Here is a 230686-nt window from a genome sequence, read left to right on the forward strand (position 1 = left end):
TTGTGAACTCCGCATCGCCGTCGATTTCCACCCGGCTGATGCGGTGCTCGTCGTCGTAGCTGAAGCGCTGCGTCACGCCGCGCTGCGTGTCGTGGTGCACGGTCATGCGCCCGAAGCCGTCGTACTCCCGGCTGACGCCATCCAGGCGTTTCAGCAGGTTGTTCCACACCGGCTGCAGCGCCGTCTCGCGCATCTCCACTGCGGCCTGACTCCACCCGGTGTAGGCATAACGCCGGATTTCGGTGGTCAGCGCGCTGTAACGGGACTCGGTGCAGTAGCAGCTTTATCAGGCTAAACCGGTGGTTAAGAGGATTAAGGATGTGCTGGTTTAGTGTACTCAACCAAGATCAAATAATAAAAATCCGAGGATGATATAATATCTCCCCCGGCTTATTTTTACTTAACAATATCTAAAGCAACTACTGCTGCTTCATAGATATCACCATCATCTGATGATAATCAGATATTTAAGCCATTAATTAGTCTTTTATCAGGAAATGAATCTGAAAGTTGAGTTACCCAATATCTGACGCCTTTAATTATAAGAGGGTTTTCAAGCATCATTCAAATAGACATTACGACATTGTCACTATCACGCTTATAAAAAAACCTTTAACTAATTGATATACTCCCCAACCATCCCCATATCCAAAATATTCCATAAATAGGATATGGCCTCTTTAGCTGGGTAATTAATAAAAATCGTCTAACATCATCATACTTATCAATAAGATCCTGAGTCAAAAGCTGATCAGGTGGCATCGGTTGGTGATCTGCTAAAATTGCAACGTTTGATTTCTATTCATATTCTAATCTTCAACGTTCTCCATGGTTCTTTGTTCTGCCGAAACAACTCATTTTATTGCCGATTAATTAACATTTGTTCATAAAATGCATCCTTAAAATTGCAAGAAGTTTTACAATATCCTTTTCCGGATATTAACAATTAGTTAATCCGCGGATTTTCTGCTTTTTAAAAGCCTATACTAACTCATGAAGATGTTTTCGTAAAATTTTGAATTGCATGATGAGGAGTATAAATTGTATTAAGGCCGGATTTAAGATTGTTTCCTCTTACCTGTCCTAACATTCCCTAATAAAAAGCCGACGAAGCCTTATTTTTCATCGATTTTCTAATAATTATATAACTACCAAGATCTTAAGGCTGTAATGAATTTTCGGCTATAACTATCAAAATATATTTTCACACCACTCGCCATCATCAGCACGATTTGTTCATTTTCAGAACTTTCAATATATGTAACATTCAAATTCGAAAGATAATCTATAAACTCATAAAGGCTAGTTTCTTCCATTATTTTATGAGTGCAAATATAAACTTGCCTTACTCTTGAGATTTCATATTGAACAAGACAAAGCTTGTCATTATCGAACAAATACTCTATTCCATACGAATATATGGCATATATACCATTACCGGCATCTATCTCATGTAAGCTATATCTCTTTAAATTATTAGCAACTACCTCGCGGGACTCTCCAAAGTCAAAAGAAGATCTTCCTCTAACAACAAAAGATTGAAATGTCATTGTATTATCCCCAGTAATTTCCCAAACTTTTCAATACCCCTTTCAGCCTGTTGATATATTGGCGAAGCTACTTTCTCATTGTTGAGAATCTGCTCAAAATCATTTAGAGCCTGTTTTGTCTGAGAGATGGCCCCTGCCATAATCTTCTTTGCATTTAACATTCCAGAAACAACTTTATCTGCTTCTTTTAAGAGCTTACGATCTTGAGTCATTTCACCCCAACGAAACCATTTTCCATCGTTACCGAACCATGCTTCAGCAACTTTCCTGTTATTGACAAATATATCCGCATGAGGTCTTTTGACCATAACATCCTCTCTATAAGGTTGCATTTTTGCTTTGCAGCAACTTAAACCGAGTGGGCCGATCCAGCTTAAAGGATTAGGTGTATAAATATATAAATTCAGCCCGCCCAGCAGACCAATCGGGTCCATCTGCGTGTAACACCCGCCCGCCGGGTCGTAGTAGCTGAAGGCGTTGTAATGCAGGCCGGTTTCGCGGTCCAGGTACTGGCCCTGGAAGCGCAGGTTCTGCGGGGTGTCCCAGGTTACCGGTGTGCTCTCGCGCAGGCTGCGGCCCCAGGCCGTGGAAGCACCGCGCCAGACGGTGTCGCCGTTCCTGTCGGTCACGCTGTCCGGCAGGCCGTTCAGTTCCGTGTGATACCAGAATATGTCCGCGTGTTCACCGTGGCTGTCGACGCGCGCCAGCGGTTCATAGCTGTTTTCGGTGTAGATATACTGCACCGCCGCGTCCGGGTGACTGTCGCTGGTCTCACCCACCATCTGCAGGCCGGACCAGTCGTACTGCGTGCGTTCCGGTTTGCGGGCATGGCGTCGCCACACCTGTTTCTCCGTGCGGCGGCCCAGCGCGTCGTAGCGGTATTCTGCTTTTGTGAACTCCGCGTCGCCGTCGATTTCCACCCGGCTGATACGGTGCTCGTCGTCGTAGCTGAAGCGCTGCGTCACTCTCCGGTGCGTGTCGTGGCGCACGGTCATGCGCCCGAAACCGTCATACTCGCGGCTCACGCCGTCCAGGCGTTTCAGCAGGTTGTTCCATACCGGCTGCATCTCCGGCGTGGTGCGGTTGTCCGCGGCGTCATACCAGAAACGCTCTTCCCCTTCGGGCTGCAGGCTCTGCGTCATGCGCCCGGCCGCGTCGTAGCCCCACAGGGACTGACGGTACTTCTCTGCCGGAGTGGAGGGTGCGCCGTCGTTTAATGGCAAACCCAACCCGCCCTCCGCCATCAACCTTAAAGGCCGCCGGCTGGAGGAGTCGGATTATATGAACGAGATGCCGATCACCGTGACGGTCGAGCGGGGCAGGATAGTGATCGAGACGGAGATTAATGTCTGCTCGCTGTACTAAATAGCAGGAAAAACAAGGCCGGAAGGATCATTGGGATCGCTTCCGGCTATTGGAATCAATAGAAAATCACTTAATAAAACACAATAAAATCGCTGGCTCCAATCCTTTGTACTGATATTTATAGTTAACGAATTCCGCAATATATATTATTGAGTCTTTTAATTTCACATCAGCACTAGAGAAGTTTTTAATCTTTAAAGACAAACAACCACTTTGACTGATGCTTATTTTCATCATCCCTTCATCCGGATATCTAATACCAAACATGCAATCAATGACAGCATCTATATTCCGTCCAAAAACATCAGGAAAACCAAGATGAAAGGCTAATTCATCATAGAGTTCGTCTATAGTTTTTATAGACGAAAAATTTAAAGTAATTGACTGTTCCACTTGCATTATTTCCATCCTCCAAGATCAATCTCCACGAAAGAATCAAAATGATCATGTGTGTAGTAAGCTCGGCCTGTTTTGCTATCAATAACTATTCTTCTTGCTCCATTGGTACCTACATCTGGCGTTTTCACCGTCCATTCTCTATATGGACCACTACCTGTATCTAAAAGCTGACTATTTGGATTTACCATAGTATGGGAATTACTGAAAGGAGTTCCATCATTTGAATAACGCGGTTTATTCAATTTAATTCTATCTACGGTGTTTTGAAGTTCACGCATATCTCTTTTTGTCATGCTGTGTCCCCATTTATCTTTAATTGCAGCATGTAGTTGCTTCGGATTTTTGGCAAAATGAGAACATTTTAGGCCCAGCGGATCCACCCACACCAGCGGGTCAACCACATAGGTATAGGTGTTCAACCCGCCCGACAGACCAATCGGATCCATCTGCGTGTAACATCCCCCCGCCGAGTCGTAGTAGCGGAAGGTGTTGTAGTGCAGACCGGTTTCGCGGTCCAGGTACCGGCCCTGGAAGCGCAGGTTCTGCGAGGTGTTCCAGGTCACAGGTGTGCTCTCGCGCTGGCTGCGGTCCCAGGCAGTGGAAGCCCCACATCAGACGGTGTCCGCGGCGTCATACCAGAAACGCTCTTCCCCTTCCGGCTGCAGGCTCTGCGTCATGCGCCCTGCCGCATCGTAGCCCCACAGGGACTGACGGTACTTCTCTGCCGGGATGGACGGCGCGCCGTCGGTGTACATGCTGCGGATTATCTGGTCCGCGCGGTCCCACTGGTAGCGGCGCCCAGAGACCAGACGGTCGCGAAGGTTGTCGGTGCAGCGCCGGTGCGTGATACGCCCGGCCATGCCGTAGTGCGTCTCCAGCTCCAGCGCGCCCATCGTGCGGTGCGTCTCCCGGTGCAGGCGGTCACGCTGGTAGCCGGTGACCGGCAGCGATTTTGCGCTCAGGGAGAACTGCATCTCCAGCAGGTGCCCGGAGCCATAGCGCTCCCGCCCGTCCGGGAAGGTAGTGGCGCTGAGGTTGCTTAAGGCATCGTATTCATGCTGATAAACGCCGGAGTGGTTCTCCCCGCGGACCAGATCGCCAAGCTTGTTGCGCGAGGGGAATAAAAGTGTTGGTTATCGAATAATTCGATTCTAAAAACTAATTATTTTTAAGATCAATGAATACCAATACTTTAGAAGTATATTTTTATTACTGAAAACCCCCTTTCAGCACTTATATTTTTTAAAGGACGCCTTTTTCCATATACCACTCTATCATATCAATGAATTCGGATTTTTTTATTGTCCTTTTCACATCTAAAACGCTAACACCTATTAGATTACCTTTTTTATCATACTCATTTTTCTGCGAGACGAAAACAAACTCTCCATTTGGTTCTCCTTCAGGTTCGTATCGCGAATCAAAGCTTAAACCCATTATTTTATTGTCGCCGCCGATCAAGACAGAGCCATAATAGTACTCAATGAAATCATCGACAGGTTCGACTTCATAAAAATTGTTAATACCTATCGTCCAACCTGTAGGCACTCTTAGTCTTTGTAATCTTATCTTCTGATTCATCATTTAGTTCCTGGAATATATTTACCAACTTGTTCAAGTGAGGCAGGAAAACTATGTATTACAGGCACGCCTGAATTGGTCATTTCAACGCGCACCCATTCAGTTAATTTCCCAGCATTATATCCAACTGGCCCCGTAGGATTTTTGTAAAATATAAAACGTGTCCCGCCATGCTCAAACACATTACCTTTTCTGATGGCGTCATATGCAGCTTCTTTCTCAAATCCAATTACTCGCTTTGCAAATTCGGGCAAATAAGAAGCCTCAAGATCTCCCTTCCTTGCTCCTTTACCAAGACTAAGTAATCTCGCATCTTCCGCTGTCCTGGCTTGGATATGTCTTATTGCATGATAGCTTCCAAGTCTTTGCGCATTATATACATCTCGCCTTAATGCCTTGCGTGCATAAAAACCGCCATATGCGCAAGCTGCTAATCCCAACGGGTCCACCCAACCCAGCGGATCCATCACATAGGTATAGGTATTCAGCCCGCCCGCCAGACCAATCGGATCCATCTGCGTGTAACACCCGCCCGCGGGGTCGTAGTAGCGGAAGGTGTTGTAGTGCAGACCCGTTTCACGGTCCAGGTACTGGCCCTGGAAGCGCAGGTTCTGCGGGGTGTCCCATGAGACCGGTGTGCTTTCCCGCAGGCTGCGGCCCCACGCGGTGGAAGCGGCGCGCCAGACGGTGTCGCCTTGCTGTCAGTCACGCTGTCCGGCAGGCCGTTCAGTTCCGTGTGGTACCAGAAGATGTCCGCATGCTCACCGTGGTTGTCGACCCGCGCCAGCGGTTCATAGCTGTTTTCGGTGTAGATATACTGCACCGCTGCGTCCGGGTGACTGTCGCTGGTCTCACCCACCATCTGCAGGCCGGACCAGGCATACTGAGTACGTTCCGGTTTACGGGCATGGCGTCGCCACACCTGTTTCTCCGTACGGCGGCCTGGCGCGTCGTAGCAGTATTCTGCTTTTGTGAACTCCGCGTCGCCGTCGATTTCCACCCGGCTGATGCGGTGCTCGTCGTCGTAGCTGAAGCGCTGCGTCACTCTCCGGTGCGTGTCCTGGTGCAAGGTCAGGCCGCGTCGTAGCCCCACATTGACCTTCTCAGCCGGGATGGAGGGTGCGCCACCGGTATATATGCGACGGATTATCTGACCAGATGATACATTATCATAGTATTATCGAGGTCATTATGTAGCTGAGTATTTTTATCAATTCAATAAAATAAATGAAGAGGCATAGAAATATGCTCATTTAATAAAAATTGACAAAGCCAACTATAAATATCGATAAATTACAATGACCGCCTATATTTCGATATTTTATAAGAATAAGTTACCTCCCCCCATAAATAGAGATCACGCATTTACTCCTTATATCAATATCGACATTTAGCTCTTTTACTTCAACAAACCCTTCCCCTACACTCATCCAATTATCTTGAGTTATATCATTTGAAAGAAAAGTAACCGTATAGAATTCAGCATCTCCTTTTTTTCGAATTATAGGGTTTATATATATATGAAAATCGTGAATTGCATAATATCCATTCCACTCGCTGTTTTTTACAGCAAAAATAGCAGTTAGTAAAAAAGGAGTTAACTCCTTTGGGATTTTGATAGATTTAACATTGTTCATCTCCATTTCTCCTCTCATATTTATAAAGGCTCAGCGTCGTCTGGACCATTAACTCTGCCAAAAATTTTCCAGAAATCTCCGCGTGGAGTGCCCAACGCATCAGTATAGTCAGAGAAAGTGTTATTTGCTTGATTGTGAAAAAATATATCTTTAGATGAGAATTTATCACTATTATGCGCCCCCCAATTTGTTGGTCCTATTAAAACCAAAGTCTGCATAATCACCATGAGTGTGATATTGCCCAACTGGAGTTGCGCCATCTGGTAATCCTGCTGCTGATTCTTTAAAAGTCGGGGCAGTCCTACCTGTACCTAACCTCCCGCGTGTATAGCCATACGAACCATCTTTAGCCCTATATAATATTCCGCAATACTCTCTGTTTTTAAATATGGACACCGGATTGTATTTATTCAACGCAGACCTTGCTGCTTCATCCACACTATTAAATCCACTAATACATTTTCTTGCCAGCCCCAGCGGATCCACCACATAGGTATAGGTATTCAGCCCGCCCAGCAGCCCTATCGGATCCATCTGCGTGTAACACCCGCCCGCCGGGTCGTAGTAGCGGAAGGTGTTGTAGTGCAGGCCCGTTTCGCGGTCCAGGTACTGCCCCTGGAAGCGCAGGTTCTGCGGGGTTTCCCAGTTTACCGGTGTGCTTTCCCGCAGGCTGCGGCCCCACGCGGTGGAAGCACCGCGCCAGACGGTATAGCCGTTGCTGTCGGTCACGCTGTCCGGCAGGCCGTTCAGTTCCGTGTGCTACCAGAATATGTCCGCATGCTCACCGTGGCTGTCGACCCGCGCCAGCGGTTCATAGCTGTTTTCGGTATAGATATACTACACCGCCGCGTCCGGGTGGCTGTCGCGGGTTTCACCCAACATCTGCAGGCCGGACCAGGCGTACTGCGTGCGTTCAGGTTTGCGGACATGGCGTCGCCACACCTGTTTCTCGGTGTGGCGCTCAAACCTATTTATCTTATATTCTCTAAATTCTTTTAAATTACAGGCCAGTAAAATATACTAAAGCAATTCTTAATTATTTAATTAAAACGTGGGTTGAATATTTTTTGACCTTTACATAATTCTAGTTTTTTGAGATCTGCATGAGTGCTGTTTTGTATGAATTCAAAAGCAGCCTCAATAGATTCGAAAGCAATTACCTCTTCTCGTTCATAGTCTTCCGCACCCATATTTTCATCCAGGATCTCATCTACAAAAACCTTATATTTCCCTTCCCACTTTTGAATTCCAACTGAAGACCAGAATATCTTTCCATTGTGTGAAAATGAAAAGCGCTGTCCTACTTGCTGCCCTTTCTCGATTTTTTCTATTATATTTTTACCATTAATCATAAGCCACCTGTAATATTAATTGCGACTTTAACACCATCTGTACGTTTGATTTTTATGTGTGGATATGTGCCATGATCATTACTAGGTGCATGGCCTCTTACTCTTCCCGTATTAGGATCAATTGCATAATCTTTATGGTAAGCACCGCCCTCTTTAAAACGGTCCATTTTTCTTTTCTTTCGCACACCAATGGCATCTTGCGGCCCAACTCCCTTAACCTTCTGGTAACCGGGAAATGCAGCGTGTAACAACTCATCCGCTTCCGCTTTTGTCCTAGCTTCGAAATAGTATTTTTTCCACCAGTTCTCAGTGCATGGATTTTTTTCGCGCAAGGCAAGAGTCCCAACGGATCCACCCATCCCAGCGGGTCAACCACATAGGTATAGGTATTCAGCCCGCCCAGTAAACCAATCGGGTCCATCTGCGTATAGCACCCGGCCGCCGGGTCGTAGTAGCGGAAGGTGTTGTAGTGCAGGCCCGTTTCGCGGTCCAGGTACTGGCCCTGGAAGCGCAGGTTCTGCGGGGTGTCCCACTCGACCGGCGCGCTCTCCCGCAGTCTGCGGCCCCAGGCGCTTGATGCGCCGCGCCAGACGGTGTCGCCGTTGCTGTCGGTCACGCTGTCCGGCAGGCCGTTCAGTTCCGTGTGGTACCAGAAGATGTCCGCATGCTCACCGTGGCTGTCGACGCGCGCCAGCGGTTCATAGCTGTCTTCGGTGTAGATATACTGCACCGCCGCGTCCGGGTGGCTGTCGCTGGTTTCACCCACCATCTGCAGGCCGGACCAGGCGTACTGCGTCCGTTCCGGTTTACGGGCATGACGCCGCCACACCTGTTTCTCGGTGTGGCGGCCCAGGGCGTCGTAACGGTATTCTGCTTTGGTGAACTTCGCTGCATCCTTAAGTAAGGTTTTTTTGTTAACCAGCCATATTAAAAAAGTAAATAACACTGCTTATAATTAAAAAATTCTTTTAATTATAATTTCTAATATTCACCAACCAGCCCAAGCATCATATTTAAAACTTTCATCTATGGGTTTGAATTCAATACCTTTCAACTTATAAATTTCAAATCTTTCTTTAAAAAGTTTAGAGCACACTGGCTTGGATAACTCTTGACAAAAGAAAAGGTTACTTTCTATTTCTTTTTTTACAATGAAAAGATCGATCTCGTCGTAGTAAGTTTTATCAAGGCCTCGTTCTTCCTTGTTATTTAAAAGACCCGAATCGACATCTCGAGAGATAGAATATCGAGAGTTGCTTTGATCAAGCGCTTCAATATAGTCCAGCAGAAAAAATAAATAATATTTTTTCTCAGGCTTTTTGTTCTTAAGAAGAGATATATCAACTGGAATATGGAGATTGTTAGCAAAACATTCTTCACAAACTTTCATGAAATCAGATGACACCAAATTATCATTGATTAAATAATCACCATCGAGTTGGTTCGTGCTTGCTCTCAAATGATATAACGAAGAGAAGTCAGAGGCATTTGGGGCGGACATAAAGATATCATAATCCGGTAATTCCGGATCCCATATTTTATTCATAAAAAAAGGGTTCCCAGCATTATCAGGCAAATACTCCATAACATAAAATTGTTCAGTTGTTTTATTCATAGCAATCTCCCCGTATTTGGATCAATTTTAAATATACCGGACTCAAGGCCTTTGCTTGCCCAATCCTGAATATTTTTTATACCTAAAGCCAGTTGAGTATCACTCATTCTATTTGCCTGGCTTGCTAGTTGGGTTAACCTGCTCCTGACGGCAGCCGTATATTGATTATGATTAGACCAGTGCCCCGGAAGGCCTATATTATCTGCCAGCTCTCTTGAGCCTGGTAAGAAAATCCCATTTGAAGCTCCATCACCATTCCAACCAATTTTTCGAAGCCTTTCAAAAATGGGTTTAAAGTTTTTATCCTTTATCAACTCTTCCGGGATAAGATGATGGTTAGCCATGCCATCACCGCTACGTGCCCCCATGTTACGACCCAACACGCAGCTACTAAGGCCCAACGGATCCACCCAACCCAGCGGGTCAACTACATAGGTATAGGTGTTAAGCCCGCCCAGCAGCCCTATCGGGTCCATCTGCGTGTAACACCCGCCCGCGGGGTCGTAGTAGCGGAAGGTGTTGTAATGCAGGCCGGTTTCGCGGTCCAGGTACTGGCCCTGGAAGCGCAGGTTCTGCGGGGTGTCCCAGGTTACCGGTGTGCTCTCGCGCAGGCTGCGGCCCCAGGCCGTGGAAGCTCCGCGCCAGACGGTGTCGCCGTTGCTGTCGGTCACGCTGTCCGGCAGGCCGTTCAGTTCCGTGTGATACCAGAAGATATCCGCGTGCTCACCGTGGCTGTCGACGCGCGCCAGCGGTTCATAGCTGTTTTTCGGTGTAGATATACTGCACCGCCGCGTCCGGGTGGCTGTCGCTGGTTTCGCCCACCATCTGCAGGCCGGACCAGGCGTACTGCGTGCGCTCCGGTTTCCGGGCATGGCGTCGCCACACCTGTTTCTCCGTGCGGCGGCCCAGCGCGTCGTAGCGGTATTCGGCCCGGGTGTATTCCGCATCGCCCTCAATAGTGACCTGGCTGATGCGGTGCTCGTCGTCATAGCTGAAGCGCTGCGTCACTCTCCGGTGCGTGTCGTGGCGCACGGTCATGCGCCCGAAACCGTCATACTCACGGCTCACGCCGTCCAGGCGTTTCAGCAGGTTGTTCCACACCGGCTGCAGTTCCGGCGTGGTGCGGTTGTCCGCGGCGTCATACCAGAAACGCTCCTCGCCTTCCGGCTGCAGGCTCTGCGTCATGCGCCCGGCCGCGTCGTAGCCCCACAGGGACTGACGGTACTTCTCCGCCGGGGTGGAGGGTGCGCCGTCGGTGTACATGCGGCGGATTATCTGGTCCGCGCGGTCCCACTGGTAGCGGCGCTCCGAGACCAGACGGTCGCGCAGGTTGTCGGTGCAGCGCCGGTGCGTGATACGCCCGGCCATGGCGTAGTGCGTCTCCAGCTCCAGCGCGCCCATCGTGCGGTGCGTCTCCCGGTGCAGGCGGTCACGCTGGTAGCCGGTGACCGGCAGCGTTTTGCCGCTCAGGGAGAGCTGCATCTCCAGCAGGTGCCCGGTGCCGTAGCGCAGGAACTTCAGTTCCCGCCCGTCCGGGAAGGTGGTGGCGCTGAGGTTGCTTAAGGCATCGTATTCATGCTGATAAACGCCGGAGTGGTTCTCCTCGCGGACCAGGTCGCCAAGCTTATTGCGCGCAAGGATGATGGCTTCGCTGTGCGCCGGCTCGCGCATCTCCACCGCGGCCTGACGCCACTCGGTGTAGGCATAACGGCGGATTTCTGTGGCCAGCGCGCTGTAACGGTACTCGGTGCGGTGCTCCGGGGTTTCCCGCGCTGTCATGCGCCCGAGGGCGTCATATTCGTAATTCAGCACCTGCGCTGGCAGGTTGCTGCCGCGCTCCGGGTGGCGCACCAGAGAAGCCACTTGCTGCGCGGCGTTGTAGTGATACTCCGTCTGCCGCCCGGCGTAATCCTGCTGACAGGTCAGCAGCCCGGTCGGGGTGTAGTCGAAACGCCACTCCTGGTTATTGGCGTTGGTCAGCGTCACCAGGCGGCCAGCCCGGTTGAAGCGGAAACGGGTGACATGCCCTGCCGGGTCGGCGGCTTCTGTTACATGGCCTCAGAGCATTCCTTCTCACAAGTAAGCTGACTGAGTCACAATAGATGGTTAATGGAATTAAGGAGGTCGTCGTTTAGTAAACAGAATAAGAGCTAGCTTTATGATACCGGGGAGGTTTTTATTCGCCCCGATTTAAATATGATTATTTTTATATTAAGAATTCAATCATTTAAAATACGCTTTAGCTGCCCATAAAATCCAATTATAGATTGTAAATCTGAATATAATTCATAATTCAAAGCAGATGAGGCCATCATACTTTTAATTAAAACACCAGCAATTCTTGCCTTACCTAAATGATCTATAAAAAAATTAACCTTAAAATTCCCATCCTCATTAATAAAAATGGCTTCGCTATTACTCCCATGAGATATTTTTTCTAAATTTAAAAGCAACTCATCCAATCTCTCTTTCGAGGCATAGAAAGAAGCCCTGGCTTCATACCAATCTGACCTAACTAATACATTGGATTTAAAAAATCCATCCTCCAGGATAAATAAATCCAGGGTTAAACACCCATTTTCTTCACAAGAAATAATTGCACATGACATTTTCAGCCAACCTCTAGTCAACAAATTTCAGTATATCGTTAATATCAATAGGCCAACTAAAAATTATACTCTTTAATATTAAAGAATTTTCACCTTTGATTTTAATGGAATTATTTATCTTCTAATAATCTTGCCGGTAAATGTTCTTCAACATATTCCAAAAAAGTCTCGTCTAACATTCAATATCAAAATATTGATGTATCAGAGCCTGAATATCTCATTAAGTTGTATCCACTACATAGATGAGCGTTTGGCCCATTCACTAGCACTATAGAATCATTTGCGAATAATCTCTCCAGCTCAGTTGTATCTGCTGAATGGCTTGTATCACAGGGCCCTGTCCCGTCCTGAAAACGCTGTTCCTTCTGATTCTCTCAAATTTCCTATACAGTGGCTTTAGGTGATTAACAATAAATTATATATTCTTTCTTCATATGTTTATAATACACAATATCAACATCGATAATACTTCCCATTACTGAATTTATCACACAAACGAAATATATATGCAAAATTTTAGAATCATAATCACTTTAATCTGCATATAGAACATCTTCTAGACAATAATAAAAAACAATAATTGAAATAGGCATTAAATTTTACTGAAGTGTTAAATCGCAGTGCTCTCTAAGAATTTCAATAATATCACCTGAAGATAATTTATATATTTCATTAGGAATAGTATTATCTATAGCCTTAAAAGAAATTGAACTATCCTTCCAGATCACTTTCAAATTATCAGTGTGTTTTTTTATTCCAACAAGGCAGTCTTCGAACGCATCGAGGTTGCTACCCATATAGCCAAGGGTATTAAAAAAAGAATAACCGAATTCACAATAAAATGAGTAATAATCATGAATATATTTACCCTCTATTATTATGCAATTTTTTTCAATTTTGTTACTTATCCCACTAGCAATATAACATGCAGATATATATATTCTTTTAGAGTTCCTTACCATATCTAACCAGATGCGTTTGTCGTCTTTATTAATTATTTTCAATAAAGAGAGCGCACCGAACTCATACATGCTGTTCATTACAACCAAATCTAAATAGATTACACCATCTCCTTTTATGACTTTATTTATAGTAAAGTCAAAATCGAGCCGACTATCAAACCCTGAGAACTTTAATGAGTACTCCTCAACGCTTGGTGATAAATCTATATTTTCATCGGACAAGCCTACCATAGCAAACAGATATGAATTTCCGGACCTTGTAACATCCTGGCATTCCAACAGTTCTTTGCAATTAAACAATAGAGTTCCTGACTCATTATAAATACTATACGGGTAGCTCATCTTCCCTCCTTACCAAGAAAAAAACATCAAATATCTTCGACAATTATATCAAAAATACGTTCATAATGATCAGGACTAAATCCTACTTTTGTTTTACCATTTTCTAAATCAATTGTTAATATCCTCATATCATTATTCCTTCTAACAACCTCCCATTCTTTAGCTCCTTTCCAGCCAGCATTTTTACCTCTTCCTTGAAATATCTTTTGTCCTCCACGTCCATCATCACGAATTATACCTTTTCCGTCCAGAATATCATTCACTGCCTTATTCATGGCATCGATCTCTCTTTTGGAAAGAGGTTTTTTAGGAGGTTTTTTGAAAGAACACATCCTTGTTAACCCCAGCGGATCCACCCACCCCAGTGGGTCAACCACATAGGTATAGGTGTTCAGCCCGCCCGCCAGACCAATCGGGTCCATCTGCGTGTAACACCCGCCCGCGGGGTCGTAGTAGCGGAAGGTGTTGTAGTGCAGGCCCGTTTCACGGTCCAGGTACTGGCCCTGGAAGCGCAGGTTCTGCGGGGTGTCCCAGTTTACCGGTGTGCTCTCGCGCAGGCTGCGGCCCCAGGCCGTGGAAGCCCCACGCCAGACGGTCTCGCCATTGCTGTCGGTCACGCTGTCCGGCAGGCCGTTCAGTTCCGTGTGGTACCAGAAGATGTCCGCGTGCTCACCGTGGCTGTCGACGCGCGCCAGCGGTTCATAGCTGTTTTCGGTGTAGATATACTGCACCGCCGCGTCCGGGTGACTGTCGCTGGTTTCGCCCACCATCTGCAGGCCGGACCAGGCGTACTGCGTGCGTTCCGGGTGACGTACCAGAGAAGCCACCTGCTGCGCGGCGTTGTAGTGATACTCTGTCTGCCTGAGAAAAAGAGCTCGCGTTTAACCATCCGGCTACGCTACCGCCTTCAGCCATTTATGCTGATATAAATGATGAGGTAAACCTCTGTGATGCTCGCGGGTTAACTAACCACACCTTCATCACTGCCGATGCAAGTACGTGGCCTGTTTTAATCAACATAAATGCAGCCAAGGCTAATGCGATATTATACTTAACGAATAAAAATCAAGACCTTTAGAGGGAAATTATAAATCGTATCAAAAAGGAGATATTTAAGCATTTGCCCTTCTAAAATCACAAAAAATAAGACTTTACCCAACCATTTATTTGCTGCTTGCAGCTCAGAAAAAAATAATATTATAAAGTACTAACATTTAGCCCTAAATAAATAAGTTGAAAGCTCTACGATTTATTTACATTTCACAGAAGATATTGTTGTCGCATATAAAAATATTCAAATATTCAAATATTCAAATATTCAAACATTCTACCAAGAAAACATTGACCGTCCATTCCTGTTAGCGCACAGACTTGCTGTTATTATCACACCGATGTATTTTTAAAAAATAACCTAAACGCAGCAGACAGTGTTACATGCATTATTAGCAAGTATGAGCACTAATAAATAAGTGTCCCGGCATTAGCATTAGATTTATAGAAAACCATCATATGAAAAATTAAATTTTTATTTTCAAGGAATTAAACTTAAACCCACAAATATTATGGGCTTAAATACCTCTCATACTACATCCATATTATTAATAATAACATCTTTCGCAAACAGAAAAATCATGATGCCCACTCTTCCTTTTCTGGTAAAATCCCTTTCCGCCAGCAAGTTAAAATTTTGAAGCTAGCTCTCATGTAATAATTATTTTTCGTATCGCCAGCAACACCTTTTAACAAAGTCATCTCCCCTGTTTTCTTATTTATCTCAAACAGTCCATGATCGCATGAACAATAATTAGAGGATGTTGGGCCGAATTTATATTTTACAACCCTGTCATTTTCTTCAAATTTTATTATCTCAATATGATACGCCATTATTCCCACACCCTTCCGCTTCGTATAGCAGCATCATGTGCCACTCTATAATTTGTTCCGAATATGCCTTCAAATTTTGATTCAAATTGTTCGTGCCGTAGAAGATCGATATCTTTTTGTAAGTAATCTCCTTTTTTCAACCGATCCCAAGCATTTACTATTCCAGGATCTGCATCAAACCGAGAAAGTCCCCTATCTAGCATATGCTCCTTGAAGAACACATGTTCTTTAATCCTTGCTATTGCAGATTCTTTCCAGCCTGTATTTTTGGCAATCAAGTTGATATCGGTTGAATCGAGTCTAATCTTTTCATACATTGATTCAGCTTTATCCCAACCAGATATAGACTCAGGATCTAAAACTTGGCGCGCACCAGTTACTTTACATAACCCCAACGGATCCACCCACACCAGCGGATCAACCACATACGTATACGTATTCAGCCCGCCCAGCAGACCAATTGGATCCATCTGGGTGTAACACCCGGCCGCCGGGTCGTAGTAGCGGAAGGTGTTGTAGTGCAGGCCCGTTTCACGGTCCAGGTACTGGCCCTGGAAGCGCAGGTTCTGCGGGGTGTCCCAGTTTACCGGTGTGCTCTCGCGCAGGCTGCGGCCCCAGGCCGTGGAAGCTCCGCGCCAGACGGTGTCGCCGTTGCTGTCGGTCACGCTGTCCGGCAGGCCATTCAGTTCCGTGTGGTACCAGAAGATGTCCGCATGTTCACCGTGGCTGTCGACGCGCGCCAGCGGTTCATAGCTGTTTTCGGTGTAGATATACTGCACCGCCGCGTCCGGGTGACTGTCGCTGGTTTCGCCCACCATCTGCAGGCCGGACCAGGCGTACTGCGTGCGTTCCGGTTTACGGGCATGGCGTCGCCACACCTGTTTCTCCGTGCGGCGGCCCAGCGCGTCGTAGCGGTATTCTGCTTTTGTGAACTCCGCATCGCCGTCGATTTCCACCCGGCTGATGCGGTGCTCGTCGTCGTAGCTGAAGCGCTGCGTCACGCCGCGCTGCGTGTCGTGGCGCACGGTCATGCGCCCGAAACCGTCGTACTCACGGCTGACGCCATCCAGGCGTTTCAGCAGGTTGTTCCACACCGGCTGCAGTTCCGGCGTGGTGCGGTTATCTGCAGCGTCATACCAGAAACGCTCTTCCCCTTCCGGCTGCAGGCTCTGCGTCATGCGCCCGGCCGCGTCGTAGCCCCACAGGGACTGACGGTACTTCTCCGCCGGGGTGGAGGGTGCGCCGTCGGTGTACATGCGGCGGATTATCTGGTCCGCGCGGTCCCACTGGTAGCGGCGCTCCGAGACCAGACGGTCGCGCAGGTTGTCGGTGCAGCGCCGGTGCGTGATGCGCCCGGCCATGTCGTAGTGCGTCTCCAGCTCCAGCGCGCCCATCGTGCGGTGCGTCTCCCGGTGCAGGCGGTCACGCTGGTAGCCGGTGACCGGCAGCGTTTTACCGCTCAGGGAGAGCTGCATCTCCAGCAGGTGCCCGGTGCCGTAGCGCAGGAACTTCAGCTCCCTCCCGTCCGGGAAGGTGGTGGCGCTGAGGTTGCTTAAGGCATCGTATTGATGCTGATAGACGCCGGAATGGTTCTCCTCGCGGACCAGGTCGCCGCGCCTGTTGCGCGTCATAAAGAACGAAATATTTAGTGAACAGAACGAGGGTTAAATAATAAAAATTCGGGAGAAAAATTCATCTCCCGAATTTTTATTTAATTAGCTTTTATTTATACACAATATATTCGCATTCTATTTCATTGTAGTCATAGTCGATTTGAATTTGAAAAGAAAGATCGTAAGGTATTACTCTTATCTCATCCGATTTTAATTTATCGAAATCATAATCACTAGAGAATTCATTATTTATCTTATACATTCCGCAAAACTCCCACTCCTCATCAATCAATAAATAAGAAGGAAGCCCTGCAACTTTCTCCTTGATAAATTCAAAAAGTTGTTGATAACTGTCAATTTCAATTTTATTTTTTGAAAGTATTTCCTTATTCTTGAGAGCATATATTACGTCGTCAGTTTCTTCCAAACTAAGAAAATTTTCCTCGTCAACAGCACCGCCGGTAAATGATTGTATTTTATAGAAATAATCACTCTTACATACATTGGCTTGAGCTTTTCTGTAGAGCAACGTTCGTTTGTATTCAGATACACTCATTTGCATCCTCCTTTAGCATAATATGCTTTACGTTTACCATTACGTAATTGAGGCCGCCCATATTTATTCATTCGAGGGTTACCAAAGTCATCTGTTTTAACTTGTCCTGCTTCCCGGTGTGGTTTATCTGGATGGCTAATATCCATTGTTTGTTCTTGTACAGATGATAATCCAGTACCGCCACCTCGTTTTGGGGTTTCATAAGAATATTCTCGACCAGAGCTATTTTGTGATTGACTAATCGGTTGCTGTCTTGTGGGTATCCCTGCTTGCCTCATAGCTTCACGACGAGCAGCACGAGAAGAACCAAATGGATTGTTTTCGCTGCCTATCGGTTCTCCACTTAAACCTAACGGGTCGATCCAACTTAACGGATTCGGCGCATACTGATATAAGTTTATGCCCGCCCGTCAGACCAATCGGGTCCATCTGGGTGTAACACCCGCCCGCCGGGTCGTAATAGCGGAAGGTGTTGTAGTGCAGGCCCGTTTCACGGTCCAGGTACTGGCCCTGGAAGCGCAGGTTCTGCGGGGTGTCCCAGTTTACCGGTGTGCTTTCCCGCAGGCTGCGGCCCCAGGCGCTTGAAGCCCCGCGCCAGACGGTGTCGCCGTTGCTGTCGGTCACGCTGTCCGGCAGGCCGTTCAGTAAGGTCTTAAGAAGCGCGACTTGTTGCAGAGAGCGCGCCTTTACGCCTTTAAGGTGAGCTAATCCAATGACCTTGCTCTGCTTTAGCGCCGGACTCTGTTTAAGTGTTTTTGTGCATATTGACGGATTAATTCATCATCAGCGCTGGCTAATAATTCCATTTTCTCAATAGCATTCTGGTCCTGTATTTTCTCCAGCACCCGTATGCATTTATTTGCCAGTATGAAATCCTCATCTTAATCCCTGTAATCAAGATTGAGCAGCGCGGCTTCATAAAGAGGAGTCACGCTGGAAGGCTGCCGATAATGATCTAACAATCTTACGATCTCTTCATGTTTCTGATGCCAGGTATCTGTCACAAGCTGGTTTAATATGTCGACATCGTAGTAATCAAATTTTACTACCGCACTGAGATAAAGAAGAAGGTCAACAAGCTCAGCGTCTTTGGCTTCCCGAGCAATGGTTAACTCTTTACAGAGATCTAACTCTCCGGAACCATCACCAAACTGGCATAGAAACTCAGAGAGATTAATTTGCTTCATCATTAGCTTTAGAATCAGATCTTTTTTATTTGCCAGCAATTCCATCACTCCCCATCTTTATATATCAAAGTATTTGTTTTGAGATTGTTATCTTTTATATATTTGCTCTCCCACTCATCGTAGTTATCGGGTGCAGCATAACTAAATCCCTTTTCAAAATATCGATCACTATGCGAAATAACCATAGCCCAATGATATTCTTCCTCGTGCCCCAGCAAGCAAGCTTCCAGATAATTTTGGGGTGGCGCGGTTAGCATAGGTGAGTTATTAATTATAGACTCAGCCTCGCCTTCAGATTTCTTACCATAAGCGATCATTATGCCTTTGACAAGGCTAACAAAAGTATAAAAATTAACTATAACGCACTCACCTGGGTTATCGTCATTTATAAAAACCAAACCATCTTTAAGAGTGCTATTTTTAATGACCACGATAAAAATCCAATATAGTATTACTATTCATAAAAAAGCAGCACCGATAAACAACTCCAAAAATTCTGATTTATCAGTACCCTACTCCGAACGTGGCCTCCAATAACGAATATTTTCTAATTCTCTTTCAATATCATCCATCTCATCATCACCTGGCTCAAGGTTAAATTTCTCGCTAATCACTCTTCTTATATTTGCTAATTTTTTAGTAATCTTATTTTCATCTATAAATCTTGTGGTTTCTTCACAATATGCAGATCTATTCTCAGATGTAATCTCACCGTCGACGTTATCGTAATAATGTCTGGCAATATCTCGCAATGAAATAAGAATATATTCAACATCTGTTAATATTTTAATGGCCTCATCTCCTGACAAAGAGACCTCTTCATTTTCTTTTAACAGTTTCAATTTTCTTCCTCCTGGATGTTATTGATAAATTCAGGGTAAACTAAACATTAAGAGAAATACTCTGATGATTTTAGGGCATAACTGGGGAGATGAGAAAGACAGAGCTATATTTAAACCACACCTAAATTATGCTATTTTTTGTATAACTCATTAAAGGGAATTTCTACGTATTCCTCTGGATTATTTATCAAACAACTCTCCCCCGGAAAGAGACATTCCCAAACGGTTACATAAAACTGTTTCATACTCATATTCTTAGGTGGTTCAAAAAGCGGAATGGCAGACTCATAAAGACGCGAAAGTAGTTTTTCATCATAGAAATCAATCGCATATGCAAGACTATTTTTGCATCTGTCTTTTATAAAATAAGGGAAATTATCATAAGACGGCTTTATTAACTCCCGGAAGGCTAATGATAAGCTTTTTTCATTGGATAAGTTTAAACCAACAAGGGAAGCATCCATATTTGGATCTTCAGAAAGTGCCTGCCAAAGCATCGAGATATAGCTATTGTTGATTTTTTTCATATTTATTCTGCGGTTCCAAAAACACTATATATCTTGCCTGTTTTCCTATTATATCCTGCACAAATTTTACTGTTCCTAAAATATTCATCCCACTATCTTATAGCCTTCAGCTAAAACATGAAGCATTTCAAAGTCTACTTTCACATTAGTATGGATATTAGGAACATGAAATTTCACTAATTTTTCAATGAGTTGCTGATGGTCCAGGTACGTAAGAAAGACTTTAAAAACTACAGGATGCCCGGGAACGTCACTGACGTATAACAAGTAGTGGCTTTGTACTGGCCCTGGAAACGCAGTTTCTGTAGGGTGTCTCATGAAATCGGCGAGCTTTCCACGCCGACTGCAGCTCTGGCGTGGTGCGGTTATCCGCGGCGTCATACCAGAAACGCTCCTCGCCTTCCGGTTCTCCGCCGGGGTGGGCGGTGCGCCGTCGGTGTACATGCGGCGGATTATCTGGTCCGCGCGGTCCCACTGGTAGCGGCACTCCGGGACCAGACGGTCGCGCAGGTTGTCGGTGCAGCGCCGGTGCGTGATGCGCCCGGCCATGTCGTAGTGCGTCTCCAGCTCCAGCGCGCCCATCTTGCGGCATGCGAAAAGAAAGTATACGGGAGGCTATACTTTATATACTTGAACACGAACGAATTACTTTTTTTGTAATAACATCAATGTATACACCAAAATCATCCTGAACCAACTCATATTCAGTTGCATTTTCTGGGGTGACTCTTATCGGAGAAAAATGAATCATGTATTCTTTTTTATCTGTCTTTAAATGTTCTTTCATGAATATAGAAACATTACAGTCAGCTATGTTAAAGCCCTTGGCTCTTGCTTCATCAACAGCAATTAGAAGATATTCAAAAACAGGTGCCTCTAATTCACATAGGCAATCGACTTTTTCAATCTGAATACGCATATGTCCCCCTTGTTAAATTATTAAGGTAACTCACTTACTGATATGGATTTATTTCCCATAACTTTATATGTGCCGCTCGGTGTACCAAGATAACTACTATCATACGTTGGATGCTGCCTTCCTAATCCTGTATGGATATTAATATCTTGCAACGAAAAAGAATCACTATCCCAATGATCATATGCTTGAGTAGTACGGTTAAAATTAACATCTGAATAATCACCATGGGTATGATATTGACCAACAACAGTCGAATCTTTAGGCATTCTATTTAAAGATGCTTTCATAGAAGGCGCTGTTCTACCTTTGCCTAAGCGAGCTCGCGTATACCCATAATAACCTTCTTTGGTTCTATATATAATTCCGCCGTACTCTCTGTTTTTAAATATAGACATTGGGTTATATTTATTTAGTGCTGCTTTGGCCGCAGCATCTGCGCTTGAAAAACCAGAGCATGATTTTCTTAACCCCAACGGATCCACCCACCCCAGCGGATCAACCACATAGGTATAGGTATTCAGCCCGCCCGCCAGACCAATCGGGTCCATCTGGGTGTAACACCCGCCCGCCGGGTCGTAGTAGCGGAAGGTGTTATAGTGCAGGCCCGTTTCGCGGTCCAGGTACTGGCCCTGGAAGCGCAGGTTCTGCGGGGTGTCCCAGGTTACCGGTGTGCTTTCACGCAGGCTGCGGCCCCAGGCGGTGGAAGCCCCACGCCAGACGGTGTCGCCGTTGCTGTCGGTCACGCTGTCCGGCAGGCCGTTCAGTTCCGTGTGGTACCAGAAGATGTCCGCGTGCTCACCGTGGCTGTCGACGCGCGCCAGCGGCTCATAGCTGTTTTCGGTGTGGATATACTGCACCGCCGCGTCCGGGTGACTGTCGCTGGTTTCGCCCACAATCTGCAGGCCGGACCAGGCGTACTGCGTGCGTGCCGGTTTGCGGGCATGGCGTCGTACTCCCGGCTCACGCTGCCCAGGCGTTTCAGCAGGTTGTTCCATACCGGCTGAAGGTCTGGCATGGTGAGTTTATCTGCGGCGTTATACGAGAAACGCTATTGTTCATCCGATTGCAAACGTTATGAAAACACATAATTAGTAATGTAACGATTCCCGCTTAGGTATAAATAATAATGACTAATCAAAAAGCACAAAAACTAAAGCTTTCCCATATACTCATTTGCTAACTCAAGGATATCCTTATCTTTATTTTCCAGACCCATCCGCACATGTTTAATGAACATTTCTTTATCTTTTAAAGAAAACAAAAAATTAGCAATCGATTCAAACAAGTAATAATCCAAAGGCTCATTATATAACTCACTCATACTTCTTGAATGATTTCCACATAATCCTCCAGCCAGTTTCGTAATGAAATCAAACTGAAAGCCAATAGCTTCCCTTCATCATTTCCTGCTATAGAAATCATGAACAACTCTTTCATTACAGAAGATGAAACATCTAACAAACCATCTTTAATTAATTTAAGAGCAACCATCCTAACCTCAGCGTCCTTTGATCTCAGCAATGTGTAGAAATCAAAATTCTAGCTAGAAATTAATTTTTTCACTCGGTAGAAATAGTTATTCAAATCTTTTTCATGTTTTTCATAGATTGGCCATACCAGGCCATTTTAATGTGATTTAGCGATAAGAAACCTATTTTTTTCATTTAATTCATTCTCAATCCCGAAGAAATCAACAATAAAATTGTTCATATTTTACCTCCATATCCCCATGGCAATGAGTTAAACAAATCGTCAAATTGTTCTACAGTCATATCCTTAGTAGGATATATCGTGCTATGTCCCGGTGACATATAGCTCCCAAGCATGTCCCTTCCATCATGTCTAATACCCAATCCATCAGGCATCTTCACTTCCTCGGGTAAAATATGGTAATGGCCTTGTAACCCCGACTTGTTAACTAATAAAGATTTTGCCGTAAGTTAATAGTAATGCCTCTACTATGTGTTGTAGGACACAGCAACAGTTTGAATTGCATGATGAGGATTATGTGTTGAATTAAGACCAGATCTAAGATTACCTACTCGTACCCGACAATATGTACCAACATATAAATCTTCGCCTTTTTTGGCTAAACCACATTTAAGACCTAACGGATCGATCCAACTTAATGGGTTCGAACCGTAGCTATAGAGGTTGGTACCTGCATTCAGCCCTATCGGATCCGGCTGCGTAAACTACACACTTTCCGGATCATGATATCTGAACGTATTATAGTGCAACCCCATCTCTTCATCATGGTACTGTCCGGCAAACCGCAAATTCTTCTTCGTCCCATATGGCGACTCTCCTTATCAGATTAAGGCCAATCCTCCAGCCATTTAACCTGTACAAATCATATTATCCGTTTTAAAATTCTGTCACGTTATTTCTATATAGGGTACGCATCAATTTCTATAGGTTTTTTAAAATTTACGATCAATTTTATATATTCGCTAAAAAAAACAGCGTGACTTTCATCCAGTATCTCTCCACGTTGAATTGGATTATACTTTGTTAGAAATAAACTCCAGTTCAAAATTCCTGAGTTAGTACATGCAATGAACCCTTCATTTCCCATTGCTCCTTCACCAAACAATAACTCATATCCATTTTGCGGAATAGATATAGAGCCATATGATTGAATAGAAGACCATGGTTCTGATTCATATTCCACTATTTGATCCACACTGCTTCCAGCATAAGGATTAATTATAATTCTATCGCCCAGTTCTAAACAATTTAAAAGTACAACCCTTCCGTCAGAAAATGTTACACAATCGTAGCCAAGAATTTCATCTTGTTGCCACCGTTCCTGAATAGCGTCAACAACGTCCAATTTTTCCTCCTGATTTTTTAGGGTTTGGTACAATCTGCGGTTTTACCTTTGTTCCTATCTCTGGCAACTGAACTTTGGGTAAACCAGAGCCTTTAGGAGCCGAATTAAGTTTTTTAGAAAGATTCTTTCCATAAGTTCCACCACCTTGCATAACCTGATCAGTAGTTACCTTCTCTATGGGAACCTCCTTTAATCCAGCAGTCTGAGCCGCATGAAGACGTCTATTATCTAACGATACAAGTTGTCCATTAACCTCCATGACATTTAGTGGTTTATCCCAATTCCATTTCCCCGAATTCATCAACTCTGCATAATTATTTTCAAGAATATAAGCCTGAGAAAAATTCAAATCATTCGGATTAACCCAAATCCAATTGTTTTCCCAGCCCAATGGATCAATCCACGTTAGTGGATTCGGAGCATACTGATATAAGTTTATGCCCCCCGCCAGACCAATCGGATCCATCTGGGTGTAACACCCGGCCGCCGGGTCGTAGTAGCGGAAGGTGTTGTAATGCAGGCCGGTTTCGCGGTCCAGGTACTGGCCCTGGAAGCGCAGGTTCTGCGGGGTGTCCCAGTTTACCGGTGTGCTCTCGCGCAGGCTGCGGCCCCAGGCCGTGGAAGCTCCGCGCCAGACGGTGTCGCCGTTGCTGTCGGTCACGCTGTCCGGCAGGCCATTCAGTTCCGTGTGATACCAGAAGATGTCCGCATGTTCACCGTGGCTGTCGACGCGCGCCAGCGGTTCATAGCTGTTTTCGGTGTAGATATACTGCACCGCCGCGTCCGGGTGACTGTCGCTGGTCTCACCCACCATCTGCAGGCCGGACCAGTCGTACTGCGTGCGTTCCGGTTTCCGGTCATGGCGTCGCCACACCTGTTTCTCCGTGCGGCGGCCCAGCGCGTCGTAGCGGTATTCTGCTTTTGTGAGCTCCGCGTCGCCGTCGATTTCCACCCGGCTGATGCGGTGTTCGTCGTCGTAGCTGAAGCGCTGCGTCACTCTCCGGTGCGTGTCGTGGCGCACGGTCATGCGCCCGAAACCGTCATACTCCCGGCTGACGCCGTCCAGGCGTTTCAGCAGGTTGTTCCATACCGGCTGCAGCGCCGGCGTGGTGCGGTTGTCCGCGGCGTCATACCAGAAACGCTCCTCGCCTTCCGGCTGCAGGCTCTGCGTCATGCGCCCGGCCGCGTCGTAGCCCCACAGGGACTGACGGTACTTCTCCGCCGGGGTGGAGGGTGCGCCGTCGGTGTACATGCGGCGGATTATCTGGTCCGCGCGGTCCCACTGGTAGCGGCGCTCCGAGACCAGACGGTCGCGCAGGTTGTCGGTGCAGCGCCGGTGCGTGATACGCCCGGCCATGTCGTAGTGCGTCTCCAGCTCCAGCGCGCCCATCGTGCGGTGCGTCTCCCGGTGCAGGCGGTCACGCTGGTAGCCGGTGACCGGCAGCGTTTTGCCGCTCAGGGAGAGCTGCATCTCCAGCAGGTGCCCGGTGCCGTAGCGCAGGAACTTCAGTTCCCGCCCGTCCGGGAAGGTGGTGGCGCTGAGGTTGCTTAAGGCATCGTATTCATGCTGATAAACGCCGGAATGGTTCTCCTCGCGGACCAGGTCGCCAAGCTTGTTGCGCGCCAGGATGATGGCTTCGCTGTGCGCGGGCTCGCGCATCTCCACCGCGGCCTGACGCCACTCGGTGTAGGCATAACGGCGGATTTCGGTAGCCAGCGCGCTGTAGCGGTACTCGGTGCGGTGCTCCGGGGTTTCGCGCGCCGTCATGCGCCCGAGGGCATCATATTCGTAATTCAGCACCTGCGCTGGCAGGTCGCTGCCGCGCTCCGGGTGGCGCACCAGAGAAGCCACTTGCTGCGCGGCGTTGTAGTGATACTCCGTCTGCCGCCCGGCGTAATCCTGCTGACAGGTCAGCAGCCCGGTCGGGGTGTAGTCGAAACGCCACTCCTGGTTGTTGGCGTTGGTGAGCGTCACCAGACGGCCCGCCCGGTTGAAGCGGAAACGGGTCACATGCCCCGCCGGATCGGTGGCTTCCGTCACCTGGCCGCGCGCGTTGAGTTTTACCCTGCGCGTGCTGACGCCATCGACGCTCTGGCCGCAGAGCAGGCCGGATTGGGTGTAGCTGAACTGCGTCTCGCGCCCGTCGGCACGAATATAGGTCTGCAGGCGGCCGGCGGGGCTCCAGACGTAGCGGTCCGTATTGCCGAGCGGGTCGGTGCTGCGGATAAGGTGCCCGGCACCATCATACTGATTCTGGCTCTGGTTACCGGAGCAGTCCTCTTCGCGGATCAGCTGGCCCAGCGCATCCCACCAGAAGCGGTGGCTGTTCTCCAGCGCATCAATGCGGCGGATTAAGTCGCCCTGATCGTTCCACTCAAAGCGCGTCACGCCGCCTTCCGGATCGGTCAGCGCCACCACATCGCCCGCCAGGCTGTATTCGTACTGCCAGACGCCGCCGTCCGGCAGCACCTCTTTTAACGGGAAGTCATACAGCGGATGCCAGGTTTTCAGCGTTGCGCGTTCGAGCGGGTCGCGCTCCAGCGTCATATTGCCGCGATCGTCCCAGGCATACTCCCAGCGTCCGCCGTCCGGCTGTACGGCTGAGAGCAACTGTTCGGACTGACCTGCCCAGTTGAACTGCCACTTACCGCCGTGCACATCGGTGTACGCGGTGATGCGGTAGATCTCATCCCAGTAGTGTTCGCTGACCACGCCTTCATCGTTGCTGACGCGGGCGTAGCGTTTGCTCTCATCGGCGTCTATACGCCAGTTTTCCAGCACCGTGCCCTGCTCGTCGTGAACCTGGTACGCCTTCACGCGCCAATGTTCAGCGTCTGCGCTCGGCTGCCACTGGTAATGCACTTTCAGACCGGTCGAGAAGCTGTGCCAGGCCAGCATATCGCTGGCGCGATCCCAGCCAAACTGGCGGGTTACCACATCATCGGCATCGATGACCGCAATCAGCTGCGCCTGGTCGTTGTAGCGATAGCTCACCAGCAGCTGGCGTCCGCCATCAACGATCTGATAAACCGCGCGTAACCGCCCGCTATGGGCGTCGTACTCAAGTTCGACATCCAGCGCTTCGTTGTCACTGGAGATACGCGCCAGCTGGCCCTGGTCGTTCCAGCTGAAGTAGTGGGCGTTTTCATGGCGGTCGTAGATGCGGTGCATGCGCCACTCGCCGGGGCGGGTGGGATCCGGCTCATAGACCTGATGATCGCCTTCGCCGGTCTGGATCGCGATCGCGCCGTTCGGGCTGGAGAAGAGCCTGAGCCCCTCGTCCGGATAGGAGATCATGTCGCCGCTGAGCACTTCACCAAGCCCCAGCTCGCGCCCGCTCATATCTTTGAAAATCAGCTGATTATCCGCCAGACGGTAAAGACGCGTCTCAAACGGCATCATCCAGCCGGGGCCAAACATGCCGGAGGCGCGGTTGCGGCTGTTGTAGATACGCTGCCAGTAGAGCGGCATACGATCCGGCATCACAAAGTCGAGATCCTCCTCTTTGGCGAGGATCTTTGCGCCGCTGGCAATATTGACCGGGAAAGCGGTGCTCGCCGCGGAGACAAGAACGGAGGAAATCGTATCTGAAACCACCGCGCTGCCAAAAGCGCAGACGATATTTTTCAGCACGCTGCGGGTTAGCATGCGTCGGCAGAGCATTCTTGCCAGATTCGCCAGCTCGCCAACCCCCAGCGAGCCGACAATCGCGCCCAGCATATAGGCCAGCTGGTTCTTGCCGCTGCGAATATCACGAACGGTGATCGTGTCGCCACCGATGCGAACCCGGGGATTTTCACTGACTTTGATTTCCGCTTCGCAGGTGCTTTTCTCACCATTGCGCGCCGCGGGCTGATTATTGATTAGGACGCTTTTGGAACCCTGCGCGATAAAGTTACTGCTGGTGACCGCATGGCCTTTCTTGCAGTCAACGGTATCGAGTGGCATCGGGGTCGCATGGGGATCGGCGCTTTCAACCAGCGGTTGCGAAAGAGATTCCCACAGGTTCGAGCCCCACTTTTTCATATCATCAAGGGTGAGACCTTTGGCGCGTTCGGCAATCGCCATTGCCATGGCGCCAGGTACCAGGGCGAGCTTTGCCGCCTCCGCCGCGGTGGCCAGCGCCAGAATACCAACGGCTGCCCAGTCGATACTCTCTTCAGGAGCAGGAGGCGCGAGCAGAAAATCACGATCCACGGTTCCGGCGGCACGTGCGGCTTTTTTGCCCTTGATATGCACGTTTTCAGAGCCGGTGACGATATGCGCGTCGGGGGGCCCGGGGTCTATCAGGCTGTCGACCAGCTTCCCGGCGGCATCGCCGATTTTTTCCAGATCGCCGCTCAGGACCAGTGCGGCAATCACCACACCGCCCACTATTGCACCGACACCGGAAAAAATGATCCCGGCGATAATCGCCCCTTCCACGACAGCACCAACAAAATCCGCCAGCGCTGAACTGTGGATGAGTGGGTCATCAATACGGGCCGCGATGTAATCCGTCATCCTTACGCCCCTAACTGTAAGCCCGATTTGATCGACGCCCAGAATGCATCAGCAGGTGCGTCAAACGGCGCAGTGCGGCTGAACGTCAGCACCAGAAGATGATCCTCCACGCGGGTGATAGCCAGTTTCTCATGCACCAGCACGCCCTGGTTTTCAAAGCGCAGTGAAACTTCACGGGCAGGCTGGTTCGCCACCAGGCTATCTCCCACTTCGCCCATTACGACTTTCTTCATGCTGCGCTTCACTTTCGCCAGCTGCTGGCTGATAAACGCCTCTTCCTCGCCTGCCTTGATGTCCCACGCACGGGTGATCACCAGCGTCGCGTTGCTCTCATTAAAGCGCAGCACGTTAATGCTGCGATCCTGGCATGCTTCCGGCAGGTTGAGGATGCCTTCCGAAATAACAAACTGTGCGGTCGCCATTATTTATCTTTCCCTTGATCAAATGCTTTTGTAACCGCGGCCTGGATTTGGTCGATGGTGGGGGCAACATCGTCATGTTTTTGCGGTGTTGATAAGTTCAAATCCAGCAATCCTTTGGTATTAATCTGTCCACTGCCCAGCGCGTCGATTTTAAAATCATTGCACTGCAGTGTGACCGTGCCGTTGGCCCCCAGTATCAGAGCTGATTGTCCGGTAACGAGTTTGATGCTCGAGCCAGAGGCAAGTGTCAGATTACCCTGCACTTTCTGCGTAAAATCGCCGCCGATCACCTCGTCGTGGGAAAGCTGCGTCGCCTGGAAGTGGGTTCCGGCCACCTTGCCGCTGTGATCGCGCGTGATGTTCACGGTCTGTGAGCCGCCAACGCTGCGCGTCTCATCGTTTTTCACATGGGTATCAAGGTTGCGCTCGGCCTGGATCCACACCTGCTCTTCGCCCGCTTTATCTTCAAAGCGCAGGGCGTTGGCATTATCCACCGAGCCATCTTTCGAGCGGCTGAGGAAGCCCATCTGCGTTGCGGCGGCAGGCAGCGCCCAGGGCGGCATACTCGCTTCGTTGTAAACGCGACCGGTAACAATCGGGCGGTCCGGGTCGCCGTTGATAAAGTCGATAACGACTTCGTCGCCGACTCGCGGGATCTGTACGCCACCATAGCCCTGACCGGCCCAGGCGCTGGAGACGCGCACCCAGCAGGAGCTGGTGTCATCGCCTTTCGCCAGCCTATCCCAGTGGAACTTCACTTTTATGCGACCATATTTATCCGTCCAGATGCTCTCCCCCTGCGGCCCCACGACGCGCGCGGTCTGCGGGCCGTAAGTGCGCGGCCAGGGAGTGTGCTGCGGCGGGCGAAACACCACCGAGGAGGGGATAACGCTGAAGTCGATGCGGTGCACCGTCTGGCTGTCGGCACCGCTGGCGTAGCGGTTCTCTTCAAAGTTGTAGTGCGCGGCGGTGACAAGGTATTCGCCATTGTCATTAAAGAACGCGGCGTTGGTCAGCTGGAAAGTGCAGCCCGGCGCAATACCGATTGCCGTGGCGGTGCCTTCGATTTGTTGATGCTCAACCTGCCAGCGCTCCTGGCGAATGCGGGCATAGAATTCGCCGTGTCCATGCTCGACAAAGCGGCCCGGCCAGTCATAAACATCAATAGCGCCGGGAGATGGAGAGTTCGGGTTTTGCCGCGCCTGGAAGAGCCATGCGTTTGGTTTGCGGAAATCGTAATCATCCAGGCTGTAAATCCCTGGCGTCACGCTGTCTTCCAGCGCCCATTGGCTAATTCCCTCTTCATCGGTGCTACCGCCCGATGGCGTCTGGTGATAGGGAATAAATTCATAGCCGCTAAAGGGCTGATGTTGGGTAGCCGCGTCGGTCAGCACCAGCGTATGTTTGTCCGCTTCATGCTTGAAATGGTAGGCGATGCCTTCCAGCTCCATCAGACGGCTGATGAAATCGAAGCTGCTCTCCTGGTACTGCACGCAGTACTCCCACGTGCGGTAGCTGCCTGTCAGCTTATCTTCAATATTGACCTGGTATTCGCCCAGCAGGGTTTTCACGATTTGCGGCACCGTCTGTCCCTGGAAAATACGCAGGTTGCGGTCGCGCTTCATCGGCCAGAGATCCGGCTCAACGGTAAGTTGGTAAACGGCATAACGCGTACCGCTCAGTTCGACGGCGCTTACGGCGACGCGGGTGATTTTACCGTTAAGGTAGCGGCTGCCGGACAAACCCTGGGTTGGCAGGGTGACGGTGACCGGTTTTCCGAGCAGCTGGCTGCGATCCATGCGCGCGTCAGTACCGAGCAATTGCAGGGTAAAGGAGAATGCTTCGGACAGGGCTTCACGACCAGAAATTTTCCAGAAGAGCAGCCCCTCGGCAGGTAACTGAACAGTGATGCGATTGCTCATGTAGCGGATCCTGACATAAAACGCACCACTCCAGGCGCGTTCATCGGTTTAACGTGGCGGGCTTGATAGAAAGCTACCGCACCCTTTCTGAAAGCGAAAAGGCCTCTATTGTCTGATTTTTCGGCGAAATAAGTGCCAGGAATTATCCTAATCCATAGCAAACCTACCAAAAAAAGCGTCTGTTTTTAGCGAGTTAATGAAGCTCCCGCAAAAATAAAGACGCATAAATCAATGGCCTTCAGCGTAATTTGCTTTAAGTGAAAAGGATTGTGTGAGTGCGCAGCCGCAGAGTCAAATGCTCACATTGCGGTTTCGCGAGGGCTCTCGCAATTTATTGCCTGAAAAAGATGCATTACATGCGGCAAACCGTGGGCGATCGAAAAACGCTTATGCCTCTTGCTCCGCCAGCGCCTGTGCGCAGGCCCACGCACTGGACCATGCCCACTGGAAGTTGTAGCCCCCCAGCCAGCCGGCCACATCCATCACTTCGCCAATAAAATAGAGCCCCGGCACGTTTCGCGCTTCCATCGTGCGCGAGGAGAGTTCATGGGTATCTACGCCGCCGAGCGTTACCTCTGCGGTGCGATAGCCTTCGGTGCCGTTGGGCTGGACGCGCCACGCGGTCAGGGTCTCGACCAGCTTCTCCTGGTCACGGCTATTGAGCTGTTTCAGCGTCACATCAGGGATCTGCCCAAGCTGCTGCAAACACTCCACCAGGCGTTTTGGCAACTGCATGCCGAGGGTGTTTTTCAGACTCTGATTAGGGTGCGTGTCGCGCTGCTGATTGAGGAACTCTACCAGATCGCACTCCGGCACTAAGTTAATAGTGACAAACTCGCCCGGCAGCCAGTAGCTGGAAATTTGCAGCACCGCAGGCCCCGACAGACCGCGATGGGTAAAGAGCAGGTTTTCGCGAAATACCGTGCCGTTTTCAGCGGTGATAACAGACGGCACAGAGACGCCGGAGAGGGTCTGCATCTGCTCGAGTAAAGGTTTGTGCAGGGTAAACGGTACCAGACCGGCGCGGGTCGGCAGCACCTTCAGGCCAAACTGCTCGGCGATTTTGTAGCCGAAAGGCGAAGCGCCCAGCCCCGGCATCGATAGCCCGCCGGAGGCGATCACCAGTTTCACCGCCTGCACCGTGCCGCCGTTCAGCTGTAAGGTGTAGCCGTTGTCATCACGCTCGACGGAGAGGATTTCCGTGCGCAGGCGCTGGGTGACATTGCCCTTCTCGCACTCCGCCACCAGCAGATCGACAATCTGCTGCGCGGAGTCGTCGCAAAAGAGCTGGCCGAGCGTCTTCTCATGCCAGGCGATGCCGTGTTTACCCACCAGATCGATAAAATCCCACTGGGTGTAGCGCGCGAGGGCAGATTTACAAAAATGGGGGTTCTGGCTTAAGTAAGCCGCCGGTTCGACATAAAGATTGGTGAAGTTGCAGCGCCCGCCGCCGGACATCAGGATCTTACGCCCCGGCTTTTTGCCGTTATCCAGCAGCAGCACGCGCCGACCCGCTTGCCCCGCCAGCGCCGCACAAAACATCCCCGCCGCGCCAGCACCGACTATAATGGCATCAAAGCTTTCCACATCTTCACCCTCTCTCTTACCTGGTCGCGAATTGTAAAGAGTTCAGGCTGGTCACACCAGCGCGGTGTGGTGAGAAAAGAAACATACCATTGAAATTTATAAGATAATTTTAAAAATTCAGCGGAATGTAAGCGATGATGTCAAAAAAAGTCGATATTTCACTTTGCCCATACCGCCAATGTCCCTGATAATGCGCGGCGTTCGTGTCCCCAAAATGGCTTAACGACCTATGGTACATTTGTTTGCCGGCCTGGATCTCCATACCGGGCTACTCCTCGTGCTTGCACTGGTTTTTGTTCTGTTTTACGAGGCCATTAACGGCTTCCACGACACAGCGAATGCCGTGGCAACCGTGATTTATACACGCGCTATGCGTTCTCAGCTGGCGGTTGTGATGGCGGCAGTGTTTAACTTCTTCGGCGTTTTGCTGGGCGGGTTAAGCGTTGCGTATGCCATTGTGCATATGTTGCCAACCGATCTGTTGCTGAATGTTAGCTCCGCACACGGCCTGGCGATGGTCTTTTCCATGCTGCTGGCTGCCATTATCTGGAACCTCGGCACCTGGTATCTGGGCCTGCCTGCTTCCAGTTCTCACACCCTGATTGGCGCAATTATCGGTATTGGTTTAACCAATGCACTGATGACCGGCACCTCGGTGGTCGACGCGCTGAACATCCCGAAAGTGCTGAATATCTTTGGTTCGCTGATCGTTTCACCGATCGTCGGCCTGGTATTTGCCGGTGGGTTGGTGTTCCTGCTGCGTCGCTACTGGAGCAGCACCAAGAAACGTGCGCGCATCCATATGACGCCTGCGGAACGTGAGAAGATCGACGGCAAGAAAAAGCCGCCTTTCTGGACGCGTATCGCACTGATCCTCTCTGCTATCGGCGTCAGCTTCTCTCATGGGGCAAACGACGGTCAGAAAGGTATCGGCCTGATTATGCTGGTGCTGATCGGCGTTGCTCCGGCGGGCTTCGTGGTCAATATGAACGCCTCCGGTTACGACATCACCCGTACGCGGGATGCCGTCAACAACGTGGAAACCTACTTCCAGCAACATCCGGCGCTGCTGCAAAAAGCGACCGGTGTCGATCCGCTGATACCAACGCCGGAAGAAGTAGCCACTAAACCTGGCGAGTTTCACTGCCACGCGGGCCGCGCTATCAGTGCGCTGGACCGTGCGAAAGCGATGCTCACCGGGATTGAAAGCTACGATCAAATCCCGCTGGAACAGCGCGGACAGCTGCGCCGGATTATGCTCTGCCTCTCCGATATCACGGATAAAGTGGCGAAGCAGCCGGAGATCAGCGCCGACGATCAGCGTCTGCTGAAGAAACTGAAAGGCGATATGCTCAGCACCATCGAGTACGCGCCAATCTGGATCATCATGGCGGTCGCGCTGGCGCTGGGTCTGGGGACGATGATTGGCTGGCGTCGTGTTGCCACCACCATCGGCGAGAAGATCGGTAAGAAAGGCATGACCTACGCTCAGGGGATGTCCGCGCAGATGACCGCAGCGGTGTCGATTGGTCTGGCAAGCTATACCGGTATGCCGGTCTCGACCACCCACGTGCTCTCTTCGTCCGTAGCCGGTACGATGATTGTCGACGGCGGCGGTCTGCAGCGTAAAACCGTGACCAACATTCTGATGGCCTGGATCTTCACGCTGCCGGCGTCGATTATCCTCTCCGGTGGTCTGTACTGGATTGCGCTGAAGCTTATTTAACGTAAGCCTCAGAGAGACAAAAAACGGGTCAGGAAACTGACCCGTTTTTTTATTGCCGGAACCGTGCACATTGCCGGATGGCGGCTTTCGCCTTATCCGGCCTACGCGGAAAGCTCATTCCGGTAACCCGTAGGCCTGATAAGCGTAGCGCCATCAGGCAGTTGCTGAAACCGTGCTGATTGCCGGAACCGTGCTGATTGCCGGATGGCGGCTTTCGCCTTATCTGGCCTGCGCTGAAAACTCAGCCCGGTATCCCGTAGGCCTGATAAGCGTAGCGCCATCAGGCAGTTGCCGGAACCGTGCACATTGCCGGATGGCGGCTCGCGCCTTATCCGGCCTACGCCAAAAGCTCATTCCGGTAACCCGTAGGCCTGATAAGCGTAGCGCCATCAGGCATTTATCAAAACAGCGCTCAGTGCCAAATCATCAGCCCAATCAGGCTCAGCACCACCAGCCCGCATAAGGAACTGGTCAAAATAAACAGGTGACGCACCCGCTCGCAGCGGCGGATAAACTCATCGTCATGGTGATCGCGGTAACGTTGAGCGTAGATGTACCACACCAGCCGCATCTGCTTGCTCGGCTGACCGTGGGCGGTAAAGAACCCACCGCCATCGACATATTGATACAGCAAAGGATCACACCCGCGGAGTACCACCAACAGGGCGCGCAGCGATGAGTAATAACGCGCCATGTTCACTACACACACCACACACAAAGCCCAAAACAGCGCAACAGTGCTGATCACCATATCCCCTCCCCGGCGAGAGCCCACAGAGTTTCACTCCAGCGCTCACGCTCCTGAAAACCCCACTAAGGTAGACAACAAAGAGTGTAACCAAGGCTCCGGACGGACCACAACGAAGGCGATGTTCCGTAGTTGACCTCGCGCAAAGCATCAGGACAACTTCGGGACACCGTCTCTCTCTTCCGTACGGTTTCTTAATAGTGTAGGAGATAGCGCTCTTTTTTTGCCACAAGCGAACGCATATCCCTGCATCTCGCTGTAAATATTACGTAAGTGAATCGTGATCCAGGTTGATTGACGGTGCTGTTAGAGCGTTATAAGGTAGGAATCATTTTGAATGCGACCTGAAAAGTCGGGCGCCACGCTCACGTACAACGCAGGATGCGAGCGCAGCGCAACCCCATCAGGGTTTCACCCGGATGGCCATCGACAACTTATGGAAGGAGTAACATTATGGCTTACAAACACATCCTTATCGCCGTCGATCTCTCCCCTGAAAGCAAGCTGCTGGTTGATAAAGCCGTCTCTATGGCGCGCCCTTACAACGCAAAGATTTCTCTGATTCATGTCGATGTGAACTACTCCGATCTCTACACCGGCCTTATCGACGTTAACCTCGGCGATATGCAAAAGCGCATCTCCGACGAAACGCACCAGGCGCTAACGGAGCTCTCCACCAACGCAGGCTATCCGATTACCGAAACCCTCAGCGGCAGCGGCGATCTGGGCCAGGTGCTGGTCGACGCGATCAAAAAATATGATATGGATTTGGTGGTGTGCGGCCATCATCAGGACTTCTGGAGCAAACTGATGTCCTCTGCGCGCCAGCTGATTAACACCGTTCATGTGGATATGCTGATTGTCCCGCTGCGCGATGAAGAGGACGAATAATCGTTCGTTGACCTTTCGTCAGTAGCCTGAATACCGCCCGGTGCGCGCAACGCCACCGGGCTTTTTTATTCCCCGGAGCCGGGGTAGATATCGAAACGGTGGCTTTTGGTCACCACCGCAGATTGCGTAGCGACGCCTGCCAGCGGCGGCGCATAGTCGGGCCGTTTAACCACCACGCGTTTAATCGCTAACTGACGCGCAGGCTCCAGTAAGCCATCGGCATCAAGATCCGGGCCAACCAGCGACTGAAAGACCCGCATCTCCTTTTTCACCAGCGCGCTCTTCTGCTTGTGCGGAAACATCGGATCGAGATAGACCACCTGCGGGCGCGGCGTAATATCCGCAAGCCCCGAGAGGCTCGAAGCGTGAATAAGCGTTAACCGGTCGCGCAACCACGGGCCGACTTCTGCATCTGCATAGCCGCGCTGCAGACCATCCTCCAGCAGAGCGGCAACCACCGGGTTGCGCTCCAGCATGCGAACCCGGCAACCGACGGAAGCGAGCACAAAGGCGTCGCGCCCAAGCCCGGCAGTCGCATCCACTACCTCCGGCAGATAGCTGCCTTTAATGCCGACCGCTTTCGCCACCGCTTCGCCGCGACCGCCACCAAACTTGCGCCGGTGCGCCATCGCGCCTGCGATAAAATCGACAAAAATACCGCTGAGTTTCGGTTCATCGCGTTTACGCAGTTCAAGATGGGTTGGCGTGCGAACCAGCGCCATCAGGTTGTCGTCATCCGGCTCCAGCCCAAAGCGGGCGATAAGATCGGATAAGGCACCGTCTCCGGTGCCTGTTTCATCCACTAAGCAGATCTTCAAGTGTTAGCCTTCGATACCATAATGCTCAAGCATCGCGTCAATCTGCGGCTCGCGACCACGGAAGCGTTTGAACAGCTCCATCGGCTCTTCTGAACCGCCGCGCGTCAGGATGTTATCGAGGAACGACTGCCCGGTTTCGCGGTTGAAAATCCCCTCTTCCTCGAAGCGGGAGTAGGCGTCGGCCGCCAGCACATCGGCCCACAGATAGCTGTAGTAACCCGCGGCGTAACCGCCCGCAAAGATGTGGCTGAAGGCGTGCGGGAAACGGCCCCACGACGGCCCAGGCATCACCGCGACCTGGCGTTTGATCTCGGCCAGAGTTTCGAGGATTTTTGCCCCCTCTTGCGGGTTGAATTCCGCATGCAGACGGAAGTCGAACAGGCCGAACTCCAGCTGGCGCAGGATAAACATCGCCGCCTGGTAGTTTTTCGCCGCCAGCATTTTATCCAGCAGCTCCTGCGGCAGCGGCTCGCCGGTCTCAAAGTGACCGGAGATAAACGCTAGCGCCTCCGGCTCCCAGCACCAGTTCTCCATAAATTGGCTCGGCAGCTCAACCGCATCCCACGGCACACCGCTGATGCCCGCAACGCCTGCGGTTTCAACCCGCGTCAGCATATGGTGCAGGCCGTGACCAAACTCATGGAACAGGGTGATCACTTCATCATGGGTGAAGAGCGCCGGTTTGCCGCTCACCGGGCGGTTAAAGTTACAGGTGAGATAGGCGACCGGTTTTTGCAGCGTGCCGTCGGCGCGGCGCATCTGGCCGACGCAATCATCCATCCACGCCCCGCCGCGTTTGTGCTCGCGGGCATAGAGATCGAGGTAGAAGCTGCCGCGCAGCTCGTTGTTTTCGTCATACAGCTCGAAGAAGCGCACTTCCGGATGCCAGACATCGACATCGGTACGCTCTTTAGCGGTAATGCCGTAAATGCGTTTTACCACTTCGAACAGGCCGTTAACGGCGCGGTTTTCCGGGAAGTAAGGGCGCAGTTGCTCATCGCTGATGCTGTAGAGGTGCTGCTTCTGTTTTTCGCTGTAGTAGGCGATATCCCACGGTTGCAGATCGTTGACGCCAAACTCCGCTTTCGCAAAAGCACGCAGCTGCGCCAGCTCTTTTTCGCCCTGCGGGCGCGCGCGTTTCGCCAGATCGGTTAAGAACGCCAGCACCTGCGCCGGGTTTTCCGCCATTTTGGTCGCCAGTGATTTATCCGCATAGCTCTCAAAGCCAAGCAGCTGCGCCAGTTCGTGACGCAGGGCGAGGATCTCTGCCATCACCGGGCTGTTATCCCATTTACCCGCGTTCGGCCCCTGATCGGAGGCGCGGGTGCTGTACGCGCGGTACATCTCTTCGCGCAGCGCCTGGTTGTCGCAGTAAGTCATCACCGGCAGGTAGCTCGGAATATCGAGCGTTAACAGATAGCCCTCTTGCTCTTTAGCTTCAGCCTGCGCTTTCGCCGCCGCTAAGGCGCTTTCCGGCATGCCGGAGAGTTCAGATTCGTCAGTAACCAGCTTGCTCCAGCCCATAGTGGCGTCGAGCACATTGTTGCTATAAAGGTTGCCCAGCTCAGAGAGACGCGCGGCGATTTCGCCATAGCGTTTCTGCGTCTCTTTCGGCAGGCCAATACCCGACAGTTTGAAGTCGCGCAGGGCGTTATCGACCGACTTTTTCTCGGCAACGCTCAGTTCAGCGTAGTGGTCGCCGTCGCGCAGATCGCGATAGGCGTTATAGAGCCCTTCATGCTGGCCGACCCAGGTGCTGTACTCAGAGAGCAGCGGCAGGGTCTGTTCGTAAGCTTCACGCAGTTCCGGGCTATTTTTCACGGAATTTAGGTGGCTGACGGGAGAGAAGAGACGACCCAGGCGGTCATCGACTTCCGCCAGCGGCTGGCAAAGATTGGCCCAGGTGTAGGGGCCACCCTGCGCGACAACGCTCTCAACCGCGTTTCGGCAGTCGTCCAGCGCTTTCGTTACCGCAGGGACAACGTGTTCAGGACGAATGTGGGAAAACGGCGGTAACTCGAAAGGCGTCAAAAGGGGGTTGGTCATATGCGCAGTCCTGTTGAAAAGGGTGTTTGATTAGCATGGGGCTAACTTCTGGAGATTTCAATGCCGGAGGGTGCGCTTAAGCCGGGTATCGCTGCAATAAGCGGAGGGTTGAGCGGTAATCCGCCGCGATCTGCGATAGACTGTGCGAAATCTCGTTTAATTTCTGGAATCTCCAACGCTATGCTCAGTTATCGCCACAGCTTCCACGCGGGCAACCACGCCGACGTCCTCAAACACACCGTTCAGAGCCTGATCATCGAAGCGCTGAAAGAAAAAGAGAAACCGTTTCTCTATCTCGATACCCACGCAGGCGCGGGGCGTTATCAGCTCTCCGGCGAGCATGCGGAGCGCACCGGTGAATATATGGAAGGGATTGCGCGCATCTGGCAGCAGGACGATCTGCCCGCCGAGCTGGAACCCTACATGAATGTGGTGCGTCACTTTAACCGTGGCGAGCAGCTGCGTTACTATCCAGGCTCACCGCTGATTGCCCGCCAGCTGCTGCGCGAGCAGGATAGCCTGATGCTGACCGAGCTGCACCCGAGCGACTTCCCGCTGCTGCGCCAGGAGTTCCAGAAAGACGAACGCACTCGCGTGGCGCGCGCCGACGGCTATCAGCAATTAAAAGCCAAACTGCCGCCGGTCTCTCGCCGCGGTCTGATTCTGATCGACCCGCCATATGAGATCAAAACCGACTACCAGGCGGTAGTGAGCGGTATCAGCGAAGGCCACAAACGTTTTGCCACCGGCGTGTACGCCCTCTGGTATCCGGTAGTGATGCGCCAGCAAATCAAACGCATGCTGCGCGATCTGGAAGCGACCGGCATTCGCAATATCCTGCAAATCGAGCTGGGCGTGCGCCCGGACAGCGACCAGCGCGGCATGACCGCCTCCGGCATGATCGTGATTAACCCGCCGTGGAAACTTGAAGCGCAAATGAACAACGTGCTGCCGTGGCTGCACAAGAAACTGGTCCCGGCCGGTACAGGCCATACGCTGGTAAACCAGGTAGTAGCAGAGTAATCGCAGCCATCGGTGGCGCATTACGCCCGGCGCGTTACAATCGCGCCACGACTGTCGACTTCGTTCAGGATTAAGGAAACGACCATGAGCAAACATTATGACTACCTCGCCATCGGTGGCGGCAGCGGCGGTATCGCCTCGATCAACCGTGCCGCCATGTATGGTCAAAAATGCGCGCTGATCGAAGCCAAAGAGCTGGGCGGCACCTGCGTTAACGTCGGCTGCGTGCCGAAAAAGGTGATGTGGCATGCGGCGCAGATCGCCGAAGCGATCCATCTCTACGGCCCGGATTACGGTTTCGACACCACGGTGAATCACTTTGACTGGAGCAAGCTGGTCGCCAGCCGCAGCGCCTATATTGACCGTATTCACACCTCTTATGACAACGTGCTGGGCAAAAATAACGTGGATGTGATCCGCGGCTTTGCACGCTTTGTCGATGCCAAAACTGTGGAAGTGAACGGCGAGACGATCACCGCTGACCACATCCTGATCGCCACCGGCGGTCGCCCGAGCCACCCGTCGATTCCCGGCGCGGAATATGGCATCGATTCCGATGGTTTCTTCGCCCTGCCCGCGCTGCCGAAACGCGTGGCGGTGGTAGGCGCAGGCTATATCGCCGTCGAGCTGGCGGGCGTGATCAACGGTCTCGGCGCTGAAACGCACCTCTTTGTGCGTAAACACGCGCCGCTGCGCAGCTTCGATCCGATGATCACCGAGACGCTGGTGGAAGTGATGGCGGCAGAAGGCCCGAGTCTGCACACCCACGCGGTGCCGGCTGCGGTTGTGAAAAACGGCGATGGCAGCCTGACGATCACGCTGGAAGATGGCCGTTCGCAGACCGTTGACTGCCTGATCTGGGCGATTGGCCGCGAACCGGAAACCGATAACTTCAATCTTGCCGCCACCGGTGTGAAAACCAACGACAAGGGCTATATCGAAGTGGATAAGTTCCAGAACACCAGCGTTCCCGGCATCTACGCGGTGGGCGATAACACCGGCGCGGTTGAGCTGACGCCGGTTGCCGTGGCCGCTGGCCGCCGCCTCTCCGAGCGCCTGTTTAATAACAAGCCGGACGAGCATCTGGACTACAGCAATATTCCGACCGTGGTCTTCAGCCACCCGCCAATCGGCACCGTTGGCTTAACCGAACCGCAGGCGCGCGAGCAGTATGGCGACGACCAGGTGAAGGTCTATAAATCCTCCTTTACTGCGATGTATACCGCCGTCACCTCTCACCGCCAGCCGTGCCGCATGAAGCTGGTCTGCGTCGGGCCAGAGGAGAAGATTGTCGGTATTCACGGCATCGGCTCCGGAATGGATGAGATGCTGCAGGGCTTCGCCGTGGCGCTGAAGATGGGCGCGACCAAGAAGGACTTCGACAACACTGTCGCCATCCACCCAACGGCGGCGGAAGAGTTCGTCACCATGCGTTAATGCTCCACGCAAACTGGCCCCCGCGGCCAGTTTTGCTTTTACACAAGGTTTAAAGATGGCGGCGCAACTCCCGGTGTTTGATGGTCATAACGATCTGCTGCTGCGGTTGTGGCTGGAGCAGCCAGACACCTCTGTCGAACAGGTTTTCAGCGGCCTTAACGGCGGTCATCTCGATTTTCCCCGTATGCAGCGCGCCGGTTTTGCCGGTGGGCTGTTCGCCGTCTTTGTGCCGCCCGCTCGCTATATCGCAGAGATGCGCGGCATAACGCCCGATGCGGCGCAGGCGCTGCACGATCCGCTCCACATCACCCACCAGCAGATCGATCTCTTCTACCGCATGGTCGATGCCTCAGAGGGCAGAATGCGCGTCTGCCACAGCGCGCAGGAGATTGCGCAGTGCCTGCAAGATGGCACCATTGCGCTGGTACTGCATATTGAAGGCGCCGACGCGCTCAACGCAGAGTTAGAGCCGCTGGATGCGCTGGTCGCACGCGGCGTGCGCAGCATTGGGCCGTTCTGGAACCTGCCAAATGTGTTTGGCGAAGGGGTAAACGGCCGCTTTCCCGGTTCGCCGGATACCGGGCCGGGCCTGAGCGAGGCGGGCAAACGGCTTATCCGTGCCTGCAACCAACGGCGGATTCTCATCGACCTCTCGCATATGAATGAACGGGCGTTCTGGGACACCGCTGCCCTCAGCACTGCGCCGCTGGTCGCCAGCCACTCCAATGCTCACGCCCTCTGCCCGCAGCCGCGTAATCTCACCGATGCTCAGCTGGAGGCGATTGCCGCCAGCGACGGGCTGGTGGGCGTTAACTTCGGTACCGCCTTCCTGCGTGAAGATGGCAAGCGCGACGCCCGCACTCCTTTACACAAAATTTTCCAACACATCGACTATCTGCTTACTAAACTTGGTGAGGATCGTGTAGCATTCGGCTCCGACTTTGACGGCATCGACCTGCCGGAAGAGTTGGGCGATGTCACGGGGCTACCGCGACTCATGGCCCTGCTGACATCGTCTGGCATCAGCCAGCCGTTAGCAGAGAAACTTGCCTGGCGCAACTGGCTGCGAGTTCTGAATATGACCTGGGGTAACTGAATCACGCGGGTTACCTCCTCTCATCCCAAGGAGTTACGCTATGTGGACTAAACCAACGTTCGTGGATCTGCGCTTAGGTCTGGAAGTCACTCTCTATATTTCCAACCGCTAAACGCGCCCGCCCGCCTTGCTGCGGGCTTCCTCTTTTTTGCTTACCGGTTTACACAGATGCTGATTACTGTTTTAGGTTCCGCAGCGGGCGGCGGCTTTCCCCAATGGAACTGCAACTGCCCGAACTGCGCGGGAGTGCGTAACGGCACAATGCAAACCTCAGCGCGCACGCAATCGTCGATTGCGATAAGCGATGATGGCAAAAACTGGGTGTTGTGCAACGCCTCGCCCGATATCAGCCAGCAATTACGCGCCACGCCGGCGCTGAACAGACCCGAACAGCTGCGCGGTACCGCCATTGGCGCGATTATCCTGACCGACAGCCAGATTGATCACAGCGCGGGGCTGCTAAGCCTGCGTGAAGGCTGCCCACATCAGGTGTGGTGCACGCCGGAAGTGCATGATGATCTCAGCACCGGCTTTCCCGTCTTCCCGATGCTCAGCCACTGGAACGGCGGGCTGCAACACCACCCTGTTGAGCCGCTGACGCGCTTCCAGGTGTCGGTTTGCCCGCAGCTGCACTTTACCGCTATTCCGCTGCTGAGCAATGCACCGCCCTACTCGCCTTACCGCGATCGCCCGCTACCCGGGCACAACGTGGCGCTGTTTATTGAAGACAGCAACAGCGGGCAGAGCCTGCTTTACGCGCCGGGTCTCGGCGAGCCAGACGAGACGATTATGCCGTGGTTGCAGCGCGCCGACTGCCTGCTGATCGACGGCACGCTGTGGCGTGATAACGAGCTGAGCGCCACCGGCGTGGGCGGCCACAGCGGCAAAGCGATGGGTCACCTGGCGTTAGCCGAAGAGCAGGGTCTTGCATCTTTGCTCGCGACGCTGCCTGCCCGTCGCAAGATTTTAATTCATATTAACAATACCAACCCGATCCTGAATGAAGCCTCCCCGGAACGAAAAAGCCTTGAGCAACAGGGGATTGAAGTGAGCTGGGACGGGATGGTTATCGCGCTATAAGAGGTTTCATGAGTGAAGCAATATGCCTGACGCCCGAGGAGTTTGAGGCCGCATTACGGGCGAAGGGTCAGTACTATCATATTCATCACCCTTATCACATCGCGATGCATAACGGTGAAGCCACGCGGGAGCAGATCCAGGGCTGGGTCGCCAACCGCTTCTACTACCAGACCAGCATTCCACTGAAAGACGCGGCGATCATGGCCAACTGCCCGCATCCGGAAGTGCGCCGCCAGTGGGTGCAACGCATTCTCGATCACGATGGCGAGGGGGAAAGCGAAGGCGGTATCGAAGCGTGGCTGCGTCTTGGCGAAGCGGTGGGGTTAACCCGCGAAAGCCTGCTCTCGGAAGAGCGGGTGCTGCCGGGCGTGCGTTTCGCGGTGGATGCTTACGTCAACTTTGCCCGCCGCGCCTGCTGGCAGGAGGCGGCATGCAGCTCGCTGACCGAACTCTTCGCGCCGCAGATCCACCAGTCACGCCTCGACAGCTGGCCGCAACACTACACGTGGATTGAACCGCAGGGGTATGACTACTTCCGCAGCCGTCTCGGCCAGGCGCGACGCGATGTCGAGCACGGTTTATCACTGGCGCTGGAGTGGTGCGACACCGCCGAGAAGCAGCAGCGGATGCTCGACATCCTGCAATTTAAACTCGACATCCTCTGGAGCATGCTCGATGCGATGACCATGGCCTACAGCCTTCATCGCGCGCCCTATCACACAGTCACCGCAGACGCGGTGTGGCACACAAGGAGACTGGTGTAATGCACATTCAGGCACACCACATTCCCGCCTTCCGCCGGGGTTACCGCCTGCAGTGGGAAGCCGCACAGGATTGCCATGTGATCCTCTACCCGGAAGGGATGGCGAAGCTGAACGACAGCGCCACGGCGATCCTCTCAGAAGTGGATGGTATTAAAAGCGTGGGCGAGATTATCGCCACGCTGGAGGCGCGTTTTCCCGAGGCCGAAGAGCTTGCCGCCGACGTGCTCGATTTCCTGGCGCAGGCCTATGCACAGAAGTGGGTGATTTTCCGTGAGTGAGGCCGCCAAAAGCGTCAATCCGCCGCTCTGGCTGCTGGCGGAGCTGACCTATCGCTGCCCGCTACAGTGCCCCTACTGCTCCAACCCGCTCGACTTCTCGACCCAGGAGCAGGAGCTGACTACGGCGCAGTGGATTGAGGTGTTTCGCCAGGCGCGGGCGATGGGCAGCGTACAGCTTGGCTTTTCCGGCGGTGAACCGCTGCTGCGCAAAGATTTGCCGGAGCTGATTGCCGCCGCGCGCGGGATGGGGTTCTACACCAATCTGATCACCTCTGGCATTGGCCTGAGCGAGAAGAAGCTGCACACCTTTGCCGATGCCGGGCTGGATCATATCCAGATCAGCTTCCAGGCCAGCGATCCTGAGCTGAATGCCGCGCTGGCGGGCAACGAAAAAGCCTTTCATCAGAAGCTGGCGATGGCGAAAGCGGTCAAAGCGCTCGGCTACCCGATGGTGCTGAACTTCGTCTTGCACCGGCACAATATCGATCAGATCGACCGGATTATCGCCCTGGCATTAGAGCTGGAGGCCGATGACGTTGAACTGGCGACCTGTCAGTTTTACGGCTGGGCGCAGCTTAACCGTGAAGGGCTACTGCCGAGCCGCGAGCAGATTGCCCGCGCCGAAGCGGTGGTCAGCGACTACCGGGCGAAGATGGCGGAAAGCGGCAACCTGACCAACTTACTGTTTGTCACCCCGGACTACTACGAAGAGCGCCCAAAGGGCTGCATGGGCGGCTGGGGGGCGATCTTTTTAAGCGTGACGCCGGAAGGCACCGCGCTGCCGTGCCACAGCGCGCGCCAGCTGCCGGTGAAGTTCCCCTCAGTGCTGGAGCACTCGCTGGAACACATCTGGTATGACTCCTTCGGCTTTAACCGCTATCGCGGCAACGACTGGATGCCGGAGCCGTGCCGCTCCTGCCCGGAGAAGGAGCAGGACTTTGGCGGCTGCCGCTGCCAGGCCTATATGCTGACCGGCGACGCAGCGAATGCCGATCCGGTATGCAGCAAATCACCGCATCACGGCACCATTCTCGCAGCGCGTGAAGAGGCCAACCATAGCCGCATCGGCGTGCATGAACTGCGTTTTCGCAACCGCGTTAACTCGCAACTGATTGTCAAAGGCTAACCATGCAGACCCGACAGCTCCACCTCGACAATGGTTTGCACGTCACCCTGGTGCATCAACCCGATGCACGCCAGGCGGCAGCGCTATGGTGCGTCGATGCCGGCAGCCTGCAAGAGCCGCAGGCCTGGCCGGGGCTGGCGCATCTGCTGGAGCATATGCTGTTTCGTGGCAGCCTCGGTTTTCCCCAGGCGCAGCGCCTAATCAGCTGGGTGCCGTCGCAGGGCGGGCGGCTTAACGCCTCAACCCGGCTGGCGCAGACGGCCTACTTTTTTGAGGTGCCTGCTGACCTGCTGGAGCCGGGGCTGTTACGCCTTACCGATATGCTGGTGACACCGCAGCTTAATGAGAGCGAGATCCTCGCAGAAGCCTCGGTGATCGACGCAGAGTATCGCCTGTTGCAGCACGATGCTGAAAAACGCCGTGAAGCCGCTCTGCTAAAGATGCTGGATGGCGATGGTCAGCTGGCGCGTTTTCGCATCGGCAACCACGCAAGCTTTGGCGACGAAGCCGCCCCGCTTCAGCAGGCATTGCAGGCTTTCCACCAGCAGCACTATCACGCCGGGAACCTGCGCCTCTTTTTACAGGGGCCGCAAACGCTGGAGAATCTCGAAGCGCTGGCGCGGTGTAGCGCCGCGCCGCCCCCCTCAGGCAGAGAGGCCGATGACGTTATGCCGCTCGCCCTTGCACAGGGCGATTGCGCGCTGCATCAGCCGCGCGAAACCATGCTGGTGCTGAGCTTTACCCCTCCCGCCGCCGTCAGCGGCGCGCTGCGTCTGCTGGAAACCCTGTTGCTGGATGAAACCGCAGGCGGGTTGATGGAGACCTGGCGCCAGCGCAACCTGGTAACGGCCATCAACCTGCAGGCCGATTGCCTGAATAGCGAAACCCTCTGGCTGCGGCTCACTTTTACGCTGCGCGATGTTACCGTCAGCCCCGCACAGGTTGAAGCTCTCTTCTTCCGCTGGCTGGATGCCGTCAGCGCCCTGAGCGAGGCGCAGTGTCAGGCGCTCTGCCGCTTTACGCAGCACGCTTTTATGCAGCTTGCGCCGCTTGAAGCGCTGCGTGCGCGCGCCATTGGCCTGCTGCCGCCCGATCCCGACGGCTGGCCTGCTTTGCTGGCAGCCCTTACCCCGGCAAACGCCAGCCGGTTATGGGCCTCGCCTGAGGTGAGCGGAGAAACCGTGGAGAGTCAGGGCTTTACCCTGACGCTGGCCCCTTTTGTCCCGCAAACAGCACCTGATGAACCGATCTCGTTTACTCCCTTCCCGACGCCTGCGCCGCTGCGCGCGCCAGCACTCCCTTCCGCCACTGCGCCGCTGGCGTGGCAACCGGCAGAGGGCGATGCTTCACTGCGGCTGCGACCACAGCCCGCCACGGCGTTTAGTGATGAAACCGGCTGGTGGCTGGCCTCGCGCCTGCGCCCACTCAGTGCATGGGCGGCTCGCCAGGGCGGCGTGTTGACCGTGCAGCGTGAGCAGGGGATCTGGCAGCTTCACCTCTGCGGAGAGGCGCTGTTGATGCAGTCCCTGCTGGCGGAAATTACCCAGATTTTGCAGCGTGAGGATGCTAACGCCGGGGTGCAGGCGCGTCTTGCGCTGGCGCAGGAGACCGCCCGCGAGATGCAGGGCAGCGCCGTGCGCCGCCTGCTGGCGCAATTGCCGCGCGAACTGACAACCTCTGTTGCTCAGCCCACTCAACAGGTCTGGCAAGCGCATCTGGCGGGCGGCGACGCGGCGCTGCATCAGGCGCTCTCCCGCTTGTTAAGCGCCTTTATCTTTCCTGTTGAGACCGAAACCGACGCGCCGCCGCTTATCGCTCCCGGCAAACACTTCATGCTCGATACGCAGGAGGAGGACAACGCGCTGCTGCTGTTCCTGCCGGTTGAAGAGGAGATTGCGGAGATGCAGGCGCTTGTCCAGCGCTATCAACCGCTCTTTTTCCACCAGATGCGGGTTGAGCGCAGCCTCGGCTACGTCGCCCAGTGCCAGTGGTACTACTGCGCGGATCGGCAAGGGGTGCTGGTGGTGATGCAGTCGCCGACTCACTCCGCGGATGCGCTACGCGAAGAGGCGCAGGGGTTCTTTGTGCAGCAGGCCAGCGCAACGCCCGGCCCGCAAGCCGAGTGGCTGGCGCAGCAGATGCCGAATGCCTGGCGCGGCACGAGCGGGAAAGCAGCAACCGTTTAGTGAAACGCGTTAAAACTCGCTGTCGTTAACGGCGATAGGTTTCGCATGGCCTGCGTCAATCGCGAAGGCAACGTTAAAGCGACGCGTATTAAACGCCGTGGTCTGCGCTTTGGCTTTCGAGGAGAGCACAAACGTCGCAATGAATTGCCCGCTGTCAGGGAATTTATAGAGGCTGGGTGGAATACACATTTCGCCCTCTTTTACCGCTAACCGCGGCGCTTGTTGATACCAACGCTCTTTATAAGGGGTGGTGCGCGGCGCGATGGAAATAAAGGCGGGCTGATAATCTTCAGCGTCTTTAATGGTGAAACAGACCTGAGCGTTTTTTACCATCACCGGGGCGGTTTCTGCGGGCTTATAGCGCTGATCGACACGGTCGCCCATCGGGCAGCCGCTAAGTAGAGGCAAACATAATAAGGGGAGGAAGGCGTAATAGTTTTTCATTTTTATAACCCTGTGGGAAAGTTTCTTAATGCAACTTTATAGAGACTCTTTAATTCTTCTTCATACTGCACAACATTTTTCAGTGTTACTACTCCTGCGGTTTTTAATTCAATCCACTTCCGCAGCCCATACGTTTCAAGTATGAAATGGTCAGCGACAATTTGAGCCTGCTGCTCAAGAGGATATTGCGCTAATTTGCGTCCATCTAATCTGTAGCCATAGTCTGCGCGCCAGCTGTAAAGTCCGCGTAAGAAGACTTGCATCCCCCTCTCTCGCTGCCATACATGCATCATTTCGTGGATAAAAAGATGTTGTAGATCAGCCTCTTTTGTCGAAAAGTCATCCCGATACCATTCGCGAAAATAGATTTCACCGTTGGGTGACATTACATAATTATCAAACTGCAAGCCGAAAGGTAAATAGCTGTCATGGTGTATCCAGACAGTATGATAACGAATAGCGTTACCGAAAACCGATCTGGCCAACCGAAGCTCTCCTAAGGTCAATAATCTAAGGGATCCCTCTTTTTTGCTCATATGTAACTCCATGTATTAATTATTTTCTTCCTGCGAGCCAATATAACGCCACGCCGGAATGCATTCCAGCAGGCATATTTATTCCGGAATTTATTTAGAATCAAGCCCCAAAAATTGAGACCAAAAAAGAAAGAGTCTAAACATTCACGGAGTAACTATTTGGTAGAAGTGCTGTGGAAGCGGCTTACGTTGAGATTCTGCCCTCCTATATCCGCACCGTTTTTAATTCATCGATCAGCCACTGCACGGCGGGTTGGTAGTCATAGAGGCGGTGCGAGAGCAGCAGTAAATCGTACGACGGCGCGCCTTCCGGCAGCGTCATGATGCGCAGCGGCAACATCTTTGCAAGCTCCTGGGCAATACGAAACGGGACGCACATTAAATATCCCGATGCCACCGCCACACGGCCACCGACGGCGTAGCTTTGCACTACTGTTGCCAGCGGGCGGTAGAGGTGCTGCGATAAGAGCCAGTTGTCGATATGGTCCGCGCCGGAGCTAACGGCGGGGAGGTGGATTTGCGCCTCGCTGACCAGATGGCGCATCGTCAGTTGCTCCGGCAGATCGCTGCGCTCAAGCGAGGCAATGGCGACAAAGTGATCGGAGATAAGCCGGTGCTTATTAAAGTAGTGCGGGATGTGCTGCACATTTTCGACGCCGATAAATGCATCCAGCTGCCCGTTCTCTACACGTTCGACCTTGATCGTCTCCGAAAGAATATCCACCGAGAGCCGCACATTCGGCGCGATAGTTTTAAAGCGTGCGGTGAGCACCGGCATAAACATAAATTCGAAATAGTCGACCGCGCCAATATAGAAGGTGTGCGCATCACGCGCCGGATCGAAGTGGCTTGGCCCGCGCGTGGCGGTATCGAGCTTACTCAGCGCGCTCTCAATCACCGGGATCATCCGCGCCGCATAGGGCGTCGGCTCCATGCCGCTATGGGTGCGAATAAACATCTCATCTTTTAGCTGTTCACGCAGGCGGTTGAGCGCGTGGCTAAAGGCCGACTGGGATAAATTCGCCTTCTGCGCCGCGCGGGTGACGTTTTTCTCTTTCGCCAGAATCGGGATAAGGCGCAGCAAGTTTAAATCGACCACTATTATGCATCCTGTTCATGTTTTCATGATAACAATACATTTTATTCATAACGCAGATCGTTGCTATAGTTTGCGCCACAATAAGTGCTGAAATTTTGCACTAACCGAACCGAGACCTACGGGAGATGTTTATGAGAAATGTAACTGTCGCCGCCACCCAAATGGCATGCACCTGGGATCTGGAGAAAAACGTACAGAACGCTGAGCGTCTGGTCCGTGAAGCTCACCGCCAGGGCGCGCAGGTGATCCTGATTCAGGAGCTGTTCGCCGCGCCTTACTTCTGCATCGATCAGAGCCCGGAGCACTATGCGCTGGCGCAGGAAGTGGACAACAGCCCGCTGATTAAACATTTCTCTGCCCTGGCAAAAGAGCTGGAAGTGGTGCTGCCGCTGAGCCTGTTTGAAAAGAGCAACAACGCCTACTACAACTCGCTGGTGATGATTGATGCCGACGGCAGCGTGCTCGACACCTACCGTAAAACGCACATTCCGAACGGCCCGGCGTACCAGGAAAAACAGTTCTTCATCCCGGGTGATACCGGCTTCAAAGTGTGGAACACCCGCTATGCGAAGATCGGCGTCGGCATCTGCTGGGATCAGTGGTTCCCGGAAACGGCTCGCTGCCTGGCTTTGCAGGGCGCGGAACTGATTTTCTACCCGACCGCTATCGGTTCAGAACCGGCTTACCCGGATATCGACAGCCAGCCGCACTGGACCCGCGTCCAACAGGGTCACGCTGCCGCGAACGTTGTGCCGGTTATCGCCTCTAACCGTATCGGTACCGAAGCCAGCAAATATATTGAAGGCCTGGAAATGACCTTCTACGGCTCCTCTTTCATTGCCGATCAGACCGGTGAGCTGGTTGAGCAGGCAAATAAAACCAGCGAAGCCGTGCTGGTGCACACGTTCGATCTCGATGCGATTGCCGCACAGCGCGCCTCCTGGGGCCTGTTCCGCGACCGCCGTCCGAACATGTACACCGCGCTGGCAACGTCTGATGGCAGCGTAAGGAGCAAGTAATGTCACAGCTGACCATGCCGGTAAAAGACGGATTCAGCATGCCCGCCGAGTGGGCGCCACATCAGGCCGTGTGGATGATTTGGCCCTACCGTACGGATAACTGGCGTGCCGACGCCGCACCCGCGCAGCAGGCTTTCTCTGCAGTGGCAAAAGCGATCTCCCGTACCACGCCGGTCATTATGGGCGTGCCGGCAACGGAAATGGCGAAAGCGCGGGCAACGATGCCCGCCGACGTCACGCTGGTGGAGATGGAGAGCGACGATGCCTGGATGCGTGATACCGGCCCGACGGTCGTAACTAACGCTGCCGGCGAAAAACGCGGTATTAGCTGGACATTTAACGCATGGGGCGGCCTTAACGGCGGTCTCTACGCCAGCTGGGATCGCGATCAGTTAGTGGCTGAGCAGGTAGCAAACTACCACCAGATGCCGTGCTACCACACGGACCTGGTGCTGGAAGGCGGCTCGATTCACGTTGATGGCGAAGGTACCCTGCTGACCACCGCGGAGTGTCTGCTTAACGCCAACCGCAACCCGAACCTGAGCAAAGCGCAGATTGAGCAGCAGCTGCGCGACTATCTTGGCGTATCGCAGATCATCTGGCTGCCGGACGGCGTGTTTAACGATGAGACCGATGGTCATATCGATAACATATGCTGCTTTGTGCGCCCGGGCGAAGTGGCTCTGCACTGGACCGACGATGAAAAAGATCCGCAGTATGCCCGCTCCATGGCAGCGCTTGACGTGCTGCAAAGCGTGGAAGATGCGCAGGGTCGTCGCCTGAAAGTGTGGAAAGTGCCCTCTCCGCAGCCGCTTTACGCCAGCGCGGAAGAGACATGCGATGTTGAGAAAGGTACGGCGATTGAGCGTCACGAAGGCAACCGCCTGGCGGGCTCCTACGTTAACTACCTGGTCAGCAACCAGCAGATCATTTTCCCGCTGCTGGACCCGGCGACCGATGGCGCGGCGCAGGCACTGTTTGCTGAGATGTTTCCGGATTTCATCATCACCGGCGTGCCGGCTCGCGAGATCCTGCTCGGCGGCGGTAACATCCACTGCATCACGCAGCAAATCCCCCGCTAACACCCTTCCCGGCGGCCTCTGTCGCCGGGAGTCTCCACTCTTTATTTCGCGCCGTATGGCGGGTATTGCAACATTGCTCTAACGTAATAAGAGCGTATTCTGATTTCTTTCCCCAGCGATAAAATGAAGGACCCTGTTCTGCGGTGGTCAACTGCGTAATACCGGGTTAATTCACAAATCGTTGCAAAACGAATGCTCCGAAATTTACCACTACTTAAAGCACAGGAATAAGTGACTTATTCGTGCTTTATCAGCCAGTTGTGGATTTTTAGCTGCTGTAAGGCCGATTTCAAAACGTGATCATCCGCACACTTTGATCACCAGAGATCGAAGCGAATGTCTAAGCTTTATAGATAGCCGGGCAACACCCGTAGTTTTTTACGACGACATCCGGAGGCCAACGTCACTATGTTCAACCAGAAACTACAAAGCGCAGAATTAATGGAATGGGTATTCGAAGATGAAACCTACGACACCGATCCGTGCGAGTTAAAACTGGATGAAATGATCGAGGCGGAACCGGAACCGGAGATGATTGAGGGGATGCCCGCATCTGATGCGCTCACGCCTGCCGATCGTTATCTGGAACTGTTTGAGCATGTGCAATCATCGCGCATCTTCGCCGACAGCAAAACCTTCCCTGACTGTGCGCCGAAGATGGATCCGCTCGATATCCTGATTCGCTATCGCAAAATTAAACGCAAACCGGAATTCAACTTACGCCAGTTCGTGAAGGCGCACTTCTGGATGCCGGAAAACTACGCCAAAGAGTATGTCTCCAACCCGGAAAACTCGCTGAAAGAGCATATCGACCAGCTGTGGCCGATTCTAACCCGCGAGCCACAAGACCATATTCCGTGGTCCTCCCTGCTGGCGCTGCCGCAATCCTATATCGTGCCAGGCGGGCGTTTCCGTGAGACCTATTACTGGGACTCCTACTTCACCATGCTGGGGCTGGCAGAGAGCGGGCGCGACGACCTCCTGCGCTGTATGGCCGATAACTTCGCGTGGATGATTGAGCGTTACGGACATATCCCTAACGGCAACCGCACCTACTACTTAAGCCGTTCGCAGCCGCCGGTCTTTGCGCTGATGGTCGAACTGTTTGAGGAGGATGGCGTGCGCGGTGCGCGGCGCTATCTCGACCATCTGCTGATGGAATATGACTTCTGGATGGATGGCGCGGAGTCGCTGGTGCTGAACCAGGCTTACCGCCACGTGGTGCGTATGCCGGACGGCTCGCTGCTTAACCGTTACTGGGATGACCGCGATACGCCGCGCGATGAATCGTGGATTGAAGACGTAGAGACCGCGCGTCACTCTGGCCGTCCGCCGAATGAGGTGTATCGCGACCTGCGCGCTGGCGCGGCCTCCGGCTGGGATTACTCCTCTCGCTGGCTGCGCGATGCGCACCGTCTGGCGAGCATTCGCACCACGCAGTTCATCCCGATCGATCTGAACGCGTTTATGTTTAAGCTCGAGAGCGCCATTGCCAACATCTCCGGGCTGAAAGGCGACCGCGAGCGTGAAGCGCTGTTCCGCCAGAAAGCGAGCGACCGCCGTGCGGCCATCAACCGCTATCTGTGGGATGACGAAAGCGGCTGCTTCCGCGACTACGACTGGCGTCGCGAGGAGATGGCGCTCTTCTCTGCTGCGAGCATTGTGCCGCTCTATGTCGGCATGGCGACTCACGAGCAGGCTGAACGGCTGGCGGAAGCGGTCACCAACCGTCTGCTGACACCGGGCGGGATCCTGACAACGGAGTATGAAACCGCCGAGCAGTGGGATAAACCCAACGGCTGGGCACCGCTACAGTGGATGGCGATCCAGGGCTTTAAGCTCTACGGCAACGATGAGCTGGGCGATCAGATTGCCCGCAGCTGGCTGAAGACGGTGAATGTTTTCTATCATCAGCACCATAAGCTGATTGAGAAGTACCATATCGCCAGCAGCACGCCGCGCGAAGGTGGCGGCGGTGAGTATCCGTTGCAGGATGGTTTCGGCTGGACCAACGGCGTAGTACGCCGCTTGATTGGCCTCTACGGCGAGCCCAAAGTGGACGAACCGGACGACAAGCCGCAAGAACAATAACGCTGCACATCCGTAGGCCTGATAAGTGCCAGCGCCATCCGGCAAATCACTCATGATGGCGGCTTACGCCTTCTCAGGCCTACAAAATCTCTCCCTGCGAACCTGTAGGCCGGATAAGCGCCAGCGCCATCCGGCAAACCCATGCCTGATGGCGGCTTACGCCTTATCAGGCCTACAAAACCGCTCCCTGCGAACCTGTAGGCCGGATAAGCGCCAGCGCCATCCGGCAAAACCATGCCTGATGGCGGCTCACGCCTTATCAGGCCTACAAAACCTCTCCCTGCGAACCTGTAGGCCGGATAAGCGCCAGCGCCATCCGGCAAACCATGCCTGATGGCGGCTCATGGGATTACGTAAACCTTCCAGCCTTTACTCAATCAATGGCGTTATAAATGGCGGTGTGCGTCTCTGCCCATTTACGGTTCTCATCGTTCGGACTGGCGTCATAACGCAGCTGCGCCTGCTCCATCTCATAACGCTGGCGATCGACCACCGGTTTGGTGGTGCAAAACGCCTGCAGATAATTTTTGGTGATGGAGGTGAGCGGCTTATTGTTCGCCACCATCTCATGGGTCAGGGTGGTAATAAAACGTCGGCACGGACGCTTCTCATCCATCTGTAACCGGTAGCGCAGCAGCAGATCGAGCACATCGTTGTAGTCCGAAATCACCGCATGTTCAGTCCAGGAGAGTTTCCAGTTCATCCCGGTACGCAGGAAGAGCGACACCACGCGGGTATCGTTGCGGTCGATAGCCGAGCGGAAGTTGTTCTCATCCCGCGGTAGCCCCATTGAGCTGAGCTCCTCTTTCGCCGACGGTTTCTGACGCTCTTCGGCAATGGGCACCGTAATATTAGTCTGACGCGCCACCGGCGCAGAGACGCCGCCCATAAAGAGCCAGAAAGCGCCAATCGCAATCACCAAAGCGACGACGCCCACCGCGCCCCACAGCACGCCAGAGACCATCTGTTCACGCTCTTCGCGGCTGCGCACCTGGCGGGTCGCCGGTTTATCAATACTGTCGCGAATCGGCTGCGTATCGCCGCCCGCGGCGCGATCCTTTTTGCGCGCCTGCTCCCAGTAGGCATCCAGCTCACCTGCCGCCTCTTTCAGTAACGCGGCGGGGTTAATTTTGCCGCGCCCCTCATCAAAGGCGCGCTGTACTGGCCCGGCGATCTGCGGATAGTAGCCCTCGAGCATCGCTAACTGGTTAGAACTCAGCGCATTGCCGGCGATAACGCTGGCGCGGATCTCGCGCACATCATCTAACAGGGTTTGCAGAGTTTTACGCGGTTCGACAAACAGGCTCAGACCGGACGCATCGTTAAACAGGCTGGCGTAGCGCTGACCATACTCTTTTTTATCCACCAGCAGCAGCGCCAGCTCGCTAAACAGCATGCCGCTTAACACATCATTGCGGTCGCCGAGGCGCAGCCAGCGGCGCACGCGATCGGCACCAAACTGTGTTTTCAGGTGATTGCGCAGATGCTCCGCATCGGGCCACGCCTGCATCACCAGCCCTTTCATCATCATCTCCATCGCGCGCAGGTGTTGCAGCCCGCTCTGCTGCTGGAGCGGATCGTTAGGGCCGAGCGCGGTGCTGTAAGTCAGCAGCTTCTGCTTTTTACGCAGGTTCTCCAGCGCGGCGATAAAGCGCAGCGCGGCGATAAGCTGGTTTTCCGTGACGCTCTGCCCGTTTTCATAGCGTGGCACCAGCTGTTGCAAATGACGAAGCTGCAACGTGAACTGCGTTAACTCCGCATCGTTAAGCTTGAGTCTTTTCGCCACCGCTCCCCAGCCACCCAAACTGAGGCGCGCAACATCAAGCTGTTCCAGAAACCAGCGCGGATCTTTTCCTTCATCAAAATGCACATTGAGCAGCAGCAAAATTTCGACAGAAGCCTGGCGAATAATAGCGATGCATTTTTCAAACTGTTCACCTGTATTAACAGGGGCAGGAGTTGTCATTATTTTCCCTTAAGTACAACTTAAGACATATTGCGCTGACCCGGTCAGCGGGTGATTTTTTCTTTAGTTATTAGTCGCTAAAAGATAGCTCAGCGGCGGCTGATTATCAGTGATACCTGTTTCAGAATAATAAAAACAGCCCCAAATATTCACGATATTTATTTTTTTAAGGGCGGCCGCTTTTTTTATAAGACCAGGAAAACAGATAAATCGCCTGTACAGTTGCCCGCTCTCTGCCAGGCTTAAAGTCGTGTACTGGTAACAATCAGGAGAAGTTATGAAAAAAATCGTGCTTTCCGCCTGCTTAGCAGCTCTCTTTTCGATGTCAGCATTTGCAGATGAGGCACCCGGCCTGAAAGCGGATAAAGCCCCGCCGCCGCCACATAAAATGGATGACGGTTACCGGGGCATTGAAGATGCGCGCAGCATGAACGTTAAACAGGCGAAGAGCCTGCATGACGGCGCGTCCGTCTCGCTGCGTGGCAATTTGCTGAAGAAAGAGGGGAACGATCTCTATCAGTTCCGCGATAAAACGGGCCATATCCAGGTGCAAATTCCGATGGCGGTGTTTGAAGGTAAATCCTTCTCACCGGACGATCTGGTGGGCATCAGCGGCTCGCTGGATAAAAAGCAGAAGCCCGTGCGCGTTAAAGTCACGCACTTCCAGGTGGAATAAGTGGCCGCCCGGTAGCCTTAACGCTGCCGGGCGTTATGCGCATTACAGGAACATCCCGCCAGAGACCTCCACCCGCTGCGCCGTCATCCATGCCAGCTTATCGCTCAGCAAGGCAGCAATCGCATCGCCAATATCATCCGGCTGCCCAACCCGCCCGAGCGCCGTCTGCGAAGCGATATAGTGGTGAACCTGCTCGTTGTCCCGCACCACGCCGCCGCTAAAATCGGTGGCAATCGCGCCTGGTGCGATGATATTTACCGCAATACCGCGCTCGCCCAGCTCTTTTGCCTGGTAGCGGGTCAGCACTTCCATTGCCCCTTTCACCGCCGCATAGCTGGCGCGTCCCGGCTGGCAAAAGCGCGTTAGCCCGGTGGAGACATTCAGAATGCGCCCGCCGTTTTTTATCAGCGGCAGCAGCTTCTGCGTCAGGAAGAAGGGGCCTTTAAAGTGGATGTTGACCATCTCATCAAACTGCGCTTCGCGCGTCTCGGCAAAAGCGGCCTGAATGCCGGTTCCGGCATTGTTCACTAAATAGTCGACGCTATCGCGCTGCCATACCGTTTGCAGCCGCTCCTGCACCTGAGAGACAAAATCATCAAATTGGCTGATATCGCCGACATTCAGCGCTAATGCTGTCGCCTTACTCCCTTTTCGCTCAATCTCATCCACGACTTTTTGCGCTTCAGCCTGGTTGGTGTTGTAGGTCAGGATGATGCCGATTCCGCTCGCTGCCAGTTTCAATACCGCGTTTTTACCCAGCCCGCGACTGCCACCCGTTACGATTGCGATTGGTTGTGTCATATAAACCCCTTTGTTGTTGATAACCTGCACAACAAAAAGCTTATTGGCTGCACGGTAAACAATAAAGGTGCTAAATTACGCTTTACTGTTTCATAAATAACAACAATAGTGCACAGTGATGGATAAAATTTACGCAATGCAGCTTTTTGTCCGCGTCGCGGAGCTTTCCAGCTTCTCTAACGCGGCGGAGTCGATGGGGTTACCAAAAGGAAGCGTGTCGCGCCAGATTCAGGCGCTGGAAACGGAGCTTGGCACGCAGTTGTTGCACCGCACCACGCGCCGCGTGCAGCTGACGCAAGATGGCATGGTCTATTACGAGCGGGCGAAAGATCTGTTGGCGAATATTGAGGAGCTGGACGGGATGTTCCTGCACGATCCCTCAAGTATCAGCGGGCGTTTGCGGGTGGATATGCCGGTCGCGGTGGCGAAAAATTTAGTGATTCCGCGGCTGCCCGATTTTTTGCAGCACTACCCCGGCATCGAGCTGGAACTGAGCAGCAGCGATCGGCTGGTGGATGTGATCCGCGAAGGGTTTGATTGTGTGGTGCGCGTTGGCACGTTGAAAGATTCTGGCCTGATTGCCCGCCAGCTTGGCAGGCTGTCGATGATCAACTGCGCCAGCCCCGATTATCTGGCGCGTTTTGGCTACCCGGAGTCGCTGGAGGATCTCTCCTCCCACGCGCTGGTACATTACGCCGTCAACCTCGGGGCGCGCCCGCAGGGCTTTGAAGTGTGGCTGGATAAGCAGACGCGCTGGGTGAAAACCGGCGGTATTCTCACCGTCAATAGTACCGAAACATACCACGCTGCCTGCGTGGCAGGGCTGGGCATTATTCAGGTGCCGCGCGTCGGCGTGCGCGAGGCGTTACGCAACGGAAAGCTGGTGGAGATCTTGCCGCAATATCGCGCCGAACCGATGCCGGTTTCGCTGATCTACCCGCACCGGCGCAACCTTTCGCGACGCGTACATCTGTTTATGGAGTGGCTCTCAACCGTGTTGAAGGATTATGTCGACCAGTAGCGACTATAATTCTGCATACCACACATTCAGGAGAAGGAAATAAAACCTGATGAAAACGGAAGATGTCGAAAAACGTCCCACGCAAGACCTTGAGTATGAGCCTGTCAGGAAGATGGCAGAAACACCGGAAAAGCCTGAAAAAGAGACCTCTGATAAAGATAGCGGGGCGATTGCCGCCGTGACCGATACGGCAAAGAAGATCCAGCGTAAACCGTTGGTGGCGCATCTTATTCGCGCTACAGAGCGCTTTAACGATCGGATGGGTAACCAGTTTGGCGCGGCGATTACCTACTTCTCCTTCCTGTCGATGATCCCCATCATGATGGTCTCGTTTGCCACCGCCGGGTTTATCCTCGCCTCGCATCCGACGCTGCTGCAGGACATCTTCAATAAGATCCTGCAAAGCGTCAGCGACCCCACCATGGCCTCGACGCTGAAAAATACGCTGCACATCGCCGTAGAGCAGCGTACGACCGTCGGGATTGTTGGTTTTGCTATCGCGCTCTACTCCGGGGTGAACTGGATGGGCAACCTGCGGGAAGCGATTCGCGCCCAGTCGCGCGATGTCTGGGAGCGTAACGCGCAGGATGAAGAGAAGATTTGGGTAAAGTACTTCCGCGACTTTATCTCGCTGATTGGCCTGCTGGTGGCGCTGGTGATCACCCTCTCCATCACCTCGGTGGCCGGGGCGGCGCAGGAGCTGATCATCTCCACGCTGCACCTTGATTACATCGACTGGCTGAAACCGGCCTGGGGGCTGATTGGCCTGATGATTTCGGTGCTCGCCAACTACCTGCTCTTCTTCTGGATCTTCTGGCGGCTGCCGCGCCATCGTCCGCGTAAGCGCGCGCTGATCCGCGGTACGTTTATCGCCGCGATTGGCTTTGAAGTGATCAAAATCGTTATGACCTGGACCCTGCCGTCGCTGGTGAAATCCCCCTCCGGCGCGGCATTTGGCTCGGTACTGGGTCTGATGGCGTTCTTCTACTTCTTCGCCCGCCTGACGCTTTTCTGCGCGGCGTGGATTGCCACTGCGCAGTATAAAGATGACCCACTGATGCCGGAAGGTCGCCGTCGTCGCACCGCTAAATAAGCTATCGGGCTGATAGATAGAATGAAAATATCAGCCCGATCCATAATTCCAGCATGAAAATCCAGTCCGTAACTTTTATTTAACCGAAAACCAGTTTTATCCACTAACTTCTAAAATGTGTGAAGCATTTCATAGATGTGAAATCACAGGTCTGAAAATTATTCGCTTTTTGCCGCTTTTTTGCCCGCCCGCCGGATTTGTTACAGATTGAAATAACGCTTTTGCTGTGGCTAATATGCTCGTTCGTTCGCCTAAAAATAAGAAAACATTATGCAAGCTACAGCTACAACCTTTGACAACGAGCAGGAAAATCCCCCGGTAAACTCGCGCAAAAAAGTCGTCGTCGCCTCGCTGATTGGCACCGCCATTGAGTTCTTCGATTTCTATATTTACGCCACCGCCGCGGTTATCGTTTTCCCGCATATCTTCTTTCCCCAGGGCGACACCACCGCAGCCACGCTGCAATCACTGGCAACCTTCGCTATCGCCTTTATTGCCCGCCCTATCGGCTCCGCCGTTTTCGGCCACTTTGGCGATCGCGTCGGGCGCAAAGTCACCCTCGTCGCTTCGCTGCTGACCATGGGTATCTCTACCGTCGCCATCGGCCTGCTGCCGGGTTATGAAACCATTGGCGTGATGGCACCGTTGCTGCTGGCGCTGGCCCGTTTTGGTCAGGGCTTAGGTCTGGGCGGTGAGTGGGGCGGCGCAGCGCTGCTGGCGACCGAGAACGCGCCGCCGCGTAAACGCGCGCTGTATGGCTCCTTCCCGCAGTTGGGCGCGCCTATCGGCTTCTTCTTTGCCAACGGCACCTTCCTGCTGCTCTCCTGGCTGCTGACCGATGAGCAGTTTATGCAGTGGGGCTGGCGCGTGCCGTTTATCTTCTCCGCCGTGCTGGTGCTGATTGGTCTCTATGTTCGCGTCTCGCTGCATGAAACCCCGGTCTTCGCCAAAGTGGCCGCCGCGAAGAAGCAGGTGAAGATCCCGCTTGGCACGCTGCTGACAAAACATGTGCGCGTGACGGTGCTGGGCACCTTTATCATGCTGGCGACCTATACGCTGTTCTATATCATGACCGTTTATTCGATGACCTTCAGCACCTCGCCGCAGGGCTTAGGTATGCCGCGCAATGAAGTGTTGTGGATGCTGATGATGGCAGTAATTGGTTTTGGCGTGATGGTGCCGATTGCCGGTCTGCTGGCGGATGCGTATGGGCGTCGTAAGAGCATGATTGTCATCACTACGCTTATCATTCTCTTCGCGCTGTTCGTCTTCCCGCCGCTGCTGGGTTCCGGTAGCCCGGCGCTGGTGATGACTTATCTGCTGATTGGCCTGAGCCTGATGGGATTGACCTTCGGCCCGATGGGCGCGCTGCTGCCGGAGCTGTTCCCGACGGAAGTGCGCTATACCGGTGCCTCGTTCTCCTATAACGTCTCGTCGATTCTTGGTGCTTCGGTAGCGCCTTATATCGCTACCTGGTTGCAGGCGAACTACGGCCTGATGTACGTCGGCTTCTACCTGGCGGCAATGGCGGGCTTAACCCTTATCGCCCTGCTGCTGACCCACGAAACCAAGCATCAATCCCTCTGATGATTCCCCCTCTTTGTTGCCAGAGAGGGGTTTTCCCTTTAGCGTTTCATCTGTGACAAAATCGTCTGGCACTGGTTCTCTTCGCCCTCCGACGGGGAGATCAGCGCCAGCAGCGCGGCGGCTGGCGTCACCAGCGTTGCCAGCGCGGCCGCCACTGCGCCACGGGCAATCAGCGGACCCGGTTTCACACCGGCCTGCGGGTTCTTAAAGCTACCGCGCACATAGAGCGGTGAACGCAGCGTCACGATGCGCACCCCTTTGCTCTCCGGGTTGATGGTCAGGTCGAGCTGTTCCGAAGCCATGCTGGCGGTGCCGGTAATGTTAATCAGCGCGTTTTCCGTATCGAAGGCGAAGATCTGCGGCCGGGCAACGCCGTTAACCAGATCGAGGTTAGCCGCCGCGCAGTTGACGCGCACTTCATCATCGCCAAACAGCTGGCCAACCACATAGTTCCCGACGTTGAGGCCGACAATCTCCATCAGGTTGCGGCTTATCAGCCCGTCGTTCATCAGCAGCTTCAGGTTACCGTTGCTGGTGCCGAGCAGGGCCGCTACCGAGTTGCCGACGCCGCGGAATTCAGCATCACCGTTCATCTCACCGAGGGTTTTCTGCATCAGTTCAACATCGGGCATCAGCTGTTTTAGCTTCAGCTTACGCGCCTGAATAGTGGCGCTACCCTGCATCGGCTTCTTATTCCCTTCGAGGTGAATGTTCGATGAGATAATGCCGCCCGCGAGGCCAAACTTCAGCGGTTGCAGGCGCAGGTCGGCGTTTTTCAGCAGGATATGGGTAGTAAGATCGCTAATCGGCAGCGAGGAGCCGTGCTCAATGCGGCGGCCTTTAAAGCGCACGTCGGCATCCATCACGTTCCACTTATCGGTTTCAAAGCGATCGTAAGGCAGCACTTTGTCGGCAGGCTGCACCGATTTCTCGCCCTTTTTCTGCTCCGATTTCTTCGACTGTTCGGCCCCTTTACCAGAATCGACGCCAATCAGCGGCCCAAGATCCGCCAGACGCAGCTGGCGCGACTCGACGTCGCCTTCCAGTTTCGGGCGCGGTTTGCCATTGGTATAAGTCAGCGTGCCGTGAATATCACTCTCGCCGATATGGCCGTTGAAGTTGCGATAGTCGTAGACCGCACCCTTGTCGCCGTTGAGTTTCGCCACCAGCCGGCCATCCGTTTCAAACGGTGGCGTATCGGGCAGCAGCACGCCGGTCAGCTCATAGAGATCGCCCAGCGAATCGCCGCCGAACTTCAGCTTCAGATCGACGCCGCCCATATTCATCGGATCTTTCACCGTGCCAACAAACGCCACGCGGGTATTACCGGAGCGGAAATCCGCCTGCACAGGGAACGGCGTCGTCTCGCTGCGCAGCGACAGCATACCGCCAATTTTACCCTCGCCGCTCAGCGGCTGGTCGTTGTAGCGCCCTTTCGCCTTCAGGCCAAAGACATAATCGCCCGCTTTGTTGCTGTCATCCTTTTTACCGGTTACTTCGCTGAACGGCAGCGGCTTACCCAGCGGATCGACCTGAATGGTCATGTCGGCGCGGCTTACCGCGTCATCAATGGCAATTCGTCCTTTATCAAACAGGATGTTATCGAGACGGAATGACCAGGAGGAGGGTTTAGCGTTGGCATCGGCGTTCTCATCCGCCGCGAGGGTAAAGGTCCAGTTGTTGAGCTTTTCCGAGCGGCGAATCAGCCGCGCATCGGGCTGTTGCAGCTTGATCCACGGCAGGTAAACGGTTTTGGTAAACAGCGCTAACGGCGAAATCGTCGCGTCTACGCGCGGCAGGTGCACCATGGTGATCTCATCGATCCCCGGCGGGTTACCCAGAATAATATCTTCGGCGTGAATATGCGGCCACGGGATCCAGCTGCGCCAGCCGGTCTCCTCTTTTTGCCGCGCCCAGTTAACGCCGAGATCGCCGCGGATCGCGAAGGGGCGATTCAGCTCAGTGGAGACTTTTTCATTGATGGTGGGTTTAAGCCGGTTCCAGTCAAATGTCGCAATGATGACGATGGCCACCACAATAACCAATAGCAGCGTCGACACAACCGCCGTCACTATTTTGCTCGTTCTTGTCATTGATATGCCTTTTCCTTTAAAGCCTTACCTCTCATAAAGATAGTAGACCTGACGGAAAGGGCAGCGGTTAAAGATCGAGTATTACATTCTCAAGATTGGCCAGCGGAACCGGACGCGAGAGGAAATAGCCCTGCGCGGCAAAGGCGGGCGAGTTTTGCACATCGCGCCACTCCTCCAGCGTTTCGACGCCTTCGACGATCACGCCCTGGCAGTAGTGGTTCATCAGTTGCAGCAGCAGGGTGAAGAGATTCTGCCCTTCCGACGTTTTGCGCAGCATCATAAAGAGCTCCCGCGCGATTTTGATGTAGTCATAACGCACTTCGCTCAGCGCGGAGAAGTTGGCCATGCCGGTACCAAAATCATCCAGCCATAGCGGGCCAATCTCGCAGATGGAAGCAAACGACGAGTCCTGCGGTAAGCCAATATGCTCCACCAGTTCGAAGCGGATCCACGGCAGTGAATCGACCAGCGCCATGACGTCACCATACTGCCGCATCGCCAGCAGCGTTGGGCCATCGACATTCACCGACGCCAGCACGCCGTGCTGTGCAAAGAAATCTTTCTGCTTCGCCAACAGCGCAAGCTGTTCATGCACCACATCAATACGCTGGCGCACCGGCACTTCTGAGAAGTAGCGATCGGGCGCGATACGTTTTTCCGGCTGCGAGGGGTGAGTTACTACGGTCAGCACTTCAATCGCCATCAGACGACCATCGGTTTTATAGATGGGCTGGTAAGTATACGCACGCTCGCACTGCAGCCAGTAACGGTGCTCGTGCAAGCTTTCGACATTCATATGAGGAATGTCTGGCGGCGTGTTGACCTGCTGTAACGTCATTTCTGCTGTCCTGTCGATGGGGATGATCTGGAGGAACTCGTCAACAGGTTATCGGCGGGTGTTCTGAGAACTTTACCTCGGGTTGCCCGGCAAAATGGAAAAAGCATAGCGTGCTAATTGCAGGTAATACGTCTTAGCTCAAAAAAATAGTGGAACGTTGTTTTAATATAGTTGACCACAAAACAGCCCCATCGCACACTAGCGATAATTTATCTGATTCAGGTTACGACTATGTCCAGGAAAATTGCCGTCATCGGCGAATGCATGATTGAGCTGTCACAAAAAGGCGCAGAAGTTAACCGTGGCTTTGGTGGCGACACGCTGAACACCTCTGTTTATATCGCCCGTCAGGTCAATCCGTCGGCACTGGCGGTGCACTACGTTACCGCGCTCGGTACCGACAACTTCAGCCAGCAGATGCTCGACGCCTGGCAGCAGGAGGCGGTTGATACCAGCCTGACGCAGCGTATGGAGAACCGTCTGCCGGGTCTCTACTACATCGAAACCGACAGCAGCGGCGAGCGCACCTTCTACTACTGGCGTAACGAAGCGGCGGCGAAATTCTGGCTGGAGAGCGAGCAGTCGGCGGAAATTTGCGAAAAACTGGCGACCTTCGACTACCTCTACCTGAGCGGCATTAGCCTGGCAATTCTCAGCCCCGGCAGCCGGGCGAAGCTTCTGTCGCTGCTGAAAGAGTGCCGCGCCAACGGCGGCAAAGTGATTTTCGATAACAACTACCGCCCGCGCCTGTGGGCGAGCAAAGAGGAGACCCGCGAGGTCTATCAGCAGATGCTCGCCTGCACCGATATCGCCTTCCTGACGCTGGATGATGAAGATCTGCTCTGGGGCGAGCAGCCTGTGGAAACGGTGATTGAGCGCACCCAGCAAGCGGGCGTCAGTGAAGTGGTGATCAAGCGCGGCGCGGACTCCTGCCTGGTGGCAATTGCCGGCGAAGCGGTGATTGAGGTCCCGGCGGTGAAGCTGCCGAAAGAGAAGGTGATCGATACCACAGCAGCGGGCGACTCCTTCAGCGCCGGTTACCTTGCCGTGCGCCTGACCGGCGGCGACGCTTCTGAAGCGGCGAAACGCGGACATCTTACCGCCAGCACCGTTATCCAGTATCGCGGCGCGATTATCCCGCGCGAGGCAATGCCGGAGTAATAACGTTAAGTCGCCCCGTCGTTATGCGGGGCGACCTGTTTTAGTTCTGTCACTCATTCACCACCAGCTTCTTGCCCTGCTTCGATACTGAAAATCGAGCCTCATATGAACGTAACCCTGTACCCACAGAGACGTTATATTTATTGCCCTCTTTGAAGGCAAAGCCTTCCAGGCCAGAAATGCATTTGCCAGGCTCAAGCAACTGCGGCGCTGTGGCATATGATTTTTCATAGACTTGCCGGGCGTTGGTGATATCCCAGACCCATATTTCCAGCGCCTTCTCTCCCGCATCGGGTTCTTCTACCGACACACAGAGCTGGTTATTTACCGCCGTAGATTGCGCGATGCGCATATTGATGCGATCGCCCATCGGGCAACCTGCGAGAAAGAGAGGTAGAAGGAGAGAGAGGTATTTCTTCACCACAACAGCCTTGTTTTAGATGAACTACTCTGGATATTCATTGGGGCCGCAGTTACGGCCCCATTTTATGCTTACTTACTGCTGCGGCGGGATATCCGACACATCCGGTCGCACATCCTCGCTGGCGGCGGCGGGCGCGGCGGTCTGCGGTTTCATCACCTCGTCCCACGTTGCCTGCAGATCCTGCATGTTATGCTCCGGCTCGCCTTTCGGCTGCATTAATACCAGCGTCATCTCCTGCGACAGCTGCTGGTGCAGATCCTGGTTCAGCATCTGCGGCGTCAGGTTGTCGAGAAAACGCTGGCGCAGTTTCTGATACTGCTCGGGCGCGATATCCACCACCTGGTTTTGCAGGGAGCGCATCCGCTGGCTGATGAGAATATCGGTATCGGCGCGCGCATAAGTGGCAAACAGCTTTTGCAGTTCGAGGGATTTCTGCGCAATCAGCGCCTTCAGCTCCTCTTCCGGCAGCCCTTTTTCCCGCACTTTCGCCAGCTCGCGCGCAATCACGCCGGTGTTGGCGTTCAGCTTGTCGTTTGGCGAATCAACGTTAATGGCGCACTGCGCACGCTGGAACAGCACGCGGCAGTCGAAGCCGAGGCTCAGATCTTTGGCATTGTTCTTGTTGAGGCTCTGCTGAACGTGCCAGAACAGCGCTTCACGGGCTAAATCTGCCCGCCAGTAGCGCTCCAGCTCCGCCGATTCGCGGATCGGCTGCCAGGCCGACTCCCACATGATCGACAGGCGATCCTGGGTGACCGCCTCGCTCATCAGGCTCACCGGCTGATGCGGCAGCGGCGAAAGCGTCGCCACCGGGGTCGGCGTATGGCGTTTGCCTTTCAGCTCGCCAAAGGTTTTGGTGATCTGCTCGGCGACTGCGCGGCTGTCGACGTTACCGACCACAATCAGCGTCATCGCATCCGGCGTGTACCATTTTTCATAGAAATCTTTCAGCTGTGCGGCATCGACTGGCGCTTTCACCTCGGCCGCCGGATCGTGGCTCAGCAGCGGCGACCCTTTCAGGCGGTAGCGCCACCAGCTCTCTTTGGTGTCGGCAGGCCAGGTCGCGACCATATCATTGCTGCTCAGCGCGTAATTTACCGTCTCTGGGGTAACGGTCAGTTTCCCGGCGGCATCGGCCAGGTAGACCATCGCCTCTTTCAGCAGATCGCTGCGGTTATTCGGCAGGCTGAGGTTATAGAGCGTGTATTCGTAGGAGACCAGCGCCGGCGGCAGCGGGCGTTTCGGGTCAATACCCTGTTGCCAGAGAGATCGCACCTGCGCCGGTTCGAGGCGGCCGCTATGGGTTAAGGCAACGCGGGGAATAACGTGACTGAAACCGCTCTGCTGCGCATTTTCGGTGAGCGAGCCGGTATCAATCGAGAGTCGGATTTCAATACGATCGCTGGGGCGCTGCGGAGTGGAGAGAACCTGCCACTGGAAACCATTCGCCAGCTTGCCTTGTTGCCATGCCGGATCGGGCTGGAGCGCCTCTGCCTGCACATAACCGGCCGCTGCCAACATCAGCAACCCGCCTGTTAACAATCGAATTTTTGTGCCCTGCATGAGAACCCCTAATCAACATTCCTGGTTAAAAAGTATGCCGCCCATAGGTCAATGGACAGACATAAAACACTCCGCTTTTAGACCGCAGGAAACGCAAAACGTCACAGCGCGAAGTGAAGAATCCCGAAAATTCAGCGTGAATTGTGACGGAAGCAAGGGGGTAATTATGCTTAGCTGCCCGTAGTCAGACAAGGACTACGGGCGTAAGTCTTGAAATTATGAAGAGATTTCTGACGTTTTTGCGGCGCTGGTTCGATTATTAAGCGTATCGTTGAGCTGTTTTTCATCCAGCTCTTTAACCCATTTCGCCACCACAATGGTCGCCACGCCGTTACCGACCAGGTTGGTCAGCGCACGCGCTTCGGACATAAAGCGGTCAATACCGAGGATCAGCGCCAGGCCCGCCACCGGCAGGTGGCCAACCGCAGAGAGCGTTGCCGCCAGCACGATAAAGCCGCTGCCTGTAACCCCGGCCGCCCCTTTGGAGGAGAGCAGCAGCACCACCAGCAGGGTGATCTGATGGAAAATATCCATGTGGCTGTTGGTCGCCTGGGCGATAAACACCGCCGCCATCGTCAGGTAGATAGAGGTGCCGTCCAGGTTAAACGAATAGCCGGTCGGGATCACCAGACCCACCACCGATTTGCGGCAGCCCAGGCGCTCCATCTTCTCCAGCATGCGCGGCAGCGCTGATTCGGAGGAGGAGGTGCCCAGCACAATCAGCAGCTCTTCGCGGATATAGCGAATGAATTTGAAGATGTTGAAGCCGGTGACGCGGGCGATAGTCCCGAGCACAATCACCACAAACAGAATACAGGTAGCGTAGAAGCAGATGATCAGCTGACCCAGCTGCACCAGCGACCCGACGCCATATTTGCCGATGGTGAAGGCCATCGCCCCGAACGCACCGATCGGTGCCAGGCGCATAATCATGTTGATGATGCCGAAAATCACCTGTGAGAAGCTTTCTATGACGTTAAAAATCAGCTGGCCTTTGTGGCCCAGGCGATGCAGGGCAAAACCAAACAGCACGGCGAAGAGCAGCACTTGCAGGATGTTGCCGCTGGCAAAAGCGCCAATTACGCTCGCCGGGATGACATCCATGATAAACGCCACAATCCCCTGCGACTGCGCCTGTTCGGCGTAGACCGCCACCGCCTTGGCATCGAGGGTGGAGGGATCGACGTTCATCCCTGCGCCGGGTTGCACGACGTTGACGATAATCAGGCCGATGATCAGCGCCAGCGTACTGACAATTTCAAAGTAGAGCAGTGCCACCGCGCCGGTACGCCCGACCGCTTTCATGCTCTCCATACCGGCAATACCGGTAACAACGGTACAGAAGATAACCGGCGCGATGATCATCTTGATGAGCTTCACGAAGCCATCACCAAGGGGTTTCATCTGTGCGCCGAGTTCAGGGTAGTAATGGCCAAGCAAAATACCGATAGCGATCGCTGTCAGGACCTGAAAGTAGAGACTTTTAAACAGGGAGGTTTTCATAAGGTGTCCTTGAGATTAACCTCAGGCTTTATAGGGTTTTCGGTTAGCCTGCGGATTAAAAATAACACCCGTCCTGAATGACAGAAATGTGCTTACGGCGTTTCCGAAACAAGAATGTTAAAAACTTTGAGCTGACTCGCACAATCTCGTAACAAAGTAACTATTTTAATCAACGCCCGCAGCGGCCAGATAGCGCTTCTCAAAGGCATCTGGCGATACCGCCTCATCCTTAGCGGAAAAGAGCTGACGTTCGCAGATATCGAGACGCAAACTCTGAGGCGGAAGGTCGTAGTGGCGCAGCCGCTCAGCAACACCGGCAACATTCGCCTGCTGCAACAGTGCCTCAGCAGGAAGCGCAACCGCCAACGGCAGCGTAATGCCCCGTGCCTGCCAGTCGGCCAGCAGGTGACACGCCTCTTCCAGCATCCAGTCGCACACTTTGCCCGTCAGCCCACAGGCCTCGATTTGCGCGAACAGTTCGGCGTCTGCGACCTCGTTATCATCAGACTTACGTAAACGCAGCAGCGCACGGGCGCTGACCACTTCGCTATCCGGCTGCGCGCGCAGCGGTTGCAGCCAGAGCGCAAAACGCTGCTGCTCAAGAGCAGAGAGAAGGTCAGCTTCCTGCGACAGCCAGTTATGAGCCGCTTCGCGCTGCTGCGCATCGAAGAAGTGGATCTGGTTTTTGCCATTTCGCTGGGCGGCGGCAAGCGCGGAAGTGGCCTGCTGCATAAGCACCTGCGCGGAGTGCGTGCTGCCCGTCATCGCCACCCCAAGGTTGGCGTGCGGGCGCAACTGAATGCCCTTCAGCGGCACACGCTCGTTGATAACAGTGAGCACTTGCTTACTTAATTTCATCGCCTGCCAGGGCTGCTGAATGGCGGGCGCGAAGAGGGCAAAATCGCTGATATTAAGCTGCGCCAGCAGCATACCCGGCGACAGCACCGATTTAAGCTTTTCCACCAGCGTCAGCAGCAGCACTTCACGCTGATCTTCATGCAGCACCCCGGCGGTGTCGCGCAGGGTGTCGCTGGAGATTATCAACAGCGCCGCGCGCGCATCGGCGGTGACGGCCTGCTCAAGCAGCGCCAGCAGGACGGCTTTATTCGGCAATTCGGAGACCGGGAAGCGCACCGTTTGCGTATGGCTCTCCTCCTGCTGATGCTGTAGCTGCTGCTGGTTGCGGTTATAGCTGCGCACGATGCGGCCAATTTCATCATCTTTATGATGGCGCGGCAGCGGCAACTGGTGACCAGGCAGCGCCTGCGGCGGGATCTCATCCAGTTCGCGGGCGATTTTACGCAGCGGATGCATCACCAGCCGGTTGATACACCAGGTGAGCGCCACGGTCAGCATTAACGTCAGCAGTAAGTAAGCCGTCACTAACGTCGACAGGGTACTGATCACAAACTTATAGACGCGGTACGAGTCTGCCTGCAGCACAAGGTAGGCCAGCGGCTGCGGGTTGACCGGGCGCTCAAGCGAGTAGATAGGCAGTGAAATCTGGATCGGCAACTCAAACATGCGGGTAATGGTCACCGGCACCGGGCGCTCGGGAATAAAGCGCATGCGCAGCGCCTGGAACTGGTTAGGCAGCATCACGTCGGCGCGGCTTACCACCCCGGCGGGTTTAATCTGTTTGATGATCGCTTCGGCTTCAGGAATATCCGCCTTTAAAATTGCCGCCGAGAGGGGTTCGCGCACAGAGCGGGCGATGCTTTCCAGTTGCGTAGCCGTGTTATAGCGATTCTGCTGCAGGAAATGGAACAGCAAAATAACGCAAAAAATAAGCACAAAGAACATGGAGACAACAGCAACCATGGCCATTTGTTTGATGGTTAAAGAACGGCTAACACGCAAAATCACTCTCCAGAGAAACAATCGGCGCAGAGGATGGGTCAGGATGACTCTGCCGCCAGAGTATACTCTATCGCAGGGCGATTAAGATAAGGGGCTACGCAGATTCTCATTGGCCCACGAGTGGCGCAAAAAGATGTAATAACCTTTTGAATCTTATGCGATTAACCGCCGCGCAACGCAGCCGATGCGCGGCGATCTTCCGCCAGGAATAGTCTATTTTTACCAGTCGGCCTGCGGCACCAGCGGTTGCAGCGGCATATCCATGTCGCCCTGCCAACCCGCGCCAGAGTAGCGCACATAAATCATCCCGTGGCTTGGGGTGTAATCTTTCGCCTGCTGAATATCAATACCCGCACCGACAAACCAGTTGTTGGTCACCCGCCGTTCGACCAGCGCCCGCGCCGTATAACCAAAGCCGTTACTGTGGCTTCCCGTCTCCGGCACACCGCGCAACTGGTCGCGGAAATCAGCCGGAAGCAGGCCAGCCCGCGGATAGCGCGGCATGGTTTTATTACGCGAATGAGACCACGACGCGGAACCGCCCAGTTCCCACGACCAGTTCTCCGTGCGTTGACGCCACAGCACCGGCACCGCGAACGAGAGGTACTCCTGCGGGCTGTAGTAACCGCCCTGGCCCAGCGTGTAGTTGCTCAGGTCTTTATCGTAGTGCCAGATCATGTTGTTCAGGCCGACGGTAACGCGCCGATTGTTCTCGTTAATCAGCTTGTAGTAGTAGCCGGTCATCCAGCGCACGCGCCAGTTATCGTCGACGTTTTTCCCCTGCAGCGTATCCGCGCCGAGGCTTGCCCAGACGCCGTTCGCTTCACCCTTATCGTAACTGAGGCTCAGCGTCGCGCCGTTGGCGCGCACCCCGCCCCAGGTTTTCCCGGTGTTGGGATCTTTCTGACCGCCAAAGGCCAGTAGCGAACTGGAGATAGCGCGACGGTGCAGATCAACGGTGTAACCGAGCGGCCCGACATCTCCGCTGTAGCTCACGCCGCCAACCACATCGACAACGTTAAAGCCCATCGGCGTGGTGCCGATATCCATCCCCCAGCGTTCGTTACGCCAGCCTGCGCCGAGACTGACGCCGCGATCGGACTGATGGCGGTTACCGCCCACGCAATCAATGTCTCCACAGGTACCAAAGTTCGGGCTGTAGGTACCATCGGCATTCTGGCTGAAGGTACCAACATCCATATCCACCATGTCGGCGCGCAGCAACAGCCGCCCGTCCGCCAGCGGCGTATCCGCCTGCAACATGGTGGTGTGGCCTTTCAAATCGGAATAGCCGCCGGTGCCGCTGGAGCCGGAGTACTCATGTTGCAGCGTGACGTTGAGATCCTGCTGGCGATAGAGATCCGCCGCATCGCTGCGCACGCCGCGCTTCAGCCAGTCATCGCGCTCATCGTTGCGCGTCAGGCGAGTAAAGGTGTCGTTATCGGCAGGGCGCTGCGGTGTAATGCCTGCGGCGACCATCGCCTCTTTATAGTGCTCCAGCGCCTGTTGCGGCGCGCCGTTCTGCGCCTCAAACCGTGCGGCATCGCGCAGCACCAGCGCGCTCTCCATCGACGGCGGCTGTGCTTTGGCCTGCGGCACAATGGCGCTGAAAATGCGTCGTGCGCTGGCGCTATCGCCAAGCTGATTCTCTACCAGCGCCAGTCGCCGCTGGGTGTTGATCGAGGGCGGTTCACCGCTGGCTGAGGCGGCAGGCAGTTTCGCCAGCTGCGCCCGCGCCGCCAGCGGATTGCCGCTGTAGGCATAGAGTTCAGCCAGCCCGAGCAGAGCCTCTTCGTTAGCCGGTTCCCGCTTGAGCGCACGCTGGTAGTAATCCTGCGCCTCGGTGGCATCGCCGCGCTGCTGCGCCCAGTCGGCAAGGGTTAAATCGAGCCGCGTGCTCGCCGGCTGCTGGGTTAACAGCGCGATGGCCTCATCTTCGTGGCCGCTGTCGCGCAGGCGGTTCGCCCGCTCCAGCAGTTGGTTGCTTTGCAGCCGGTCGGCCAGCTCCTGGATATTGCTGTTCCACTGCGCCTTCGGCAGCGTGTTGAGGTGATCCAGCGCCGCCTGCGCCCGCTCGGTGCCGGAGAGATAGAGCCCGTAGGCGTAAACCTGCTCCGCATCGCCCGCTTTCTGCGTCGCCAGTTGCCGCATCAGGTTGTCCGCTTCGCTCGCCTGCCCGGCCTGGCGCAGATCGCTCGCCAGCCGGTAGGTGATCCAGACACTGCCCGGATCGAGCGCCAGCCGCTGGCGTTGCAGCGCGGCGGCCTGCGCCCACTCGCCTTTACTCTCCAGCGCTTCGGCCTGCTGCGCTAAGCGGTCATTATTCAGGCCGCGTTCAATATCGTCGATGCTGCGCCGCTGGCTGGCGTTAAGGGAGCGGATAAAGCTTTCGGCTTTTTCCGGCGACTCGGCGCGGTAAATATTGGCCAGCCCGCGCACGGCATTGGTGTTTTCACTGTCCATGCGCAGCGCCTGGCGGTAGAAGGTTTCCGCCGCGGCGTTATCTTTGCGCGCCGCCGCCGCGTCACCGAGGCCGAGCACCGCGTAGCTGTCGCTGTTATCCGTTGCCCTTGCCTGCTGGTAGTAACGCTCGGCCTGCGCCGGATTATTGGCTTTTAACGCCGCATCGCCCTGCTGGATCAGCAGCCAGTAGCGGTTGGTTTGCAGCAGGCTGTCCCACTTGCTGCGATTGCCGCTGTTCGGATCCATGGCGATCGCTTTTTCAAACTGCGCCACTGCGCGGGCGCGATCGCCGCGTTGGGAATAAGCCTGGCCCAGCGCGCCGACGGCTTCGCTGTCGGCACTGTTAGCATTAACCGCCTGCTGTAGCTCACCAATCGCTTTCCCACCCTGACCGGCATCGACTGCCGCAAGACCGGTGGCACGGGCGCGAAACGCCGGGTCAGCCAGCTGTTTTTGCTGCGCCGCCAGCAGGGAACGGGCGTTATCGACCGTGTCGCCAGCGGAGAAGAGAGTCAGAAAATGTTGTAGCGCTTTCACGCTGGCGTCGCTAACCGGCATGCGCTGGATCTGCTGATACCAGAGCCCGGCTGCGGTGTCGCGCCCGGCGTTCGATTTCGCCATCTCCTCCAGCAGCGCGTAGCCCTCGGCATCGCGCCCGTCGGCAAACAGCATCTGCGCCAGTCCGCCCTGCAACTGTGCATTGCCGGGGTTACGGCTGTTCAGCGCCTGCAATCGGCTGACCGCCTCGTTGTGGCGCGCAGGCACTTTTGCCACCAGCAGCCAGTACTCAACGGCGATATCGCCCTCCGGCGGGTTGCCTTTAAACAGCGCGTCATAGGCGGCAATCGCCTCTTGCGTGTGGCCGGTGGTGGCCTGTAAACGCGCCTGTTGCAGCGCCTGGCGGCCTTCAGCCGAGGAGAGCGCCATGGTGGTAACCGACGCTTTATAGGCGCTGGAGTCCGGTGCCAGCTGCTTTAAGCGGTCGAGCTGTTTCTGCGCACCGGCACTGTCGCCCTGGCGCAGCAGATAGCGCATACGCGCCGCCACCACTTCAGGGTTATCGGGGTCGATCAGTTCAAGGCGATAGAGCGACTGGCGCACCAGATCTTCGCGGCGGGCGCTTTCACCCAGACGCACCTGCGAGAGCAACTGCTGCTGCGCGCTGGTCGGCTCGGCCGCCCCGGCGGCAGGTGCCAGCGAGAGGCCGATTGAAACACAAAGAAAACTTACGACGAACTTGTGCATTCCGCGCCCCAGTCAGGTTGTAACTCACCGCGAGGGGTGAAACGAAAACGGTGTTGATCCCAGCCCTGGCCGAACAGCGTCAGCACCGCGCTGAAGTAGGCATCATCGCCAGGATAGTGGTCAGCAACGCGCTGGCGCTGCACGGCCTGCGCGTCACGATCCTGCAAGAAGGGAAGCATCGAGGCGGAAAAACCGACCGGGCCATCGCCGCGGATCTGCCCGCTGGCTACATCCACCTTCTCCGGCACCACGCCATTTTTAATGGTGGCGGTCGCCATCGGCTTCAGTTTGTTGAGCAGGCGCGCTTTCTGCGGATCGGCATCGTTCATCATGCCGACCCAGAGATAGACGCGGATGGCATCGTAGCTGCTGACCAGCGTTTTACCCGGCTGCAACTGCCACCCTTTACCCTTCTCATAGCGCACCCAGTCCGGCGAGAAGCCTTTCGGCGCGGTCTCCAGCAGCAGGCGCAGGTTGGTTTCACGCAGCGTCGACCACGGCGCGCCAAAGCGGGTGAAGTAGCTCGCCAGCTGCGGCGGGAGATAGCTCGGATTAAAGCGCCACGTTGTCGGTTCGGCAAAACTGACCTTGCCCGGCAGCAGCATGGAACCGAGCCCCGGCACCGTCACCACTTCCTCTTTCGCAATCCGTGTCAGCAGGGATTTGCCCAACTGGCTGTAGCGATCCTCTTTCCATAGCCTGCCCGCCTCCAGCAGCGACCAGGCGATCCAGATATCGGCGTCAGAGGCAGAGTTGGTGTCGAGCACTTCCCAGCCGTTATCGGCCTTCTTGCCCCATAGCCAGGCGGGAAGCTGCTTGTTCAGCGAGCCTTCGGCGAGATTATCTTCGGTCCAGCGCAAAACTTTATCGAACATGGCGCGATCGTTAGCCGCCAGCGCGAAGAAGAGTGCATAACTCTGCCCTTCCGAGGTGGTGATTTTGCGCGAATCGCTCGGGTCGATAACGCGCCCGCCGTCGCTGATATAGGCCTGTTTAAAGTGGTCCCAGGCCGGCCAGTTACAGGCGGCGCGAACGTTCATCGCCGCCATCACCAGCATCGCCATCACCACCCAGCGTACGCTTTTCATTACCGTTTACTCATGATCCGAAGGGTCAAGACGGCGGCGGCTAATGATACGCAGCAGGCGCCACAGCACCCACGCCATCAACACCACACAGACCGCAGCCAGCACCGCCAGCAGCACCGGATGGTTCGCCAGCGCATACCAGATGCGCTCAAACCACGGCAGGTGGCCAACATAATAAATATCGCCAACGCGCAGGCCATTTACCCCCGATTCACGGATCACCGTCACCGAGCCGTAGATCGCCGCGCGCTTGCCGCTGTCGTTAATCGCGCCGTTCAGCAACTCATAACCGCGCGGGCTGTCAGCAAGCAGCGCTACCACGCTACGCTGGTCGTTGTAGGGTGACTGGAAGCCGATAATCGCCGCCATCGGGCCATCGGAGGTAATGCCGGTTTGCGTATCGGCCTGGCGGTCGGCGGCATCCGGCACAATCGAGGCGAACGGCGTCTGGCGCAGCGGGGTTTTTACCCAGCTCTGCGCGGCATTCACCAGCAGATCGATATGCTTATCATCTTTCAGCTCAGGCGGAATGGCACCGATAATCATGATATCGGCGTCTTTATCCTTGATCTGGTTGCCATCGCTGGTTAACTGTACGTTAATTGCCGGGAAACCGGTCTGCGCGCCTACCGTGCCCAACGAGTCAAGCAGCGTGGAGACCTGTGCCGGGGTCGGCTGCGGCGGCGTCACAACGATGGTTTGCGACAGATCCGCCATGCGGCTGAACGGGAAGCCCGCATTGGCAAAGGCACGTAAATCCGGCATCGCGAGGAAGTGGTAATACTTCGAGAAGTCGATGGTGGAGTCATCGCCAATCACCACGCGGTTCGGCACCTGCTGGAAAGTAACGCAGTTATCAATCGTGCCGCCCGGCATCGGGTTCATATACTGGAAATCGAAGCGTAGCTGGTTCACCGCGCCGAGTTTCAGCGCCGGAATGGAGACATCAGTTTTGCTGTCGAGCAGCCCTTGCAGCACCGGCAGACGCAGCAGCAGGTTGTTGCTCTCCTGGGTGCCGGTCAGGTTGAAGTATTGCAGGAACTGGTTATTCAGGCTGATATCCATCCGCGAGCCATCTTTGGTCGGCGGGGCGGTATAGCGATAGTTGAGGTTCATGTCTATGCCGGTGCTGCGCAGCAGATAGAGATCCGGCGGCAGGTTCAGCGACAGGTTGATGGACGACGGCTGCAGGCCGGTCGCCTGCAACTGCTCTTCGTAGCCTTTCAGCTCGCCGAAGGTCACCGCGCGATCGGTGCGCACCCAGTTTGGCGCATCGTAAGGCTGGCGGGCCAGCAGCGGTTTCACCTCATCCACCGTCACGCTCTCGCCGCGGAACAGCACATTGCCCTGGGCAATGCCTTTCGCCGCCTGCAGTAGATCCTTATCGTCACGCCCGCTGATCACCAGCAGCTTCAGGTAAGGGTTGTTCGGGTGGTTAACCATTGAGATGGTCGGCCCCTTCGCCGGCGGCAAATCTTTAAGGAAATCAGGACGCTTATCGTTGGTGGCAAAGATAATGGCGTTGCTCTCCGGCAGCGCGTTATAGGAGACCGGGAAGGTCTGCCCGCGCCAGCCGGTGCGTGAACCGAACCACGAGGCGACAATCGCCGCCGCCTGCTGCTGCGCGATATCCGGCGCGCTGGCGAAGACTACCGGCAAGGTCAGCGGGCGGTTATCGCGCGGGTCGTAGAACGGGATCGGGAAGTGGGAGAGATCGTTTTTCACCGACAGCTTCTGGTAGGTGAGATCCAGCGAACTGCTGCGCCCGATATCGAGCCACAGCGTTGAGCTGGCCGGGTTTTCACACACATCGCGATAGTGGCCGACAAACTCCAGCCGCACGCGGTTAAAGTCGGTGATAAACAGCGGGTTGATCGGCATCTGCGCCTGGGTTTTCTTACCCAGCTGCTCTTTAGTCACTGGCAGCACGCCCATCAGCTCATCGTTGAGATAGACCTTCAGCTGCGACTGCACCGGTAACAGCGACGGCGACGGCGTGTACTCGAGGTTGAGCACCGCATTCGATACCACTTCATCGCTACGCGTGCCGAACTCAATCCCGCCATTCGGGTTGATACCGCGCAGCACCATGCTGCCCGGCGGCGGCGCAATCTCGGCGAAGGTGAGCTTCACATCGCGCGACGGCGCATTGGCGGCCACCACGGGCGCATTCGCCCCCTGCACGCCCGGCATCACCTGGCCGATAACGGTCTGGCCTTCGGTCGGCATGGTTGGCGTAACGCTCTCCGTCTCTCCCGGCGCAGGCGTGACCACCGGTTGAGTCGCTGGCGCGACGGCGGGCACGCTCGGCGCGGGTTGCGCAGGCGCTGCGTGGGTCATCATTGGGGCCAGCGTGCTCATCCCCACTGCCACTGCACACATCCAGGATAATTTTCTTTTCATCGCGTATTCATCATTGTTAAGCCAATCACGTCATCGGTTGCTGCACGGCCACATTCCGTTCCGGGCGGCGCGGAATAAATGACACCACCCAGGACACCAGCGCGGTGAGCGAGCGGAAAATCACTTTGACGGACGATGGAGCAAATTCCGCGAGATGGCGGTAGCCGCGGAAACCCAGTTTTAAAATATCCAGCAGGCTCTCCAGAGGTTTATCCTCCGGGAAGCTGTCCTGCCACAGCGCCCAGGTATCGGCGCGGGCGAAGGTACACTGCACAAAATCGATATGCTGTTTGGTGGTCAGCGGCAGCAGTTGCAGACCCACTTCATTGCCGTTGACGCGCGCTACGGTCGCCGGGAAGGCGTACTCCTGCTGGCCGCGTTTAAGCAGCAGGCTCACCTTCTGCCCTTCCAGTACCTGCGCCTGGCCGTTGATCTTGATGCCCAGCCCGCCGTCAGAGAAGTCCTGCACGGTACAGGAGAAGAGATGCCCATCTTCACGGGCAATCGCCGCGGGCATGGTCATCTCCACGCGGTGCGCGCGGCGCACCTGTTTGCTCTCCACCGACACCGCCACCGCGCCGCCGAGGATCACCATGTTGTAGAAGACCCACGCGATACTGACGAAGACGGTAAGGATCTCGTTTTCCGGGCCATAGAAGTAGCGCCAGATGCCGACCGCCACGCCGAGCAGGTTGAGCAACACAAGGAAGATATAGGGGCGTGAGATCACCCAGTCGACATACTCCTCTTCGACCAGCCCGCCTTTAGCGGTAACGTTGAACTTCCCTTTGTGCGGGTTGATCAGCGCCACCAGCGTTGGCGGTGCGATATACCACGCCAGCACCGTTTCGTAGATCTCACTCCAGAAGGAGTGACGGAACTTGCCCTGGATTTTTGAGTTGGTCAGGCTGGCGTGCACCATATGCGGCATCACGAAGAGCGCGATCATGATCGCCGGGGCATAGATGATGTAGGCATGCAGCAGCAGAAACGCCAGCGGCGCGGTCAGGAAGATAAGCCGTGGAATGCCCGACAGGAAGTGGAACATGGCGTTGACGTAGCAGAGCCGCTGGGCAAACTTCAGCCCTTTGCCCATCAACGGGTTATCGAGGCGGAAAATCTGCACCATGCCGCGCGCCCAGCGGATACGCTGGCCAATATGCGCCGAGAGGCTCTCGGTCGCCAGCCCCGCCGCTTGCGGAATACGCATATAAGCAGAGGTATTGCCGAGGCGGTGCAGACGCAGCGAGGTGTGCGCATCTTCCGTTACCGTCTCAACCGCAATGCCGCCAATCTGGTCCAGCGGCCCACGGCGGATCACCGCACAGGAGCCGCAGAAGAAGGTGGCATCCCACATATCGTTGCCATCCTGCACCAGGCCGTAAAAGAGGGTGCCTTCGTTTGGCGTTTTACGAAAACGCCCAAGGTTACGTTCAAACGGATCCGGCGAGAAGAAGTGGTGCGGCGTCTGCATCATCGCCAGCTTTTTCTCTTTCAGGAACCAGCCCATCGTCATCTGCAGGAAGGAGCGCGTCGGCACGTGGTCGCAGTCGAAAATCGACACGAACTCCCCTTTGGCATACTTGAGGGCGTTGTTGATGTTGCCCGCTTTCGCATGCTCATGGCTGGTACGGGCAATGTACTCAACGCCGACCTGTTTGGCGAACTGGCGAAACTCTTCGCGGCCGCCATCATCCAGAATCCAGACCTTGAGCTTATCTTTCGGCCAGTCGATACCCAGCGAGGCGTAAATGGTGTTTTTCACCACGTTGAGATCTTCGTTGTAGGTCGGGACAAAAATATCGACCGACGGCCAGAGCGACATATCTTTCGGCAGCGGTACCGGCTGGCGGTTAAGGGGCCAGATCACCTGGAAGTAGCCGAGCACCAGCACAATCCACGCATAGGTTTCAGCAAACAGCAGCACCAGGCCGCACACCAGGCTGACCGGGTCGTCCCAGTTGAGGGTCGAGGTGTAGCGCCACCAGATGTAGCGGCAGGAGACCGTCAGGGAGAGCACCACCAGCATCAGCACCGAGAAGCGCCCCGGAATGCGCCGCACCAGCAGCGCCACGCCCCACAGCAGAATCAAAAAGACGAATTGCGACAGCGGGTTAAAGGGCTGAGTAATACATAAAATGGCGAGCAGGAACGAGAAGACCACCACCGTGCCAAGAATAATGCGCCGCACTTTCGGGTTTATGTGCCCCAGCTCTTTTTTAGCGTCGAGATGACCGGTGCGCTGCGTCATGCGCTCCGGCAGCGTTTCAAGGAAGTTATGCCAGCGCCCGCGCAGCACGCGAAGACGGGCAAAGTGCTGGCGACGCGGCGATCTCGGCGCGCCCAGCGGGAGCGTCACCATCAGCCACAGAGTTTGAATCAGGTAGCGCGCCGGGTCGAGCGGGCGCGGACGGTCGGGATCGATATGCGGAAACCAGTGGTTCTGCTGCGCGCGCAGCTGCTGCCAGCGCGGGTGCTCCAGCGGGATAAACATCCAGGCGAGGATCGCCCAGAAACAGCCCAATGCGGCGCTAAAGCGCGGTGCGCCATGGTCGCGATAATGCTGATAGCGCGCGTTCAACCGCGCGCCCACTGGCGGAATAAGCAGCCAGGTGGCAAGGCGAATCATGCCTCACTCCCCTGTGCAGCAGGCGCGAAATGGAGCAGACACCAGTTGGCAAGCGTCAGGATCTCTTCTGCCGCCAGCGCATCGCTGCGGTACTCGCCGAGCGGCTGCTTCGACGCCAGGCACTCCGCCATCGCCTCATCGCGGTGGATCACCATCGGCATCATGCGCGGCTGGCTTTGCAGCCACACCTGCCAGAGATCGTCCTGCAACTGGCTGCCAATACGCAGATCGTTAATTAACAGATGCGCGCCGGTGGGCAGCGGCTGCTGGTGCAGGCGCACATGGCAGTTGGTATCGGGTTTGATAATGGTAAAGAGATTGTCGCAGAGATCGATAAAGTGCCGCGCCAGCGGTGATACGCCGTGCGGCAGGTCAATCAGCACCCATTGATAGTGCTGCTGGGTTGTTAACCCTTTCAGTGCGGAGGTCAGCTGTGCAGCCACCGCGTCAAGCTGCGCGGCATTCTCCCACTCGTTGGCTGCCAGGCGGCCAAACGGCAGCAGATCGAGCTGGGTGGTGTAGCGCATGCCGGCATCACGCCACTCGTTGCCGTCCAGCAGTGACCGCGCCCAGCCGGTTGGGTTCTCATACTCGACATTAAATGAGAGGCGCAGAAGGTTATCCGGGCAGGCATCAATTACCAGCACCGACTCACCTAAGAGTTGCAGTGACCAGGCCAGAGCCGCGGTGATCGAGGTCGTCCCCACGCCACCACGGATCCCCTGTAGTCCCAAGATGGTCATCCACGGGTCCTTTATTGTTGACGGGCTAATTCAGCCAGCAGCGGCCAGCGCTTAATCGCGGCGGCAAGTTGTTCGCGCTGGGAAATATCGGCATAGTCGATTTCAGGCAGGGAAAATACCCGGCTAAGCACCAAAAAATCGTTCTGGAATGTGTAACCCAGAGTCGGGTCAGATTGCGTAACGGGTTCATTTTTTTTCATGTTGGCCCGATCCCAGTTGCATATAAAATGATGTAAGAAGTCACAAGGCATCGTGCCCAAGAAAATGCGTTTACATGCTAAATCTGATGTTCTTTAATTTCAATGTTAGGTTTATTTCTCGGCTTTCGCTAGTAAACTGAGTTACAGATAAATTCGCTGCAAGAGGGACACCGTGAACCCCATATTTTCTATCGGCATCCAATCATTATGGGACGAATTGCGTCACATGCCTGTGGGCGGGGTCTGGTGGCTAAATACCGACCGTGAACAGGACGCACTGAGCCTGCTTAATCAAACCCTTGCCGCGCAGGATAAAGCGGCGAAAGTCGCGGTAGCGGGCATGGGTCACGACCTGCAAAACCTCATTAAATTAGATAAAAATCACGGCCCGGAAAAAATCGAGCTCTTCTCCATGCCAAAAGAGGAGAATAGTCTATACTTTTTCACCCGCGATTTGCTCAGCTCTATTGACCCGGACAAATATTTAGTGTTCCTGCTCTGTGCGAATAATGCCTGGCAGAATATTCCCGCCCCTAAATTACGTAAATGGTTAGAAAAAACTTACGCCTGGGCGAAATATAATAACTGCACCCTGGTGGTAATTAACCCTGGCAGCAACAACGACAAGCAATCCTCGATTCTGATGAGTGAATATCGCTCGCTTTTTGGTCTGGCAAGCCTGCGTTATCAAAATGGCATTCCGCTATATGATGTAGCGTGGTGGTGTAATGAAAAAGGCATCAGCGCTCGTCAGCAATTACTGCTCACCGAAGTTGAGGGGCAGTGGCAATTAGCCAAACAGGAAGAGGCCTCCGTTCAGCCACGCAGCGATGAAAAACGGGTTTTAAGTAATGTCGCCGTGCTGGAGGGCGCGCCGCCGCTCTCGGAACACTGGTCGGTGTTTGCCACCAACGAGGCGCTGTTTGAAGAGGCGCGCGCCAGCCAGGCAGCGACGCTGATTTTCGTCCTCGCGCAGAATAGCCAAATCGACGGCCTCGCGCGCCAGATCCACACCCTGCGCCGCCAGCGCGGCAACAATCTCAAAATTATCGTGCGTGAAACCATCGCCAGCCTGCGCGCCACCGATGAGCGTCTGCTACTCGGCTGCGGGGCGAATATGGTGATCCCGTGGAACGCGCCGCTGTCGCGCTGCTTAACGCTGATTGAGAGCGTACAGGGCCAGCAGTTTACGCGGCTGGTGCCGGAAGATATCTCCACCCTGCTGTCGATGACGCAGCCGCTGAAGCTGCGCGGCTTCCAGCCGTGGGAGGTGTTTTGCGATGCGGTGAGCAATATGGTCAACAACACGCTGCTGCCGCCGGATGGCAAAGGGGTGCTGGTGGCGCTGCGTCCGGTGCCGGGCATTCGCGTTGAGCAGGCGCTAACGCTCTGTCGGCCAAACCGCGTCGGCGATATCGTCAGCATGAGCGACAACCGGCTGGTGCTCTTCCTGTCTTTCTGCCGGGTTAACGATCTTGATACCGCGCTGAACCACATCTTCCCGCTGCCGACGGGCGATATCTTCTCTAACCGCATGGTGTGGTTCGAAGATAACCAGATTGCCGCCGAAGTGGTGCAGATGCGCGCCCTGCCGCCGGAGCGCGCCTCAAAGCCGCTGCCCGCCACGCGTCAGGAGAAGAAGTTGATTAATGCCGAACACGATGGCACCAGCTGGCGTCGTATCCCCCAACCGCACCGGTTATTAAGCGATATGACGGAGCCCTCCTCATGATGTCAATCAGCGATATTATTCAGCTTATCGTGCTTTGCGCGCTGATCTTCTTTCCGCTGGGCTACCTTGCGCGCCACTGGCAGCGCCCGTTGCGTACCGCGCTCCGTTTAACTTTTACTAAACCCCGCTATGTAAAACCGATTGGCGTTTTACGCAGGGATTCGCACGCCAAGGCAGACCGTAAACATGACAAATAATCCGATCCCCTCCTCTGCGCCGTCGCCGCTGTGGCAATACTGGCGCGGCCTTTCCGGCTGGAACTTCTACTTCCTGGTGAAGTTTGGCCTGCTGTGGGCAGGCTATCTTAACTTTCACCCGATGTTGAACCTGGTATTTATGGCGTTTCTGCTGGTGCCGCTGCCGCGCCTGAGCCTGCATCGCCTGCGCCATTGGGTGGCGCTCCCGCTTGGTTTTGCGCTCTTCTGGCACGACACCTGGCTGCCGGGGCTTGAAAGCATGATGAGCCAGGGCACGCAGGTGGCGGGCTTTAGCGCCGATTACCTGCTCGACCTGGTAACGCGCTTTATCAACTGGCAGATGATTGGCGCAGTGTTTGTGCTGCTGGTGGCGTGGCTCTTTTTGTCGCAGTGGATTCGCGTCACGGTGTTCGTGGTGGCGATCATGATCTGGCTGAACGTGCTGACCTTAACCGGCCCGGCCTTTAATCTGTGGCCCGGCGGCCAGCCGACCACCACGGTCACTACCACCGGCGGTTCGCAGGCAGCAACGGTGGCGGCTGCGGGCAATACGCCGGTAGTCGGCGATATTCCGGCGCAAACGGCCCCGCCGACCTCGGAAAACCTCAACGCATGGCTTGCCAGCTTCTATGCGGCGGAAGAGAAGCGTCAAACCACCTTCCCGACACAGCTGCCCGCCGATGCGCAGCCGTTCGATCTGCTGTTTATTAATATCTGCTCCCTGTCATGGGCTGATATTGAAGCCGCCGGTCTGGCGTCGCACCCGCTCTGGTCGCACTTCGATATTGAGTTTAAAAACTTTAACTCGGCAACCGCCTACAGCGGCCCGGCGGCGATCCGCCTGCTGCGCGCCAGCTGCGGTCAGCCATCGCACAAGAATCTCTATCAGCAGGCGAATAATCTGTGTTATCTCTTTGATAACCTGTCGAAACTCGGCTTTACCCAGCAGCTGATGATGGATCATAACGGCGAGTTCGGCGGCTTCCTGAAAGAGGTGCGCGACAATGGCGGCATGCAGGCACCGCTGATGAACCAGGCGGGGCTGCCGCCGACGCTGCTCTCCTTTGACGGCTCGCCGATTTTTGACGATACCGCGGTGCTTAACCGCTGGATGGAGTCAGACAGCTTCAAGCAGGGCAAACCGACCGCCACCTTCTATAACCTGCTGCCGCTGCACGATGGCAACCACTATCCGGGCGATCGCAAAACGGCGGATTACAAACTGCGGGCGCAGAAGCTGTTTGATGAGCTGGATGCCTTCTTCACGCAGCTTGATAAGTCCGGGCGCAAGGTGATGGTGGTGCTGGTGCCGGAGCACGGCGCGGCGTTGCAGGGGGATAAGATGCAGGTCTCTGGCCTGCGCGATATTCCAAGCCCGTCGATTACCAACGTGCCGACGGCGATTAAGTTCTTCGGCATGAAAGCGCCGCATCAGGGTGCGCCGCTGGTGATTAACCAGCCGAGCAGCTTCCTGGCGGTGTCGGAGATTGTTACCCGCGTGCTGGATGGCAAAATCTTCACCGAGGATAGCGTCGACTGGGATAAGTTGATTGGCAATCTGCCGCAAACTGCGCCGGTATCGGAGAACGCCAACGCGGTGGTGATCCAGTACCAGAACAAGCCGTACGTGCGGCTTAACGGCGGCGACTGGGTGCCCTATCCGCAGTAACAACCCTTGCCTGATGGCGCTGCGCTTATCAGGCCTACGAAAACCGCTCCGGTGGTATTCGCAGGCCCGGTAAGGCACCGCCCATCCATACCGCACATTCCGTAGGCCGGGTAAGGCAAAGCCGCCACCCGGCATCAGGCACCACCCACCCAGACCGCACACTCCGTAGGCCGGGTAAGGCAAAGCCGCCACCCGGCATCAGGCACCACCCACCCAGACCGCACATTTCGTAGGCCGGATAAGGCGTAGCCGCCACCCGGCATCAGGCACCACCCACCCAGACCGCACATTACGTAGGCCGGGTAAGGCAAAGCCGCCACCCGGCATCAGGCATCACCCATCCAGACCGCACATTACGTAGGCCGGGTAAGGCAAAGCCGCCACCCGGCATCAGGCGTTAACGCTGCTGCGCCAGCCAGACCAGCATCTTCAGGCTGGCGGAATAATAATCATCCTGCGAGGTGATCTGCGGCTCGCCCGTCGGCTCGCCAAGAGTTAAATCCCGCACCGCCAGCAACCCCTCGTTCATGTTGTAAGGCGCATTCTCGTTGGTCGTCACATTGACCCACGCTGGCGTCTGGTTGCGCGCAAACCCCTGCCACCAACTGCGCCACGGTGTTAACAACGGGCTCTGCGGATTGTGCCAGGCGATGTAGAGCGGCACCCGAATGGCGTCGTAACTCATGCGCGGCGGCCACTCTGTTGCCGGGCTAAAGGTACCGTCCGCCGAGAGCGACACCCAGTCGGTCGGCAGGCGCGGTTTGCCGAAGGCCATCTTGCCCACCATTTTTTGCCCGTCATCAATCAGCTGCTGCCAGATCACCCGGTGGCTGCGGTTGGCGAAATCCTGCCACGCCGGGAAGATAAAGTAGGAGGGGTTCAGCGTCACGCGGCTATTCAGATTAAAGCCTTTCGCCCCCGGCAGCATCACATGATAGCCAGCAAAATTAATCACAGTATGTTTCAGCACCGCCTGGGTAATGGCGTCCGACGCGGCGGTATAGGCGGGCAGATTCCAGCGCTCACCCGCTTTCAGCAGCGCCCAGGCGATAAGGATATCGCCGTCGGTGGCATCGTTTTTATCGGCAATCGGATCGGCCTCCACCGGGTTATAGCGCCAGTAAAAGAGGCCGTTTTGCTTGTTTTGCAGCGTGGTATGCGTCCAGTGCCACATGCTATCGAACGCCGCTTTATCGTTATTGCCGACCGCCATCAGCATGGCGAAACCCTGCCCTTCGGTGTGGGAGACGTTGTTATTGCCGGTATCGACAATCCGCCCGTCGGGCATTAAAAAGCGCGCTTTGTAGCTCTCCCAGGCGGTCGCGGCCTGCGACACGGTGGAAAAGAGCAGACTGGTTAACATCACTATCGCGGCAAACAGGGGTTTAAACATAGCGAGTCTCACTCTGGGTTGGCGTAGCGAAAGAGAACATCCGAGACAGAATAGAGCGCTTCCCGGCTAAACACGAGGCGCGCATCGCCGCCCTGATCCTGCATCCAGCGGCCATAAAGCCCTTCAAGCACGGCGCAAAAGGCGTGGCACCAGCGCGTCTGCTGTGCTTCATCGCGGGCGACGGGCAGCGCACGGTGGCGAAAGGTCATGCCGCTGTCGCTGGCCTCAATATCAATCACCCCCCAGTTGAAGGCGGTAAGTCTGGTGTTGATCGCCGCTTCCAGCTCACCAACGGTAGTTGATGCCATAAGCGGCGTCTGCATGGCCAGCGTCTCGCCCATCTGGCGCAAAAACGGCAGGCTCTGCGCTTCGCCGACGTTTCTCACCATGCCATCGACCATTACGCTAAGCAGATCAAACCAGCCCGGCGGCGTCTGCTGTTGCTGATGCCAGGCCAGTTCAGGGGTTAAGTTGGTGGTCATTATTTCTCTCCCAACATATACCGCAGCCAGAGGCCTGCGGTGCTTTCGTTATAACTGCCGAAGGTGTCGTACCCGACGTTGCCGCCCACCGACATATTTTTGTTCACGTTGTAATCGAGCCCGGCGCGGAAGTTATAGCCGATGCCGTTTTGCGACGAGCCACGATACTGCGCCTCTTTGATAAAGCCGAGCGCCGCCAGCTGTTCCAGCATCCCCTGCGCCTGCGGGGAGGTCGGGAAGTAGTCGCTCTTATCCTGGGTGTAGGATTGATACCCCACCGCCCCGCCAAGGCGCACTCTCCAGTTATCGATCTTCTGCGTGAAGTCCACCGGCAGCGAGACGCTGACGTAGTTCTGCGGGCTGAAGTAACCGCCCTGGCCGAAGGTGAAGTAGCTGAGGTTTTTTGCGTAATCCATCCAGCTAATGCTCAGCCCGGTCTGCAACTGGCGGAAATCATCATGCAAGGGGCGTAAATAGACCCCGGCGTTAGCGTTAAGGCTGTTGTTGCTGGCCACGTTTTCGCCGAGATAGCTGTAGCCACCGCCGCCAACATAGAACCCGGCATCGCCATCATCGTAGCTCAGCTGCGCGCTGCCGCCGTTTTTGGTCACCCGTCCCCAGCGCTCGCCGGAGAACTTATCCTGCAAGCCAACGTAGGAGAGCAGGCTGTCGGTCACCGCGCGGCGCTCGCCGGTGAGGATCAGCGTCAGGTAGTTGGTCAGCTTCGGCGACCACTTCACGCCGCCCACCAGCGTGCTGAGATCTTCCCCCAGCGGCGTGGTGCCGATATCGAGCTTATAGCCCTCGCCGCTCAGCGCCATGTTCAGCTCAACGCCGTTGCCGTTCTGCGCATCGGTCGAGGCGCGGATCGGATCGTTATAGTTTTTCTTATAGGTCGACTCGCTCAGGCTCTGTAAACGGCTTGAGCCGAGCAGCGTGCTGAGGTTGTCGAAGCCCTCTGCGGTAAAGGGCGATAGTTTCCCGGCGTCGGCGTAGCGAGCCAGATCGGTGAACTTATCGCTGCCGTCGGTGGCGGTTGAACTGTTCGCCGTTTTAATGGAAGTCGCCAGATTGGTCGCCGCATCCGCCAGCGGGTTACTGCCGTAGCGCCGCCAGGCATCGCCCGATGCGCTGCCGGAACTGAGGGAAACCGGCGTGGCGGTCAACTCAAAGCGCGACTCGCCAAACGGCGAGCTGGACCAGGTAAGCGGCGCTTTCGCCTCCGTCAGCTTGCTGGTGCCCGTCTCGCCATCGCGCCCGCGGATCGCCACCCCGCCCTGCAACCACATACCGGTTTTCTCGTTCATCTGCTGCATCATCTCGTCCACCTGGCGCAGGGTGCGGCTTTGCGTGGTCTCGATCGGCAGATCGGTGCGTGCGGTACCCGGCAGCTGGCTGCCCGGCTCGCGCGCCGTCTGCGCCACCTGCCACGGCATAGCTTGCCCGTAAGGCGACGGCGTTTTACTGGTGGTGGTGAAGGGGTTATCCGCCAGCAGTGCGCCGCCAAGGGTTGGCGTGCCGGTGCCGTTGCTCTCCTCCAGCCCGACCAGCTTGCCGCGCGCGCTGCGTAAATAGGTCATCGCCTGCTGGTGGTTGCCTTTCGCCTCCTCCAGCCGCGCCAGTAACAGCAGGCGGTCCGGCGAGTTGTCGCTGCGCAAGCCGCTGGCGAGAGTTTGCGCTTTCCCGACGTTGTTCTCTGCCAGCGCGACATCAATCGCGCCGACGCGCGCCGCCTGATCGTCGCTGTCGCGGGTCATCAGGTAGTCATAGAGCACGCCCGCCTCTTTGTTCATCTTGCCGGACTGATACAAGCGCCCCATGGCGAACATCAAATCGGTGTTCTGCGGGTCGTTTTGCAATGCGCGGATCAGCGCGTCGTACGCCGCAGCGTAGTTCCCCTGCTCGCGCAGCCTGTCGGCCTCGTTGATGACATAGCCGTTGCGTACCCCGGCAAGCTGCGCTGGCGTGCTGCGCGCCTGCATCTCGGGGCTTTCGACAAACGTCTGCGCTTCGGCGTTGAGTCCCGCCTGGTTGAGCACGGCAATCTGATCGGCATAATCTCCGGCGTTGCCCTGCACGCCCTGGCGCATATTGCCGCGCACCAGCGCCACCGCAGAAGTGAGATCGCCGCTGCGCGCCAGCATACGCGCCAGTTTCCCGGCATCGACGGGGCTGACGGGCGAGGTTTGCGCCAGCGCTTTCAGAGTGTTGGCGGCAGCGGTCATATTGCCCTGCGCCAGATAGCGCTCGGCGGTGACCATCTGTAAGTTATAGTTGGCCCGCTGCGCCAGCTCGCGCATCTGCGCCGTCTGGCTGGCTGGCGAAATGCGCCCCAGCAAGGCGCTGGCCTGCTCACTGGCAAACAGCGCGGCGGCATAGAGCGCACTGGCCCCTGCCCCCTGACGCTGCGCGGGCAGCATCACATTCGCCGCCTCGTTCTCCTGCCCGGCCTGCACCAGCAGACGCGCCAGATCGAGACGCAGCCAGCCATCATCCGGTAAACGCGCCACGCCCTGGCGCAGCACGGCAATCGCCTGCTCACGGTTGCCGCTGGCCGCCAGCTGTTGCGCTTCGCGGCGCAGCGGATCGCCAGGCGTGCCGCTTACCGTGCGCGGTTGCAGCTTCGCCTGTAGCGCGGCGGGCAAGGTGCGCAGAATAGTTTGCGCCTCGGCGGTTTTGTTCTGCTCACGCAAAACGTAGTAGAGGTTTTCCCGCGCCGGGGCGTTTTGCGGCTCGCTATTGAGCACGCCGCGCAGCGCCTGCTCCGCCTGCGGGTAATCTTTGTTCTGGCGCAGAACATCGGCGCGAAACAGCTTCGCCGCGGTGCCGCGATCGCCGTTCTGCTCTGCCAGCGGCGCGGAGATCGCCAGCGCCTGGCTGAGGTTCCCCTCTTTCAGCGCCTGCTGCGCCTGTGCCAGCTGGCCATAAAAGGCGGCATCTTCCGCCTGCACCCGACGCTCGTCGGAGGCCTCGCCGCCCTGGCTTGCCGCCCGGCTCAGATACTGCGCCGCCGCCTGGTAATCACCGTTGCGCTGGGCGATATAGCCCATGCCTGCCAGCGCGTCGGCATCCTGCGGGTTGGTTTGCAGCACCTGGGCAAACTGGCGCTTCGCCGCGCTGCTGTCGCCGCTGTTGAGCGCCTCAAAGCCTGCGCCCTTCGCCCGCCCGCCGATGCTTTTGCGATACCACGCCTGCATTTCGCTGTCGTCCGGATGACGCTGCAACCAGGTGTCGTAGAAACGCTCATCGCCCGCCTGCGGCGCGAGCCACAGCAGCGCCTGACGCAGCCCCTCATCGGCCTCTTTGCTGCCGCCCGCCATTGGCTCCAGCGCCAGCATCCCTTCGCGGCGCGTCGCCTCCTGCCAGGTAAGCAGTTTGCCGAGCGCGATGCGCGCGGCGTTATCCTGCGGATGTTGCTCAACCAGCGCACGCAGCTGTGCCAGCGCCTGCGGGTAGAGGCTTTTGTCGCTCGCCATGGTGAGGTAATACTCCGGTGCCAGGCTCTGCGGCGGCGTATCGCCGTTAAACAGGCCGTGCCAGGTCTCCAGCGCCGCCGGAATATTGCCGCTGCGCGCCTGCTGGCGCGCGAGGGTTAGCTGCCCCTGCGGCACCTGCGCCAGCGCGTTGGCGTTATCGAGTGCTTGCAGGCTGCCATCGTCCGGGGCGGTTTTCGCCAGCCGCGCGCGCCACTGCGCAGCGCTTTTCAGATCGCCATTTTGCTGCGCCCACAGCGCCAGTAAGTAGAGCGCCTGCGTATTGTTGGCATCGACCATCAACACCTTTTGCAGCGACGCCGTCGCCAGATCGTCATGGGATTTGTCATGCCAGTAGTTGGCCTGATCGAACAGTGCTTTTAGTGCCGCCGGGTTAGACGCGGCCTGCGCCTGGCCGAGCGCCGCGAAGCTGAGCGCACCGGAGAGGCAAAATAACGCGGTGATCTTTTTCATTTCTGCTTCTCCGGGTTGAGTCGTTTACGCTCGCGCTGTTTCAGGGTGCGGTAGAGCAGCCCGCCCACCAGCGCGCCCAACAGCAGACCGAGCAGCGCCAGCAGCGCCGAGTGCTGGTTGGCATACCAGATAATCATCATCTGCGGCGGCATCTCGCCGCTCGGGAACTGCTCGCCGACGCGGAAACTGCGCACGCCGTTCTCATCGGTGATGATCGCCGCATCGCCGCGAATCCCGGCGTTGATGGTCGCCGAAGAGAGATCGTCATGCAGCTGTGCCAGCTGAGCGTCACTGCTGCCGAGCGCCAGCACCACCAGCCGTTTGCTGCTCCACGGCGAACGGAAGCTGACAAAACCGCGCCACGCTTCGTTGGAAGAGAAGTAGCGATCCGCCTCCAGCCCGTCGGCGGCCCAGTCGCCGGTCATCCAGCGCTGCGCCTTCTGCCAGGCGCTGGGTTTACGCACGCCGAGCGTGCTGTCATGGGCGGTGAAGGGTGAGTCCGCGAGCAGCGCGCGGTTAAACTCATGCTGATCCATGCCGCTGATCGCCAGCACATCGCGCTTCTCCAGCAGCTCACGCGTCTCGTCGCTGGACGGCATGCCGAGCAGCACGCGGTTGTGGGTTAATGCCGTGCCAGTGGCGTTACCGGCGCGCGCGGCCATATCCAGCAGCGTCGCGAGTTGCGTTTCGCTCGGCGCGGGCGGCAACATCAGCACCGTTTCGGCGTAATCCGCCAGCCGGGTGAAGGGGAATGAGGCACCGACGAAGTAGGAGAGATTGGGCAGCAGCGCGAAGTGGCGCGTATGGCTGAGATCGATCCACGAATGCTCGTCGATGCGGCTCTTGATGTTGTTGTTCAGCAAGGTGCTGCACGGCGCATCCGCCTTCGGCACGATATTGAAGTAGAGGGAGAGCTGGTTATCGCCATAAATCATGTAGGGCTCAAGCGGCATATCAAACTGCTCCTGGCGGGCATCACCGCCGAGCTTATGCCACAGCCCCTCCAGCGCGCCCTGCTTATTCACCGGCAGGTTGTGCAGGAAGGTGTTGTTGAGCGTCATGCTCAGCCACGAGCGCTCTTCATCGATCCAGTTTTCGGTCGGGAAGCGGTAACCGATATGCAGCGGAATGGTCTCGCCGTCCCACAAAAAGAGATCCGGCGCGGCGCGAAACGCAACCTGTAACGACGGGTGCCAGATGCCGGTGGCGGTGAGGCTTTGATCCTTGCGGATCAGCTCTGAGAGCATTACCGGACGATCGGTGGCGATCCAGCGCGGCGCATCATAGGGCTGGCTCAGCGGCAGCGTCTGCGCGGCGACTTCTGTGGCAGCCGTTTGCGCATTGAACTCGCCGCGCGTCAGCCGAAAGGCCGCCGCCCGTAGCGCTTCATCATCTTTGCCCACCACCAGCAGCAGCTTATAGACCGGGTTAGCCGGGTTATCGATGATCTTCAGCAGTGGCTGTTGGCTCTGCGGCAGCGTCAGGCCGCCGATCTGCTCGCCTGGGTGACCAATCAGAATGCCGTTCTTCTCCGGCAGCCGGTCGTGGTAGGCGGCAAAGGCGACGCCGCGATAGTCGGCCTGAATGCCTAACCATGAGGCAATCAGCGCACCGGCGCTAAGGGCATCAGGACTCAGTTTCGCGGAAAAAGCGATGGCGATGGCGGCGGGCGTCATCTGCATGCTGTCGAAAAAGGGGCGCGGGAAGTGGCTGAGATCGGCCCCAATATCGAGCTGCTGCCCCTCCAGTTCAAAGCGCGAGTCCGGCAGAATGGTCACATACCTTTTGGTGTCGGCATCGCGCTGGCACTGCGCGGCATCACCGCCGTTGATTTTGAAGCTGAGGTTATTGCTGGAGACCATCAGCGCCGCCGGGACATCGAGCTGGTAGCGGGCGGTATCGCCTTCGACGGCGCTCAGCGGCACGGTGCCGAGCGGTTGCCCGTTGAGCATCAGTTGCAGCGTGGCGTTCGCCGCCGCCAGCGCCGGGGAGATTTTCAGGCTCAGTGCCAGCCGCGCGTTAGTGACTACCTGATCGACCGGCAGCGTGAAATCGACGCCGCCCTGGAACTGGCCGCCGCTGAGCGTCAGGCCCTGCGGCTGGCCCATCTGCGCTAACGACACGCTCTCGACGCGCGAGGGGGCAAAGGCGGAAACCGCGGGCAGCAGTGCGTCAACGGAGGTCGGCTCGCTGTGCAGCGGCGCGGTGACCAGCGCGCTCGCCAGCAGGGTGAGTAAGGTGAGACGTTTCATACCCGGCTCTCCTCCTGCGCCACGTTCGCCGCTTTTTCACGGCGCAGACGGCGGTTTTCGCGCCGTGAACGCCAGGTAAGCCAGAAGAGGTCAAAAACGCAGCGCACGATGGTCAACATCGAGCGGAACGGGTTGTCCTGCGGTTTCGGCGGGTGGATCCACGCATCGGCACGCGCCAGCACCACGCGCACCAGCTCGCGGCGGCGCGCCAGCGGAATATCATTGAACATCAAGCGGATGGCGCTCTCATCGCTGGCGACGGTCTGCACCGGCAGGACAATCGCCCCGGAGTGCAGCAGCAGTTCGATCTCCTCGATCTCATCCTTTAAATGACGATCGTCCGGGGCGACGATGCGGCAGCCGCCCATCGACAGATCCGCCGTCTGGCTGCGGGAGACAATGCCGCTGGCGTAGTGGATCAGCACCGGGATTTCGACCTCAATACGGATGGTTTTACGGGTTTGCCGCGTTTCGCGCGCCACCGCAATCGCCGCCAGCAGGAAGATGAGGCTGTATAACCCCCAGCCGACGTTGAGGGCAATGACGCGCGGATCGACGCCGAAGTAGTCGTGGGCGCAGGCGCGGACAATCCCGGCGATCACCCCTGCGCCAAGCAGCAGGGCGATAATCAGGTGCGGGCGCACCACGCTGAAGTCGAAGTAGCCGACGTTAAGCAGACCGCCTTTGTCGGTGACGTTGAATTTGCCGCGTTTCGGAAACAGCATGGTGACCGCCGTCGGCAGCACAATGTGGAAGGCGAGCACGAGGTCGTAAATCTCGCCCCAGAAGCTGTAGCGAAAGCGCCCATTCAGCCGCGAGTTCACATACACCGCCAGAAACAGGTGCGGCAGCGCGTAGGCGAAAATCAGGCTCGCCGAGGAGTGAATAATGTTGAGGTTAAAGAGCAAGTAGGCGAGCGGCGCGGTTAAAAAGGCGATGCGCGGCAGGGCAAACTGGTAATAGAGCATCGCACTCAGGTAACAGAGCCGCTGTTGCAGCGTCAGCCCGCGCCCGAGCAGCGGGTTATCAAGACGGAAGATCTGCGTCATACCGCGCGCCCAGCGGGTACGCTGGATCACATGCAGCACCAGCCGCTCCGTCGCCAGCCCCGCTGCCAGCGGGATATCAATAAACGCCGAGCCCCAGCCAAGACGCTGCAACTTGAGCGCGGTGTGGGCATCTTCGGTCACGGTTTCGACCGCAAAGCCGCCAATCTGATCGAGCGCGCTGCGGCGAATCACGGCGCAGGAGCCGCAGAAGAAGGTGGCGTTCCAGTTGTCATTCCCCTGCTGGATTGGGCCATAGAAGAGTGCTCCTTCGTTGGGAATATTGCGCCCGACCGAAAGATTACGCTCGAACGGATCCGGCGAGTAGAAGTAGTGCGGCGTCTGCACCAGCGCCAGCTTCGGATCTTGCAGGAAACCACCGACGGTGGCCTGTAAAAAGATGCGCGTCGCCACGTGGTCGCAGTCAAACACACAGATTAACTCGCCGTGGGTCAGCTTCATCGCATGGTTGAGGTTGCCCGCTTTCGCATGGGCATTGTCATTGCGCGTGATGTAGCCGACGCCGACATCGGCGGCAAACACCGCGAACTCGCTGCGTTTGCCATCATCGAGCAGGTAGATCTTCAGTTTGTCGCGCGGGTAGTCGAGACACTGCGCCGCCAGCACCGTGTCGCGCACCACCTCCAGCGGCTCGTTATAGGAGGGGATATAGACATCGACCGTCGGCCACAGGCTGGTGTCATCCGGCAGCGGCACAACGTCGCGCTTCAGCGGCCAGGCGGTCTGCAGGTAGCTGAGCAGCAGCATTACCCAGACATAGACTTCGGCCAGAAACAGCCCCATGCCGAGCAGCGTTTCAATTTCTGAGTTGAAGTGCAGCGTCTGGGTCAGGCGAAAGTACATGTAGCGGGTGGAGAGCAGTACCGACATCGCCACCATTACCAGCGAAACGCTGCGCTTTTTACTGAGAGTCCCGGCGATAAACAGCGCGCCGATGCTGATGAGACCAAAAATATACTGCTTTTGGCTATCCATCGGCGTGATGATCACCAACAGGGCGAGCGGCAGCATAACCAGCGCCAGCAGGAGAGAGAGGATTTTTTTCATAGTTGTCCTGACGCTTAGAGCCCCGACATGCGCGGCGAGCTGTGCAGCGTGCCGTCGCCGATGTTAACGCCCAGCATGCCAGCGGCGCGTTTGGCGATAAGCTCAATATCAAATGCCGCAGCCGAAGCCGGGCTGAAGTCGAACACCGACTGCTGTGAAGCGTTGGCTTCCACCACGCTTTCATCGCGGTGCAGCACGCCGAGTAACTGGTTGCCGAGGCGCTGCTCCATAAAGGCGGTGACATCACGGCTGATCTGGCGGCGGTTATCGCTCTGGTTGAGCACCACAAAGTGGCCCGCTTTCTGGTTCAGCACGTCTCCGGTGAGGCGGTGGTTTTCAATCTGCGGCAGCAGTGAGAGCGAGGCGCTGTCTGCCAGCAACGGAATCAGGTGTAAATCAGCCTGGCGCGACAGGGCGGTTAACGCCGCCGAAGGGCCTGTCGGGAAGTCGGCGACAATAATCAGCCCCGGGTAGTTAAGCAGCGTGTTCAGCCCGCGGGTGAGGAAGTGTTCGTCATGGGTGAGGCGCTCCTCAAAGTCGCGGCGCTGCGCGTCGGTGGCGTCGCCATAGGGCAGAACAAAAATATTGCCGCCAGCGGTGAGGACAAACTGGCTCCAGTCGGAGGCATCCGCAGCGCGGGCGACATAGCCGCGCGTGTCGGAGAGCGGCACGCCGAAGTGCAGGCGCAGGCTGTTTTGCACATCGAAATCGAGCGCCAGCACTTTGCTACCGTTGCGGGCCAGCGCATAGGCGAGGTTCGCCGCGAGGGTCGTTTTTCCTGTCCCGCCTTTTGGCGAGCAGACACAAATCAGCGGCATGCGGCAATCCTTTCTAGCAACGGTTGTAGAGGCTGGTTTTTCTGGCTGCGCGGTTTGGTCTGCGCGGGCTTCGCGGCAAACAGTTGGTCGTATTGAATGCTGGCCTCACGCTGCGGCGGTGCGGCAGAACGCTGCGCGGGAGAGCGCCCGGGTTGGCTGGCGATCGCGGTGTCGCGGATTGGCGAGGGGGTCATTTGTGCTTCAGAAGCGAAGCGCTCGATATCAACAGGTTGTGGAACAGAAGAGGCAACATGCCCGCCCAGCGCCAGCCCGGCATTTTCATCGGCGGGCGCCAGCTGGTTGAGGATCGCCCAGTTACCCTGCTCGGCGGCAAGGGATTGGGTAGAGAGGTCTTTGAAGGCGTGATGCTGTTTGCCGCTCTTCTCCCTGAATCTCTGCAAATCATCATAATGCTTCATGGTTGAATCCGTGATTTACGCAATAAACGAGTACTCCCCACCAGCAGGAGAGGCTCTTCTGCCACGCGTAGGGTGATGAATGTGTTTTTATTGGCGGTGCTTTTTATGAGGGTACAGGTGAATGAAACGGCGATGACCTGCGGCCTGCGGTTGCGCTAGTAATTTTAGTGATGCTAATTCGCGCTTTAACTGGCACTAAATATATAAACAATGCTGCTGTTTGCATCTTTTTTTTTAAGCGCGAAGAGGGGCGACAGGGTTAATCGCTGACAATAAATAGACGGGCGATATTTATACGAACACCAAAGGCAAATCATATTATTTAAACAGCAGTTAGGCGCGAGAAAAGAGCATAAACAGAATAATGCAGCACGAAGAGCCTCTGAAACCGCGTAGGCCGGATAAGCGGTACGCGCCATCCGGCAATGTTTCAGCGACATCGATTGCCGGATGGCGGCTGCGCCTTATCCGGCCTACAAAAACCGCGCCTACAGCAACACCGGTGTGGCTTTGATCTGCAATATGACAGCGAGGGGGTTGTGTCCCCGCTGAAATCGGCGAACCGAAGCGGGAATGACAAGGTCTGGACGCCATGGATGGCGGACAGAGGCGAACCGAGACAGGGACTCGTTCCAGAATGGAACGAGGAAGTCGAGTCGAGCCGGCCGCAGTCAGGCACGCGGGAGGTGAGCGCAGTGCGCAGCACCGATTTCCTCGCGGGGCCGCGGGGATTGACAAGGGGAGCGCGGCCGCTCCCTTTGTCCCGTTCACCGCACAGATGATTTATGAGGATCCCGTCCCCGTGGTGAACGGAAAAATTCCACCCATCCGGCATTAGCGCCGCGAAACATGCCGGATGGCGCGTAAAACGCTTATCCGGCCTACAAATCAGCCTACACCTGCGGAATCTCGCGATTCTCATCCTTATCCACCGCAAAACAGGCCACCAGCTGACCATTGTAATCCTTCAACTGCGGCTGCAACTGCGTGCAGGGGCCGAAGCGACGGCTACAACGGGCATTAAAGGCACAGCCCGGCGGCGGGTTGAGCGGGCTCGGCAGCTCGCCGGTAAGCTTAATGCGCTCGCGGCGATCGTCCGGGTTAAGACGCGGGGTGGCGGAGAGCAGCGCCTGGGTGTAAGGGTGACGCGGGTTGGCAAAAATCTGCTCTTTGCTGCCCTTCTCCACGCAGCGGCCGAGATACATCACCATCACCTCATCGGCAATGTGCTCCACCACCGACAGGTCGTGCGAAATAAAGACGTAGGAGAGCCCCAAATCCTGCTGCAAATCCATCATCAGGTTCAGCACCTGCGCACGCACGGAGACGTCGAGCGCGGAGACCGGTTCATCGGCGATTACCACGTCCGGGTCGAGCATCAGGCCACGGGCAATAGCAATACGCTGACGCTGACCGCCGGAGAACATATGCGGGTAGCGGTCGTAGTGCTCGGTTTTCAGCCCCACTTTCGCCATCATCGCCAGCGCTTTCTCGCGGCGCGCCTCTCTGCTGAGGGAGCTGTTAATCAACAGCGGCTCTTCGAGGATCTGCCCCACTTTTTTACGCGGGTTCAGCGAGCCATAGGGGTTCTGAAAGACGATCTGGATTTTCTGCCGACGCAGCTTCTGCGCCTGCGGATCGTGCTTGAGCAGATCCTGGCCCTGGTAGTAGAGCTCGCCGCCGGTCGGCGTTTCAATCATCGTCAGCAGGCGGCCAAGCGTTGATTTGCCGCAGCCGGACTCGCCGACCACCGCCAGGGTTTTGCCGCGCTCCAGCGAAAACGAGACGCCGTCCAGCGCTTTGACCAGGCGCTCCGGGGCGAAAAAGCCCTTCTTCACCGGGTAGTGTTTTTTCAGGTCGATCGCCTGCAACAGCGGCTGCTGCGAAGTGGCCTCATGCGTACTCATAATTCGGCCTCCCGGCATCATCGAGTGGGTAGTGACATTTGGACTGGCGGCCGCCGTCGACGGTGTTCAGATCCGGCTCATCGACGCGGCATTTGTCCGTTGCATAGGGGCAGCGCGGGTTGAGCAGACAGCCGCTCGGGCGGTCATATTTCCCCGGTACTACGCCCGGCAGCGACGCCAGACGCGCTTTGTCCTGGGCAAACTCCGGCAGCGCGCGCAGCAGCGCCTGGGTGTACGGGTGACGCGGCGCGCGGAAGATATCCCGCGATTCGCCCGCCTCTACCACCTGGCCTGCATACATCACGATGATTTTGTGCGCCGCTTCCGCCACCAGCGCCAGATCGTGCGTAATCAGGATCAGCGCCATGTTCTTTTGCTGCTGCAACTCCAGCAGCAGTTCGATGATCTGCGCCTGAATGGTAACGTCGAGCGCAGTGGTCGGTTCATCAGCAATCAGCAGCTTCGGCTGGCAGGCAATCGCCATCGCGATCATGACGCGCTGGCTCATACCGCCCGAAAGTTGGTGCGGGTAAACGTCCAGCCGCGAAGCCGGGTCGGGAATGCCGACCTGGTTGAGCAGGTCGATCGCCCGCTGGCGGCGGGTTTTCTTATTGCCGCCCTGATGCACTTTAATCGCTTCCATAATCTGGAAACCGACGGTGTAGCAGGGGTTAAGGCTGGTCATCGGATCCTGGAAAATCATCGCCACTTCCGAGCCGACCAGGCTGCGGCGCTCTTTTTCCGAAATCCGTTTTAAATCCTGACCGTTAAACTCCAGCTTCTCTGCCATTACGCGGCCGGGGAAATCAATCAGCCCCATGATCGCCAGCGAGCTGACCGATTTACCGGAGCCGGACTCGCCAACAATGCCGATCACTTCGCCCTGGTTTACGCTGTAGCTAATGTGGTCTACGGCGCGGAACTCGGCACCAACGTCGCCGAAGTGCACCGATAATTTATCTACATTTAATAACGCCATCTCGAACCTCTTACTGCTTCAGTTTGGGGTCGAGCGCATCACGCAGTCCGTCACCCATCAGGTTAAATGCCAGCACCGTCAGCAGGATCGCCAGACCCGGGAAGGTCACGACCCACCAGGCACTTTGTGCGAACTGCAACACGTCGGAGAGCATGGTGCCCCACTCCGGTGTTGGCGGCTGCGCACCCATGCCGAGGAAGCCAAGGGCGGCCATATCGAGAATGGCGTTAGAGAAGCCGAGCGATGCCTGAACGATCAGCGGCGCAAGGCAGTTCGGGAAAATATTGACGAACATTTGACGCATCGCGCCTGCACCCGCCACGCGGGAAGCGGTCACATAATCGCGGTTCACCTCCACCAGCACGGCGGCGCGCGTCAGACGCACATAGTGCGGCAGGGCGACAAAGGTTAGCGCCAGCGAGGCGTTAACAATCGACGGGCCGAAGATCGCCACCAGCACCAGCGCCAGCAGCAGGCTCGGCAGTGCCAGCATGATATCGACGACGCGCATGATGATGTTGTCGATAAGCCCGCCAAAGTAGCCCGCCACCAGCCCGAGGATAATCCCGGCAACCAGCGACAGCGCCACCACCAGGCAGCCAACCAGCAGCGAGAGGCGCGCGCCGAACATCAGACGCGACAGCGTGTCGCGGCCCACATCGTCGGTGCCGAGAATATGCGTCCAGGTGCCGCCATCCTGCCAGACCGGCGGTGCCAGCAGCGCATCGCGGAACTGATCCGCCGGGTTATGCGGCGCGATGAAGTTGGCGAAGATGGCGATAATCAACATCACCACGACATAGGCCAGGCCGACAACCGCGCCTTTGTTGCGTTTGAAGTAGTGCCAGAACTCCTGCAGCGGCGTCATCGGCACCGGCGCAGAGATAACTTTATTTTCAGTAACTTGTGACATGATGGCCCCTTACTTCTTATGCCGAATACGCGGGTTCACCACGCCGTACAGCAGGTCGACCAGCAGGTTGACGAGGATAATCATCGTCGCGACCAGCAGCACCCCGCCCTGCACCACCGGATAGTCGCGGCGTTGCAGTGCATCAATCAGCCAGCGGCCAAGGCCCGGCCAGGAGAAGATGGTTTCGGTCAGGATCGCGCCCGCCAGCATGGTGCCGACTTGCAGACCGATAACCGTTACCACCGGCAGCATCGCGTTGCGCAGCGCGTGGACGATAATCACCCGCATACGGGTCAGCCCTTTGGCGCGCGCGGTGCGGATATAGTCTTCGCCCAGCACTTCCAGCATCGAGGAGCGCGTCATACGCACAATCACCGCCAGCGGAATAGTGCCGAGCACGACGGCCGGCAGGATCATGTGCGCGACGGCATCAATAAAGTTGCCCTCTTCGCCCCAGATGGCGGTGTCGATCAGCATAAAGCCGGTGAGCGGGTTGGTGTCATCGAGGAACACCATATCGCTGACGCGCCCGGAGACCGGCGTCAGGTTTAGCTGCACCGAGACCAGCATAATCAGCATCATGCCCCACCAGAAGATCGGCATGGAGTAGCCGGTCAGCGCGATGCTCACGGCGGTGTGATCGAAGATGGAGCCGCGTTTGACCGCAGCGAGTACGCCCACCGGAATGCCGACGGCAACGGCGAAGATCATCGCGCAGACGCCCAGCTCCAGCGTGGCTTTAAAGCGCGGCACGAATTCGTCCCACACCGGAAGACGGCTCTTCAATGAGAGACCTAAATCGCCGTGCAATACGCCCCACACGTAGTGGACATACTGTTCCCACAGCGGCTTGTCGAGACCGAGCTCGGCCAGCAACTGAGCGTGACGCTCAGGGGAGATACCACGCTCACCCGCCATGATCATCACCGGATCGCCGGGGATCATATGAACAAAGGCAAAGGTGAGAAGGGTGATACCGATAAACGTCGGGATAACTAACCCCAGACGTCGGAGGATGAACTGCAACATAACCCGGATTCTCAGTAGTGACGCGACGCCTGGCGACGGCACGTCTGTATTGCTCACAAATGTATTTCCACTCTTATTACAAGAGGGAACAGACCTCTCCCCCTCTCCCAGCGAAGAGGGGGAGATCAGGCATTTTACTTATTATTCGACAGAGACGTTTTCGAAGTGGTGTTTGCCTAATGGATCAACCACATAGCCTTTCACCTCTTTACGCACTGGCTCGTAGACGGTGGAGTGCGCGACGATCAGCGCCGGAGCCTGGTCATGCATCACTACCTGCGCTTGTTTGTAGAGCTCAATACGCTTGTTGTGATCGTCAGTGGCGCGCGCCGGCTGAATCAGATCTTCAAACGGCTTGTAGCACCAGCGCGAGTAGTTGGAGCCATCTTTCGCTGCTGCGCAGCTGAACAGGGTGGCGAAGAAGTTATCCGGATCCCCGTTGTCGCCGGTCCAGCCCATCATAACGGCCTGGTGCTCGCCCGCTTTCGCACGCTTGAGGTATTCGCCCCACTCGTAGGTGACGATTTTGGCCTGTACGCCCACTTTCGCCCAGTCAGACTGAATCATCTCAGCCATACGGCGCGCGTTCGGGTTGTACGGACGCTGTACTGGCATTGCCCACAGCTCAACGGTGAAGCCCTTCTCATGACCGGCTTCTTTCAGCAGCTGCTTCGCCTTCTCAGGATCGTAGGTGTAGTCTTTAACGTCGTCGTTATAGCCCCACATGGTCGGCGGGATCAGGTTTTTCGCCGCAACGCCCGCGCCCTGGTAGACCGCTTTGATGATCGCTTCTTTGTTTACCGCGTAGGTCAGCGCCTGGCGCACTTTCACATCATCAAACGGTTTTTTCTCGGTGTTGAAGGACATGTAACCGACGTTCAGGCCAGCCTGCTCCATCAGGTTAATGTTTTTGTCCTGTTTCATGCGCGCGATGTCAGCCGGGTTCGGGTACGGCATCACCTGACATTCGTTTTTCTGCAGCTTGGCGTAACGCACGGAAGCATCCGGCGTGATGGAGAAGACCAGGCGATCGATCTTCGGCTTGGTGCCCCAGAAGCCTTCAAACGCTTTGTAGAGAATGCGCGAGTCTTTCTGGTATTGCAGCAGCTGGAACGGACCGGTACCGATTGGGTTGAGGTCAACTTTGTCCGGCGTACCGGCTTTCAGCATGTTGTCCGCATACTCTTTGGAGAGAATGGAGGCGAAGTCCATCGCCAGGTCAGCGAGGAACGGCGATTCCGGGCGCGTCAGCACGAATTGCACGGTATGGTCGTCGACTTTTTTCACTTCGCTAATCAGATCCGGCAGACCCATGCCTTCGAAGTATTCGTAGCTGCCGCCAGAGATTTTATGGTACGGGTTCTGGGCGTTTTTCTGGCGATCGAAAGAGAACACCACGTCATCGGCGTTGAATTCACGCGTCGGTTTGAACTCTTTGTTGTCCTGCCACTTCACGCCTTTACGCAGGTGGAAGGTGTAGGTTTTGCCGTCTTCGCTGATGTCCCACTTCTCGGCCAGACCCGGAATCACTTCCGTGGTGCCGGTTTTGAACTCAACCAGACGGTTATAAATTGGTACAGAGCTGGCATCGTAAGTGGTACCAGAGGTGAAAAGCTGTGGGTTAAAGCCTTCGGGCGAACCTTCAGAACAATAAACCAGGGTTTTAGCCTGCACGCTTGCCGCGACGGTCATGGCCACCAGGCTAAGACCGAGCTTCAGCATCCCTGACTTCTTCAAGGAAATACTCATTGATTCTGCTCCAATGTGATATGTGTTGTTACCCATGCAGTGGGTATGTCCGACAGGCCTTTTTTAGTTTTTTACCCGGTCTGGTCGGTTGTGCCCGCAGGCGTTATGAGAGATGGGGATTCCTTTCACAAGGTTGACTGAGTTGCAGTACAGATTCTCCATGAAATGCCCCTCATGCCCTACAATCTGTCAACAGAATGTCAAAACGTCAATACAGGTAACCGGGATTTACAACGACGGTGAGAATCGGCAAACAAAGTTAAAAAAAAGTTCAAGCCGCCATATTCAGCAGGGAAATTTATGCTAGTGGCTCAGAGGCAGAATATTCCCCTTATAAAGCGCCATTACCCAGTGATTAACATTCATGCAGATTATGAAAAATTTCTATCACAATGATGATTATCTGAGCGGTATATCCCGCGAACGCTAAAACGCACAGCGCAAAATGCTGACTTTATCCATAAGCAACGCGAAAAAAGATCGTTAGATATATAAATAAATACGATGGAATATCGCAAAAAATAGCCGTCAGGCAGCGGGAAGCAGGGATAAGCAGAGTTTCAGCGGGTTTTGGTTTTTCACGGGTGGATTGGCTGCGGAATCGTGGTTTTGCCGGATGGCGCGTGAACGCTTATCCGGCCTACGGTTGCATTGGCTGCGGAACCGTGGGTTTTTGCCGGATGGCGCGTAAACGCTTATCCGGCCTACGGAATTGAGGATTTTGCTGGATCGCGTAGGCCTGATAAGGCGAAGCCGCCATCAGGCAATTGTGCTGACGCAGAAAGCAAAAAACCCAACCGTAAGGTTGGGTTTTTCTAAATTTGGTCGGTGATAGAGGATGACTCGCCACTGCGTGGCTCGCCCTGCGGGCCGTTGCTGCGCAACGTTCTCTCGCTACGCTCGAGTCGAACCTCCACCCCCGGAGGTTCTCATCCTCTTTCGGACGCAGAAAGCAAAAAACCCAACCTTGCGGTTGGGTTTTTCTGAATTTGGTCGGTGATAGAGGATTCGAACCTCCGACCCCTTCGTCCCGAACGAAGTGCGCTACCAGGCTGCGCCAATCACCGAATGCGGGGCGCATCTTACTGCCGCCGACATGCCCCGTCAATCCTTTAATCGAAAAAAGCTAACTGACTGGCGAGAAAGCCAGCAGCGCGTTACTTCGCGGCCTGCGCCGGTAAACGGCACCAGTTGTTGTTCTCGTTAATCCCACCGTCCGGCGAGGTATAACCGAGGCAACCCATAATGGTGTCGTACAGCTCAACGTGGCGGCGCGGCGTTTTATAGGCCGCCTGCTGCTTAAGCTGCGCCAGCATCTGCGCCTTCTGCGGATCTTCAAGGTACTTATCAGACATCCACACCATCATCGGCACGCGGAACTGCTCCGGCGGTGCCATATGGCGCGGCGTGCCGTGCAGGTGCTCCTGCTCATTGATCGATTCGCCGTGATCCGCTGCGTAAAACACAATCGCTTTACGGTCGCGCATCTTATCAATCACGCTGTCGATAAAGTGATCGACATAGGTCACCGAGTTATCAAAGGAGTTAATCATCTCCTCTTTACTGCACTTGCGATCGACGCCCATACACTCCGGTTTCCACTGCGCGAAGCTGCGCGGGTAACGCTGGGTATAGTTAAAGTGCGACCCTTTGGTGTGGAGAATAATCATATGCTTACCGTTGGCGTTATCCTCCAGCGAGCGGTTCATCTCGTCGACCAGCAGCATGTCGTCAACGTGCTTGCCACGGTTGCGCGGCTCAGCGCCAATCTGCTCGCGGTAGGCGATATTGTCCGCCATGGTGTTGCTGTAGAACCACATTTCGCTCTGCATGGCGTAGAGATCGCTGGAGAAGCCAAGCTGCTTGAGCACCGCGAAAATATTCTGCTCTTTCAGCGTACGCTGCGGGTTGGTCTCCGCACCGCCTTCGCGCACAAACATACAGCGCAACGAGAGCTTCGTTGCGGTATCGCACGAGTAACCGCGGAAGGCGACGAGGTTCTTCTCCTGCGCCAGCTTCGGCGTGGTGTTGCGTTCATAGCCGAGCATGCCCATATGGTCCCAGCGCGTGGTCTCGCCGATGATAAACACCACCCAGGTATCATCAATATTCTTCGGCGCGACGTAGGTAAACTTCGTCGCCGGGTTCATCAATGAACTGTTATCTGAAGACTCATCAACGCGCGCCCAGGCATAGAGCCCCAGCGCAGAGAGCCAGTTGGAGGGCAGATAGGAGTTAGCAACCACGCCGCCGTAGCTTGGCAGGTCAACGCCCGAAGCGCGTTCGGCCTGCTTCTGCTGCACATCCATCAGGCGAATCGGCCCCCACACCAGTAGCCCGGCTAACACCACCAGCCCTGCGCTGCGAATGCGCGCGCCAGGCTGACGTAGCTGGCGAAGCAGGGTGTCGCGGCAGCGGTTGTGCCAGATAAAGAGCAGTGGGAGCGCGCTTACTGCCACGATCCAGACGAACAACTGCCAGCCCACCACCTCTTTGGAGAGGTCAATATCCGTGGTCATCACCGAGGCGATAATGCCGTAGCCAATCACCACGTTAAGGAAAGTCATGTAATAGCTGGCGGCGGCTGAGAAGACCACAATCAGCGAAGTCAGAATACGCCAGACGCGTCGGCCAAACAGCGACAGCACACGTAGTAAGAAGAAGGTGACCAGCACGGTCGCGACCAGCTCCACGGCAGCGGAGAGCCCTTTCAGCGGAGTGAATGCGTGCGCATAACCATCGAACCGACGGTAAAACACAGCGCTATTCATAAACAGACCGATATACAACGCAAGCAGGAAGCTTAACTTCTGCTGGGTAATCGTTTTGATATAGTTCATGCAAGCAGCTCAAAAAAGAGGAAAAAGCTCCTGAAAGCGAGAGTCATTCACGCGTCAGGCTAAACAATTGCGAAGGAAGTTAATACGTGAAACTTCTGAAGCGCGCTAAGTAGACCATAGCGGCAGAGAAAAGTGTCAATGGGAGATGAGATTCGGCCATATATTTACAAAAAATAGATGGCCGATGGCAAAAAATGTTAACCGCGATGGGTTATCAGGAGGTGATTACATTGAGTTTTACATCAATGTTACCGCGGGTGGCATTGGAGTAAGGGCAGACAATATGCGCCTTTTGCACCAGCTCTTCCGCTTCTTTGTGATCCATGCCCGGCAGGTGGATATCCAGCTGCGCTTCGATACCAAAACCGGTCGGCAACGGCCCAATGCCTACCTGACCTTCAATGTAAGCATCCTGCGGCACTTTCTTCTTCTCGGTCGCCGCCACGTGTTTTAGCGCGCCAAGGAAACAGGCCGAGTAGCCCGCTGCGAAAAGCTGTTCCGGGTTGGTCACTTCGCCGCCAGGGCCGCCCATCTCTTTCGGTACGCCCAGTTTGACATCCAGCACACCATCAGAGGAGGTTGCACGGCCATCGCGTCCCCCGGTTGCTTTCGCTTTAGCACGGTAAACCACTTTCTCTAAAGACATTTGTGACTCCTTCTGTTGGATGAACCTGATTAATAAGGATAGTCGCTTTGCGGAAAGTGTGCGGCGCAGATAAAAAAACCGCCGTAAAGGACGGCGGTTTTTCGTATCAGATAGCCATTACGCGTGCGCTTGCTGGTAGACCTCGCGCTGCGGCTGGCGGATGGTGGTGGAGAGTGCCAGCGAGAGGATCAGCAGGGCGAAGATGACACAGAAGGTGACATAAAAGCCGCCGAACAGTGAGGCGATAATCGAGCCACAGATGCTGCCGATACCGAAACCGAGGTAAATCACGCCGTAGTTTTTCGCCAGGTTGTTGAGGCCGAAGAACTCACTCACCAGCGACGGGAAGACGGTGATAGTGCCGCCGAAGTTGAAAGCAACACAGGCGATGGCGGCAAAGAAGCTCACGGCGTTCAGCGGTGCGAAGAGCAGTGCGGCCATGCCGACTAATGAAATCACCTGACCAATGGTAATCACGCGGATGCGGGCAATCTTGTCAGAGAGGATACCCAGCACCAGGCGGCCGCTGAGGTTGGCAATCGCAATCACCGTTACCGCATTAGCAGCAGTGGCAATATCCAGATGCACCATCCCCTGCGCAATATCTTTCGCCACGCCAATCACATACAGGCCGCTCATGCAGGCGGTCAGGAACATCACTGCCAGCATCCAGTACTGCGGTTTACGCATTGACTGCGCCAGCGTGAAATCATTTTCCACTACGCCGTTAACGGTGGAGACTTTCTGCAATGGTGCATCGGTCATCAGCATCGCACCGAAGACAATCATCACCAGCGTAATCGCGCCCCAGATCATAAAGGTGCTTTCCAGGCCGACGGTCGCCAGCAGATGGCTGTCAATAAATTTAAAACCGAGGCTGCCAAGGCCGTAAGAACCGATAGAGAAGGCAGAGATCAGCCCTTTGCGCTCCGGGAACCACTTCACGCAGTTAGAGAGGGTTAACAGGTAGCCCGCGCCATCTGCCAGGCCAACCAGCACGCCAGCGCTGAGCCACAGCATCATCAAATTGGTCGCGTGCGCGGTGAGGAAGAAGCCAAGCCCGAGCAGCAGGCCGGAGGCGATGGTGACGCGCTTCACGCCAAAACGCTCCTGCAGTTTACCGGCTACCGAGGAGGAGAGCGCGAGGCCAAGGCTCAGCAGGCCAAAGGAAAATGCGACCTGGCTTACCGGCTCGCCCAGTTTTTCCGCCAGCGAACTATTGAACAAACTCCAGGTGTAAACCGATCCTAACGCAAACTGCGTGATGATGGTGCCGACCAGCGTCAGCCAGCGAGTGTGTTGAGCAAAGGAACTATTCATGGCAGTTGTCCCGCAGAAGAATAAAAAGGAATTCACTGCCGACAACCATAACGAAGCGCATTTCATGCCTGGGTAAAAAAGGCATGAAATGCAGCGAGAGAGGAATGAAATGCCGCTAAGCGGGAATGAATGACCGCGCGAAATATCACTGCGGCGAATACTAAGTGTGAGTTAGTACATACTATCAATATAAAACGCGCCGCTATTGTTTCCAGAGTGTAAAAAGATTGTTTTAATCGAGCTAAAAACGGGCGCTGACCCCCATGCTGTAGAGGTAGTTTTGCCCCCAGGTCTCGTTTTCCGATTGCGACATTGAGGCGTAGGCCGCGAGATGCGGGTTGAGCAGCATATCGGCTCCCAGCGTCACATCCATCCAGTTGCCATACTGGTTGGCGGCGGTAAGTCGATAGAGACCCGACTGGCTCTTCCAGACGTTTTCGCCAAACTGCTGGTTAACGCTGATTTGCGCCCACGGACGCAGATCGCCAAAGCGGCTATCGACGCGCCAGCCCAGCGAACTGACGCTGGCGTGCCACAGCGGATCGCTGTACTGCACGTTGGTCGCACTGTCGCCGAATTCGTTATACATTGAGGTCGTTGAGCCATCGTAGTGCCACACCGCCACTGGGCCGGTAGTGACTTTACTTGAGAGCGGAATATTCCAGCCAAGGCTCATGGTGCTAATCGTATCGAGCGGCGACGTGTCAGGGAGATTAATGGCCAGCCCCGGCGAGTTTTGCGTCGAACGAATGCGCTCTTCAAGAATATCGTTATAACGGGGTTGCCGTTCGCTATCCCAGCGATAGCGTCCATCGGTGTCATCAGCACCGACATACTCTTGCTGCCACGCCGCCGCCGTCTGAGAAAAAAGCAGACAGGCAGGCAGCAGCGACATCATCAGGCCACTGCGGGTTGTTTTCATTATTTTACGACTCCAGAGAAGAGCCGAACTCGGCGTAATTGTTATCGTTGTTAGAACGGGCAAAAGCCCTGTAATAAATATTGTCTTTCTGAGGTTTACGTCAAGGCAGGACGACGTTTATTTTTCCTTCACAAACGGAGTACGGATATGCAGCGTTGTGGTTGGGTTACCCAGGACCCGCTCTATCTCGATTATCACGATAATGAGTGGGGCGTCCCGCAAAGAGAGGGTAAAAAGCTGTTCGAGATGATCTGCCTCGAAGGGCAGCAGGCGGGGCTGTCGTGGATTACGGTGTTGAAAAAACGGGAAAATTACCGTCACGCCTTCCATAACTTTGACCCGCAGCGCGTGGCTGCCATGACGCCGCAGGATGTCGACAGCTTGCTGCAAAATGCCGGGATTATTCGACATCGCGGCAAGATTGAAGCGATTATTGGCAATGCCCGCGCCTACCTGGCGATGGAAGAAAACGGCGAGTCATTTTCAGATTTTATCTGGGGATTCGTCGATAACCAGCCGCAGGTCGCGCACGCCGCACTGCTCGCAGAAATCCCTGCCTCGACGCCCGTCTCCGACGCCTTATCAAAAGCGCTGAAAAAACGCGGCTTCAAATTTGTTGGTTCAACTATCTGTTATGCCTTTATGCAGGCCTGCGGTCTGGTTAATGACCACGTCGTCGGCTGCATCTGTTACCCGGGAGGAACGCATGATTCGCGCATGGAACAGTGAAGATTTAACTCCGCTGCTGGCGCTGTGGCTGGAGAGCACCACCCTCGCCCACCCCTTTATTCAGGCCAGCTACTGGCAGGAGAGCGAAGCGCTGGTGCGCGACGCCTACCTTCCGTCGGCGAAAACCTGGGTCGCTGAGCAGGAGGGCGAATTGCAGGGCTTTGTCAGCGTGATGGATGAGCAGTTTATCGGCGCGCTGTTTGTGCGCCCGCAGGCGTTTGGCCTGGGGTTCGGGAAAGCGCTGATTAACCATGTTAAACAGCACTTTCCTCGATTAAGCCTTGAGGTTTACCAGCAGAATGAGCGGGCGGTGAACTTCTACCATGCGCAGGGCTTTACCATTACCGAAAGCGCATGGCAGGAGGAGACCGGCCATCCAACGTGGATCATGAGCTGGCAGGCGGATCAAACGCCGTCAGCGTAAGCGCCGGGCCGCGATACTTCTCAACCCACGCCAGCGCCGTATTTCCCGCGCAGCCATTGCCCAGCCGCGAGCTGGGCAGATCTTTGGTCAGCACATTCACCGCGCCGTTTTTACACAGTCCGTCCGCCGTTGGCTCAAGATCCGGCCATGCCCCTTCATGAATACAGATCACGCCAGGCTTAATACCGCTGCTCACCACCGCGCCCGCCAGCACCTGCCCGCGCTGGTTCCATACCCGCACCACATCGCCCGGCGCGATACCGCGCGCCTGCGCATCGAGCGGATGGAGCGTAATTGGCTCGCGTCCGGCCACCGCATACTCCTCGCGCAGACGAGTAAAGTTGAGCTGGCTGTGCAGGCGATGCGCGGGGTGCGCAGAGAGCACCTGCAGCTGCTCCGGCTCGGCGTTGCCGTGCCACTCATCCGGCTCCAGCCATGTCGGATGCGGCGGGCAGTCGGCATAGCCAAAGCTTTTAATGCGCTCAGAGAAGATTTCGATTTTACCGCTCGGCGTTTTCAGCGGGTGCGCCTGCGGATCGCGACGGAAATCGGCGTAACGCACGAAGCGCGCATTCTGCTCGCTCTGTGGCATCTCAATCAGCTGGTTCGCCTGCCAGAACTCAGCGAACGGCGGCAGCGTCACCTGCTGGCTCGCCCCGCGTTCGCCAGCGATGGTGTAGAAGGTCTCCAGCCACTGCAGATCGCTCTTCCCTTCGGTAAAGCGCTCGCGCCCGCCCGCTTCCCAGCGCTCGCTTAAGTCAGCGAATACCTCGAAGTCATCGCGCGCCTCAAACTGCGGCGGCACCACGCGCTGCATCGGCACCAGGTGCTGGTTGCTGTAATCGCCGGTCATCGTCAGATCGTTACGCTCAAACGAGGTAGTCGCGGGCAGCACGATATCGGCATGCTTCGCCGCTGCCGTCCAGAAACACTCGGAGATCACCACCAGTTCCGGCTTCTGCCAGGCGCGGATCAGGCGGTTGGTATCCTGATGATGGGTAAAGTTTGCGCCGCCTGCCCACCAGACAAAGCGGATATCCGGGAAGTGTCCGTTTATGCCGTTATGTTGGTAAGGCGCGCCGGGGTTCTCCAGCGCTTCAACGATGCGCGCAACGGGGAATTTATGTACTGCGTCGGTACCGCCTTTGACCAGCCCCTGCATTGAAGCGAGCACCGCCGCACGGCGTGTCGGGTTACCGCCGTTGGCAAAGTGATAAGAGAGGCCAAACCCGCCGCCCGGCGTACCGATCTGCCCGAGCATCGCTGCCAGCGTCACCAGCATCCAGTGTTTTTGCTCGCCAAACTGCTGGCGCTGCATCCCCCATCCCGCCATCAGCATGGTGGTGTTTTTATGGAAAACTTCTGCCAGTTCGCGGATTTTAGCCGCTTCAATGCCGCAGATGCCTGCCGCCCACTCCGCCGTTTTCGCCACGCCATCGCTTTCGCCGGTGAGGTAGGCGGCAAAAATCTCGTAGCCCACGGTGCAACGGGAGAGAAAATCATTATCCTGCCAGCCGTTCTCCACCAGCGTATGGGCGATGCCGAGCATCAGCGCCACGTCGGTGCCCATATGCGGCGCGATCCACTCCGCGCGGTCGCCGAGGAAATCGACCGTCTCCGATCGCATCGGATCGATACAGATCACCCGCTTGCCGCTGTTGCGTAGCGCGTCAAAGTAAGGAATGCCCTGCTCATCCGAGGCGTTCCAGGCAATTTTTAGCGTATTAAGCGGGTTGGCGCTCCACAGCACCACTACGTCGCTGTGCTCAAGGATCAGCGGCCAGCTGGTCTGCTGCTGGTAAACTTCGTTGCCGCCAACCACATGCGGCATAATCGCCTGCGCAGCGCCGGTGGAATAATCCCCGAGATGGCCGGTATAGCCGCCCGCGAGGCTCATATAGCGCTGTAACAGCGTGGCGGCTTTGTGCAGCACGCCGTTGGAGCGCCAGCCGTAGGAACCCGCAAAGATTGACGACGGGCCATAGCTGTCACGAATACGTTTGTGCTGCTGATGGATCAGATCCAGTGCCTGATCCCAACTGACGCGCACAAACTCATCCTGCCCGCGCACGCCTTGCGGGCTGTCGGGCGAAGCGAGAAAGCCTTTACGCACCATCGGGTAGCGCACGCGCGTCGGGCTGTGCACCTGCTCCTGCACCACGCTTTGCAGCGAGTTGGGGAAAGGGGTCGGCAGCGCGCCGCGCGAGGCGAGCACCTTTTCACCATCGGTGTCGACCAGCATCGGGCCCCAGTGGGCCGCCGTAAGAACTGTTTTGATAGCAGAGTTTGCCAAAGCGCGCTCCTGAATAGCTTGCAGGTGGTGTCGGATGTGTTGTTTGCGCTCTATCATCCACGGCGAAGCGCGTTTGGCAAAGAATTAAACGTCATTACCGCCGCGCACCGGGTGATAAGCGCAGGTTAGTGCTTGATTGCCCGCGATTTCGCGCTAAGGTGTGGGCAACCAGTTACGGCGAGGGAAGCAACAATGGCGAAAACGACGCGCCCAACCATCAGCGATGTGGCGAAAGCGGCCAACACCGGCAAAACCAGTATTTCACGCTATCTCAACGGTGAAAAACATCTGCTTTCCGACGCCCTGCTGGCGCGCATTGAGCAGGCCATCGCCGCACTCGATTACCGCCCAAGCCTGATGGCGCGCGGTCTTAAGCGCGGGCGCACCCGGCTTATCGGGCTGATTATCGCCGATATCACTAACCCCTACTCCGTGCACGTGCTGAGCGGTATCGAAGCCGCCTGCCGCGAAAAGGGATTTACGCCGCTGGTCTGTAACACCAATAACGAAGTCGATCAGGAGCTGCACTACCTTGACCTGCTGCGCAGCTACCAGGTGGAGGGGATTGTGGTGAACGCCGTGGGCATGCGCGAAGAGGGGCTAAACCGCCTGCAACAATCCTCCCTGCCGATGGTGCTGATTGACCGCAAAATTCCTGATTTCGCCTGCGATGTCGTCGGGCTGGATAACACCCAGGCCGCCACCACCGCTACTGAACACCTGATCGAGCAGGGTTTTGAAGCCCTGCTGTTCCTCAGCGAGCCGCTGGGCACCGTTAACACCCGGCGCGAAAGGCTAAACGCTTTTCACTCCACCCTTGCCCGCTACCCTGGCGTGGTGGCGGAAGATACGGAAGTGGTGCTGCACGAAGCGGCGCAGCTGGATAACACCCTGCGCCAGTTCCACGCCCGCCATCGCGGCATGCGCAAAGCGGTGATCTCTGCCAACGGTGCGTTAACTCTTCAGGTGGCGCGCTCGCTAAAGCGTATTGGCCTGAACTGGGGCAGTGATATCGGCCTGCTCGGCTTTGATGAGCTGGAGTGGGCAGAGCTGGCGGGCGTCGGCATTACCACCCTCAAACAGCCCACCTGGCAGATCGGTTTTGCCGCTGTCGAGCAGGTGGTGCGCCGCATTGAGGGCCACAGCGATACGGTTCACGAGCGGGTTTTCTCCGGCGAACTGATCGTGCGCGGCTCTACGTCGCGTTAATTTTCCCCTTCGTGATGCCGATCATAAATTCGACACAGTGAACTTTTCTTTGGAACCGGTTCCATCTAGCGTTAATGGAAGCTAATCACCCTGCCGTTATCGGGGAACCGGAAGATGGAAAGAAAAATTATTGTTGTTACCGCCGCCTATGGTCATGGCCAGGTGGCGGCGCTGGGCGGCCAGGTCGGCACGCTGCCGATCATTGCCAATGCGGGTGCCGACGGCGTAGAGATCCGCCGCGAACTGCTGAACGACGAGGAGCTGTCTCACCTGCCATCGCTGGCCTTCGCCATTGATATGCACAACCTGCTGGTCTGCTACTCCGCGCCGGAGCCGCTCTGCCTGCAAGATGGCAGCTTAAACCCGCGCCTGCCCGCCCTGCTGGACGAAGCCCGCACGCTGAAAGCGCTGTGGCTGAAAGTCTCACTGGGTCATTTCAAAGATAACGCCGTGCTGGAGACCCTGCGCGGCTGGCTGGCGACAAGCGATGTGCCGCTGGTGGTGGAAAATGATCAAACCGAGTGCGGCAAGCTCGCGCCGATGCTGCGCTTTAAAGCCGCCTGCCACACTGCACACCTCCCCGTCACGCTCACTTTTGATACCGGCAACTGGCTGTGGGTTGGCGATGAGCCGGAAGAGGCCGCGCGCCAGCTCGCGCCCGCCGTCAGCTATGTGCATGTCAAAGCCGTTGACCGCGCAGGCGATAAACACCGCGCAACATCACCGAATGCCGAAAACCCGCGCTGGCTGGCGCTGCTCGATGCACTGCCTGGCGATGTACCGCGCGGCATCGAGTTTCCGCTTGAGGGCGACGATTTGACCGCCGTCACCCGCCACTATGTCTCTCTGCTGCGTAAGGAGTTCAGCCATGCATAACGCGCTGGATGTCATCACCCTTGGCGAAGCGATGGCGATGTTCGTCGCCACCGAAACCGGCGATCTCGCCGAGGCCGGGCACTTTATTAAACGAGCGGCCGGTGCCGAGTTAAATGTTGCTACCGGCCTTGCGCGTCTGGGATTGAAAGTGAGCTGGGTCAGCCGCGTTGGCGATGACAGCTTTGGCCGCTTTATCCTTAACACGCTGCGCAAAGAGGGGATTGATACCTCCGGCGTGACGCTGGACACCCGCTACCCGACCGGCTTTCAGTTGAAATCGAAATGCGATGATGGAACCGATCCCATTGTGGAGTATTTCCGCAAGGGCTCCGCTGCCAGCCACCTTTCGCCGGAGGATTTTAACGCCGCGCTGTTCAGTGATGCGCGCCATCTGCACATGAGCGGCGTGGCGGCGGCGATCTCCACCACCTCTTACGCCCTGCTGGAGCATGCGGCGAAGGCGATGAAATCGCAGGGCAAAACCCTGTCGTTTGATCCCAACCTGCGCCCGGTGCTGTGGAAAAGTGAAGCGGAGATGGTCGAGAAGCTCAACGCGCTCGCCTTCCAGGCAGACTGGGTGCTGCCGGGGCTGAAAGAGGGCGTGATTCTTACTGGTCAGCAGACGCCGGAAGGGATTGCTGATTTCTATCTGCAACGCGGCGTGAAGGCGGTAATTATCAAAACCGGCCCTGACGGCGCGTGGTTTAAAACCGCCGATGGCGAACAGGGGGCGGTTGCGCCGGTTATTGTCGAGAACGTCGTCGATACCGTTGGCGCAGGCGATGGTTTTGCCGTCGGGGTGATCAGCGCCCTGCTGGAAGGAAAAACGCTGCACGATGCGGTGCGCCGGGGCAATGCCATCGGTGCGCGGGCGATTCAGGTGCCCGGCGACAGCGAAGGATTGCCAACCCGCGCGGAGCTGGGCGCGCTGTAGCGCCCGTTTCGCCGATACTCAAACCGCCTGTACCCTACATGACAGGTGGAAAATAACCTCAACCATAGAGGCAACCTTATGAGCAACGCCACCAACTCAGCCAAACGCTGGCTCTATATCATGCCGATTGTGTTTATCACCTACAGTCTGGCCTACCTCGATCGCGCGAACTTCAGCTTCGCCTCCGCGGCCGGGATTAACGAAGATCTCGGCATCACCAAAGGCGTCTCTTCGCTGCTGGGCGCGCTCTTCTTCCTCGGCTACTTCTTCTTCCAGATCCCCGGCGCGGTCTACGCCGAACGGCGCAGCGTGCGCAAGCTGATCTTTATCTGCCTGATTTTGTGGGGTGCCTGCGCATCGCTGACCGGTGTGGTGAGCAATATCCCGATGCTGGCCGCCATCCGCTTTATCCTCGGCGTGGTGGAAGCGGCGGTGATGCCAGCGATGCTGATTTACATCAGTAACTGGTTTACCAAATCGGAGCGCTCGCGGGCGAACACCTTTTTAATCCTCGGTAACCCGGTCACGGTGCTGTGGATGTCGGTGGTTTCCGGCTACCTGATCCAGTCCTTCGGCTGGCGCGAGATGTTTATCATTGAAGGCGTACCGGCGGTGATCTGGGCCTTCTGCTGGTGGGTGCTGGTAAAAGATAAACCGAGCCAGGCGAAGTGGCTGAGCGAAGATGAGAAGCGCGCGCTGCAAACGCAGCTTGATAAAGAGCAGCAGGGCATTAAAGCGGTTCGTAACTACAGCGAAGCCTTCCGCTCGCGCAATGTGGTGCTGCTCTGCCTGCAATATTTCGCCTGGAGCATCGGCGTGTATGGCTTTGTGCTGTGGCTGCCGTCAATTATTCGCAGCGGCGGCGACAACCTCGGCATGGTGGAAGTGGGCTGGCTCTCTTCCGTACCTTACCTGGCGGCGACCATTGCCATGATCCTCGCCTCCTGGGCCTCCGATAAGCTGCAAAACCGCAAACTCTTTGTCTGGCCGCTGCTGCTGATTGGCGCGTTCGCCTTTATCGGCTCGTGGGCCGTGGGCGCGAATCACTTCTGGATCTCCTACACCCTGCTGGTGATTGCCGGGGCGGCGATGTACGCGCCGTATGGCCCCTTCTTCGCGATTATCCCGGAGATGCTGCCGCGTAATGTGGCGGGCGGCGCAATGGCGTTAATCAACAGCATGGGCGCGCTCGGCTCATTCTGCGGCTCGTGGTTTGTCGGCTACCTCAACGGCGCGACCGGCAGCCCGTCCGCTTCGTACATATTTATGGGGGTGGCACTTTTCGCCTCTGTATGGCTTACTTTAATTGTTAAGCCTGCTAACAATAAGCAGATTCCGGCAGGCGCACCGTCACAAGGGAGAACCGCATGAAGCCATCTATCATCCTGTACAAAGCCTTGCCCGATGATCTGCTCGCACGACTGGAGACGCACTTTACCGTGACCCAGGTTGCTAACCTGAAACCTGAAACGGTGCAGCAACACGCCGAGGCGTTTGCCAACGCGCAGGGGCTGTTAGGCTCCAGCCAGACAGTGGATAGCGCGCTGCTGGAGAAGATGCCGCAGTTGCGTGCCACCTCGACCATCTCGGTGGGCTATGACAATTTTGATGTGGATGCGCTGAACGCGCGCAAGATTGCCCTGATGCACACCCCAACCGTGCTGACCGAAACCGTGGCCGATACCATTATGGCGCTGGTGCTGAGCAGCGCCCGCCGGGTGGTGGATGTGGCTGAGCGGGTCAAAGCGGGCGAATGGACAAAGAGCATTGGGCCGGACTGGTTCGGCATTGATGTACACCATAAAACGATGGGTATTGTCGGTATGGGGCGCATTGGCCTGGCGCTGGCGCAGCGCGCGCACTGTGGCTTCGGCATGCCGATTCTTTACCACGCCCGCCGCCAGCACGCCGAAGCGGAAGCGCGTTTTCAGGCGCGCCATTGCGATCTGGAAACGGTATTGCAGGAGTCCGATTTTGTCTGTGTCGTGCTGCCGCTCACTGAAGAGACGCAGCATCTGATCGGCAAAGCGCAGTTCGCGATGATGAAAAAATCCGCCATCTTTATTAATGCCGGGCGCGGCCCGGTAGTGAATGAGTCGGCGCTGATCGAGGCGCTGCAAAACGGCGAAATCCACGCCGCCGGGCTGGATGTGTTTGAGCAGGAGCCGCTGCCTGCGGATTCACCGCTGCTGTCGCTGCCCAACGTCGTGGCGCTGCCGCATATCGGTTCTGCAACCCATGAGACGCGCTACAACATGGCGGCCTGCGCGGTCGACAACCTGATTGATGCGCTCAATGGCAAGGTGGAGCAGAACTGCGTTAACCCGCAGGTCGTCCGCTAAGGTCAATTCAGCAATAAAAAAGAGGCGATCGTATCGCCTCTTTTTTATGCCTGCATCCGCTGAATGCCAGGTTGCGACAGGAGATATCAGGGTAACTCAACGTGGTGCTGCCCTTCAGGATCGACAATGTATTCAACGGCAGTTTTTTTGGGCTGAAGACTGTATTTTACGACGACCGATGCGCCATTTTTTATCAGCTTCGCTTGCGATACAGGTATAACGCCCGCGGCTTTCAATACCGTTTTCTTCCCGCCGATATTGCTCTCCAGGGTGAAGAGGTAGAAGTAGTCAAAGTTACGCATGACATTTAACTGTTTCCAGTCAATGATGGATGCAGCAGTCACTTCACCTTGCCATTTGTCTTTGGTATTCCATTCTCTAATTAGCGTGTTTTCTTCTTTATTCACTTTTATTCCTTTAAGTGAAGAAACGACTATTAACACAACAAGTATCCATGGAATGAAATGTAAATATTTGGTTATTTCCATTTAAAAGTACCTTTAAATAAACATATGAAGTGCGCTTAATGCGACATTTTGAAGTGAATCTTCGATCTTTGTTAAAGATCTTGTATAGTTCATTGGTGCTGTAACTACGCTGGTCAATGCAGTTGAAAAAGACATCGTAGCCCAGGACACACTTGCTGCATTCACAGAAGCGCTTGCGCCATATGCGGAAAAAGAAACAATTTTGAATGTTGCATGGTCTACGACGAAATCAGTAACTTTGTCTGACCATTTCGTTTTGTTGGAGTCAATCTGCTCTATATGAGGAGCGTCGAGGGTTATTTTAGTCGTACTTTTAATTTTTATATCAGCGCCTGAGATTACATCAACTTTCCCACTGACGTTTTGTTCGTAAAAACCACCGGTTATAGTGAAAACGACATCGCCCTTAACGGTATCCGTCCTTCCGCCAGCTTTAATTGTCGTATCTTGCCCGCTATCATAATTTTCAGTGAGCCTTCCGGTAACGTGATGAACCTCTGTTCCGTCAACAGTAGTATTTCGTTCTCCCTTGATGGTAACCGTGTCGCCACCGCTGGTTATATCCAGTGTACGTCCATTTGTAATGGTTTCCGTCTGGCCGTTATTGAAAGTAGTAGTCTCTGCTTTTTCGACAGTCGTGGTGCGGACATCCTTATAATGGAACGTGGCAGCGCCGGTAATTGCGTCTTTCTGTTCGCCTTTTATCGTAGTCGTTCGTGAACCATCAATCCCAACCGTTTTATTATTCTCCACGGTGATATGCATATCTTTTTCAGCATGAAGGTCGACTTTTTCCGCACCCGCTTTATCTTCAAACAACAGATGGTTAGCGTTATCACGGTTCCCGTCTTTTGAGCGGCTCATAAAGCCCATTACCGTTGCAGCAGCAGGAAGCTCCCAAGGAGGCATGCTGGATTCGTTGTAGACGCGTCCGGTGATAATCGGCCTGTCCGGATCACCGTTGATAAAATCCACCACGACTTCATCGCCAACCCTGGGGATCTGTACGCCCCCAAATCCCTGCCCGGCCCAGGCGCTGGAAACTCGTATCCAGCATGAGCTGGCGTCATCCCCTTTTGACTCTCTGTCCCAGTGAAATTTCACTTTCACCCGACCATAACGGTCTGTCCATATACTCTCTCCGTCTGGCCCTACGACCCTGGCTGTCTGTGGTCCGTAGGTTCTTGGCCATGGGGTTTTCTGCTCTGGTCTGTAAGGTGTGGAGGCTGGAATAACAATAAAATCTGTTCGATGCACGCTTTCGCTGCTGTCGGAGGTGGAGTAGGGGTTTTCCTCAAACTGATAAACAGCCCGGATGATTGTGTAGCTGCTGTTCCCGTCAGGGAAAGGGGCATTTTCAAGCTGGAATATATGTCCGGGTGCGATAGCGCTGGCGGTTGATGTACCGGATGTCTGCTGATGCTCAACCTGCCACCGCTCCTGATGAATTTTGGCGTATTTATCACCATGGTTGTGGTCCACAAAACGGCCGGGCCAGTCATAGACGCTTACGGTTCCCGGCTGGGGAGCAACATTGTTTTGACGGGCCTGAAACAACCAGGCGTTCGGTTTGCGGAAGTCATAGTCATCCAGACTGTATAATCCTGGGGTAATGCTGTCCTGCACGGACCACTGGCTAATACCTTCCTCACCTGTGACACCCCCTGATGTAGTTTGGTGATAGGGAATAACCTCGTAGCCAGGGAAGGGCTGTAATTCAGAACCTGCATCAGTCAGCACCAGTGTGTGGCTGTCGGTATCATGGCGGAAATAGAAAGCTATCCCTTCTTGTTCCATCAGACGCCTGATGAAATCAAGAGAGCTTTCCTGATACTGAACACAGTATTCCCAGGTGCGGTACTCTTCTGTCAGTTTGTCGTCGGTCTTGACGTTGTGCTCACTGAGGATCTTTTTGACAATTTCAGGCACTGTTTGCCCCTGAAAAATCCGCATGTCCCGATTACGCTTCAAGGGCCAGAGGTCAGATTCAACTGTCAGTGTATAAGCCGTGTAGCGAGTGCCGTCATGTTCAATCGGGGTGGCGGCGGCAGAGGTTACTTTGCCGTTGAGATAACGAGGGGCTAACGCATTCTGCGTCGGAATGGTAATTGTGACGGGCTGGCTCAGGAGTTTACTGCGGTTAATTTGCGAATCTTCACTGAGCAATGTCAGTGTCCAGACAAAAGGCTCTGATATAGCTTCCTCTCCTCCCAGCCGCCAGAAGTGAAGCGTCTCACCTTCTTTAACAGTAACGGATATCCGGTTAGTCATATCGCATTGCCTCTCGTCGTTCGCTCTGTTTTTACAAGAGTAGCCTAATGCTCCCTGTGGCAGGTACATCAGAACAAACGGGGAGCGGAACGCCCCGTATCCGGTCGTTCCTTTCAGGCCCTGATTTTGTAGATGAAGCGCCAGCCATTAGCAACCACGCTTCACCATAGCCTTATTACTTATTTCATTCCTGAGACGGTTGCCGTCCAGGCCTGGGTAAACGCCTGATGCTGCGCCGCCAGCGGCCCAATCAGCGCGTTATACTGGCTGGCCTGCTCGGAGGTCGGGAACTGAATGCCGTTCGCCGTAAAGCTCACCTGCGTGCCCTGCTGCGCGATAAAGTCGCCCACCTGCACCAACTGCTGGGTGAAGACCTGCGCCGCCGGGATCAGCGGTTGCAGTGCGTTAGCCGGGTTGGTCACCACTTTGGTGTAAACCTGGTCATAGACCGGTTTCAGATCGTCTGCCTGCTTGAGCGCGGCATGGGAGGCATCGGCCTGCATTTTTGCGTTTTGCAACTGCTGGCTCAGCACGCCGAGCGAACCGTTGGCCTGGCGAAGCGGCTCGCGCTGCGTCATATAATCCTGCGGCACGCGGATGGCGTTAACGCTATCAACGACCGGGCGCAGACCGGAATCCATCGCCTGGTTCACCTGCTGGGAATAGCCATAGATAACCGCATAATCAGAGACAAACGGGCCGAACTGTTTTTTCTGATCCGCCGTCAGCGCCGGCAGACGTTCGCTGCTGCGCATTGCCGTATTCTGCAGGAAATCGATAAACGCTTTACGTTGATCGCCTTCTTTATCAAAACACCCACTCAGGCTTACCACCATTAATAGCGCCGCAAGAGACGCAAACCAGCGAGAGCAGGACTGTCCTGTCGCCATTTTATTACTCCTTTCACCCATAAAACCGCTTCTCGGCACACGCGTGCCCAACGGCCTACAAGGATAGTCCAGGTCAGCCTCGCAAGATACCCCTTCATTACACACAAAAGCGTGCGGATCCGTTTTGGCACGATATTTTCCGTGATCGCGGTCAGATTATTCTTAATCCAAATTTTTGCTGACGATTTACAAATTTATACCGAGCAAAATCGCTCTCTTATTAATCAATCAATTAAACAAAACTTAAGCGGCAGAAGGTGCATTTTGCGCGCATCTACCCCGCTTACAACGTAAATAATCAGTGGCGAAATCATACGCCAGGTTTTTTTCCGACTACTCTTATCAGGCTGTATCACGATATCCGCTGTGTGATTTTATGAGGAGTGCTCAATGGAGTACAAAGACCCGATGTTTGAACTGATGAGCAGTCTCGAACAGATCGTATTTAAGAAAGATGTTGCGCAGACGGGAACCCTGAGCAAGAAGCCGAATTCCTTTAGTGACTTTGAACAATTGCGACGTGGAACCGGTCTGAAGATTGATGACTTCGCTCGTGCGATGGGAGTCTCTGTCTCAATGGTGCATGAGTGGGAATCACAACGTATAACACCCACCGCCACCGAGATGAAACTGATGCGCCTGATTCATTCGAATCCGATGCTCAGCAAGCAGCTTATTGACTAAGCTGCAACGGTCAGAGCCCCCGCCACGCCGGGGGTTTATGTTTTTCCCGCCTTAACGAGACTTCAACCGCAACGTCCTCGCCACTCTTGTCAGACGCGCTGTTCGACAGTAGAGCGCAAACACCACAAACCCTTCGCCATTTAGCAACCGCCGACACCCGACTAATGCCGCCAATGCAATCAGCAACGGTATCGCCGCGCCGCCGCCCGTCAGCAGATTAATCACCAACTGCGCCACGGTGACCAGCAGTAAGCCGCTAAAGAGATACGCGAAACCGGCAAGCCCGGCGCTAAAGCCGCGCGCCAGCATAAACATGCTGCTAATAGTGGTCGCCAGCACCACCAGCGCAGGAGCAAAAAAGGCGAGCGCGTGTAGCGGCGGCGTCAGCCCCGGCAAGAGGCGCAGCAGGGAAAGCAGATTGAGCGCAAACGCCACCAGCAGCAGCAGCATTACAAACGCCACCGGGAAGCCGTTCTGGCGCGGCTGCTCGACGGCGGTTTTGTCAAAATGGCGCTCCAGCTCGGGCGTGGAGCTCGACAGGACGCGTTCATCTTTGCGCGCGATCAGCGGCTCGATTTCACGCCCGTGCTGCCATAAATCGTAGAACACCGATCCTGTCAGCCAGCTCAACAACGACATCAGATCACCGCCAGCGACTGAATGGTTCCGACGATATAGCGCCCGGTGCGCGGCACATTGCCCGGTGCGGCAATAACGCCACTCACCGCGCTGCCTGCCAGTGCCGCTGCGCTGGTCACCACCTGGCCCAACTGGCGGGTCAGCTCAACCTGTACCGGCTCGACGGGGAAGCGTTTCGGATAGAGCCCGGCGCGGATGGCGGCCTTGATGCCTTTATTGCTGATACCGGGGTTCTGCGCACGAATAATCAGCTCCGTCAGACGGGCGCGATCCTGGCGCGGATACTCTTTCAGCCACTGCGTCGCTTTCAGCGAGGAGACCGACTTCATCGCTTTCCAGGTCGCCAGTGCCTCTTTCAGCGCACCACCTGCGCTCGCCAGTGAGACAAGATCCAGCGAGGTTGAAGTGGCGACATACCACTCCTGCGAATCAAGCCAGGCGACGTTTTCACCGCCGTTCTCCACCAGATCGTACACGCGATAGATACCGTTAAGGCACTGCAAACCGGTCGCCGCCGTGCCCGCATAGCCAATCGCCACCAGCACGGTGCTGCCGCCCGCGGTGAGCGGTGTGGCGACGGTACCGGCGGCCATCACGCCCGCAGTGATAAGCATCGCGCCGCAGGAGAGCACCGTCGAGGCGATCTCGGTGCCCATTGAAGTTGCAGAGACCGCTTCCGTCAGCGCTTTACCGTTGCTGGAGTTGGTCGGCTGGGCGGCGGCTTTGGTGACGATAACATGGGTGACGATGCCGCTCTGCCCGTTGGGATGGCGTTTGCTCGGACGCACCAGGTAACGCTCGGGGCCATCGGCATAGATGATGCCCGCCTCGGCAAATTCACGGGTACAATCCATTGCGGCGCCGAGGGCTTTAAAATCAAAATCACTCGCTCCAGCACCGGTCATACGGGCAAATTCATACCCCGGCAGATTTCTTTCGGGGTTCATTCCTGGCAGATTCATCATCGTTTCCTTGTGGCGGTGGCGTAGCAGAAGCTGTCGAGCCGGGGCTAAACAGCGTGAGCATATCTATCGCTTTCACTTATGTTACTTCTTATTAACAGCAGGCAACCGTATCGCGTTTATTTTCATCACTCAAGTTTAGAGCAGGATTGACTACGAGAATTGGTTGCCCGCTCACGCTTGCTGCCAGCACCATCCGCTGGCCTGCCACGTCAGGCTGTGCGTCAGCCTAAGCCCGGCAAGAAACGCCTCATCATGCGAAACCACCAGCATCGCGCCGGGAAAATCCGCCAGCGCCGCTTCAATCGCGCGGGTGGAGGCGAGATCGAGATGGTTGGTCGGCTCGTCGAGCAGTAACAGTTGTGTGGCATCGCTCTGCCAGAGCACGCAGGCAAGCGCTGTCTTCAACCGCTCGCCGCCGCTCAGGGCCACCAGCGGCAACATCACCTTCTCCGCGCCAAGCTGTAACTGCGCCAGACGGCTGCGCAGTACCCCCTCCTCAAGCAATGAGTTGCCCCGCTGAAGGTGCTCAAGCACCGATAACGAGAGATCGAAACGGGAGAGATGCTGATCGAGCCAGGCGCAGCTGACCGAGCGGTGGCATTCACCTGCCAGCGGCAATAGCTCGCCGAGGATCACCTTCAACAGTGTCGATTTGCCGCAGCCATTTGGCCCACGGATGGCAACGCGCAGCGGGCCGTCGATGCGCAGGCTCAGGGGAGGAAGCGCGATGTGCGGCAGCACCACCTCGTCGAGCACCAGCACCTGTTTGCCCGGCGGCACCTGGCTGCCGGGTAGCGTAAACAGCACCGGCATCTCCTCCTCGACCCGCTCACGCGCCTCGGTGACCGCAGCGTTAAGCGCCTCATTTTGTTGTTGATGCTGCTTGCGCCAGCTCGCCGGGCGCTCTTTGGCGAGGTTTTTGTATTTCACCCGCTCAAAGGAGGCGATGTTGAGCGTATCGACGGTGCGCAGCGTCTTCGCCGAACGCCGCAGGCTGGCGTCATGCTCCTTCTGCATCCGGCTGCGCGCTCGCCGACGTTCAACGGCGGCATGATCCAGCATCGCGCGGGCGGCCTGCTGCTGCGCCTCGCGCTGCTGCTCATAATCAGCGTAATTGCCGCCGTAGCTGCGAAGCCCGGCGGGCGTCAGTTCAACAATGCGCGACATCTCGCCGAGCAGTTGCCTGTCGTGAGTGGCGATCAGGGCACCGCCTTTATGCTGCCGGAGCTGGTCGCTAAACCATGCCCGCCCTTCCCCATCGAGGTGATTAGTCGGTTCATCCAGTAACAGGTAATCCGCGCCGGTCATAAACGCGCCGCAGAGCAGTGCCCGAACGCGCTCGCCGCCGCTCAGTGCGGCAGCCGGTTTGTCCGGCGCGAACGGCGGCAGATTAGCGTGCTGAAAGGCGGCCTCAAGCCGCTCAGGCAGATCCCACTGACCGTCGAGTAACTCCAGATCGGCGGGCTGATAGCCCCCCTGCAACACGCGCTCCAGCGCGGCAAAGATCTCGCCATAGCCGAGCAGCTGCGCCAGGGTGGTGTGCGCAGAGAGAGTGTGTTGCTGCGCGACATACGCCCAGCGCACTGCGGATTCGATATGCCCAAACGCGGGCTGAGATTGCCCGGCAAGCAGGCGTAAAAGTTCTGTTTTGCCGACGCCGTTACGCCCGACCAGCCCGCACAGCGAGGCGTCGAGGGTTAGATTCAGCGGGCCGAAAAGGGTCTCGCCCGTCGCAAACTGACAGGTGACCTGATGCAAAATAAAGGCGGGTGACTGCGCACAATGAGCCATAAGCACTCCTGAATGAGATCGTTAACGGCCTTGCCAACGCGCGAGCGTTTAACAAGGTGGCGGATTCATCAGTCGTGTTTGTTCATTTTCCGGGTGCGCTCCAGTGAGACGAGAAGTTCGTCGCCGCACAGGATAGCCAGAGAGCCAGGTCAGGTTCAAGGTTAAATTTTCATCTTTACGTTGCAGTGCGCAAAATTGAGGGCTAATTGTTTGCGCAATATTGCCGATGAATAAGGTGACTTAACTGAAAGTAGCAGGCCATGCGTGCAATCCAGGATCGCCATTTCAGAAAGGAGACGATAAAACCGCGCGTTACCCCAAACGCATAACGGTGGCATATCGTTCAGCACTGCTCAGGGAGGAGGTCCGGAAGTAAAGCATTGTTCTGGTTTCAGGCCCTGAATCCTAAAATGAGAATGAATGATGTCCAGATATATTCTGATTGTCGATGACAGCCGCCTGTCACGCATGATTTCCCGCCAGTATGTTCTTAACTTGCACAGCGACTGGAGCATTGATGAGGCCGGTACGGGCGAAGAGGCGATTGCCCACGCCGCGGCGAACACTCCCTATTTGATTCTGCTTGATGTGAATATGCCCGGTATTGGCGGCATTGAAGCGGCGTCACGCCTGCGTCAGACGCACCCGCAGACCCACATCGTGCTGCTTACCGCCAACGTGCAGAACTCCGTGCAGGCTGCCGCCGAAGAGATGGGCATCGGCTTTCTGCCAAAACCGCTGAAAGAGCCGCAGCTTCACGAGATGCTGAAACGTCTGGAGAGCCAGCCATGACCGAGTTGCCCGATATCAGCGAGATTGAAGCGGACAGCCTGATGGAGATCTTCAACATCGGCGTCGGCCACGCGGCGGCGGCGATGAGCAATATCGTCAACGAAGAGGTGCGCATGTCGGTGCCGACCATCCGCTTTACGCCGCGCTCGAAAGCGGCCGACGAGATGGGTGCTGGCGTGTCGCTGTTCGGCATTAGCCAGCATTACGAAGGCGCCTATGCCACCGAAGCGATTCTGATGTTTCCGGAAGCTGCCAGTTTCGAAATCGTGCGCATGATGGTTGGCGATCTGATCCCGGCGCACGAACTGGGCGAGATGGAACGCGAAGCGATGAGCGAGATTGGCAATATCGTGCTCAATGCCTGTGTCGGCACGCTGGCAAATATGTTCCAGAAAGAGCTACAGGGTTCGCTGCCAGTGGTGCGGGTTGGCAGTAGCGAAGAGATCCTCAACCCGGAAAAAGATGAGAACGATCCGCTGGTTATGATGCTGCGCATTGATTTTGCGCTCGAGCGCCAGCAGATCCAGGGCTATCTCGCGTTTATCCTCGATATGTCCGCTTTGTGCGACTTACGCGAGCAGGTTCGGCTTTATATCAGCCGTTTAGAATCCGGTAGTGTTCCCAGCGGAATGCATTAATCATGAAAGATAAGTTGTTATTGGATGCGTTTTCAGCCCTCAGCCTCGGTGTCATCCTCGTGGATGCGCAGTACCGTATCGCGCTGTGGAATGCGTGGTTAGAGACGCATACCGGGCGGGCGGCCAGCGACACCGTTGGCGAAGACTTTTTTTCCGTCTTCCCGGACCTGACCTATCACCGCGTTGGCGATGCGATCCGTCAGGCCATTGGTCACAATTTATCTTCCCTGCTTTCACAATCGCTACACCGCTCCCCTTTTCCGCTCTATGCGGAACCGGCGCGGCCAACCGCCCGTCTGAGCCAGGCGGTGACCATTGTTCCACTCGGCGATGCCGAGCGTTACTGCCTGATTCAGATTGTCGATGTCACTGCGGCAGTACGCCGTGAGTCGCTGCTGCGCGATCAGGCCCATGAATTGTTGTCGCAATCCCTGTCGGATGGCCTGACGGGCGTCGGCAACCGCCGCTATTTCGATCTCTGCATTGAGCGCGAGTGGCGCGCCAGCAAGCGTAATAACAAACCGCTGTCGCTGCTGCTGATCGATGTGGACTACTTTAAGTCCTACAACGACAGCTATGGTCACCAGCACGGCGATGAGTGCCTGCAACAGATTGCAGCGGCGATGCGCGGCGCGCTCTGCAACCCGAATGAGATCCTGTTTCGCTACGGCGGCGAGGAGTTTTGCGCCCTGTTGCCGGAAACGCGCTCGGCAGCGGCGGTGGAGCTGGCAGAAAAGCTGCGCACCAGCGTGCAGCGCCTGGAGCTTCCCCACGCCAGTTCCCCGGATGGCTGCGTCAGCGTCAGTATCGGCGTCGCCAGCCTGTGTCAGCAGAACCATACCGAATATGGACAGTTGATCCAGAGCGCCGATAACGCGCTCTACGAGGCGAAACGCGCCGGGCGCAACACCGTTCGCGTCAGCACCGCCTTTCGTCGATTCACCCACGCGCCACGCCGCTGAGTTGGGTGGTGTTGCCGGATGGCAGTTCCGAATCGTCTGCTTTGCCGGATGGCGGCTACGCCTTATCCGGCCTACGGTTTAGCGCGGCTGATGTCCCTTGTAGGCCGGATAAGCGAAGCGCCATCCGGCAAAACCAACTCCCGACAACATCGGGGCATAAAAAAACCCGCCGTAGCGGGTTTTTTTATCGACTGAACGATTACTGCAGCAGCGAGATATCCGCAACCTGCAGGAAGAGTTCACGCAGTTTCGCCAGCAGCGTCAGGCGGTTGATGCGCACCTCTTTATCGTCGGCGTTCACCATCACGTTCTCAAAGAACTCGTCCACCGGCTCGCGCAGCTGCGCCAGCTCGATCAACGCTTCCTGATAACGCCCTTCCGCAAAGAATGGTTGCAGCGTATCGCGCAGAACCACCACGTTGCCCGCCAGCTTGATCTCTGCGGCCTCTTTCAGCACCGCCGCCTGCACGTTCTCATTCAGCGTTTCGTCAGATTTCGCCAGGATATTGGAGACGCGCTTATTGGCTGCCGCCAGCGCCGCCGCTGCCTCCAGCGTACGGAAGTGGGAAACCGCCTTCATACGCGCGTCGAAATCGGCCGGTTTGGTCGGACGGCGCGCCAGCACCGCCTGAATGGTATCAACGCTGTAGCCTTCGTCCTGATACCAGGCGCGGAAGCGGCCCAGCATAAAGTCGATCACATCGTCGACCACTTTGCCGTTCGTCAGCTTATCGCCGTAGAGACGCACCGCCTCTTCGGTCAGGGTTTGCAGATCCAGCGCCAGGTTCTTCTCAACGATAATACGCAGCACGCCCAGCGCGGCACGGCGCAGCGCGAACGGGTCTTTATCGCCTTTCGGATGCTGGCCGATACCGAAGATCCCCGCGAGGGTATCCATCTTATCGGCAATCGCCACGGCACAGGCGACCGGGTTAGACGGCAGCTCGTCACCGGCAAAGCGCGGTTGATACTGCTCGTTCAGCGCAACGGCAACGTCTTCCGCTTCGCCGTCGTGACGCGCATAGTGCATGCCCATCACGCCCTGGGTGTCGGTAAACTCAAACACCATGTTGGTCATCAGGTCGCACTTGGAGAGCAAACCCGCGCGCGTGGCGTGGTTCACATCTGCGCCAATCTGACCGGCAATCCAGCCCGCCAGCGCCTGAATACGATCGGTCTTGTCACGCAACGTGCCGAGCTGCTGCTGGAACAGCACGGTTTGCAGACGCGGCAGGTGATCTTCCAGGCGTTTTTTACGGTCGGTATTGAAGAAGAACTCGGCATCCGCCAGACGCGGGCGCACCACTTTTTCATTACCGGAGATAATCTGTTGCGGATCTTTCGACTCGATATTGGCGACGAAGATGAAATTTGGCAGCAGTTTGCCGTCGTTGCCATACACCGGGAAGTACTTCTGGTCACCCTTCATGGTGTAGACCAGCGCTTCCGCCGGAACGGCGAGGAATTTCTCTTCGAACTTCGCCGTCAGCACCACCGGCCACTCAACCAGAGAGGTGACCTCTTCCAGCAGGCTGTCGCTCAGATCGGCAGTACCGCCAATCTTACGCGCCGCATCTTCAGCGTCCGCTTTGATTTTGGCTTTACGCTCGGCGTAATCTGCCATCACTTTGCCGCGCTCCAGCAGGATCTGCGGGTACTGATCGGCGTTGTCGATGGTGAACTCCGGCTCGCCCATAAAGCGGTGGCCGCGAATGACGCGATCGGACTGAATGCCAAGGATCGTTGCCGGAACCAGCTGATCGCCCAGCAGCAGGGTAACGGTGTGAACCGGACGCACAAAGTGCACGTCCGACGCGCCCCAGCGCATCAGTTTCGGGATCGGCAGTTTGCTAAGCGAGGTGGCGATCATGTTCGGCAGCAGCGCTTCGATGCTTTCGCCTTTAACATGGGCGCGATAGAGCAGCCATTCGCCTTTGTCGGTGGTCAGACGCTCGGCCTGATCGACGGTGATACCGCAGCCGCGCGCCCAGCCTTCAGCCGCTTTGCTCGGTTTGCCTTCCGCGTCGAACGCCTGGGCGATGGCCGGGCCGCGTTTTTCAACTTCGCGATCCGGCTGCGCGGCGGCAAGATTAGCCACTTTCAGCGCCAGACGGCGCGGCGCGGCGAACCACTTAACCTCGCCGTGGGCAACGCCTGCCGCATCCAGCTCAGCGGTAAAGTTGGCAGCGAAGGACTCCGCCAGGCTGCGCAGGGCTTTTGGTGGCAGCTCTTCGGTGCCGATTTCCACCAGGAATGTTTTCTCTGACATGGCCGCCTCTTATTTATTTCTGTTGCACATCGGGAAGCCAAGGGCTTCACGGGAAGCGTAATAGGCTTCAGCGACTGCTTTGGTCAGCGTACGGATGCGCAGAATGTAGCGCTGGCGTTCGGTGACGGAGATGGCTTTACGCGCATCAAGCAGGTTGAAGCTGTGGGCGGCTTTCAGAATGCGTTCGTAAGCCGGCAGCGGCAGCGGGTTTTCCAGCGCCAGCAGCTGCTGTGCCTCTTTCTCATACTGCTCGAAGCAGGTGAAGAGGAAGTCGACATCGGCGTATTCGAAGTTGTAAGTGGACTGCTCCACTTCGTTTTGATGGAACACGTCGCCGTAAGTGGTTTTACCCAGCGGGCCGTCGCTCCAGACCAGATCGTAGACGCTGTCTACGCCCTGAATGTACATCGCCAGACGTTCCAGACCGTAGGTGATCTCGCCGGTGATCGGCTTGCACTCAAGGCCGCCAACCTGCTGGAAGTAGGTGAACTGCGTCACTTCCATGCCGTTAAGCCACACTTCCCAACCAAGTCCCCAGGCACCCAGCGTCGGGTTCTCCCAGTTATCTTCCACGAAACGAATATCGTGAATGGTCGGGTCCATACCCAGCTCTTTCAGTGACCCGAGGTACAGTTCCTGAATGTTGTCCGGAGAGGGTTTAATCACCACCTGGAACTGATAGTAGTGCTGTAAGCGGTTCGGGTTTTCGCCGTAGCGACCATCGGTCGGGCGACGGGAAGGCTGAACGTAGGCGGTTGCCATCGGCTCCGGGCCCAGCGCGCGCAGGCTGGTCATTGGGTGCGAAGTACCGGCACCCACTTCCATGTCCAGAGGTTGAACGATGGTGCAGCCCTGACGAGCCCAATAATCCTGTAAGGTCAGGATCAGACCCTGAAAGGTCCTGGTATCAAACTTTTGCATATTATTTCGTGCTGGATACGTGTGGATTTAAAGGAAGCGACCAGTATACCCGCTGACTGCAAGATATACAGTACGAAACGGGGTTGTTTACGGAAAATTGGGAAATAGCGGCGGCATTGGCGCGTATTATGGGGCTTAACGCATCGAAAGATGCAAAAACTGCCCTTCAGCGTCAAAAGTGCAGACAAACGCTTCATGACGCGGCGTAACGCCTCGCATCTCGTAGCTGCCCTGATACTGTTCGAAGCCGGTAACGTTCACTTTTTCCGCCCCGGTGTTGTAGCGGTGCGCGGCGTTTTCGCGGCAGAGCTGCTCCATATTGAGGGAGCGTGTCGGGCCAGGCCGTGCCGTTTGCGCCTTCTGCTCCGGCATCTTCTCGGGCGCACTGCAACTTGTCAGCAGCAACATCAGCATCGGCAGAGTAAACTTCATCATTTTCTTACGCATTTCCTTGCGGGCTGATAGGGTGAACGGCCAAAAACGCCATTGTGCAGCACTGCGCTTAGTGCACAACCACGCGTGGGAAAACTCAGAATTATCCAAAGAGATACGCAGGTAAATTACCAGTCTTAGGATATTTGTCGACAATAAGAAATTGAGGAAGTGATGCCGTCAAAAATTCACTGGATAGATAATTTACGCGGGATAGCCTGTTTAATGGTGGTCATGATCCACACCACGACCTGGTACATTACTAATCCAGCCGCCGTTACCAGCTTCGACTGGAATGTTGCCAATCTGCTCAACTCCGCCTCGCGCGTCAGCGTTCCCCTCTTTTTTATGATTTCAGGCTACCTCTTTTATGGCGAACGCAGCGCCCAGCCGCGCCACTTTTTGCGTATCGCCCTCTGCCTGCTGTTTTATAGCCTCATCGCCCTGCTCTATATCGTGCTGTTTACCTCGATTAACAGCGACCTGTCGCTGAAGAACATCCTGCAAAAGCCGATTTTTTACCATCTGTGGTTCTTCTTCGCCGTCATCGTTATCTACCTGCTCTCGCCCCTGATTCAGGTCAAAGCCCTGAGCGGCAAGATGCTGCTGGCGCTAATTGCGGTGATTGGCGTCGTCGCTAACCCCAATCTGGTGACGCTAAAAAGCGATGGCGTTGAGTGGCTACCGATCAATCTCTACATCAACGGCGACACCTTTTACTACGTCCTCTACGCCATCCTCGGTCGCGCCATCGGCATGATGGAGACGCAAAAACGGGCGCTGAACTGGCTAAGTGCCGCGGTAGTGGTGCTGGCGGTGGTGGCGATTTCACGCGGTACGCTGCATGAGCTGAGATGGCGCGGTAACTTCGCCGATACCTGGTATCTCTACTGCGGCCCGATGGTCTTTCTCTGCGCTATCGCACTGTTTACGCTGGTAAAAAACACGCTTAACAGCCGCACTCTGCCGGGGCTGGCGTTGATTTCGCGCCACTCACTCGGTATTTACGGTTTTCACGCGCTGATTATTCATGCGCTGCGCACGCGCGGCGTTGAGGTGCAAAACTGGCCGCTGCTCGACATTGTGTGGGTCTTCAGCGCGGCGCTGGCGGCAAGCCTGGCGCTCTCGATGCTGGTGCAGCGCATCGACCGGCGGCGGTTTGTCAGCTAGTGATTCGCGCCCGCGCCCGGTGCAGCTGGCGCGGGGAGGAGAAACCGGCGGCCAGCGCCGCCTGCTCCGCACCCTGGCCCTGCAACAGCGCCTGCTCGGCAATCACCAGCCGCAGCTGCTCCAGATAGTCGCGCACGCTGATCCCCAGATGCTGCTGAAAAAGACGCGTCAGATGCCGGGCGCTGACGTGTGCCTGCGCGGCAATCTCCGCCAGTTGCCAGGCTTTTTGCGGCTCGGCGGTCAGCGCATCCTGCGCCCGGTGTACCGCTGGATGGAGATGGTTACGATAGCGCAGCCACGGTGAAAGCTGCGGATCGTCGCCGGAGCGGCGAAACCAGACCACCATTTCGCGCGCCACCGCCAGCGCACGCGCCGGCCCGCATAAACGGTTGATAATATGCAGGGCGAGATCGATGCCTGAGGTGATGCCCGCGCTGGTCCAGATGCCGCGATCCTCAATAAAAATCCGGTTCTCTTTGACCAGCGCAGCCGGTTCGAGCGCCTGCAAGCGGGCAATCACATTGTGATGCGTCGTGCACTGAACCCCGTTAAGCAGCCCGGCTTTCGCCGCCAGCATTGCGCCGGAGCAGACGCACATTAGCGTAATCGCCCGGCGGTGGAGCAGCGGTTGCAGGCGCATCAGCCAGTTGCGCACCTGCGTTGCCTGCGGCGTATCAAATAACTGCGAAGAATCGCTGACGCCGGGTAGCACCAGCAGGCTCCCCTCCGGTAACGTCTCCGGTAGCGGCGCGATGTTGCCCATCGTTAAGCCAAGGGAGGTTGCCACCTCCGCTTGCGGGCCGATGTAGTGCAGGCGAAAGGTCTCCTGCGCCTGGGCAAAGGTCTCCGCCGGACCGGCCATATCGAGCGCCAGCACGCCGGGCAGCATCACAAACCAGACATCACACATTTATTGTTCCAGCGTCTCCTGGACGGTTTTAATGGCGGCAAAGCGCCCGACGAGCACGGTTTCCGTACGGTGGCGCAGCGTGTGGCTATCCAGCGTCACGCCATTGTGCGTCATCGGGAAAGTGAGCGTCGCTTCGCTGACGAAGGTCACGCGATAGCCCAGATCCGACGCCACCCTGGCGGTCGTTTCACAGCACTGCTCCGTACGAATACCACAAATGATCAGATGATTGATATCGCGCTGACGCAGCCAGCGATCGAGGCCGGTATCGGTAAAGGCGTTGTGGACATGCTTATGGAAGGTGACATCTGCCTGATGCTGCAAAAAGGGCATCGGTTTCACGAAGCCGCTCTCCAGCGAGAAGGGGCCGCTGTCGGCGACGTGAAAAATATCCACCAGCGGAATGCCGCGCGCCTGGCAACCGGCAATCAGCGTCAGCATCGCCTGCTGGAAAGCGGGAAAGTCGTTATCCTGCCAGAAGTCACGGTGGAAAAAGGATTGCTGGGTATCGATGTTAATCAGGGCGCTACGGGTCATTTCAGGACTCCTTGCTCAGTGGGGTTAACGCTATTCTGGCAAGGCTTTACGCTGCTGCTAAGACCAAAAAAGGACAACATCAGGGTGATTACGGCCCACCGTTGCCAGCGGGCCGAAAAGGTTATGACATCAGCGGCAACAGCTGCTGATAGATGCGGCGGAAGGTGTCGCGCTTCTCGACATAGTGCGCGTGACGCTGCGCGTCCGGCTGATGCTGCTGCTCAACCGGCAGTTGCGGCAGCAGCGTTGCCAGCGGTACGCCGGGATTAACGGCGATTTGTGCCAGCCGCGCCGCGCCGAGCGCCGGGCCAACATCCCCGCCGGTGCGGTAATCGAGCTGCAAGCCGCTGATATCCGCCAGCATCTGCCGCCACCAGTCGCTGCGCGCGCCGCCGCCGATAAGGGTAATGCTTTGCGGCGTCACGCCGCAGGCGTGCACCACATCCATCCCGTCTGCCAACGCATACCCCACCCCTTCCAGCACCGCACGCGCCAGCTCTGCCGGGCCATGCTGATGGGTCAGACCAAAGAAGACGCCTTTTGCCTGCGGATTGTTGTGCGGCGTGCGTTCGCCGGAGAGATAGGGCAGAAACCAGATATCGCCCGCGTTCTCGTCCGCCTGCTGCGCGGCGCTAATCAGTGCCTGCACCGATTCCATGCCGGTCAGTTTCGCCGCCCAGTCCAGACAGGAGGCCGCGCTCAGCATCACCGACATCAGATGCCAGCGCCCCGGCAGCGCGTGGCAGAAGCTGTGCACGGCGCTTTCCGGCTTGCTGAGGAACCCTTCGCTGACGGCAAAGTAGACGCCGGATGTGCCAAGCGAGAGCATCGCCTGCCCCGCGTCCGCCATGCCGACACCGACCGCGCCAGCGGCGTTGTCGCCGCCGCCTGCAACAATCGGCACTACCGGCATCGCCCAGCGCCGGGCAACTTCCGGCAGCAGTTCGCCGGTGATCTCACTGCCTTCAAACAGCGCTGGCATATGGCTGCGCGACAGCGAGCAGGCGACGAGCATCTCGTCGCTCCAGTCGCGCTTCGCCACATCGAGCCACATGGTGCCTGCGGCATCGGACATATCGCTGGCAAAGACGCCGGACATCTTCAGCCGCAGATAATCTTTCGGCAGCAGCACCTTCGCCACCTTAGCGAAGATCTCCGGTTCATGCCGCTGCACCCACAGCAGCTTCGGCGCGGTAAAGCCCGGCATCATCAGGTTACCGGTGATCGCACGGGCGTTAGCGACCCGCGCTTCCAGCAGCCCGCACTCCTCACCACAGCGACCATCGTTCCAGAGGATCGCCGGGCGCAGAACGCGGTTTTCGCTATCGAGCAGCATCGCGCCGTGCATCTGCCCGGCAAGGCCGATGGCCTTTACCTGCTGCAACGAATGCGCCGCACCGAGCGCCTGGATGGCGCGATCCGTCGCCTGCCACCAGCTTTCGGGATCCTGCTCCGACCATAACGGGTGTGGGCGAGAGACGCTGAGTTTCTCCGTATGGGAGGCCAGCACCTCGCCCTGCTCACCGAGCAGAATCGCCTTCACGCCCGAGGTACCGAGATCGATCCCGATATACATAGTGACTACTCCTTTTTGAGTGTGCCGCGCAGAAGCCGGTTACTTATCGAAGAGATACGCGTTGACCAGGTTCTCCAGTTGCTCCTGGTGACCGCTCTGGTGACGCGGTGCCAGGTTCTGCTCTTCAGCGTACTTCGCAAGTTCCGCAAGGCTAAGCTGCCCCTGCAAAATTTGCTGGCCCAGCTCACCATTCCAGCCCGCGTAGCGTTTGGCGACGCGTTTATCCAGCTCGCCCTCTTCGACCATGCGGGCAGCGATTTTCAGCGCCAGCGCCATGGTGTCCATCGCGCCGATATGGCCGTAGAAAAGATCGTATTTATCGGTGCTCTGGCGACGCACTTTGGCGTCAAAGTTGAGGCCGCCGGTGGTGAAGCCGCCCGCTTTGATAATTTCATACATCACCAGCGCATTCTCTTCGACGCTGTTCGGGAACTGGTCGGTATCCCAGCCGAGCTGCGGATCGCCGCGGTTAGCGTCGACGGAGCCAAACAGCCCCAGCGCAATGGCAGTGGCGATTTCATGATGGAAGGAGTGGCCCGCGAGGGTGGCGTGGTTAGCTTCGATATTGAGCTTGATCTCTTTCTCCAGCCCGAACTGTTTCAGGAAGCCATAGACGGTCGCGGCGTCGTAGTCGTACTGGTGCTTGGTCGGCTCCTGCGGTTTTGGCTCAATCAGCAGCGTGCCGCGGAAACCGATTTTGTGTTTATGCTCAACCACCATGTTCATAAAGCGGCCAATCTGCTCGCGCTCCTGGCGCAGGTCGGTGTTGAGCAGGGTTTCGTACCCTTCGCGTCCGCCCCACAGCACGTAGTTTTCGCCGCCGAGTTTATGGGTGGCGTTCATCGCGCTTACCACCTGGGTTGCCGCCCAGCTGAAGACTTCCGGATCCGGGTTGGTGGCTGCGCCCGCGCCGTAACGTGGGTTGGTGAAGCAGTTTGCGGTGCCCCACAGCAGCTTGACGCCGCTCTGCTGCTGTTTTTCCCCCAGCACATCAACCATTTCGGCGAAGTTGCTCAGGTACTCTTTCAGCGAGGCGCCTTCCGGGGAGACATCGACATCATGGAAGCAGTAGTAGGGCACATTGAGCTTATGGAAGAATTCGAAGGCGACATCGGCTTTGCGTTTTGCCAGCGCCATCGCCTCGCCCGGCTGCTGCCAGGGGCGATCGAAGGAGCCGACGCCAAACATATCCGCGCCGTTCCAGCAGAAGGTGTGCCAGTAGCAGGCGGCGAAACGCAGGTGATCTTCCATGCGTTTACCGAGCACCAGCTCATCTGGGTTGTAGTGACGAAACGCGAGCGGATTCGTACTCTTTGAACCTTCAAAACGAACCCGATCCAGCTGGTCAAAATAAGCGTGCATAATGAGCTCCATTGGCGAGTGAACATATCTGAGTTAATACTGGATTCTCTCTGCGCCTTGCTCAATTACGTTATTTCACACTGCCATTGAGAGAATACGCAAACGTGCGCTGGCTCGCAAAATAACCGCAAAAGTTGCTGCGAGGTGCTTTCCTGTTTTTTATGCAACGCCAGTTTTATTTTTTTTAAAATAAGATCGGGGTCATAAATCAGCAAATAAACCAAAAAACGTAACCCGCCTATTAAAATCTGTAATTGCCACTATTCCATTCTGCGTTAAGAATTTGCTCGTTCTAAGCAGTGCACGTTTCTTTTATCTCGCACACCACCCTACGAAAGGTATTCCTATTATGAAGATAAAGAATCTCTGCCTTACACTCTGCGCTACCCTGCTGCTTGCCAGCACGTTCAGCCATGCCAAAACGATAAAAATCGGCATGGCGATTGACGATCTCCGTCTTGAACGCTGGCAAAAAGATCGCGACATTTTTGTTAAGAAAGCCGAATCCCTCGGCGCCGATGTTTTCGTCCAGTCGGCGAACGGTAATGAAGAGACCCAGATGTCGCAAATTGAAAATATGATCAACCGCGGCGTCGACGTGCTGGTTATTATTCCTTACAACGGTCAGGTATTAAGTAACGTTGTGAAAGAAGCTAAACAGGAAGGAATTAAAGTTCTGGCCTATGATCGCATGATTAATAATGCGGATATCGATTTCTATATCTCCTTCGACAATGAAAAAGTCGGGGAATTACAGGCGCAAAGCCTGGTCAATAAGGTGCCACAGGGTAATTACTTCTTAATGGGCGGCTCGCCGGTGGATAATAACGCCAAGCTGTTCCGCGCCGGGCAGATGAAGGTATTAAAGCCCTATATCGACAGCGGCAAAATTAAAATTGTCGGCGACCAGTGGGTCGATGGCTGGCTGCCGGAAAATGCGCTGAAGATAATGGAGAACGCGCTGACCGCCAACAACAATAAAATCGATGCCGTGGTTGCCTCGAATGACGCAACCGCTGGCGGCGCTATCCAGGCATTAAGCGCGCAGGGGCTGGCGGGCAAAGTTGCCATCTCCGGCCAGGATGCGGATCTCGCTGGGGTCAAACGCCTGATGAACGGCAGCCAGACGATGACCGTCTACAAACCTATCACCCAGCTTGCTAACACCGCGGCGGAGATCGCCGTCGAGCTTGGCAACGGTAAGCAGCCGAAGGCCGATGCCTCGCTCAACAATGGCCTGAAAGATGTGCCTGCCCGCCTGCTGACGCCGATTGAAGTCACCAAAGAGAATATTGACGCCACGGTGATCAAAGACGGCTTCCACCAGAAGAATCAGCTCTGAAAACGACGGCGCGCCTGAGTTCAGAATCAGGCGCGCCGCCGCCCTCACTTCAGGCGCTGTCTGATAAGCGATCGACGTGGAGCAGCCATGCCTTACTTACTCGAAATGAAGAACATCACCAAAGCCTTCGGCGTCGTGAAGGCGATTGATAACGTCAGCCTGCAACTTAACGCGGGCGAAGTGCTCTCCCTGTGCGGCGAAAACGGCTCGGGTAAATCGACCCTGATGAAAGTGCTGTGCGGCATCTACCCGACCGGCAGCTATGAAGGCGAAATCTACTTTGCAGGGGAGCTTCTGCAAGCGAGCCATATCCGCGATACCGAGCGCAAAGGGATCGCCATCATTCACCAGGAGCTGGCGCTGGTGAAACATCTCACAGTGCTGGAGAACATCTTCCTTGGCGCGGAGATCACCCGCCACGGCGTGATGGATTACGACCAGATGACGCTGCGCTGCGAGAAGCTGCTCAAACAGGTGAGCCTCGCCATCTCGCCCGATACCCGCGTCGGTGACTTAGGGCTGGGCCAGCAGCAGTTGGTGGAGATCGCCAAAGCGCTGAACAAGCAGGTGCGGCTGCTGATTTTAGATGAGCCGACCGCCTCGCTGACCGAGCAGGAGACGGCGGTGCTGCTCGATATCATCCGCGACCTGCGCAACCACGATATCGCCTGCGTTTACATCTCCCATAAGCTCAATGAAGTGAAAGCCATCTCCGACGTCATCTGCGTTATCCGCGACGGGAAGCACATCGGCACCCGCGATGCGGCGGGGATGAGTGAAGATGACATCATCACCATGATGGTGGGCCGCGAGCTGACCGCGCTCTACCCCAATGAACCGCACACCCACGGCGAGGAGATCCTGCGCGTCGAGCACCTTACCGCCTGGCATCCGGTTAACCGCCATATCAAACGCGTCAACGACGTCTCCTTTAGCCTCAAGCGCGGCGAGATCCTCGGCATTGCCGGGCTGGTCGGCGCCGGGCGCACCGAAGCCGTGCAGTGCCTGTTTGGTGTCTGGCCGGGTCGCTGGGAGGGAAAAATCTTTCTGGATGGCAAGGAGGTTGAGATCCGCAACTGCCAGCAGGCGATTGGCCACGGCATCGCCATGGTGCCGGAGGATCGCAAGCGCGACGGCATTGTGCCGGTGATGGCGGTGGGTAAAAACATCACGCTGGCGGCGCTAAACCAGTTTACCGGCAGCCTGAGCAGCCTCGATGACGCCGCCGAGCAGGCGTGCATTTTGCAGTCAATCCAGCGGCTGAAAGTAAAAACCTCGTCGCCGGAGCTGGCGATTGGTCGGCTGAGCGGCGGCAACCAGCAGAAAGCGATTCTCGCCCGCTGCCTGTTGCTCAACCCGCGCATTTTGATCCTCGATGAGCCGACGCGCGGCATCGATATCGGCGCGAAGTATGAAATCTACAAACTGATTAACCAACTGGTGCAGCAGGGGATCGCGGTGATTGTGATCTCCTCCGAGCTGCCCGAAGTGCTGGGCCTGAGCGACCGCGTGCTGGTGATGCACGAAGGGAAGCTGAAAGCCGATCTTATCAACCGTCATTTGACCCAGGAGCAGGTTATGGAAGCGGCGCTGAGGAGCGAACATCATGTCGAAAAGCAACCCGTCTGAAAGTCAGTTATCCACCGCGTCGCCGGGCCCCTTCTCCGGGCTGAAGTCACTCAACCTGCAGGTGTTTGTGATGCTTGCAGCCATCGTTGTGATCATGCTCTTTTTCACCGGCATGACCGACGGTGCCTACCTGAGCGCGCGTAATATCTCTAACCTGCTGCGCCAGACCGCCATCACCGGCATCCTCGCGGTGGGGATGGTGTTTGTCATTATCTCGGCGGAGATTGACCTCTCGGTAGGCTCGATGATGGGCCTGCTGGGTGGTGCGGCAGCCATTTTTGACGTCTGGCTCGGCTGGCCGCTGCCGCTCACGGTGGTGGTGACGCTGCTGCTTGGCCTGCTGCTCGGCGCGTGGAACGGTTGGTGGGTGGCCTATCGTAAAGTGCCGTCGTTTATCGTCACCCTCGCCGGGATGCTGGCGTTTCGCGGCGTGTTGATCGGCATTACCAACGGCACCACCGTTTCACCCACCAGCGCGGCGATGTCGCAAATCGGCCAGAGCTATCTGCCGGACGGCGTGGGCTTCGGCGTTGGCGCGCTCGGGCTGGTCGCCTTTGTGCTTTGGCAGTGGCGCGGTCGCATGCGCCGCCAGTCGCTCGGCTTAGCCACCTCCTCTTCCGGCCATGCGGTGGGGCGCCAGGCGCTGATCGCGGTGATTGTGCTCGGTGCCATCTGGCTGCTGAATGATTACCGCGGCGTGCCGACGCCGGTGCTGCTGCTGGTCTTTCTGCTGCTGGCAGGTCTGTTTATGGCGACGCGCACCGCTTTTGGCCGCCGCATTTACGCCATCGGCGGCAACCTTGAAGCGGCGCGGCTCTCCGGCATTAACGTTGAGCGCACCAAACTGGCGGTCTTCGCAATCAATGGCCTGATGGTGGCGATTGCCGGGCTTATCCTCAGCTCGCGCCTTGGTGCCGGTTCGCCGTCGGCCGGGAACATTGCCGAGCTGGATGCGATTGCCGCCTGCGTGATTGGCGGCACCAGCCTCGCGGGCGGCATCGGCAGCGTGGCGGGCGCGGTAATGGGGGCGTTTATTATGGCCTCGCTGGATAACGGCATGAGCATGATGGATGTTCCCACCTTCTGGCAGTACATCGTCAAGGGAGCCATTTTACTGCTGGCGGTGTGGATGGACTCCGCCACCAAACGTCGCGCCTGAGCCAGGCGAACCGAGGCGCGATCACACTGCCGGATTATTTTTGTCCGGCAGTGTGTTGAATATGGTAATCAGAACTGATGAATAGTCAGGAAGCGAACCACTATGTTTGAAAAGCGCCATCGCATCACGCTGTTATTTAACGCGAATAAAGCCTACGACCGCCAGGTGGTCGAAGGCGTTGGGGAGTATCTTCAGGCGTCGCAATCGGAGTGGGATATCTTTATTGAGGAGGATTTCCGCGCCCGTATTGAGAACATTAAGGAGTGGCTCGGCGACGGCGTGATCGCCGACTACGATGACCGGGAGATTGAGCGGCTGCTGGCGGATGTCGATGTACCGATTGTCGGCGTCGGCGGCTCTTATCACACGCCGGAGCACTACCCGCCGGTGCACTATATCGCCACCGACAACCACGCGCTGGTCGAGAGCGCCTTCTTGCATCTCAAAGAGAAAGGGGTGCATCGCTTCGCCTTTTACGGCCTTCCCGCCTCAAGCGGCAAGCGCTGGGCCGCCGAGCGGGAGTATGCTTTTTGCCAGCTGGTAGCGCAGGAGAAGTATCGCGGCGTGGTTTACCAGGGGCTGACCACCGCGCCGGAAAACTGGCAGCATGCGCAAAATCGCCTTGCCGACTGGCTGCAAACGCTGCCGCCGCAAACGGGTATTATTGCCGTTACCGACGCGCGGGCGCGCCATGTTTTGCAGGTCTGCGACCATCTGCATATTCCGGTGCCGGAGAAGCTGTGCGTGATCGGCATCGATAACGAAGAGCTGACCCGCTACCTCTCCCGCGTCGCGCTCTCTTCGGTAGCGCAGGGCACGCGGCAGATGGGTTACCAGGCCGCGAAGCTGCTGCACCGGCTGCTCGATAACGAAGCAATGCCGTTGCAGCGCCTGCTGGTGCCGCCGATGCGGGTGGTTGCCCGCCGTTCAACGGATTACCGTTCGCTGAACGATCCGGCGGTGATTCAGGCGATGCACTATATCCGCAACCACGCCTGCAAAGGCATTAAGGTCGATCAGGTGCTGGATGCGGTCGGTATTTCGCGCTCCAATCTGGAGAAGCGCTTCAAGGAGGAGGTGGGCGAAACCATTCACGCGGTGATCCACGCCGAGAAGCTGGAGAAGGCGCGCAGCCTGCTGATCTCCACCTCGCTCTCTATCAATGAGATTTCGCAGATGTGCGGCTACCCGTCATTGCAGTATTTCTACTCGGTCTTCCGCAAGGCCTACGACAGCACACCGAAGGATTATCGCGATCGCTACAGCGAAATCCTCATTTAGGCACAAAGAAAAACGCCTTCCGGGTGGAAGGCGTTTCAGCAGATGGGGTTACATGTGGGCGGCAATTAACTGCTGATTGTCCTGATACATGGCAAACAGATAGTTGTTGTAGCTCGCGCCGCGGGTGGAGTAGCCCTTCAGCTTGTGGATCATCGCCGTTGCTGTCACTTCCTGGTCCGCTTTACGCAGCTGCGCACGGGATTTACGGAAGGAGGCATAGGCCGCGTGCGTATTCAGGTTGGTGACGTAAGCGTCTACCGACTCCTGCACCGAGCCGAACTGCGAGTAACCTTTCACTCTGCCCGAGCCGCTTTTACAGGCGCCTTTCGCGCACTTCATGCCGAACAGGTTGTTGTTGCTGCGCGCCAGCTTAGAGGTGCCCCAGCCGCTCTCTGCTGCGGCCATGGTGGCGACCATGCTGTCCGGAATAATGTCAACGCGCTCCAGCAGCGTGTTCCACGGAATACGGCGCGTATTCCCGGACCAGCTCACTTTGTAGCGTTTGGCAATATCCTTCATGCGCGTGCGCTCAGAGGGCGACCACTGGCTGTCATACTGTTTTCTGAGCAGCCAGTTACGCTCCGCGGTGATCGCAGCGTTTTTGCTGGTGATGTAAGGCATTACGGTCCGGAGAAACGCTCTCTTTCGTGGTGTCCCGGAAGGGTATTTTCGCAAATCAGGAAGTGAACGGCTTTTTACACTATTGCGAGAATACTCTTTCTTACTGCTTGCCTGTTTTTTTACGCTTGCCTTAGTGACGTGGGCTTTGTGACTCGCTGTTTCTGTGTGCGTTTTTGCCAGCACTCCACCTGAAAACATCAAGGTGAAAAACATGAGTATCGTCGCCCCACTTCGTCGCATGGGTATCGATATCATTAGGTCTCCTGGTCGGATATAAGCATTCCAACGCCTTCTTTTATGCACGATTTTGCGGGCTGAATCGCAAATCATACCAAAATTAACCTTATCGGGCACGTACAGAAATAATCCAATTCTGAAACTATGTCACCGGTAAACTGCATATAAAGCGCACAAGTTCTTAAAAATGCGGCGATTATCGCAATTTCGAAAACCGCACGTTTTACGCATTTTCTCAACCCTCTCCCTCCTCCCTGGCGAACCGGCGATGGGGAGGAGTCACCCATGCCAGCAGACGGGCACACTAGGGAAAATCGCTATCACGGGGCTTATTGATGAAACACGCTGCCTTACTTCTGCTGTTACTGCCCGGCGTCGCCTGCGCCGACTGGACGGCGGCCGGTTTTCCCGCGTTAACCGACGACGGCACCGGCGTCTGGCGTAGCCAGGCAACGCTGAAAAAGGGTGAGATGCCCGTTACCGTGCAGCAAGGCGACGCGTGTTGGCAGCCTGCCGGTGCCATCAAGCTCAATCAGATGCTGTCGCTGGTGCCGTGCAGCGCCAGCGCGCCGCAGTGGCGCATCTTCCGCGACGGCGACTATCAGTTGCAGCTTGATACCCGCTCCGGCACGCCAACGCTGTTAATCAGTGTGAAAGCCCCGGCAGAGAAGCAAGCGGTGGTGGCGCGCCAGTGCCCGGTGCGCAGCGATAAACCGTTGACCATTCCGGTTGGCGACACCTTCCCGGAAGGCAGCGAAGTGCGGGATTTCTACAGCCAGCAAACCGCGACGGTGCGCGAGGGCAAAATCACGCTGCTCCCGGCGAAAGAGAGCAACGGCCTGTTGCTGCTTGAGCCAGCGCAAACGCGCGGCACGGCACCGTTTCAGTGGCATAACGCTACGGTCTATTTCGTGCTGACCGACCGCTATGTCAACGGCGATCCCACCAATGACAACAGCTACGGGCGGCACAAAGATGGCATGCAGGAGATTGGCACCTTTCACGGCGGCGACCTGAAGGGGCTGACCAGCAAGCTCGACTATTTGCAAAAACTCGGCGTAAACGCCCTGTGGATCAGCTCGCCGCTGGAGCAGATCCACGGCTGGGTTGGTGGCGGCACCAAAGGGGATTTCCCCCACTACGCCTACCACGGTTACTACACGCTCGACTGGACGCGCCTCGACGCCAATATGGGCGATGAAAACGATCTGCGCACGCTGGTTGATGAAGCGCACCGCCGCGGCATCCGCGTGCTGTTTGATGTGGTGATGAACCACGCCGGTTACGCAACGCTTGCGGATATGCAGACCTACCAGTTTGGCGCGCTCTACCTGAAAGAGGAGGAGCGCAAAAAAATCCTCGGCGAGCACTGGACCGACTGGAAACCGGCCGCCGGGCAAACCTGGCACAGCTTCAATGATTACATCAATTTCAGCGATAAAAGTGCCTGGCAAAACTGGTGGGGCAAAAAGTGGATCCGCACCGATATTGGCGATTACGACAACCCCGGTTTCGACGACCTGACGATGTCGCTGGCCTTCCTGCCGGATCTGAAAACCGAATCGAAAGAGGCTTCCGGGCTGCCGCTCTTTTATCGCCATAAACCGGATACCGCCGCGCGCGAGATGGCCGGTTACACGCCGCGCGACTATTTGACCCACTGGCTGAGCCAGTGGGTGCGCGACTACGGCATTGATGGTTTCCGCGTTGATACCGCCAAACACGTGGAGCTGGAGGCCTGGCAGCAGTTGAAAACCCAGGCAACGGCGGCGCTGGCAGAGTGGAAACAGGCCAATCCGCAGAAGAAAATCGACGATGCGCCCTTCTGGATGACCGGTGAATCCTGGGGGCACGGCGTGATGGAGAGCGCTTACTATCAGCACGGTTTCGATGCGATGATCAACTTCGACTACCAGCAGCAGGCCGCAGATGCCGCCAGCTGCCTGGCGAATATGGACAGCGTCTGGCAAGAGATGGCGGAGAAGCTGCAAAGCTTTAATGTACTGAGCTACCTCTCTTCGCACGATACCCGCCTGTTCCGCGAAGGCGGTACGCAGTCAGCAGAGCTGTTGCTGCTAGCCCCCGGTGCGGTGCAGATCTTCTATGGCGACGAATCCGGGCGCCCTTTTGGCCCGACGGGTTCGGATCCGCTACAGGGGACGCGATCGCAGATGAACTGGCAGGATCTTGACGGTAAGGCCGCCGCCAGCCTGCGCCACTGGCAGACGCTCGGGCAGTACCGCGCCCGTCATCCGGCGCTGGGTAGCGGCAAGCAAACATCGCTTACGTTGCCGCAGGGTTACGGCTTTGTGCGCACCCAGGGCGAGGATAAAGTGATGGTCGTCTGGGCCGGGCGGGCGCAACAGAATTAATACCAGAAGATTGTGCTGATAAAGCACACTTGTTAAGAACGAACGTCGATAAACTGCGAAGAACGGAGATTTGCACCTCGCGGGTGAGAGCGTTATGGTTAGCCACTTTCACCCGCAGCCCGACAGAGCAGTAGCGATGACATTTTCACTTTTCGGCGACAAATTTACCCGACATTCAGGCATTACGCGTCTGATGGAGGATCTTAACGACGGTTTACGCACCCCAGGCGCTATCATGCTCGGCGGTGGCAACCCGGCAAAAATCCCGGCGATGACCGACTACTTCCAGCAGCTGCTTTCCCAGATGCTGGAGAACGGCAGCGCCACGGATGCCCTGTGTAATTACGATGGTCCGCAGGGCAAAACCGAGCTTTTGACGGCGCTGGCCGCGATGCTGCGTGAAGAGTTAGGTTGGGATATTGAACCGCAGAATATTGCACTGACAAACGGCAGCCAGAGCGCGTTTTTCTACTTGTTTAACCTCTTTGCCGGCCGCCGCGCCGACGGCAGCACGCGCAAAGTGCTCTTCCCGCTGGCGCCCGAGTATATCGGCTACGCTGACGCCGGGCTGGAAGAGGATCTCTTCGTCTCCACGCGACCCAATATCGAACTGCTGCCGGAAGGGCAGTTTAAGTACCACGTCGATTTCGAACACCTGCATATCGGTGAAGAGACGGGGATGATCTGCGTCTCACGCCCGACCAACCCGACCGGTAACGTCATCACCGATGAGGAGCTGATGAAGCTGGACGTGCTGGCCAATCAGCACAATATCCCGCTGGTGATTGATAATGCGTACGGCGTCCCCTTCCCCGGCATTATCTTCAGCGAAGCGCGCCCGCTGTGGAACCCGAATATCATTCTCTGCATGAGCCTGTCGAAGCTGGGCCTGCCGGGCAGCCGCTGCGGCATCATTATCGCCAATGACAAAGTGATCTCTGCCATTCGCAATATGAACGGCATTATCAGCCTCTCACCGGGCGGCATTGGCCCGGCGATGATGTGCGAAATGATTAAGCGCAAAGATCTGCTGCGCCTCTCAAATGAGGTGATTAAGCCCTTTTACTACCAGCGCGTTCAGGAGACCATCGCCACGCTGCGCCGTTATCTGCCCCCGGAGCGCTGCCTGATCCACAAACCGGAAGGGGCGATTTTCCTCTGGCTGTGGTTTAAAGATCTGCCGATCAGCACCGAGCTTTTGTACCAGCGCCTGAAAAAGCGCGGCGTGTTGATGGTGCCGGGAGACTACTTCTTCCCCGGCCTTGATAAACCGTGGCCGCACACCCATCAATGCATGCGCATGAACTATGTGCCGGAGCCAGAGCTTATCGAAGCGGGCGTTAAAATCCTCGCCGAAGAGGTGGAGCGCGCCTGGCAGGAGCACAGCGCCTGACAGCGGTTTACGCGGGCAGGCTTTTTAGCCGCGCTTCGCGTAACCGCGCCGGATCGACACAACTCAGCGCGCTTGTCGGGCAGGCCTCAACGCAGGCTGGCCCGCCGTCGCGGTGCTGACAGAGATCGCACTTCAGCGCCTGTAACGGCGCTGAAGTTACCTCCATCGCGCCAAACGGGCAGGCAACCATGCAGCTTTTGCAGCCGATACAGCGCGACTGCTCCACCAGCACTGCACCTTGCGCGCGGTAAATGGCACCGACCGGGCAGGCTCTGGTACAGGGCGCCTCTTCACAGTGATGACAGGTAACTGCCGTGGAGAAGTCGCCGGTTTTGACCACGCGAATGCGTGAAGAGAAACGGGCGGGGTTAAGGCCCGGGCAATCCTGATCCAGCTGGTGCGATACCGCGCAGGCCACTTCGCAGGTGCGGCAGCCGATGCATTTTGCCGCATCGGCGATGATAAATCGGTTCACGCGTCCTCCCGCCTGAGGCTGAAAAGAGCGAGAGTGCCAGAAAAAACCGTCTGCGCGCTTTGATCGCATCCGGCAGATCGGCAGATTTCTCCCCGCGCGAAGTGCCTTAACCCTTCTCGTTAATAAAGAGCGCCTTGTCGCGCAGAATATGGTCGTTGCCCCGACGGCGGGTAAAACCAATGCGATCGAAGTATTCGAGGATCTGAATCGCCAGCTTGCGCCCGACATTGAGCTGGTCGCGAAAATCCGCCGCGCTGGTGGAGCCGCGCCCCTGATCGAGATCGCGGATCATGCTGGCGAAGGTGACAATGCGATCGTTGCGGTAGTAGCGGTCTTTGACGATAGCGGTAATCAGCCCCTGCTGCGCCGCCTGTCGCAATACGCCGCGCATCACCTGCTCATCAACCCCCGTTTCACGCGCCAAATCACGCACCCACCAGGGTTCATCGCCGAAGAGCGGTGCGGCTTTCTGCCACAGCTGTGCCTGCTCATCGTTAAAACCGGCTTTATGCTCCGGCAGATGCAGCCAGCCGTGATGGCTCTGGATATCGCCGCTCTCGCGCATACGCTCAATCAGCGTTAAGACCAGCGCTTCGTCCTCCATCGGCAGCGCCATGCGGCGCAAACGCTCGCGGCCAGGGCCGGGTTCGTCATGATGTTGCTGATGGTAGGTTGCCAGCGTCTCCAGCAGCTTGCGCTGCCAGCGGGCGGCTATCGGCGCATCAAGCAGGTTATTACCGGCACGGATAAAACAGGGGTTTTCCAGCAGTATATTCAGGCCGCTGGTGCTGAGCTGACGCGCCCAGCCGAAGGCGGTGAGATCTACCGCGCCGCGCGACAGGTGCGCGCTGAGCGCCTGCGCATCATCTTCAGCACGCGCAAGGTCGGCGATCCACGCCAGATAGTCCGCTTTGCGTTTGCCGCGCCGCGGCGAGTTCAGCGTCACCACGCGAGCGCCCGCAAGCGTAGTGCGCGCGGAGATATCGCGCAGCACCAGCCGGTCGTTATCTGCCAGCCACAGCGGCGTATCCAGTACCAGCTCGGCTAAGCCATCCTCCAGCAGCGAGACGCGCCCGGTGACATGGCTGGCGGCGTGATGGATATGCAGCGGCTGCCACTGGGTGAGCGGCGTATGGCTATGAAGGGCAACGATCACCCGCTCCGTTGGCGCAGGCGGCTGTTGCGACAGCAGCCAGTCGCCGCGGCTGAGCGCCTCTTTTTCCGCATCACCGGCAATGTTCAGCGCAATGCGCTGCCCGGCGTGGGCATGCTCAACGGGTTGATTCTGCGCATGCAGACCGCGCACGCGCATCGGCTTATTAACGCCGGTGAGCCACAGCGTATCGCCGATACGGACATCGCCGGAGAGCGCCGTGCCGGTAACCACCAGCCCTGCTCCCTTCACCGTAAAGGCGCGATCCAGCGCCAGCCGGAAGCGCTGATGCTCCGGGTGCGCCCGCTCCGGCAGCTGCAACAGGTGCGTGCGCAGCGCATCAATACCGCGCATCTCGGCGGCAGCGGTGACAAACAGCATCGCCTGCGGGTAGCCAAACTCCCGTAAGGTCTGCTCCACCTCTTCGCGCACCTCGTTTATACGCGCTTCGTCAACGCGATCGGCTTTGGTAAGCGCAACGGTGAGCGCCGGGTTGCCAGTCAGTTGCAAAATCGCCAGATGTTCACGGGTCTGCGCCATTACGCCATCGTCGCAGGCCACCACCAGCAGGGCGTGATCGATACCGCCAACGCCTGCCAGCATATTACTGAGGAATTTTTCATGCCCCGGCACGTCAATAAAGCCCGGCACGCGGCCATCTGGCTGTGGCCAGTAGGCGTAGCCCAGATCGATGGTCATGCCGCGCCGCTTCTCTTCCGGCAAGCGGTCGGCATTGACGCCGGTAATGGCTTCGATCAGGGTGGTTTTGCCGTGGTCGACATGCCCGGCAGTGGCAATAATCATTTCAGCAATATCTCCAGCAAGCGGGATTCATCATCAAGACAGCGGCAATCGAGCCACAGACGGCCCTCATAGATACGGCCAATCACCGGCTGCGGCAGCGCGCGCCACTCGCTTGCCAGTGCCTCCAGCCGACGGCCGCTGCCGTCATGCGGGGTAAAGGTTAGCGCCGCGCCCGGCAGCCGCTCAACGGGCAGCGATCCGCTGCCAATTTGCGACAGGCAGGGCTCGACGCGCAGCGCAAACTCGCTGTAGCGGGCGGTAAGCGCGTCGCATAAGCGCTGGGCCTGGTCGCGGATCTCCGCCTGTGGGCGGGTGAGATAGCGCAGCGTCGGCAGATTTTGCGTCAGTTTTTCCGGGTGCAGATAGAGCCGCAACGTCGCTTCCAGCGCCGCGAGGGTCATTTTATCCGCCCGCAGCGCGCGTTTTAGCGGGTGGTGCTGAAGCTGCTCAATCAACGCCTTTTTACCGACGATAATCCCTGCCTGCGGCCCGCCGAGCAGCTTATCGCCGGAGAAGCTCACCAGGCTGACGCCCGCGGCAATCAGCGCCTGCGGCATCGGCTCTTTCGGTAAACCGTAGAGGCTTAAATCGACCAGCGAGCCGCTGCCAAGATCGACAATCACCGGCAGGTCGGCTTCCTGCGCCAGTTCAACCAGCTCGGCTTCCTCTACTGCTTTGGTAAAGCCTGCAATGTGGTAGTTACTGGTGTGGACTTTCATCAGCGACGCGGTATTGGCATTGATTGCCTGGCGGTAATCTTTGGCGTGGGTGCGGTTGGTGGTGCCCACCTCATGCAGAATGCAGCCCGCCTGGCGCATCACATCGGGAATACGAAACGCGCCGCCGATCTCCACCAACTCGCCGCGCGATACCACCACTTCACCGCCGGCTGACGTTGCCGCCAGCATCAGCAGCACCGCTGCGGCATTGTTGTTAACGATGCAGGCATCTTCTGCGCCCGTTAACTGGCAGAGCAGCGCCGCAATGGCGCGATCGCGATGACCGCGCCCGGCACCGTCAAGATCGTACTCCAGCGTTACCGCCGAGCCCATCGCCGTGGTCACCGCATCAATGGCGGCCTGCGACTGCACCGCGCGCCCGAGGTTAGTGTGCAGCACCGTGCCGCTAAGGTTAAACACCGACCGCAGCGCGTGGCTGCTCTCCTGCTCCAGGCGCTGTAAGGCGGCCTGCGCCCAGTTTTCACACCAGGCGGGCAAGCGCTGGGCGTCGCGGATCGCTGCGCGCGCCTCATCCTGCAACTGACGCAGGGTTTGCGTAACGCGGCTATGACCATACGTGGTTAACAGCGACGCGAACGCCTCATCACGTAACAGGCGATCGGTCGAGGGAATCTGGCTGTAAAGAGTTGTCATGAAAAGGCCCGGCTGTGGAGTTACCCCTCCCGTCAGGGGTGTTGACGTGAGGGGGATTGTACAGCGATTTTCTCAGGCGGGCATAACACGGATCACGCCTTAGGCGGTTCCGTGCGGGCAAAGCTTTCACGCTGGAAGAGATTTTCCACCAGCTTCACCAGCAATGGGCGATCGACGTTCCAGCCCGGCGAGACGCGGCGGAAGTTGAGGTAGCTAATGGCGCAGGCAATGGCGATGGTGGCCAGGTTGAGCGTGTCGACATCGAGTTCGCCCTCTTGCAGGCACTTTTCCAGCGCATCCAGCCCGCGCGAGACTTTTTCCCGCTGGCGCAGCAGTTCCGCCTGCGACTGCTGCTCTACCGGGCGCGCTAACTCACGCACCGAGACCAGCGCAGCGTCCATAATGCCGTCGGCCAGCGCTTCCAGCTGGCGGATTTTCAGCGCCGCTTTAGCATCGTCCGGCAGCATCGGCGGTTCGGCGCCCAGCAGGTCAATGTATTGCGCAATGATCGGCGAGTCGTACCACACCTCTCCCTCATCGGTGACCAGCGCCGGCACTTTGCCGAGCGGATTGTAGTGACCGACGCCGCTGTCGGCGTTGTAGGGCTGCTCATTGATAAATTCAAAGGTGATACCTTTTTCCAGCAGTATGACGGAGATTTTGCGTACAAACGGGCTGGTATAGCTGCCGATCAGTTTCATTGCCGTGTCCTTTTGAAATTAGCCGCAGGGATAAAAAAGAGTGTACGTCACGTGCCGGGGTTGTACAGCGAACCTCCTTACATTGCCTTAGTTAACAAAATAGTCCTTTTCACCCAGGCTGGAACGGCAAGGGGCTAAAACCAGGACTCTCATCCAGAAAAAAAGAGCTTCTCTTAAAGCGTAGAAAGCGCGCGTTGCGTTCATCACGCTGTCAATTTCTTACCCCAGCATAAATACCGGCTGATGGGTGAAAGGGAGTTACATCGTTGGTCTTTCGAAAAGGCGCACTTTGCGGTCGATCACGTTCGGAATTTTCCGAGGAAAATATCTTGTGATTCACGTCACAAATAACTAACAAACTTCCGACAAATAAATGTGATTTGAATCACATTTATTCGCCAATGCCGGGTAAATTCTGCGCACTGTTCTTTTTTTACACTCATTTTTTGTGACGCAAGTCACTATGAATGGTGGATAACCCCCAACACCAGCGTGATCAAGATCACATAAAAGTGTGTCATCTGGACAGGCTAACGATTCGGTGCCAGATTCCGCATCACAGACAATTCAGGTCCGGCTACCTCTGCCGCCACATTAACAATAAACCTCGGGCTTCCGGCCTGTGCGCTAGCAAACATAAGAAGGGGTGTTTTATGTCATCCGATATCAAGATCAAGGTGCAAAGCTTTGGTCGTTTCCTGAGCAATATGGTGATGCCGAATATCGGCGCCTTTATCGCGTGGGGGATTATCACCGCCCTGTTTATTCCGACAGGATGGTTACCTAACGAGACGCTGGCGAAACTCGTCGGCCCGATGATTACCTATCTGCTGCCACTGCTGATCGGCTTTACCGGCGGTCGCCTGGTAGGCGGCGATCGCGGCGGCGTGGTCGGTGCTATAACCACCATGGGCGTGATCGTGGGCGCGGATATGCCGATGTTCCTCGGCGCGATGATTGCAGGCCCGCTGGGCGGCTACTGCATCAAGAAATTTGACGCGGCCGTCGACGGTAAGATCAAGTCCGGTTTCGAAATGCTGGTCAACAACTTCTCCGCTGGCATCATCGGGATGATCCTCGCCATTCTGGCGTTCCTGGCGATTGGCCCGGCGGTGGAAGTGCTCTCGAAAGCGCTCGCCGCAGGCGTGAACTTTATGGTGGTTCACGACATGCTGCCGCTGGCCTCTATCTTCGTTGAGCCGGCGAAAATCCTCTTCCTTAACAACGCCATCAACCACGGCATCTTCTCGCCGCTGGGTATTCAGCAGTCCCATGAGATCGGCAAGTCCATCTTCTTCCTGATTGAAGCAAACCCGGGTCCGGGTATGGGTATCCTGCTGGCCTATATGTTCTTCGGTCGCGGCAGCGCGAAGCAGTCTGCGGGCGGCGCGGCGATTATCCACTTCCTCGGCGGGATCCATGAGATTTACTTCCCGTACGTGCTGATGAACCCGCGTCTGCTGATTGCGGTGATCCTCGGCGGTATGACCGGCGTCTTTACCCTGAGCGTGCTGAACGGCGGCCTGGTCTCTCCGGCTTCTCCGGGCTCTATCCTCGCGGTACTGGCGATGACGCCAAAAGGCGCTTACTTCGCTAACCTCGCGGCGATTTTCGCAGCCATGATTGTCTCCTTCGTTATCGCGGCAATCCTGCTGAAAACCAGCAAAGTGAAAGAGGACGAGGACGATATCGAAGCGGCAACCCGCCGTATGCACGATATGAAAGCCGAATCCAAAGGCGCTGCGGCTGCGCAGGGCACAAAAGATGTCACTAACGATCTGAGTCACGTGCGCAAAATCATCGTCGCATGTGATGCCGGGATGGGCTCCAGCGCCATGGGCGCAGGTGTGCTGCGTAAGAAAGTGCAGGATGCGGGTCTGACCAACATCTCTGTTACCAACAGTGCGATTAACAGCCTGCCGTCCGATGTCGATCTGGTGATTACGCACCGCGACCTGACCGAGCGCGCCATGCGCCAGGCACCGCAAGCGCAGCATATCTCACTGACCAACTTCCTCGACAGCGGCCTTTACACCGGCCTGACCGAGCGTCTGGTGGCTGCCCAACGCCACACGACTAACGAAGCGAAGGTTAACAGCAGCCTGCAGGACAGCTTTGATACTTCCAACACCCATCTGTTTAAGCTGGGCGCGGAGAATATCTTCCTCGGCTGTAGCGCCACGCAGAAAGAAGAGGCGATCCGCTTTGCCGGTGAGCAGCTGGTCAAAGGCGGCTATGTACAGCCTGAATACATTGACGCGATGCTGGAACGTGAAAAACTGACGCCAACCTATCTGGGCCAGTCTATTGCGGTTCCGCACGGCACGGTGGAAGCGAAAGATCGCGTCCTGAAAACCGGCGTGGTCTTCTGCCAGTATCCGCAGGGCGTGCGCTTCGGTGAAGAAGAGGATGAGATTGCGCATCTGGTGATCGGTATTGCCGCGCGCAATAACGAACACATTCAGGTCATTACCAGCCTGACTAACGCGCTGGATGATGAGACGATTGTCGAACGTCTCTCGCACACCACAAGCGTTGAGGAAGTGCTGGCATTGCTGAACCAGTAATCCGCTCCACGTTCTCTCCTCTTCGGAGGAGAGGGCTTGGGTGAGGAGAACCCGCTGACGTTCCTCACCCCAGCCCTCTCGGGTAAAAACATTGATAAAGGGTCATTCTATGAAAGCATTACATTTTGGCGCAGGTAATATCGGACGTGGCTTTATCGGCAAGCTGTTGGCCGACGCGGGGATTAAACTGACGTTCGCCGATGTTAATCAGGTGGTTCTGGACGCCCTCAACGCCCGTCATAGCTATCAGGTTCACGTAGTCGGTGAACAAGAGCAGGTGGATACCGTCTCTGGCGTCAATGCGGTGAGCAGCATCGGCGATGAAGTTGTCGATCTGATTGCGCAGGTGGATTTAGTTACTACCGCCGTTGGCCCGGTAGTGCTGGAGCGTATCGCCCCGGCGGTTGCCAAAGGGCTGGTAAAACGTAAGGCGCAGGGCATCGATACGCCGCTGAATATTATCGCCTGTGAAAATATGGTGCGCGGCACCAGCCAGTTGAAAGGGCACGTTTTCGCCCAGCTGGCGGAGGAGGATAAAGCCTGGGTTGAAGCGCATGTCGGCTTCGTCGACTCTGCCGTCGACCGCATTGTTCCCCCTTCCGCCTCTGCCAATAACGATCCGCTGGAAGTGACGGTTGAGACCTTCAGCGAGTGGATTGTCGATAAAACCCAGTTTAAGGGCGCGCTGCCGACTATTCCGGGAATGGAGCTGACCGACAATTTGATGGCCTTTGTTGAGCGTAAGCTCTTCACGCTGAATACCGGGCATGCTATAACCGCCTACCTTGGAAAGCAGACCGGCCATCAAACCATTCGCGACGCGATCCTTGATGAGAAAATTCGTGCCGTGGTGAAAGGCGCGATGGAAGAGAGCGGCGCGGTGCTGATCAAGCGTTATGGCTTCGATGCTGACAAGCACGCGGCCTATATTCAGAAAATCCTGGGTCGTTTTGAGAACCCCTATCTGAAAGACGATGTGGAGCGCGTAGGGCGTCAACCGCTGCGTAAACTGAGCGCGGGCGACCGTCTGATTAAACCGCTGCTCGGCACGCTGGAGTACAACCTGCCGCACGCCAACCTGGTGCAAGGGATCGCCGCCGCAATGCACTATCGCAGCGAAGAGGATCCGCAGGCGCAGGAGCTGGCTCAGCTTATTGCTGAGAAAGGCCCGCAGGCGGCACTGGCACAGGTTTCCGGTCTCGACGCCGACAGCCCGGTGGTACAGGAAGCCGTCAACGCTTATCAAACCCAGGCATGATGCCGATATTGGCGCGGGAGACCCCGCGCCAGCTAACGAAGTTGTCAGATATGCAGGCAATAATGGAACACACCCAGGCTTTCGAAAACCGTGTACTCGAGCGTCTGAATGCGGGAAAAACCGTGCGCAGTTTTTTGATTGCCGCCGTTGAGTTGCTCAACGAAGCGATCAACATCCTTGTGCTGCAGGTGTTTCGCAAAGATGACTACGCGGTGAAATATGCCGTCGAGCCGCTGCTGGACGGTGACGGTCCGCTGGGCAATTTGTCTGTGCGTTTGAAGCTGATTTACGGCCTCGGGGTTATCTCGCGGGCCGAGTATGAAGATGCCGAGCTGCTGATGGCGCTGCGCGAAGAGCTGAACCATGATGGCACCGAGTACGCTTTCACCGATGATGAGATCCTCGGGCCGTTTGGCGAGCTGCACTGCGTCGCCGCCCTGCCGCCTCAGCCTGTGTTCGATACCAGCGATGCAGATTTTTTCGCCATGCAAAAACAGCGTTATCAGCAGGTGGTGCGCTCCACCATGGTGCTTTCGCTGACCGAGCTGATCTCACGGATCAGCTTAAAAAAAGCATTCCAGAAGTAATCCCCTCCTGAAGTGTTGTATCCTTGCACTTTGTTCCTGAAGAAAATGCCTATCATGAAAGAAGTCGAAAAAAACGAAATTAAACGTCTGAGCGACCGTCTCGACGCGATCCGCCACCAGCAGGCGGAGCTCTCTCTGGTTGATGCGGCTGAGAAGTACGCCGAACTGGAAAAAGAGAAGACCACGCTGGAAACCGAAATCGCCCGTCTGCGCGACCAGTACAGCCAGAAGCTGAGTAAAGAGGCGCAGAAGCTGACGCAAATGCGCTACAGCCGCCCGATTACCAAGAAAGAGCAGGCTGACCTCGGCAAGCTGAAAAAAAGCGTGCGCGGGATTGTCGTGGTTCACCCGATGACGGCGCTGGGCCGTGAAATGGGCCTCGACGCGATGACCGGTTTCGCCAACACCGAGTTCTGATAGCTTCTCTCCGCCCCGCCTCCCTTGAGCGCGCGGGCGGCCTTAATTGGCCCTACCAATTCCACCCGCTTTTTCTCCGCGCTTCACAGTTCCACTAAATGCCTTCACAGCCTGATTGCCACGCCGCAACATTTGGATAACCATTCGTTATCACAAACCCTACACAACCCCATTGGCAGGACCACTTTTACAAAACCTGTGAGACAGAGCTAAGCAGAGACTTATCGCTCGCGGTTTTGCCGTGGTTCTCAGGAGACCTGCATGACGCTCTGGCAACAGAACTATGACCCGGCTGGTAATCTCTGGCTTTCCAGCCTCATCGCATCGCTTCCGATCCTGTTCTTCTTTTTCGCGCTGATAAAACTGAAGCTCAAAGGCTACGTTGCCGCAAGCTGGACCGTCGCCATCGCCCTTGCCGTTGCGCTGCTGTTCTACAAAATGCCGGTGGATCGCGCGCTGGCATCGGTGGTGTACGGCTTTTTCTACGGTCTGTGGCCCATCGCGTGGATCATTATCGCCGCCGTCTTTGTCTATAAGATCTCCGTCAAAACCGGCCAGTTCGACATTATTCGCTCGTCGATTCTCTCCATTACGCCAGACCAGCGTTTGCAGATGCTGATTGTCGGCTTCTCGTTTGGCGCGTTTCTCGAAGGGGCCGCCGGGTTTGGCGCGCCGGTGGCGATCACCGCCGCCCTGCTGGTGGGGCTGGGCTTTAACCCGCTCTATGCCGCCGGGCTGTGCCTGATTGTGAATACCGCGCCGGTGGCCTTCGGTGCGATGGGGATTCCGATTCTGGTTGCCGGCCAGGTGACCGGACTGGACAGCTTCGAAATCGGCCAGATGGTGGGCCGCCAGCTCCCCTTCCTGACCATTATTGTGCTCTTCTGGATCATGGCGATTATGGATGGCTGGCGCGGGGTGAAAGAGACCTGGCCTGCGGTAGTGGTTGCCGGGGGGTCGTTTGCCATTGCGCAGTATCTCAGCTCTAACTTTATCGGCCCGGAGCTACCGGACATCATCTCCTCGCTGGTGTCGCTGGTCTGCCTGACGCTGTTCCTCAAGCGCTGGAAGCCAGTGCGCATTTTCCGCTTTGGTGATATGGGCGCCTCGCAGGTCGATCTCGATCTCTCCCGCACGAAATACAGCGCCGGGCAGATCCTGCGCGCCTGGTCGCCCTTCCTGTTCCTGACCGCAACCGTGACGCTGTGGAGTGTTCCGCCCTTTAAAGCGCTCTTTGCGCCGGGTGGCGCGCTCTACGACTGGGTGTTTAATATCTCTGTACCGCACCTTGATAAGCTGGTGGCGCGCATGCCGCCGGTGGTGAACGCCGCCACGCCGTATGCGGCGGTCTATAAGTTTGACTGGTTCTCTGCCACCGGCACCGCCATTCTCTTTGCGGCAATCCTCTCGATTGTGTGGCTGAAGATGAAACCGAAGGATGCCATCACCACCTTTGCTGGTACGCTGAAAGAGCTGGCGCTGCCCATCTACTCCATCGGCATGGTGCTGGCCTTCGCCTTTATCTCTAACTACTCGGGCCTGTCGTCGACGCTGGCGTTAGCGCTGGCGCACACCGGCAGCGCGTTTACCTTTTTCTCGCCGTTCCTTGGCTGGCTGGGGGTCTTTTTGACCGGCTCCGACACCTCATCAAACGCGCTGTTTGCCGCGCTGCAAGCCACCGCCGCGCAGCAGATTGGCGTCTCGGATGTGCTGATGGTGGCAGCTAACACCACCGGCGGCGTCACCGGGAAGATGATCTCGCCGCAGTCCATCGCTATCGCCTGTGCGGCGGTGGGGCTGGTGGGCAAAGAGTCCGATCTCTTCCGCTTTACCGTTAAACACAGCCTGATATTCACCTGTATGGTCGGCGTGATCACCACCTTGCAGGCTTATGTGCTGACCTGGATGATCCCATGAACCTATTACCCAGACGCCTGGCTGACGAGGTCGCTGACCGCGTACGGGCGTTAATTGCAGAACAACAGCTGGAAGCGGGCATGAAGTTGCCCGCCGAGCGCCAGCTTGCCGTGCAGCTTGGCGTGTCGCGCAACTCCTTACGCGAAGCGCTGGCAATGCTGGTCAGCGAAGGCGTGCTGTTAAGCCGCCGCGGGGGTGGAACCTTTGTGCGCTGGCAGCATGAGGCGTGGTCGGAGCAGAATATCGTCCAGCCGCTGAAAACGCTGCTCAATGATGATCCCGATTACAGCTTTGATATTCTCGAAGCCCGCCACGCCATCGAGGCCAGCACCGCCTGGCATGCAGCGATGCGCGCGACCGACGCCGATAAAGAGAAAATCGTGCTCTGCTTTGAGGCCTCGCAATCCGATGACCCGGATCTCGCCTCGCAGGCGGATGTGCGTTTCCATCTGGCCATCGCCGAAGCCTCACACAATGTGGTGCTGCTGCAAACCATGCGCGGTTTCTTCGACCTGCTGCAATCCTCGGTCAAGCAGAGCCGCCAGCGCATGTACCTTGTTCCGCCGGTTTTCGCCCGGCTTACGGAGCAACACCGCACGGTAATGAATGCCATTCTTGCGGGCGATGCCGAGGGAGCGCGTCAGGCGATGATGGCGCACCTCGCATTCGTCCACACCACGATTCGCCAGTTTGACGAAGACCGGGCCCGCCAGGCGCGCATCACCCGCCTGCCCGACGAGCAACTGATTCATTTAAGGGAGAAAAAAGCATGATTATTTCCGCAGCCAGCGACTATCGCGCCGCGGCAAAACGCGTTCTGCCGCCGTTCCTGTTTCACTATATCGACGGTGGCGCTTACGCCGAATATACCCTGCGCCGCAACGTCGAGGATTTATCGCAGGTCGCGCTCCGCCAGCGGGTGCTGAAGAATATGTCCGACCTGAGCCTTGAGACCACGCTGTTCAAGGAGCAGCTCTCAATGCCGGTGGCGCTGGCACCCGTCGGGCTGTGCGGGATGTATGCCCGGCGCGGCGAAGTGCAGGCCGCAGGCGCAGCAGATGCCAAAGGCATCCCCTTCACCCTGTCGACCGTCTCCGTCTGCCCGATTGAAGAGGTGGCACCAACCATTAAGCGCCCGATGTGGTTCCAGCTTTACGTGCTGCGCGATCGCGGCTTTATGCGCAACGCGCTGGAGCGGGCAAAGGCAGCGGGCTGTTCCACGCTGGTCTTTACCGTCGATATGCCGACGCCCGGCGCGCGTTATCGCGATGCGCACTCCGGGATGAGCGGGCCAAACGCCGCACTGCGCCGCTACTGGCAGTCAGTGATGCATCCGCAGTGGGCATGGGATGTGGGCGTCAATGGTCGTCCTCACGATCTGGGCAATATCTCTGCGTACCTCGGGAAGCCAACCGGGCTGGAGGATTATATTGGCTGGCTGGCGAACAACTTCGATCCCTCTATCTCGTGGAAGGACCTGGAGTGGATCCGCGAATTCTGGGATGGCCCGATGGTGATCAAAGGGATCCTCGACCCGGAAGATGCCCGCGACGCGGTGCGCTTTGGCGCGGATGGGATCGTCGTCTCTAACCACGGCGGTCGCCAGCTGGATGGCGTGCTCTCTTCGGCGCGTGCGCTGCCAGCGATTGCCGATGCGGTGAAGGGTGATATTGCCATTCTTGCGGATAGCGGGATTCGTAACGGCCTTGATGTGGTGCGGATGATTGCGCTCGGCGCCGACACCGTGCTGCTTGGCCGCGCCTATCTCTATGCGCTGGCGACACATGGCCGACAGGGGGTGGCTAACCTGCTGGATCTGATTGAAAAAGAGATGCGCGTGGCGATGACGCTGACCGGCGCGAAATCGATTCGCGAAATCAGCAAGGACTCGTTAGTGCAGGCGCAGAGCGAGATCCCCGCCGCGCTGGCACCGCTGTCGCACGGCGATGCGGCGTAGTAAAAAATGCTCTCCCCGCCCTGGGGAGAGTGCTATCCTGCCCCCGCTATTAAGGGGGCTGCATGCTGAACATTGTCTTATTTGAACCTGAAATCCCGCCCAATACCGGGAATATTATCCGCCTGTGCGCTAACACCGGCTTTCGTCTGCATATCATCGAGCCGATGGGCTTTACCTGGGACGATAAGCGCCTGCGCCGTGCAGGGCTGGATTACCATGAATTCACCGCCGTGCAGCGCCACGCTGATTACGACGCCTTTATGGCCGCCGCTCAGCCTCAGCGCCTGTTTGCGCTGACCACCAAAGGGACGCCCGCGCACAGCGCCGTGTCGTTTGCCGATGGGGATTATTTAATGTTCGGCCCGGAAACCCGCGGCCTGCCCGCCACCATTCTTGATGCGCTGCCGCCGGAGCAGAAGATCCGTATTCCGATGATGCCGGACAGCCGCAGCATGAACCTTTCCAATGCGGTATCGGTAGTGGTGTATGAAGCCTGGCGCCAGCTCGGATATCCCGGCGCGGTGTTGCGCAGCTGATGAGGTAGTTGGTTGGAATTGCCGGATGGCGGCTACGCCTTATCCGGCCTACGGGTAGTATGGCAAATGCATCAACCTACCGCACTTCTGGCGTTATTGGCGAAGGCAGGCTGGAGACGGACAGCGCGGAAAAACCGGAGCGTACACGTAGTACGTGAGGATTTTGAGCACTGCCCGGGTTCAGGCTGGCGAGTAAAATAGCCAGAAATTAGATACCGTCGCCGTACTCAAACCCGTGATTGGCTCCATTGAAGTGCTGATCCATATCCATCGCCGGCTTATCGCTCTCCGGCTTGCCGACAATGCGCGCCGGAACGCCTGCGGCGGTGGTGTGCGGCGGCACGGGCTGCAACACCACGGAACCGGCACCGATTTTCGCGCCGCGCCCCACTTCGATATTGCCAAGGATCTTCGCCCCTGCGCCAATCATCACCCCTTCACGGATCTTCGGATGGCGATCGCCGCTGGTTTTGCCGGTCCCGCCGAGGGTAACCGACTGCAGAATCGACACGTCATCTTCGATAACCGCCGTTTCACCCACCACAATGCCGGTGGCGTGGTCGAGCATGATGCCGCGACCGATGGTCGCTGCCGGGTGAATATCAACCTGGAAGCTCACTGAGACCTGGTTTTGCAGGAAAATGGCAAGCGCCTGACGGCCCTGCGTCCACAGCCAGTGACCAATACGGTGCGCCTGCAGGGCGTGGAACCCTTTCAGGTAGAGCAGCGGCGTTGAGTATTTATCCACCGCCGGGTCGCGGGTGCGCACGGCCTGAATATCACAGGCGGCAGAAGCGATCATCTCCGGGTCTGCGGCGTAGGCCTCTTCTACCACTTCGCGAATGGCGATGGCGGGCATGATAGGCGACGCCAGCTTGTTCGCCAGCATATAGCTCAGGGCACTGCCAAGGTTTTCATGCTTGAGTAGGGTTGCGTGATAAAAACTGGCCAGCATCGGTTCACAGTCCGCCAGCGCGCGGGCTTCGGCTTTGATATTTTTCCAGACCAGATCCAGTTCTTCACACGGCATTGCTTACTCCAGACGAAATAAAAGCAAGGCCGGACTTAGCCAGCCTTGACGTGATAGTGATGAGAATCCCTGCGATTAGCCGCTTATTGCTCATCCTTGCGGGCGCGGCCCAACAGCGTTAATGCTGCCTCGCGCGCATTTTTTCCGCAATACAATACCTGATAAATTTGCTCGGTTATTGGCATTTCGACGCCGAACCGGTGCGCCAGCGCACGCACTTCTTTGGTATTGCGATAGCCCTCAACCACCTGGCCGATCTTCTCCTGCGCGCCTTCGACATCCATGCCCTGACCGAGCATCATGCCAAAACGGCGGTTACGCGACTGATTGTCGGTACAGGTCAGCACCAGATCGCCCAGCCCCGCCATGCCCATAAAGGTAGCAGGATCGGCACCCAGCGCCGCGCCAAGCCGCGACATCTCCGTTAAACCGCGAGTGATAAGCGCCGTGCGCGCATTGGCGCCAAAGCCGATGCCATCAGACATGCCTGCGCCAATCGCAATCACGTTCTTCACCGCGCCGCCAAGCTGCACGCCAATGAAGTCCGGGTTGCTGTAGACGCGAAGGCTCTTGCCGCAATGCAGCAGCTGCTGAAGATCGTCGGCAAACTGCGGGTCGGTGGAGGCTAAAGAGATTGCCGTCGGCATTCCCGCCGCCAGCTCTTTGGCGAACGTCGGGCCGGAGATCACCGCCAGCGGAATAGAGGAGCCTAAGACTTCACGCGCCACGTCCTGTAACAGACGCCCGGTTTCCGCCTCCAGCCCTTTTGTCGCCCAGACAATGCGCGCATCGCTGCGCATCAGCGGTTTGATCTGTGCCAGCACCTCGCCAAAGACGTGGCTTGGCACAACCACCAGAATGTCGCGGCTGGCGGCCAGCGCGCGGGCAAGGTCGCTCTCAAGCTCAAGGGTGTCGGGGAAAGGTACATCGGGCAGGAACGCCACGTTGCAACGGTCGCGTTGCAGCGTCGCGATATGTTTCGGGTCATGGCCCCACAGCACAACCTGGTGGCCATTTCTTGCCAGCGTGATGGCAAGAGCGGTGCCGTAAGAGCCGGCACCGATCACAGTCATTGCAGCATTAAGTGCGTTCATCAGGCATCCTGATGTTGTTCGGCACCTTCGCCAGTCTGCTGTTGCAGGTAGTTCATGAACAGCGCATCAAAGTTGACCGGTGCAAGGTTCAGTTGCGGGAATGTACCGCGGGAAACCAGGCTGGTGATGCATTCACGGGCATACGGGAACAGGATGTTCGGGCAGTATGCGCCCAGGCAGTGCGCCATCTGGGTGCCTTCGATACCGTCGATAGAGAAGATGCCGCCCTGCTGTACTTCGCACAGGAAGCCGGTCTCTTCGCCCAGTGAGGCGGTTACGGTTACGCGAAGAACCACTTCATACACGCCGTCCGCCAGCTGCGTTGACGCGGTGTCGAGGTCCAGTTTGACTTCCGGCTGCCACTCTTTCTGAAAAATGTGCGGCGCATTCGGCGCTTCGAAAGAGATATCTTTCGTGTAGATACGCTGAATCTGGAAAGTCATTTCGGTGTTGTTTAGCTCAGACATGAATAAGTAACCCTTAAGTGTTGTAGTGCTTAGAAAGCATTAACCTAACAGCGGATCCAATCCGCCACGCGCATCCAGCGCAAATAAATCGTCGCAGCCGCCGATATGCTGTGCATCAATAAAGATCTGCGGAACCGTGGTACGGCCACTACGTTGAATCATCTCTTCACGTTTTACCATGTCGCCGTCAATCGGCAGCTCGGCAAAATCAACGCCTTTGCTGTTCAGCAGCGCTTTTGCGCGGTGGCAGAACGGGCAGGTTGCTTTGGTGTAGATCTCAATATTGGCCATATCTCTTCTCCTGGTTTTACCCCGTGAGCCGAAGCCCACCGGGTAACTTATTTACCGCGAACTAACGGCAGATTTTCGCCGACCCAGCCGGAGACACCGTCTTTGAGCACAAAGACTTTCTCGAAACCGGCTTTTACCAGCTCGTTTGCCGGGGTCTGCGCCTGCAGGCCGGTACCGTCTACAACAATAATCGGCGTGCTTTTACGTTTTTCAAGCTCACCTACATTATTGGCTTTGATCTCGCCTGGCAGCAAATTCACCGCGCCGGCGATATGACCTTTACGGAAATCATCGCGCTGACGTAAGTCCACAACCACCGCATCTTCTTTGTTGATGAGGCGCGTGGCTTCGCCACGGGAAATCACTTTCACTTTCGACGCGACGCCTTTGAAGGTCGTGTATAACACCGCGGCGAACAACGCAAGCCAGCCGATACAGAGTATCGGGTTGCGTCCAATAAATTGCATAATTTCTTGCATCTGGGGTAACAGCTCCCGACTAAGTGATTAAAAACCAGCAAGGAGTATACCTGCGCAGTTAGGCAAATACAGCCAGCGAGCGCGATGGATTGCATTTTCTGCGGCGTGTTACGAAAAAAATAAACAAAGCGATGTAAAACACCCCCTCAGGTGACCCCTTTCTTTGATCTTCTGCGGCTATTTGATCGATTCAGCTGTAGTAAAATTACGCAAATTTTTATCTTCAGAGCATGAGGTTGTCGCAATGTCGGTTTCAAAAAAACCTATGGTACTGGTGATTCTCGATGGCTACGGCTATCGCGAAGATCAGCAAGATAACGCCATTTTCAACGCTAAAACCCCGGTGATGGATAGCCTGTGGGCTAATCGTCCGCACACCCTGATCGACGCCTCCGGGCTGGAAGTGGGTCTGCCGGATCGCCAGATGGGCAACTCCGAGGTCGGGCACGTCAACCTCGGTGCCGGGCGAATCGTCTACCAGGACTTAACCCGCCTGGACGTTGAAATCAAAGAGCGCACCTTCTTTACTAACCCGGTGCTGCGCGGCGCGGTGGATAAGGCAGTCAGCGCCGGCAAAGCGGTGCACATTATGGGCCTGCTCTCCGCAGGCGGCGTGCACAGCCATGAAGATCACATTATGGCGATGGTCGAACTGGCCGCCGAACGGGGTGCAGAAAAAATCTACCTGCACGCCTTCCTCGATGGCCGCGATACGCCGCCGCGCAGCGCGGAATCCTCGCTGAAAAAATTTGAAGAGAAATTCGCCGCCCTTGGTAAAGGCCGCGTGGCGTCCATTATTGGTCGTTACTTCGCCATGGATCGTGACAACCGCTGGGATCGCGTCGAACAGGCTTACGATCTGATGACCCAGGCCAAAGGCGCATTCACCTTCGACAGCGCCGTTGCCGGGCTGCAAGCCGCTTACGCCCGCGACGAAAACGACGAGTTTGTGAAAGCGACGGTCATTCGCGCCGCCGGCCAGCCCGATGCGGCGATGGAAGATGGCGACGCGCTGATTTTCATGAACTTCCGCGCCGACCGCGCCCGTGAAATCACTCGTGCCTTCGTTAACAGCGATTTTGACGGCTTCCCGCGTAAGAAAGTCGTGAAGCTCGATTTCGTGATGCTGACCGAATACGCCGCCGACATCAAAACCGCCGTGGCCTACCCGCCGACCTCCCTTGCCAACACCCTCGGCGAGTGGATGGCGAAGAAAAACCGCACCCAGCTGCGCATCTCCGAAACGGAGAAGTATGCCCACGTCACCTTCTTCTTTAACGGTGGCGTTGAAGAGCCGTTCCCGGGCGAAGACCGCATCCTGATCAACTCACCCAAAGTTGCTACTTACGATCTGCAACCGGAGATGAGCTCCGCCGAACTGACGGAAAAACTGGTCGCCGCCATTACCAGCGGCAAATATGACACCATCATCTGTAACTACCCGAATGGCGATATGGTTGGTCATACCGGGGTGTTTGATGCGGCGGTCGCCGCCGTGGAAGCGCTGGATAACTGCATTGCGCAGGTCACCCGCGCCGTTGAGTCTGTTGGCGGGCAGTTGCTGATCACCGCCGACCACGGCAACGCCGAGCAGATGCGCGATCCCTCAACCGGCCAGGCACATACGGCACACACCAATCTGCCGGTTCCGCTGATTTATGTGGGTGAGAAAACAGTGAAAGCGCTCTCCGGTGGCAAACTTTCCGACATCGCGCCGACCATGCTGTCGCTGATGGGTGAGGAAATCCCGCAAGAGATGACTGGTAAGCCGCTGTTCATCGTGGAATAATCGCTCCCCATGAGGGGAAAGGCGATTTTTTCAATTACATGGGTCGGGCTCCGACCTCTGCTCTGCGCCAGCGCACTCAGCGCTGGCGCTTTGCTGTGCGCCGTTCCCGCCCACGCGGATGACCGCGATCAGCTCAAATCCATCCAGGCCGATATCGCCGCCAAAGAGCGCGCGGTTCGCCAACAGCAGCAGCAGCGCGCAGGCCTGCTCGCACAGCTGAAAGCGCAGGAGGAGGCCATCTCCGCTGCCGCCCGCCAGCTGCACGAAACCGAAAACACGCTGGCAGAACTCAATAAACAGATTGATGAGATGAACGCCTCCATCGCCAAACTGGAGCGTCAGCGCGCGTCGCAGGAGCGCAACCTTGCCGCGCAGCTGGATGCCGCGTTTCGCCAGGGCGAGCACAGCGGTATCCAGCTTCTGCTGAGTGGTGAAGAGAGCCAGCGCGGTCAGCGTTTGCAGGCTTATTTCGGTTATCTCAACCAGGCGCGCCAGGAGACCATCGCGCAGCTCAAACAGACGCGTGAAGAGGTCACCTCGCAGAAAGCCGAGCTGGAAGAGAAGCAGAGCCAGCAGCAGACCCTGCTCTATGAGCAGAAAGCGCAGCAGGCGAAGCTGGAGCAGGCGCGAAACGAGCGTAAAAAGACCCTTTCCGGGCTTGAATCCTCAATTCAGGAAGGTCAGCAGCAGCTTAGCGAGATGCGCGCTAACGAATCACGTCTGCGCGATCGCCTTGCCCGCGCGGAGGCGGCAGCAAAAGCCCGCGCCGAGCGCGAAGCCCGTGAAGCGCAGGCGGTGCGTGAGCGGCAGAGCGAGGCCAGTCGCAAAGGCACCACCTATAAGCCAACCGAGAGCGAACGCTCCCTGATGTCCCGCACCGGCGGCTTAGGCTCGCCGGCAGGCCGCGCGATATGGCCGGTTCGCGGTCCGTTGCTCCACCGTTATGGCGAACAGTTGCAGGGTGAGCTACGGTGGAAAGGGATTGTTATCGGTGCGTCTGAAGGCAGCGAAGTCAAAGCCATCGCCGACGGACGCGTGATTCTCGCCGACTGGCTGCAGGGCTATGGCCTGGTGGTTGTCGTTGAGCACGGCAAAGGTGATATGAGCCTTTATGGTTATAACCAAAGCGCCCTCGTTAGCGTTGGCGCGCAGGTGCGCGCAGGCCAGCCGATAGCTCTCGTCGGGAGCAGTGGTGGTCAGGGCCGGCCTTCACTCTATTTTGAAATTCGCCGTCAGGGCCAGGCGGTCAATCCACAGCCGTGGTTGGGAAGATAGGTTTGCTTCAACTTCGCCGCATCGTGATTACTCTTGCCAGCGTGCTGGCGCTCTCCTCGCCGGTGTTTGCCGGCAAACTGGCCATCGTTATCGACGATTTTGGCTACCGTCCCCAGACAGAAAACCAGGTGCTGGCCATGCCGCAGGCGGTCTCCGTCGCGGTGCTGCCCAATGCCACCCATGCCCGCGACATGGCGACCAAAGCGCACAATAGCGGCCACGAAGTGCTGATCCATCTGCCGATGGCACCGCTCAGTAAACAGCCGCTGGAAAAAGATACCCTGCGCCCGGAGATGGGCAGCGCAGAGATCGAGCGCATCATCAGTGACGCCGTGAATAAGGTGCCTTATGCCGTCGGGTTGAATAACCATATGGGCAGCGCCATGACCTCCAGCCTGTTTGGCATGCAGAAAGTGATGCAGGCGCTGGAGCGCTATAACCTCTACTTCCTCGACAGCATGACCATCGGCAATAGCCAGTCGATGCGCGCAGCTTCCGGCACCGGGGTGAAGGTGATTAAGCGCAAAGTGTTCCTCGATGATACGCAGAATGAGGGTGATATTCGCCGTCAGTTCGACCGTGCCGTCGCGCTGGCGCGCCGTAACGGCTCGGCTATCGCCATTGGACACCCGCATCCGGCGACCGTACGCGTGTTGCAGCAGGCGCTGGCAAACTTACCCTCTGACATAACTTTGGTGCGACCGAGCGACCTGCTTCATGAGCCGCAGGTCGACAACTCAACGCCAGCCAAACCTGATGCACAGCCGCAGCCACCACGTAATCCGTTCCGCGTGGCGAAGGTGTGTAAAGCGAAGCAGAAGCCAGAGCCGGTGAATGCCAGCCGCTTCTTTAGCGTGGTGGGAGAGAGTATCAGCGAAAGTACGCTGGTACAGTACTTCCAGCACCAGTGGCAGGGCTGGGGCCGGAAGTAAGCAGCGCTAGTAGATTTTCACCGCTTTACGGGCAAGACGATGGTGTGACGTCGTCTTGTCCCGCCATTTGTATAGCCGAAGTGACCACAGCAGCGCCTGATAAGCAAGTTTAGGGCTGCGCACATTAGTGACCAGACGTTTAAACATTCCTGATGCATATATTTCGGCAATCATGCGCTTGCGAATTATTTCATCCGGCTCTTTTCGCACGGCATGGCATACGCGGAGTGCTTCATAAGTAATTTGTTGGTGGAATTCGGGATATATCGTAATGCGGTCAGCGTAATCGCGATTCAATTTCTCCAGCAGGCGCGTAATTTTCATGTAATGACGCTGATAGGCGAGGTTCTTTAATCCCTGGCGCTTCAGACGGCTGACCGAACAGCCATGGAGAAAATATTTATATAACGATTGTTCGGTATAACGCACGCGTTTGGCGTTATACATAAATTCGGTGCTCCAGATAATATCCTGGTGATGAAGCCCGGGAATAAATTCAATACGATTTTGCTTAATGACATCGTGGCGATAAACGCCCATCCAGACCACGTGCGTCCAGCGGCGGCTTGCCAGCGCCACTCTTAACCAGTCAGGCCCGCTGACTACGTCGGTAGAACGAATACGATCCAGCGGAATGGATTGCCAGGTGCTGCCGTTCTGCCGATCGCACCAGTCCGAGTTACACTGCGCGACATCCAGATCGTCTTCCAGCGCCATTTTCATCAGCGTTTCATACATTTGCGGATAGACAATATCATCGGCATCGACGAAAGCGATGTATTCACCTGTGGCATACGTTAAGCCACGGTTACGCGCCACCGAGGCACCGGCGTTACACTGGTGAATAAGCCGGATATGCGGATACTTCTTTGCGTAACGCTCTGCTATTTCAGCAGAATTGTCAGTCGAACCATCATTAACAATGATGATTTCAAGCGCCGTCCAGGTTTGCGCTAACAGGGATTCCATGCAAGGTACAAAGTCATCGCCCGCATTGTAGAGGGGGATAATAACGCTAAGCTTACCAGGGCTATTCATCATTAATTACCTGATTCATTGTCATTACAGTGACTATTTTTAAATTGTTTTAATTAAGAAAAAATTAAGGTCGGTCAGATTGAGTAGGTAAATTCTCAGACACAGCGGTTGCGATTAAGTTTCATCGCCGATGCGAACTAAGAATATTCAGAATAGTCGGGGGAGTTAAAGGACGTAATAAGAGTATTGCGTAATTGCGAAGAATTTATGACACTGACAAAAGTTTACATTTAATAATCTGTTTTGAGATTTGTCGCAGAAAAAAGGGCCATTATCTGGCCCTTACTCTTTTAATCCCAGTTAATCACGACTTTGCCGGATTGACCCGAACGCATCGCGTCAAATCCCTTCTGGAATTCATCAATCCCGAAGCGGTGGGTAATGATCGGTGAGAGGTCAAGACCGGACTGGATTAGCGCTGCCATCTTGTACCAGGTTTCGAACATCTCACGGCCATAAATCCCTTTGATAAACAGCCCTTTGAAGATGACTTTGTTCCAGTCAATCGACATCTCCGAAGGCGGAATGCCAAGCATGGCAATGCGTCCGCCGTGGTTCATGGTATCGAGCATGGTGCGGAACGCCGCAGGCGCGCCGGACATCTCCAGACCTACGTCGAACCCTTCCGTCATCCCCAGTTCCGCCATCACCTCGGTGAGGTTCTCTTTAGCGACATTTACCGCGCGCGTGACGCCCATTTTGCGTGCCAGCTCAAGACGATATTCGTTCACATCGGTGATCACCACATGCCGCGCGCCAACGTGTTTGGCGACCGCGGCCGCCATAATACCGATGGGACCTGCGCCGGAGACCAGCACATCTTCGCCCACCAGATCAAAGGAGAGCGCCGTATGGACTGCGTTACCGAACGGGTCGAAAATCGACGCCAGCTCGTCAGGGATATTGTCCGGGATTTTGAAGGCGTTGAAGGCCGGAATCACCAGATACTCCGCAAAACAGCCGGGACGATTGACGCCTACGCCGACGGTATTGCGGCATAAATGGGTGCGGCCCGCGCGGCAGTTACGGCAGTGTCCGCAGGTGATATGCCCTTCGCCGGAGACGCGATCGCCGATCTTGAAGCCTTTCACTTCCTGACCGATGCCAACCACTTCACCCACGTATTCATGACCGACCACCATCGGTACCGGAATGGTTTTTTGCGACCACTCATCCCAGTTGTAGATATGCACGTCGGTGCCGCAAATCGCGGTTTTGCGGATCTTAATCAGCAGATCGTTGTGCCCAACTTCCGGTTCCGGCACATCGGTCATCCAGATGCCCTCTTCCGCTTTCAGTTTGGATAACGCTTTCATTTCACGTCCTCAGATCACACCCAGTTGTTTACCAATGCGGGTAAAGGCTGCTACCGCGCGTTCAATTTGTTCTGGCGTATGGGCCGCCGACATCTGTGTACGAATACGCGCCTGGCCTTTCGGCACCACCGGGAAGAAGAAGCCCGTGACGTAAATGCCCTCTTTTTGCAACTCGCGGGCAAAGTTTTGCGCCACCACGGCATCGCCAAGCATCACCGGAATAATGGCGTGATCGGCACCCGCCAGCGTAAAGCCCGCAGCGCTCATCTGTTCGCGGAACAGGCGGGCGTTGGCCCACAGGCGGTCGCGCAGTTCGCCGCCGGACTCCAGCATCTCCAGCACTTTGATCGAGGCGCTGACAATCGCTGGCGCCAGCGAGTTGGAGAAGAGATAAGGGCGCGAACGCTGACGCAGCCACTCCACCACCTCTTTACGCGCAGCGGTATAACCGCCCGATGCGCCGCCGAGCGCTTTGCCAAGCGTCCCGGTAATGATGTCGACCCGGCCCATCACCTCGCAATATTCGTGCGTTCCGCGGCCGTTGGCACCGACAAAACCGACGGCGTGGGAATCATCAACCATTACCAGCGCATCATATTTATCCGCCAGGTCGCAGACGCCCTGCAGGTTGGCAATCACGCCATCCATTGAGAAGACGCCATCGGTGGCGATCAGCACGTGGCGGGCACCCGCTTCGCGCGCTTCTTGCAGGCGCGCTTCCAGTTCCTGCATGTCATTGTTGGCGTAACGGTAGCGCTTCGCTTTACACAGACGCACGCCGTCAATGATCGACGCGTGGTTGAGGGCATCAGAAATAATGGCATCTTCCGCGCCGAGCAGCGTCTCAAACAGCCCGCCGTTTGCATCGAAGCAGGAGGAGTAAAGGATGGAGTCTTCCATGCCGAGGAAATCGGCCAGCTTCTTCTCCAGCGCTTTGTGGCTATCCTGCGTACCGCAGATAAAGCGCACCGAGGCCATGCCGAAACCGTGGCTATCCATACCGGCTTTCGCGGCGGCGATCAGCTCCGGGTGGTTGGCAAGGCCAAGGTAGTTGTTGGCGCAGAAGTTGATGACGTGGCTACCATTCGCCACGGTGATATCAGCCTGCTGCGCTGACGTGATAATGCGTTCCTCTTTGAACAACCCTTCCGCACGTGCGGTTTGCAGATCGTTCGTTAACTGTTGATAAAAATCCCCACGCATCGCAATTCTCCAGACTGGGCAAATTTCGGCACATATTACCCAAAGCTATACGTTGATACGAGATGACGCTTCACTGCTTATCCGTTTTGCAGCATAAATCACGCATAGCCCTCCCCTTTCCCGGGGAATGGCTGAAGGGGCAGCAATGTGATGGTATGATAAAGTTATTCGTGTCTGAGATTGTCTCAACGCTTCATTTTGCAAAGGTACAGTTATGATCATCGTCACTGGCGGCGCGGGTTTTATCGGCAGCAATATCGTTAAAGCCCTGAATGACAAAGGCATCACCGATATCCTGGTGGTGGACAACCTGAAAGACGGCACTAAGTTTGTCAATCTGGTCGACTTGCATATCGCCGACTATATGGATAAAGAGGATTTTCTGATCCAGATTATGTCTGGCGAAGAGTTCGGCGAGATTGAAGCGGTGTTCCATGAAGGTGCGTGCTCCTCCACCACCGAGTGGGATGGCAAGTACATGATGGAGAACAACTATCAGTACTCCAAAGAGCTGCTGCACTACTGCCTGGAGCGCGAAATCCCCTTCCTGTACGCCTCATCAGCAGCCACTTACGGCGGCCGCACCTCGGACTTTATTGAATCGCGCGAATATGAAAAGCCGCTTAACGTCTACGGCTACTCGAAAATGCTGTTCGACGAGTATGTGCGCAGCATTCTGCCGGAAGCGAACTCACCGATTGTCGGCTTCCGCTATTTCAACGTCTATGGCCCGCGCGAAGGGCACAAAGGCAGCATGGCGAGCGTCGCTTTCCATCTCAACACCCAGCTGAACAATGGCGAGAGCCCGAAACTGTTTGAAGGCAGCGACAACTTCAAGCGCGATTTCGTCTACGTTGGCGATGTAGCGGCGGTCAATCTATGGTTCTGGGAAAACGGTGTCTCCGGCATCTTTAACCTCGGCACCGGACGCGCGGAGTCCTTCCAGGCCGTGGCGGATGCCACGCTTGCCTTCCATAAAAAAGGCAGCATTGAGTACATCCCGTTCCCGGACAAGCTGAAAGGCCGCTATCAGGCGTTTACGCAGGCCGATCTCACCAATCTGCGCGCGGCAGGCTACGACAAGCCGTTTAAAACCGTGGCTGAAGGCGTGAGCGAATATATGGCCTGGCTGAACCGCGACGCGTAAGTATGAAAATTCTGGTCATTGGACCCTCCTGGGTAGGCGACATGATGATGTCGCAGAGTCTCTACCGCACGCTGAAGGCGCGCTTTCCCCAGGCGATAATCGATGTGATGGCACCCGCGTGGTGCCGTCCGCTTTTATCGCGCATGCCGGAGGTTAACGAGGCGATCCCGATGCCGCTCGGCCACGGCGCGCTGGAGATTGGCGCGCGCCGTAAGCTGGGGCACAGCCTGCGCGAACGGCGTTACGATCGCGCCTACGTGCTGCCAAACTCCTTTAAATCTGCGCTGGTGCCCTTCTTTGCCGGCATTCCACACCGTACCGGCTGGCGCGGCGAAATGCGCTATGGCGTGCTTAACGATGCGCGGGTGCTGGATAAGCAAGCCTGGCCGCTGATGGTCGAGCGCTATGTTGCGCTGGCCTATGACAAAGGCGTAATGCACTCGGCGAAAGATCTGCCGCAGCCGCTGTTATGGCCGCAGTTGCAGGTCAATGAGAGTGAGAAGCTGCAGGTTTGTGCGACCTTCGACCTCGCGGCTGAACGCCCGATGATCGGTTTTTGCCCCGGCGCCGAGTTTGGCCCGGCAAAGCGCTGGCCGCACTATCACTACGCTGAGCTGGCGAAACAGCTTATTGATGAAGGTTATCAGGTGCTGCTGTTCGGTTCGGCAAAAGATCACGACGCGGGTAATCAGATTCTGACCGCGCTGAGCATTGAGCAACAGGCGTGGTGCCGCAATCTGGCGGGAGAGACGCAGCTTGAGCAGGCCGTGGTGCTGATTGCCGCCTGTAAAGCGGTGGTGAGCAATGATTCAGGTTTGATGCACGTTGCCGCCGCGCTCGATCGCCCGCTGGTGGCGCTTTATGGCCCCAGCAGCCCCGATTTCACGCCGCCGCTCTCCCACAAAGCGCGCGTGATTCGCTTAATCACCGGCTACCACAAGGTACGCAAAGGCGATGCCGCAGAGGGGTATCACCAGAGCCTGATCGATATTACGCCGCAGCGCGTGCTGGATGAGTTAAATGGTTTGTTGCTGGCAGCAGAAGGATAAGCGATGCGGGTCTTGATTGTGAAAACCTCGTCAATGGGCGATGTGCTGCACACGCTGCCTGCCCTGACCGATGCCGCGCAGGCCATTCCGGGCATCCGTTTTGATTGGGTAGTGGAAGAGGGATTTGCCCAGATTCCTTCATGGCACCCAGCGGTCGACCGGGTTATACCGGTGGCGATCCGCCGCTGGCGCAAAGCGTGGTTTTCCGCGCCTGTTACGGCAGAGCGCCAGGCTTTTCGCAACGCGGTGAAGGAGAGGCAGTACGACGCCATAATCGACGCGCAGGGTCTGGTAAAGAGCGCCGCGCTGGTCACCCGGCTGGCGCATGGTGTGAAACATGGGATGGACTGGCACTCCGCACGCGAACCGCTGGCGAGCCTGTTCTATAAACGCCGTCACGCCATTGCGAAACAGCAACATGCGGTTGAGCGGACGCGCGAACTCTTTGCAAAGAGTCTGGGCTATACCAAACCGCAGGCGCAGGGTGACTACGCCATTGCGCAGCATTTCACCTCCAGCGCTGTGCCAGCTTCCTCCTATGCCGTCTTTTTACATGCCACCACGCGAGATGATAAACACTGGCCGGAGAGTCACTGGCGCATATTGATTGGCCTGCTTAACGGTAGCGGTTTGCAGATTAAGCTCCCCTGGGGAGCCCCTCATGAAGAGGCGCGTGCGAAGCGGTTAGCGGAAGGGTTTGATTATGTTGATGTGCTGCCGAAGATGAGTCTTGAGAAGGTCGCACAGACACTGGCTGGCGCGAAGTTCGTGGTATCGGTGGATACGGGCCTCAGTCATTTGACGGCGGCGCTGGATCGACCAAATGTCACGTTATATGGCCCAACCGATCCTGGGCTTATTGGCGGGTATGGAAAAAACCAGCATATATGCCGCGCGAGTGATGGCGACTTAGCCCATCTCAGCGCAGATACCGTTTTTAATGAGATAGCCTGTTTAGCATAAAGGAAAGTGAATGCCAGTCTCTATGAATGCGCAAACCTGGAAGGGGCGAAGTGAAAAAGCCGCCTTTATTATGGAATATGGTACGTTTATTTTTAGCGCCGTTACGCTTCTGGTAGCGATGGTAAATAATAATTTGAGCATGAAGTTACTAAATATTTGCGGCATTCTCGCGATATTAACTCTTATTCTCAAAGGAAGATCGTCAAATATAAGCTGGAAAGGTTTCGCGTTGCCAGCGTCTATTCTATTTATTGGCATTATCGATCTTATCTGGTACAAGCTTTTTAAAGTTAATAATTCGCCCTTCCAGGCGACGTATCATAACTACATCAATACCGTGCGGGTCTTTATTTTCGGATTCTTCATGGTATTGCTGGCCGCAACGACAAAAATTAAGTACAAAAGCAGCGCGCTGCTTTATCTTCTCTATTCCGTTTCGTTTATTATTCTGGGCTACGCTCTTTTCCAGAAACATTCTCTTGGCATGGATAGAATCGATTTTGGCATTGGTTCATCAACGGGCGCCGCTTACTCCATTATGCTGGTTGGTTTGATCAGCGCGGTATCTATTCTGTATACACCTAAAAGCCATCCGCTTTTATTTGTGCTGAATACAGTAATGGTTTTTGCTGCTCTGGTGATGACGCAGACCCGCTCATCCATTTTGATTTTCCCGGTTATCTGCTGCATAACGATCGTCACTTATTACCTTAAGAATCCGAAAAAACTTTTCCTGGGAATTTGTGGTTTCTTAACATTTATGATTGTTCTTGGCCTTGTTTTCAGTCAGTCAATTGCCACACGATACGATGCGGCCGTTAATGACATAAACTTATATCAGCAGGGTAACGGTGACACCTCTCTCGGTGCGCGGTTTGCGATGTACGAATCCGGCATGACGCTCTTTAAAGAGGCGCCCTTAAAATGGCGCTCAGCAGAAGAGCGTTCACAGGAGGTTGAAAGTTTAATCGCAAAAAATAAAACATTAAGTTCTGCGATGATATATATCAACGTCCACCTGCATAACGAAATTATAGAAAATGCCTCGCTCAAAGGTATTGTCGGCGTAATATCTGTGCTCTGTTTTTATGCCGCGCTGATGTTTTCTGCCTACTACTATCGTGCGCTGGGGCTATTTGCTTTCAGCCTTGCAATAATTGGGACTGGGTTAAGCGATGTGCTTATCTGGGCGAGAAGCGTGCCGATTATCATTATCTGCGGCCTGACGCTGCTTCTACTTTTCAATAAGATCCGCAGCGCGCAATAGCATGCTGACTCAATGGCCACCGCGTGTGGCCATTTTATTGCGTTGCGTTCATCCTGCCCGCCATCAAGCTTTCCAGCCCGTTAACTAACGTGCGCTCATCGATATCAGAGACGAAATGCGTGGGGGAGATAATTTGCTGCGCATACTCATTATTTGGCGCCCAAATCAGCGGCGAGGGATACTCAACGGTACGGGCCTGAGGGTAGAGGGCCAGCATCGGTCGGTTAAAGGCTGAAGCGATATGCACCAGCGCGGTATCGACGGAGACAACGTATTTGCTGAGCTTCGTTAAGGCTACGGTGTAGATAAAATCAGGGTAAGGCAGCGTTTCGATATTGTTTACAGGGATGGACGATAAGTCATCCGGATGTCCAGTATAGATAATTCTCAGACCAGGATGGTGCTGTGCAAACCAACTGTGGATAAGCAGCATCTGTTCAGATGAAAGACGGCAAATCTTCTTGGCACCCAGTGGATTGATAACAACAACGTCAGACGATCCTACGAACGCGCTTACCGCCTCTTCGACATCGGCCGGAATAGCGATATCGTAGCGATAATCATCGTCGGCATCGCAGCCGAAAAGCTGTCGCACAATGACGTTTGTGCGCGAAGACATATGCTCGTGTAACTGCTCGTCATGGGGGTTATAACGCGAATAGTAGCGCTTGTACCATTTATCAAATCCCAGCACGAACGAATCCCGCAAGCCCGAGAGCAGCAGCGCGTGACCAAAGCAGGGAAACGTTTCAAAGGGATCGAGAACAACATCGAACTGCCGCTCTCTTAACTGGCGGCGTAGTTTAAGCGTTTCCGCCAGGCTGTTCGATTTTTTTATGAACAGCTGCTCGATATGTGGGTGCGCTTTGAGAAAAGCGTGCCCTGTGCCGCAGGAGAGAATCGATAACGTGATACCTTTTTTGGCCAGTATTCTGTAAAGCGCACTGAGCACAATCAGGTCGCCAATCTTGCTGTTGTCATGAATTAACAAGCAGCTCTTGATGCTTTTGCCATCTACATCAGTCCCCCTTCTATTTTTTAAAAATAGAGAGAGAAAATTGATTTTAATTTTATTGATTAAATGCTTTTTCTTCTTGTGGAAAGTTCCAAGGCGCATTTTTCTTACCAAAAAGGTGTTTGCCACTAGTTAGCAAAGGTGTTTGCTTTGCGTTCGAAATCAATTTTTTCATGCAACTCGTGACTGTTTTTATAATTATTTGTTTCAAGCTCACCGGGTTGAATGAAAGGAATGATGTCGTAACTAATTGCCGTGTCATCTGAAAGATTATAGATATTAATATCCGGAATGTTCGCCCGCATAAAAATGAAGAAAGGCAAAATCTTCGGCAGATCTTTACTTAATTCAGATGGCATTGGGTTACTGCTTTCGTCATAAAATCGGCGGCAGGTGTTCGTCAGATCAAGGCCTGAGCAAATAATTGCGCTGTATTGCAACGAATAGGCAATTTGAATCGCAGTGTAAGCCACCGTATGGCATGAACAATATCCCAAAGCGATATCTTTACTGAAGCCAACGAGGCGCCCTTTCTTCGACCATGGGATATTAATGAGCAAATTTTTATGCAGGCGGCTTTTCATCAGGAATTTTACCTTTTTAACCGCACCACCTTTTTCTCGTTTGTAGAAGGCGCGCAGTATCAGGCAATTTTCGCGCAGATAACGCTTATCTTCTTCCGTTGCAGCCTCGTAAACATCCGCATTAACGATGGTAAAACGGCTGCTGCGGCTGAATTTATAAAAGTCATCACGTCGCTGCAGCAAAAAACGGGCGTCCGTTAAAACGTAAATCAACGGAGTAATATCGTTCTCTATTAAATACGCCGCCGATCCGTTGACCGCGATGATATCCCGACTGCGAAGAATCGACAGGGGCGTCTTCTTTGACGTAGGCCCAGAGAGAAAGATAACAATGTCATCTGAAGACTTGTGTCTTTTCAACCGTTCAACACATGCATGTGTAATATATTTAATATTTTTCATAATAAACCTGTTAGGATTAATACATATTACCGTTTCAGACTAACAATATGCTTATCTTTAATTATGCTGGCCAAACTTGAAAGCTTTAGGCGGTGTTGCTATTTTTTCACCGCCTTTCCACTATGCTTATCACTATTAAAATTTTGCAGGCGATATAAAAGTAATGAGCAAGAAACCCAAAAACATTTTACGCTTTTTCAGCGAACTGGCTTACCTTTTATCCTACGAATAAAATTACGCACTTTTTTCTTATAAATAAACTGGTAGTAACCGAGATCTTTTATGCTATTAGCGATACCGTAATGCCGTTCCAGGTCGATGCGATCTTTCGCTTTTCGTATCCGGGACGGTGATTTACCGGACAAATCGATAATCCTGACCTCGCCGTTTTGAATGATAAAATTGCCTTTATGCGGATCGCCTGAAACCATGCCATTTTGGTGCAATTCATCTATCGACAGTTTGATTTTTTGTTTTAGCTCATCATCAATAGAAGTAAAATCTGCTAACTCAATGCCATCAATATATTCAATTAACATAATATAGGAGTGGGCAAAGCGAAATGTCTTTTTGGCAGCCAGCAGATAAAAATCATTTATCGCATCAGCGCCATTTGCACGGATACGTTCAGTCTGATGAAACAAGGCTTCATAATAATCGCCCTTGAAAATAGACTTTAGAAAACGCTCAGCTTTTTTCTGCTTAGGTGCGAAGACTTTTAAAATATACTTTCCATATTCCGTATTAATTAACACGACTTTTGTATCATCAATACTGCGAAAAACTTTTATCACATCGAGATTATAATCCATGAAATCTTTAAAGATTTTCAGGTATTTTTCACCACCAGTTTTGGTGAAAACAACATAATCCCCAACTTGATATTTGTCACTCATAAATTAGACCAGCTATTATTTTATTTTGAATGTAAAGAATATTTTCTCAGAAGATATAAAAAACCTGCTTTGATACCTGCCATATATTTATGTTGCACCAGAAGATGTTTGTATCGCTTCTTAAACTCAATAAATGTCCTTGCGTCACGCGGCGGTTGATCATTCCAGGGTGAAGCAGCTAACGCAGTTTGGTAATAAATAGTAGATGGATACGTCGCCCATTTATGCCAGGGTTTTGTGGCACCGGTATAATGTATTAATACGGTTTCATCTGAAATAATATTCTTGAAATTTTGGTGAGTACGATCTTTTAACTCACTTTTGATGGTATAAATTGTATTAAATTTACCCGGCAGAAAATGGACTTTATCTTTTAATAATACATTAAGCACATCCTGATCCGGGTACTTAAATTGTATGCCGCGGTTATTTTTATCAAGCAGGATCGAGAATGCCTGATTAGTGAGATCGTTTTTCACCCACTCTTTAAGATTGGCAAACACCACGCCAGAGTTAAAATAATTGTTGCGGATTTCGGGATCTTTTAATCTTTCGATAGCTTTACTTTGCATCGAATCAACATCCCTGACCACTGCGGCAGCAACGTTTTCAAGATTACACGCAGCCAGTTCATCAAGCTTACCTTTACAAAAGACGTCGGCGTCGAGATACAGCAATTTATCGAAGCTATCGCTAAAGTACTCGAAGACAAATAACCTGAAATACATGGCACGCGACCATATTTTAGTGCTCGGAAGATCGCTCAGGCATTCAGCATTAATCAAGTATAAGCTGATCTTGATTGCATACTTCTCAGCCAGAAGGGCAATTCGTTTCAGGAAACAGTCATCATACTCATCGGAAATGATGTGATAACTAATGTTGATGCTGTTATTAATTACAATCGACGTTATTGATACGCCAACCCAATCAAGATAGTTGCGATCAATTCCATAGGCGATGTTTAGAGCGTTGGTTGTTTTCTCTTTGCTATGATCAAAAACTTCGAATTCAGAAATTTTAATACCTGGAAATGAGTCCACTGCATCACCTATGTATTTTTTAGTTTGCGATTTTCTTTTGAAAATAGAACAAATAACTAATCAACCCTTTAACGAACTTCTTCTGATGCAGCATGTGCTTAGCACAATATCGATACTGATTGGCATTCGTTGGTTTCAGTAAGCGATCGTTTTTCCACGGCGACTCTCTTTTAGCCCGCAGAAAACCTTGTGAAACAGGATAATCTGACCAATCATGCCATGGTTTTGTTGGCCCAATATAATGGATAAATACCGTATTTTCGTTTACCGGATTTACTACACCCGTTTTTAATTCATAATTAATGCTGTACTGAGTATTGAATTTTTTATCAATAAACTTCGCTTTATCCACCAGCAGCATATTTAACACATCTTGATCGAGATGCGTAATTTTTCCAGCCACAACCGGATCGCGTAACATTTCAATCGCATTGCGCGAGATATCATTCGCCGTCCAGCTCGGAATATTAATCAGCAAAAAGCCGGCATTAAAATAACCGTTAACTAACCCAGGCGAGTCCAGGCTTACCGCTCGCTTTTGCCACCAGGTGATATCACCTTCCGCGACCACTGCGGCGATCTCATGCTCGCTAAACTCAAGATCAATCAGCTCCTGAACGCTACCCTGGCAGGCGATATCCGCATCGAGATAGAGGACGCGGTCGGCTTTTTCCGTAAAGTAATCGGCAATAATGAAGCGGAAATAGGTCGCATAGGTCCAGTTTTTGGTACTGGGAAGCGATTTTAATTTATCGCAGTTGACCAGATAAACCGTAATTCTTGACTGGTACTGCTCAGCGAGTGAAGAGAACTTTTTGTTATCCTCTTCTGTTATGTAATCGGTAAAGACATGGAAGGATAAACGCTTATCTTTGTTATTTAAAAGAATTGACGCTATTGAAATCCCACATCCATAGAGAAAATTTTTATCGATGCCGTAGGCGATATTGAACGTACTGATGTCAGCATCAGGCAGATAGTTGTAATCCTTTATCGAAAGAATCACTTCTTTCTCATCAAAATAAGTTTGGCTCATTTAATGCTCGTTGTCAGTGCAGCGAGGACAGAGCGAATCGCCTCTCGCATATTTCGATTATATGTTTCAGTGTAAAACGCGTTGATTGACTGCTTAATCGTATCCGGCTCAAACGCGGTGTGACGATCAACGACCTGCTGTAGTAATGTCACAAATTCAGCCATATCGCCCGGCGGATAGAGGTAACCATTCACGCCCTGGCGAATAATATCCTCCGGACCGGCCACACAGTTTGCGCTGATACAGGGAATGCCCCATGACATCGCTTCCAGCAACACCATGCCGAAACCTTCAAAGGATGAGGTCAGCAGCAATGCAGATACTTTTTTGATCTTGTCCCGGACCACCACCCAGGGCTGGGCCTGCCAGCCATGCCAGGTGATGTTGCTGTCGATATTGAGTTTGCGCGCGTAGGCCTTGCACTTATCAAAATCGGAGCCATCGCCAATCGCATGCAGATGCCAGTCGCCTTTGACCTGCGCGAGGCCATCAAGCAGATCTCTAACCCGCTTCTGCCCCTCAAACTTCATCCGACCAACGTATAAGAACGTTGTTGTCTCGTCCGCCTTCGGGGCGGGAATCGTTTCAGTCTGCGGTTCAACCGGGTTATAGATGACGTGGATCATCTCTGGCGCAATGTGCCGCGCCTCCATCTGCGTTTTGATGCCACTGCTTATCGCGAGGTGGTAATCAGCCCAGGCTACAGCGTCGCCGTGCTTTTTGTGATCCAGCGAGAAATGCGGCCAGGACAAAACGGTAAAACGATGTTTGCTTTTACGCCGCGCTCTGTTTGCCAGAAAGCAGGAGGGCGTATCAATGCAGATAACGAGGTCGGGCTTATGCTCATCTACCCAGCGCTTGAAATTGCGGATATGTATCGCGCGCCTGAGAAAGCTGAGTTTGATGTTTGAGAAGGAGTAAGCGGCGTTAATCCCCGCCAGCCATCCTTTATCCATTTTGTCGTTACGGCAAAAAAAGAACATCTCGCACTGCGCAAAGGCATCTTGCTGAAAAGAGTGAATGACGGCTTTGATGACCGTTTCCATACCACCAAAACCCGATACCGCTTCACCAACAAATGCAATTTTCATTGAGTGACCACTTCTCATTTTAGAGAGACTTACGTTCCGTTCTTTCGCGGATCTTTTCAGCACGGGCCTGCGCTTTCGCTAATAAGCCCGCTTCTTGCTGAACAATCTTTCGCGGCGATGCGGCAAAGTAGACGGTAAGAAAACGCCAGATATCCCGCTGGGTAAGACCAATATTGAGTGAAGAGAAGTAGAGCCCAATCAGATCTTTATCGCGCCAGCGCGTCGGCACATGCGCGCGCATCTGTGCACGATGAAGATCGATCACCGAGATTTTCAGGCGCTGTTCATCGCCGTCAAAAGGTAGATGAAGCAGAAAATGGCAGATGTAGCAGTCGCGATGGTTTACACCCGCCTGGTGCATCTCTCGCACCATGGTCGCGACGCGCCGAATAATCATCCGTTTGACCCGCGGTTGCGGCGGCGTTGTCAGCCAGTCGGCGCAATAGTCTTCCAGGCTAATGGTTGGCGTCAGATCTTCAGTGATAATAAAGGACTTTTTATTGATAGGGTTGGCACCCTTTTCGCCAAACCCAACGCCGTGCATGGTATCAACACCCGCATCATGCAGACGATGAATGGCTTTCCACTCGCGATCGGCACCCAGCACCGGCAAGCGCAGCGAAAGCAGATTTTTCACCACCTCTTTAAACGCGGTGCCCTGATGCCATTTCAGGAAATAGCTTTTACCGGCAAGTTCAAAACGCAGGGTGCGGCGCGTTTCAAGCTGGCGAAACACCTCTCCCTGTAGCTTTTCAACCTCGGCAAACGCATCTTTACCCCGCCAGAGTGTCGCCAGCGGCTCTTTCAATTCAACCATTCACTTCACCCGTAATGATGTCCGCCGCTCTCTCCGGCAGGCTATAAAGATCTTCTGTGTCTGCAAAGTGGCGCGCTCGCGCAGCCCACGCTTCGCGCAAGGCAGGCTCTTGCAGCGCACGCTGTAGCGCCTCGTTCAACGCGGCCTGAGACCATGGTTCTTCAATCACCACGCCGCACTGCGCGCGGGCAATGTAGTGCGCATATCCACAAACGGCGCTGACAATCACCGGCAGGCCAGCTGTTATCGCTTCGAGCAGCACAATCCCCGCAGCTTCCTGGTAGGCAGGATGCATCAGCAGATCGGCACCCGCCATCAGTTCAGCCACATCGCTGCGCCCGGAAAAGAAGTGCACATTCTCTTTAATGCCAGCCTTCGCCGCCTGGGCGGCAAATCGCCCGGGTTTGTCCTGGCCGACCACAAACAGTGTCGTCTTCTTTCTTAATGCTTCTGGCAGGGCGGCAACAGCGGCAAGCGTTCGATCAACGCCTTTCCTGCTGAAATCGGATCCAACCTGTAACAGCCAAAACTGATCCTCCGCGATACCACTCTTTTCACGGTAGATCTGGCGGGCATTGGCGATCTGCTGGCTGTATTTACGATCCGGATAGATCCCCGGAGGCAGAATGTGAAACCTGTCGCTTTCGGTATGGTAGTGCCGTTGAAAATCGCCAATCTGCTTATCCGTTAGCATCAGCAGCTGCGTCGCTTTCCCTTGTTCAAAGGTCGCTTTCTCAAAGGCGGCATAATGGCGATAGCGAGACGTCAGGCGGTAAAAGAAGCCCTTCTCCTGCGCCACTTTTTCGGCGTAGCAAACATCGGCCGCATAGTAGACATCAAGGCCCGGCATTTTATTAAAGCCGACCACGCGATCGGCGGGATGTTGCGCCAGATGCGCCACTACCCAGGCGTGATATTCAGCGTTGCGACCGTGGTTGGTGCGCGAGGTGACCGGGACGCGGATCAGCTCAAACCCGGCTGGCACATCGCCTTCCCAGGACTGGACATAAACCCTGACATGATGCCCGCGCCCGGCAACGGTTTGCGCAATACGCATAAAGTCGCGCTGCAGGCCGCCGAACGGAAAATATTTGTATAAGCAGAAAGCGACAATCATCAGGAGACGCCTTCTAAAGAGGGCAGCATTTTCTCCGTTGCCGCGATGACATCTTCTGCCGGAATGACCGAGAGATATTTCTTGTTTCTGTCCAACTGGCTGCGCGCTGGCATCGGCTGATAATTGCCGGCCCAGAACTGAATAATGTTGTCGCTCCACGGGCGCCAGAAAACGTGGTCGGTCGCGCCAAAGAGACAGATAATCGGTGTCTTCACCGCGGCGGCGATATGGCCTGGCGCGGAATCCACGCCAATAAATAGCGCGGCGTGCGCAATTAAGGCACCGAGTTCAGGAAAACGCGTTTTACCCGCCAGAGAAGTGACGGGCCTGCGCGCGCATCCGTGGGCAATCTCCTCAACGCAGGCGAGATCGTCCGCACCAGGGCCGGAGGTCAGCACAACGTCATAGCCCCGGGCTTGCAGGGCATCAATCACCTGCGAGAATTTTTCATTGTCCCAGCATTTAAACAGCTGTCGGGCAGTCGGCTGCACAACGACATAGTGCTCGCCAACGCCCGCCTCATTCAGCGCGCTGCGCATACGCTCCCAGTGTTCGGGCGCGTAGCTCATGGTGGTATCACGGCAGAAGTCAGTGATACCCAGCGGAACAAGGGTCGATAAGTTACGTTCTACCGCGTGCTCACCGGCAAAGGGTGCGAGATGGGTAAAACTCTTTTTCCAGAAAGCGGACTGCCGATGGGCGTAATCCTGCGAAATTTTCACTTTTGCCGGCAGAGAGCGTACCAGCGGCGCCACGATATGCTGATCCGTCAGGTTGACGATGAGATCGTAATTATTCTTGCGTAATTGACTCACCAGCGAGAAGAAGTTCTGTATCTTTTCCTTTAATGGCGCCCCTTTATTGCTCATGCCATAAAGAGCATGAATCTCGGGGTTTTCGGATAAGATTGGCATTGTGTCTTTGTAGAGCAGCATATCAATGCGCGCATCAGGATAGTTGCGTTTTAACGTGCTAACGACCGGCGTGGTCAGCAGCATGTCTCCATGAAAACGCATTTTAATAACCAGAATTCGGTGAAATCGCTTTTCCACAATCGGCTCTTCTTGATGTGATATCCGTGAAAAAATTACAGGCACGCTACCGCCCCAGGCTCGACAGCTACCTGAACACTGATATTGCGCACTTATAGATCTTTTATTGTACCACTTCTTTACCACCAATCCGATCTGAAGCACTTTTCAACAAAGCCCTTAAAAAGATTATAAAAATCAGGTTTATAGATAAAAATTATTGCTTCATGGTCATAATGGGTCCGCGCTGAAACATTCAATAAACTAGATAAAAATGAAAAAAAATTGATAAGACTGATACAAATAACGTGATAAGAGGTGAATTTGACCGATTTCAGCAAAAGTAATAGCAATGGCGGTACTAAATACATAAAATCCCCAGCACATTCCTAAGCCTGCAACGTACTATGCTCCAATTGCTCTACACCACACTTCTGTACATCATTCAGCCGCTGATTTGGGTGCGGTTGTGGGTGCGTGGTGCAAAAGCTCCGGCTTACCGCAAACGCTGGGGCGAGCGCTATGGCTTCTACAATAAGCCGTTAAAAGCAGGCGGCATCATGCTGCACTCCGTCTCGGTCGGCGAAACACTGGCGGCGATTCCGCTGGTTCGCGCCTTACGTCACCGTTATCCTGATTTACCCATTACCGTCACAACCATGACGCCAACTGGCTCCGAGCGCGTGATGTCAGCATTCGGCGGCGACGTTCAGCATGTCTATCTGCCTTACGATCTGCCCGGCGCGCTAAACCGTTTCCTTGATAAGGTCGACCCCAAGCTGGTGTTGATTATGGAAACCGAGCTGTGGCCCAACCTGATTAGCGCGCTGCATAAACGAAACATTCCGCTGGTAATTGCTAACGCCCGCCTCTCGGCGCGCTCCGCCGCTGGCTATGCGAAGCTGGGTAAATTTATTCAGAAGCTGCTGCGCAAAATTACGCTGATTGCCGCGCAAAACAGCGAAGATGGCGACCGTTTTATCGCACTTGGCGCCAAACGCAATCAGCTTACCGTAACCGGTAGCCTGAAGTTTGATATCTCTGTCACACCGCAGCTTGCCTCCCGCGCTGTCGCCCTGCGTCGTCAGTGGGCGCCGCATCGTCCGGTGTGGATTGCTACCAGCACCCACGAAGGCGAAGAGAGCATTATGCTGCTCGCGCATCAGGCCTTGCTAAAACAGTTTCCTGATTTACTCTTGATTCTGGTTCCGCGTCATCCTGAACGCTTCCCTGACGCCGTAAATATGGTGCGCGAGGCGGGCTTGAGTTTCATCACGCGCTCTTCCGGCGAGATCCCTTCAGCCAGCACGCAGGTGGTGGTTGGCGATACGATGGGCGAGCTGATGCTGCTTTACGGCATTGCCGATTTGGCCTTTGTCGGCGGGTCGCTGGTAGAGCGAGGCGGTCATAATCCTCTTGAAGCCGCCGCGCATGCGATCCCGGTGTTGATGGGGCCGCATACGTTCAACTTCAAAGATATCTGCGCGCGGTTAACGCAGGCTGATGGGTTGATCACCGTAAACGATGTCGATGCGCTCATCAAAGAGATCACCTCTTTGTTGACCGATGAAGATTACCGGAATTTTTACGGTCGCCACGCAGTGGAAGTGCTCTACCAGAACCAGGGCGCTCTGCAGCTTCTGTTGCAACTGCTGGAACCCTATCTGCCACCTAAAGCGCAATAAGGTTGATTATGCAAAAGCGGGCGATCTACCCAGGTACGTTTGATCCCATCACTAACGGGCATATCGATATTGTGACGCGTGCCGCCGCGATGTTTGATGAGCTGATACTGGCGATTGCCGCCAGCCCAAGCAAAAAGCCGATGTTCAGCCTTGATGAGCGCGTTGCGCTGGCGAAGCAGGCAACAGCGCATCTGCAAAATGTCACGGTAGTCGGTTTTAGCGATCTGATGGCTAACTTCGCGCGTGACCAGCAGGCCACGATTTTGATCCGCGGTCTGCGTGCAGTGGCGGATTTTGAGTATGAGATGCAGCTGGCGCATATGAACCGGCATCTGATGCCGAATCTGGAAAGCGTCTATTTAATGCCGTCGAAAGAGTGGTCGTTTATCTCCTCTTCGCTGGTCAAAGAGGTGGCGCGCCATCAGGGCGACGTCGCACATTTCCTGCCGCAGCCGGTTCACCAGGCGCTGCTTGATAAGCTGAAGTAAGCTTCGATGCCGGATAGCTTATCCGGCTTTACTCCACACCTATTTTTGGCACTGACGACAGTAGAACGTCGAGCGCTGCGCATGTTTTGCCGCCACGATTGGCGTACCGCAGATGCGACACGGCTGCCCTTCTCGCCCGTAAACCTGCAACTCCTGCGCGAAGTAACCCGGTTTGCCGTCGCTTTGCAGAAAGTCTTTCAGCGTCGTCCCGCCCTGCTCAATGGAGCGTAACAGCACCGCTTTGATCACGCGAACCAGCAGTTCGTAATCCTGCTGCGAGAGGGATAAAGCGAGCCGATCGGGATGGATCCCGGCGGCAAACAACGATTCGCTGGCATAAATATTCCCGACGCCCACCACCAGCTTGTTATCCATCAGCCAGGGTTTGATCGCCGTTTTCTTCTTCGCGCACTTCTCTCGCAGATAGTCGGCATTAAACGCATCGCTCAGCGGCTCCGGGCCGAGATGCGCCAGCACGTTATGCCCTTCCAGCTCTTTGGTCCACAGCCAGGCGCCAAAACGACGCGGATCGGTGTAACGCAGCACTTTGCCGTTACTCATCACCAGATCAACATGGTCATGTTTTTGGGCGGGAAGCTCATGGGGAAGAATGCGCAGACTGCCGGACATACCGAGGTGAATGATGATCCAGCCATCCGGCAGCTCGAGCAGCAGGTATTTAGCGCGTCGCTGCACGCTGAGCACCGGTTTGTCGCTCAGGCTGTGGATCTCTTCGGAAACAGGCCAGCGTAAGCGGCCGTTACGTACCACCGCATGCAGGATGGTTTCACCGACCAGGTGCGGTTCAATGCCTCTGCGGCTGGTTTCAACTTCAGGTAATTCAGGCATCTCATCTCCGGCTTTTTGCGGGCTATCAGAAATGCAAAAACCCCGACAGTGCGGGGTTTTTGTTCAAGAAAACTAAAATTATTTAATTTTAGCTTCTTTGTACAGCACGTGCTGACGGACAACTGGATCGAACTTTTTCAGTTCCAGTTTTTCCGGCTTAGTACGTTTGTTCTTCGTGGTGGTGTAGAAGTGACCAGTACCAGCGGAAGAAACCAGCTTGATTTTCTCACGAATACCTTTAGCCATGATTTATATCCTTTAAGTACTTAGTACTTTTCGCCACGGGCACGCAGTTCAGACAGAACTGTATCGATGCCTTTCTTATCAATTACACGCATACCTTTAGCAGATACACGCAGGGTGACAAAACGCTTTTCGCTCTCAACCCAAAAACGGTGAGAGTGCAGGTTCGGCAGGAAACGGCGTTTAGTCGCGTTCAGTGCGTGGGAACGGTTATTACCGGTCACCGGACGCTTGCCAGTAACTTGGCAGACTCGGGACATGTCTATTCTCCAAAAATCAAATTAGCTCGAGCTTCGTATGGGGTATTGGCGCCTCGTCAGGCTTTACAGCCCGGTCATCGCAGTTCTATGTGAACTCTCGATTGCCAGGCCCAAATGCCAAACCCGAGATTCTCAAAGGTGGCGTAGTATACGCTGACTCGGCGGTGTGCTCAAGTCCCGAACAGACAAAGATCCCGATGGATCGCGCAAAGTGGTCTAAATCCAACCGCGTTCCGCAAAAGAAACGCACTCGCCGCGACCAATGACCAGATGATCAATAACGCGAATGTCCATGAGTTGGCAGCATTTTATCACTCGTTCGGTGATGGCCTTATCTGCTCTGCTGGGCTCAGCATTACCCGAGGGGTGATTATGCGCGAGGATCACGCCGACCGCATTGAATTTTATCGCTTCGCGTAAAATTTCTCGCGGATGCACCTCAACGTGGTTAATCGTGCCGGAAAAAAGCCGGGCATGTTTGATGATGCGGTTGCGGTTATCAAGCAGGATCACCATAAAGACCTCCCGCTCTTCGTTCGCCAGCTGGCTCTGCAAAAACTCCCGCACCATCTCCGGGCTCAGCAGAGAGCTCTCCTCGGCAATACGCGCGTTGTAGGAGCGCCTCGCCAGCTCGCCGATGCCCCTGAGCTGCGCATATTTGGCGACACCAATGCCCGAGATAAACCGAAACTCATCATAGTCGGCACAGAGCAGAGAGTGGAGCGAGCTGAAGTGGTTTAGCATCTCCCGCGCTACCGTAAGTACGCTTTTCCCGCACGCGCCGGTGCGTAAAAACAGCGCCAGTAACTCAACGTCCGTAAGGGACTCAACGCCCAGCTGCATCATTTTTTCGCGCGGCTTTTGAGGAATTAACACAATCGCCATATCCACACCTCCCTGTCAGAAACTCATGCTGCCACATCCGGGAATGCTCATCGAATGGCACTTTTCAACGTTGCGTAGCGCCTCGCAAAGTGGTTTACGGGCATAGGCACGACGACATCAGGATTGTGATAAAATCCCCAACCTCTGGCGAATCCAACGGGAAAGAATCATGACAACTCTGGCGGGTAAAAAAATTGTCCTCGGCGTAAGCGGCGGTATCGCGGCCTATAAAGCGCCTGAGCTGGTGCGTCGCTTGCGCGATCGCGGCGCGGAAGTCCGCGTGGCGCTGACCGAGGCCGCCAAAGCCTTTATCACACCGCTGAGTCTGCAGGCCGTTTCCGGTTACCCGGTCTCCGACAGCCTGCTCGACCCCGCTGCGGAAGCGGCAATGGGGCATATCGAGTTGGGTAAATGGGCCGATCTGGTGATTCTGGCACCCGCCACCGCTGATTTAATCGCCCGTGTCGCAGCGGGCATGGCAAACGATCTGGTCTCAACCATCTGCCTGGCCACCCCGTCACCAGTTGCGGTTGTTCCGGCGATGAATCAGCAGATGTACCGCAACGCCGCTACCCAGCACAATTTACAGGTGCTCGCTTCGCGCGGCCTGCTGTTGTGGGGGCCAGACAGCGGTAGCCAGGCGTGCGGTGATGTCGGCCCGGGCCGCATGCTCGATCCGCTGACCATCGTTGATATGGCCGCGGCTCACTTCTCGCCGGTCAAGGATTTGCAACATCTGAACATTATGATTACCGCCGGTCCGACCCGCGAACCGCTGGATCCGGTGCGCTACATCACTAATCTCAGCTCCGGCAAAATGGGCTTCGCCATTGCTGAAGCGGCCGCGAAACGCGGCGCGAATGTGACGCTGGTTTCAGGCCCGGTGTCGCTGCCTACGCCCGCCTTTGTTCAGCGCGTGGATGTGACCACTGCCCTTGAGATGGAGGCGGCGGTTCAGCAGCGCGCCCAGCAGCAGCATATTTTTATCGGTTGTGCAGCGGTCGCAGACTACCGCGCCAGCGAGATCGCACCGGAGAAAATTAAAAAGCAAGGCGATGAAATCACAATAAAAATGGTGAAAAACCCTGATATCGTCGCCGGCGTTGCGGCGCTCACCAGCCATCGACCTTATGTTGTTGGGTTTGCCGCGGAAACGAATAATGTGGAAGAATACGCCCGGCAGAAACGCGCCCGCAAAAACCTCGACCTGATTTGCGCCAACGATGTTTCGCAATCTAATCAAGGCTTTAATAGCGACAACAACGCATTACATCTGTTCTGGCAAGATGGCGATAAGCGCTTGCCGCTGGAGCGCAAAGCGCTGCTGGGACACCTATTACTGGACGAGATTGTTACCCGTTATGATGAAAAAAATCGACGTTAAGATTCTGGACCCGCGCGTGGGTGAGCAGTTCCCGCTGCCGACCTATGCCACCTCCGGCTCCGCCGGTCTTGACCTGCGCGCCTGTCTGGATGACGCCGTAGAGCTGGCGCCAGGCGACACCACGCTGCTGCCGACTGGTCTGGCGATTCACATTGCCGACCCAACGCTTGCCGCCGTGATTCTGCCGCGCTCGGGCCTGGGTCATAAACATGGCGTGGTACTGGGCAACCTGGTTGGGCTGATTGATTCCGATTACCAGGGGCAGCTGATGGTCTCCGTCTGGAACCGTGGAAAAGAGAGCTTCACCATTGTGCCTGGCGAGCGTATCGCGCAGATGGTCTTTGTACCGGTGGTGCAGGCTGAATTTAACCTGGTGGAAGAGTTCGATGCCACCGTGCGTGGCGAAGGCGGCTTTGGCCACTCCGGGCGTCAATAATCCGCGCTATTTAACGCATTACACAACACTATAACGCGATAAGATGACCGCAAATGCCAGGCATTTGCGGCCGTTGTGTGGTTGCTCGCCTGACAAGTGATTATTTTCTGGGGTTTTTTAGAACATGGCAGAAAAACAGACTGCGAAAAAGAATCGCCGTGAGGAAATACTTCAATCTCTGGCGTTAATGCTGGAATCCAGCGATGGAAGCCAACGTATTACCACGGCGAAACTGGCGGCATCAGTCGGCGTCTCTGAAGCCGCGCTGTATCGTCACTTTCCCAGCAAAACACGCATGTTCGATAGCCTGATCGAGTTTATCGAAGATAGCCTGATTACCCGCATCAACCTGATCTTAAAAGATGAAAAAGACACGACTGCGCGTTTGCGTCTGATTGTCTTACTGATTTTGGGCTTCGGCGAACGTAATCCCGGCTTGACGCGCATCATGACCGGCCATGCGCTGATGTTTGAACAGGATCGCCTGCAAGGGCGCATTAACCAGCTGTTTGAGCGTATCGAAGCGCAGCTGCGCCAGGTGCTGCGCGAACGCAAAATGCGTGAAGGCGAAGGGTATGCAACCGACGAAACGCTGCTGGCAAGCCAGCTGCTGGCCTTCTGTGAAGGGATGCTGTCGCGCTATGTGCGCAGCGAGTTCAAATATAGCCCGACCGACGATTTTGACGCGCGCTGGCCGCTGTTACTTCTGCAATTACAGTAATCACTCTATGCAGCCTCTGTGGCTGCATTCGCATTTCCCGCCATTCTGTGTAAAAGCCCAACGTAATTCGTAACAATGCCAGATGTGGCACCCTTCCCGATTCTCTACGCTCCTTCAGGCACCTGGTTATTCCTGAAACAAATCACCGCTTCGATACCCTACAAAAGCAAGAAGGAGAGACCGGATGACAACATCTCGTCGGGAACTGTTAAAGCTGAGCGGTATCGCTACCGCCTCCCTGTTACTGAGTCAAAAGAGCTTCGCTGCCTGGACACCTGCGCCGCGCTACCCCGATCCGCGCGTGGTCGCGCTCGATGATGCTTTTCGCGGATATATGGTCTCCAGTGCAAAAGTAGAGCAAATCGCCACCGGCTGTCGCTGGGCGGAAGGGCCAGTATGGTTTGGTGATATGCGCATGCTGCTCTGGAGCGACATCCCCAACAATGCGGTGATGCGCTGGGATGAGCAGACCGGCGAGACCGCTGTTTTTCGCAAACCGGCAAATAACGCCAACGGTCATGCCCGCGATCGCCAGGGGCGCTTGATCAGCTGTGAGCACGATACGCGGCGCATTACGCGCACGGAGTACGACGGCACCATCACAGCGCTGGCGGATAGCTTCAATGGTAAGCCGCTCAACTCGCCGAACGATCTCGCGGTCAAATCAGACGGTTCAATCTGGTTTACCGACCCGCCATTTGGCATTACCGGTTTTTATGAAGGACATAAAGCCGAACCGCAGCTGCCGCAGAATGTTTATCGTCTCGATCCGCAAACCCGCAAGCTGGAAGTGGTGCTGGGCGATGTGCGCGGGCCGAATGGCATCTGCTTCTCGCCGGACGAGAAAATCCTCTATGTGGTGGAGAGCCGTGCCACGCCTAATCGTTTAATACTGGCGTGGGACATTGTCGGCGGGCAGTTACAAAATAAGCGGGTGCATATTGATTGTGGCAACGGCACCGCGGACGGTATCGCCTGCGATGTTGACGGCAATTTATGGTGCGGATGGGGTATGGGCAGCGACGAGCTGGATGGTGTCCGGGTGTTTAACCCACAGGGCAAAGCGATTGGTATGATTCATCTGCCCGAGCGCTGCGCCAATCTCTGCTTCGGCGGTGAGCAGCGAAACCGGCTTTTTATGGCCGCCAGCACCTCGATTTACGCCCTGTATGTCAACACGCAGGGCGCACAGCTTCTGTAAGGCGAAACCCGGCAGGCCTGCTGCCGGGTAGCTACTCAGACGCCGTACTCTTCGCGATACGCACGCACGGAGGCGACCAGATCGGCTAATTCCGGTTTCTCTTCCAGATAATCCACCAGGTCATTCAGCGTAATAATGGAAATAACCTTGCAGCCGTAATCACGCTCAACTTCCTGAATCGCAGAGATCTCTGCACGGCCGCGCTCCTGACGGTCGAGCGAGATCAGCACGCCAGCGAGCGTCGCGCCGTTAGCCTGAATAATCTCCATCGACTCGCGGATCGCCGTACCGGCGGTTATCACATCATCCACCAGCATCACACGGCCCTGCAGCGCACTGCCGACCAGGTTACCGCCTTCGCCATGATCTTTGGCTTCTTTACGGTTAAAGCAGTAAGGCACATCGCGCTCGTGATGCTCTGCCAGCGCCACCGCGGTGGTGGTCGCAATCGGGATGCCTTTATAAGCCGGGCCAAACAGCAGATCGAAATCAATCCCGGAATCCATTAACGCTTCAGCGTAAAAACGGCCCAACAGCGCCAGATCGCGCCCGGTATTAAACAGCCCGGCATTAAAGAAATAGGGGCTTTTGCGCCCGGATTTCAGCGTGAACTCGCCGAACTTCAGTACCTGTTTGTTAAGCGCAAATTCAATAAACTGACGCTGGTACGCTTTCATGGATCCGCTCCTCTTCCTGTTTTGATGATTTAAAAATTTAGCAAAGTGCGTTGCGCAGACAGCAGGCTTGAAGGCCGGATGTTGCGCAAAAAAAAGGGCGACTCATCGTCGCCCTCAAAATCAATTTTCTAACGCCGCTTTTTGCGCCGCGACAATGGACTCAATGCCCCCTCGGGCTAGCGCCAGCATCGCGAGCAGTTCCTCGTGGGTGAAGGGCTCGCCCTCTGCGGTGCCCTGCACTTCGATCATGCGGCCATCTTCGGTCATCACGACGTTCATGTCGGTCTCAGCCGCTGAGTCTTCAACATATTCCAGATCGCACACCGCTTCGCCATTGACGATGCCCACAGAGACGGCCGCGACCATGCCTTTCATCGGGTTGGTCTTCAGCTTGCCTGCGGCAATGAGCTTGTTCAGCGCATCGGCCAGCGCCACGCACGCACCGGTGATCGACGCGGTACGGGTACCGCCATCGGCCTGCAGAACATCGCAATCGAGGGTGATAGTAAATTCGCCAAGCGCTTTCAGATCGACCGCCGCGCGCAGTGCACGCGCGATCAGGCGCTGGATCTCCATGGTACGTCCGCCCTGCTTGCCCTTCGCCGCTTCACGAGCGTTACGGGTGTGGGTCGAACGCGGCAACATGCCATATTCGGCAGTGATCCAGCCCTGGCCCTGGCCTTTAAGGAAGCGTGGAACACCTTCGTCGATGGAGGCGGTGCAGAGCACTTTGGTGTCGCCAAATTCCACCAGCACGGAACCTTCTGCGTGTTTTGTGTAGTTACGGGTCAGGGTGACGGGGCGCACTTGAGTGGCGCTTCGGCCTGCTGGACGCATGATGATTTCTCCGGCTGTTACGAATGTGGCTGCGCATTATACTGGCTAACCCTGGTTATTCCTATCCTGATAAGGCCACCAAAGCTATAATCCTCCGCATCTCTCCTTCAAAACGGGAACGACTATGATCCGCAGTATGACCGCCTACGCCCGGCGTGAAATCAAGGGTGCATGGGGCTCCGCCTCCTGGGAACTGCGCTCGGTTAACCAGCGTTATCTGGAAACTTACTTCCGCCTGCCGGAACAATTCCGCAGCCTTGAACCCGTTGTCCGCGAGCGTCTGCGTACCCGTCTGACCCGCGGTAAAGTGGAATGCACCTTACGCTTTGAGCCGGACGCCAGCGCGCAGGGCGAGCTGATTCTGAATGAAAAACTGGCTAAGCAGCTGGTCACCGCCGCGAACTGGGTAAAAATGCAGAGCGACGAGGGTGAAATTAATCCAGTCGATATTCTGCGCTGGCCTGGCGTGATGGCGGCTCAGGAGCAGGATCTCGATGCGATTACCGCTGAAATCCTCGCCGCGCTGGATGGCGCGCTGGACGACTTTATCGTCGCCCGTGAAACCGAAGGCCAGGCGCTGAAAGCGCTGATCGAGCAGCGTCTGCAAGGCGTCAGCACCGAAGTCAAAAACGTGCGCGCCCATATGCCGCAAATCCTGCAATGGCAGCGTGAGCGCCTGGTCAGCAAGCTGGAAGAGGCGCAGGTACAGCTGGAAAACAACCGCGTCGAGCAAGAGCTGGTAATGATGGCGCAGCGTATCGACGTTGCCGAAGAGCTGGACAGGCTCGAAGCGCATGTGAAAGAGACCTACAACATCCTGAAGAAGAAGGAAGCTGTGGGTCGCCGCCTCGACTTTATGATGCAGGAGTTCAACCGCGAGTCGAACACGCTGGCCTCTAAATCAATCAATGCGGAAGTGACCAACTCGGCTATTGAATTGAAAGTCCTTATCGAGCAGATGCGCGAGCAGATTCAGAATATCGAGTAACGTTTCACGCGATCTCGCGTTGTCTCACTAAGTCGCATCTGGACAAAAAGGCCATAGTAAATCATGGTCTTTTTATATATCACTACAGCATGTATTTAAAATCACTGATGCTGGCGCAGCACGCTAAAGTGCATGGCTTAATACTGGAATTTATCAAACCGGGAAGGCCGACGCAGAATGCCTTTATCGAACGGTAACAGGACGTACCTGACAGAAATGATGGGTTTTTATCTGTTTAGGACCCTGATAAAGCGTGAGAAATCACAGAGCAATGGCAGAGACAACAGCGATTGGCTTCATAAGCCTCTGAATAAAATGACATAGAGAGAGTACCGGCTGATGGCAGAAAAACATGCAACCTAAAAAGTGCGAGGAACTACATCGAGTGTGCTTACACTACCACTGGCCTCTTGCCGTCACGCCAAACCAATCCCGGCTGCGTCAGCCGAAAGCGTCGTAACCATACGTGATGCGCTGCGCCGTTACAAACTGCGACGGATTCCGCAAGCTGATGCTCCATGTTCCAGAAAAATTGCTGCTTAATAGTAATTCCAGCGTTTACTCTTTAAGCGGTAGATATGCATTATATGAGAATGAAATTATATCAAGTAATTAAAAAGGCCACTAAAGGCCTTTTTAAAGATCATAACAATTCTTTGTAAGTTTCTAAAAACCAGTTTAAATTATCAGAAGGCTCATTAATTTCTATAGCCGAATCGCGATCAATTTCAGGCTCACCGGGAATAGTAATGTAAAAAACCATGCTGTTTACATCGCTTCCAACAGAATTACATAACTGTTGCTTTGCCTTTTTCATAGCACTTATATAGAGATTAAGATTTCTTTTTCTTTCCTCATCAAAATCATAACCTTTTGATAATAAAGGCTGAATCTCTTCATAGTAATGATCCATCATTACAGGAGTAAATGAACGAACTCCCACATCATCATTATCATCAAAAAATCCCTGCACCCAAGAATAACCTTCCCACTCTATTCCTTTGTGCATCTTTTCAATGCTCTTCTTAGTAGATACAGCCATATAGCTTGTCAACCCATCATCGTCTAGTACCAGGACGACTCCGTAAATAACATCGCCTTGGTTGTATTTTTTATATAACTCTAAAAACTCATCTTGGATTAATTTATTTAAATTGTCCAATTGCGTGCTATGCCAATTTTCCATTATCTATTTCATCCGAATATTTCATACCCAATTACTTGTAACTTCTTTTTGAGAAGACCATTTTTACCACTGCATGAAAAACCGTCACGCTTACTTATTTCCTTAAAATTTTTTATCATCTTTGTCTAATGCGTCTGCCACTTTTTTTCATTTTCTTTTGTGCGGACGTCCTCTCCATTATTAGTCATCATAAGATTTTCTGGATCATTTACAGGATCAATGCCGTGCTTTTTGAGGGTAGGCTTCTATCTTGCTAAATGCGGAGCCAGATATTTCTTTAATGTTTCCCTTAAAAAAAACTCATCATCATGGGACCTTGTCATGCCATTAGGTATAACGTTGCCATTTGCTAAAGCCTTCGCTAACCAGCGATATTAAAGCCACCCAGCGGGTTCGGCGCATACTGTTAAAGATTAACCCTGCTTAAGGATTCTCAGAAAGAATATATTCTACTTCAGAAAATTTTTCTGGATTTGCGTCCAGAAAATCCTTCAGATAATTAATCAAATATTCAGGATAGTTAAGTAGTCTTAATTTTTCTTTGTAAGCTTCTGTATGTGGTTTTGCGTTTGTAATTCTATAATGTATAACTTCAAGCCAATCAGGGGCTTTTTCTTTAAGGTCATCGATAACATGAACGACAGCATTTATATACGAACAAACCTCAAATGTCTCGGCCATGCCAATGATATTTTTCATTACATCACCGTACTCGCAGTCATCATCAAGATAAGATAGCATTATTTCGATATAATTAGCATCTTTAGACAAAGTCATTTTTTTCAGTGTTTCATTAAAAGCAGCCACTTCAGATTCATTGCTGAATTTAGCATTTTTTTTCAAATCAGCTTCTAAGGTCAAACCTACACTCCTTGCCTTTCTTATTTAAAATCTCAGGGAGATTTTATTTACCCCCCTTGACAAACATTATTAAATATCTAACTAAGAGGCTTTTATACATTGAGATTAAGATTATATTTTTTTCCAAATAATAATACAGGCCTCATTTACACCCTCCTATATGTTCAATGATTTAAATACTTTATATTTGTAAGCGCCTTACACTCTTTCAGCCTTTTTTCATCTATGCCTGTATGCTGAAGGCAAGCATCTTCATAGTCAAGGATGCCTTCATCCAACTTATCTTTTAAAAAAAGATCAATACCCGAAATAGACACCGAAGGAGGGATATCAAGACTAAATAATGGCGAAGCGTTAGCTGAGTTAGTAACCCCACCTAATAACTGCAAGGCAGATATAACATTACTTTTCTGCTCTTCCACATTCATATAAATACGCATAGTTGAGTGGCCATTATTTCGCAAAACGCCACTCACAACAAACTCATCTTTATTTTCCTGAAATGCTAATACATCGCACTTACTTACGCCATATATATAAAACGGTATATTATCCAATTCATATTCTCCTTGCTCATTCTTTCTTAACCATACAGACTCATAGTTAACCGGCGGATAACCATCCTCATCCTGGTTTAAATAGAATGTAACTTTTACATATTGTTCATCAATCATTAAAGTAGCCCACTTTAATTCGTGCCGTTATCGCTTGGGTGATTATAGTCTGGATTAAAGGCAGAGAGTCCTTCATGGACACAGGTCAAGCGGCCCAGTGCATCGTAGTCGTCAAGATGATGCTGGCCGCTTTATTATTTACTATCAAAAAACTAGAAGAAGATCCTCACGCAGGCTGATCAGAGTATCTTTCTTTAAATTTCATGAAAACATCTTTGGAATTTAATAACTGGGCAGAATAATTTTCTACTGCTTCAGATCTATCATCATCAGTTACTGAGATAAATAAGGTAAAATCGTTTTCGGGGAAAAGCCCTGATTTTTTTAACGTATTTAACACACCAGTAAGCGATTCATAAAATTCCGCCTGAAACTCATCTGAACTATCGTCTATCTGAGCAAGCTTGTGACTTATATTTTTGATTTCAGAATCATTTAAGTCATCATTCCCATAAGCCCATTCGGAAGGAGTCCATTTTAAAACATTTTTAAAATAATCCTCTTTTGGTTTTATCTCTCTAATATATTTCTCTTTAACTTTAGCTAAAGATTCATATGTGTTTAACGCCAAAAACAATGACTTTGCAAAACTATCTGTGACGAGGGCAACAGAATAAACATTCTCATTCAAGTTTTTAACTATCTTCAAATAATCGTTACGCACGGCGCGCTCTAGATCTTCTTCAAAAACTTCCCATAATTTGCTCATAATAGTTCACCTATACTCTCCGAAAAAATCTTTACCAGCTTCTTGAAGTTTGCATTTCATTTTTCCAGTCGCTTCAGAATGGCTGATAATTTTATCTTTCACTTGATCTGATATAGCTAAATGTTCCTTTTCTAATATGTCTGCAACTTTTTCCGCATTTGGAACAGTATGCACGCCTTTACCATTATTAGCTACCATTAGGTTAGCCGGATCATTTATATCAATATTATAGATCTTAAGAATCTTCCTACTGCGATTTAGCTGCGTACGCATATCCGGATTTTTTTTGTAAGCACCCTTAAAAACAATATGATGTCCATGAGGGTTAACCATATCCGATGGAACAATATGTCCATTACTTTTTATAATATCTAACCAACTAAGACCGAAAGGATCCATAAAAACCAGCGGGTTCGGCGCATACTGATACCGGTTTATCCCACCCGCGAGCCCTATTGGGTCCTGCTGATAAAGCGCCCCGCATACGGATCATAGTAGCGGAAACGGTTATAGTGCAAACCCCTCTCGGCATCAAAGTACTGCCCCTGGTAGCGTAGCGGCTGATGCACCGGCTCACCGCTGCGCGGTGCGATATCTTCCACACGTAGCGTATTGCCCCACTTGCGGTATTCAGCCCGCCAGGCGATTTCGCCGCCCGCGCCGGTCAGTTCACGCGGCATGCCGGACACATCTTTGTGATACCAGTAAACTTCCACGTCGTGCTCCGTCCCGCCCTGCTGCAGGCTGATTTGCGCCAGTGGCGCGAAGCTGTCGTCTTCGTAAACCCAGAGATGGCTGCGCGCGCCCCGCGTTTCACTCAGCAGCCGATTGCCATCCCACAAGAAGGTCGTCACGCCGAATGCATCCTGCTTCCAGCTGCGTCGACCGAAAGCGTCATAACCATACGTGGTGCGCTGCGCCGTTACGTAAGACTTCTTTTCATAACAGAGTAAAAAACGCGTTCACTAGTAAAGACAATAAAGCACAGATGAAATTATCGCCCCGGACAGGAGCGGTAAGTATTGTGAAGCACCATTCAGTCTTTAGCTGGCGGCCAGTGCAACCCTTTGCGCATGGCAACCTTATGAATCTCTTCTAATTTATTGACGGTTCTTTTATCGCTATCTTTTTCACGATCGATAACATCTGAGAGCATTTTCCCAAAATTTAAGCCATTCTGATTTTCGATATTGGGGTTAGCACCATGGTTCAGCAAATACTCAACCTGGTCCAGTTCCATGCCAGCCAGGGCGGACATCAATACCGTTTTACCGGCGCTGTCGGTTTTATTGACATCGGCGCCAGCTGACAATAAATACTTCAGGACGGCAAACGAATTGTCTGAAGCGGAGTTAAAAATTAACGGCTGGTAGTTGGTCATGGCGTTTGGGCTTAGACCACCGTCAATCAGCGCTTTGATATAGGCAGGGTCGTTTGAGCTCGCCATCACGGCCGCCGGGCTGCCAAAATCAGGAATATCCTGTAGCGGATCCGCGCCCGCTTTGACCAGCCCCGTCACAATGGACAGAGAGCGGCCATCGCCGTTTGTCGCCTCTAACAGCGCGTACATCAGCATAGTCATGCTCTGACTGCCGGGTTTATTTAAATCAGTGCTTTTTGACAAGGCTTTTACTTCAGACAAATTATGCTCGGCAATCGCCTGAGCGAGCTGTAATTGCGTGCCACTAAAATAAACTTCCGGCGCTGCTTGTTTCATATTCGTGCTTCCGTGACCAGGTATTACAACAGAAAAGAGTGCCAGCCCTGCGAGGAGACTGCAAATTAGCCTTCGCAATGTTTTCATTTTGATCTCCTTATAAAACCATCAATATAGCCTCATCCTCTGCTTTCTCTTTTTCGATACAAGAGAGTCACCTCACTCATAAAGTGGCGATGCGTAGGGTTAGCTTTCCCACTTGATATACCATTCTCCTTATCCGCCGCCGGAAGTGCGGCGATCACCATTCCAGTACAGGCCCCAATCGGGCCGCCGATTTTTGCGCCCAACACGACAAGCCAGCCGATCAGGCCAGGGTAGCATCCATGAGTTCAACATCGACACAGGAGAGGGTATTTCAGAATTGTGCCATCACTAGCAAAATGAATGTACCCATCGAAGAGAATATAAACTCTAATAAGACAAGACTAAAGAAACGCCACTTTGTGTGGATAAAGGAACCCTTACACCTCTAAATAACATTAAGCATGCATTATAAAAAATAATATTCCGGAAAGTATGTTTTTTATTATTATGTATTATCTTTATGTCTGTGTATTTCAAAAAAATGCTTATTCAATGAATCAGGTGTGATTACGCCTTTTAATAAATATGATTTTCCTGATTTTATTGCCATTTATAGCCAAGCGATTAATTTATTCTAATAATGTTGATATGTTGATATGTTGATATGTTGATATGTTGATATGTTGTTCTGTGTAACTTGATCGTGGCCTCACTGAAGTCATCTTACTGTGAGTTTTTCAAAATTAGCGCTTTTTACTGTTCCGTCCAATTACGAGACCTACTCTGCTTTCTGAAACAAATGTCGCTAATGCCAAAAGGGAACGGATGCGCAACTTCTGGCCCCCTTCTGGGGAGCCAGATAAGTATGCAGTTTATAATGTATTAAATTTTTTGAATTTACCTTTACGGAGCGGCCCACCCAGTGCGCAGTAGTGGAGATCGCATCGCAAACCAGAACCACAGATCCGATCAGCGATGCTCTATAAATCACAACACAGCAGCAAATAACTCACTATTTTCAGGGTGCTGACAACGCAGCAGGCATCTGCCAGAAACACTTTGCAGTTTCAGTTAAGACACGTCGCAAGTTTTATGAAATTTTATAACAAGGCTATGGCTACCGCAGACGCAGGTACGCTCGTGTCGCACACGCCATTCGCAGCCAGTTGAAACAAGTAATGTCAGATAACGAAGCGGCTCTTATGATTGTACATAATTGATGCGCGCTCGCTGCTGAATATATCAATAATTGATATAGAAACATACTATGATTATCTTTCATATACAGACAAATCCTATTTCAATAAAATTCGGCATTGAAGGCAGGAATGAAATTAGAGTAAGTACAGCATATTTCATGAACGACACAAATAATAACGTACTGGTACATTAGTAAAGAAAGAGTTTCGCCTTTGCAATACCGCCTGATTTAAAGGATTTGATAAGAAAGAATAATATTTTAATTAAAGAGGCAATTAATTATAGGGATTGGGAATATTGGTTATTTTGCTCCGAATGGGCGCCGATGCACGTAGCGTGGCGGTAAGGCTAGTGCACCTCCGACGTGGCTGACAAGCTTGTACGCCGTCAACCCTCCCGGCTGATAATCACTTCACTCAGGCAATCTGGCATTTTAGCGGTAAAGCTGAACGTCACGCTCTCGCCAGACGCACCGGCAGGCGTCGTGTAGCTGGTCACTTCATTTAATGAATGGCCTCGTGGAGTGTCAGTGCTCGTGAGCATCGGATAATGCTTTTTGATTTCACTCCGGGTCAGGCACTCACCCCGCCAGTGGAACATAAACAGCAACGTTTTTTCATGCGGATCTCTGCTCAGCCTTAATTCAGTACCGGTTGCCCTTCCCGCAGCAGAAAATGCGACATCCCCAGCACCGTAAAAATTGATGTACTCGTTCTGATCCTTGAGCCAAAACGTCACGGGCAAGCGGTTAAGCGTAGCAACATTGATATCCGCTAAGGATTTACGCATGGTACTAATAAAATCCCACAGTGAATGCGGGCGCATATCAGCCACAGTATTAGCCGAGCTCAATATCATCATGAAAGCTATGGCAGAGGTCGTTTTCTTTATTCTCATTACAATCCTCTATTTCTCTGGCTGCTGAGCCGCTGAATACTCTTATGCATGCGAGGGTGTTACATGTAATTAGTGCGTTAATATAAAAAAGTTCCCCAAGGCACCCTGATTTTAATCATCCCACAGATCTAATGCTTCCAACGGTGCAATACACTCCGAGCAAACGGTCGATAAAAGCCGCCGCATTTTCAGAATGACAAAGCGGTCGTTTAGCGATTTTTTTCTTTGTCCCTGTCGTTCAGATCAATAAACGTAGTAAATGGAAGCTCTAACGCCTGCACATCTTCTTTTTCAAGGAAGTAATGAGGAGAACCGGTTTTAACACCATTATCCCATTTATGCACAGTCAGTCGGCAAAACGCATAATCTGATAACGCCTTATTTTGATGCAGTATCTCTTTGATATTTTTCGATAAACAATAGTTTGCAGCATTATTGTGCATTGGGCATAACAAAAGCATTGCGCACCTTTTGATGTTTGTGATTGTGCAAGCCTGTACTGTTGTTGAACGGCTTTAGTTTCCTGTGCCATCCAATATAGATTGAGACTCTCAAATAAACATCCTGTCTCATTAAAAAGCACGTAAGGGCCTTTTTTGGCATACTTAAACCTGCATATTATTTATCGATAGCAGCTTTGCAAGCCCGGTAACCACCTCAGTAAAATTTTAATTAATTCATTTAAAATCAATTCAATAATAACAACCATTCGCTATGAAGGACATTACCTCAGCTAATCCGAAACACCGCTCGTTAGAAAATCTCAATAGCCCTCTTCCTGCTTAATCATTACCCTGCCCGCACTGAATTTATGGGGGCGGCATGCTGTTACACATTCTCTATCTGATCGGCATCACTGCCGAAGCCATGACCGGCGCGCTGGCCGCCGGGCGACGTCGTATGGACACCTTTGGCGTCATTATTATTGCCACCGCGACCGCGCTTGGCGGCGGTTCGGTGCGCGATATCCTGCTTGGCCACTATCCGCTCGGCTGGGTGAAGCACCCGGAGTATGTGATCATCGTGGCCGTCGCCGCGGTGCTGACCACAATCTTTGCCCCGGTAATGCCCCACCTGCGCCGCCTGTTTCTGGTGCTGGATGCACTTGGCCTGGTGGTATTTTCTATTATCGGGGCGCAAATCGCGCTCGATATGGGCGAAGGCCCGATCATCGCCGTGATTGCGGCCGTTATCACCGGTGTTTTTGGCGGCGTGCTGCGCGATATGTTCTGTAAGCGCATTCCTCTCGTCTTCCAGAAAGAACTCTATGCCGGGATCGCGTTTGCTGCCGCCGTGTTCTATATCGCGCTAAGCCATGTCGTCACCAACCACGACATCGTGGTGATTACCACCCTGCTGTTTGGCTTTACCAGCCGCCTGCTGGCGATTCGCTGGAAGCTGGGCCTGCCGGTGTTTCACTACAAGCATAATGCTCACTGAAAAGCTTTTACGCCCTGCTTCGCAAGCCAGGCCGTGAGCTGCTCAACCGCCGGCTCGCGGATAAAAGCGACAACCTGACGCGCTTTCTGTGCGCCGATGGCGGGTAGTTGTTGCCAGGCCAGTTCATCGCGGCTTCGCATCTGCCGCCATGAAACATCGCCCGCGGCATTGATCGCCGATTGTGGCAGCGGCGTACCGAGCGCGTGAAGCCAGCGGCTTAACGGCCTCTCCCGCGTTAAGGAAAAACGGTGCCAGAGTTGCAGCCCGCGCGCGGGCGACATACCGGGTGTGGCCTGCAACTGCTCTTTGGTCAACGCCAGCCAGGAGAAAAGATGTTCAAAATGGTGCGCCTGGTGCAGCGTTCGCCAGCCGCTCTCGCTCAATCCAGCTATCTCCAGCGCCTTGTCAGAACTAAGCCAGGAGAGACGGGCAATAAACTGTTGCTGGCAATCCGGCGTGGCATAAAAACAGCTCAGCGGCGTAAAGCGAGCTTGTGGCGGCGTGGGAGGCTGTCGAACAAGGTTGCGCCAGACCACGCGCTCCACGCGCGGGATCCCCTGCCCGGCAAGGGTGACGGCAATATGGTCGCCCGGTGCGATATCTAACGCCTGCCAGCGCTGAATGGACCCAATATTCACGCGCTGCACGCGCTTATCATCCAGTTTTACCGGCTCCAGCAGCGCGACAACGGAAATTTTCCCGGTTCGCCCGATGGCAAACTGAATATCCTCTACCGCTGCCACCTCTTCTACCGGTTCATACTTCCAGGCCACCACCCAGTCGCTTTGACCAGGTAACCACGCTTTGCCCGCAGGCTCTGCACTGGTGCGCACCACCACGCCATCCGTGACGAAGGGCAGCGGCGAGGTGAACCAGTGCTGGCGAAGACGCTCCACCTCCTGCACGCTGTTGACCGGCGCGCTGTAGTAGTGCGCCTCTTCAAAGCCCGCCTTTTTCAGTGCCACCAACCGCTGCGCTAAAGTGGCAGGGCCATCGGGCCAGGCCCAGACAAAAAAAGCGAGGTCATTAAGCAGCTCCGGGTTGTCGTGCCGCATCATCGCGCCGGCGACTTTTGCTCGGGCATTGAGACCCCCGGCCTGTTTTTGGATATGCCCCTTGCGGCGTAAATAGAGTTCACCCTGCAAGACACTATTCGCCAGCGCACCGGTGACGGTTTTCGGGATCGCGGGGATGGCCTGCGCCTTTGCTGTCCACTCCTCGCCCGCAAGGCCATTACCCCGGCTGATAGCCTGTGCCAGCCTGCCGTTGCGATAGACCAGCGTGACGGCAACGCCATCCACTTTCGGCTGCACCCACAGATCCTGCTTTCCCCTCATCCACTGCTGCAACGCCCATTTATCCGTCAGTTTGCGCACCCCGGTATGGGCAACCGGATGATTGAGATTTCCGCCCGGCATAGCAGGCGCAATGTCTGCGGATGTCACGTTGAAACAGCGCTGCCAGTTCGCCAGGCGCGCGCTCATCCGATCGTAAACATCATCGCTCACCGCGCTTGCGCCTCTGGACCAGTAATCGTCGTTCCATCTGCTGAGCTGCTGTTTCAGGCGCGTTACCTCCTCCTGCGCCCGTGATGGCGACCAGACCGGACAAGCCGCCAGGCTAAACGCACTCCATAGCAGTAGAAAAATAGTGACTCCAACGCTTCTCCACATCATGCCTCTCCCTTGTGATTGCGGAGTGGTTATAACGCTGTGCTTGAGCGCTTTCGAGTGGGAAAAAGGCAGGATGCGAGCGGGCTTCCGGGAAACTTACATAGCAATGAAAACGTGCATAAAAAACAGGAAAGCAGTACGCAAAATCGAATCATTGATGGGAAAACGGGTGACAAAAGCTACGTCACGTAGCGGCGATGTGTATAATAGGCACGTATGTAAGTTCCTATCGCATTCACATACAAAAGACTCTCATGGCTCAAGGCACGCTCTATATTGTTTCCGCCCCCAGCGGCGCGGGTAAATCAAGCCTCATCCAGGCTTTGCTGAAAACCCAACCGTTATACGACACGCAAGTTTCTGTTTCGCACACCACGCGCGCGCCGCGTCCGGGTGAAGTACACGGTGAACACTACTTCTTCGTTAATCACGATGAGTTCAAAGCGATGATTAGTGAGGATGCGTTTCTTGAGCATGCCGAAGTGTTTGGCAACTATTACGGCACCTCACGCGCGACGATTGAGCAAGTGCTCTCAACGGGCGTCGATGTGTTTCTTGATATCGACTGGCAGGGCGCGCAGCAAATTCGCACCCGCATGCCGCAGGCGCGCAGCATCTTTATTCTGCCGCCGTCGAAGCTGGAGCTGGATCGCCGCCTGCGTGGCCGCGGCCAGGATAGCGAAGAGGTGATCGCGAAACGTATGGCGCAGGCGGTTGCCGAAATGAGCCATTACGCCGAGTATGATTACCTGATTGTGAATGATGATTTCGATACCGCCCTGGGCGATCTGAAAACCATTATCCGCGCTGAACGTCTGCGCATGAGCCGCCAAAAGCAGCGACATGACGCTTTAATCAGCAAACTATTGGCAGACTGAGCCTGGTTTCAGTATCATGCCCAGTCATTTCTTCACCTGTGGAGCATTTTAAGTATGGCACGCGTAACTGTTCAGGACGCTGTAGAGAAAGTTGGTAACCGTTTTGACCTGGTGCTGGTCGCCGCGCGTCGCGCTCGTCAGATGCAGGTTGGCGGTAAAGATCCGTTAGTACCGGAAGAAAACGATAAAACCACCGTTATCGCGCTGCGCGAAATCGAAGAAGGTCTGATTAACAACCAGATCCTTGATGTACGTGAGCGCCAGGAACAGCAAGAGCAGGAAGCCGCAGAACTGCAGGCTGTTACCGCCATTGCTGAAGGTCGTCGTTAATTAACCTGCAGGTCACCCTTGTATCTGTTTGAAAGCCTGAATCAGCTGATTCAAAACTATCTGCCTGAAGACCAGATCAAACGTCTCAGGCAGGCGTATCTCGTTGCACGTGACGCTCACGAGGGTCAGACACGTTCAAGCGGTGAACCTTATATCACGCACCCGGTAGCGGTGGCCTGTATTCTGGCCGAGATGAAACTCGACTACGAAACGCTGATGGCCGCGCTGCTGCATGACGTGATTGAAGATACCCCCGCCACCTACCAGGATATGGAGCAGCTCTTTGGCAAAAGCGTTGCCGAGCTGGTGGAGGGTGTCTCCAAGCTGGATAAGCTCAAATTCCAGGATAAAAAAGAGGCGCAGGCGGAAAACTTTCGCAAGATGATCATGGCGATGGTGCAGGATATCCGCGTCATCCTTATCAAGCTTGCTGACCGCACCCACAATATGCGCACGCTGGGCTCCCTTCGCCCGGACAAGCGTCGCCGCATCGCCCGTGAAACCCTCGAAATCTACAGTCCGCTGGCGCACCGTTTAGGTATCCATCACATCAAAACCGAGCTCGAAGAGCTGGGCTTTGAGGCGCTCTACCCGAACCGCTATCGCGTGATCAAAGAAGTGGTAAAAGCCGCGCGCGGCAACCGCAAAGAGATGATTCAAAAAATCCTCTCGGAAATCGAAGGGCGTTTACAGGAAGCGGGTATTCCCTGCCGCGTCAGCGGGCGGGAAAAGCACCTTTACTCCATCTACTGCAAGATGGTGCTGAAAGAGCAGCGTTTTCACTCGATCATGGATATTTACGCCTTCCGCGTTATTGTTCACGATCTCGATACCTGCTATCGCGTACTCGGTCAGATGCACAGCCTCTACAAGCCGCGTCCCGGTCGCGTAAAAGACTATATCGCCATCCCCAAGGCGAACGGCTATCAATCCCTCCATACCTCAATGATTGGCCCGCACGGCGTACCGGTCGAGGTGCAGATTCGTACTGAAGATATGGATCAAATGGCGGAAATGGGGGTTGCCGCGCACTGGGCTTATAAAGAACATGGCGAAAGCAGCACCACCGCACAAATCCGTGCCCAGCGCTGGATGCAGAGCCTGCTGGAGCTGCAACAGAGCGCCGGTAGCTCGTTCGAATTTATCGAAAGCGTTAAATCTGATCTCTTCCCCGATGAGATTTATGTTTTCACCCCTGAAGGCCGCATTGTCGAACTGCCTGCTGGCGCGACGCCGGTGGATTTCGCCTATGCGGTGCACACGGATATCGGTCACGCCTGCGTTGGCGCGCGCGTCGATCGTCAGCCCTACCCGCTGTCGCAGTCGCTCTCCAGCGGCCAGACGGTGGAGATTATCACCGCGCCGGGCGCCCGCCCGAATGCCGCCTGGCTGAACTTTGTCGTCAGCTCGAAAGCGCGCGCGAAGATCCGCCAGATGCTGAAGAACCTCAAGCGCGACGACTCCGTAAGCCTCGGTCGTCGTCTGCTGAATCACGCGCTGGGCGGAAGCCGCAAGCTGGCGGAAATTCCGCAGGAGCATATTCAGCGCGAGCTGGAGCGTATGCGGCTGGCGTCGCTTGACGATCTGCTGGCAGAGATCGGCCTTGGCAACGCGATGAGCGTTGTGGTGGCGAAAAATCTGCAGCAGGGGGAAGCCACGCCGGGCACCGCCGCACCGACTGGCGCAAACACCGCGCACTTGCCGATTAAAGGCGCAGACGGCGTGCTGATCACCTTCGCCAAATGCTGCCGCCCGATCCCTGGCGACCCGATTGTCGCCCACGTCAGCCCCGGTAAAGGGCTGGTTATCCACCATGAGTCCTGCCGTAATATTCGTGGCTACCAGAAAGAGCCAGAGAAGTTTATGGCCGTGGAGTGGGATAAAGAGACGGCGCAGGAGTTTATCACCGAGATCAAGGTGGATATGTTTAACCACCAGGGCGCGCTGGCGAACCTGACGGCGGCCATTAACACCGCCACTTCCAATATTCAGAGCCTGAATACGGAAGAGAAAGATGGCCGCGTTTATAGCGCGTTCATCCGCCTGACGGCGCGCGATCGCGTTCATCTGGCGAATATCATGCGTAAAATCCGCGTGATGCCGGATGTGATTAAAGTCACCCGTAACCGAAACTGATTGTATGAATGCTCAGCGTTATGCGCGAATCCGCGAGATGCTCGCCAGGCGTCAGCCGGATCTGACGGTCTGCATGGAGCAGGTCCACAAACCTCATAACGTCTCTGCCATTATCCGTACTGCGGACGCCGTCGGCGTGCATGAAGTGCACGCTGTCTGGCCGGGGAACCGCATGCGCACCATGGCCTCTTCCGCCGCGGGCAGCAACAGCTGGGTGGATGTTAAAACTCACCGTACCATTGAAGACGCCGTCGGCGTGCTCAAGCAGCGCGGCATGCAGATCCTGGCTACCCATCTGTCGGATAAAGCCGTCGACTTCCGTGAGATCGACTATACCCGTCCGACCTGTATTTTGATGGGTCAGGAAAAAACTGGGATCACCCAGCAAGCGCTGGATCTCGCGGATCGGGATATCATCATTCCGATGACGGGCATGGTGCAGTCACTCAATGTCTCCGTAGCCTCGGCGCTCATTCTCTACGAAGCGCAGCGCCAGCGGCAAAACGCCGGTATGTATAAGCGTGAAAACAGCATGCTGCCGGACGCCGAGCAGCAGCGCCTGCTGTTCGAAGGCGGCTACCCTGTGCTCGCCCGCGTCGCGAAACAAAAAGGCCTGTCTTACCCTCATGTCAATAATGAGGGGCAGATTGAAGCCGACCCGACGTGGTGGGCTACCATGCAGGCTTCGAGGTAACCGATGAAAGGGAAGCTGCTCGATGCGGTGCCACTGAGTTCATTGACCGGCGTTGGCGCGGCGCAGAGCAGCAAGCTGGCGAAAATTGGCCTGCACACCGTTCAGGATCTGCTGTTACACCTTCCCCTGCGTTACGAAGATCGAACCCAACTCTACCCCATTGCCGACCTGCTGCCGGGCATTTACGCCACGGTAGAAGGCGAAGTGCTGAACTGTAACGTCACGTTCGGCGGTCGCCGGATGATGACCTGCCAGATTAGCGACGGCTCCGGCATGCTGACCATGCGTTTTTTCAACTTCAACGCGGCGATGAAAAACAGCCTTGCGGTTGGCCGCCGCGTGCTGGCTTACGGCGAAGCGAAACGCGGAAAGTATGGCGCGGAGATGATCCACCCGGAGTATAAGGTGCAGGGCGATCTCAGCACTCCGGAGCTTCAGGAGACGCTGACGCCGGTCTACCCAACGACCGAAGGCGTTAAGCAGGCCACGCTGCGCAAATTAACCGATCAGGCGCTGGAGCTGCTGGCAACCTGCGCCATCAGTGAACTGCTACCGCCGGAGCTGGCGCAGGGTTTGATGAGCCTGCCGGAGGCGCTGCATACGCTGCATCGCCCGCCGCCATCGCTGCAATTAAGCGAACTGGAGAGCGGGCAGCATCCCGCTCAACGCCGACTGATTCTCGAAGAGCTACTGGCACATAACCTGAGCATGCTGGCGCTACGCGCCGGTGCGCAGCGTTACCATGCGCAGTCGCTCGCCGCTAACGATACGTTAAAAGATCAACTGCTCGCCTCCCTGCCCTTTAAACCAACCGGCGCACAGGCGCGGGTGGTGGCGGAAATTGAACGCGATATGGCGCTGGATATGCCGATGATGCGCCTGGTCCAGGGCGACGTCGGCTCCGGTAAAACGCTGGTGGCCGCGCTCGCGGCGCTACGCGCAATCGCCAATGGCAAGCAGGTGGCGATGATGGCACCGACCGAACTGCTGGCGGAGCAGCATGCCAACAATTTCCGCGCCTGGTTTGCGCCGCTCGGTATCGAAGTTGGCTGGCTGGCGGGTAAGCAGAAAGGCAAAGCCCGCCAGGCGCAGCAAGAGGCGATTGCCAGCGGTCAGGTGCAGATGATCGTCGGCACCCACGCTATTTTCCAGGAGCAGGTGCAGTTTAACGGCCTGGCACTGGTGATTATTGATGAGCAGCACCGCTTTGGCGTCCACCAGCGGCTGGCGCTGTGGGAAAAGGGGCAGCAGCAGGGCTTTCATCCCCATCAGTTGATTATGACCGCCACGCCAATCCCGCGAACGCTGGCGATGACGGCCTATGCCGATCTCGATACCTCGGTGATTGATGAACTGCCGCCGGGTCGTACGCCGGTGACCACGGTAGCCATTCCCGATACGCGTCGCAGCGAGATTATCGATCGTGTCCGCAGCGCCTGCACCGGTGAAGGTCGCCAGGCCTACTGGGTCTGCACGCTGATTGAAGAGTCGGATCTGCTGGAAGCCCAGGCGGCGGAAGCGACCTGGGAAGAGTTAAAGCTGGCTCTGCCGGAGCTGAACGTTGGGCTGGTACATGGCCGCATGAAGCCGACCGAGAAACAGGCGGTGATGCAGGCCTTTAAACAGGGCGAGCTTCATCTGCTGGTGGCCACCACGGTAATTGAAGTTGGCGTGGATGTGCCGAACTCCAGCCTGATGATTATTGAGAACCCCGAACGTCTTGGTCTTGCGCAACTCCACCAGCTGCGCGGGCGCGTCGGACGTGGCGCGGTGGCCTCACACTGTGTGCTGCTCTACAAATCCCCGCTGTCGAAAACCGCGCAAAAGCGCCTGCAGGTGCTGCGCGACAGCAACGACGGTTTTGTAATTGCGCAAAAAGATCTCGAGATCCGCGGCCCGGGCGAGCTGCTGGGCACCCGCCAGACCGGCAATGCCGAATTTAAAGTGGCCGATCTGCTGCGCGACCAGGCAATGATCCCCGAAGTTCAGCGCGTTGCGCGCCATATTCACGAACGTTACCCGCAGCTGGCAGAAGCGCTGATTGACCGCTGGATGCCGGAAACCGAACGCTACTCCAACGCCTGATTTTTAGAACCTGATGGTGTGAGATCAACCTCCGTTAGAAAAGTATGCTTCCAGCCGAAGCAACCGTTTGCTTTTACCATTCAGTCCGATAAAATCAGCGCTTTTCCATCAGGGGATAGCTTGAGATGTCCGTAAACACCATCGAGTCGGAAAATGCGCAACCGGTTGCGAAGACTCAACCCAGCGAATTGATCTACCGCCTTGAAGATCGTCCCCCGCTGCCGCAAACGCTGTTTGCGGCGCTGCAACACCTGCTGGCAATGTTCGTTGGCGTGATCACGCCCGCGCTGCTGATCTGCCAGGCGCTGGGTTTACCGGCTCAGGACACTCAACATATTCTCAGCATGTCGCTCTTCGCTTCCGGCGTCGCGTCGCTGATTCAAATTAAAGCCTGGGGCCCGGTCGGCTCCGGGCTGCTCTCAATCCAGGGCACCAGCTTTAACTTCGTGGCACCGCTGATTATGGGCGGTACGGCGTTGAAAACCGGCGGTGCCGATGTGCCGACGATGATGGCGGCGCTGTTTGGCACCTTGATGCTGGCAAGCTGCACCGAGATGGTTATCTCGCGTATTCTGCCGCTGGCGCGCCGCATTATCACCCCGCTGGTTTCCGGCGTGGTGGTGATGATTATCGGCCTGTCGCTGATTCAGGTTGGGCTGACCTCCGTCGGTGGCGGCTTCGCGGCCATGGGTAACCACACTTTCGGCGCGCCGAAAAACCTGCTGCTGGCAGGCGTGGTGCTCGGGCTGATTATCCTGCTTAACCGCCAACGCAACCCCTATCTGCGCATTGCCTCACTGGTGATCGCGATGGCGGTCGGCTATGTGCTGGCGATGTTTATGGGCATGCTGCCGGAGTACAACGCGCCGGAGAGTACCTTTATGGTACCGACGCCGCTCTATTACGGCCTGAGCATTGACTGGAGCTTGCTGCTGCCGCTGATGCTGGTCTTTATGATCACCTCCCTGGAGACCATCGGCGATATCACCGCCACTTCCGACGTCTCTGAACAGCCTGTTACCGGCCCGCTCTACATGAAGCGGCTTAAGGGTGGCGTGCTGGCGAATGGTCTTAACTCCTTTGTCTCTGCGGTGTTCAATACCTTTCCCAACTCCTGCTTTGGCCAGAATAATGGCGTGATCCAGCTGACCGGCGTCGCCAGCCGTTATATCGGCTTCTTTATCGCGGTGATGCTGATGGTGCTCGGCCTCTTCCCGGCGGTGAGCGCTTTTGTGCAGCAGTTACCGGAGCCGGTACTCGGCGGCGCCACGCTGGTGATGTTCGGTACTATCGCCGCCTCCGGCGTGCGCATTGTCTCCCGCGAACCGCTCAACCGCCGCGCGATCCTGATTATCGCGCTGTCGCTGGCGGTGGGTTTAGGCGTGTCGCAGCAGCCGCAGATCCTGCAATTTGCGCCGGACTGGCTGAAAAATCTGCTCTCCTCCGGCATCGCAGCAGGCGGGATCACCGCTATCGTCCTGAACCTCATCTTCCCACCGGAAAAAGAGTAAATTGCCTCGCGCGGCAACAGAGCATCCTCTGCTGCCGCCGCAATTTCCTTTCATCATTCCTTCCTTGAGCATCGCGCGCAATTCGTGCATAACTCCCTTACGGTCACGTGAGGGAGGAAGATGATGAAATTTCTTGGGAAGCTGCTGTTAGCGGTCGTTATTATCCTGTTTGTGCTGCTGCTGGCGGCCTACTTCCTGCTGCAAACCCGCTGGGGCGCGACGCAAGCGAGCCAGTGGATCAGCGACAACAGCGATTATCACCTCACCTTTGACGCCATTGACCACCGCTTCTCTTCCCCTTCTCATCTGGTATTAAAAGGCGTCAGCTTTGGCCGCAAAGGCCAGCCAGCAACGCTGGTGGCGAAAATGGTCGATATCGGCCTCAGCAGCCGACAACTCACCGACCCGCTGCATGCCGACACCATTCTGTTACAGGACGGTACGCTTAACCTCTCCCCAACCGCCGCGCCGCTGCCTTTCCAGGCCGATCGCCTGCAACTGCGCAACATGGCCTTCAACAGCCCGGCAACTGGCTGGGAGTTAAGCGCGCAGCGCGTTACCGGCGGTATCTCACCCTGGCAGCCAGCGGCAGGTAATGTGATCGGCAGTAAAGCACAGTTGCAGATGAGCGCCGGTTCGCTGACGTTAAATGGCGTTCCCGCCAGTAACGTGCTGATTCAGGGCAGTATTGATAAAGATGTGGTGACCTTAACCACTATCGGTGCCGATATGGCGCGCGGCTCGCTCACGGGTGATGCAAAGCGCAGCGCCGATGGCAGCTGGGTGGTGAATAATCTGCGTCTTAACGATATTCGTCTGCAAAGCGATAAGTCGTTGCAGGATTTCTTTGCCCCGCTCACCACCCTACCTTCGCTGAAAATCGGCCGTGTGGAAGTGACCGACGCCACCTTGCAGGGGCCTGAGTGGGCAGTGACCGACCTCGATCTTAGCCTGCGCAACCTGACCTTCAAGAAGGGCGACTGGGAGAGCGAAGAGGGCAAACTGTCGATGAATGCCAGCGAGTTTATCTACGGTTCGCTGCACTTTTTCGACCCGATTCTGAATGCCAGCTTCTCCCCGCAGGGCATTGCGCTGCAGCAATTCACCTCCCGCTGGGAAAACGGCATGGTGCGCACCTCCGGTAACTGGTACCGCACAGGCAAGGCGCTAGTGCTGGACGATGCGGCGTTTGCCGGGCTGGAGTACACGCTGCCGGCGAACTGGAAACAGCTGTGGATGGACGATCTGCCTCCATGGCTGAACAGCCTGGTGCTGAAAAAATTCAGCGCCAGCCGCAACCTGGTGATTGATATCGATCCGACATTCCCGTGGCAGCTCACCGCGCTGGATGGGTATGGCAACAATTTGCAGCTGGTGCGCGAACGGAAATGGGGTGTCTGGAGTGGGAATGCGAAGCTGAACGCTGCCGCAGGCACCTTTAACCGCGTCGATGTGCGCCGCCCGTCGCTGGCACTCAATGCCAATAGCAACACGGTCAATATCACCGAACTTAGCGCCTTCACCGGCCAGGGACTGCTGGAAGCAAGAGCGGTGGTTGCGCAAACCCCGGACCGCAGCGTCAATGTCAGCCTCAACGGGCGCGGCGTGCCGGTCAATGTATTGCAGGCGTGGGGCTGGCCCGCATTGCCGATTGATGGCGAAGGCAATTTGCAGTTAACCGCCAGCGGCCAGGTGCGCGCAGAAGCACCGTTAAAACCCTCCGTCAACGGCGAGTTACAGGCGGTCAACGCGCAAAAACAGCAGATTAAGCAGAGCATGCACGGCGGCACGGTGAGCAGCGCGGGTGCCGTTGCGCCAGCCGCCGCGCCGCAGGCGACGCCGTAAACCCGTGCCGGATGGCGCTGCGCTTATCCGGCCTACGTTTGGCCTTCCCTTTGTAGGCCCGGTAAGCGTTAGCGCCACCGGGCAGCTCCTGCACCATTGCCGGATGGCGCTGCGCTTATCCGGCCTACGTTTGACCTTCCCTTTGTAGGCCCGGTAAGCGTTAGCGCCACCGGGCAGCTCCTGCACCATTGCCGGATGGCGCTGCGCTTATCCGGCCTACTTTTGACTTCCCTTTGTAGGCCCGGTAAGCGTTAGCGTCACCGGGCAATCTGCGTTTAGAGGGTGATAGAAACTTCGGTGCCCTGCGGGGTAATGACCAAACCGGTTTCACTCATGCTCGCCGTCGCACCCTGCAGATGGGTTATCTGCATAATATTGCGCAGGCATAGCGTCCAGTTTTTGCCTTCGCCATCAGCCCGCACGGTAATCACAGCGCCTTCACGTTTGGCTGATAAACGGAAAACGCTCTCGCCGCGGCTATCCGACACCTCACACACAGCTTCGCGCCCATCGTCGAGTTGAAAGAGCTGGAACGCGGTGCCCTGATGCCAGGTGTAATCGGGTCGCTGATCGTTATCGCCCAGCGCCAGTAGCGTATTGTCGCGAACGTAGACCGGCAAGCTCATAAAGCCATGCCGCTGTTTGTGCCAACGGCTACCGTCGAGGAGGTCGTTATGCCACAGGTGCGTCCAGCGCCCTTCCGGCAGGTAAAACTGCACCTCACCCGCTTCGCTGAACACCGGCGCGACCAGCAGGGCGTCGCCGAGCATATACTGGCGGTCAAGGTAATCGCAGGCCGGATCGTCCGGGAAAGCCAGTATCATTGCGCGCATCATCGGCACACCCGATTCGTTTGCTGCTACCGCCTGCCGGTAGAGATAGGGCATCAGGCGGCATTTCAGCTGCGTGAAAAAGCGCACCACATCGCAGGACTCGTCATCGTAAGCCCACGGCACCCGATAGGATTTGCTGCCATGCAGGCGACTGTGGCTGGAGAGTAAGCCGAACGCACACCAGCGCTTATAGACATGCGCAGGCGCGGTATTCTCGAAGCCACCGATATCGTGGCTCCAGAAGCCAAAGCCGGAAAGACCAATGGATAACCCGCCGCGCAGGCTTTCCGCCATCGATTCATAGGTGGCATAGCAGTCGCCGCCCCAGTGCACCGGGAACTGTTGCGCGCCGACGGAGGCCGAGCGGGCAAATAGCACCGCCTCTTGCTCACCCACCCTCTCTTTCAGCACGTTCCACACCAGCTCGTTGTAAATATAGGCGTAGTGGTTATGCATTTTTTGCGGGCAGGCGCCGTTGTGCCACACCACATCCGTTGGGATGCGCTCGCCGAAATCGGTTTTAAAACAGTCGACGCCCATTGCCACCAGCGCGTTAAGCTTATCGGCATACCACTGGCAGGCTTGCGGATTGGTGAAGTCATAAATCGCCAGCCCCGGCTGCCATTTATCCCACTGCCATATCGAGCCGTCCGCCCGTTTCAGCAGATAGCCCTTCTCTTTCAGTTCGCGGAACAGCGGGGATTTTTGTCCGATGTAAGGGTTTATCCAGACGCAGATTTTTAGCCCACGCTCCTTCAGGCGTTTGATCATCCCTGCCGGATCCGGGAAGGTCACCGGGTCCCACTCAAAATCGCACCACTGGAAAGCCTTCATCCAGAAGCAGTCGAAGTGAAAAACATGCAGCGGCAGCTGGCGCTCAGCCATGCCGTCAATAAAACTGTTTACGGTCGCTTCGTCGTAGTTGGTGGTAAAAGAGGTGGTGAGCCACAGGCCGAACGACCACGCCGGTGGCAGCGCCGGGCGGCCAGTGAAGCGGGTGTAGCGGTTTAGCACCGCTTGCGGTGTTGGGCCGTCAATGACGAAGTACTCAAGCGACTCCCCCTCAACGCTGAACTGCACTTTGGAGACTTTCTCCGAACCGATTTCAAACTCCACCGCCTGCGGATGATTGACCAGCACGCCGTAGCCCCGGTTGGTGAGATAGAAGGGAATGTTTTTATAGGCTTGTTCGGTGCTGGTGCCGCCATCGCGGTTCCAGGTTTCCACAGATTGCCCGTTCCGCACCAGCGCCGTGAAGCGCTCGCCCAGGCCATAAACCGTTTCACCGACGCCCAGATCCAGCCGTTCGAAAACGTAATTACGCCCGCTGTTACCATCCTGCACGTAGCCGCTGTTTTTAAGCTGGCTGCCGGTGATGCGCTCGCCGTTGCGCAGAAAATCAATGGCCCACGCTTCGCCTTTCGTCACCCGAACGGCCAGCGCGCCGCTGCGTAGCTCGGCATACGTCTGTGTGTTATCTATCGCGACCGCCACATCTTGCGCAATGTTGAGCGGGAAATGCGGACCTTTCTCCGTGCCGCCCTCAAAGTGCGCGATACGCACCCCGATAATGCCCTCCTGCGGCGAGAAGAAGCGCAGCGTAAAGAGCGGCGTATCCAGTTGCCAGGTGCGCTCGCGCACGTCGCGCGGGGCGGCATACACCACCATCTCACTCCCCTGTAGGTCAACATCAAATACCTGAATCGGATTAATTAATGTCAGGCCGGGCTGGATAAGCCAGTTGCCATCGCTGATCTTCATACGTTGCTCCTTACAGTAACTCTTCCCGGGGTGAGATATTGCCGAACCGCTTCTGGCTACGGTATTCGCCGCGCGCCAGCTGCGCCACAATCGACTCCAGCAGTGGGGTTTTCAGGGTGTAGTAGCGTCTGGCGATAAGGGCGCTGAGCAGATAGCAGGCAGCCGGCACCAGTGTGAATAGCGCGATGATGATGGTGAGCGTCATACTGTTTTGCCGCGGCGCGGCGGCTTCATAGCCACTGCCCGCCAGCGCCCAGCCAATCAGCGCTCCGCCAAGGGCGAAGCCGAGTTTCAGCACAAACAGCGTGCCCGCAAAGCTGATGCCGGTCAGACGCTTGCCGTTGCACCATTCGCCGTAATCGACGGTATCAGACATCATCACCCACTGGATCGGGGTGACCAGTTGGTGCAGCACGCCGATAACAAAGATAAAGGCGAACATGGTGAAGCTGGCCTGAATGGGGATAAAGAACATGGCGATGCTGAGCAGGGTGAGCGCGGCGTTGGTCCACCAGAAGATGGTGACTTTGCACTTCCAGTCGGTGAGCGGTTTCGCCAGCGCGCTGCCAATCAGGTTACCGACGCAGTAGGTTGTGAGGAAAGCAGTAAAGATGGCGGCATCGCCCATGATCCACGTGACGTAATACATCATCGCACCGCCGCGCACGCACACCGCAAGAATGTTCAGGATGGTCAGTATCCCTACGATGCGCCACTGATCGTTTTGCCAGATATCGCGCAGATCTTCGCGCATGGAGGTGGTGGCTGGTGGTGCCTGGATGCGCTCTTTGGTGGTGAAAAAGCAGAATGCCAGCATCATAAATGCGATCACCGATAGCACGGCGATCCCCCCCTGAAAACCGACGACCTTATCCTCTGCGCCAATCAGCGTTACCAGCGGCATCATCAGTACCGTGGAGAGCATGCCCCCTGCGGTAGCCAGCACGAAGCGCCAGGATTGCACAGAGATGCGCTGTTGCGGATCGTTGGTGATGACCCCGCCCAGCGCGCAGTAAGGAATATTCACGACGGTATAAAGCAGGGTGAGTAACGTATAGGTGACAGCGGCATAGAGCATCTTGCCGTTAAGGCTGAGATCCGGCGTGCTGTAAGCGAGCACGCAGACGATACCGAAAGGGAGCGCGCCAAAGATGATCCATGGCCGGAATTTGCCCCAGCGGCTGCGCGTACGGTCCGCGAGCAGCCCCATGCAGGGGTCGGAAACGGCATCCAGCGCACGCGCCAGCAGGAACATGGTGCCGACAAACCCGGCGGGAATGCCGAAAATATCGGTATAGAAGAACATCATGTAGAGCATGACGTTATCAAAGATGATGTGGCTGGCGGCATCGCCCATCCCGTAGCCAATCTTTTCTTTAACAGAAATAGCCTGACTGTCCATTTTTGTTTCCTTAACGCAGCAAAACCATGCCGAATGCGGTGTTAAGGGTTTTAATCGATCGCTTTACGGGCGGAAATTGCGATTTCTGGTTATTAAATTACGTTTATTCTTTTCTGTGATCGCGATTCCTTAACGTATGAAAAAAGCTAACCAATGGAAAAGATAGAGATTTATCTTAAACGGTCAGAGAAAGGGAAAGCAGAACGTGAAAAATTACGGTGAGGGATGTGGTAAATCACTGAAAGTAGGTATAATGCGCCCCGCCTCCATGTAGCAATGCAGGCGCGGAAGATCGTCATCTCCGGTGAGGTGGCTGGACTTCAAATCCAGTTGGGGCCGCCAGCGGTCCCGGGCAGGTTCGACTCCTGTGATCTTCCGCCAAAATTAAGCCTCTAGTTGGCACATCGCTAAATATCACTTCTTATTTCCACCATGCTTTTTGCAGCCTGAGCGCGTATTAAATTAATTCAGCGTCACGCTTGTTTTATTTTTCTTCGGCATCGTTCGCTAATCTTTCCAGTTCTTTTCTTCCTAAAGATTTAAGCCAATTACCTAAACTCATCCCCGCATTTTTTGCAGCTGCGTCAAATTGTTGTTTTAGTTCCGGTGTAATACGCATTTGAAAGGTGGGAGCTTTGCCGCATTTTGATTGATTGGTATCACGTTTGGCTGTAGTCATGTACGTACCTGGAGCATAATCCTTAACCAACAGGTACGTACCTTCAAGGAAAGACGTCCTGATTCTTGAATGCTCTCATCAGGTAATGCCATACCTGACAAGAGCTAACCATCACAACTATCAAGGAGTTGATAATGGCTGATTCGCATTCTACCCCAGCGATCCCGACTACCGGAACTGAGCGCAGCGTAATTGTGCGTTACCGCCCAAATGGTGGCGATAAAAGCATCCCCAGCATTACTCTTTCAGGCGCGTGGCTTCGCGATGCCGGGTTTGATACAGGACAGCATTTAACTGTTAAAGCAATGAATGGTTGTATCGTGCTGGTGAAATACAGTGAAAGAGAGGAGTTTTTATTAGCCGAAGCGAAAAAGAGCAGCAGTGAGCTGAAGGAAATTAAGAGCATGATAAAAACGGCCTGCAAAGACTCCTGACCAGTTTAATATCCCTTCCAGGTGTATTAACAAGTAGCGGTTGCACTAATGAAATGCAGTGTACCTCTCTGGCATACTGCATCAACCACTCTCACTTCATATGCGTAGCGCGGAGACGACATGACTGATAAACACCTCCCCCCATCCCCCGCAGGCGAGTTCATTATGTTCGCCAGCGGAGACGGGAAAATGCGTATTGAATGCCGCTTTGAAAGCGATACGCTGTGGCTTCCGCAGGCTGCAATTGCCTCACTTTATCAAGTGACGTCGCAAGCTATTACTCAACATATTAAAGCTATTTATGGAGAGAGCGAGCTTGAACAAAATGTAACCTGTAAGTCTTACTTACAGGTTCGACAAGAAGGAACACGGCAAGTAAGTCGTAACACGCTTCACTACAGCTTGCCTATCATTATTGCCGTGGGCTACCGCGTCCGCTCTGTCCGCGGCACACAATTCCGCCAGTGGGCGGCGTAAACCCTGCAAAAGTATCTGGCCAAAGGGTTTGTAATTGATGAAATCAGGCTCAAGAACCCGCCGCTCAGTTCATACGCTTAGCTGATAGTTAATATCTGGCTGGATTTTGCTGAAGATCAGGCTCGCCGTCGTAAGCAGATTTTCCTCCGGACTGGCAAAAGAAGCTGGATCAATTTCTGCAATTTAATCATTGTGAGGATTTACGCGACGCAGGCAGGATAAGTAAAAAAAGCGGTTCAAAAACGCTAGCTGAATATTTATTTTTCACCGAGCTACAGCGCCATTTAAAATAAGCAGTAAGTTAAAAATCGATAAACGCATCACTAAACTCCACTTAATTTTACCCTCTAAATAAAACAACAACTCATCAATAATTATTTCTACCAATAGCAACATGCAGCCGTAAATTTATTTTCGGATGTTTCGTCACCCTCGCATTTATTAATCATGATATCTTTTTGCGCCATACCACCCCTAGAATTAATAAGACGCATTAATAAAGCATTTATATCAATCCAACCAACCGAGGGAAAATAATGAATGTAAGGGATGCTACCTTTTCTGATATCGAGCTCATATGCGACCTGCTGGCCGAAGCATTTTATGACGATGTGCTTATTGAATCAGCCTTTCCGGCACCGGAAAGACGAAGAGAGGCATTGCGCAGCTTCTTCAGGATCTATGCCGAAGTCGCGCTACGCAAAGGCGGCGTTATTATTGATGAAAATAATGTCGGCGCGCTAATGTATTTTCATTATGACTCAGAAAATATTACCGATGAGATCCTGTTCAAGCAGTTACGAGATGAGTATAGTGCTGATTACGCCACCATGGCCTATTTAATGCACAAGCTGAGCGCTTATCATCCAACAACTCCACACTTCTATATTTTCGTGCTTGCTATTCCTGGCCAGGATCGCGGCATGGACGTTATCAACGCGTTGATGTACCGTTTAATCCATTTACAGGATCAAGCAGGCGTGCCTTGCTATGCCGAATGTACGGCTGCGCGTGTGCAACGTCTTGCTGGGCGGCTTGGCTTCAAACCCGCAGATTTCAAACTCTGCGTCGACGGTTTCCCTGAGCTCTACCCTATCTTAAGAGAACCGCAAAAAGCGCTCATTTAATACCACTCCACGCGCAAAGGATTGTGATGAACACTATTAATAAAGATCCAAACAGACGAGCTAAGAAATATCAGGAAGTAGCAAGCTCACTATTCCCTTCAGCCTTTTCTGATAACCATGATGCTCTCTCTGAAAACATGACGCGTATTTCAGAGCATATAAACCGATTGCGTCCGGAGAATAATGGCCCGGCGTGGTTAGGTAATAGCGGTAAGCTTGACGTTGATTATAAAAGTGTCAGGGTTGCCGAAATGGCCGATAATTTACGCCAGTGCGAGGATGTTATTAACGAGACGGCAGCACTTTTTCACGGTATGCCGAACTGGGGCCATCCCTTAGCGATGTGCAATACCATCCCGCAGGGAAATACGGCTTCGGTTATTGCAGGCATGATCGCGCAGGTCTTCTCCCCTAATATTGTGTCGGGAGAGTACTCCTGGAACGTTCAACGCGCGGAACTGGAAAGCGCCGGGATGGTAGCAAACTTAATTGGCTGGGATGCGCAACGGGCTGGCGGTCTTTATACCTACGGCGGCTCCGGCTGCTGGACCTACCACCTCAAATATGCCCTGTCGCGCGTGCTGCCTGGCTCCAGACGCGAAGGCGTTCGCACTAATGCGAAAGTCCTCTGTTCCCAGCAGGCGCACTTCACCATGCTGAACAGCACCGACTGGACCGGTCTCGGGACGGATAACATTATCTGCATCAAAACCGATCCGAAGACCAACGCCATGGATCTAAAAGATCTGGAAGCGGTGCTGATTGCGCTACGGATGCAAAATATCCCGGTTGCGTCAGTGGTCTGTACGATGGGAACAACCGATGCTAACGCCTTCGATCCGGTGGCGGATGTGCGCCGCTTACTGGATCGCTATCGCAACGCCGCGCCATATGGCAAGGCGCTGCTCTACTGCGATGCGGTGACCAGCTGGTCATGGCTGGCCTTCCAGAAATATGACTTTGCCGCTAACCCGCTGCAGTTTACCGAAGCGCTACTGCCGATGATGAAGAGCAACGCCCGCGAACTGGAGAAGATGAAATACGCGGATGCCATTGGGATTGATTTCCATAAAGCGGGCTTTTCGCCCTACACCAGCAGCTTCTTTGCTTATCGCGATGCTGGCGAGTTTGAAGCGCTGTTGCAGCGTCCTGGCTCGGCTTATTTGCAGTCCCGCACGGATTACAACCCTTATCACTACACGCTTGAAGTTTCGCGCGCGGCAACTGGCGCGGTCGCGGGCTGGGCGACGATGAAATACTTTGGCTATGAGGGTTTCCAGGCGTGTCTGGGCTCGATCCTGGAAAATCATCTGGTGATGCGTAATCTGCTGCAAGCAGAGCCATCTACGGTATGCGTCAATCCGCAGGATAATGGCATGGTCACCCTGCTGCGCATCTATCCGCAGGGAGTGAATGCCCAGCAGCAGTATCAACGTGAGCTGACCGACCCCGCGTATAAACCGCAGCTGTCGGCACATAATCAGTTAACGCTAGCGATTGGCAATAAACTCTATGAATGGTTCCGCGCAGGTAAGCAGATCAACGGGATGCATACGCCCTATATGAGCTTTACCACCGGTTTCTGCGTCACCGAGTACAACCGCGATGCGGCCGATCCGGAGGCCAAAGTGTTCGCCCTGAAAATCTACATTATGAATATGCACCTGACGCCGGAGCTGATGAAGCACGTGCTGGATTGCATTATGGCGGCACGTGATGAGGTCGTTGGGCAGGAATTCCAGTAATAAAAGATCTCTTTATTTTGTCGCCAGTAGTAATGCAGGGTGTAAATAATGTTTGATTTACACCCTTTTTATCTAAAAAGAGTCTCAGGTTTGCAGTCCACAGAGAGAGCGCTTACATTCCAATAATCTGATTTGCTCTTCAATTTATTGATTGCGGGAAGCGTATGTCATCCAGCCTATTTATTCATATTGCGGCGACACAAAAGGATTGCCGTTAATGACCACGTTAACGCCCATATGGCGTAACTGGTTGCAGCTTATTACGCTCTCATTATTGTTGGTGGTGGTAATGGAGTGGCTCCATCTTCCCGCCGCCCTGCTGCTTGGCCCGATGTTCGCGGGCATTTTTCTCGCCATCAACGGCCGCCCGGTCACCATTAATAAACAGGGGTTTAGCGCCGCGCAGGCGGTGGTTGGCGCGATGATTGCGCACGCTATTCCGCCGTCGGTGTTTGGTCGTATCGCCGCCGACTGGCCGCTGTTTGTGGTCTGTATTTTCTCCGTAATTTTCGCCAGCGCCATTCTCGGCTGGATAATGGCGAAACTGCAGGTTTTTCCCGGCTCGACTGCTATCTGGGGCTCATCGCCCGGCGCGGCGGCGGCGATGACAATCATGGCAGAGAGTTTTGGCGCCGATGTGCGGCTGGTGGCGTTTATGCAATATCTGCGGGTGATGGTGGTGGCGCTGGTCGCGGTGCTGGTCACCCGCCTCGGCATGGGGGCAGAGAGCGCCGAGCATGCGGTGGCAACCTTTACGCTATTCGCCCCGCTGCGCGCGTGGCCGTTTATCGCAACGTTAATGCTGATTGCCGTTGGCTTTCTGATTGCCCGACACGTGAAGATGCCCTCCGGGCCGTTACTGATTACGCTCGCGTTGGGGATTATCGTCGAGGATAGCGGCTTACTGACGCTTGAGCTGCCGCCGTGGCTGCTGGCGCTCTCTTACGCGCTTATCGGCTGGAGTATTGGCCTGCGCTTTACGCGCGAGATTGTGCGCTACGCCGCCCGCGCCCTGCCCCGCGTGCTGCTGTCGGTATTGACGCTGGTGACGATCTGCTGCGGTTTCGCCTTCCTGCTGGTGAAATTTGCCGGCATCGATCCGCTTACCGCCTACCTCGCCACCAGCCCCGGCGGGGCCGATACGGTGGCAATTATCGCCTCATCCAGCCATGTTGATATCGCCTTTGTGATGGCGATGCAGACCGGACGCTTTATTGTGGTGCTGATTACCGGCCCGGCGATCTCAAGGTTTGTGGCGAAGCGGCTAAATCGTTAGCGTAGGCGCTTCGCCGCTTTTGTAGGCCGGATAAGGCGCAGCCGCCATCCGGCAATCCTCTCACACTGTTAATCGCAGCTGCTCAATAACCTGGGCAATCTCGCGCCGTGCGTCGCCTTGCAGCGTCTGTAAAGGCGTGGGTAAACACGGTGCTTTCACCACGCCAAGCAGCTCTGCCGCAGTGGCGATGACGCGCAGGCTGCCGCCATAGCGTTTAAACAGATCCCACAGTGGCTGGAGCGCGGCGGTATGCTGGCGCGCCTGTGCGATATCGCCCGCCATCGCCGCGCGGGAAATAGCCAGTGCCGCCTGCGGGAAAAGCCCGCCGAACACCGAATACCAGACGCTGCACCCGGCATTCAGCGCTTCAACCGCCGTGCCGTCGCCGCTGATGCCGAGGCGGATCTCCGCCGGGATTTGCGCGCGCAGCGCACTCACCCGCTCCGGGGCAAGCTCCGCGGCAAGAGGCGGGATTTTGATAGAGCCAATATTCGGCAACTGGGCGATACGGGCAAGCAGCTCGTCGCTGAAGTTAAAGTGCGTGGCGTTAGGGTTGTTATAGATACAGAGCGGCACCGACAGTTCGCGGGTGACGGTGGCAAACAGATCGAAGACTTCATCTTCCGTTAACGGATGATAAGAGACCGGTGCCAGCAGCACGGCGCTGACGCCCGCTTTCTGCGCATCCTCCGCCAGCCAGAGCACATCGCGCGTGCGCAGCGCGCCAATCCCGGCGATCACCGGCACTGCGCCGGAATACTCCGTTGCCAGACGCAGGACGCTCGCGCGCTCGCTGCGGCTAAAGTAGGGATAACATCCCGTAGAACCGAGCGCGCCGATGGAGTCGACGCCAGCAGCGCGCAGTTTTTCAATAATGCTGATATAGGCCGCCTCATCCAGGCGGTCATCGAGAAGCGGCGTCAGCGCAAAAGCGCTTAATCCTGTGAAGTCCATTCTTGTTCCCTCATTACGCAAACCCAATCAGGCTTTTTTCAGTGTGGCAACCCGGCATCATACGGCCTAACCCGGCGATCAGTTCGTCGCCTGCCTCACATAATGCATCGAGCGGCATCGCCGGCAGACTCTCAAGGATAAACCACATCTGGCTGTCTGCCGCGCTCAGACGCGTACGCACACCCTGACGCCAGTTCCAGCGTCGACAGGTTACACCCTGCTCATCGCGCCAGATAACCTCTCCTGGCTCCGGTGATTCCAGCGCCAGTTCGCCCTCTTTCATGGTATCGAACGGCTCGCTGCCATCGGCCAGCGTCAGGCAGGGCGCGCCGACATACGCGGCGATATTTTCGCCACCTACCGGCACAGCGTAGCGCAAACTGATGGCGTTATAGAGATCGACTACCGGGTCAATGGCGGGCAGGACGCCGTCTCGCAACACGCGTTTTCGCAAAGCCTGGGCAGAACAGGGCGTGCGTTTGGGTTTCGCGCCAAACTGTTTAAACACTTCATCCCAGGCCGCCAGGTGCGCATCCGCCCACGAAGGCTCGCCCGCCGTGACCAGTGCACAAGCATGCTTTAACGCCTCTTCGCCCACCTGCGGGTGAATCAGCGGCGCGGCCTGCAGCGAGATGCTGATAGCGCGAAAGCCGGGCGCCAGCACGGCAAGACGCGCATCGATTGACGGCTGAACGGAAAGCATTGGATAATCCTTTTTAGTGACCATTTTATTGCACAGTATCGACCGATGACCAAAAAAGTCAATAAACCGACCGACTCCGGCGCGGATATCCAGCGTGTCAGTGAAGCGGTTGCCGCGCGAATTAAAGCGTTTCGTAAGCAGCAAAAACTCTCGCTGGATGAGCTCTCCCGCCGGGCGGGCGTCAGCAAAGGTATGCTGGTCGAGATTGAAAAATGTCTCGCCAACCCGAGCATCGCGCTGCTGTGTAAAATTGCAGCGGCGATGGGCGTCTCGGTGGCCGACATTGTTGATGTCGCCAGTAAACCGCTGGCGCATCTGATTGCCAAAGAGGATATTCCGCTGCTCTGGCGCGGCGAGAAAGGCGGCAGCGCGCGCCTGCTGGCGGGCACCAGCGGGCCAGATATGCTTGAGCTGTGGCGCTGGGAGATCTTTCCCGGTGAGCGTTTTACCTCACCCGGCCATCCGGTCGGCACCGTCGAGTTGCTGCACGTTGAACGCGGTACGCTGACGTTAGAGGTCGCGCAAACATCGCTGGTTATTGCCGAAGGGTGCTCTGCCGTGGCGCAAACCGATGTGCCGCACCACTACGCCAACGATGGCGACCTCCCCGTGGTCTTTACCATGACGGTCAGTGAACGCCACGCCTGAGCCCGCATTAACGCCATGATGATTTAATGGCGTTATGCTTTGTGTCGCCCTGCTTAAGTTAACGCGCCGCGCTGTCGGCACCCTCTTCGTGACTTAATCAGGATCTTATGCAAACCAAGCTACACGGGCCGCTGTTTCTCGCGATCCTCAGCGCGCTGATGGCCTTCACCTCCCTGTCGACGGATATCTATCTGCCCGCGATGCCGCTGATGGCGCGCGAGCTGCAGGGCGATGTCGAACTGACCATCACTGGATTTTTGATGGGCTTCGCGCTGGCGCAGCTGGTGTGGGGGCCGGTGAGCGATGCCATCGGTCGCCGCAAGCCGCTGTTTATCGGCATGGTACTGTTTATCATCGGCTCGGCGGGGTGTGCGTTATCGACGGAGATCCATCAGATGGTGTTCTGGCGCGTGTTTCAGGCATTTGGTGCCTGTACCGGGCCGATGCTGGCGCGGGCGATGATCCGCGACCTCTTTGTGCGTACCCGGGCGGCGCAGATGCTCTCCACCCTGACCATTATTATGGCGATCGCCCCGATTATCGGGCCGCTGGCGGGCGGGCAGATTATTAAGTTCACCACCTGGCATGCGGCCTTCTGGATCCTGGTGGTGATTGGCGGGCTGATGTTTGTCTCCCTCTTCGCGCTGCCGGAAACCCTGCCCGCTGAGAAGCGCATTCATGCGTCGCTGGCGGGCGTATTTCGTAACTACTTCACGCTGCTGCGCAATCGCGCGTTTATGCGTTACACGCTGTGCGTCACCTTTTTCTATGTCTCCGCGTACGCCTTCGTCACCGGCTCGCCGTTCGTTTATATCGGCTATTACGACGTCGCGCCGCAGCATTTTGGCTGGCTGTTTGCGCTCAATATTGTTGGTCTGATGGGGATGAGTGCCGTTAACCGACTGCTGGTGCAGCGCCATCCGCTCGATAAATTGCTGAAGATCGCCGTCACGCTGGCCGCCCTCGCGGGCATAGTGCTGGCGCTGCTGGTGAAGCTGCAATTCGGTGGTCTGGTTGCAGTGCTGATTACGGTGTTTGTCTTCTTTTCGATGAACGGCATTATCGCCGCCGCCTCGACCGCCGCCGCGCTGGATACCGTCCCGGCCTTTGCCGGCTCAGCCTCGGCGCTGATTGGCTCGCTGCAATATGGCAGCGGCATTATCTCTTCCCTGCTGCTGGCCACGTTTCGCGACGGCACGCCGTGGACAATGGCGTGGATCATGGCGCTGTTCGCCGTCGCCAGCGCCGCGATGGCCTGGCGGGTCGGCTCCCAGCAATAGAGGGCGATGCCGGATGGCGGCTTGCGCCTTATCCGGCCTACGGGGTTTGCAGGCCGGATAAGCATCGAGGTATGGCGGGTTTAAAGCCGGATTTTATTAATCTGATCAATACGCAACGTATTCATATTAAGAATGCAACCTAACATAGCTTCACCAAATACATGGGTGCCCATCGCTTGTGTGCCCACCAGTTCACAGTAGCTGTTTCTGTACTGAAGCCACTCTTTCTGATTCTGCTTATAGGTTGCCAGCATGCGGTCTTTCTGCTCCTGAGAGCCGAGCCACCAGCGCATGTAGTCAAAAGAGGCGATCTCTTTCAGCTTCGCTTCATAAGCCTTATTCAGCGCAGCCTCGGAGGTATCGTTTAAATCCGCCAGGCACTCATCATTGTTTTCGCCATATTGTTCGATGCAGTGGGAAATGCTTTTTTGCGTGGAATAAGCATGATGGCTAAACAGCAGGAGCAGGGAAACCAGGGCGTAAGCTTTCATAATCTTTATTACAGCCGACAGTGAAGGTGGCGCGATTATAAAGCCTTATTTTATGAAGTGGAGAAGTTCGTAGGCCCGGTAAGCAGCGCGCCACCGGGCATTTAGCGGTTTATGCGCCGGCTTTATTCAGTGCGGCGATCTCATCGGTAGAGAGGTTCAGCGCCACGGCGGTAGCGAAGCTCTCGACGTGCGCAGTTTTGGTCGCGCTGGCAATCGGCGCGGTGACGCCCGGTTGGTTAATAAGCCAGGCGAGCGCCACTTCGGCGGGTTTCACATTATGATTCGCCGCCACCTTATCGAGTGCGTCGAGAATGGCGAAGCCGCGCGGATTCAGGTATTTGGCGATGCCCTGCCCGCGCTGGCTCTGGCTAAGATCGCTTTCGCTGCGATATTTTCCTGACAGGAAGCCGGAAGCGAGGCTGTAGTAGGTCACCACGCCAATATTTTCCCGCACCGTTAAATCCTGCAACGCGCCTTCAAAGCTCTCGCGATCGTAGAGGTTATATTCCGGTTGCAGCACCTGGTAGCGCGGCAGCCCTTTCTCGTCCGCTACTTTCAGCGATTCTGCCAGCTGTTGGGCGTCGAGGTTGGACGCGCCAATCGCGCGGATTTTCCCCGCTTTCAGCAGCTTTTCATAAGCGCCTAACGTTTCATCGTAGGGCGTTTCGCTATCCGGCCAGTGGGAGAAGTAGAGGTCGATATAGTCCGTTTGCAGGCGACGAAGTGAGTCATCAACCGCCTGCTCAATCCAGCGTGCCGAGAGCCCTTTTTTGCCGGGTTCGCCCATATCGGCGCCCACTTTAGTAAACAGGGTGATCTTGTTGCGATGACCCGGGTGCGCCGCCAGCCACTTACCAATAATGGTTTCCGATTCGCCACCCTTGTTGCCCGGTGCCCATGCAGAGTAAACGTCTGCCGTATCGATCGCCGTAAAGCCCTTTTCCAGTAACGCGTCCAGCAAACTGAAGCTCTGCTGCTCATCGACGGTCCAGCCGAACACATTGCCGCCAAAAACTAATGCCGGGATCTGTAACCCCGTGGTGCCTAATGAACGTAATGCCATCGCCACTTCCTCCTGTGAAGGTCAAACTTTAAGCCTGGCGCGTAATGGCGATCGCTTTTGGTTATCCGTGCGGTTTTTCCGCCGCCAGGCTGCGCAACTGCGCGGTTACCGGTCGTAATGTTTCCCGTAAAACCGCGTGCAGGTGGCGAATCGCCGGGGAGAACTGTTTGCGATGCGGGCAGATAAGGTTAAGCGGCGCGGCCTCGCCGGGATGCTGCGGCAGCAACACCTCCAGCCGCCCGGCCAGCACATCGGCGCTGATGTCGATCCACGACTTGTAGACAATACCCATCCCTTCCACCGCCCAGCGGCGGGCGACATCCGCGTCGTCGCACAACATGCGGCTTTTGACGATCAGTTGTCGGCGCAGGCCATTTTCCGGAAAGCTCCATTTGTCATACACCTGGTTGTTCATGGTGAAGAGCAGACAGTGATGGTTAACCACCTCATCAAGGGTTTGCGGCCTGCCGTGCTGCGCCAGATAAGCGGGCGACGCAGCGAGCACACGGCGGTTATCTTCGGCAATCGGCAGCGCTACATAGCTGCTGTTATCCAGCACGCCGTAGCGGATAGCAACATCCACCGGATCGCGAAACACATCGCTAAGCTGATCGGAAAGGGAGAGGCGCAGAGAGACCTTCGGGTACTGGGCGCA

The 230686-nt window shown here is 55.3% G+C and carries 200 protein-coding genes, 2 tRNA genes, 1 other RNA gene and 12 pseudogenes (1 of these 215 cut by a window edge); 80 read left to right on the top strand and 135 right to left on the bottom strand.

Annotated features, from left to right (window positions below):
- The 3 genes from ABIC80_RS14795 to ABIC80_RS14805 all read right to left on the bottom strand — a co-directional run.
- A partial coding sequence (locus ABIC80_RS14795; RefSeq protein ID WP_429177651.1) for a hypothetical protein occupies positions 1 to 193 on the bottom strand: 193 nt, incomplete at its 3' end.
- A gap of 955 nt (positions 194 to 1148) precedes the next feature.
- On the bottom strand, positions 1149 to 1550 hold the full coding sequence (locus tag ABIC80_RS14800; protein WP_429177653.1) for a hypothetical protein: 402 nt from the start codon (positions 1548 to 1550) through the stop codon (positions 1149 to 1151).
- On the bottom strand, positions 1547 to 2779 hold the full coding sequence (locus ABIC80_RS14805) for an RHS repeat domain-containing protein (protein WP_429177655.1): 1233 nt from the start codon (positions 2777 to 2779) through the stop codon (positions 1547 to 1549). The genes ABIC80_RS14800 and ABIC80_RS14805 overlap by 4 nt, the downstream gene beginning before the upstream one ends.
- On the opposite strand from ABIC80_RS14805, the gene ABIC80_RS14810 reads away from it, so the two are divergent.
- Positions 2745 to 2915, top strand: a complete 171-nt coding sequence (locus tag ABIC80_RS14810; RefSeq protein ID WP_429177656.1) for a SymE family type I addiction module toxin — start codon at positions 2745 to 2747, stop codon at positions 2913 to 2915. The two genes, ABIC80_RS14805 and ABIC80_RS14810, sit on opposite strands and share 35 nt — an antisense overlap.
- A 66-nt stretch (positions 2916 to 2981) precedes the next feature.
- Here the strand turns inward: ABIC80_RS14810 and ABIC80_RS14815 are convergent, their stop codons facing one another.
- The 35 genes and pseudogenes from ABIC80_RS14815 to ABIC80_RS14985 form a co-directional block, all read right to left on the bottom strand.
- On the bottom strand, positions 2982 to 3314 hold the full coding sequence (locus ABIC80_RS14815; protein WP_429177657.1) for a barstar family protein: 333 nt from the start codon (positions 3312 to 3314) through the stop codon (positions 2982 to 2984).
- Positions 3314 to 3607, bottom strand: a complete 294-nt coding sequence (locus ABIC80_RS14820; RefSeq protein WP_429177815.1) for a ribonuclease domain-containing protein — start codon at positions 3605 to 3607, stop codon at positions 3314 to 3316. The genes ABIC80_RS14815 and ABIC80_RS14820 overlap by 1 nt, the downstream gene beginning before the upstream one ends.
- Before the next feature lie 63 nt (positions 3608 to 3670).
- Positions 3671 to 4426: pseudogene (locus tag ABIC80_RS14825) on the bottom strand (RHS repeat-associated core domain-containing protein); the annotation flags it as partial.
- A 130-nt stretch (positions 4427 to 4556) separates the two neighbouring features.
- Positions 4557 to 4898: a hypothetical protein gene (locus ABIC80_RS14830; RefSeq protein ID WP_326902781.1), complete on the bottom strand. Its 342-nt coding sequence runs from the start codon at positions 4896 to 4898 to the stop codon at positions 4557 to 4559.
- Positions 4895 to 5545 carry an RHS repeat-associated core domain-containing protein gene (locus ABIC80_RS14835; protein WP_429177816.1) on the bottom strand — a complete coding sequence of 217 codons (651 nt, stop codon included), beginning with the start codon at positions 5543 to 5545 and terminating at the stop codon, positions 4895 to 4897. The genes ABIC80_RS14830 and ABIC80_RS14835 overlap by 4 nt, the downstream gene beginning before the upstream one ends.
- Before the next feature lie 684 nt (positions 5546 to 6229).
- A complete protein-coding gene (locus tag ABIC80_RS14840; protein WP_429177658.1) occupies positions 6230 to 6532 on the bottom strand; it encodes a hypothetical protein in 303 nt (100 codons plus the stop codon).
- Between the two features lie 171 nt (positions 6533 to 6703).
- A pseudogene (locus ABIC80_RS14845) lies at positions 6704 to 7492 on the bottom strand (RHS repeat-associated core domain-containing protein); the annotation flags it as partial.
- A gap of 80 nt (positions 7493 to 7572) precedes the next feature.
- Positions 7573 to 7884, bottom strand: coding sequence for a hypothetical protein (locus ABIC80_RS14850; RefSeq protein ID WP_429177659.1), 312 nt, complete (start codon positions 7882 to 7884; stop codon positions 7573 to 7575).
- 328 nt (positions 7885 to 8212) lie between these two features.
- Positions 8213 to 8773: pseudogene (locus tag ABIC80_RS14855) on the bottom strand (RHS repeat-associated core domain-containing protein); the annotation flags it as partial.
- Positions 8774 to 8872: 99 nt separating this feature from the next.
- Positions 8873 to 9499, bottom strand: coding sequence for an imm11 family protein (locus ABIC80_RS14860; protein WP_429177661.1), 627 nt, complete (start codon positions 9497 to 9499; stop codon positions 8873 to 8875).
- The gene (locus tag ABIC80_RS14865) at positions 9496 to 10170 is read right to left on the bottom strand and encodes an RHS repeat-associated core domain-containing protein (RefSeq protein ID WP_429177663.1); all 675 of its coding nucleotides are present in this window, start codon (positions 10168 to 10170) and stop codon (positions 9496 to 9498) included. The genes ABIC80_RS14860 and ABIC80_RS14865 overlap by 4 nt, the downstream gene beginning before the upstream one ends.
- 82 nt (positions 10171 to 10252) lie before the next feature.
- Complete coding sequence (locus ABIC80_RS14870; RefSeq protein ID WP_429177665.1) at positions 10253 to 11485, bottom strand: hypothetical protein; 1233 nt, start codon at positions 11483 to 11485, stop codon at positions 10253 to 10255.
- Positions 11486 to 11718: 233 nt separating this feature from the next.
- Positions 11719 to 12108 carry a hypothetical protein gene (locus ABIC80_RS14875; protein WP_429177667.1) on the bottom strand — a complete coding sequence of 130 codons (390 nt, stop codon included), beginning with the start codon at positions 12106 to 12108 and terminating at the stop codon, positions 11719 to 11721.
- Positions 12109 to 12707: 599 nt separating this feature from the next.
- On the bottom strand, positions 12708 to 13412 hold the full coding sequence (locus tag ABIC80_RS14880) for a barstar family protein (RefSeq protein ID WP_429177669.1): 705 nt from the start codon (positions 13410 to 13412) through the stop codon (positions 12708 to 12710).
- 338 nt (positions 13413 to 13750) lie between these two features.
- A pseudogene (locus ABIC80_RS14885) lies at positions 13751 to 14272 on the bottom strand (RHS repeat-associated core domain-containing protein); the annotation flags it as partial.
- Between the two features lie 769 nt (positions 14273 to 15041).
- On the bottom strand, positions 15042 to 15296 hold the full coding sequence (locus ABIC80_RS14890; RefSeq protein WP_319551186.1) for a hypothetical protein: 255 nt from the start codon (positions 15294 to 15296) through the stop codon (positions 15042 to 15044).
- Between the two features lie 386 nt (positions 15297 to 15682).
- Positions 15683 to 16921, bottom strand: a pseudogene (locus ABIC80_RS14895) (RHS repeat-associated core domain-containing protein); the annotation flags it as partial.
- 97 nt (positions 16922 to 17018) lie between these two features.
- Complete coding sequence (locus ABIC80_RS14900) at positions 17019 to 17465, bottom strand: hypothetical protein (RefSeq protein WP_429177670.1); 447 nt, start codon at positions 17463 to 17465, stop codon at positions 17019 to 17021.
- Complete coding sequence (locus ABIC80_RS14905; protein WP_429177831.1) at positions 17462 to 17611, bottom strand: hypothetical protein; 150 nt, start codon at positions 17609 to 17611, stop codon at positions 17462 to 17464. Before ABIC80_RS14905 ends, ABIC80_RS14900 begins: the two co-directional genes overlap by 4 nt.
- Before the next feature lie 186 nt (positions 17612 to 17797).
- Positions 17798 to 18116 (bottom strand): annotated as a pseudogene (locus ABIC80_RS14910) (RHS repeat-associated core domain-containing protein); the annotation flags it as partial.
- Positions 18117 to 18346: 230 nt separating this feature from the next.
- Positions 18347 to 18700 carry a hypothetical protein gene (locus tag ABIC80_RS14915; RefSeq protein WP_429177672.1) on the bottom strand — a complete coding sequence of 118 codons (354 nt, stop codon included), beginning with the start codon at positions 18698 to 18700 and terminating at the stop codon, positions 18347 to 18349.
- Positions 18697 to 19083 carry a hypothetical protein gene (locus tag ABIC80_RS14920; RefSeq protein WP_279794087.1) on the bottom strand — a complete coding sequence of 129 codons (387 nt, stop codon included), beginning with the start codon at positions 19081 to 19083 and terminating at the stop codon, positions 18697 to 18699. Before ABIC80_RS14920 ends, ABIC80_RS14915 begins: the two co-directional genes overlap by 4 nt.
- Before the next feature lie 81 nt (positions 19084 to 19164).
- On the bottom strand, positions 19165 to 19494 hold the full coding sequence (locus ABIC80_RS14925; protein WP_429177674.1) for a hypothetical protein: 330 nt from the start codon (positions 19492 to 19494) through the stop codon (positions 19165 to 19167).
- 131 nt (positions 19495 to 19625) lie between these two features.
- Positions 19626 to 20021 carry a hypothetical protein gene (locus ABIC80_RS14930; RefSeq protein WP_429177676.1) on the bottom strand — a complete coding sequence of 132 codons (396 nt, stop codon included), beginning with the start codon at positions 20019 to 20021 and terminating at the stop codon, positions 19626 to 19628.
- A gap of 84 nt (positions 20022 to 20105) precedes the next feature.
- Positions 20106 to 20603, bottom strand: a complete 498-nt coding sequence (locus ABIC80_RS14935; protein WP_429177678.1) for a hypothetical protein — start codon at positions 20601 to 20603, stop codon at positions 20106 to 20108.
- Between the two features lie 40 nt (positions 20604 to 20643).
- Positions 20644 to 20940 (bottom strand): hypothetical protein, encoded by a 297-nt coding sequence (locus ABIC80_RS14940; protein ID WP_279794083.1) that lies wholly within the window; start codon positions 20938 to 20940, stop codon positions 20644 to 20646.
- Between the two features lie 20 nt (positions 20941 to 20960).
- Positions 20961 to 21988 (bottom strand): annotated as a pseudogene (locus ABIC80_RS14945) (RHS repeat-associated core domain-containing protein); the annotation flags it as partial.
- Between the two features lie 102 nt (positions 21989 to 22090).
- Positions 22091 to 22261 (bottom strand): hypothetical protein, encoded by a 171-nt coding sequence (locus tag ABIC80_RS14950; protein ID WP_429177680.1) that lies wholly within the window; start codon positions 22259 to 22261, stop codon positions 22091 to 22093.
- The gene (locus ABIC80_RS14955) at positions 22258 to 22431 is read right to left on the bottom strand and encodes a hypothetical protein (RefSeq protein WP_429177682.1); all 174 of its coding nucleotides are present in this window, start codon (positions 22429 to 22431) and stop codon (positions 22258 to 22260) included. The genes ABIC80_RS14950 and ABIC80_RS14955 overlap by 4 nt, the downstream gene beginning before the upstream one ends.
- Positions 22432 to 23042: 611 nt before the next feature.
- Positions 23043 to 23225, bottom strand: a pseudogene (locus ABIC80_RS14960) (RHS repeat-associated core domain-containing protein); the annotation flags it as partial.
- Between the two features lie 104 nt (positions 23226 to 23329).
- On the bottom strand, positions 23330 to 23776 hold the full coding sequence (locus ABIC80_RS14965) for a hypothetical protein (protein WP_429177684.1): 447 nt from the start codon (positions 23774 to 23776) through the stop codon (positions 23330 to 23332).
- Positions 23763 to 28280 carry an RHS repeat-associated core domain-containing protein gene (locus ABIC80_RS14970; RefSeq protein ID WP_429177686.1) on the bottom strand — a complete coding sequence of 1506 codons (4518 nt, stop codon included), beginning with the start codon at positions 28278 to 28280 and terminating at the stop codon, positions 23763 to 23765. Before ABIC80_RS14970 ends, ABIC80_RS14965 begins: the two co-directional genes overlap by 14 nt.
- A gap of 2 nt (positions 28281 to 28282) precedes the next feature.
- Positions 28283 to 28702: a DcrB-related protein gene (locus ABIC80_RS14975; protein ID WP_312118519.1), complete on the bottom strand. Its 420-nt coding sequence runs from the start codon at positions 28700 to 28702 to the stop codon at positions 28283 to 28285.
- Positions 28702 to 30624: a type VI secretion system Vgr family protein gene (locus ABIC80_RS14980; protein ID WP_042713214.1), complete on the bottom strand. Its 1923-nt coding sequence runs from the start codon at positions 30622 to 30624 to the stop codon at positions 28702 to 28704. Before ABIC80_RS14980 ends, ABIC80_RS14975 begins: the two co-directional genes overlap by 1 nt.
- A 387-nt stretch (positions 30625 to 31011) precedes the next feature.
- On the bottom strand, positions 31012 to 32211 hold the full coding sequence (locus tag ABIC80_RS14985; protein WP_429177688.1) for an NAD(P)/FAD-dependent oxidoreductase: 1200 nt from the start codon (positions 32209 to 32211) through the stop codon (positions 31012 to 31014).
- Positions 32212 to 32440: 229 nt separating this feature from the next.
- Between ABIC80_RS14985 and pitA the strand changes: the two genes are divergently transcribed.
- Entirely contained in the window at positions 32441 to 33937 is a 1497-nt protein-coding gene (gene pitA, locus ABIC80_RS14990) for an inorganic phosphate transporter PitA (protein ID WP_042713216.1), read from the top strand.
- A gap of 412 nt (positions 33938 to 34349) precedes the next feature.
- On the opposite strand, the gene uspB is transcribed toward pitA, so the two are convergent.
- Positions 34350 to 34685, bottom strand: a complete 336-nt coding sequence (gene uspB, locus ABIC80_RS14995; RefSeq protein WP_023481978.1) for a universal stress protein UspB — start codon at positions 34683 to 34685, stop codon at positions 34350 to 34352.
- Positions 34686 to 35138: 453 nt separating this feature from the next.
- Between uspB and uspA the strand changes: the two genes are divergently transcribed.
- The gene (gene uspA / locus ABIC80_RS15000) at positions 35139 to 35576 is read left to right on the top strand and encodes a universal stress protein UspA (RefSeq protein ID WP_042713217.1); all 438 of its coding nucleotides are present in this window, start codon (positions 35139 to 35141) and stop codon (positions 35574 to 35576) included.
- A 65-nt stretch (positions 35577 to 35641) separates the two neighbouring features.
- Here uspA and rsmJ read toward each other — a convergent pair whose 3' ends face one another.
- Together rsmJ and prlC are read right to left on the bottom strand one after the other, a co-directional pair.
- The gene (gene rsmJ, locus ABIC80_RS15005) at positions 35642 to 36394 is read right to left on the bottom strand and encodes a 16S rRNA (guanine(1516)-N(2))-methyltransferase RsmJ (RefSeq protein WP_429177690.1); all 753 of its coding nucleotides are present in this window, start codon (positions 36392 to 36394) and stop codon (positions 35642 to 35644) included.
- Positions 36395 to 36397: 3 nt separating this feature from the next.
- Positions 36398 to 38440, bottom strand: a complete 2043-nt coding sequence (prlC, locus tag ABIC80_RS15010; RefSeq protein ID WP_429177692.1) for an oligopeptidase A — start codon at positions 38438 to 38440, stop codon at positions 36398 to 36400.
- A 180-nt stretch (positions 38441 to 38620) separates the two neighbouring features.
- Here prlC and ABIC80_RS15015 point away from each other — a divergent pair, with 180 nt between their 5' ends.
- From ABIC80_RS15015 to pqqF, 9 genes are all read left to right on the top strand, one after another.
- Complete coding sequence (locus ABIC80_RS15015) at positions 38621 to 39463, top strand: 23S rRNA (adenine(2030)-N(6))-methyltransferase RlmJ (protein ID WP_139567213.1); 843 nt, start codon at positions 38621 to 38623, stop codon at positions 39461 to 39463.
- 84 nt (positions 39464 to 39547) lie between these two features.
- Positions 39548 to 40900 (top strand): glutathione-disulfide reductase, encoded by a 1353-nt coding sequence (gene gorA / locus ABIC80_RS15020; protein ID WP_429177694.1) that lies wholly within the window; start codon positions 39548 to 39550, stop codon positions 40898 to 40900.
- A gap of 55 nt (positions 40901 to 40955) precedes the next feature.
- Positions 40956 to 41996, top strand: coding sequence for a dipeptidase (locus ABIC80_RS15025; RefSeq protein WP_429177696.1), 1041 nt, complete (start codon positions 40956 to 40958; stop codon positions 41994 to 41996).
- A 40-nt stretch (positions 41997 to 42036) separates the two neighbouring features.
- On the top strand, positions 42037 to 42108 hold the full coding sequence (gene pqqA, locus ABIC80_RS15030) for a pyrroloquinoline quinone precursor peptide PqqA (protein ID WP_071789594.1): 72 nt from the start codon (positions 42037 to 42039) through the stop codon (positions 42106 to 42108).
- A gap of 56 nt (positions 42109 to 42164) precedes the next feature.
- Positions 42165 to 43076, top strand: a complete 912-nt coding sequence (gene pqqB, locus ABIC80_RS15035) for a pyrroloquinoline quinone biosynthesis protein PqqB (protein WP_200135023.1) — start codon at positions 42165 to 42167, stop codon at positions 43074 to 43076.
- 8 nt (positions 43077 to 43084) lie between these two features.
- Complete coding sequence (pqqC, locus tag ABIC80_RS15040) at positions 43085 to 43840, top strand: pyrroloquinoline-quinone synthase PqqC (RefSeq protein ID WP_076769366.1); 756 nt, start codon at positions 43085 to 43087, stop codon at positions 43838 to 43840.
- Between the two features lie 5 nt (positions 43841 to 43845).
- Positions 43846 to 44118 carry a pyrroloquinoline quinone biosynthesis peptide chaperone PqqD gene (gene pqqD / locus ABIC80_RS15045; protein WP_192869647.1) on the top strand — a complete coding sequence of 91 codons (273 nt, stop codon included), beginning with the start codon at positions 43846 to 43848 and terminating at the stop codon, positions 44116 to 44118.
- Positions 44111 to 45244 carry a pyrroloquinoline quinone biosynthesis protein PqqE gene (pqqE, locus tag ABIC80_RS15050; RefSeq protein ID WP_429177698.1) on the top strand — a complete coding sequence of 378 codons (1134 nt, stop codon included), beginning with the start codon at positions 44111 to 44113 and terminating at the stop codon, positions 45242 to 45244. The genes pqqD and pqqE overlap by 8 nt, the downstream gene beginning before the upstream one ends.
- Before the next feature lie 2 nt (positions 45245 to 45246).
- Entirely contained in the window at positions 45247 to 47430 is a 2184-nt protein-coding gene (pqqF, locus tag ABIC80_RS15055) for a pyrroloquinoline quinone biosynthesis protein PqqF (protein WP_429177700.1), read from the top strand.
- A gap of 9 nt (positions 47431 to 47439) precedes the next feature.
- Here pqqF and ABIC80_RS15060 read toward each other — a convergent pair whose 3' ends face one another.
- From ABIC80_RS15060 to ABIC80_RS15070, 3 genes are all read right to left on the bottom strand, one after another.
- A complete protein-coding gene (locus tag ABIC80_RS15060) occupies positions 47440 to 47874 on the bottom strand; it encodes a putative T6SS immunity periplasmic lipoprotein (RefSeq protein ID WP_157737692.1) in 435 nt (144 codons plus the stop codon).
- 2 nt (positions 47875 to 47876) lie between these two features.
- Positions 47877 to 48410: a type VI secretion protein gene (locus ABIC80_RS15065; protein ID WP_225975676.1), complete on the bottom strand. Its 534-nt coding sequence runs from the start codon at positions 48408 to 48410 to the stop codon at positions 47877 to 47879.
- 205 nt (positions 48411 to 48615) lie between these two features.
- Complete coding sequence (locus ABIC80_RS15070; RefSeq protein WP_023482113.1) at positions 48616 to 49509, bottom strand: LysR family transcriptional regulator; 894 nt, start codon at positions 49507 to 49509, stop codon at positions 48616 to 48618.
- A gap of 131 nt (positions 49510 to 49640) precedes the next feature.
- Between ABIC80_RS15070 and aguB the strand changes: the two genes are divergently transcribed.
- The 3 genes from aguB to ABIC80_RS15085 all read left to right on the top strand — a co-directional run bounded on the left by aguB (position 49641) and on the right by ABIC80_RS15085 (position 53701).
- Positions 49641 to 50528: an N-carbamoylputrescine amidase gene (gene aguB, locus ABIC80_RS15075; protein ID WP_094422496.1), complete on the top strand. Its 888-nt coding sequence runs from the start codon at positions 49641 to 49643 to the stop codon at positions 50526 to 50528.
- Positions 50528 to 51610 (top strand): agmatine deiminase, encoded by a 1083-nt coding sequence (aguA, locus tag ABIC80_RS15080; RefSeq protein ID WP_429177702.1) that lies wholly within the window; start codon positions 50528 to 50530, stop codon positions 51608 to 51610. Before aguB ends, aguA begins: the two co-directional genes overlap by 1 nt.
- A 408-nt stretch (positions 51611 to 52018) precedes the next feature.
- Positions 52019 to 53701, top strand: coding sequence for an alpha,alpha-trehalase (locus ABIC80_RS15085; protein WP_200135014.1), 1683 nt, complete (start codon positions 52019 to 52021; stop codon positions 53699 to 53701).
- Positions 53702 to 54074: 373 nt separating this feature from the next.
- Here ABIC80_RS15085 and ABIC80_RS15090 read toward each other — a convergent pair whose 3' ends face one another.
- Entirely contained in the window at positions 54075 to 55667 is a 1593-nt protein-coding gene (locus ABIC80_RS15090; RefSeq protein WP_429177704.1) for an STY4199 family HEPN domain-containing protein, read from the bottom strand.
- A 277-nt stretch (positions 55668 to 55944) separates the two neighbouring features.
- On the opposite strand from ABIC80_RS15090, the gene ABIC80_RS15095 reads away from it, so the two are divergent.
- On the top strand, positions 55945 to 56343 hold the full coding sequence (locus ABIC80_RS15095; protein WP_076769361.1) for a YdeI family stress tolerance OB fold protein: 399 nt from the start codon (positions 55945 to 55947) through the stop codon (positions 56341 to 56343).
- 42 nt (positions 56344 to 56385) lie between these two features.
- On the opposite strand, the gene ABIC80_RS15100 is transcribed toward ABIC80_RS15095, so the two are convergent.
- The gene (locus ABIC80_RS15100; protein ID WP_429177706.1) at positions 56386 to 57144 is read right to left on the bottom strand and encodes an SDR family NAD(P)-dependent oxidoreductase; all 759 of its coding nucleotides are present in this window, start codon (positions 57142 to 57144) and stop codon (positions 56386 to 56388) included.
- A gap of 118 nt (positions 57145 to 57262) precedes the next feature.
- Between ABIC80_RS15100 and ABIC80_RS15105 the strand changes: the two genes are divergently transcribed.
- From ABIC80_RS15105 to ABIC80_RS15115, 3 genes are all read left to right on the top strand, one after another.
- Positions 57263 to 58165 (top strand): LysR family transcriptional regulator, encoded by a 903-nt coding sequence (locus ABIC80_RS15105; RefSeq protein WP_200580941.1) that lies wholly within the window; start codon positions 57263 to 57265, stop codon positions 58163 to 58165.
- A 112-nt stretch (positions 58166 to 58277) separates the two neighbouring features.
- Entirely contained in the window at positions 58278 to 59258 is a 981-nt protein-coding gene (yhjD, locus tag ABIC80_RS15110; protein WP_370569036.1) for an inner membrane protein YhjD, read from the top strand.
- A gap of 270 nt (positions 59259 to 59528) precedes the next feature.
- Entirely contained in the window at positions 59529 to 60845 is a 1317-nt protein-coding gene (locus tag ABIC80_RS15115) for an MFS transporter (RefSeq protein WP_042713238.1), read from the top strand.
- A gap of 38 nt (positions 60846 to 60883) precedes the next feature.
- Here the strand turns inward: ABIC80_RS15115 and ABIC80_RS15120 are convergent, their stop codons facing one another.
- On the bottom strand, positions 60884 to 62938 hold the full coding sequence (locus ABIC80_RS15120; RefSeq protein ID WP_346440471.1) for an AsmA family protein: 2055 nt from the start codon (positions 62936 to 62938) through the stop codon (positions 60884 to 60886).
- 67 nt (positions 62939 to 63005) lie between these two features.
- Complete coding sequence (pdeH, locus tag ABIC80_RS15125) at positions 63006 to 63776, bottom strand: cyclic-guanylate-specific phosphodiesterase (RefSeq protein ID WP_429177708.1); 771 nt, start codon at positions 63774 to 63776, stop codon at positions 63006 to 63008.
- 231 nt (positions 63777 to 64007) lie between these two features.
- Between pdeH and ABIC80_RS15130 the strand changes: the two genes are divergently transcribed.
- Positions 64008 to 64937, top strand: coding sequence for a sugar kinase (locus ABIC80_RS15130; RefSeq protein ID WP_076769358.1), 930 nt, complete (start codon positions 64008 to 64010; stop codon positions 64935 to 64937).
- A 49-nt stretch (positions 64938 to 64986) separates the two neighbouring features.
- Here ABIC80_RS15130 and ABIC80_RS15135 read toward each other — a convergent pair whose 3' ends face one another.
- From ABIC80_RS15135 to bcsR, 10 genes and pseudogenes are all read right to left on the bottom strand, one after another.
- Complete coding sequence (locus tag ABIC80_RS15135; protein ID WP_376746592.1) at positions 64987 to 65361, bottom strand: putative T6SS immunity periplasmic lipoprotein; 375 nt, start codon at positions 65359 to 65361, stop codon at positions 64987 to 64989.
- 72 nt (positions 65362 to 65433) lie between these two features.
- A complete protein-coding gene (locus tag ABIC80_RS15140; protein WP_429177710.1) occupies positions 65434 to 66924 on the bottom strand; it encodes a M16 family metallopeptidase in 1491 nt (496 codons plus the stop codon).
- 216 nt (positions 66925 to 67140) lie between these two features.
- Entirely contained in the window at positions 67141 to 68427 is a 1287-nt protein-coding gene (locus ABIC80_RS15145; RefSeq protein WP_023482021.1) for a dicarboxylate/amino acid:cation symporter, read from the bottom strand.
- A 213-nt stretch (positions 68428 to 68640) separates the two neighbouring features.
- A pseudogene (locus ABIC80_RS15150) lies at positions 68641 to 70287 on the bottom strand (EAL domain-containing protein); the annotation flags it as partial.
- A 219-nt stretch (positions 70288 to 70506) separates the two neighbouring features.
- Positions 70507 to 73995, bottom strand: coding sequence for a cellulose synthase complex outer membrane protein BcsC (gene bcsC / locus ABIC80_RS15155; protein WP_429177712.1), 3489 nt, complete (start codon positions 73993 to 73995; stop codon positions 70507 to 70509).
- Entirely contained in the window at positions 73977 to 75083 is a 1107-nt protein-coding gene (gene bcsZ / locus ABIC80_RS15160) for a cellulose synthase complex periplasmic endoglucanase BcsZ (protein ID WP_367164686.1), read from the bottom strand. Before bcsZ ends, bcsC begins: the two co-directional genes overlap by 19 nt.
- Positions 75084 to 75089: 6 nt before the next feature.
- Positions 75090 to 77486 (bottom strand): cellulose biosynthesis cyclic di-GMP-binding regulatory protein BcsB, encoded by a 2397-nt coding sequence (gene bcsB, locus ABIC80_RS15165; protein WP_076769355.1) that lies wholly within the window; start codon positions 77484 to 77486, stop codon positions 75090 to 75092.
- A gap of 25 nt (positions 77487 to 77511) precedes the next feature.
- Positions 77512 to 80115 (bottom strand): UDP-forming cellulose synthase catalytic subunit, encoded by a 2604-nt coding sequence (bcsA, locus tag ABIC80_RS15170; RefSeq protein ID WP_200135003.1) that lies wholly within the window; start codon positions 80113 to 80115, stop codon positions 77512 to 77514.
- On the bottom strand, positions 80112 to 80858 hold the full coding sequence (gene bcsQ, locus ABIC80_RS15175) for a cellulose biosynthesis protein BcsQ (protein WP_200135002.1): 747 nt from the start codon (positions 80856 to 80858) through the stop codon (positions 80112 to 80114). Before bcsQ (ABIC80_RS15175) ends, bcsA (ABIC80_RS15170) begins: the two co-directional genes overlap by 4 nt.
- Positions 80859 to 80869: 11 nt before the next feature.
- A complete protein-coding gene (gene bcsR / locus ABIC80_RS15180; RefSeq protein ID WP_023482010.1) occupies positions 80870 to 81058 on the bottom strand; it encodes a cellulose biosynthesis protein BcsR in 189 nt (62 codons plus the stop codon).
- Between the two features lie 172 nt (positions 81059 to 81230).
- Between bcsR and bcsE the strand changes: the two genes are divergently transcribed.
- Genes bcsE through bcsG form a run of 3 tightly spaced genes read left to right on the top strand, consistent with a single transcriptional unit; the run spans position 81231 to position 84656 of the window.
- Positions 81231 to 82790 carry a cellulose biosynthesis c-di-GMP-binding protein BcsE gene (gene bcsE / locus ABIC80_RS15185; protein WP_429177714.1) on the top strand — a complete coding sequence of 520 codons (1560 nt, stop codon included), beginning with the start codon at positions 81231 to 81233 and terminating at the stop codon, positions 82788 to 82790.
- Positions 82787 to 82987 carry a cellulose biosynthesis protein BcsF gene (gene bcsF, locus ABIC80_RS15190; RefSeq protein ID WP_054802682.1) on the top strand — a complete coding sequence of 67 codons (201 nt, stop codon included), beginning with the start codon at positions 82787 to 82789 and terminating at the stop codon, positions 82985 to 82987. The genes bcsE and bcsF overlap by 4 nt, the downstream gene beginning before the upstream one ends.
- Positions 82977 to 84656 (top strand): cellulose biosynthesis protein BcsG, encoded by a 1680-nt coding sequence (bcsG, locus tag ABIC80_RS15195; RefSeq protein WP_429177716.1) that lies wholly within the window; start codon positions 82977 to 82979, stop codon positions 84654 to 84656. Before bcsF ends, bcsG begins: the two co-directional genes overlap by 11 nt.
- A gap of 397 nt (positions 84657 to 85053) precedes the next feature.
- Here bcsG and ABIC80_RS15200 read toward each other — a convergent pair whose 3' ends face one another.
- From ABIC80_RS15200 to ABIC80_RS15285, 18 genes are all read right to left on the bottom strand, one after another.
- Entirely contained in the window at positions 85054 to 86049 is a 996-nt protein-coding gene (locus ABIC80_RS15200; RefSeq protein ID WP_429177718.1) for a glycosyl hydrolase family 8, read from the bottom strand.
- Positions 86050 to 86057: 8 nt separating this feature from the next.
- On the bottom strand, positions 86058 to 86534 hold the full coding sequence (bcsD, locus tag ABIC80_RS15205) for a cellulose biosynthesis protein BcsD (RefSeq protein ID WP_429177818.1): 477 nt from the start codon (positions 86532 to 86534) through the stop codon (positions 86058 to 86060).
- Positions 86531 to 90478 (bottom strand): cellulose synthase subunit BcsC-related outer membrane protein, encoded by a 3948-nt coding sequence (locus ABIC80_RS15210; RefSeq protein ID WP_429177720.1) that lies wholly within the window; start codon positions 90476 to 90478, stop codon positions 86531 to 86533. The genes bcsD and ABIC80_RS15210 overlap by 4 nt, the downstream gene beginning before the upstream one ends.
- Positions 90475 to 92730: a cellulose biosynthesis cyclic di-GMP-binding regulatory protein BcsB gene (gene bcsB, locus ABIC80_RS15215; protein WP_429177722.1), complete on the bottom strand. Its 2256-nt coding sequence runs from the start codon at positions 92728 to 92730 to the stop codon at positions 90475 to 90477. Before bcsB (ABIC80_RS15215) ends, ABIC80_RS15210 begins: the two co-directional genes overlap by 4 nt.
- Positions 92727 to 94844, bottom strand: coding sequence for a UDP-forming cellulose synthase catalytic subunit (gene bcsA / locus ABIC80_RS15220; RefSeq protein WP_429177724.1), 2118 nt, complete (start codon positions 94842 to 94844; stop codon positions 92727 to 92729). The genes bcsB (ABIC80_RS15215) and bcsA (ABIC80_RS15220) overlap by 4 nt, the downstream gene beginning before the upstream one ends.
- Positions 94845 to 94858: 14 nt before the next feature.
- Positions 94859 to 95662, bottom strand: a complete 804-nt coding sequence (gene bcsQ / locus ABIC80_RS15225) for a cellulose biosynthesis protein BcsQ (RefSeq protein ID WP_094422541.1) — start codon at positions 95660 to 95662, stop codon at positions 94859 to 94861.
- Entirely contained in the window at positions 95653 to 96081 is a 429-nt protein-coding gene (gene bcsO / locus ABIC80_RS15230; protein WP_429177726.1) for a cellulose biosynthesis protein BcsO, read from the bottom strand. The genes bcsQ (ABIC80_RS15225) and bcsO overlap by 10 nt, the downstream gene beginning before the upstream one ends.
- Before the next feature lie 893 nt (positions 96082 to 96974).
- Entirely contained in the window at positions 96975 to 97988 is a 1014-nt protein-coding gene (gene dppF, locus ABIC80_RS15235) for a dipeptide ABC transporter ATP-binding subunit DppF (RefSeq protein ID WP_042713255.1), read from the bottom strand.
- A complete protein-coding gene (gene dppD, locus ABIC80_RS15240) occupies positions 97975 to 98967 on the bottom strand; it encodes a dipeptide ABC transporter ATP-binding protein (protein WP_429177728.1) in 993 nt (330 codons plus the stop codon). Before dppD ends, dppF begins: the two co-directional genes overlap by 14 nt.
- A gap of 10 nt (positions 98968 to 98977) precedes the next feature.
- The gene (dppC, locus tag ABIC80_RS15245; protein WP_042713257.1) at positions 98978 to 99880 is read right to left on the bottom strand and encodes a dipeptide ABC transporter permease DppC; all 903 of its coding nucleotides are present in this window, start codon (positions 99878 to 99880) and stop codon (positions 98978 to 98980) included.
- Between the two features lie 9 nt (positions 99881 to 99889).
- Positions 99890 to 100909: a dipeptide ABC transporter permease DppB gene (gene dppB, locus ABIC80_RS15250; protein WP_042713258.1), complete on the bottom strand. Its 1020-nt coding sequence runs from the start codon at positions 100907 to 100909 to the stop codon at positions 99890 to 99892.
- Positions 100910 to 101050: 141 nt separating this feature from the next.
- On the bottom strand, positions 101051 to 102658 hold the full coding sequence (gene dppA, locus ABIC80_RS15255) for a dipeptide ABC transporter periplasmic-binding protein DppA (protein ID WP_042713259.1): 1608 nt from the start codon (positions 102656 to 102658) through the stop codon (positions 101051 to 101053).
- Positions 102659 to 103480: 822 nt separating this feature from the next.
- A non-coding RNA gene (locus ABIC80_RS15260) (RtT sRNA) lies at positions 103481 to 103612 on the bottom strand.
- A 36-nt stretch (positions 103613 to 103648) separates the two neighbouring features.
- Positions 103649 to 103725 (bottom strand) — tRNA-Pro (locus ABIC80_RS15265).
- Between the two features lie 90 nt (positions 103726 to 103815).
- Complete coding sequence (gene eptB, locus ABIC80_RS15270) at positions 103816 to 105498, bottom strand: kdo(2)-lipid A phosphoethanolamine 7''-transferase (protein ID WP_429177730.1); 1683 nt, start codon at positions 105496 to 105498, stop codon at positions 103816 to 103818.
- Between the two features lie 214 nt (positions 105499 to 105712).
- Positions 105713 to 106144: an organic hydroperoxide resistance protein gene (locus ABIC80_RS15275; RefSeq protein ID WP_094418960.1), complete on the bottom strand. Its 432-nt coding sequence runs from the start codon at positions 106142 to 106144 to the stop codon at positions 105713 to 105715.
- Between the two features lie 117 nt (positions 106145 to 106261).
- On the bottom strand, positions 106262 to 107464 hold the full coding sequence (locus ABIC80_RS15280) for an L-lactate MFS transporter (RefSeq protein WP_076769346.1): 1203 nt from the start codon (positions 107462 to 107464) through the stop codon (positions 106262 to 106264).
- Between the two features lie 241 nt (positions 107465 to 107705).
- Complete coding sequence (locus ABIC80_RS15285) at positions 107706 to 108386, bottom strand: autotransporter domain-containing protein (protein WP_094418958.1); 681 nt, start codon at positions 108384 to 108386, stop codon at positions 107706 to 107708.
- 147 nt (positions 108387 to 108533) lie between these two features.
- Here ABIC80_RS15285 and tag point away from each other — a divergent pair, with 147 nt between their 5' ends.
- Both tag and ABIC80_RS15295 read left to right on the top strand, forming a co-directional pair.
- Positions 108534 to 109115 carry a DNA-3-methyladenine glycosylase I gene (gene tag / locus ABIC80_RS15290; RefSeq protein ID WP_429177732.1) on the top strand — a complete coding sequence of 194 codons (582 nt, stop codon included), beginning with the start codon at positions 108534 to 108536 and terminating at the stop codon, positions 109113 to 109115.
- Positions 109093 to 109539 (top strand): N-acetyltransferase, encoded by a 447-nt coding sequence (locus ABIC80_RS15295; protein ID WP_042718597.1) that lies wholly within the window; start codon positions 109093 to 109095, stop codon positions 109537 to 109539. Before tag ends, ABIC80_RS15295 begins: the two co-directional genes overlap by 23 nt.
- Here ABIC80_RS15295 and ABIC80_RS15300 read toward each other — a convergent pair.
- The gene (locus tag ABIC80_RS15300) at positions 109502 to 111832 is read right to left on the bottom strand and encodes a molybdopterin guanine dinucleotide-containing S/N-oxide reductase (RefSeq protein WP_429177733.1); all 2331 of its coding nucleotides are present in this window, start codon (positions 111830 to 111832) and stop codon (positions 109502 to 109504) included. The genes ABIC80_RS15295 and ABIC80_RS15300 overlap by 38 nt on opposite strands.
- Before the next feature lie 192 nt (positions 111833 to 112024).
- Between ABIC80_RS15300 and ABIC80_RS15305 the strand changes: the two genes are divergently transcribed.
- The 5 genes from ABIC80_RS15305 (at position 112025) to ghrB (ending at position 117193) form a co-directional block, all read left to right on the top strand.
- Entirely contained in the window at positions 112025 to 113041 is a 1017-nt protein-coding gene (locus ABIC80_RS15305; protein WP_429177734.1) for a LacI family DNA-binding transcriptional regulator, read from the top strand.
- A gap of 114 nt (positions 113042 to 113155) precedes the next feature.
- Positions 113156 to 113917, top strand: a complete 762-nt coding sequence (locus ABIC80_RS15310; RefSeq protein ID WP_429177735.1) for a sugar phosphate isomerase/epimerase family protein — start codon at positions 113156 to 113158, stop codon at positions 113915 to 113917.
- Entirely contained in the window at positions 113910 to 114851 is a 942-nt protein-coding gene (locus tag ABIC80_RS15315) for a sugar kinase (protein WP_094418953.1), read from the top strand. Before ABIC80_RS15310 ends, ABIC80_RS15315 begins: the two co-directional genes overlap by 8 nt.
- A 78-nt stretch (positions 114852 to 114929) precedes the next feature.
- Positions 114930 to 116222 (top strand): MFS transporter, encoded by a 1293-nt coding sequence (locus ABIC80_RS15320; RefSeq protein WP_288881820.1) that lies wholly within the window; start codon positions 114930 to 114932, stop codon positions 116220 to 116222.
- Positions 116219 to 117193, top strand: coding sequence for a glyoxylate/hydroxypyruvate reductase GhrB (ghrB, locus tag ABIC80_RS15325; RefSeq protein WP_094418952.1), 975 nt, complete (start codon positions 116219 to 116221; stop codon positions 117191 to 117193). The genes ABIC80_RS15320 and ghrB overlap by 4 nt, the downstream gene beginning before the upstream one ends.
- Before the next feature lie 86 nt (positions 117194 to 117279).
- Here ghrB and ABIC80_RS15330 read toward each other — a convergent pair whose 3' ends face one another.
- The 3 genes from ABIC80_RS15330 to ABIC80_RS15340 form a co-directional block, all read right to left on the bottom strand.
- Positions 117280 to 117681 (bottom strand): hypothetical protein, encoded by a 402-nt coding sequence (locus ABIC80_RS15330; RefSeq protein ID WP_429177736.1) that lies wholly within the window; start codon positions 117679 to 117681, stop codon positions 117280 to 117282.
- 12 nt (positions 117682 to 117693) lie between these two features.
- Positions 117694 to 119952, bottom strand: coding sequence for a type VI secretion system Vgr family protein (locus ABIC80_RS15335; RefSeq protein WP_429177737.1), 2259 nt, complete (start codon positions 119950 to 119952; stop codon positions 117694 to 117696).
- Positions 119953 to 120131: 179 nt separating this feature from the next.
- Positions 120132 to 120842 carry a DUF3053 domain-containing protein gene (locus ABIC80_RS15340; RefSeq protein ID WP_042718608.1) on the bottom strand — a complete coding sequence of 237 codons (711 nt, stop codon included), beginning with the start codon at positions 120840 to 120842 and terminating at the stop codon, positions 120132 to 120134.
- Positions 120843 to 121232: 390 nt separating this feature from the next.
- Between ABIC80_RS15340 and ABIC80_RS15345 the strand changes: the two genes are divergently transcribed.
- Positions 121233 to 121526, top strand: a complete 294-nt coding sequence (locus ABIC80_RS15345) for an HTH-type transcriptional regulator (protein ID WP_042718609.1) — start codon at positions 121233 to 121235, stop codon at positions 121524 to 121526.
- A gap of 51 nt (positions 121527 to 121577) precedes the next feature.
- Here the strand turns inward: ABIC80_RS15345 and ABIC80_RS15350 are convergent, their stop codons facing one another.
- The 3 genes from ABIC80_RS15350 to ABIC80_RS15360 form a co-directional block, all read right to left on the bottom strand.
- On the bottom strand, positions 121578 to 122165 hold the full coding sequence (locus tag ABIC80_RS15350; protein ID WP_429177738.1) for a hypothetical protein: 588 nt from the start codon (positions 122163 to 122165) through the stop codon (positions 121578 to 121580).
- Complete coding sequence (locus tag ABIC80_RS15355) at positions 122165 to 123127, bottom strand: hypothetical protein (protein WP_139567220.1); 963 nt, start codon at positions 123125 to 123127, stop codon at positions 122165 to 122167. Before ABIC80_RS15355 ends, ABIC80_RS15350 begins: the two co-directional genes overlap by 1 nt.
- Before the next feature lie 174 nt (positions 123128 to 123301).
- Positions 123302 to 124921: an ABC-F family ATP-binding cassette domain-containing protein gene (locus tag ABIC80_RS15360; RefSeq protein ID WP_429177739.1), complete on the bottom strand. Its 1620-nt coding sequence runs from the start codon at positions 124919 to 124921 to the stop codon at positions 123302 to 123304.
- A gap of 420 nt (positions 124922 to 125341) precedes the next feature.
- Here ABIC80_RS15360 and ABIC80_RS15365 point away from each other — a divergent pair, with 420 nt between their 5' ends.
- From ABIC80_RS15365 to ABIC80_RS15375, 3 genes are read left to right on the top strand one after another with little or no spacing between them, the layout of a single operon-like run.
- Positions 125342 to 125713: a response regulator gene (locus tag ABIC80_RS15365; RefSeq protein WP_429177740.1), complete on the top strand. Its 372-nt coding sequence runs from the start codon at positions 125342 to 125344 to the stop codon at positions 125711 to 125713.
- Positions 125710 to 126351: a chemotaxis protein CheC gene (locus ABIC80_RS15370; protein WP_042718620.1), complete on the top strand. Its 642-nt coding sequence runs from the start codon at positions 125710 to 125712 to the stop codon at positions 126349 to 126351. The genes ABIC80_RS15365 and ABIC80_RS15370 overlap by 4 nt, the downstream gene beginning before the upstream one ends.
- A gap of 2 nt (positions 126352 to 126353) precedes the next feature.
- Positions 126354 to 127313, top strand: coding sequence for a GGDEF domain-containing protein (locus ABIC80_RS15375; protein ID WP_263753725.1), 960 nt, complete (start codon positions 126354 to 126356; stop codon positions 127311 to 127313).
- A 199-nt stretch (positions 127314 to 127512) separates the two neighbouring features.
- Here the strand turns inward: ABIC80_RS15375 and glyS are convergent, their stop codons facing one another.
- From glyS to ABIC80_RS15390, 3 genes are all read right to left on the bottom strand, one after another.
- Positions 127513 to 129582 carry a glycine--tRNA ligase subunit beta gene (glyS, locus tag ABIC80_RS15380; RefSeq protein WP_429177741.1) on the bottom strand — a complete coding sequence of 690 codons (2070 nt, stop codon included), beginning with the start codon at positions 129580 to 129582 and terminating at the stop codon, positions 127513 to 127515.
- A 9-nt stretch (positions 129583 to 129591) separates the two neighbouring features.
- A complete protein-coding gene (gene glyQ / locus ABIC80_RS15385) occupies positions 129592 to 130503 on the bottom strand; it encodes a glycine--tRNA ligase subunit alpha (RefSeq protein WP_042718627.1) in 912 nt (303 codons plus the stop codon).
- 135 nt (positions 130504 to 130638) lie between these two features.
- Entirely contained in the window at positions 130639 to 130938 is a 300-nt protein-coding gene (locus ABIC80_RS15390) for a YsaB family lipoprotein (protein WP_042718720.1), read from the bottom strand.
- Between the two features lie 171 nt (positions 130939 to 131109).
- Here ABIC80_RS15390 and ABIC80_RS15395 point away from each other — a divergent pair, with 171 nt between their 5' ends.
- Positions 131110 to 132105 carry an acyltransferase gene (locus ABIC80_RS15395; RefSeq protein ID WP_429177742.1) on the top strand — a complete coding sequence of 332 codons (996 nt, stop codon included), beginning with the start codon at positions 131110 to 131112 and terminating at the stop codon, positions 132103 to 132105.
- Here ABIC80_RS15395 and ABIC80_RS15400 read toward each other — a convergent pair.
- The 4 genes from ABIC80_RS15400 to xylA all read right to left on the bottom strand — a co-directional run bounded on the left by ABIC80_RS15400 (position 132098) and on the right by xylA (position 136490).
- On the bottom strand, positions 132098 to 133015 hold the full coding sequence (locus ABIC80_RS15400; protein WP_042718630.1) for a helix-turn-helix domain-containing protein: 918 nt from the start codon (positions 133013 to 133015) through the stop codon (positions 132098 to 132100). The genes ABIC80_RS15395 and ABIC80_RS15400 overlap by 8 nt on opposite strands.
- The gene (locus tag ABIC80_RS15405) at positions 133016 to 133552 is read right to left on the bottom strand and encodes an isochorismatase family protein (RefSeq protein ID WP_242388422.1); all 537 of its coding nucleotides are present in this window, start codon (positions 133550 to 133552) and stop codon (positions 133016 to 133018) included.
- A 121-nt stretch (positions 133553 to 133673) separates the two neighbouring features.
- Positions 133674 to 135128: a xylulokinase gene (xylB, locus tag ABIC80_RS15410; protein ID WP_429177743.1), complete on the bottom strand. Its 1455-nt coding sequence runs from the start codon at positions 135126 to 135128 to the stop codon at positions 133674 to 133676.
- Positions 135129 to 135167: 39 nt separating this feature from the next.
- Positions 135168 to 136490: a xylose isomerase gene (gene xylA / locus ABIC80_RS15415; RefSeq protein WP_042718634.1), complete on the bottom strand. Its 1323-nt coding sequence runs from the start codon at positions 136488 to 136490 to the stop codon at positions 135168 to 135170.
- 349 nt (positions 136491 to 136839) lie between these two features.
- Between xylA and xylF the strand changes: the two genes are divergently transcribed.
- From xylF to xylR, 4 genes are all read left to right on the top strand, one after another.
- Positions 136840 to 137832 carry a D-xylose ABC transporter substrate-binding protein gene (gene xylF / locus ABIC80_RS15420; protein WP_124967016.1) on the top strand — a complete coding sequence of 331 codons (993 nt, stop codon included), beginning with the start codon at positions 136840 to 136842 and terminating at the stop codon, positions 137830 to 137832.
- A gap of 87 nt (positions 137833 to 137919) precedes the next feature.
- Positions 137920 to 139461 (top strand): xylose ABC transporter ATP-binding protein, encoded by a 1542-nt coding sequence (locus ABIC80_RS15425; RefSeq protein WP_076769335.1) that lies wholly within the window; start codon positions 137920 to 137922, stop codon positions 139459 to 139461.
- Complete coding sequence (gene xylH / locus ABIC80_RS15430; RefSeq protein ID WP_042718639.1) at positions 139439 to 140620, top strand: xylose ABC transporter permease XylH; 1182 nt, start codon at positions 139439 to 139441, stop codon at positions 140618 to 140620. The genes ABIC80_RS15425 and xylH overlap by 23 nt, the downstream gene beginning before the upstream one ends.
- Positions 140621 to 140722: 102 nt before the next feature.
- Positions 140723 to 141901, top strand: a complete 1179-nt coding sequence (xylR, locus tag ABIC80_RS15435; protein WP_042718640.1) for a D-xylose utilization transcriptional activator XylR — start codon at positions 140723 to 140725, stop codon at positions 141899 to 141901.
- A 48-nt stretch (positions 141902 to 141949) separates the two neighbouring features.
- On the opposite strand, the gene ABIC80_RS15440 is transcribed toward xylR, so the two are convergent.
- The gene (locus ABIC80_RS15440; protein WP_076769334.1) at positions 141950 to 142777 is read right to left on the bottom strand and encodes a protein bax; all 828 of its coding nucleotides are present in this window, start codon (positions 142775 to 142777) and stop codon (positions 141950 to 141952) included.
- Between the two features lie 317 nt (positions 142778 to 143094).
- On the opposite strand from ABIC80_RS15440, the gene ABIC80_RS15445 reads away from it, so the two are divergent.
- Together ABIC80_RS15445 and avtA are read left to right on the top strand one after the other, a co-directional pair.
- Positions 143095 to 145131, top strand: coding sequence for an alpha-amylase (locus ABIC80_RS15445; RefSeq protein ID WP_429177744.1), 2037 nt, complete (start codon positions 143095 to 143097; stop codon positions 145129 to 145131).
- A 136-nt stretch (positions 145132 to 145267) separates the two neighbouring features.
- Positions 145268 to 146524 (top strand): valine--pyruvate transaminase, encoded by a 1257-nt coding sequence (gene avtA, locus ABIC80_RS15450; RefSeq protein WP_429177745.1) that lies wholly within the window; start codon positions 145268 to 145270, stop codon positions 146522 to 146524.
- A 7-nt stretch (positions 146525 to 146531) separates the two neighbouring features.
- Here the strand turns inward: avtA and ABIC80_RS15455 are convergent, their stop codons facing one another.
- From ABIC80_RS15455 to ABIC80_RS15470, 4 genes are all read right to left on the bottom strand, one after another.
- Positions 146532 to 146999, bottom strand: a complete 468-nt coding sequence (locus ABIC80_RS15455) for a 4Fe-4S dicluster domain-containing protein (protein ID WP_429177746.1) — start codon at positions 146997 to 146999, stop codon at positions 146532 to 146534.
- 106 nt (positions 147000 to 147105) lie between these two features.
- On the bottom strand, positions 147106 to 148956 hold the full coding sequence (gene selB / locus ABIC80_RS15460; RefSeq protein WP_429177748.1) for a selenocysteine-specific translation elongation factor: 1851 nt from the start codon (positions 148954 to 148956) through the stop codon (positions 147106 to 147108).
- Positions 148953 to 150329: an L-seryl-tRNA(Sec) selenium transferase gene (gene selA / locus ABIC80_RS15465; RefSeq protein ID WP_429177749.1), complete on the bottom strand. Its 1377-nt coding sequence runs from the start codon at positions 150327 to 150329 to the stop codon at positions 148953 to 148955. The genes selB and selA overlap by 4 nt, the downstream gene beginning before the upstream one ends.
- A gap of 92 nt (positions 150330 to 150421) precedes the next feature.
- Complete coding sequence (locus ABIC80_RS15470) at positions 150422 to 151030, bottom strand: glutathione S-transferase (RefSeq protein ID WP_042718654.1); 609 nt, start codon at positions 151028 to 151030, stop codon at positions 150422 to 150424.
- Between the two features lie 653 nt (positions 151031 to 151683).
- Here ABIC80_RS15470 and ABIC80_RS15475 point away from each other — a divergent pair.
- The 8 genes from ABIC80_RS15475 (at position 151684) to trmL (ending at position 160269) form a co-directional block, all read left to right on the top strand.
- Positions 151684 to 153597, top strand: coding sequence for a PTS mannitol transporter subunit IICBA (locus tag ABIC80_RS15475; RefSeq protein WP_042718655.1), 1914 nt, complete (start codon positions 151684 to 151686; stop codon positions 153595 to 153597).
- Positions 153598 to 153691: 94 nt separating this feature from the next.
- Positions 153692 to 154855 (top strand): mannitol-1-phosphate 5-dehydrogenase, encoded by a 1164-nt coding sequence (gene mtlD, locus ABIC80_RS15480; protein ID WP_429177819.1) that lies wholly within the window; start codon positions 153692 to 153694, stop codon positions 154853 to 154855.
- The gene (mtlR, locus tag ABIC80_RS15485) at positions 154855 to 155442 is read left to right on the top strand and encodes a mannitol operon repressor MtlR (protein ID WP_094193208.1); all 588 of its coding nucleotides are present in this window, start codon (positions 154855 to 154857) and stop codon (positions 155440 to 155442) included. Before mtlD ends, mtlR begins: the two co-directional genes overlap by 1 nt.
- Positions 155443 to 155496: 54 nt before the next feature.
- The gene (locus ABIC80_RS15490; protein ID WP_042718723.1) at positions 155497 to 155859 is read left to right on the top strand and encodes a YibL family ribosome-associated protein; all 363 of its coding nucleotides are present in this window, start codon (positions 155497 to 155499) and stop codon (positions 155857 to 155859) included.
- A gap of 261 nt (positions 155860 to 156120) precedes the next feature.
- The gene (gene lldP, locus ABIC80_RS15495; RefSeq protein WP_042718661.1) at positions 156121 to 157776 is read left to right on the top strand and encodes an L-lactate permease; all 1656 of its coding nucleotides are present in this window, start codon (positions 156121 to 156123) and stop codon (positions 157774 to 157776) included.
- Positions 157773 to 158549: a transcriptional regulator LldR gene (gene lldR, locus ABIC80_RS15500; RefSeq protein WP_200134894.1), complete on the top strand. Its 777-nt coding sequence runs from the start codon at positions 157773 to 157775 to the stop codon at positions 158547 to 158549. The genes lldP and lldR overlap by 4 nt, the downstream gene beginning before the upstream one ends.
- Entirely contained in the window at positions 158546 to 159733 is a 1188-nt protein-coding gene (lldD, locus tag ABIC80_RS15505) for an FMN-dependent L-lactate dehydrogenase LldD (protein ID WP_042718664.1), read from the top strand. Before lldR ends, lldD begins: the two co-directional genes overlap by 4 nt.
- Positions 159734 to 159795: 62 nt before the next feature.
- Positions 159796 to 160269 (top strand): tRNA (uridine(34)/cytosine(34)/5-carboxymethylaminomethyluridine(34)-2'-O)-methyltransferase TrmL, encoded by a 474-nt coding sequence (gene trmL, locus ABIC80_RS15510; RefSeq protein WP_042718666.1) that lies wholly within the window; start codon positions 159796 to 159798, stop codon positions 160267 to 160269.
- A 208-nt stretch (positions 160270 to 160477) separates the two neighbouring features.
- Here trmL and cysE read toward each other — a convergent pair whose 3' ends face one another.
- The 5 genes from cysE to ABIC80_RS15535 all read right to left on the bottom strand — a co-directional run bounded on the left by cysE (position 160478) and on the right by ABIC80_RS15535 (position 163630).
- Positions 160478 to 161299: a serine O-acetyltransferase gene (gene cysE, locus ABIC80_RS15515; RefSeq protein ID WP_042718667.1), complete on the bottom strand. Its 822-nt coding sequence runs from the start codon at positions 161297 to 161299 to the stop codon at positions 160478 to 160480.
- A gap of 83 nt (positions 161300 to 161382) precedes the next feature.
- The gene (gene gpsA / locus ABIC80_RS15520) at positions 161383 to 162393 is read right to left on the bottom strand and encodes an NAD(P)H-dependent glycerol-3-phosphate dehydrogenase (protein ID WP_429177750.1); all 1011 of its coding nucleotides are present in this window, start codon (positions 162391 to 162393) and stop codon (positions 161383 to 161385) included.
- Positions 162393 to 162860, bottom strand: coding sequence for a protein-export chaperone SecB (secB, locus tag ABIC80_RS15525; RefSeq protein ID WP_042718670.1), 468 nt, complete (start codon positions 162858 to 162860; stop codon positions 162393 to 162395). Before secB ends, gpsA begins: the two co-directional genes overlap by 1 nt.
- Before the next feature lie 39 nt (positions 162861 to 162899).
- Positions 162900 to 163151: a glutaredoxin 3 gene (grxC, locus tag ABIC80_RS15530; RefSeq protein WP_042718672.1), complete on the bottom strand. Its 252-nt coding sequence runs from the start codon at positions 163149 to 163151 to the stop codon at positions 162900 to 162902.
- Positions 163152 to 163198: 47 nt separating this feature from the next.
- A complete protein-coding gene (locus ABIC80_RS15535; RefSeq protein WP_042718673.1) occupies positions 163199 to 163630 on the bottom strand; it encodes a rhodanese-like domain-containing protein in 432 nt (143 codons plus the stop codon).
- 244 nt (positions 163631 to 163874) lie between these two features.
- Here ABIC80_RS15535 and gpmM point away from each other — a divergent pair, with 244 nt between their 5' ends.
- Genes gpmM through ABIC80_RS15550 form a run of 3 tightly spaced genes read left to right on the top strand, consistent with a single transcriptional unit; the run spans position 163875 to position 167626 of the window.
- Positions 163875 to 165419, top strand: a complete 1545-nt coding sequence (gene gpmM / locus ABIC80_RS15540; protein WP_263753703.1) for a 2,3-bisphosphoglycerate-independent phosphoglycerate mutase — start codon at positions 163875 to 163877, stop codon at positions 165417 to 165419.
- Between the two features lie 9 nt (positions 165420 to 165428).
- A complete protein-coding gene (envC, locus tag ABIC80_RS15545; RefSeq protein ID WP_305207232.1) occupies positions 165429 to 166694 on the top strand; it encodes a murein hydrolase activator EnvC in 1266 nt (421 codons plus the stop codon).
- 2 nt (positions 166695 to 166696) lie between these two features.
- The gene (locus ABIC80_RS15550; protein WP_312118368.1) at positions 166697 to 167626 is read left to right on the top strand and encodes a divergent polysaccharide deacetylase family protein; all 930 of its coding nucleotides are present in this window, start codon (positions 166697 to 166699) and stop codon (positions 167624 to 167626) included.
- Positions 167627 to 167632: 6 nt separating this feature from the next.
- On the opposite strand, the gene ABIC80_RS15555 is transcribed toward ABIC80_RS15550, so the two are convergent.
- The 3 genes from ABIC80_RS15555 to kbl all read right to left on the bottom strand — a co-directional run bounded on the left by ABIC80_RS15555 (position 167633) and on the right by kbl (position 171183).
- On the bottom strand, positions 167633 to 168667 hold the full coding sequence (locus tag ABIC80_RS15555; protein ID WP_429177751.1) for a glycosyltransferase: 1035 nt from the start codon (positions 168665 to 168667) through the stop codon (positions 167633 to 167635).
- Positions 168668 to 168954: 287 nt separating this feature from the next.
- Entirely contained in the window at positions 168955 to 169980 is a 1026-nt protein-coding gene (gene tdh / locus ABIC80_RS15560; RefSeq protein ID WP_429177753.1) for an L-threonine 3-dehydrogenase, read from the bottom strand.
- Positions 169981 to 169989: 9 nt separating this feature from the next.
- Positions 169990 to 171183 carry a glycine C-acetyltransferase gene (kbl, locus tag ABIC80_RS15565; protein ID WP_042718685.1) on the bottom strand — a complete coding sequence of 398 codons (1194 nt, stop codon included), beginning with the start codon at positions 171181 to 171183 and terminating at the stop codon, positions 169990 to 169992.
- Between the two features lie 214 nt (positions 171184 to 171397).
- Between kbl and rfaD the strand changes: the two genes are divergently transcribed.
- The 4 genes from rfaD to ABIC80_RS15585 are packed head-to-tail and all read left to right on the top strand — an operon-like array spanning position 171398 to position 175609.
- Positions 171398 to 172330 (top strand): ADP-glyceromanno-heptose 6-epimerase, encoded by a 933-nt coding sequence (rfaD, locus tag ABIC80_RS15570; protein WP_076769324.1) that lies wholly within the window; start codon positions 171398 to 171400, stop codon positions 172328 to 172330.
- A 2-nt stretch (positions 172331 to 172332) separates the two neighbouring features.
- Positions 172333 to 173379 (top strand): ADP-heptose--LPS heptosyltransferase RfaF, encoded by a 1047-nt coding sequence (rfaF, locus tag ABIC80_RS15575; RefSeq protein ID WP_128481891.1) that lies wholly within the window; start codon positions 172333 to 172335, stop codon positions 173377 to 173379.
- 3 nt (positions 173380 to 173382) lie between these two features.
- Positions 173383 to 174342 (top strand): lipopolysaccharide heptosyltransferase RfaC, encoded by a 960-nt coding sequence (gene rfaC, locus ABIC80_RS15580; protein ID WP_429177755.1) that lies wholly within the window; start codon positions 173383 to 173385, stop codon positions 174340 to 174342.
- Positions 174343 to 174352: 10 nt separating this feature from the next.
- Positions 174353 to 175609: an O-antigen ligase family protein gene (locus tag ABIC80_RS15585; RefSeq protein WP_429177757.1), complete on the top strand. Its 1257-nt coding sequence runs from the start codon at positions 174353 to 174355 to the stop codon at positions 175607 to 175609.
- 34 nt (positions 175610 to 175643) lie between these two features.
- Here ABIC80_RS15585 and ABIC80_RS15590 read toward each other — a convergent pair whose 3' ends face one another.
- The 9 genes from ABIC80_RS15590 to rfaQ form a co-directional block, all read right to left on the bottom strand.
- Positions 175644 to 176726, bottom strand: coding sequence for a glycosyltransferase family 9 protein (locus ABIC80_RS15590; RefSeq protein WP_429177758.1), 1083 nt, complete (start codon positions 176724 to 176726; stop codon positions 175644 to 175646).
- A 26-nt stretch (positions 176727 to 176752) separates the two neighbouring features.
- Positions 176753 to 177610 carry a 3-deoxy-D-manno-oct-2-ulosonate III transferase WaaZ gene (waaZ, locus tag ABIC80_RS15595; RefSeq protein WP_305207224.1) on the bottom strand — a complete coding sequence of 286 codons (858 nt, stop codon included), beginning with the start codon at positions 177608 to 177610 and terminating at the stop codon, positions 176753 to 176755.
- Positions 177611 to 177807: 197 nt separating this feature from the next.
- The gene (gene rfaY, locus ABIC80_RS15600; RefSeq protein WP_429177759.1) at positions 177808 to 178506 is read right to left on the bottom strand and encodes a lipopolysaccharide core heptose(II) kinase RfaY; all 699 of its coding nucleotides are present in this window, start codon (positions 178504 to 178506) and stop codon (positions 177808 to 177810) included.
- 20 nt (positions 178507 to 178526) lie between these two features.
- A complete protein-coding gene (locus ABIC80_RS15605) occupies positions 178527 to 179549 on the bottom strand; it encodes a glycosyltransferase family 8 protein (protein ID WP_429177760.1) in 1023 nt (340 codons plus the stop codon).
- 19 nt (positions 179550 to 179568) lie between these two features.
- The gene (gene waaO / locus ABIC80_RS15610; RefSeq protein WP_288874831.1) at positions 179569 to 180585 is read right to left on the bottom strand and encodes a lipopolysaccharide 3-alpha-galactosyltransferase; all 1017 of its coding nucleotides are present in this window, start codon (positions 180583 to 180585) and stop codon (positions 179569 to 179571) included.
- Entirely contained in the window at positions 180582 to 181676 is a 1095-nt protein-coding gene (gene waaB, locus ABIC80_RS15615) for a lipopolysaccharide 1,6-galactosyltransferase (protein ID WP_429177820.1), read from the bottom strand. Before waaB ends, waaO begins: the two co-directional genes overlap by 4 nt.
- A gap of 19 nt (positions 181677 to 181695) precedes the next feature.
- Positions 181696 to 182493, bottom strand: a complete 798-nt coding sequence (gene rfaP, locus ABIC80_RS15620) for a lipopolysaccharide core heptose(I) kinase RfaP (protein WP_429177761.1) — start codon at positions 182491 to 182493, stop codon at positions 181696 to 181698.
- Positions 182486 to 183610, bottom strand: a complete 1125-nt coding sequence (locus ABIC80_RS15625) for a glycosyltransferase family 4 protein (RefSeq protein WP_288874827.1) — start codon at positions 183608 to 183610, stop codon at positions 182486 to 182488. Before ABIC80_RS15625 ends, rfaP begins: the two co-directional genes overlap by 8 nt.
- Positions 183610 to 184662 (bottom strand): lipopolysaccharide core heptosyltransferase RfaQ, encoded by a 1053-nt coding sequence (gene rfaQ, locus ABIC80_RS15630; protein ID WP_076769317.1) that lies wholly within the window; start codon positions 184660 to 184662, stop codon positions 183610 to 183612. The genes ABIC80_RS15625 and rfaQ overlap by 1 nt, the downstream gene beginning before the upstream one ends.
- 386 nt (positions 184663 to 185048) lie before the next feature.
- On the opposite strand from rfaQ, the gene waaA reads away from it, so the two are divergent.
- Positions 185049 to 186326, top strand: coding sequence for a lipid IV(A) 3-deoxy-D-manno-octulosonic acid transferase (waaA, locus tag ABIC80_RS15635; protein ID WP_054802713.1), 1278 nt, complete (start codon positions 185049 to 185051; stop codon positions 186324 to 186326).
- Between the two features lie 8 nt (positions 186327 to 186334).
- Positions 186335 to 186814: a pantetheine-phosphate adenylyltransferase gene (coaD, locus tag ABIC80_RS15640; protein WP_042714983.1), complete on the top strand. Its 480-nt coding sequence runs from the start codon at positions 186335 to 186337 to the stop codon at positions 186812 to 186814.
- Between the two features lie 39 nt (positions 186815 to 186853).
- Here the strand turns inward: coaD and mutM are convergent, their stop codons facing one another.
- The 4 genes from mutM to radC form a co-directional block, all read right to left on the bottom strand.
- Entirely contained in the window at positions 186854 to 187663 is an 810-nt protein-coding gene (gene mutM, locus ABIC80_RS15645) for a bifunctional DNA-formamidopyrimidine glycosylase/DNA-(apurinic or apyrimidinic site) lyase (protein WP_200580293.1), read from the bottom strand.
- A gap of 78 nt (positions 187664 to 187741) precedes the next feature.
- Entirely contained in the window at positions 187742 to 187909 is a 168-nt protein-coding gene (gene rpmG / locus ABIC80_RS15650) for a 50S ribosomal protein L33 (RefSeq protein ID WP_003024094.1), read from the bottom strand.
- A gap of 20 nt (positions 187910 to 187929) precedes the next feature.
- Positions 187930 to 188166 (bottom strand): 50S ribosomal protein L28, encoded by a 237-nt coding sequence (rpmB, locus tag ABIC80_RS15655; RefSeq protein ID WP_002436699.1) that lies wholly within the window; start codon positions 188164 to 188166, stop codon positions 187930 to 187932.
- Between the two features lie 216 nt (positions 188167 to 188382).
- Positions 188383 to 189051, bottom strand: coding sequence for a RadC family protein (gene radC, locus ABIC80_RS15660; protein WP_042714990.1), 669 nt, complete (start codon positions 189049 to 189051; stop codon positions 188383 to 188385).
- A 169-nt stretch (positions 189052 to 189220) separates the two neighbouring features.
- Here radC and coaBC point away from each other — a divergent pair, with 169 nt between their 5' ends.
- The 4 genes from coaBC (at position 189221) to ABIC80_RS15680 (ending at position 192793) form a co-directional block, all read left to right on the top strand.
- A complete protein-coding gene (gene coaBC / locus ABIC80_RS15665) occupies positions 189221 to 190435 on the top strand; it encodes a bifunctional phosphopantothenoylcysteine decarboxylase/phosphopantothenate--cysteine ligase CoaBC (RefSeq protein WP_042714991.1) in 1215 nt (404 codons plus the stop codon).
- Positions 190413 to 190871: a dUTP diphosphatase gene (gene dut, locus ABIC80_RS15670; protein ID WP_042714993.1), complete on the top strand. Its 459-nt coding sequence runs from the start codon at positions 190413 to 190415 to the stop codon at positions 190869 to 190871. The genes coaBC and dut overlap by 23 nt, the downstream gene beginning before the upstream one ends.
- A 124-nt stretch (positions 190872 to 190995) precedes the next feature.
- A complete protein-coding gene (gene slmA, locus ABIC80_RS15675; protein ID WP_042714996.1) occupies positions 190996 to 191592 on the top strand; it encodes a nucleoid occlusion factor SlmA in 597 nt (198 codons plus the stop codon).
- A gap of 184 nt (positions 191593 to 191776) precedes the next feature.
- Positions 191777 to 192793, top strand: a complete 1017-nt coding sequence (locus tag ABIC80_RS15680) for an SMP-30/gluconolactonase/LRE family protein (RefSeq protein ID WP_429177763.1) — start codon at positions 191777 to 191779, stop codon at positions 192791 to 192793.
- A 35-nt stretch (positions 192794 to 192828) separates the two neighbouring features.
- Here the strand turns inward: ABIC80_RS15680 and pyrE are convergent, their stop codons facing one another.
- Both pyrE and rph read right to left on the bottom strand, forming a co-directional pair.
- Positions 192829 to 193470, bottom strand: coding sequence for an orotate phosphoribosyltransferase (gene pyrE / locus ABIC80_RS15685; RefSeq protein ID WP_094418916.1), 642 nt, complete (start codon positions 193468 to 193470; stop codon positions 192829 to 192831).
- Between the two features lie 120 nt (positions 193471 to 193590).
- Positions 193591 to 194307: a ribonuclease PH gene (gene rph / locus ABIC80_RS15690; protein WP_042715001.1), complete on the bottom strand. Its 717-nt coding sequence runs from the start codon at positions 194305 to 194307 to the stop codon at positions 193591 to 193593.
- A 124-nt stretch (positions 194308 to 194431) separates the two neighbouring features.
- On the opposite strand from rph, the gene ABIC80_RS15695 reads away from it, so the two are divergent.
- Together ABIC80_RS15695 and ABIC80_RS15700 are read left to right on the top strand one after the other, a co-directional pair.
- A complete protein-coding gene (locus ABIC80_RS15695; protein ID WP_429177765.1) occupies positions 194432 to 195295 on the top strand; it encodes a YicC/YloC family endoribonuclease in 864 nt (287 codons plus the stop codon).
- A 101-nt stretch (positions 195296 to 195396) separates the two neighbouring features.
- Positions 195397 to 195570: pseudogene (locus ABIC80_RS15700) on the top strand (integrase core domain-containing protein); the annotation flags it as partial.
- A gap of 368 nt (positions 195571 to 195938) precedes the next feature.
- Here ABIC80_RS15700 and ABIC80_RS15705 read toward each other — a convergent pair.
- The 8 genes and pseudogenes from ABIC80_RS15705 to ABIC80_RS15740 all read right to left on the bottom strand — a co-directional run bounded on the left by ABIC80_RS15705 (position 195939) and on the right by ABIC80_RS15740 (position 203027).
- Positions 195939 to 196481, bottom strand: a complete 543-nt coding sequence (locus ABIC80_RS15705) for a hypothetical protein (protein WP_429177767.1) — start codon at positions 196479 to 196481, stop codon at positions 195939 to 195941.
- Between the two features lie 423 nt (positions 196482 to 196904).
- Positions 196905 to 197342, bottom strand: a complete 438-nt coding sequence (locus ABIC80_RS15710) for an Imm30 family immunity protein (protein WP_326899053.1) — start codon at positions 197340 to 197342, stop codon at positions 196905 to 196907.
- 164 nt (positions 197343 to 197506) lie between these two features.
- The gene (locus ABIC80_RS15715) at positions 197507 to 198016 is read right to left on the bottom strand and encodes a DUF4265 domain-containing protein (RefSeq protein ID WP_429177769.1); all 510 of its coding nucleotides are present in this window, start codon (positions 198014 to 198016) and stop codon (positions 197507 to 197509) included.
- Positions 198017 to 198182: 166 nt separating this feature from the next.
- Positions 198183 to 198725, bottom strand: a complete 543-nt coding sequence (locus ABIC80_RS15720; RefSeq protein WP_326899055.1) for a DUF4303 domain-containing protein — start codon at positions 198723 to 198725, stop codon at positions 198183 to 198185.
- Positions 198726 to 198731: 6 nt separating this feature from the next.
- Positions 198732 to 199642: pseudogene (locus ABIC80_RS15725) on the bottom strand (RHS repeat-associated core domain-containing protein); the annotation flags it as partial.
- 119 nt (positions 199643 to 199761) lie between these two features.
- Positions 199762 to 200442 carry an ankyrin repeat domain-containing protein gene (locus tag ABIC80_RS15730; RefSeq protein ID WP_429177822.1) on the bottom strand — a complete coding sequence of 227 codons (681 nt, stop codon included), beginning with the start codon at positions 200440 to 200442 and terminating at the stop codon, positions 199762 to 199764.
- A 1614-nt stretch (positions 200443 to 202056) separates the two neighbouring features.
- Positions 202057 to 202566 carry a hypothetical protein gene (locus tag ABIC80_RS15735; protein WP_326899056.1) on the bottom strand — a complete coding sequence of 170 codons (510 nt, stop codon included), beginning with the start codon at positions 202564 to 202566 and terminating at the stop codon, positions 202057 to 202059.
- A 209-nt stretch (positions 202567 to 202775) separates the two neighbouring features.
- Positions 202776 to 203027, bottom strand: coding sequence for a hypothetical protein (locus tag ABIC80_RS15740; RefSeq protein ID WP_429177771.1), 252 nt, complete (start codon positions 203025 to 203027; stop codon positions 202776 to 202778).
- A gap of 361 nt (positions 203028 to 203388) precedes the next feature.
- Here ABIC80_RS15740 and ABIC80_RS15745 point away from each other — a divergent pair, with 361 nt between their 5' ends.
- Entirely contained in the window at positions 203389 to 204006 is a 618-nt protein-coding gene (locus tag ABIC80_RS15745; RefSeq protein ID WP_042715004.1) for a trimeric intracellular cation channel family protein, read from the top strand.
- On the opposite strand, the gene ligB is transcribed toward ABIC80_RS15745, so the two are convergent.
- Entirely contained in the window at positions 204000 to 205679 is a 1680-nt protein-coding gene (gene ligB / locus ABIC80_RS15750; protein ID WP_429177824.1) for an NAD-dependent DNA ligase LigB, read from the bottom strand. The two genes, ABIC80_RS15745 and ligB, sit on opposite strands and share 7 nt — an antisense overlap.
- Before the next feature lie 254 nt (positions 205680 to 205933).
- Between ligB and gmk the strand changes: the two genes are divergently transcribed.
- From gmk to ABIC80_RS15785, 7 genes are all read left to right on the top strand, one after another.
- On the top strand, positions 205934 to 206557 hold the full coding sequence (gene gmk, locus ABIC80_RS15755) for a guanylate kinase (protein WP_042715009.1): 624 nt from the start codon (positions 205934 to 205936) through the stop codon (positions 206555 to 206557).
- A gap of 54 nt (positions 206558 to 206611) precedes the next feature.
- The gene (gene rpoZ / locus ABIC80_RS15760; RefSeq protein ID WP_007369481.1) at positions 206612 to 206887 is read left to right on the top strand and encodes a DNA-directed RNA polymerase subunit omega; all 276 of its coding nucleotides are present in this window, start codon (positions 206612 to 206614) and stop codon (positions 206885 to 206887) included.
- 18 nt (positions 206888 to 206905) lie between these two features.
- Complete coding sequence (spoT, locus tag ABIC80_RS15765) at positions 206906 to 209023, top strand: bifunctional GTP diphosphokinase/guanosine-3',5'-bis pyrophosphate 3'-pyrophosphohydrolase (protein ID WP_042715011.1); 2118 nt, start codon at positions 206906 to 206908, stop codon at positions 209021 to 209023.
- Between the two features lie 4 nt (positions 209024 to 209027).
- Positions 209028 to 209717, top strand: coding sequence for a tRNA (guanosine(18)-2'-O)-methyltransferase TrmH (gene trmH, locus ABIC80_RS15770; RefSeq protein ID WP_042715012.1), 690 nt, complete (start codon positions 209028 to 209030; stop codon positions 209715 to 209717).
- Positions 209718 to 209720: 3 nt separating this feature from the next.
- A complete protein-coding gene (gene recG, locus ABIC80_RS15775) occupies positions 209721 to 211802 on the top strand; it encodes an ATP-dependent DNA helicase RecG (protein WP_200134854.1) in 2082 nt (693 codons plus the stop codon).
- A gap of 125 nt (positions 211803 to 211927) precedes the next feature.
- On the top strand, positions 211928 to 213313 hold the full coding sequence (locus tag ABIC80_RS15780; RefSeq protein ID WP_200134853.1) for a nucleobase:cation symporter-2 family protein: 1386 nt from the start codon (positions 211928 to 211930) through the stop codon (positions 213311 to 213313).
- A 123-nt stretch (positions 213314 to 213436) separates the two neighbouring features.
- The gene (locus tag ABIC80_RS15785) at positions 213437 to 215158 is read left to right on the top strand and encodes an AsmA family protein (RefSeq protein WP_305208450.1); all 1722 of its coding nucleotides are present in this window, start codon (positions 213437 to 213439) and stop codon (positions 215156 to 215158) included.
- Between the two features lie 275 nt (positions 215159 to 215433).
- Here ABIC80_RS15785 and yicI read toward each other — a convergent pair whose 3' ends face one another.
- Complete coding sequence (gene yicI / locus ABIC80_RS15790; protein ID WP_429177772.1) at positions 215434 to 217752, bottom strand: alpha-xylosidase; 2319 nt, start codon at positions 217750 to 217752, stop codon at positions 215434 to 215436.
- Between the two features lie 10 nt (positions 217753 to 217762).
- Positions 217763 to 219154, bottom strand: a complete 1392-nt coding sequence (locus tag ABIC80_RS15795; RefSeq protein WP_429177773.1) for a glycoside-pentoside-hexuronide family transporter — start codon at positions 219152 to 219154, stop codon at positions 217763 to 217765.
- Between the two features lie 286 nt (positions 219155 to 219440).
- Between ABIC80_RS15795 and ABIC80_RS15800 the strand changes: the two genes are divergently transcribed.
- Positions 219441 to 219535: transfer RNA gene (locus ABIC80_RS15800), tRNA-Sec, on the top strand.
- 103 nt (positions 219536 to 219638) lie between these two features.
- On the opposite strand, the gene ABIC80_RS15805 is transcribed toward ABIC80_RS15800, so the two are convergent.
- A complete protein-coding gene (locus ABIC80_RS15805; RefSeq protein WP_094193083.1) occupies positions 219639 to 219833 on the bottom strand; it encodes a toxin-antitoxin system HicB family antitoxin in 195 nt (64 codons plus the stop codon).
- A 134-nt stretch (positions 219834 to 219967) separates the two neighbouring features.
- On the opposite strand from ABIC80_RS15805, the gene ABIC80_RS15810 reads away from it, so the two are divergent.
- From ABIC80_RS15810 to ABIC80_RS15830, 5 genes and pseudogenes are all read left to right on the top strand, one after another.
- Positions 219968 to 220267, top strand: coding sequence for a SymE family type I addiction module toxin (locus ABIC80_RS15810; protein WP_042715025.1), 300 nt, complete (start codon positions 219968 to 219970; stop codon positions 220265 to 220267).
- 120 nt (positions 220268 to 220387) lie between these two features.
- Positions 220388 to 221037, top strand: a pseudogene (locus ABIC80_RS15815) (virulence RhuM family protein).
- Positions 221038 to 221280: 243 nt separating this feature from the next.
- A complete protein-coding gene (locus tag ABIC80_RS15820; RefSeq protein ID WP_042715029.1) occupies positions 221281 to 221871 on the top strand; it encodes a hypothetical protein in 591 nt (196 codons plus the stop codon).
- 251 nt (positions 221872 to 222122) lie between these two features.
- The gene (locus tag ABIC80_RS15825) at positions 222123 to 223616 is read left to right on the top strand and encodes a pyridoxal phosphate-dependent decarboxylase family protein (protein WP_429177774.1); all 1494 of its coding nucleotides are present in this window, start codon (positions 222123 to 222125) and stop codon (positions 223614 to 223616) included.
- A 217-nt stretch (positions 223617 to 223833) separates the two neighbouring features.
- The gene (locus ABIC80_RS15830; protein WP_429177776.1) at positions 223834 to 224892 is read left to right on the top strand and encodes an AbrB family transcriptional regulator; all 1059 of its coding nucleotides are present in this window, start codon (positions 223834 to 223836) and stop codon (positions 224890 to 224892) included.
- 60 nt (positions 224893 to 224952) lie between these two features.
- On the opposite strand, the gene ABIC80_RS15835 is transcribed toward ABIC80_RS15830, so the two are convergent.
- Together ABIC80_RS15835 and ABIC80_RS15840 are read right to left on the bottom strand one after the other, a co-directional pair.
- Positions 224953 to 225846 (bottom strand): dihydrodipicolinate synthase family protein, encoded by an 894-nt coding sequence (locus ABIC80_RS15835; RefSeq protein ID WP_429177777.1) that lies wholly within the window; start codon positions 225844 to 225846, stop codon positions 224953 to 224955.
- A 13-nt stretch (positions 225847 to 225859) separates the two neighbouring features.
- Complete coding sequence (locus ABIC80_RS15840) at positions 225860 to 226549, bottom strand: B3/B4 domain-containing protein (protein ID WP_200580282.1); 690 nt, start codon at positions 226547 to 226549, stop codon at positions 225860 to 225862.
- A 45-nt stretch (positions 226550 to 226594) separates the two neighbouring features.
- Here ABIC80_RS15840 and ABIC80_RS15845 point away from each other — a divergent pair, with 45 nt between their 5' ends.
- Both ABIC80_RS15845 and ABIC80_RS15850 read left to right on the top strand, forming a co-directional pair.
- The gene (locus tag ABIC80_RS15845) at positions 226595 to 227197 is read left to right on the top strand and encodes a helix-turn-helix domain-containing protein (protein WP_429177778.1); all 603 of its coding nucleotides are present in this window, start codon (positions 226595 to 226597) and stop codon (positions 227195 to 227197) included.
- A gap of 107 nt (positions 227198 to 227304) precedes the next feature.
- Positions 227305 to 228477 (top strand): multidrug effflux MFS transporter, encoded by a 1173-nt coding sequence (locus ABIC80_RS15850; protein ID WP_429177779.1) that lies wholly within the window; start codon positions 227305 to 227307, stop codon positions 228475 to 228477.
- A gap of 80 nt (positions 228478 to 228557) precedes the next feature.
- On the opposite strand, the gene ABIC80_RS15855 is transcribed toward ABIC80_RS15850, so the two are convergent.
- The 3 genes from ABIC80_RS15855 to ABIC80_RS15865 all read right to left on the bottom strand — a co-directional run.
- Entirely contained in the window at positions 228558 to 228968 is a 411-nt protein-coding gene (locus tag ABIC80_RS15855) for a lysozyme inhibitor LprI family protein (RefSeq protein ID WP_429177780.1), read from the bottom strand.
- A 109-nt stretch (positions 228969 to 229077) separates the two neighbouring features.
- Positions 229078 to 230031, bottom strand: coding sequence for an aldo/keto reductase (locus tag ABIC80_RS15860; RefSeq protein ID WP_429177781.1), 954 nt, complete (start codon positions 230029 to 230031; stop codon positions 229078 to 229080).
- A gap of 61 nt (positions 230032 to 230092) precedes the next feature.
- Positions 230093 to 230686: the 3' portion of a LysR substrate-binding domain-containing protein gene (locus ABIC80_RS15865; protein ID WP_429177826.1), read on the bottom strand. It continues 342 nt past the right edge of the window; the window shows 594 of its 936 coding nt (coding positions 343-936); the start codon falls outside the window, past its right edge; the stop codon is at positions 230093 to 230095.

Source organism: Kosakonia sp. 1610 (assembly GCF_050435845.1).
GTDB lineage: Bacteria > Pseudomonadota > Gammaproteobacteria > Enterobacterales > Enterobacteriaceae > Kosakonia > Kosakonia cowanii.

What these genes read in the sequence shown, in the direction of transcription:
- ABIC80_RS14800 (WP_429177653.1), bottom strand. Translation starts at nt 1,550, where the DNA reads ATGACATTTCAATCTTTTGTTGTTAGAGGAAGATCTTCTTTTGACTTT.
- ABIC80_RS14815 (WP_429177657.1), bottom strand. Translation starts at nt 3,314, where the DNA reads ATGCAAGTGGAACAGTCAATTACTTTAAATTTTTCGTCTATAAAAACT.
- ABIC80_RS14820 (WP_429177815.1), bottom strand. Translation starts at nt 3,607, where the DNA reads ATGACAAAAAGAGATATGCGTGAACTTCAAAACACCGTAGATAGAATT.
- ABIC80_RS14830 (WP_326902781.1), bottom strand. Translation starts at nt 4,898, where the DNA reads ATGATGAATCAGAAGATAAGATTACAAAGACTAAGAGTGCCTACAGGT.
- ABIC80_RS14840 (WP_429177658.1), bottom strand. Translation starts at nt 6,532, where the DNA reads ATGAACAATGTTAAATCTATCAAAATCCCAAAGGAGTTAACTCCTTTT.
- ABIC80_RS14850 (WP_429177659.1), bottom strand. Translation starts at nt 7,884, where the DNA reads ATGATTAATGGTAAAAATATAATAGAAAAAATCGAGAAAGGGCAGCAA.
- ABIC80_RS14860 (WP_429177661.1), bottom strand. Translation starts at nt 9,499, where the DNA reads ATGAATAAAACAACTGAACAATTTTATGTTATGGAGTATTTGCCTGAT.
- ABIC80_RS14875 (WP_429177667.1), bottom strand. Translation starts at nt 12,108, where the DNA reads ATGTCATGTGCAATTATTTCTTGTGAAGAAAATGGGTGTTTAACCCTG.
- ABIC80_RS14880 (WP_429177669.1), bottom strand. Translation starts at nt 13,412, where the DNA reads ATGAGCTACCCGTATAGTATTTATAATGAGTCAGGAACTCTATTGTTT.
- ABIC80_RS14890 (WP_319551186.1), bottom strand. Translation starts at nt 15,296, where the DNA reads ATGGCGTATCATATTGAGATAATAAAATTTGAAGAAAATGACAGGGTT.
- ABIC80_RS14900 (WP_429177670.1), bottom strand. Translation starts at nt 17,465, where the DNA reads ATGAGTGTATCTGAATACAAACGAACGTTGCTCTACAGAAAAGCTCAA.
- ABIC80_RS14905 (WP_429177831.1), bottom strand. Translation starts at nt 17,611, where the DNA reads ATGGATATTAGCCATCCAGATAAACCACACCGGGAAGCAGGACAAGTT.
- ABIC80_RS14930 (WP_429177676.1), bottom strand. Translation starts at nt 20,021, where the DNA reads ATGAAAAAAATCAACAATAGCTATATCTCGATGCTTTGGCAGGCACTT.
- ABIC80_RS14935 (WP_429177678.1), bottom strand. Translation starts at nt 20,603, where the DNA reads ATGGGCGCGCTGGAGCTGGAGACGCACTACGACATGGCCGGGCGCATC.
- ABIC80_RS14940 (WP_279794083.1), bottom strand. Translation starts at nt 20,940, where the DNA reads ATGCGTATTCAGATTGAAAAAGTCGATTGCCTATGTGAATTAGAGGCA.
- ABIC80_RS14950 (WP_429177680.1), bottom strand. Translation starts at nt 22,261, where the DNA reads ATGAGTGAGTTATATAATGAGCCTTTGGATTATTACTTGTTTGAATCG.
- ABIC80_RS14955 (WP_429177682.1), bottom strand. Translation starts at nt 22,431, where the DNA reads ATGGTTGCTCTTAAATTAATTAAAGATGGTTTGTTAGATGTTTCATCT.
- ABIC80_RS14970 (WP_429177686.1), bottom strand. Translation starts at nt 28,280, where the DNA reads ATGACGGATTACATCGCGGCCCGTATTGATGACCCACTCATCCACAGT.
- ABIC80_RS14975 (WP_312118519.1), bottom strand. Translation starts at nt 28,702, where the DNA reads ATGGCGACCGCACAGTTTGTTATTTCGGAAGGCATCCTCAACCTGCCG.
- ABIC80_RS14980 (WP_042713214.1), bottom strand. Translation starts at nt 30,624, where the DNA reads ATGAGCAATCGCATCACTGTTCAGTTACCTGCCGAGGGGCTGCTCTTC.
- pitA (WP_042713216.1), top strand. Translation starts at nt 32,441, where the DNA reads ATGGTACATTTGTTTGCCGGCCTGGATCTCCATACCGGGCTACTCCTC.
- uspA (WP_042713217.1), top strand. Translation starts at nt 35,139, where the DNA reads ATGGCTTACAAACACATCCTTATCGCCGTCGATCTCTCCCCTGAAAGC.
- prlC (WP_429177692.1), bottom strand. Translation starts at nt 38,440, where the DNA reads ATGACCAACCCCCTTTTGACGCCTTTCGAGTTACCGCCGTTTTCCCAC.
- ABIC80_RS15015 (WP_139567213.1), top strand. Translation starts at nt 38,621, where the DNA reads ATGCTCAGTTATCGCCACAGCTTCCACGCGGGCAACCACGCCGACGTC.
- gorA (WP_429177694.1), top strand. Translation starts at nt 39,548, where the DNA reads ATGAGCAAACATTATGACTACCTCGCCATCGGTGGCGGCAGCGGCGGT.
- ABIC80_RS15025 (WP_429177696.1), top strand. Translation starts at nt 40,956, where the DNA reads ATGGCGGCGCAACTCCCGGTGTTTGATGGTCATAACGATCTGCTGCTG.
- pqqB (WP_200135023.1), top strand. Translation starts at nt 42,165, where the DNA reads ATGCTGATTACTGTTTTAGGTTCCGCAGCGGGCGGCGGCTTTCCCCAA.
- pqqC (WP_076769366.1), top strand. Translation starts at nt 43,085, where the DNA reads ATGAGTGAAGCAATATGCCTGACGCCCGAGGAGTTTGAGGCCGCATTA.
- pqqF (WP_429177700.1), top strand. Translation starts at nt 45,247, where the DNA reads ATGCAGACCCGACAGCTCCACCTCGACAATGGTTTGCACGTCACCCTG.
- ABIC80_RS15060 (WP_157737692.1), bottom strand. Translation starts at nt 47,874, where the DNA reads ATGAAAAACTATTACGCCTTCCTCCCCTTATTATGTTTGCCTCTACTT.
- ABIC80_RS15065 (WP_225975676.1), bottom strand. Translation starts at nt 48,410, where the DNA reads ATGAGCAAAAAAGAGGGATCCCTTAGATTATTGACCTTAGGAGAGCTT.
- aguB (WP_094422496.1), top strand. Translation starts at nt 49,641, where the DNA reads ATGAGAAATGTAACTGTCGCCGCCACCCAAATGGCATGCACCTGGGAT.
- aguA (WP_429177702.1), top strand. Translation starts at nt 50,528, where the DNA reads ATGTCACAGCTGACCATGCCGGTAAAAGACGGATTCAGCATGCCCGCC.
- ABIC80_RS15085 (WP_200135014.1), top strand. Translation starts at nt 52,019, where the DNA reads ATGTTCAACCAGAAACTACAAAGCGCAGAATTAATGGAATGGGTATTC.
- ABIC80_RS15090 (WP_429177704.1), bottom strand. Translation starts at nt 55,667, where the DNA reads ATGACAACTCCTGCCCCTGTTAATACAGGTGAACAGTTTGAAAAATGC.
- ABIC80_RS15095 (WP_076769361.1), top strand. Translation starts at nt 55,945, where the DNA reads ATGAAAAAAATCGTGCTTTCCGCCTGCTTAGCAGCTCTCTTTTCGATG.
- ABIC80_RS15100 (WP_429177706.1), bottom strand. Translation starts at nt 57,144, where the DNA reads ATGACACAACCAATCGCAATCGTAACGGGTGGCAGTCGCGGGCTGGGT.
- ABIC80_RS15105 (WP_200580941.1), top strand. Translation starts at nt 57,263, where the DNA reads ATGGATAAAATTTACGCAATGCAGCTTTTTGTCCGCGTCGCGGAGCTT.
- yhjD (WP_370569036.1), top strand. Translation starts at nt 58,278, where the DNA reads ATGGCAGAAACACCGGAAAAGCCTGAAAAAGAGACCTCTGATAAAGAT.
- ABIC80_RS15115 (WP_042713238.1), top strand. Translation starts at nt 59,529, where the DNA reads ATGCAAGCTACAGCTACAACCTTTGACAACGAGCAGGAAAATCCCCCG.
- ABIC80_RS15120 (WP_346440471.1), bottom strand. Translation starts at nt 62,938, where the DNA reads ATGACAAGAACGAGCAAAATAGTGACGGCGGTTGTGTCGACGCTGCTA.
- pdeH (WP_429177708.1), bottom strand. Translation starts at nt 63,776, where the DNA reads ATGACGTTACAGCAGGTCAACACGCCGCCAGACATTCCTCATATGAAT.
- ABIC80_RS15130 (WP_076769358.1), top strand. Translation starts at nt 64,008, where the DNA reads ATGTCCAGGAAAATTGCCGTCATCGGCGAATGCATGATTGAGCTGTCA.
- ABIC80_RS15140 (WP_429177710.1), bottom strand. Translation starts at nt 66,924, where the DNA reads ATGCAGGGCACAAAAATTCGATTGTTAACAGGCGGGTTGCTGATGTTG.
- ABIC80_RS15145 (WP_023482021.1), bottom strand. Translation starts at nt 68,427, where the DNA reads ATGAAAACCTCCCTGTTTAAAAGTCTCTACTTTCAGGTCCTGACAGCG.
- bcsC (WP_429177712.1), bottom strand. Translation starts at nt 73,995, where the DNA reads ATGCACAAGTTCGTCGTAAGTTTTCTTTGTGTTTCAATCGGCCTCTCG.
- bcsZ (WP_367164686.1), bottom strand. Translation starts at nt 75,083, where the DNA reads ATGAAAAGCGTACGCTGGGTGGTGATGGCGATGCTGGTGATGGCGGCG.
- bcsB (WP_076769355.1), bottom strand. Translation starts at nt 77,486, where the DNA reads ATGAAAAGAAAATTATCCTGGATGTGTGCAGTGGCAGTGGGGATGAGC.
- bcsA (WP_200135003.1), bottom strand. Translation starts at nt 80,115, where the DNA reads ATGATTCGCCTTGCCACCTGGCTGCTTATTCCGCCAGTGGGCGCGCGG.
- bcsQ (WP_200135002.1), bottom strand. Translation starts at nt 80,858, where the DNA reads ATGACCATCTTGGGACTACAGGGGATCCGTGGTGGCGTGGGGACGACC.
- bcsR (WP_023482010.1), bottom strand. Translation starts at nt 81,058, where the DNA reads ATGAAAAAAAATGAACCCGTTACGCAATCTGACCCGACTCTGGGTTAC.
- bcsF (WP_054802682.1), top strand. Translation starts at nt 82,787, where the DNA reads ATGATGTCAATCAGCGATATTATTCAGCTTATCGTGCTTTGCGCGCTG.
- bcsG (WP_429177716.1), top strand. Translation starts at nt 82,977, where the DNA reads ATGACAAATAATCCGATCCCCTCCTCTGCGCCGTCGCCGCTGTGGCAA.
- ABIC80_RS15200 (WP_429177718.1), bottom strand. Translation starts at nt 86,049, where the DNA reads ATGTTTAAACCCCTGTTTGCCGCGATAGTGATGTTAACCAGTCTGCTC.
- ABIC80_RS15210 (WP_429177720.1), bottom strand. Translation starts at nt 90,478, where the DNA reads ATGAAAAAGATCACCGCGTTATTTTGCCTCTCCGGTGCGCTCAGCTTC.
- bcsB (WP_429177722.1), bottom strand. Translation starts at nt 92,730, where the DNA reads ATGAAACGTCTCACCTTACTCACCCTGCTGGCGAGCGCGCTGGTCACC.
- bcsA (WP_429177724.1), bottom strand. Translation starts at nt 94,844, where the DNA reads ATGAAAAAAATCCTCTCTCTCCTGCTGGCGCTGGTTATGCTGCCGCTC.
- bcsQ (WP_094422541.1), bottom strand. Translation starts at nt 95,662, where the DNA reads ATGCCGCTGATTTGTGTCTGCTCGCCAAAAGGCGGGACAGGAAAAACG.
- bcsO (WP_429177726.1), bottom strand. Translation starts at nt 96,081, where the DNA reads ATGAAGCATTATGATGATTTGCAGAGATTCAGGGAGAAGAGCGGCAAA.
- dppF (WP_042713255.1), bottom strand. Translation starts at nt 97,988, where the DNA reads ATGAGTACGCATGAGGCCACTTCGCAGCAGCCGCTGTTGCAGGCGATC.
- dppD (WP_429177728.1), bottom strand. Translation starts at nt 98,967, where the DNA reads ATGGCGTTATTAAATGTAGATAAATTATCGGTGCACTTCGGCGACGTT.
- dppC (WP_042713257.1), bottom strand. Translation starts at nt 99,880, where the DNA reads ATGTCACAAGTTACTGAAAATAAAGTTATCTCTGCGCCGGTGCCGATG.
- dppB (WP_042713258.1), bottom strand. Translation starts at nt 100,909, where the DNA reads ATGTTGCAGTTCATCCTCCGACGTCTGGGGTTAGTTATCCCGACGTTT.
- dppA (WP_042713259.1), bottom strand. Translation starts at nt 102,658, where the DNA reads ATGAGTATTTCCTTGAAGAAGTCAGGGATGCTGAAGCTCGGTCTTAGC.
- eptB (WP_429177730.1), bottom strand. Translation starts at nt 105,498, where the DNA reads ATGAACTATATCAAAACGATTACCCAGCAGAAGTTAAGCTTCCTGCTT.
- ABIC80_RS15275 (WP_094418960.1), bottom strand. Translation starts at nt 106,144, where the DNA reads ATGTCTTTAGAGAAAGTGGTTTACCGTGCTAAAGCGAAAGCAACCGGG.
- ABIC80_RS15280 (WP_076769346.1), bottom strand. Translation starts at nt 107,464, where the DNA reads ATGAATAGTTCCTTTGCTCAACACACTCGCTGGCTGACGCTGGTCGGC.
- ABIC80_RS15285 (WP_094418958.1), bottom strand. Translation starts at nt 108,386, where the DNA reads ATGAAAACAACCCGCAGTGGCCTGATGATGTCGCTGCTGCCTGCCTGT.
- tag (WP_429177732.1), top strand. Translation starts at nt 108,534, where the DNA reads ATGCAGCGTTGTGGTTGGGTTACCCAGGACCCGCTCTATCTCGATTAT.
- ABIC80_RS15295 (WP_042718597.1), top strand. Translation starts at nt 109,093, where the DNA reads ATGATTCGCGCATGGAACAGTGAAGATTTAACTCCGCTGCTGGCGCTG.
- ABIC80_RS15305 (WP_429177734.1), top strand. Translation starts at nt 112,025, where the DNA reads ATGGCGAAAACGACGCGCCCAACCATCAGCGATGTGGCGAAAGCGGCC.
- ABIC80_RS15310 (WP_429177735.1), top strand. Translation starts at nt 113,156, where the DNA reads ATGGAAAGAAAAATTATTGTTGTTACCGCCGCCTATGGTCATGGCCAG.
- ABIC80_RS15315 (WP_094418953.1), top strand. Translation starts at nt 113,910, where the DNA reads ATGCATAACGCGCTGGATGTCATCACCCTTGGCGAAGCGATGGCGATG.
- ABIC80_RS15320 (WP_288881820.1), top strand. Translation starts at nt 114,930, where the DNA reads ATGAGCAACGCCACCAACTCAGCCAAACGCTGGCTCTATATCATGCCG.
- ghrB (WP_094418952.1), top strand. Translation starts at nt 116,219, where the DNA reads ATGAAGCCATCTATCATCCTGTACAAAGCCTTGCCCGATGATCTGCTC.
- ABIC80_RS15330 (WP_429177736.1), bottom strand. Translation starts at nt 117,681, where the DNA reads ATGGAAATAACCAAATATTTACATTTCATTCCATGGATACTTGTTGTG.
- ABIC80_RS15335 (WP_429177737.1), bottom strand. Translation starts at nt 119,952, where the DNA reads ATGACTAACCGGATATCCGTTACTGTTAAAGAAGGTGAGACGCTTCAC.
- ABIC80_RS15340 (WP_042718608.1), bottom strand. Translation starts at nt 120,842, where the DNA reads ATGGCGACAGGACAGTCCTGCTCTCGCTGGTTTGCGTCTCTTGCGGCG.
- ABIC80_RS15345 (WP_042718609.1), top strand. Translation starts at nt 121,233, where the DNA reads ATGGAGTACAAAGACCCGATGTTTGAACTGATGAGCAGTCTCGAACAG.
- ABIC80_RS15350 (WP_429177738.1), bottom strand. Translation starts at nt 122,165, where the DNA reads ATGTCGTTGTTGAGCTGGCTGACAGGATCGGTGTTCTACGATTTATGG.
- ABIC80_RS15355 (WP_139567220.1), bottom strand. Translation starts at nt 123,127, where the DNA reads ATGAATCTGCCAGGAATGAACCCCGAAAGAAATCTGCCGGGGTATGAA.
- ABIC80_RS15360 (WP_429177739.1), bottom strand. Translation starts at nt 124,921, where the DNA reads ATGGCTCATTGTGCGCAGTCACCCGCCTTTATTTTGCATCAGGTCACC.
- ABIC80_RS15365 (WP_429177740.1), top strand. Translation starts at nt 125,342, where the DNA reads ATGATGTCCAGATATATTCTGATTGTCGATGACAGCCGCCTGTCACGC.
- ABIC80_RS15370 (WP_042718620.1), top strand. Translation starts at nt 125,710, where the DNA reads ATGACCGAGTTGCCCGATATCAGCGAGATTGAAGCGGACAGCCTGATG.
- ABIC80_RS15375 (WP_263753725.1), top strand. Translation starts at nt 126,354, where the DNA reads ATGAAAGATAAGTTGTTATTGGATGCGTTTTCAGCCCTCAGCCTCGGT.
- glyS (WP_429177741.1), bottom strand. Translation starts at nt 129,582, where the DNA reads ATGTCAGAGAAAACATTCCTGGTGGAAATCGGCACCGAAGAGCTGCCA.
- glyQ (WP_042718627.1), bottom strand. Translation starts at nt 130,503, where the DNA reads ATGCAAAAGTTTGATACCAGGACCTTTCAGGGTCTGATCCTGACCTTA.
- ABIC80_RS15390 (WP_042718720.1), bottom strand. Translation starts at nt 130,938, where the DNA reads ATGATGAAGTTTACTCTGCCGATGCTGATGTTGCTGCTGACAAGTTGC.
- ABIC80_RS15395 (WP_429177742.1), top strand. Translation starts at nt 131,110, where the DNA reads ATGCCGTCAAAAATTCACTGGATAGATAATTTACGCGGGATAGCCTGT.
- ABIC80_RS15400 (WP_042718630.1), bottom strand. Translation starts at nt 133,015, where the DNA reads ATGTGTGATGTCTGGTTTGTGATGCTGCCCGGCGTGCTGGCGCTCGAT.
- ABIC80_RS15405 (WP_242388422.1), bottom strand. Translation starts at nt 133,552, where the DNA reads ATGACCCGTAGCGCCCTGATTAACATCGATACCCAGCAATCCTTTTTC.
- xylB (WP_429177743.1), bottom strand. Translation starts at nt 135,128, where the DNA reads ATGTATATCGGGATCGATCTCGGTACCTCGGGCGTGAAGGCGATTCTG.
- xylA (WP_042718634.1), bottom strand. Translation starts at nt 136,490, where the DNA reads ATGCACGCTTATTTTGACCAGCTGGATCGGGTTCGTTTTGAAGGTTCA.
- xylF (WP_124967016.1), top strand. Translation starts at nt 136,840, where the DNA reads ATGAAGATAAAGAATCTCTGCCTTACACTCTGCGCTACCCTGCTGCTT.
- ABIC80_RS15425 (WP_076769335.1), top strand. Translation starts at nt 137,920, where the DNA reads ATGCCTTACTTACTCGAAATGAAGAACATCACCAAAGCCTTCGGCGTC.
- xylH (WP_042718639.1), top strand. Translation starts at nt 139,439, where the DNA reads ATGTCGAAAAGCAACCCGTCTGAAAGTCAGTTATCCACCGCGTCGCCG.
- xylR (WP_042718640.1), top strand. Translation starts at nt 140,723, where the DNA reads ATGTTTGAAAAGCGCCATCGCATCACGCTGTTATTTAACGCGAATAAA.
- ABIC80_RS15440 (WP_076769334.1), bottom strand. Translation starts at nt 142,777, where the DNA reads ATGATATCGATACCCATGCGACGAAGTGGGGCGACGATACTCATGTTT.
- ABIC80_RS15445 (WP_429177744.1), top strand. Translation starts at nt 143,095, where the DNA reads ATGAAACACGCTGCCTTACTTCTGCTGTTACTGCCCGGCGTCGCCTGC.
- avtA (WP_429177745.1), top strand. Translation starts at nt 145,268, where the DNA reads ATGACATTTTCACTTTTCGGCGACAAATTTACCCGACATTCAGGCATT.
- selB (WP_429177748.1), bottom strand. Translation starts at nt 148,956, where the DNA reads ATGATTATTGCCACTGCCGGGCATGTCGACCACGGCAAAACCACCCTG.
- selA (WP_429177749.1), bottom strand. Translation starts at nt 150,329, where the DNA reads ATGACAACTCTTTACAGCCAGATTCCCTCGACCGATCGCCTGTTACGT.
- ABIC80_RS15470 (WP_042718654.1), bottom strand. Translation starts at nt 151,030, where the DNA reads ATGAAACTGATCGGCAGCTATACCAGCCCGTTTGTACGCAAAATCTCC.
- ABIC80_RS15475 (WP_042718655.1), top strand. Translation starts at nt 151,684, where the DNA reads ATGTCATCCGATATCAAGATCAAGGTGCAAAGCTTTGGTCGTTTCCTG.
- mtlR (WP_094193208.1), top strand. Translation starts at nt 154,855, where the DNA reads ATGCCGATATTGGCGCGGGAGACCCCGCGCCAGCTAACGAAGTTGTCA.
- ABIC80_RS15490 (WP_042718723.1), top strand. Translation starts at nt 155,497, where the DNA reads ATGAAAGAAGTCGAAAAAAACGAAATTAAACGTCTGAGCGACCGTCTC.
- lldP (WP_042718661.1), top strand. Translation starts at nt 156,121, where the DNA reads ATGACGCTCTGGCAACAGAACTATGACCCGGCTGGTAATCTCTGGCTT.
- lldR (WP_200134894.1), top strand. Translation starts at nt 157,773, where the DNA reads ATGAACCTATTACCCAGACGCCTGGCTGACGAGGTCGCTGACCGCGTA.
- lldD (WP_042718664.1), top strand. Translation starts at nt 158,546, where the DNA reads ATGATTATTTCCGCAGCCAGCGACTATCGCGCCGCGGCAAAACGCGTT.
- trmL (WP_042718666.1), top strand. Translation starts at nt 159,796, where the DNA reads ATGCTGAACATTGTCTTATTTGAACCTGAAATCCCGCCCAATACCGGG.
- cysE (WP_042718667.1), bottom strand. Translation starts at nt 161,299, where the DNA reads ATGCCGTGTGAAGAACTGGATCTGGTCTGGAAAAATATCAAAGCCGAA.
- gpsA (WP_429177750.1), bottom strand. Translation starts at nt 162,393, where the DNA reads ATGAACGCACTTAATGCTGCAATGACTGTGATCGGTGCCGGCTCTTAC.
- secB (WP_042718670.1), bottom strand. Translation starts at nt 162,860, where the DNA reads ATGTCTGAGCTAAACAACACCGAAATGACTTTCCAGATTCAGCGTATC.
- grxC (WP_042718672.1), bottom strand. Translation starts at nt 163,151, where the DNA reads ATGGCCAATATTGAGATCTACACCAAAGCAACCTGCCCGTTCTGCCAC.
- ABIC80_RS15535 (WP_042718673.1), bottom strand. Translation starts at nt 163,630, where the DNA reads ATGCAAGAAATTATGCAATTTATTGGACGCAACCCGATACTCTGTATC.
- gpmM (WP_263753703.1), top strand. Translation starts at nt 163,875, where the DNA reads ATGTCGGTTTCAAAAAAACCTATGGTACTGGTGATTCTCGATGGCTAC.
- envC (WP_305207232.1), top strand. Translation starts at nt 165,429, where the DNA reads ATGAGGGGAAAGGCGATTTTTTCAATTACATGGGTCGGGCTCCGACCT.
- ABIC80_RS15555 (WP_429177751.1), bottom strand. Translation starts at nt 168,667, where the DNA reads ATGATGAATAGCCCTGGTAAGCTTAGCGTTATTATCCCCCTCTACAAT.
- tdh (WP_429177753.1), bottom strand. Translation starts at nt 169,980, where the DNA reads ATGAAAGCGTTATCCAAACTGAAAGCGGAAGAGGGCATCTGGATGACC.
- kbl (WP_042718685.1), bottom strand. Translation starts at nt 171,183, where the DNA reads ATGCGTGGGGATTTTTATCAACAGTTAACGAACGATCTGCAAACCGCA.
- rfaD (WP_076769324.1), top strand. Translation starts at nt 171,398, where the DNA reads ATGATCATCGTCACTGGCGGCGCGGGTTTTATCGGCAGCAATATCGTT.
- rfaF (WP_128481891.1), top strand. Translation starts at nt 172,333, where the DNA reads ATGAAAATTCTGGTCATTGGACCCTCCTGGGTAGGCGACATGATGATG.
- rfaC (WP_429177755.1), top strand. Translation starts at nt 173,383, where the DNA reads ATGCGGGTCTTGATTGTGAAAACCTCGTCAATGGGCGATGTGCTGCAC.
- ABIC80_RS15585 (WP_429177757.1), top strand. Translation starts at nt 174,353, where the DNA reads ATGCCAGTCTCTATGAATGCGCAAACCTGGAAGGGGCGAAGTGAAAAA.
- ABIC80_RS15590 (WP_429177758.1), bottom strand. Translation starts at nt 176,726, where the DNA reads ATGCGCCTTGGAACTTTCCACAAGAAGAAAAAGCATTTAATCAATAAA.
- waaZ (WP_305207224.1), bottom strand. Translation starts at nt 177,610, where the DNA reads ATGAAAAATATTAAATATATTACACATGCATGTGTTGAACGGTTGAAA.
- rfaY (WP_429177759.1), bottom strand. Translation starts at nt 178,506, where the DNA reads ATGAGTGACAAATATCAAGTTGGGGATTATGTTGTTTTCACCAAAACT.
- waaO (WP_288874831.1), bottom strand. Translation starts at nt 180,585, where the DNA reads ATGAGCCAAACTTATTTTGATGAGAAAGAAGTGATTCTTTCGATAAAG.
- waaB (WP_429177820.1), bottom strand. Translation starts at nt 181,676, where the DNA reads ATGAAAATTGCATTTGTTGGTGAAGCGGTATCGGGTTTTGGTGGTATG.
- rfaP (WP_429177761.1), bottom strand. Translation starts at nt 182,493, where the DNA reads ATGGTTGAATTGAAAGAGCCGCTGGCGACACTCTGGCGGGGTAAAGAT.
- ABIC80_RS15625 (WP_288874827.1), bottom strand. Translation starts at nt 183,610, where the DNA reads ATGATTGTCGCTTTCTGCTTATACAAATATTTTCCGTTCGGCGGCCTG.
- waaA (WP_054802713.1), top strand. Translation starts at nt 185,049, where the DNA reads ATGCTCCAATTGCTCTACACCACACTTCTGTACATCATTCAGCCGCTG.
- coaD (WP_042714983.1), top strand. Translation starts at nt 186,335, where the DNA reads ATGCAAAAGCGGGCGATCTACCCAGGTACGTTTGATCCCATCACTAAC.
- mutM (WP_200580293.1), bottom strand. Translation starts at nt 187,663, where the DNA reads ATGCCTGAATTACCTGAAGTTGAAACCAGCCGCAGAGGCATTGAACCG.
- rpmG (WP_003024094.1), bottom strand. Translation starts at nt 187,909, where the DNA reads ATGGCTAAAGGTATTCGTGAGAAAATCAAGCTGGTTTCTTCCGCTGGT.
- rpmB (WP_002436699.1), bottom strand. Translation starts at nt 188,166, where the DNA reads ATGTCCCGAGTCTGCCAAGTTACTGGCAAGCGTCCGGTGACCGGTAAT.
- radC (WP_042714990.1), bottom strand. Translation starts at nt 189,051, where the DNA reads ATGGCGATTGTGTTAATTCCTCAAAAGCCGCGCGAAAAAATGATGCAG.
- coaBC (WP_042714991.1), top strand. Translation starts at nt 189,221, where the DNA reads ATGACAACTCTGGCGGGTAAAAAAATTGTCCTCGGCGTAAGCGGCGGT.
- dut (WP_042714993.1), top strand. Translation starts at nt 190,413, where the DNA reads ATGATGAAAAAAATCGACGTTAAGATTCTGGACCCGCGCGTGGGTGAG.
- slmA (WP_042714996.1), top strand. Translation starts at nt 190,996, where the DNA reads ATGGCAGAAAAACAGACTGCGAAAAAGAATCGCCGTGAGGAAATACTT.
- ABIC80_RS15680 (WP_429177763.1), top strand. Translation starts at nt 191,777, where the DNA reads ATGACAACATCTCGTCGGGAACTGTTAAAGCTGAGCGGTATCGCTACC.
- pyrE (WP_094418916.1), bottom strand. Translation starts at nt 193,470, where the DNA reads ATGAAAGCGTACCAGCGTCAGTTTATTGAATTTGCGCTTAACAAACAG.
- rph (WP_042715001.1), bottom strand. Translation starts at nt 194,307, where the DNA reads ATGCGTCCAGCAGGCCGAAGCGCCACTCAAGTGCGCCCCGTCACCCTG.
- ABIC80_RS15695 (WP_429177765.1), top strand. Translation starts at nt 194,432, where the DNA reads ATGATCCGCAGTATGACCGCCTACGCCCGGCGTGAAATCAAGGGTGCA.
- ABIC80_RS15705 (WP_429177767.1), bottom strand. Translation starts at nt 196,481, where the DNA reads ATGGAAAATTGGCATAGCACGCAATTGGACAATTTAAATAAATTAATC.
- ABIC80_RS15715 (WP_429177769.1), bottom strand. Translation starts at nt 198,016, where the DNA reads ATGATTGATGAACAATATGTAAAAGTTACATTCTATTTAAACCAGGAT.
- ABIC80_RS15720 (WP_326899055.1), bottom strand. Translation starts at nt 198,725, where the DNA reads ATGAGCAAATTATGGGAAGTTTTTGAAGAAGATCTAGAGCGCGCCGTG.
- ABIC80_RS15730 (WP_429177822.1), bottom strand. Translation starts at nt 200,442, where the DNA reads ATGAAACAAGCAGCGCCGGAAGTTTATTTTAGTGGCACGCAATTACAG.
- ABIC80_RS15735 (WP_326899056.1), bottom strand. Translation starts at nt 202,566, where the DNA reads ATGAGAATAAAGAAAACGACCTCTGCCATAGCTTTCATGATGATATTG.
- ABIC80_RS15740 (WP_429177771.1), bottom strand. Translation starts at nt 203,027, where the DNA reads ATGCTTTTGTTATGCCCAATGCACAATAATGCTGCAAACTATTGTTTA.
- ABIC80_RS15745 (WP_042715004.1), top strand. Translation starts at nt 203,389, where the DNA reads ATGCTGTTACACATTCTCTATCTGATCGGCATCACTGCCGAAGCCATG.
- ligB (WP_429177824.1), bottom strand. Translation starts at nt 205,679, where the DNA reads ATGTGGAGAAGCGTTGGAGTCACTATTTTTCTACTGCTATGGAGTGCG.
- gmk (WP_042715009.1), top strand. Translation starts at nt 205,934, where the DNA reads ATGGCTCAAGGCACGCTCTATATTGTTTCCGCCCCCAGCGGCGCGGGT.
- rpoZ (WP_007369481.1), top strand. Translation starts at nt 206,612, where the DNA reads ATGGCACGCGTAACTGTTCAGGACGCTGTAGAGAAAGTTGGTAACCGT.
- trmH (WP_042715012.1), top strand. Translation starts at nt 209,028, where the DNA reads ATGAATGCTCAGCGTTATGCGCGAATCCGCGAGATGCTCGCCAGGCGT.
- recG (WP_200134854.1), top strand. Translation starts at nt 209,721, where the DNA reads ATGAAAGGGAAGCTGCTCGATGCGGTGCCACTGAGTTCATTGACCGGC.
- ABIC80_RS15780 (WP_200134853.1), top strand. Translation starts at nt 211,928, where the DNA reads ATGTCCGTAAACACCATCGAGTCGGAAAATGCGCAACCGGTTGCGAAG.
- ABIC80_RS15785 (WP_305208450.1), top strand. Translation starts at nt 213,437, where the DNA reads ATGAAATTTCTTGGGAAGCTGCTGTTAGCGGTCGTTATTATCCTGTTT.
- yicI (WP_429177772.1), bottom strand. Translation starts at nt 217,752, where the DNA reads ATGAAGATCAGCGATGGCAACTGGCTTATCCAGCCCGGCCTGACATTA.
- ABIC80_RS15795 (WP_429177773.1), bottom strand. Translation starts at nt 219,154, where the DNA reads ATGGACAGTCAGGCTATTTCTGTTAAAGAAAAGATTGGCTACGGGATG.
- ABIC80_RS15805 (WP_094193083.1), bottom strand. Translation starts at nt 219,833, where the DNA reads ATGACTACAGCCAAACGTGATACCAATCAATCAAAATGCGGCAAAGCT.
- ABIC80_RS15810 (WP_042715025.1), top strand. Translation starts at nt 219,968, where the DNA reads ATGGCTGATTCGCATTCTACCCCAGCGATCCCGACTACCGGAACTGAG.
- ABIC80_RS15820 (WP_042715029.1), top strand. Translation starts at nt 221,281, where the DNA reads ATGAATGTAAGGGATGCTACCTTTTCTGATATCGAGCTCATATGCGAC.
- ABIC80_RS15825 (WP_429177774.1), top strand. Translation starts at nt 222,123, where the DNA reads ATGGCCGATAATTTACGCCAGTGCGAGGATGTTATTAACGAGACGGCA.
- ABIC80_RS15830 (WP_429177776.1), top strand. Translation starts at nt 223,834, where the DNA reads ATGACCACGTTAACGCCCATATGGCGTAACTGGTTGCAGCTTATTACG.
- ABIC80_RS15835 (WP_429177777.1), bottom strand. Translation starts at nt 225,846, where the DNA reads ATGGACTTCACAGGATTAAGCGCTTTTGCGCTGACGCCGCTTCTCGAT.
- ABIC80_RS15840 (WP_200580282.1), bottom strand. Translation starts at nt 226,549, where the DNA reads ATGCTTTCCGTTCAGCCGTCAATCGATGCGCGTCTTGCCGTGCTGGCG.
- ABIC80_RS15845 (WP_429177778.1), top strand. Translation starts at nt 226,595, where the DNA reads ATGACCAAAAAAGTCAATAAACCGACCGACTCCGGCGCGGATATCCAG.
- ABIC80_RS15850 (WP_429177779.1), top strand. Translation starts at nt 227,305, where the DNA reads ATGCAAACCAAGCTACACGGGCCGCTGTTTCTCGCGATCCTCAGCGCG.
- ABIC80_RS15855 (WP_429177780.1), bottom strand. Translation starts at nt 228,968, where the DNA reads ATGAAAGCTTACGCCCTGGTTTCCCTGCTCCTGCTGTTTAGCCATCAT.
- ABIC80_RS15860 (WP_429177781.1), bottom strand. Translation starts at nt 230,031, where the DNA reads ATGGCATTACGTTCATTAGGCACCACGGGGTTACAGATCCCGGCATTA.